The organism is Streptomyces sp. CMB-StM0423 (genome assembly GCF_002847285.1).
Lineage (GTDB): Bacteria > Actinomycetota > Actinomycetes > Streptomycetales > Streptomycetaceae > Streptomyces.
In genome coordinates this window covers 343,299-573,984 of sequence record NZ_CP025407.1, presented here as the reverse complement: position 1 = coordinate 573,984, position 230,686 = coordinate 343,299, and the positions used below count along the sequence as shown (strand labels likewise).

The following is a 230,686-nucleotide window of genomic DNA, read 5'->3' as shown; positions in this document are numbered from 1 at the left end:
GTGCTGGCGGAGAAGGCACGAGGCCGCCGCCCCCGCGCCTTCTACCTGGTCCCCGACCACTCCAACCCCTCCGGCACCACGCTCACGTCGCAGGCCCGCACGGACCTGCTCGACCTGGCCGCCCGCCACGACCTGCTCATCCTGGAGGACAGCCCGTACCGGCTGGTGAGCCCGGGACCGCCGCCCCCCACCCTGAAGTCGCTCGACCGCACCCGCTGCGTCGTCCACCTCGGGTCGTACTCCAAGACCGTCTTCCCCGGCGCCCGCGTCGGCTTCGCCGTCGCCGACCAGACCGTCGCCGACGACTCCGGGGCCACCAGTCTGCTCGCCGACGAACTCGCCAAGATCAAGAGCATGGTGACGGTCAACACCCCGTCGCTGAGCCAGGCGGCGGTCGCCGGCGCGCTGCTCGCCGCGCAGGGGCTCGTCTCCGAGCTGAACTCCCGCGCGGCGCGGTACTACGGAGACGCCATGCGGGCCATGCTCCGGGCCCTGGACGCGCGGCTGCCCGCCGACCGCAGGAGCGCGCTGGGGGTGCGGTGGAACCGGCCAGAGGGCGGCTTCTTCCTCACCGTGCAGGTGCCGTTCCCCGCCGACAACGCGGCGCTCACCTGCTCCGCCCAGGACTTCGGCGTCATCTGGACGCCGATGAGCCACTTCTATCCCGGCGCCGGCGGCGGCCACCGTGCCCTCCGGCTCTCCACCAGCTATCTGACCACCGAGGAGATCGACGAGGGCACCGCGCGCCTCGCCCGCTTCATCGAAGCCGGGACAAGGGCCGCGTGACACCACGGCCCCCGGCCGGTCTCCCTCCTCCATCCGTCCGAATCCAATGGGAAAGGACCGCACGTGAACGGCATCAGCGGAGCACAACGACCGCGTGGCAAGAAGCGTATGTGGGGGTGGACCTTCCGATGATCACCGGCGTGGAGAGCGCGGAACTCCTGGATCCGCGGTCCGCGACAGCACAGGTGCCCGGCCCGTACCGGCCCCGCATCCTCGGGGTGGGCACGGCCGCCACCCCCACGACGTACACCCAGCAGGAGGTGCTCGACGCCTTCGGCATCACCGACCCCAGAATCAGCTCCGTCTTCCTCAACAGCGCGATAGAGCGGCGCCATCTGACGCTGCCCGCCCCCGACGAGCACGGAGTCCGGCACTCCGAGCCGCAGGGCGACCTGCTCGACAAGCACAAGGCCACCGCGATCGAGATGGGCGCCGAAGCCCTCCGCTCCTGCCTGAAGAGCGCCGGCTACGAGCTGTCGGACCTGCGCCACCTGTGCTGCGTGACGTCCACCGGCTTCCTCACCCCCGGGCTCAGCGCACTGCTGATCCGCGAGTTGGGCATCGACCGGCACTGCAGCCGCTCCGACATCGTCGGCATGGGCTGCAACGCGGGGCTGAACGCGCTGAACGTCGTCAGCGGCTGGTCCGCCGCCCACCCGGGCGAACTCGCCGTCGTCCTCTGTGCCGAAGCCTGCTCCGCGGCGTACGCGTTCGACGAGACCATGCGCACCGCCGTCGTCAACAGCCTCTTCGGCGACGGCGCCGCCGCCGTCGCGCTCATGTCCGGCGCGCCCGCCACCGGACCCGACGGTGCCCGCGGCCCGGACGTGCTGAAGTTCGCCAGTTGCCTCATCCCCGAGGCGCTGGAGGCGATGCGCTACGACTGGGACCGCGACCAGGACCGGTTCAGCTTCTTCCTCGACCCGCTGATCCCGTACGTCGTCGGCGCCCACGCCGAACTCGTCGTCGACCGGCTGCTGGAGGACACCGGCCTGCGCCGCAGCGACATCCGGCACTGGCTGGTCCACTCCGGCGGCAAGAAGGTGATCGACGCCGTCGTCGTCAACCTCGGGCTCACCCGCCACGACGTCCGCCACACGGTCGGCGTGCTGCGCGACTACGGCAACGTGTCGAGCGGCTCGTTCCTGTTCTCGTACGAGCGGCTGCTCGACGAGGACGTCGCCCACCCCGGAGACCACGGCGTGCTCATGACCATGGGCCCGGGCTCCACGATCGAAACGGCCCTGGTCCGATGGTGAGAGCGGAGGATGCGATGAGCGACACGCTCACGCTGAGAATCGACGGGGCCGAGCCGCCGACGGCCGCGGCCGTCAAGGCATTAGGCGCCGTCTGCGACGAGGCGGAGGACGGCGGCGGCACCGGTGTCGTCGCCGTGTACGTCACCGGCGCCCCCGAGCCGGGCTGGACCCGGGGGCTCGACGTCCAACTGGTCAGCAAGTGGGAGCGGACGCTGCGCCGGCTCGAACGGCTGCCGGCGGCCACGGTCGCGATCGCCCGCGGCGACTGCGGCGGCACGGCGCTCGACGCCTTCCTCGCCGCCGACATCCGCGTCGCCACCCCCGGCACCCGGCTGCTCGTCGCCCGGGACGGGGAGGCCACCTGGCCCGGCATGGCGAGCTACCGGCTCGTCCAACTGGCCGGCGCCGCCGGCATCCGCCGGGCCGTGCTCTTCGGCCTGCCCATAGACGCCCCCGAGGCACAGGCGCTGGGCCTCGTCGACGACCTCGCCGCAGACCCCGCGAGCGGCGTCGCCGCGGCCGCCGGGCTGGTCGGCGGGCTGTCCGGCAAGGAAGTCGCCATCCGCCGGCAGTTGCTCTTCGACGCCACCACGACCAGCTTCGAAGACGCACTCGGCCGGCACCTCGCCGCCTGCGACCGGTCGCTGCGGTCGGACGCCGCCCGGGTGGTCTCGTGACCACGGACGTGCGGGCCGCGACCGCCCGCGACGGCTGGGGGGACGTCGGCGCGGCGCTCGCCCGGGCCGGGGAGGCGATCGCGGCGCTGCCGCCGCCCGACGCCCGCACGGCCGCCCAGCGGACCCGGGCCGCCGGTGTACAGGACGAGGCCCGCGCGCTGCGCACCGCCTTCCTCGACACCCACGTCGACGCCGTCTACGACCGGCTCACCGACGGCCGCACCACACCCCTGCGGCTCGCCGGCCTGGTCTCCACCGCCGCTGTTACCTACCCCGGGCTCGTACCCACCGCCGAGCAACTGGCCACCGAGCGCAAACGGCTTCAGGCCGACAAAGAAGGCCACGAGATCGACCAGGGCATCTTCCTGCGTGCGGTGCTCGCCTCCCCCGTTGCCGGCGCCCACCTGCTCGACGCCATGCTGCGTCCCACGCCCCGCGCGCTGGAGCTGCTGCCGCGGTTCACCGAGACCGGCCTGGTCGACACCCGCTCCGTCCGCCTCGAACGGCGCGACGGCGCGGCGTATCTGACGATGCACCGCGACGACTGCCTCAACGCCGAGGACGAGCAGCAGGTCGACGACATGGAGACCGCCGTCGACCTCGCGCTGCTCGACCCCGGCGTCCGGGTCGCCGTGCTGCGCGGCGGCGAGATGACCCATCCGCGCTACCGCGGCCAGCGCGTCTTCAGCGCAGGCATCAACCTCAAGAGCCTGCACGCGGGCGACATCTCGCTGGTGGGCTTCCTGCTCCGCCGCGAGCTGGGCTACATCCACAAGATCGTCCGCGGGATGCGCGGCGTCGGCGGCGCGCCCTGGCACTCCCGCACCGTGGAGAAACCCTGGATCGCGGCGGTCGACACCTTCGCCATCGGCGGCGGCATGCAACTGCTCCTCGTCTGCGACCACGTGCTCGCCGCCTCGGACGCGTACGTGTCCCTGCCCGCCGCCCGCGAGGGCATCGTGCCGGGCGCCGGGAACTTCCGGCTCGGCCGGCACACCGGCCCGCGGATCTCCCGGCAGGTCATCCTGCAGGACCGCCGGCTGCCCGCGACCGACCCCGACGCGCGGCTGGTCCTGGACGAGGTGGTGGAGCCGGCCGCGATGGACGACGCGATCGCCGCCGCGGTCGACCGGCTCGGGGGCCCCGCCGTCGTACCCAACCGGCACATGCTCAACGTCGCCGAGGAGCCGGTGGACGAGTTCCGGCGCTACATGGCCGAGTTCGCGCTGCAGCAGGCCCTGCGGATCCACGGCGCGGACGTCGTCGGCAAGGTCGGCAGGTTCACGCAGCGATCGGCATGACCACCGTCCGCGGCAGCCGGGCGCCCGGCTGCCGCGGACCCACCCGCCGCCGTAGCACCGCCGGCCGCCGCGGGAACCGCAGACCGCCCACAGGAAAGGAGCGAGCCGGATGCCCACCGCGAGGATCAACGGGATCACCCTCGGCTTCGACGACCACGGCACGGGGGAACCGGTCGTCATGATCACCGGCACCGGTGCCCCGGGACGGATCTGGCGTACCCACCAGGTGCCCGCCCTCACCGCCGCCGGCCACCGGGTGATCACCGTCGACAACCGCGGCATGCCCCCGAGCGACCCGTGCCCCGAAGGCTTCACCCTCGCCGACATGGCCGCCGACACCGCCGGGCTCATCGAGCACCTGGACCTCGTCCCGTGCCGCGTCGTCGGCTTCTCCCTCGGCGCGAGCATCGTCCAGGAACTCCTCCTCGCCCGGCCCGAACTGGTCCGGCAGGCCGTCCTCCTGGCGCCCACCGGGCGCGCCGACGGCCTGGTCTCGGCCATGACCGCCGCAGAACTCGACCTCTGCGACAGCGGCGTGAAGCTCCCGCCGCGCTACGCCGCGTACGTCAACGCCCTCCAGAACCTCTCCCCGCAGACGCTGAACGACGAGGCGACCCTGCGGGACTGGCTCGACGTCTTCGAGATGACGGCCGTCGACATGTCGGCGTTCCGCGGGCAACTGGAGCTGCAGACGACGGTCGACCGGCTCGGTGCGTACGCGCGCATATCCCGCCCGTGCCTGGTCATCGGCTTCGGCGACGACCTCGTCATCCGCCCGCACCTGTCGCGCGAGGTCGCCGCCGCCATTCCCGATGCCGCCTACGTCGAGATCCCCGGCTGCGGCCACTACGGCTATCTGGAGCGGCCGGACGCCGTCAACGCGGCGGTCCTCGACTACTTCGCCGCCGCCTGAGCTCGCCCACCGCGGCCGCCACCAGCAGGAAGCCCCGGCCGGAACCCATCCGCTGAAACCCCGGCCTTACACCCGGCCGCGCTAATCTGAAGGCGGTTCCAACCACGCACGGGGACACGACGAAGTGAAGCGCTGTGACCGCAGTGTGACGCAAGGTGGGGGATCGTCAGCCGTGATGGCCGTTCTTGAACGCCCGTCCGCCGCATCCTCGCCATGCGCCCGCGAGACCTCCGGCAGGTGCCGCTGATGAGGGTTCTGGTAGTCGAAGACCACGCTGAGCTGGCCGACTCGGTGGCACGGGTGCTGCGCCGGGAGGGTATGGCCGTCGATGTCGTGTACGACGGATCCGACGCGCTGGAGCGCACGATGACCGTCGACTACGACGTCGTCGTCCTCGACCGCGACCTCCCCGGCGTCCACGGCGACGAGGTGTGCAAGGAGCTGGTCTCCCAGCCCCACCACGCGCGGGTGCTGATGCTCACCGCCTCCGGGACGATCATCGACCGCGTCGAGGGACTGAACCTCGGCGCCGACGACTATCTGCCCAAACCCTTCGCCTACGCCGAACTGGTCGCCCGGCTGCGGGCACTCGCCCGCCGCGCCCAGCCCGCCGTGCCCCCGGTGCTGGAGCACGGCGACCTCCGGCTCGACCCCGCCCAGCGCTTCGCCACCCGCGGCGGCGAACGCCTGACGCTCACTCCGAAGGAACTCGCCGTCCTGGAGTGCCTGCTCTCCGCCCAGGGCCGGGTGGTCTCGGCGGAGGAGCTCCTCGAACGCGTCTGGGACGAGGCGGCCGACCCGTTCACCACCACGGTGAAGACCACGATCAACCGCCTGCGCTCCAAGCTCGGTCTGCCCCCGGTGATCGAGACGGTGCCGCGGAGCGGCTACCGGATTTGAGGTACGCCCATGGGGCTGTCGCGACTGCACCTGGCCGTCCTGAAGCGCGTCGGCGCGATGCCCGCGCAGCTCACGCCCCGGCGGGTCCGGGTGCGCCTCACCCTCCTGTACGGCTCGCTGTTCGTCCTCTCCGGTGCCGTGCTGCTGGCGATCACGTACCTCCTCGTCGCCCGCCCCTCCGGCGGTCTGGTGACGTTCAAGGACGTGCAGTACGGCTCCGCCCAGTCCTCCGCCCAGGCGGACACCCGCACCTACCGGCTGGACGAGGATCTCGCCAACCAGGAGAGCGGCATCGTCGAGGGGATGCGCCAGCAGGCGTGGCACCAGCGGGAGGCGATGCTCGACCGGCTGCTCATGCAGTCCGGGCTTGCCCTCGCCATCATGTCGGTCATCGCCATCGGCCTCGGCTGGGTGGTCGCCGGCCGCGTCCTGCGCCCCCTGCGCACCATGACGAGCACCATCCGCCACATCTCCGCGCGCAACCTGCACGAGCGCCTGGCCACCGGCGGCCCGCCCGACGAGCTGAAGGACCTCGCCGACACCGTCAACGGGCTGCTCGGCAGGCTGGAGACGGCGCTCGAATCCCAGAAGAGATTCGTCGCCAACGCGGCTCACGAGCTGCGCACACCCCTCACCCTCGAACACGCGCTGCTGGAGGAAACCCTCATCGACCGCGGCGCCACTCTCGAGTCCTTCCGCGCGAACTTCGAGCGGCTGCTGACGATCAGCAAGCAGCAGGCCACGCTCCTGGAGTCGCTCCTCACCCTCTCCAGCAGCGACCGGGGTCTGGAAAGCCGGGAACCGCTCGACCTCGCCGCCCTCACCCACGAGGTCATTCCCGCGTTCCGGCCGGAGATCGGCCGGCGCGAGCTGGCCGTCAGCTCGGCCATGGAACCGGCCCGCATCTCCGGCGACTCGGCGCTCATCCACCGTCTGGTGGCCAACCTCCTCGACAACGCCATCGACTACAACGTCCCCGGCGGCAGCGTCGAGATCGCCACCGGAGTACGGGACGGAGGCGCCTACCTCTCCGTCCGCAACACCGGCGCCGCGGTGCCGCCGGACCAGGTCGAGCGCCTCTTCCACCCCTTCCAGCGGCTCCGCCGCACCGCCGGTGACGGCCACCACGGGCTGGGTCTGTCGATCGTCCGCTCCATCGCCACCGCTCACGGCGCCACCCTCACCGCCGAGGCCAGAGCCGGGGGCGGGCTGGCCGTGACCGTCGCCTTCCCGCTCCGCGGGGACGGGCCCGGCGAGAGGGTCCGGGCGGCCAAGCTCGCGGAGCCCGGCGCGGCGCCGGCCCATTTCTGAGACGCTCCTTTCCGTTTTCCTCGAATAACACCCGTCCAACTGCTGAGAATTCACAGTTGGACGGCCTTCCGGTTGTCCAACCTTGTCGCCTTCTGCCCGCCTGGTTAGTGTGTATTCCGACTTGAGGAAACCCCACCGACGGGAGCGGTCATGGCGAATCCGTTCGACAACGAGAACGGCACTTTCCTGGTGCTGGTCAACGACGAGAACCAGCATTCCCTCTGGCCCGCCTTCGCCGAAGTCCCCGCCGGCTGGAAGTCCGTGTTCGGCGAGGAGAGCCGCAAGGCGTGCATGGACTACATCGAGGAGAACTGGACGGACATGCGGCCCAAGAGCCTGATCGACGAGATGGACAGGCAGGAGCAGGCCGCCGCCCGCTAGGACGCCCCGGCCCGACGACGAACACTGGAGGTAATTCGTGGCCATGATTGGCGGCTCCGGGCCGGTCATCATGCGCGCCGACGGGCCGGATTCGGTCACCAGGCAGAAGGTGAAGAAGGGTACGGCCAAGCGCATCCTTCCCTACACCCGGCCGCACCGACTCAGAATTTCGGTGCTGTTCGCGGTCACCGCGCTCAATGCGGGAATCGTGGTGGCCGTTCCCATTCTCTTCAAATACCTCATCGACAACGGCATCATGCCGCGGGACACCTCCGTCGTCGTCTGGATCTCCGTCGCCGTCGCGGTCCTCTCACTCCTGCAGACCGTCGTCGGCTTCGCCGAGGCATGGCTCTCCGGGAAGGTCAGCGAAGGGCTCATCTACGACCTCCGCACGGAGGTCTTCGACCACGTACAGCGCCAGCCGCTCGGCTTCTTCACCCGCGCCCAGACCGGATCGCTGGTCAGCCGCCTCAACACCGATGTCGTGGGCGCCCAGCAGGCCCTGACCTCCCTGCTGTCCACCGTCGTCTCCGCCGGCCTGACCGCGCTGCTCGTCCTGGGCGCGATGTTCTACCTCTCCTGGGCGATCACGCTGATCAGCCTGGTGATGCTTCCGCTCTTCATCCTCCCCGGCAAAGTCGTCGGCCACCGGCTGCAGCGCGTCATGCGCGAACACATGCAGGTCAACGGCGAGATCGGCGCCTTCATGAGCGAGCGGTTCAACGTCACGGGCGCGCTGCTCGCCAAGCTCTACGGCCGCCCGGAGACCGAGAACGGCATGTTCGCCGACCTCGCGGGCAAGGGCCGCGACCTCGGTGTCCGCGCGTCGGTCTACTCGAAGCTGCTGTTCCTGTCGATGATGCTCGTCGGCTCCCTGTCCACCGCGCTGGTCTACGGGCTCGGCGGCGGCCTCGTCATCGAGGGCGTCTTCCAGATCGGCACGCTGGTGGCGCTCGCCACCCTGCTCACCCGGCTGCTGGCGCCGATCAACCAACTCTCCGGCGCCCAGCGGGACATTCTGATGGCCCTGGTCAGCTTCGACCGGCTCTTCGAGATCCTCGATCTCAAGCCGCTCATCCAGGAGAAGGCGGACGCCCGCGCCCTGCCCACGGTCGCCGCGCCCGGAGCCACCGCGAACGGTGCCGGGGTGAACGGGGCGGCTGCGAACGGGGCCGGTGCCGCGCCGAGCGCACCGGAGGTCGAGTTCTCCGGAGTCTCCTTCCGCTACCCGTCCGCGGCGGACGTCTCTCTCGCCTCTCTGGAGTCCCTCGCGGGCCCCGCACCCCAGCGCGGCGACAACTCCTGGACCCTGCGCGGCCTGAACTTCACCGCCCCCGCGGGCAAGCTCACCGCCCTCGTCGGTCCCTCCGGCGCCGGCAAGACGACCATCACCCACCTGGTGCCGCGGCTCTACGACCCGGGCGAGGGCGTCGTCCGGATCGGCGGCCACGACCTGCGCGACCTGACGCTGGCATCGCTCCGCGACACCGTCGGCATGGTCACCCAGGACGCCCACCTGTTCCACACCACCATCCGGCAGAATCTCCAGTACGCCCGCCCGGACGCCACCGAGAAGGACATGATCGAAGCCTGCCGGGCGGCCCAGATCTGGAGCCTGATCGAGGCGCTGCCCGACGGCCTCGACACCCTCGTCGGGGACCGCGGGTACCGGATGTCCGGCGGTGAGAAGCAGCGCATCGCCATGGCCCGGCTCCTGCTCAAGGCCCCGCCGATCGTGGTCCTCGACGAGGCGACCGCCCATCTGGACTCCGAGTCCGAGGCGGCGCTGCAGCGGGCCCTCAAGACGGCGCTCACGGGCAGGACCTCGCTGGTGATCGCCCACCGGCTCTCCACCATCCGGGACGCGGACCAGATCCTGGTCATCGACCAGGGCCAGGTCCAGGAGCACGGCACTCACGACGAACTGCTCGAACTCGACGGCCTCTACGCCGAGCTGTACCGCACGCAGTTCTCCCGCCAGCCGAAGAACGACGCCCCGGCCCCGGAGATGGCCCCGATGGCGCCGAACGGTCCGATGATGGACGGCCCGCCGCAGGGAATACTCATCGGCCCCGGTCCGGGAATGGGCCCCGGCCCCGGAATGGGCGGGCCCGGTCCCGTCCTGCACGGCCCGGGGCCGCGCTAGCCCCACGAGTTCGTCAACCGCAGGCACAGGACGTGCAGCGTCGCGCGCAGTCCGCAATCGCCATGAACGTCGTCGCCTGATTGAGCCAGTGGAGACCTCAGGAATGTCTGATTCGCGCAGCCCTGCCCTGCCCGTGGTGCACGTGACACCGTGCCCCGCCGGCGGCACATGGGATCTCCGATTCACGGACGGCCTCGATCTCGCGGCGCACCTGGAAGCGTCCGCGACAAAGGCGGCGGCCGTGGTGGCGGGCTTCTTCCACCGGATGACGGGCGACCGGGAAGTTGCCGTGGTCATCGAGGGGGCGATGTCCGGGGCCCTGCGCATCGAGATCGCTCCGGGGAGCACGCTGGGCGAACTCCAGGGGCGGGCCGAGGAACTGCTCGCCGCATTGGGGAAGGCGGGCAGGGCGGACGGCGAAGCGATATGCGGGGGCGGGGCGATACCCGCGGGCGGGGCGCAATGTGCGGTGCCCGCATGCGCGGTCCCCGAATCCATACCGGAGGCGGGGGCGGCGCTGAGACGGGTGTTGGTGAGATTCGCGGAGCGCATGAGTGCCGACCCGGACGCCCGGGTGGGCGACGTGGATCTGCTGGGTACGGGGGAGCGGGGGTTGGTGGTGTCGGGGTGGAACGAGACGCGCCTCGCGGTGCCGTCCGGGACGGTCCTGGACCGGTTCGAGGCGCGGGCGCGGCGCACGCCGAGCACGTGCGCCGTGCGATGCGGCGCGGACACGATGTCGTACGCGGAGCTGGACGCGCGGGCGAACCGGTTGGGGCGGTATCTGCGGGGGCTGGGGGTGGCTCGGGAGTCGCGGGTGGGGCTGTGCCTGCCGCGTGGTGTGGAGATGGTCGCGGGGATCCTCGCGGTGTGGAAGGCCGGGGGCGCGTACGTGCCGCTGGATCCGGCGTATCCGGCGGAGCGGTTGGCGTACATGGTCGCCGACAGCGCAGCCGCGGTCGTGCTGACGACCGGTGCCACGGCGGGGGTGGTATCGGAGTCGGCGGGGCGCGTGGTGTCGCTGGACGACGCGGCGGAGGACATCGCCGCGGCATCGGCGGAGCCGCTGGGCACGCCGCTGGAGCCGGGGCAGTTGGCGTACGTGATCTACACCTCCGGATCGACGGGCCGCCCGAAGGGCGTCGCGGTTCCGCACGGTGGTGCGGCGAACCTGGCGGAGGCGATGCGTCCGGTCCTCGGTGTCGCCGAGGGTGTGACGGTGTTGCAGTTCGCGTCGTTCAGCTTCGACGCCGCGGTGCTGGATGTCGCGGTCACCCTGGCGGCGGGTGGCACGTTGGCGGTTGCGTCGGACGAGGAGCGGGTGGAGCCGGCGGCGCTGGCGGAGATGATCCGCACCTCCGGTGTCTCGGTGGCCAGCGTCGTGCCGTCGCTGCTGAGCGTCCTTGATCCGGCTGCGGTCAGGGGTGTGCGGAACTGGGTGCTGGGTGCGGAGTTGCTGACCGCCGACCTGGCGTCTCGCTGGACGCGGCAGGCGCAGGTGTGGAACACCTACGGCCCGACCGAGGCCACCGTCATCACCACCGCCACTCCGCTCGCCGCCGACATCGCCCCGGACGACCCGCCGCCCCCGATCGGACGCCCCCTCGGCAACACCCGCGTCTACGTGCTGGATGCCCGGCTGCGACCCGTGCCGACGGGCGTGACCGGAGAGTTGTATATCGCCGGTGCCGGCCTGGCCCGCGGCTATATCGGCCGCGGCGGGCTGACCGCGGAGCGGTTCGTCGCCTGCCCCTTCGCGGCCGGTCAGCGGATGTACCGCTCGGGGGACCTGGCCCGATGGACGGCGGACGGCGAGCTGGCGTTCGTGGGCCGCGCCGACGAGCAGGTGAAGATCCGGGGCTTCCGCATCGAGCCCGGCGAGGTGCAGTCGGTGCTCGCCGCCCATCCTCGGGTGTCGCAGGCGGCGGTCGTCGTACGGGAGGACCGGCCGGGCGACAAGCGGCTCGTCGGCTACGTGGTGGCGGCCGAAGGCGGCGTAGACGCGGACGACCTCCGGGGGTTCGCCGCCGAGCGGCTGCCCGAGCACATGGTGCCCGCCGCCCTCGTAGTCCTGGACGCGCTGCCGCTGACCCCCAACGGCAAGGTCGACCGCGCCGCGCTGCCGCCGCCCGAGCCCGCCGGGCCCGTACGCGGGCGCGCCGCCGCGACGCCGCTGGAGCAGCGGATGTGCGCGCTGTTCGCGGATGTGCTGCACGTCGGGCACGTGGGCTCCGACGACGACTTCTTCGCTCTCGGCGGCGATTCGATTCGCTCGATGCTGCTGGTGTCCGCCGCCCGCGAGGCGGGCTTTGCGCTGACCACCCGGCAGGTGTTCGAGGGCAGGACACCGGCGAGGCTGGCGGCCTTTGCCGCGTCGGGCCACGGCGCGGCCCCGGCAGATGCGGTCTCTGACGCCCCGCTGCTGCACCTCGACGGCGAGCAGCGCGCGGAGTTGACGGCGGCGGTGCCCGGGCTCGTGGAGGTGCTGCCGCTCTCGCCGCTGCAGGAGGGTCTGCTGTTCCACGCGCTGTACGACGACCAGGCGCCGGACGCGTACGTCGGCCAACTGAACCTGGACGTCGACGGCCCGCTTGACCCGCGCCTGGTGCGGAAGGCGTGGCAGGCGTTGCTGGACCGTCACGCCGGTCTGCGCGCCGGTTTCCGGCAGCCGGCAGGCATGACGCGGCCGGTGCAGGTGGTCGTCGAGGGCGTCGAGCTGCCGTGGCGCGAGGAGGACCTGTCCGGGCTGGGTGCCACGGAGGCGCGGGCGGAGTCGGAGCGGATCGCGGACGCCGAGCGGGCACGGCGGTTCGATCCGGCACAGCCGCCGCTGCTGCGGGTGGCGTTGCTGCGGATCGGCACTGAGCGGTACCGGATGGTGCTCACCCTCCACCACATCGCCCTGGACGGCTGGTCGCTGCCGATCGTCCTGCGCGAGCTGTGGACCCTCTACGCGGCGGGCGCCGACCTTGCCGTCCTCCCACCCGCGACGCCGCACCGCGACCATCTGACGTGGCTGGCCCGGCAGGACGAGGAGACCGCCGCGGAGGCGTGGCGGCTGGCGCTCGCCGACGTGGACGAGCCGACGCTGGTGGCACCGGCACGGCAGGACGGTGAACCGGCGCCGACCGGCAAGGTGGTCGCGGAACCGGGCGCCGGGCTGACCGCCGCGCTGGAAGACCTGGCCCGCCACCGCGGCCTGACGCTGAATACGCTGCTGGAGACCGCGTGGGCGATGGTCGTGGGGCAGCTCGCGGGCCGTAGCGACGTCGTCTTCGGCAGCGTGGTCGCGGGCCGGCCGGCGGAGCTGCCGGGCGTAGCCGACATGGTCGGGCTGTTCCTCAACACGGTGCCCGTACGGGTCCGGCTGGACCCGGCGCAGACGATCGCCGAACTGCTCGACGCGGTCCGGGCAGAGCAGACCGCGCTCCTCGACCACCAGCACCTCGGTCTCGCCGACATCCAGCGGCTCGCCGGGCCCGGCGCCACGTTCGACACCCTGATGACGCTCCGGACCTACGGCGCCGGTGCGAGCGCGCCGCCGGAGCCCCTGCGGATCGCCGAGTCCCGGCTGCGCGAGTCGACGACGTACGCCCTGGCCCTGGGCGTGGAGCCGGACGACGGCATGAAGCTCTGGTTCGACTACTGGCTGGACGCCTTCGACGAGCGGTCCGCACAGGCCGTGGCCGACCGGTTCGTCCGCGTGCTGGCACAGATGGCCGCCGACCCGGGCGCGCGGGTCGGCGATATCGACGCGCTGGGCGAGACCGAACGGGCGTCGGTGGTGTCGGAGTGGAACGCCACGGATCTTGCGGTGCCGGCGGGTTCGGTGCTGGACCGGTTCGAGGCGCGGGTGCGGCAGGCGCCGGAGGCCGTCGCCGTGCGCTGCGGGGCGGAGGCTCTGTCGTACGGGGAGTTGGACGCGCGGGCGAACCGGTTGGGGCGGTATCTGCGGGGGCTGGGGGTGGCTCGGGAGTCGCGGGTGGGGCTGTGCCTGCCGCGGGGTGTGGAGATGGTCGCGGGGATCCTCGCGGTGTGGAAGGCCGGAGGCGCGTACGTGCCTCTCGACCCCGCCTATCCGGCGGACCGGTTGGGCTTCATGATCGCCGACAGCGGAGCCGCCGTGGTCGTCGGCGCGGCCCGGTCGATGGCCGGGGTGCCCGCGGGCGCGGCCCGGGTCGTGCTGCTGGACGAGGCCGCGACGGAGATCGCGGCGGAGCCCGGTGCGGCGGTGGAGCGGCGCGTCGGGCTCGACGAGTTGGCGTACGTGATCTACACCTCCGGATCGACGGGCCGCCCGAAGGGGGTGGCGGTTCCGCATGTGGGCCCGGCGAACCTGGCGGAGGCGATGCGTGCGGTCCTTGGTGTTGCCGAGGGTGTGACGGTGTTGCAGTTCGCGTCGTTCAGCTTCGATGCCGCGGTGCTGGATGTCGCGGTCACGCTGGCGGCGGGTGGCACGTTGGCGATTGCGACGGGTGAGGAGCGCGAAGAGCCTGCGGCGCTGGCGGAGATGATCCGCAGTTCGGGTGTCTCGGTGGCCAGCGTGGTGCCGTCCCTCATGAGCGTCCTCGACCCGGCTGCGGTCACGGGCGTACGGAACTGGGTGCTGGGTGCGGAGTTGCTGACGGCCGACTTGGCGTCTCGCTGGTTGCGGCAGGCGCGGGTGTGGAACACGTACGGGCCGACCGAGGCCACCGTGATCACGACCGCCACCCTGCTGGATTCGGGTATCGAGCCGCACGATGCGCCTCCGCCCATCGGCCGGCCGATCGGTAACGCCCGTACCTACGTGCTGGATGACTTCCTCCGGCCCGTACCCCCGGGAATCACCGGCGAGTTGTATATCGCCGGCCCGGGCCTGGCCCGTGGTTACATCGGCCGCGGCGGGCTGACCGCTGAACGCTTCGTCGCCTGCCCCTTCCAGCCCGGTGCGCGCATGTACCGTTCGGGTGACCTTGCCCGGTGGTCCGACGACGGGCTGCTGCACTTCGCCGGCCGCGCCGACGAGCAGGTCAAGATCCACGGCTTCCGTATCGAACCGGGCGAGATCGAAGCCGTCCTCGCCGCCCACCCTGAGGTTGCTCATACCGCCGTCGTCGTACGGGAGGACCAGCCCGGCGACAAACGGCTCGTCGGATACGTCGTACCGGCCGGCGGCCGCGTGGCGCCGGATGCCGTACGGGAGTTCGCCGCGCTGCGGCTGCCCGAGCACATGGTCCCTGCCGCGATCGTCGCCCTCGATGCCCTGCCCCTCACGCCCAACGGCAAGCTCGACCGCAAGGCCCTGCCCGCCCCGGAGGCGAACGGAAGCGCAGGACGACGCGCGCCCGCGACGCCGCGGGAGGTGCTGCTCTGCGAGCTGTACGCCGACGTCCTCGGCGTGGAGCGCGTCGGCGCCGACGACTCCTTCTTTGCTCTCGGCGGTGACTCGATCCGCTCGATGCTGCTGGTGTCGGCTGCTCAGCGGGCGGGGTTGGCGTTCACGTCGCGGCAGGTGTTCCAGCTCCGTACCCCCGCCCGGCTCGCCGCCGCCGCGGCTGCCGTGACCGACGCTGCCGGTGCCCCCGACGCGCCCCCGCTCGTCGACCTGGCGCCGGACGTACTGGACGAACTGTCGGCCGCCGTCCCGGGCCTCGTGGAGGTGCTGCCGGTATCGCCGCTGCAGGAAGGGCTGTTGTTCCACGCGGTGTACGACGAGCAGGCCACCGACGTCTATATCGGACAGCTCGTGCTCGGCGTGGAAGGCCCGCTCGACGCCGCCGTTCTGCGGGCGTCGTGGCAGGCGCTGCTCGCCCGCCACGCCAGTATGCGCGCCGGGTTCCGGAACCTGCCCGGCGTGGACCGGCCCGTGCAGGTCGTGGTGGAGGATGCCGAACTGCCGTGGCGCGAGGAAGACCTGACCGGGCTGGGCGTCGGCGAGGCGTGGGCGGAGTCGGAGCGTATCGCCGCTGCCGAGCGCGCCCGGCGGTTCGACCTGGTGCGCCCGCCGCTGCTGCGGGTGGCGTTGCTGCGGACGGGCGCCGAGCGGTACCGGATGGTGCTCACGCTCCATCACCTGGCGCTCGACGGCTGGTCGGTGCCGATTCTGCGGCGCGAGCTGTGGGCCTGCTACGCGGCCGGGGGCAGCGCCGCCGGGCTGCCGCCCGTGACGCCGTACCGCGACTACCTCGGCTGGCTGGCCCGCCAGGACAGGGACGCCGCCGCGGAGGCGTGGCGGCAGGCGCTCGCCGACGTGGACGAGCCGACGCTCGTCGCGCCCGGCGGGAGCGACGGCACCGACGCGCCCTCCCGCGATCTCGTGCGCACCGCCGGGGCCGCTTTGGACGAGGCGCTGGCCGGGCTGGTCCGCGCGCACGGGGTGACGCTCAACACCGTGATCGAGACGGCATGGGCGATGGTCGTGGGCCAGCTCGCGGGCCGTAGTGATGTGGTGCTGGGGGCCGCGGTCGCCGGCCGCCCGGCGGAGCTGCCGGGCATGGAGCACATGCTGGGACTGTTCATCAACACGGTCCCGGTGTGCGTGCGGCTGGACCCGGCGCAGCGCGTCGCGGACCTCCTGGCGGACGTACAGGCGCAGCGGGCGGCGCTGATGGACCACCAGCACCTCGGCCTCGCGGACATCCAGCGGCTCGCCGGGCCGGGCGCGACCTTCGACACCGTGATGGCGTTCGAGAACTTCCCCGCCGGGACCGACGCCTCCGGCGCGTCCGACGACCCGCACGCCGCACATGGCCCGGCTCCGGCAGGACTGCGCTTCACCGAGGCCACGGTCTGGGGCGAGACGAACTACCCGCTCACGCTCGTCGCCGACCCCGTCGGCGGGCTGCGGCTGAAGCTGAGCCACCGGCTCGACTCCTTCGACGCCTCCCCCGCCGGTGCCGTCCTGGACAGGCTCGTGCACGTCCTGGAGCGGATGGCGGCCGCCCCCGGCGCGCCTGTCGGCCGACTTGATGTCCTCGACGGCCCCGAGCGGACGCGCGTGCTGCGGGACTTCAACGACACCGGCCGCCCCCTCGCAAAGGGGGCGCTGCCCGAGCTGTTCGGCGCGTCTGCCGCGCGGTGTGCGGATGCCGTCGCGCTGGTCGACGGCGACCGGGAGTGGACGTACGCGGAGCTGGACGAGGCCGCGGACCGGGTGGCCGGCGGTCTCGCCGCGCGCGGGGTGCGGCGCGGGGACCTCGTGGGCGTGGTGATGGAGCGGTCCGCCGAGCTGGTGATCGTGCTCCTCGGCATCGTCAAGGCGGGTGCCGGCTACGTCCCGGTGGCCGCGGACTGGCCGGCGGCGCGCACCGGGCTTGCGCTCGGCAGGACCGTACTGACCGTGGCGGATGGGCAGTCGGACACACCGGCGGCGTCGGTCGTCCCGGCCGGCGAGCTGCTGGCCTCGGCCGCCGCGCGTCCCGTGTCCCTCGGTCCGGACGACGTGGCGTACGTGATGTACACGTCCGGGTCGACCGGGCTGCCGAAGGGCGTCGAGGTCACGCACGGCGACGTGGCGGACCTCGCGCGTGACGGCCGTTTCGCCCGCGGCCACGAGCGGGTCATTTTCCACTCCCCGCAGACCTTCGACGCCGCCACGTACGAGCTGTGGGCGCCGCTGCTGACCGGTGGCCGGGTCGTCGTCGCCCCGCCCGGCGCGGTGACGCCCGCGCGGCTGCGGGAGCTGATCCGGCGGCACGGGATCTCCGCGATGTGGCTGACGGCCGCGCTGTTCCACCTGTTCGCGCAGGACGACCCGGAGTGCCTGGGCGGGCTGCGCGAGGTGTGGACCGGCGGCGACGCGGTGCAGGCGGAGGCGGTGCGCCGGGTGCGGGCCGCGTGCCCGGAGCTGGTGGTGGTGGACGGGTACGGGCCGACGGAGACCACCACGTTCGCGACCTCGTACCGCATCGGGCCCGGTGTGGCCGTCCCGCCGTCCGTGCCGATCGGCGGGCCCCTCGACAACATGCGCCTGTACGTGCTGGACGGCTTCCTGCGCCCGGTGCCCGCCGGGGTGACCGGCGAGCTGTACATCGCCGGCGCGGGCCTGGCCCGGGGCTACGCGGACCGGCCGGAGCTGACGGCGGAGCGGTTCGTGGCCTGCCCGTTCACGCCGGGGGAGCGGATGTACCGCTCCGGTGACCTGGTGCGCTGGACCGGCGGCGCTGTGCTGGAGTTCGCCGGGCGGGCGGACGCGCAGGTGAAGGTGCGCGGCTTCAGGGTGGAGATGGGCGAGATCGAGGCCGTGCTCGCCGGTCACGAGGCGGTCGGGCAGGCCGTGGTCGTCGCCCGCGAGGACCGGCCGGGCGACAAGCGGCTGGTGGGGTACGTCGTCGCGGATGGGGGGCGGTACGTCAGCGAGGACGCGCTGCGCGCGTACGCCTCGGAGCTGCTGCCGGAGTACATGGTGCCGGCGACGGTGCTGGTGCTCGACGCGATGCCGGTGACGGCGAACGGGAAGGTGGACCGCAAGGCGCTGCCCGCCCCGGACTTCGCCGGCCGCGCGACCGGCCGGGCGCCGCGCGGTGCCGCGGAGACGGCGCTGTGCGCGCTCTTCGCCGACGTGCTCGGGCTGGCGCGGGTCGGCGCGGACGACAGCTTCCTGGAGCTGGGCGGCGACTCCATCACGTCCATGCAACTGGCGTCCCGCGCCCGCAAGGCGGGATTCGTACTGACGCCACGTCAGGTCTTTGAGGAGCGCACCCCCGAGCGGCTGGCCGTGGCCCTGGAGACCGCCGCGCCCGGCGCGGACGCGCCCGCAGGCAACGGGGACGGGGACGGCTCGGGCGTGGGCGAGGTGCCGTGGACGCCGGTGATGCGGTGGATCGGCGCGGGTGTCGCCGGCGCCGGGTTCACGCAGTGGACGGTGGTCGGCGCCCCCGCCGGGCTGGCGCACGGGGTCCTGGCGGGCGGTGTGGCCGCCGTGCTCGACGTGCACGACATGCTGCGCGCCCGCACCGCTCCGGCCGACCCGTACCCCCGCCTCCTCGTCCCCGGGCCCGGTTCCGTCGACGCCGCCGCGCTGATCACCCGCGTCGACGCCGCCGAGGTGCCGGACGGGAAGCTGGACGAGGCCACCGGCAGGGCGGCGGCCGAGGCGGCGGCCCGGCTGGACCCCGCGGCCGGCGCCGGGATGCTGCGGGTGGTGTGGCTGGACGCGGGCACGCACCGCACCGGCCGCCTCGCCCTGGTCGTCCACCACCTCGCGGTCGACGGCGTGTCCTGGCGGGTCCTGCTGCCCGACCTGCAGAACGCCTGCGAGGCACTGGCCGCGGGCCGGCCGGCCCGCCTCCACCCCGTGCCGACGCCGTTCCGCCGCTGGGCGCGCGAACTCGTCGCCCAGGCCGCGGGCGAGGCGCGCCAGGCCGAGCTGGAGCAGTGGACGAAGCTGCTCGTCGAGCCCGAACCGCTGATCGGCAGGCGGCCGCTCGAACCGGCCGCCGACACCGCGCGCACCCAGCGCCGCGCGTCGTGGAACGTGCCCGCGGAGCAGGCCGCCACCCTCCTGGCACGTACGCCCACGGCGTACCACTGCGGCGTGCACGAGGTGCTGCTCGCCACCTTCGCCGCCGCCGTCGCGCGCTGGCGGCCCGGCGGGCACACGGGGCTGCTGGTGGACATGGAGGGCCACGGCCGGGAGGAGCTCGGCGACCTCGACCCGTCGCAGACCGTGGGCTGGTTCACCGCGGTCCACCCGCTGCGGCTCGACCTCCGGGGCATCGACCTGGACGAGGCCCGCGGCGGCGGCCCGGCCGCGGGGGAGCTGCTGAAGTCCGTCAAGGAGCAGGCGCAGGCCGTGCCCGGCGACGGGCTCGGCCACGGCCTGCTGCGGCACCTCAACCCGGAGACGGCCGAGGTGCTGGCCGCGCTGCCCGCACCGCAGGTCGGCTTCAACTACCTCGGCCGCTTCGCCGCCGGCTCGGGCGCGGGCCGGGTCGAGGCGTGGCAGCAGGCCGGGGAGACCGCCGTCGGCGGCTCGGCCGCGCCCGGCATGGCGATCACCCATGCGCTGGAGGCCAACCCGGTCGTCCGCGACACCCCAGCGGGCCCCGAGGTCACCCTCGCGCTCGCCTGGGCCGGCGGGGTCCTCACCGACACGGACGCCGGCCGCCTCGGCCGTATCTGGCTGGACATGCTCGCCGGGCTCGCCGCCCACACCGACGACCCGGCGGCGGGCGGCCACACCCCTTCCGACTTCCCTCTCCTCGACCTCGGCCAGGACGAGATCGACCAGTTCGAAGCGATCGCGGCGAAGCTCCAAGGAGGACTGACCCGGTGAACCCCTCAGCCGTCGCCCAAGGCTCCGCCCTGGCAGAGATGTGGCCCCTGTCGCCGCTGCAGGAAGGTCTGCTGTTCCACGCCGGCTTCGACACCGACAGCCCCGGCGTCTACACCGTGCAGTTCATGCTCGACGTGGACGGCCCGCTGGACCACCGGCGCTTCCGCGCCGCCTGGGCCGGGCTGCTCGCCCGGCACCCCGCGCTGCGCGCCAGCTTCCACCGGCGCCCCTCCGGCGAGGCCGTCCAGCTCATCACCCGCGAGGTCGCGCTGCCGTGGCGGGACGCGGACCTGTCCGCGCTGCCCGGGCCCGACGCGCTCGCCGAGACCCAGGCCCTGGCCGACGCGGAACGCGCCCGGCCCATCGACCTTGCCGCGGCCCCGCTGCTGCGGCTGCTCCTCGCCCGGCTCGGCGAGGAGCGGCACCGGCTGGTGGTGACGACCCATCACATCCTCATCGACGGCTGGTCGATGCCGATCCTGCTGCGCGAGCTGGCGGCGGTGTACGAGGCGGGCGGCGACCTGTCGATGCTCAAGCCCGCCCCCTCCTACGGGCAGTACCTGGCGTGGCTGCGCCGCCAGGACAAGGGCCGGGCGCAGGCCGCCTGGCGCGCCGAGCTGGCCGGGGCCGACGAGCCCACGCTCGTCGTACCCCCGGAGGCGCTCGAAGGGCCGGTGGTGCCCGGGCGGGTGCGGTTCACGCTCGGCGCGGAGCTGTCGGCGGGAGCGGCGGAGCTGGCGCGGGCGCACGGCCTGACGGTCAACACGGTGGTGCAGGGCGCCTGGGCGCTGGTCCTGGCCCGGCTCACCGGCCGTGACGACGTCGTCTTCGGCGCCACCGCCGCCGGCCGCCCGCCCGAGCTGCCCGGCGTCGAGGCCATGGTCGGCCTGTTCATCAACACGCTGCCCGTCCGCGTCCGGCTCGACCCCGCCCGCCCCGCGGTGGAACTCCTCGCCGACCTCCAGCGGCGCCAGGTCGGCCTGATGGCGCACCAGCACATCGGGCTGCCCGACGTGCAGAAGCTCGCCGGCCCCGGTGCCACGTTCGACACCCTCGTCGTCTACGAGAACTACCCCCTCACCTCCGCCGAGTCCGACGACCCCGAGGCGCTGTCGATCCGCTTCGCCGGCGAGCCCCAGGACGCCGGCCACTACCCCCTGACGCTCATCGCCTGGCCCGGCGAGCAACTGCGGGCCGAGCTCTTCTACCGGCGCGACGTGTGCGAGCCGGGCCGGGCCGAGACCGTCACCGCGTCCTTCGTGCGGGTGCTGGAACAGCTCGTCGCCGATCCGGCCGCGCCCGTCGGGCGCCTCGACGCCGTCGACGAGCGGCGGCGTGCGCTGGTCACGACCCAGTGGAACGACACCGCGGCGCCCGTCCCCGAGCCGCTGGCGCCGGAGGCGTTCGGTGCGCAGGTGGGGCGGTCGCCGGAGGCGGTGGCGTTGGTGGCGGGGGACGAGTCGCTGTCGTACGGGGAGTTGGGCGACCGTGCGGGGCGGCTGGCCAGGTATCTCGTGGCGGCGGGTGTGGGGCCCGAGGTCCGGGTGGCGGTGGTGGCGGAGCGGTCCGCGGTGCTGGTCGAGGCGCTGCTTGCGGTGTCGCTGGCCGGGGGCGTCTTCGTACCGGTGGATCCCGGCTATCCGCCCGAGCGGCTGGGGTTCGTGCTGGGGGACGCCGATCCGGCGGTGGTTCTGTGCACGGAGGCGGCGCGGGACCTGCTCCCGGAGGGCGTACGGCCGGTGGTGCTCGACGATCCGGCGGTGGCCGCTGAAGTGGCCGCGTACGGGGCCGGGGCGCTTCGGGCAGACGAACGGCGCGGTCCGCTGACGGCCGATCATGCCGCGTACGTCATCTACACCTCCGGCTCCACCGGCACCCCCAAGGGCGTCGTCGCCACCCACCGCGGCCTGCGCAACCTCGTCGCCGACCGCCTCGCGCAGTACGGCTTCGGCCCCGGCAGCCGCGTCCTGCAACTGGTCTCGCCGAGCTTCGACGTCTCGATGAGCGACATCTGGCCGGTGCTCTGCGCAGGTGGCCGGCTCGTGCTCGGCCCCGTCCGGCGCGACCTCTCCGGCGACGAGCTGGCCCGCCTGATGCGCGACGAGCGCGTCACGTACGTCGCCACCACCCCGACCCTGCTCGCCGAAGTACCGTCCGCCGACCTGCCGGAGCTGCACAGCGTCGTCCTCGGCGGCGAACCCGGGTCGCCCGAGCTGCGCCGCCGCTGGCTGGCGGGCCGCGAGCTGTTCAACGAGTACGGCGTCACCGAAGCGACCGTCGCCTCCACGCTCGGCCGGATCCGCGACACCCGCGGCACCCCGCCCATCGGCGGCCCCGTCACCAACTCCCGGGTGTACGCGCTGGACGCGTTCCTCCAGCCCGTGCCGCCCGGGGTGGCGGGCGAGCTGTACCTGGCCGGAGCGGGAGTCGCCCGCGGCTATCTGGGGCGGCAGGGGCTGACCGCGGAGCGGTTCGTGGCCTGCCCGTTCGCGCCCGGAGAGCGGATGTACCGCACCGGCGACCTCGTGCACTGGACCGACGACGGCGAGCTGATCTTCGCCGGCCGTGCCGACGAACAGGTCAAGATCCGCGGGCACCGCATCGAGCTGGGCGAGATCGAGGCCGCACTGCGGGAGGCCGCCGGGGTCGCCGAGGCAGTGGTCGTCGCGCGCGCCGACGGCCCCGGCGACAAGCAGCTCGTCGGCTACGTCGTCCCGGAGGGTCAGGACGTCGACCCGCGGCGGGTGCGCGAGGAAGCGGCCGCGGCGCTCCCCGACTACATGGTGCCGGCGGCGGTGCTCGCGCTGCCCATACTGCCGCGTACCACCAGCGGAAAGATCGACAGGACCGCCCTGCCCGCGCCGGACTTCGCCGAGCACGCCACCGGCCGGCCGCCCGAGGGCGAGACGGAGACGGCACTGTGCGCGCTCTTCGCCGAGGTGCTGGGACTGGAACGGGTCGGTGCGGACGACGACTTCTTTGCTCTCGGCGGCGACTCCATCACCTCCATGCAGCTCGCCTCCCGCGCCCGCCGCGCCGGCCTCTTACTCACGCCCCGGCAGGTCTTCGACGAGCGGACCCCCGAGCGCCTGGCCGTGCCCGCCTCCCGGGCGGCGGCGCCCGCGGCGGCCGACGGCGCGGACGGCGGCATCGGCGAGGTGCCGTGGACGCCGGTGATGCGCCGGCTCGGGCTACGGACCGCGGGCCGGGAGTTCGCGCAGTGGACGGTCGTCGGCGCCCCCGCGGGCCTCGGCCCCGAGGCGCTCGCCGGCGGCATCGGCGCGCTGCTGGACACCCACGACGTGCTACGGGCCAGAGCGGACCTGTCCGACGAGGCGGCCCCCCGGCTCCTCGTCGCTAAGCGCGGCTCGGTGGACCCGGCCGCCCGCGTGACCCGTATCGACGCCGCGGACGTCGACGACCTGGACGGGCTCGCCGAGCAGGCCGCGCGCGCGGCCGTCGCCCGGCTGGACCCGGCGAACGGCGTCATGCTTCACGCCGTGTGGCTCGACGCCGGGCCCGCCCGGGTGGGGCGCATCGCGCTCCTCGTCCACCATCTCGTGGTCGACGGGGTGTCGTGGCGGATTCTGCTGCCGGACCTGCGGGCCGCGTGCGAGGCGGTGGGGGAGGGGCGGAAGCCGGAGCTGGAGCCGGTCGCGACGTCGTTCCGGCGCTGGTCGGGGGAGCTGGCGGCGCAGGCAGCGAGCAAGGAGCGGCGGTCCGAGCTGGAGCAGTGGACCGCGCAACTCGGCACCGGCGCGCCCGCGCTGACCCGCCGCGCCCCGGACCCGGCGACCGGCACCGTCGTGTCGCTGCAGAACCGGTCGTGGACCGTCCCGGCGGACCAGGCAGTGACGCTGACCGGCCGTACACCGGTCGTCTTCCACTGCGGCGTCCACGAGGTGCTGCTCGCGACCCTCGCCGCCGCGGTGGCCCACGTGCGGCCGGGTGCGCGCGGGAGCGTCCTCGTGGACGTCGAGGGCCACGGCCGCGAACCGGCCGGGGACCACGATCTGTCCCGCACGGTGGGCTGGTTCACCAGCGTCCACCCGCTGCGCCTCGACCTGCGCGGCGTCGACCTGGACGACGTACGCGCCGGCGGGCCGGCCGCCGGACGGCTGCTCAAAACAGTCAAGGAGCAGGCCCAGGCCGTACCGGGCGACGGCCTCGGCCACGGGCTGCTGCGCTACCTCAACGCCGGGACGGCCGACGCGATGGCGGCGCTGCCGCAGCCGGAGATCGGCTTCAACTACCTCGGCCGGTTCCCCGCCGGAGGCACCGCGGGCCTGGTCGAGGCATGGCAGCCCGCAGGCGAGACCGCCGTCGGCGGCACCGCACCCCCCGACATGCCGATCCTGCACGCGCTCGGGACCAACGCCGTCATCCGCGACACGGCAGCGGGCCCCGAGCTGTCGTTCACCCTCGGCTGGCCGCCCGAGCTGCTCGACCGGGCCGACGTCGAACTCCTCGGACACACCTGGCTGGAGATGCTCGCCGGCCTCGCCGCGCACACCGCGGACCCGGCGGCCGGCGGGCACACCCCCTCCGACTTCCCCCTCCTCGACCTCGGCCAGGACGACGTCGAACAGCTCGAAGAGATCGCCGGCACGATCGAAGGAGGACTGCCCCGGTGAAGACCCACGCCGCCGCCACCCGCCCGGCCCTGGAAGTGTGGCCGCTGTCGCCGCTGCAGGAGGGCCTGCTGTTCCACGCCGGCTACGACGACACCGGCCCCGACCTCTACACCGTGCAGTTCGTCCTCGGCCTCGACGGCCCCCTGGACGCCGCCCGCCTGCGCGCCTCCTGGGAGACGCTGCTCGCCCGCCACGGCGCCCTGCGCGCCAGCTTCCACCGGCGCGCCTCCGGCGAAGCCGTCCAGCTCATCGCCCGCGAGGTCCGGCTGCCCTGGCGCGAGGCCGACTTGTCCGGCGCCACCGGTCCGGACGCCGCCGCCCGGCTCGAAAAGCTGGCCGCCGAGGAGCGCGCGCAGCGGCTGAACCCCGCGGCGCCGCCGCTGCTGCGGCTGCTCCTCGTCCGGCTCGGCGACCGGCGGCACCGGCTGGTGATGACGACCCACCACATCCTGATGGACGGCTGGTCGATGCCGGTGCTGCTCGGCGAGCTGTCCGCGGTGTACGAGGCGGGCGGCGACGCCTCCGCGCTCAAGCGCACCGCACCGTACCGGGATTACCTGGCCTGGCTGGGCCGGCAGGACAAGGAGGCGGCGCGGGAGGCGTGGCGGGCGGAGCTCGCCGGTGCCGACGAGCCGACGCTCGTGGTGCCCGCGGATCCGGGGCGGGCGGCGGTGCTTCCGGAGCAGACCGAGGCGCGGCTGGGGCGGGAGGCGACGGCTGCGCTGGGGGTGTGGGCGCGTGGGCGTGGGCTGACGGTCAACACGGTGGTGCAGGGGGCGTGGGCGTTGGTGTTGGCGCGGTTGGTGCGTCGTTCGGATGTGGTGTTCGGTGCGACGGTGGCGGGGCGTCCGGCGGAGTTGCCGGGTGTCGAGGCGATGGTGGGGTTGTTCATCAACACGTTGCCGGTGCGGGTGCGCCTGGACGGCGGGCAGCGGGTGGCGGATCTGCTGGCGGACTTGCAGCGGCGGCAGTCGGCGCTGATGGGGCACCAGCACCTGGGTCTCCAGGAGATCCAGAAGCTGGGCGGAGCGGGTGCGACCTTCGACACCCTCGTCGTCTACGAGAACTACCCGCGCCCGCCGGAGGACACCGCGGGCCGCGACGCGCTGTCCATCGAGGTCCTGGACTCCCGCGAAGCGACCAACTACCCGCTGACGCTCGGGGTCGATGTCGCCGACCAGCTCGAAGTCCGGCTGACCTACCGACCGGATCTTTTCGGGACCGATGAGGCGGAAGGGCTGGCGCGGCGGTTGGTGCGGGTGCTGGAGCAAGTGGTGGCGGACCCGGAGGTGCGGGTCGGGGACGTGGAGGTGCTGACGGCCGGGGAGCGGGCGTCGGTGGTGTCGGGGTGGAACGACACGGAGTTGGCGGTGCCGGCTGGGTCGGTGCTGGACCGGTTCGAGGAGCGGGCCCGGCGGGCTCCCGAGGCGGTCGCCGTGCGCTGCGGGGCAGAGGTGTTGTCGTACGCAGGGCTGGACGCGCGGGCGAATCGGCTGGCGCGGTATCTCCAGCGGCTGGGTGTGGGCCGGGAGTCGCGGGTGGGGCTGTGCTTGCCGCGTGGCGTGGAGATGGTCGCGGGGATGCTCGCGGTGTGGAAGGCCGGGGGCGCGTATGTGCCGCTTGACCCCGCCTATCCGGCGGAGCGGTTGGCTTTCATGGTCGCCGACAGCGGTGCGCAGGTGGTGCTGAGCACCGGAGAGCTGGCGCCCGAGGGCGCGGTGCGGCTGGAGGAGGCGGCAGCCGATGTCGAGGCGGAGTCGGCTGAGTCGCTTCAGACGGCGCTGGAGCCTGGGCAGCTCGCGTATGTGATCTATACGTCGGGATCGACGGGCCGCCCGAAGGGCGTGGCGGTTCCGCATGAGGGCCCGGCGAACCTGGCGGAGGCGATGCGTGCGGTCCTTGGTGTTGCTGAGGGTGTGACGGTGTTGCAGTTCGCGTCGTTCAGCTTCGATGCCGCGGTGCTGGATGTCGCGGTCACGCTGGCGGCGGGTGGCACGTTGGCGGTTGCGACGGGTGAGGAGCGCGAAGAGCCTGCGGCGCTGGCGGAGATGATCCGCAGTTCGGGTGTCTCGGTGGCCAGCGTGGTGCCGTCCCTCATGAGCGTCCTCGACCCAGCCGCAGTCACGGGTGTGCGGAACTGGGTGCTCGGCGCCGAACTGCTGACCGCGGACCTGGCGTCCCGCTGGACCGGGCAGGCGCAGGTGTGGAACACGTACGGGCCGACCGAGGCCACCGTCATCACCACCGCCACCCCGCTGGATTCGGGCATCGAGCCGCACGATGCGCCCCCGCCCATCGGCCGGCCGATCGGTAACGCCCATACCTACGTGCTGGATGACTTCCTCCGGCCCGTACCCCCGGGTGTCGTGGGCGAGTTGTACATCGCCGGCCCGGGCCTGGCTCGTGGTTACATCGGCCGCGGCGGGCTGACCGCTGAACGCTTCGTCGCCTGCCCCTTCGAGCCGGGCGCGCGCATGTACCGTTCGGGTGACCTGGCCCGGTGGTCCGACGACGGGCTGCTGCACTTCGCCGGCCGCGCCGACGAGCAGGTCAAGATCCGCGGCTTCCGTATCGAACCGGGCGAGATCGAAGCCGTCCTCGCCGCCCATCCCGACGTGTCGCACGCCGCCGTGGTCGTACGCGAAGACCGCCCCGGCGACAAACGCCTCGTCGCCTACGTCGTCGGCGACGTCGACACCGACGCCGTACGCGAACTCGCCGCCACCCGACTGCCCGAGCACATGGTGCCGGCTGTCGTCGTGGTTCTCGACGCGCTGCCGCTGACACCCAACGGCAAGACCGACCGCGCCGCTCTGCCGGCACCCGACCTCGCCGACCGCGTCTCCGGCCGTGCTCCCGCGAATCCCACCGAGGCCGCCCTGTGCGCGCTGTTCGCCGAGGTACTGGGCCTCGAACGAGTGGGTGCGGACGACGACTTCTTTGCTCTCGGCGGCGACTCCATCACCTCCATGCAGCTCGCCTCCCGCGCCCGCCGCGAAGGGCTCGTGCTCACCCCGCGGCAGGTCTTCGAGGCCAAGACCCCCGAGCGGCTGGCCGTGGTGGCCGCGCCCGAGTCGGCGCCGGCCGTTGCGGACACGGGTATGGGTAACGCGCCGTGGACGCCGGTGATGCGGGCGCACGGCGTACGGGCCGCGGCCCCCGGCTTCGCCCAGTGGACGGTCGTCGGCGCACCCCCCACTTTGGGGCTCGACGTGCTCACCGCCGGTGTGGCCGCCCTTCTCGACGCGCACGACGTGCTACGGGCCCGCGCAGACATGTCCGATCCGGCGAACCCCCGCCTCGTCGTCCCCGAACGCGGCACCGCCGATGCCGCCGGTCTCGTCACCCGTATCGACGCTGCCGGCACCACCGGCCTCGACGCGTTCGCCGCCCGCGAAGCCCGCGCCGCCGCCGCGCAGTTGCGCCCCGAGGACGGATCGATGGCCCGTGTCGTCTGGCTGGACGCCGGGCCGTCCCGGGTCGGCCGGCTGATCCTCGTCGTCCACCACCTCGTCGTCGACGGCATGTCCTGGCGCATCCTCCTCCCCGACCTCCAAACGGCCTGCGCTTCTCTCGCCGACAACCGGCAGCCCGCCCTCGACCCCGTACCCACCCCCTTCCGCCGCTGGGCACGCGAGCTGGTCACCCAAGCTGCAACTGATGACCGGGTCTCGGAACTCCAGCCATGGACCGACCTCCTCGGCGCTGCCGAATCACCCCTCGGCCACCGCCCCCTCGACCCCCTCGCCGACACCGCCGCGACCATGCGTTCGCACACCTGGACCGTGCCCGCCGAGCAGGCGGCGACGCTTACTGCCCGTACGCCCGCCGTCTTCCACACCGGGGTGCACGAGGTGCTGCTTGCGACCCTCGCCGGGGCCGTCGTCCAGTGGCGGTCTGACGCGACGGACCGCGGCGTGCTGGTCGACATCGAGGGCCACGGCCGTCAGCCGGCCGGGGACATGGATCTGTCGCGTACGGTCGGATGGTTCGCCGCCGTGCACCCGCTGCGCCTCGATGCCTCCGGCGTCGACCTTTCCGACGCGCGCGCCGGCGGACCGGCAGCCGGGGCGCTGCTGAAGGCGGTCAAGGAGCAGGTGCAGGCCGTGCCCGGTGACGGCCTCGGCCACGGGCTGCTGCGCTACCTCAACCCCGAGACCGCCGACGCCGTGGCCGCCCTGCCGCGCCCGCAGATCGGCTTCAACTACCTCGGCCGCTTCCCCGCCGCGTCTCCAGCCGGTGACCCCGAGCCGTGGCAGGCCGCCGGGGAGACCGCGGTCGGCGGCTCCGCCGCGCCCGGCCTGCCGGTGGCACACGCGCTGGAGGCGAACGCGGTGGTCCGCGACACCCCGGACGGCCCCGAGCTGACGCTGACCCTGAGCCGGCCCGCCGGTCTCCTCGGCGCCGAGGAGACCGAACGCCTGGGCGCCGCCTGGCTGGAGCTGCTCGCCGGGCTGGCCGCGCACACCGAGGACCCGGCGGCCGGCGGGCACACCCCGTCCGACTTCGCGCTGCTCGACCTCGGCCAGGACGAGGTGGACGAGTTCGAAGCCGACCTCGCCGAAGACGACCTTCCATGAACCCGGCCCCGTAGATCCGTGGACCCGCCAGCCCGTAGACCCGCCAGCCCGTAGACCCGCAGACGAAAAGAAGCCGCAGCCAGCGATCCGCCGTGAGGAGAGACAGAGCGATGACCCGATCCGCTGTCGAGGACGTGTGGCCGCTGTCGCCGCTGCAGGAGGGCCTGCTGTTCCACGCCGCCTTCGATCAGGAGGGCCCCGACGTCTACCAGGGCCAGCGGCTGCTGGAACTGGTCGGCCCCGTGGACCCGGAGAGGCTGCGGGCGTCGTGGGAGGCGCTGCTGGAGCGGCACGCCGCGCTGCGCGCGAGCTTCCGGCGGCGCAAGTCGGGCGAGGCGGTGCAGGTCATCGCGCGGGACGTGGCGCTGCCGTGGGAGGTGGCCGACGTCTCCGACCGGCCGGAGGCCGACGCGCTCGCCGAGGCCGGGCGGCTGGCGGCCCGGGCACGGGCGGAGCGGTTCGACCCGGCCGCCGCGCCGCTGCTGCGGCTGCTCCTCGTCCGCCTCGGCGCCGAGCGCCACCGGCTGGTCGTCACCAGCCACCACGTGCTCATGGACGGCTGGTCGATGCCGGTGCTGCTCGGCGAGCTGTCGGCGGTGTACGCGGCGGGTGCTGACACGCGCGGGCTGCCGCCGGTCACGTCGTACCGCGAGTATCTGGCGTGGCTGCGGCGCCAGGACAAGGACGCCGCGCGGGCCGCCTGGCGTGCGGAGCTGGCGGGGGCCGACGCGCCGACGCTCGTGGCACCAGCGGACCCCGGCCGGCTGCCCGTGGCGCCGGAGAGCCTGATCGCCGAGATCCCGCAGGAGCTGTACGTGGGCCTGGTCGCGCTCGCGCGCGCCCGCGGTCTGACGCTCAACACCGTCGTGCAGGGCGCGTGGGCGCTGGTGCTGGCGCGGCTTGCGGGCCGTACGGACGTGGTGTTCGGCGCCACCGCCTCCGGCCGGCCGCCGGAGCTGCCGGGCGTCGAGTCGATGGTCGGCCTGTTCATCAACACCCTGCCGGTGCGCGTCAGGCTCGACGGCGCGCAGCCGGTGGCCGACATGCTCGCCGCCCTCCAGGACCGGCAGTCCGCGCTCGTCGCACACCAGCATCTGGGCCTGCCCGAGGTGCAGCGGATCGCCGGATCCGGCGGCGTCTTCGACACGATCGTCGTCTACGAGAACTACCCCCTGCCGCCCGAAGGGGCCCCCGACCCCGGCATGTTCGCCCTGCGCGTGGCAGGCGGCCAGGAGGCGGCGCACTACCCGCTGACGCTCGTCGCCGCCCCCGGCGAGCAGATGAGCTTCAAGCTCGACTACCGCTCCGACCTGTTCGACCGGGCCGCGGCCCGGGCCGTCTTCGAGCGGCTGGTGCGCGTCCTGGAGCAGATCGCCGCGGATCCGGCGGCGCCCGTGGGCCGGATCGACATGGCCGCCGCCGCGGACCGGGCGCGCGTGGTGGGGGAGTGGAACGCCACGGGGGCGCCGCTGCCCGCCCCCTCCGTGCCGGAGCTGTTCACCGCGCACGCCGTACGGTCGCCGGACGCGCCCGCCGTGACCGACGGGCCGCGGACGCTGTCGTACGGAGAACTGGACGCCGCCTCCGCGCGGTTCGCGGCGCATCTGGCGGACACCGGGGTGCGCCGCGGGGACCGGGTCGCGGTCGTCATGGAGCGGTCGGCGGACCTGCTCGTGGCGCTGCTCGGCGTGTGGAAGGCCGGCGCCGCGTATGTGCCGGTGGACCCCGGCTACCCCGCGGAGCGGGTCGCGTTCCTGCTGGCCGACTCCGCCCCCGCGGCCGTGGTGTGCACCCGGGAGACGCGGGCGGCGGTGCCCGGCGACGCCGCCGCGGTGCTCGTCGTCCTCGACGACCCGCCGACCGCGGCCGCCCTCGCCGCCCGCCCTACCGCCGCCTCCGTGCCGGTGGGCGCCGCCGACGCGGCGTACGTGATGTACACCTCCGGCTCGACGGGGACGCCCAAGGGCGTGGCCGTGCCGCACGGCGCCGTCGTGGTGCTGGCCGGTGAGAGCGGCTGGGCTGCCGGGCCGGGCGAGGCGGTGCTGATGCACGCGCCGCACGCGTTCGACATCTCGCTGTACGAGGTGTGGGTGCCGCTCGCCGCCGGCGGCCGGGTCGTGATCGCCGAGCCGGGCGTGGTCGACGCGGAGCGGGTGCGGCGGGCCGTGGTCGCTGCGGGGGTGAGCAGACTGCACGTCACCGCCGGGCTGTTCCGGGTGCTCGCCGAGGAGGCCCCGGAGTGCTTCGCCGGCCTGCGCGAAGTGCTCACCGGCGGCGACGTGGTGTCGGCCGCGGCGGTCGCGCGCGTCCGTGAGGCGTGCCCCGACCTCTCCGTACGGCATCTGTACGGGCCCACCGAGATCACGCTCTGCGCGACGTGGCACGCGCTGGGCCCCGGCGACACGGCGGGCGCCGTGCTGCCCATCGGCCGGCCGATGGCCAACAGGCGGGTGTACGTGCTGGACGCGTTCCTGCAGCCGGTGCCCCCCGGCGTCGTCGGCGAGCTGTACGTCGCCGGACCCGGCCTCGCCCGCGGCTACCTGGGGCGCGCGGCACTGACCGCCGAGCGGTTCGTGGCCTGCCCGTTCGACACGGGCGGGCGGATGTACCGCACGGGGGACCTCGCGCGCTGGACGGACGACGGGCTGCTGCACTTCGCGGGCCGCGCCGACGAGCAGGTGAAGATCCGCGGCTACCGGGTGGAGCTGGGCGAGGTGGAGTCCGTCCTCGCCGTCCACGAGGACGTCGCGCAGGCGGTGGTCGTGGCGCGCGAGGACCGGCCGGGCGAGAAGCGGCTCATCGGCTACGTCGTGCCGGACGGCCGGCCCGTCGAGGCGGAGCAACTGCGCGGGCACGTCGCCGCCGTCCTGCCGGAGTACATGGTTCCGGCCGCGGTGGTGGTGCTCGACGAGCTGCCGCTGACGGTCAACGGCAAGGTCGACTGGGCGGCGCTGCCCGCCCCCGGCTTCGCCGGGCGCGCGACCGGCCGGGCGCCCGCGGGCGCGGCGGAGGAGGCGCTGTGCACGTTGTTCGCCGAGGTGCTGGGGCTGGAGCGGGCCGGTGCGGACGACGACTTCTTCGCGCTGGGCGGCGACTCCATCACCTCGATGCAGCTCGCCTCCCGCGCCCGGCGCGCGGGATACGTGCTGACGCCGCGGCAGGTCTTCGAGGAGAAGACCCCGGAGCGCCTCGCCCTGATCGCCGGCTCTGCGCGCCCCCGGTCCGCGGTACGGGACGACGGCGTGGGCGAGGTGCCGTGGACGCCGGTCATGCGGCGGCTGGGCGTAGGGGCCGCGGCGCCCGGGTTCGCGCAGTGGACGGTCGCGGGCGCACCCGCGGGCCTGGGGCTCGCGGCGCTGACCGGCGGGCTGGACGCGGTGCTCGACGCGCACGACATGCTCCGGGCCCGTACCGACCTGGCGGACGCGGCACACCCGCGGCTGACGGTCGGCAAGCGCGGCTCGGTCGACCCGGTCGCGCTCGTCACCCGTATCGACGCGTCGGACGCGGACGACCCCGACGGCGGCGGTCTCGACGCGCTCGCGGAGCGCGAAGCCCGCGCCGCGGCCGGGCGGCTGGATCCGGCGGCCGGGGTCATGATCCAGGTCGTCTGGCTGGACGCGGGGCCCGTCCGGATCGGTCGGATCGCGCTGGTGGTCCATCACCTCGTGGTCGACGGGGTGTCGTGGCGGATTCTGCTGCCGGACCTGCGGGCCGCGTGCGAGGCGGTGGGGGAGGGGCGGAAGCCGGAGCTGGAGCCGGTCGCGACGTCGTTCCGGCGCTGGTCGCGGGAGCTGGCGGCGCAGGCCGGGCAGCCGGAGCGGACGGCGGAGGCCGCCGCCTGGGCCGACCTGCTCGGCGCGCCCGAGCCGCCGCTCGGCACGCGCGCGCTCGACCCGGCGCGCGACACCGCGGCGACCCTGCGCACGCGCACATGGACCGTGCCCGCCGCGCAGGCCGAGACGCTGACGGGCCACACCCCGGTCGCCTTCCACACCGGCGTCCACGAGGTGCTGCTCGCCACGCTGGCGGGGGCGGTCGCGGGGTGGCGGCCGGGTGCGTACGACGGCGTGCTCGTGGACATCGAGGGGCACGGGCGCGAACCGGTCGGGGATGCCGATCTCGCACGTACGGTGGGCTGGTTCACCAGCGCCCGGCCCGTGCGGGCTTCGGTCTCGGGCATCGACCTCGACGGCGTACGCAACGGCGATCCGGCGGCGGGTGCGCTGCTGAAGGCCGTGAAGGAGCAGGCGCGCGCCGTCCCCGGGGACGGCCTCGGCTACGAACTGCTGCGCTACCTCAACCCCGGGACGGCCGACGCGATGGCCGCGCTGCCGCAGCCGCAGATCGGCTTCAACTACCTCGGCCGCTTCGCCTCCGGCGGCCCCTCGGGTCCCGCCGGTGCCTGGCAGCTCGCCGGCGACACCGCCGTCGGCGGCTCCGTCGACCCGGGCCTGCCGCTGGCGCACGCCCTGGAGGCGAGCGCCGCCGTCCGGGACACGGCGGCCGGGCCCGAGCTGAGCATCACCCTGTCGTGGGCCGGCGGGCTGCTGGCCGACGCGGACGCCGAACGCCTGGGCGCCGCCTGGCTGGAACTGCTGGCCGGGCTCGCCGTCCACACCGCGGACCCGGCGGCCGGCGGGCACACCCCCTCCGACTTCCCGCTCCTGACCCTCACCCAGGAGGCCGTCGAGGAACTGGAGGCGGCCGTGCCCGCGCCGGCGGACATCTGGCCGCTGTCGCCCCTCCAGGAAGGCATGCTCTTCCACGCCACCTACGACGACGACAGCCCGGACGTCTACAAGAGCCAGCGCGTCCTGGCCCTCGACGGGCCCCTGGACACCCGGCGCCTGCGCGCCGCCTGGGAGACCGTCCTCGCCCGCCACACCGCGCTGCGCGCGAGCTTCCACCGGCTGGCCGCGTCGGGAGAGGCGGTGCAGGTCGTCGAGCGTGACGTGCCGCTGCCCTGGCGAACAGCGGATCTGTCGGGGACGGACACCGGCGTGCCCGAAGCGGTGGAACGGCTGGCGGCGGAGGAACTGCGGCAGCCGATGGACCTGGGCCGGGCACCGCTGCTGCGGTTCCTGCTGATCCGCCTCGGCGACCGCGCGCACCGGATGGTCATCACCAGCCACCACATCCTGGCCGACGGCTGGTCGATGCCGGTCGTCTTCAACGAGGTCGCCGAGGTGTACGCGGCCGGGGGCACCGACTCCGGTCGCAAACCCGCCGCCTCGTACGGCGACTACCTGGCGTGGCTGCGCCGGCAGGACAAGGACGCGGCGCGGGAGGCGTGGCGGGCGGAGCTGGCGGGAGTGGACGAGCCGACGCTGATCGTGCCCGCCGACCCGGGGCGCGAACCCGTCGTGCCGGAGGAGTGCCTGGTCGGGCTCACGGACGAGGCGACGGCTGCGCTGGGGGTGTGGGCGCGTGGGCGTGGGCTGACGGTCAACACGGTGGTGCAGGGGGCGTGGGCGTTGGTGTTGGCGCGGTTGGTGCGTCGTTCGGATGTGGTGTTCGGTGCGACGGTGGCGGGGCGTCCGGCGGAGTTGCCGGGTGTCGAGGCGATGGTGGGGTTGTTCATCAACACGTTGCCGGTGCGGGTGCGCCTGGACGGCGGGCAGCGGGTGGCGGATCTGCTGGCGGACTTGCAGCGGCGGCAGTCGGCGCTGATGGGGCACCAGCACCTGGGTCTCCAGGAGATCCAGGAACTCGCCGGAGCGGGCGCGACCTTCGACACGATGCTGATGTTCGAGAACTACCCGCGGAACGACCTGGAGCTGCCCGGGACCGGACCCGCGGACGACACCATCGGCATCACCCAGGTACGCAGCATGGCCGGCACGCACTACCCGCTGGCCATCGGCGTGGTACCGGCGGACCGGCTGCACGTACGGGTGACGTATCGACCGGATCTTTTCGGGGCGGACGAGGCGGAGGCGCTGGCGCGGCGGTTGGTGCGGGTGCTGGAGCAGGTGGTGGCGGAACCAGAGGTGCGGGTCGGAGACGTGGAGGTGCTGGACGTCCGCGAGCGTGCGGCGGTGGTGTCGAAATGGAACGCCACGCGCCTTGCCGTGCCCGCGGGTTCGGTGCTGGACCGGTTCGAGGAGCGGGTGCGGCAGGCGCCGGAGGCGGTCGCCGTGCGCTGCGGGGCAGAGGTGTTGTCGTACGCAGGGCTGGACGCGCGGGCGAATCGGCTGGGGCGGTATCTCCAGCGGCTGGGTGTGGGCCGGGAGTCGCGGGTGGGGCTGTGCTTGCCGCGTGGTGTGGAGATGGTCGCGGGGATGCTCGCGGTGTGGAAGGCCGGGGGCGCGTATGTGCCGCTTGACCCCGCCTATCCGGCGGAGCGGTTGGCTTTCATGGTCGCCGACAGCGGTGCGCAGGTGGTGCTGAGCACCGGAGACCTGGCACCCGAGGGCGCGGTGCGGCTGGACGAGACCGCGGGGGAGATCTCGGCGGAGTCGGCGGAACCCTTGGGTACGACGATCCAGCCGGAGCAACTCGCGTATGTGATCTATACGTCGGGATCGACGGGCCGCCCGAAGGGGGTGGCGGTTCCGCATGATGGTGCGGCGAACCTGGCGGAGGCGATGCGTGCGGTCCTTGGTGTTGCCGAGGGTGTGACGGTGTTGCAGTTCGCGTCGTTCAGCTTCGATGCCGCGGTGCTGGATGTCGCGGTCACGCTGGCGGCGGGTGGCACGTTGGCGGTTGCGACGGGTGAGGAGCGCGAAGAGCCTGCGGCGCTGGCGGAGATGATCCGCAGTTCGGGTGTCTCGGTGGCCAGCGTGGTGCCGTCCCTCATGAGCGTCCTCGACCCGGCCACGGTCACGGGTGTGCGGAACTGGGTGCTCGGCGCCGAACTGCTGACCGCGGACCTGGCGTCCCGCTGGACCGGGCAGGCGCGGGTGTGGAACACGTACGGCCCGACCGAGGCCAGCGTGATCACGACCGCCACCCTGCTGGATTCGGGTATCGAGCCGCACGATGCGCCTCCGGCCATCGGCCGGCCGATCGGTAACGCCCGTACCTACGTGCTGGATGACTTCCTCCGGCCCGTACCTCCGGGAATCACCGGCGAGTTGTACATCGCCGGCCCGGGCCTGGCTCGCGGTTACATCGGCCGCGGCGGGCTGACCGCCGAACGCTTCGTCGCCTGCCCCTTCGAGCCGGGCGTGCGCATGTACCGTTCGGGTGACCTGGCCCGGTGGTCCGACGACGGGCTGCTGCACTTCGCCGGCCGCGCCGACGAGCAGGTCAAGATCCGCGGCTTCCGTATCGAACCGGGCGAGATCGAAGCCGTCCTCGCCGCCGATCCCGACGTGTCGCACGCCGCCGTGGTCGTACGCGAAGACCGCCCCGGCGACAAACGCCTCGTCGCCTACGTCGTCGGCGACGTCGACACCGACGCCGTACGCGAACTCGCCGCCACCCGACTGCCCGAGCACATGGTGCCGGCTGTCGTCGTGGTTCTCGACGCGCTGCCGCTGACGCCCAACGGCAAGACCGACCGCGCCGCGCTCCCCGCACCCGACCTCGGCGAGCGGGCGACCGGTCGCGCGCCCGAAGGCGCGGCGGAGGAGACGCTGTGCGCACTCTTCGCCGACGTCCTCTCGCTCAAGCGGGTCGGCGCGGACGACGACTTCTTTGCTCTCGGCGGTGACTCCATCACCTCCATGCAGCTCGCCTCCCGCGCCCGTCGCGAAGGGCTCGTGCTCACGCCGCGGCAGGTCTTCGAGCAGCGGACCCCCGAGCGGCTGGCCGTCGTCGCCGGTGCCGCCAGGACCGCTCTTCCGGCCCCCGCCCACGCCCGGGACACCGGCGAGGTGCCGTGGACGCCGGCGATGCGGGCGCAGGGCGTACGGGCGGCGGACGCCGACTTCGCTCAGTGGATGGTCGTCGGCGCGCCCGCGTCTCTCACCCGCCCCGTACTGACCGGCGGCCTCGGCGCCCTGCTCGATACGCACGCCATGCTCCGCGCCCGTGCCGACGTCTCGGATCCGGCGAATCCCCGCCTCGTCGTCCCGGAACGGGGCGCCGTCGACCCGGCCCGTCTCGTCACCCGTATCGACGCCACCGGCACGACCGACCTCGACGCCCTGGCCGCCCCCGAAGCCCGCACCGCCGTTGCCCGACTCGACCCCGCCAGCGGGGCGATGCTGCACGTCGTCTGGCTGGACGCCGGGCCGTCCCGGGTCGGCCGGCTGGTCCTCGTCGTCCACCACCTCGTGGTCGACGGCATGTCCTGGCGGATCCTCCTCCCCGACCTCCAATCCGCCTGCGCTGAGGTCGCCGACAACCGGCAACCCGACCTCGACCCCGTCCCCACCCCCTTCAGGCACTGGGCACGCGAACTCGTCGCCCAGGCGGCGAGCAGTCACCGCACCGCCGAACTCCAGCCCTGGACCGACCTCCTCGGCACCCCCGAACCGTCCCTCGGCCACCGCCCCCTCGACCCCGTCGCCGACACCGCCGCCACTCAGCGCCGCCGGGAGTGGACCGTGCCCTCCGCTCAGGCCGCCGTCGTCGCCGGGCGGGTGCCGGCCGCGTTCCACACCGGGGTGCACGAGGTGCTGCTCGCCACCCTCGCGGGGGCCGTCGTCCACTGGCGCGCCGACACGACCGACCACGGCGTGCTCGTCGACATCGAAGGGCACGGCCGCGGGTCGGACGGGGGCGTGGACCTGTCGCGCACGGTGGGCTGGTTCACCAGCTCCCACCCGGTGCGCGTCGATGTCTCCGGGGTACGCCTCGATGACGTCCTTGCCGGGGGCGCCGCCGCCGGCGGGCTGCTGAAGTCCGTGAAGGAGCAGGTCCGGGCGATCCCCGGCGACGGCCTCGGGCATGACCTGCTGCGGCATCTCAATCCCGAGACCGCCGACGCCATGGCCGCCGTGCCGCACCCCCAGATCGGCTTCAACTACCTCGGCCGCTTCCCCGCCGCTGCCCCGGCTTCGTCCGTACGCGCCTGGCAGCCCGCCGGCGACACCGCTCTTGGTGGCTCCGTCGCCCCCGATATGCCGGTGGCGCACGGGCTGGAGGCGGGGGCAGTCGTCCAGGACGGGCCCGACGGACCGGAGTTGACGCTGACGCTCACCTGGGCGAGCGGGCTGCTGGACGACGCGGACGCCGACCGGCTGGGCGCCACCTGGCTGCGCATGATCGCCGGGCTCGCCACCCACACCGACGATCCGGCTGCCGGCGGGCACACCCCCTCCGACTTCCCGCTCCTCACCCTCACCCAGGACGCCGTGGCGGAGCTGGAGGCCGCGGTGCCCGCGCTGGCCGACGTGTGGCCGCTGTCGCCGCTGCAGCAAGGGCTGCTGTTCCACGCCGGCTTCGACGACGCGGGACCGGACGTCTACGAGGGCCGCCGCGCCCTCGCGCTCGACGGCCCGCTGGACACCGACCGGTTGCGCGCCGCCTGGGCGACGGTGTTCGACCGGCACCCCATCCTCCGCGCGAGCTTCCACCGGCTCGCGTCGGGCGAGGCGGTGCAGGTCATCGCCCGCGACGTACCGCTGCCCTGGCGCGAGGCCGACCTCTCCGGGCTCGACGCGGCCGACGCGACGCGCGAGTTGCGGCGCCTGACGGAAGAGGACCGGGCCGAGCGCTTCGATCTCGCCAGCGCGCCGCCGCTGCGGTTCCTGCTGGTACGTCTCGGCGAGGACCGGCACCAGCTCCTGGTCAGCAACCACCACATCGTCATGGACGGCTGGTCGCTGCCCCTGCTGATCGGCGAGGTCTCCGCCGCATACGCCGCGGCCGGCGACCGGAGCCGGCTGCCGGCCGTCGCCTCGTACGCCGACTACCTCGGCTGGCTCGCCCGCCAGGACGAGGATGCGGCGCGGGAGGCGTGGCGCGCGGAGCTGGCCGGGGCCGACGAGCCGACGCTCGTCGTGCCGGCGGAGTCGGTGCGGGCGCCGGTGCTGCCGGAGCGGGTGCGCTACGAGTTCGGCGCGGAGCTGTCGGCGGGAGTGGCGGAGCTGGCGCGGACGCACGGGGTGACCGTGAACACCGTGGTGCAGGGCGCGTGGGCGCTGGTGCTGGCGCGGCTCGCGGGCCGGGACGACGTGGTGTTCGGCGCCACCGCCGCGGGCCGCCCGCCGGAGCTGCCGGGCGTGGAGTCGATCATCGGGCTGTTCATCAACACCCTGCCGGTACGCATCCGGCTCGACGGCGCGCAGCCGGTGGCGGACATGCTCGCCGGGCTGCAGGAGCGGCAGGTGGCGCTCATGGCGCACCAGCACATCGGGCTCCAGGAGGTGCAGAAGGCGGCGGGCGCGGGCGGCACGTTCGACACGCTCGTGGTCTTCGAGAACTACCCGGCGCCCGCCGCCGGTTCGTCCGGCCCCGGGGCGCTGACGATCCGCCCCGCGGGCGTCACCGAGGACACCGGCCACTACCCGCTGACGCTGATCGCCGTCCCCGGCGAGCGCATCCAGGGCGACTTCATCTACCGTCCCGACGTCTTCGACCGCGACCGCGCCGAGGACATCCTCGCCTCCTTCGAGCACGTGCTGGCGCAACTCGTCGCCGACCCCGCTGCGCCCGTGGGACGCGTGGCCGCCGTGACCGAGGCGAGCCGGGCGCTGGTGACCGACGAGTGGAACCGCACCGGGGCCCCGCTCCCCGCTGCACCGCTGCCCGAGCTGTTCGGTGCCCAGGTGGGGCGGTCGCCGGAGGCGGTCGCGCTGGTGGCGGGGGACGAGTCGCTGTCGTACGGGGAGTTGGCGGACCGTGCGGGGCGGCTGGCCCGGTATCTCGTGGCGGCGGGCGTGGGGCCCGAGGTCCGGGTGGCGGTGGTGGCGGAGCGGTCGGCGGCCCAGGTCGAGGCGCTGCTTGCGGTGTCGCTGGCCGGGGGCGTCTTCGTGCCCGTGGACCCCGAGTACCCCGCCGAGCGGCTGGCGTTCGTGCTGGGAGACGCCGATCCCGCCGTGGTCCTGTGCACGGCGGCGACGTACGACGTGCTCCCGGACGGCTTCCGGACCGTCGTGCTGGACGACCCGGCGGTGGCCGCCGATGTGGCCACGTACCCCGGCGGGATGCTGCGGGCGGACGAGTGGCGGGGTCCGCTGACGGCCGATCATGCCGCGTACGTCATCTACACCTCCGGCTCCACCGGCACCCCCAAGGGCGTCGTCGTCTCCCACCGCGGCCTGGGCAACCTGGCCCGCGCGCAGATCGACCGCTTCGCGGTCGCCCCGCGGTCGCGGGTCCTGCAGTTCGCGTCGGTGAGCTTCGATGCCGCGGTCTCCGAGCTGTGCATGGCGCTGCTGTCGGGCGCGGCCCTCGTCGTCCCCGCCGCAGGCGAACTGCCGCCGCACGTCTCCCTGGGCGACGCCCTCCGCGCCGCCGGTGCCACCCACGTGACGGTCCCGCCGAGCGTGCCCGCCGTCGCCGACGAGCTGCCGGACACCCTCGAAACCCTCGTCGTCGCCGGTGAGGCGTGCCCGCCCGGGCTGGTCGACCGCTGGTCGCCGGGGCGGCGGATGATCAACGCGTACGGGCCCACCGAGGTCACCGTCTGCGCCGCGATGAGCGCACCGCTGACGCCCGGCACCGACCCCGTGCCCATCGGCGCCCCCATGGCGAACGTCCGCGCGTACGTCCTCGACGCGTTCCTGCAGCCCGTCGCGCCGGGCGTCACCGGCGAGCTGTACGTCGCCGGTCCCGGCCTGGCCCGCGGCTACCGCGGCCGTCCCGGGCTGACCGCGGAGCGGTTCGTGGCGTGCCCGTTCGCGCCCGGCGAGCGGATGTACCGCACCGGCGACCTGGCGCGCTGGACCGGCGGCGGCGAACTGGTCTTCGCCGGCCGGGCCGACGAGCAGGTCAAGGTACGCGGCCACCGCATCGAGCCCGGCGAGATCGAGGCCGCGCTCGGCGCGCACCCGGACGTCGCCCAGGCCGTGGTCGTCGCCCGGCAGGACCGGCCCGGCGAGAGCAGGCTTGTCGCCTACGTCGTCCCCTCAGGCGCGTACGACGACGGCGAACTGCCGTCCGCGCTGCGCGAGTACGTGCGCGAACGGCTGCCCGAGTACATGGTGCCGGCCGCCGTCGTACCCCTGGAGCGGATGCCGCTCACCCCGCACGGCAAGGTGGACCGCGGGGCGCTGCCCGCCCCCGACTTCGCCGGGCTGGTCTCCGCCCGCGAGCCGCGCACGGCGGCGGAGGCGGCGCTGTGCGCGCTGTTCGCCGAGGTGCTGGCGCTGGAGCGGGTCGGGCCCGACGACAGCTTCTTCGCGCTGGGCGGCGACTCCATCACGTCGATGCAGCTCGCCTCCCGCGCCCGGCGCGCGGGGTACGTGCTGACGCCGCGGCAGGTCTTCGAGGAGAAGACCCCGGAGCGGCTGGCGCTGGTCGTGCAGGCGGCGGACGGTGCGGCGGCGGTGGCGGACGTGGGTGTCGGCGAGGTGCCGTGGACGCCGGTCATGCGGCGGCTCGGCGAAGGCGTCGCGGGCGGCCGGTTCGCGCAGTGGACCGTCGTCGGCGCCCCCGCGGACCTCACGGCGGACGTGCTGGCCACGGGGCTCGGCGCGCTGCTCGACACGCACGACATGCTGCGGGCCCGCACCGACCTGTCCGACGCGGCGGACCCCCGGCTCGTCGTCGCCGAGCGCGGTACGTACGACGCCGCGGGGCTGGTGACCCGTATCGACGCCGCGGGCGTGCCCGACGACGGTCTCGACGAGGCGGCCAGCGCCGTGGCCCGCGAGGCGGTCGCGCGGCTGGACCCGGCGGCCGGCGTGATGGCGCAGGCGGTCTGGCTGGACACCGGCCCCGGGCGGGTCGGGCGGGTGGTGCTCGCCGTGCACCACCTCGTGGTCGACGGGGTGTCCTGGCGGATCCTCCTGCCCGACCTCCGGGCCGCGTGCGAGGCCGCGGCCGCGGGGGAGGAGCCCGTACTCGACCCGGTGGCGGTGTCGTTCCGCCGCTGGGCCCGCACGCTCGTGGCCGAGGCCGCGAGCGAGCGGCGGCGGGCGGAGCTGGAGCAGTGGACGGCGCTGCTCGGCGAGCCCGAGCCGCCGCTGGGCCACCGGCCGCTCGACCCGGCCGTCGACACCGCCCCCACGCTGCGCAACCGCTCCTGGACCGTGCCCGCGGCCCAGTCCGCCACGCTCGCCGGCCGCACGCCGGGGGTGTTCCACTGCGGGGTCCACGAGGTGCTGCTCGCCACGCTGGCGGGGGCGGTCGCGGGGTGGCGGCCGGGTGCGTACGACGGCGTGCTCGTGGACATCGAGGGGCACGGCCGCGAGCCCGTCGGCGACCTCGATCTGACGCGGACGGTGGGCTGGTTCACCGGCGTGCACCCGCTGCGGCTGCGGACGTCGGGCATCGACCTCGACGGCGTACGGACCGGCGGTGCCGCGGCCGGCGAGCTGCTGAAGTCCGTCAAGGAGCAGGCGCAGGAGATCCCCGGCGACGGCCTCGGCCACGAGTTGCTGCGCCACCTCAACGCCGAGACGGCGGACGCGATGGCGGCGCTGCCGCGGCCGCAGATCGGCTTCAACTACCTCGGCCGCTTCCCCGCCGCCGGCCCCGCGGGTCCCGTACGGGCCTGGCAGCCGGCCGGCGAGACCGCGGTCGGCGGCTCCGCCGCCGCCGAAATGCCCGTGGCGCACGCGCTGGAGGCGGGCGCCGTCGTGCAGGACGGGCCCGCGGGCCCGGCGCTGACGGTGACCCTGTCGTGGGCCGGCGGGCTGCTGGCCGACGCGGACGCCGAACGCCTGGGCGCCGCCTGGCTGGAACTGCTCGCCGGGCTCGCCGCGCACACCGAGGACCCGGACGCCGGCGGGCACACGCCCTCCGACTTCCCCCTGCTCGACCTCGCCCAGAACCAGATCGAAGAGCTCGAAGCGGCGTTCGCCGACGAGCAGTCCCAGCCGGGCCGACCGGCGCGAAGCCGTTGATGAGGAGAGTGCGATGAGCCGATCCCTGGTCGAGGACGTGTGGCCGCTGTCGCCGCTGCAGGAAGGCATGCTCTTCCACGCGGCGCTCGCCGGCACCGGACCCGACGTCTACACCGTGCAGTCCGCCCTGGACATCGAAGGACCGCTGGACCCCGCCCGGCTGCGCGCGTCGTGGCAGGCGCTCCTCGCCCGGCACGCCGCGCTGCGCGCCTGCTTCCGGCAGGTCAGCGGAGCGAAGATGGTGCAGGTCATCGCGCGCGACGTGGAGCTGCCGTGGCGGGAGGAGGACCTGTCGGGGCTCACCGAGGACGACGCGAGGGCCGAGCTGGACCGGCTCACGGCGCGCCGCCTCGCCGAGCGGATCGACCTGGCGAGCGCGCCGCTGATGCGCTTCCTCCTCGTCCGCCTCGGGGAGGAACGGCACCGGCTGGTGATGACGTTCCACCACATCCTCATGGACGGCTGGTCGATGCCCGTCCTGCTCACCGAGCTGTCCGCCGTCTACGCGGCCGGGGGCGACGCCTCGCGGCTGAGGAGAGTGCCCTCGTACGGCCAGTACCTGGCGTGGCTGGGCCGCCAGGACAAGGACGCGGCGCGGGCCGCCTGGCGGGCGGCGCTGGCGGGAGCCGACGAGCCGACGCTCGTCGTCCCCGCCGACCCGACGCGCGCGGCCGTCTTCCCCGAGCACGTCTTCGGTGACGTCCCCGAGGACGTCACGACGGGCCTGCGGGACCTGGCCGGCGCCCGGGGCCTGACCCTCAACACCGTGGTGCAGGGCGCCTGGTCGCTCGTCCTGGCCCGGCTGGCGCGCCGCACGGACGTCGTCTTCGGCGCCACCGCCGCCGGACGGCCCGCGGAGCTGGCGGGCGTCGAGTCGATGGTGGGCCTGCTGCTCAACACCCTGCCGGTGCGCGTACGGCTCGACGGCGCGCAGCCGGTGACGGAGCTGCTGGCCGACCTCCAGCGGCGCCAGTCGGAGCTGATGACGCACCAGCACCTCGGGCTGCCGGAGGTGCAGCGCCTCGCGGGCCCCGGCGCGGTCTTCGACACGCTGGTGCTCTACGAGAGCTTCCCCCCGCCGCCCGCCGGGGCGGCCGGGCCGGAGGAGCTGACCATCCGCCCGTCGGGCATGTCCCGGGACGCGGCGCACTACCCGCTGACGCTCGTCGTGACCCCGGCCGGGGACCGGTTGCGCTGCAAACTCGACTACCGGCCAGACCTGTTCGACCGCGCCGCGGCCACGGCGATCTTCCAGCGGGTGGTGCGGGTGCTGGAGCAGGTGGTGGCGGACCCGACGGTGCGGGTGGGGGACGTGGACGTGCTGGCGGCCGGGGAGCGGGCGCCGGTCGTGTCGGGGTGGAACGCGACGGAGCTGGCGGTGCCTTCGGGGTCGGTGCTGGACCGGTTCGAGGAGCGGGCGCGGCGGTCGCCGGAGGCGGTTGCCGTGCGGTGCGGTGCGGAGGAGCTGTCGTACGGGGAGCTGGATGCCCGGGCCAACCGGCTGGCGCGGTATCTCCAGCGGCTCGGAGTGCGCCGGGAGTCCCGGGTGGGGCTGTGCCTGCCGCGCGGGGCCGGCATGATCGCGGCGATGCTCGCGGTGTGGAAGGCCGGGGGCGCGTACGTGCCGCTCGACCCCGCCTATCCGGCCGAGCGCCTGGCGTTCATGGCCTCCGACAGCGGCGCGCACGTGGTGCTGAGCACCGGAGACCTGGCGCCCGAGGGCGCGGTGCGGCTGGACGAGGCCGCGGGGGAGATCGCGGCGGAGCCGGTGGAGCCGCTGGGCACGGTGCTGGAGCCGGGGCAGCTCGCGTACGTGATCTACACCTCCGGCTCCACGGGCCGCCCCAAGGGCGTCGCGGTGCCCCACCGCGGCCCGGCGAACCTGGCCGAGGCGATGCGGCCGGTGCTGGGGGTGGCGGAGGGTGTGACGGCGCTGCAGTTCGCGTCGTTCAGCTTCGACGCCGCCGTCCTCGACGTCGCCGTCACCCTCGCCGCCGGCGGCACGCTGGCCCTCGCCTCCGAGGAGGAGCGGGTGGAGCCCGCGGCGCTGGCGGAGATGGTCCGTAGCGCCGGGGTGTCCGTGGCCAGCGTGGTGCCGTCGCTGATGAGCGTTCTCGACCCGGCCGCGGTCACGGGCGTACGGAACTGGGTGCTGGGCGCCGAACTGCTGACGGCCGACCTGGCGTCCCGCTGGACGCGGCAGGCGAAGGTGTGGAACACGTACGGCCCGACCGAGGCCACCGTCATCACCACCGCCACCCCCCTCGACGCGGACATCACCCCCGCCGGCCCGCCGCCCGCCATCGGCCGCCCGATCGGCAACACCCGCACCTACGTACTGGACGACTTCCTCCGGCCCGTGCCGCAGGGCGTCACCGGCGAGGTGTACATCGCGGGCCCTGGCCTGGCCCGTGGCTACATCGGCCGCGGCGGGCTCACCGCCGGGCGCTTCGTCGCCTGCCCCTTCGAGCCCGGCGCGCGCATGTACCGCTCCGGCGACCTCGCCGCCTGGACGACCGACGGGCAACTGGCCTTCCGCGGCCGCGCCGACGAGCAGGTCAAGATCCGCGGCTTCCGCATCGAACCGGGCGAGATCGAGGCCGTCCTCGCCGCCCATCCCGACGTGTCCCGCGCGGCCGTCGTCGTACGCGAGGACCGCCCCGGCGACAAGCGCCTCGTCGCCTACGTCGTCCCCGGGGGCCCGGAGGCGGACATCGACGCGGTGCGCACACACACCGCCGCCCGGCTGCCCGCGCACATGGTGCCCGCCGCCGTGCTCGCGCTCGAAAGCCTGCCGCTGACGCCCAGCGGCAAGCTCGACCGCGCCGCCCTGCCCGCCCCGGACTTCGCCGAGCGCGCCACCGGCCGCGCGCCCGAGGGCGAGACCGAGGAGGCACTGTGCGTGCTCTTCGCCGACGTCCTCGGCGTCGAACGGGTCGGCGCCGACGACAGCTTCTTCGACCTCGGCGGCGACTCCGGCCTCGCGATGCGCCTCGCCGGGCGGATCCGGGAGGATTTCGGCGCCGAGCTGAACATGCGGCAGTTCTTCGGCGCCCCCACCCCCGTGGGCGTGACGCGGATGCTGGCGTCCAGGACCCGCCCCGCGCTGCGCGCCGTCGAGCACCCCGACGAGGTGCCGGCGTCCGCGGGCCAGGTGCGCACGTGGCTGATGTCCCGGCTCGCCGAGGACTCCGCCGCGTACCGCACCTCCGTCGCGCTGCGCCTCACCGGCGAGCTGGACCGCGACGCGCTCGGCGCGGCACTCGGCGACGTCGCGGCCCGCCATGACACGCTGCGCACCACCTTCGCTGCCGAAGGCGGCGCCGACCTGCGGCAGCACGTCCTCGGCGCGGCCGCCGCCCGGCCCGCGCCGGAGGTGGTCCCCGCGACCGAAGCGGAGCTGCCGGAGCTGCTCGCGGACCGCGCCGCGCACTCCTTCGACCTCACCCGCGAACTGCCGTGGACACAGACGCTGTTCGCCCTGTCGGAGACGGAGCACGTGCTGCTCCTCGTCGTGCACCGCATCGCCGCCGACGACGAGTCGCTCGATGTCATGCTGCGCGACCTGTCGGCGGCGTACGGGGCGCGCCGCGAGGGGCGTACGCCCGAACGCGCGCCGCTGCCGCTGCAGTTCGCCGACTACGCCCTCTGGGAGCGCGAACTCCTCGCCGGCGAGGACGACCCGGAGAGCCTGATCAGCGACCAACTCGCGTACTGGAAGGACACCCTCGCCGGGCTCGCCCCGGAGCTGCGGCTGCCCGCCGACCGGCCGCGGCCCCAGCTCGCGGCGCACCGCACCGGGCAGGTGCCGCTGCGCGTCGAGGGCGACGTGCACGAGCGGCTGACGGAGCTGGACGAGGCCGGCGAAGGCGCGTTCACCGTCGTGCAGGCGGCGCTTGCGCTGCTGCTCACCCGGCTGGGCGCGGGCACCGACGTCACCGTGGGCGCGCTGCTGCCGCGGCGGGACGAGGAGGGCGCGCTGGAGGGCGTGGTGGGCCCCTTCGCCGGCCCGGTCGCACTGCGCACCGACACCTCGGGGGACCCCACCTTCCGCGAACTCCTCGGCCGCGTACGGGAGGCGAACCTCGAAGCGCGCCGCCACCAGGACCTGCCGTTCGAACGCCTGGTCGACGTGCTGGAGCTGCCGCCGTCCGCGGCGCGGCACCCCGTCGTGCAGGTCGTGCTCGACGTGCGCGACGGCACCACCGACGAGGAGGACACCTCCGAGCTGCCGGGGCTGAGCACCGGCCGCCTCGACCTCGGCCCCGCCGCGTCCGAGCTGGACCTGTCGGTGAGCCTCAGCGAGTGGTATTCCGCCGACGGTTCGGGGGACGGCCTCGACGGCCACCTGCGCTACGCCGCCGAGCTGTTCGACGCCGGCACCGCCGCCGCCCTCGCCCGCCGCCTGGTGCGCGTGCTCCGGCAGGTCGCGGACGACCCCGACGTGCGCCTCGGCGACGTCGACGTGCTGCTCGACCCGGCCGAGCACCACCGGCTCGTACGGGAGTGGAACGACACCGCGGCGCCGCTGCCGGACACCACCGTCGTCGGCCTCCTCGCCGACCGGGCGGCCCGCACCCCGGACGCCGTCGCCGTCACCGACCAGGACGGCGCGCTGACGTACGGGGCGCTGGACACCGCCTCCGGGATGCTCGCCCGCCGGCTGGCCGCCCGCGGCGTCGGTGCGGAGGACGTCGTCGCCGTGGCACTGCCGCTGGGCGCCCGGCTGGCCGTCGCGCTGCTCGGCGTACTCAAGGCCGGCGCCGCCTGCCTGTTCACCGGCCCCGACCGGCCGTTGCAGGCGCTCGCGCCGCTGCGCGGCCACCGGCCCGGCGCGCTGATCTGCACCGCGACCACCGCAGGACTGCTGCCCGCCGACCACGCGATGACGGTCGTCCCGCTCGGCAACCCCGTCCTGGCCGCCGCCCGCGGCACGTACGCGGGACCGGGCCCCGCCGAGACGGGCACCGCGCCGCCGCGGCCCGGCCACGCCGCGCTGCTGCTGGACGCCACGACGCCGCACGGCGTGCCCGCGGGCGTCGTGGTCGAGCACCGCTCGCTGGTCAGCCACCTCGCGGACGGAGCCGACGAGGCCGGAGACGCAGCCGCAGCAGCCGCGGCCGACGAGGGCGCGCGGCACCTGACCCTGGACGAGCGCGCCCCCGTCGAGGCCGTGGTGACCCCGCTGCTCCGCGCGCTCTGCGCCGGTGAGAGCGTCCTGCTCGGCAAGCCCGACCCCCGCGCCGCCCGCCGCGCGCTCACCACCCGCGACCTGCTGTGGACCCTGGCCGAACTGCCCGCGGGCGACCCGTCGTTCGCGGAGGTCACCGTCATCGAGGACGGCGCCGCCGCCTCCGACGTCGACGCCCGCGAATGGCGCGCCCGGCACCCGGACGCCGCTCTGGTCACCGGCTACGGCCCGGCCGGCACCGCGGGAACCTGGCTGCACCACCGCACCGCCCCCGGCGCACCCCTCCCTGCCGAGGTGCCCACCGGCAGCCTGCGGCCCCGCACCCGCGCCTACGTCCTCGACGACCGGCTGCGCCCCGTCCCGCCCGGCGCCGTCGGCGACCTGTACGTCGCCGGAGCCACCCTCGCCCGCGGCTACCACGGCAGCACCCGCCTCACCGGCGAGCACTTCGTCGCCTGCCCGTACGGCCCGGCGGGGGAGCGGATGCTGCGCACCGGCGAGCGCGCCAGGTGGAGCACCGCGGGGCTGCTGACCGTACGCGACCGGCAGGCGGAGGAGCACGACGCGGCGCTCGCGCAGGCCCGCCGCCCCGAGGGCGGCGGCGACCTCGGCGTGCTGCTCCCGCTGCGCAAGGAAGGCAGCGGCGCGCCGCTGTTCTGCGTGCACTCCGCCACCGGCCTCGCCTGGAGCTACGCGGTCCTCGTGCCTCATCTCCCGCCGGACCGGCCGGTGTACGGCATCCAGGCGCGCGGCCTCGCCGGGCCCGAGCCGATGCCCAAGAGCGTCGCCGAGATGGCCGCCGACTACGCCGACGAGATGCGGACCGTGCAGCCGGAGGGCCCGTACCACCTGCTCGGCTGGTCCTTCGGCGGCATGCTCGCGCAGGCGGTCGCGGCCCGGCTGGAGGAGCAGGGCGAGCGGGTGGAACTGCTCGCGCTGCTGGACGCGTACCCCGACGGCGGGGCCGGCACTTCGTTGTTCTCCAACGAGGACGCCGCCGGCCGCGCCGCCGCCACCTCCGTGCCGCAGGGACGGCTCCTCGGCCCCGGCGGTGACGAAGCCGCGGTGCCCGGGGTCAGCGGCCGGCTGCGCTCGCGGATGGAGCAGGTCATGCGGAACTCGGCCGGGTTCGCCCCCGAGCACACCCCGCGCCGTACGACGGGCGACCTGCTGCTCTTCGCCGCCACCGAGGACCGCCCGGCGGGGCTCCCCGTCGCCGACGCGGTCGAGAGCTGGAAGCCGTACGTCGCCGGAAACGTCGAACCGCACGAGATCGAGGCCAACCACTTCGGAATGCTGAAATCCGCACCCGCGGCGCACATCGGCCGCATTCTCGCCGGGCGGCTGGGCATTTCCGGCGGGGCCCCGGAGAAATGAGCGTTGCATTGCGGGATACGGAATCCGGCAACCCGGATTCCGTATCCCGCGGTGCGGCCCGGAAAAGCGCGCCCTCGGGCCCGGCGGCGTGCAGAAAAGACGCACGAATTCAGGGAGAAGGAGCGCGCGCATGGCCAAGTCACCCGAGATTCCCGTACACAACCGCAGGGACGGTCTCGAACCCCTGCCCGAGCTGCGCCGGTTGAGCCGGGAGACGCCGCTGCTCGAAACCCCGCGCGACTGGGTCGCCACCGGCCAGGCCGAGGTGCGCCAGATCCTCGGCGACGCGGGCCGCTTCAGCACCATGCCGCCCGCCGACACCGAGGAGGACCGGCGGCGCCAGATCCAGGAGGGCAACCTCCTGCAGTACGACCCGCCGGACCACACGCGGCTGCGCCAGATGCTCACCCCCGAGTTCACCAACCGGCGGATGCGCAGGCTGGAGCCCTTCATCGAGGAGATCGTCGCCGAACGCCTCGACGCCCTCGAACGCGCCGGCCGGCCCGCCGACTTCATGCGCCACTTCGCCTGGCCCATCCCCGGGCTGGTCAGTTGCGCGCTGCTGGGCGTGCCCCGCGACGACCAGGCGGAGCTGGCCCGCAACCTCGACATCAGCCGGGCCGGCAACCGCAGCCGCAAACAGCAGATGACCGCCGGAAAGGCGTACGTCGGCTACATGAGCCAGCTCGTCGCGCGCAAGCGCCGCGACCCCGGCGACGACCTGCTCGGCATGCTGATCCGCGAGCACGGCGACGACGTCAGCGACACCGAGCTGACCGGCATCGGCACCTCGCTGATGGCCGCGGGATACGAGAACGTCGCCGGCACCCTCGGCCTCGGCACGATGCTGCTGCTCGGCCACCCCGACCAGCTCGCGCTGCTGCTGGAGAAGCCGGAGCTGACCGACCGCGCGGTGGAGGAACTGCTGCGGTACGTCTCCGTGATCGCCACCTCCTCGCCGCGCACCGCCCTCGCCGACGTGCCCGTGGGCGACGCGGTGATCAAGAAGGGCGACGTCGTGGTCTGCTCGCTGCTCGCCGTCAACCGCGCGGCCAGGGACGGCGCCGGCCACGACGGCTTCGACATCACCCGGGAGGTCACGTCCCACATGGCCTTCGGCCACGGCATCCACTACTGCCTCGGCGCCCCGCTGACCCGCGTGCAGCTCAGGATCGCGCTCCCGCGGCTGCTGCACCGCTTCCCCGGGCTGCGCCTGGCCGTACCGCCGGAAGAGCTGCGCTACCGGACGCTCGCGCCCAACTACGGCGTCGAAGCGCTGCCCGTCACCTGGTAGGGGATCCGATGCCACGCCGCCCCGGGCCCGCGCCCGCCTACACCCGCAGAACGCGCTTCGACCCCGCCGCCGAGCTGCGCGCCATCGCCGCGGCACGGCCCGTCACCAGGATCGACGTCGGCCCCGGCGCCGGCGAGGAGTACGTCTGGCTGGTCACCGGATACGACGAGGTACGCCAAGTCCTCGGCGACCACGTCCGGTTCTCCACCCGCCGCCGCTTCGGCCGCGCGGCGCGCGCGGACGGGACGTACCCCGACGACTACCGCCCGGACGACATGATCGGGCAGCTCATGGACTACGACCCGCCCGAGCACACCCGGCTCAGGAAGATGCTCACCCCGGAGTTCACCGTCCGCCGGATCCGCCGCCTCCGCCCGCGGATCGAGGAGATCGTCGCCGACCGCCTCGACGCCGTGGAACGCGCGGGACCGCCCGCCGACCTCGTGGAACAGTTCGCCACCCCCGTATCAGGCGCGGTGCTCTGCGAGCTGATCGGCGTTCCCCGCGACGACCGCGACGCGTTCCTGCGCCGCGCCCGTCACCACCTGGACCAGGGCCGCGGCCGGCAGGCCCGGGCCGCCGCCGGCGCCGCCTTCTCGCGCTACCTCGCCGCCCTGGTCGCCGGGCAGCGCCGGGACCCGGGCGACGGCTTCCTCGGCATGCTCGTACGGGACCACGGAACCGACGTCACCGACAAGGAACTCCGCGGCGTCTGCGTGCTCCTGATGCTCGCCGGCCTCGACAACATCTCCGGGATGCTGAGCCTCGGCACCCTGGTGCTGCTCGAACACCCCGACCGGCTCGCGGAGATCCGCGCGGACCCGGGGGCCGTGGACCGTACCGTCGACGAACTGCTGCGCTACCTGACCGTGCCGCACGCGCCCACGCCCCGCACCGCCCTGGAGGACGTCACCGTCGGCGGACAGCTCGTCAGGGCGGGCGAACACGTCGTCGTCTCCCTGCCGACGGCCAACCGCGACCCGGCCCTGACCACGGACGCCGACCGCTTCGACCCCGCCCGCGAGCCCGCCGCCCACCTCGCCTTCGGCCACGGCATCCACCACTGCCTGGGCGCCGCGCTCGCCCGCATGGAACTCGGCATCGGCTATACGGCGCTGCTGCACCGCTTCCCGCACCTGCGCCTCGCCGCGCCGGCCGCGGAGGTGCCGTTCCGGCTGCACACGACCGCCTACGGCCTGGAGCGGCTGCCGGTCGTCTGGTGACCGGCGGCCGGGGGAGGAGACGACGATGGAGGTACGGGTCGACCGCACCAGGTGCGTGGGGTCCGGGCTGTGCATGATGCATGTGCCCGCGGTCTTCGACCAGTCCGAGGACGACGGCAAGGTGCTGCTCACCACCGCGCACCCAGGGCCCGCGCTCGCCAGGTCCGTACGCGCGGCCGCCGGCCGGTGCCCCGGGCGGGCCATCTCGCTGCACGACGGCGCCGGGAGGGAGGGCTCCGACGGCGCCGCCGGCGCCGAAAGAGCCGACTGGACTACCGGTTCGGGCAGTGTTGCCTGAAGTTCTTCTGAGGATAAAGCGCGTCCTTGCGGCGCGCTGAGCACCGCCGACAGAACACCATTCATCGAATTCTCATGAAAGCCACCGCCGGTGAACTTCGCCGGCGACGTTCTGTATCCGCCCTGTGACCGGCGCTCGCGTAGAACTTGGGCCCATGTTCACCACACGCAAACGCGCATTCGCGCAGACCCTGCTCGCCTCGTCCGCACTCGTCGTCAGCGTCGTGCTGGCGGGGTGCTCCGACGATTCCGAGGCCGCCTCCTCCGACGGCGGCACGTCCGCCTCTCCGGGCAGCCCGTTCGACCAGGCGGTCGAGTACGCGCAGTGCATGCGTGACAACGGGGTGCCGGAGTTCAAGGACCCGGTGCAGGACACCGGCGGCGTCATGTTCAACCAGGGCGGCTTCGACCCGGAGTCCGCCGAGTTCAAGGCCGCGGAGGAAGCCTGCCGCGACAAGCAGCCGCAGCGCCAGGGCGGCCCCAACGGCGGCGAACCGCTGGACTCCGAGAAGGTCGCGGAGTGGGCCGAGTGCATCCGCCAGAACGGCGTGCCCGACTTCCCCGACCCGGAGATCGAGGGCAACAGCATGGTCGTCGACATGGGTGCCGCCGACCCGACGACGTTCGAGCCCGCCCGGCAGGCATGCCAGGACAAGTACCCCGGCGGCGGGATGCGGATCGGCGGGGGCCCGCAGTGACCAGCCGTGAGGAGACGGAGGAGCTGAACCTGCGGGAACGGCCACCGGGCGCGCTGGAAGTCCGCCCGCCCGGGCCGCTCACCGCGGGCGGCGGCCCCGAGGCGGACGGGTCCGGCGGCGAACTCGCCACCGCGGCCCCGCCCGCCGAAGGCGACGGCGCGCCGAGCGGCCCCGAGCCGGCGCGCAAGAGCCGCAGGCTGCGGATGGCGCTGGTCGTGGTGATCGCGATCGGCGTCGCCGCGGCGGCGGGCCTCGCCGCCACCGGCGCGCTCGGCGGCGAGGACTCGGAAGAGCCCGCCGCCGGCCCGTCGGGACCGGCCGCGACGGCCCAGGTGAAACGTACGACGCTCACCAGCAGCGAGACCGTGGACGGCACCCTGGGCTACGGCGACGTGTCCACGGTCGAGGCCATCGCTTCGGCGGCCGGCGGCGCCGACCCCGGCGCGGACCCCGGCACCGGCCAGCCGGCCGGCGGCGGCGGAACCGCGGCCGGTTCCGGCGCCGATGCCGCGGACACGGGCGCCGGGATCGTCACCTGGACGCCCAACGAGGGCTCCACGATCAAGCGCGGCGACACCGTCTACAGCGTCGACGGCGAGAAGGTCCCGCTGTTCTACGGCGACACCCCGCTGTACCGCACGCTGTCGGACGGCAGCGAGGGCGGCGACGTCGAACTGCTGGAGCGCAACCTCGACAAGCTCGGCTACACCGGGTTCACCGTCGACGAGACGTACAGCTCGGACACCGCGGACGCGGTCTCCGCCTGGCAGGAGGACATGGGCCGGGAGCAGACCGGCGTCGTCGGGGCCGGTGACGCCGTGACCGCGGAGAGCGCCCGGCGGGTCGCCGCGCTGCAGACCTGGCCCGGCGCCAAGGCCGAGGGCGCGGTCCTCGACTGGACCGGCACCGAGCGGGTCGTCTCCGTGGAGCTGGACGCGCAGTTCGAGGACCTCGTACGGGTCGGCACCAAGGCCGAGATCGAACTGCCCAACGGCACCACCGTGGACGGCAAGGTGACCGACATCGGCACCCCGCCCGCCGCCTCGGGCTCCGGCTCCGGCGACGCCGGCGGCCAGGGCGAGGAGGACCAGGAGTCCACGCTGCCCCTGCAGTTGACCGTGAGCCAGCAGGACAAGCTCGGCCGGTACCAGGCCGCGCCCGTCGACGTGGTGCTCAAGGCGGACACCCGCGAGGACGTGCTCGCGGTGCCCGTGAACGCGCTGGTCGCCCGGCAGGGCGGCGGCTACGCGGTGCAGAAGGTCACCGCGGGCGGCAGCACGGAGTCCGTCCCCGTCGAGCTGGGCATGTTCGCCAACGGGCTGGTCGAGATCACCGGCGACGGCATCGAAGAAGGCATGTCCGTGGGGGTTCCGAAGTGACCGTCCCGTCCCATCCGGTGGTCGAGCTGACCGGGGTCACCAAGACGTACGGGGACGTCGCCGCCCTCCGCTCCGCCGACGTCGTCATCCGGCGCGGCGAGCTGCTGGCGGTCGTCGGCCCCTCCGGCTCGGGCAAGTCCACCATGCTCAACATCATGGGGACGCTCGACCGCCCGTCCGCGGGCACCGTCCGCATCGACGGCCACGACATCGACCGGCTCAGCGACCGGGAGCTGTCGGCTCTGCGGGCGGGCACCATCGGCTTCGTCTTCCAGCAGTTCCACCTCGCCCCCGGCGTCCCGGCGCTCGACAACGTCGCCGACGGGCTGCTCTACAGCGGCCGGACCCGCGCCGAACGGCGCCGCCTCGCCGAGCGGGCCATGCGCCGCGTGGGCCTCGGCCACCGCCTCTACCACGAACCGCACCAGCTCTCCGGCGGCGAGAAGCAGCGCGTCGCCATCGCCCGCGCGGTCCTCGGCGACCCGCCCCTGCTGCTCGCCGACGAGCCCACCGGCGCGCTCGACTCCCGCTCCGGGGCGGTCGTGATGGAGCTGCTGCACCAGCTCCACGAGGCCGGCACCACCGTCGTCGTCATCACCCACGACCGCGACATCGCCGCCTCCCTGCCCCGCGAGGTCCGCCTCAAGGACGGCAGCATCGAGCACGACTCCGCCACCGCCGCGGCCCTCCCGGCCGCCCGGCTCTCCCAGGAGGCCGTCCGATGACCGCGCCGCACGCGACGGCGGAGCTCGACCGCGCGCAGCCGCCCGTACCGCCGCCGCCCACCCCGCCGAAGCCCGCCCGGATGACCCCGGCGGACATGCTGCGGGTCGGGGGCTCGGGGCTGCGCTCGCGCCCCATGCGGGTGTTCCTCTCCGCGCTCGGGATCGCCATCGGCATCGCCGCGATGATCGGCGTCGTCGGCATCTCCACCTCCTCCACGGAGGATCTGGACCGCCGGCTGAACGCGCTGGGCACCAACCTCCTCACCGTCACCCCCGGGCAGTCGTTCTCGGGCTCCGAGGCCAGCCTGCCGGCGGAGTCCGTGGGCATGATCGGGGCCATCCCGGACGTCGAGAAGGTCTCCGCCGTCGGACGCGTCGACGCCAACGTCTTCCGCAACGACCGGATCCCGGAAGAGCAGACCGGCGGCCTCAGCGTCAGCGCGGCCCGCATCGACCTGCCGGAGTCCGTCGGGCTGCGGATCACCGACGGCCGCTGGCTGAACGAGGCGAACAGCCGCTACCCCGCGGTGGTCCTCGGCCCCAAGGCCGCCGAGCAGCTCGGGGTCTACGAGGCGGGGCCCGACTCGCAGGTGTGGCTGGGCGGTCGGTGGTTCACGGTCGTGGGCCTCACCGCGTACAACGAGCTGGTGCCCGAGCTGGACTCGGCCGCGCTGGTCGGCTGGGACGTCGCCGAGGACGAGCTGGGCTTCGCCGGCACCCCCACGACGATCTACACCCGCACCGACGAGTCCGCCGTCGCGGACGTGCAGTCGGTCCTCGGCGCCACCGCCAACCCGGAGAACCCCAACGAGGCCACCGTCTCCCGCCCCTCCGACGCCCTGGCGGCCAAGGAGGCCACCGACGAGACCCTCAGCGGCCTGCTGCTGGGACTCGGCGGGGTGGCGCTGATCGTCGGCGGCGTGGGCGTGGCCAACACCATGGTCATCTCCGTGCTCGAACGCCGCTCCGAGATCGGCCTGCGCCGCTCGCTGGGCGCCACCCGCGGCCAGATCCGCAGCCAGTTCCTCTGCGAGGCGCTGCTGCTGTCCGCGCTCGGCGGCCTCGGCGGCGTGGTCCTGGGCATCGGCGTGACCGTCGGCTACGCCACGTCCCAGGACTGGGCGACGGTGGTGCCGATATGGGCGATGGCCGGCGGCATCGGCGCGACGCTCCTCATCGGCGGCCTCGCCGGGTTCTACCCGGCGGTGCGCGCCGCCCGGCTGCCTCCCACCGAGGCGCTGGCCACCACCTGAGGTACCGGTGCACCGGCCCCGGGGAGTTCGGACGGTGCGTCGATACGCGGCACGCCCACGCAGACCGCGGTGCCCCTGCTGTCCCCCCGAGCAGTGGGGGCTCCGCCTCGGCGTACGCCCGGCCGCCGACCGTCCGGCCGGCGAGCCGCCTCCCGGCCGTCCAGCCCCGTGACCTCGTCTGTTACCGGGGGTTTACGCGGTCTCCGGCACCCTGACGGCATGCGTGTGCTGATCGTGGAGGACCACCGGGAGCTGGCCGATACCGTCGCCACCGGACTGCGCGAGGACGGTATGGACACGGACCTCGCGTACGACGGCCAGGAGGCCATCGACCGTGCCACGAGCAGTGAGTACGACGTGATCGTGCTGGACCGCGACCTGCCCCGGCTGCACGGCGACGAGGTGTGCCGGGCGCTGACCCGGCACGGCAGCCGCACCCGGGTGCTGATGCTCACCGCCTCCACCACCGTCGCCGACCGGGTCGACGGCCTCGGCCTCGGCGCCGACGACTACCTGACCAAGCCCTTCGCGTTCGCCGAGCTGATCGCCCGCATCCGCGCCCTCGGCCGGCGCCCGTCGAACGCCGTGCCGCCGGTCCTCACCCGCGGCGACCTGACCCTCGTCCCCGCGCAGCACCTCGCCAGCCGCGGCGGCCGCCGGCTCGACCTGTCCCGCAAGGAACTCGCGGTGCTGGAGCTGCTGCTGTCCGCGCAGGGCGCCGTGGTCTCCGCCGAGGAACTCCTCGAACGGGCCTGGGACGGCGCCGCGGACCCGTTCACCAACGCCGTGAAGGTCACCGTCAGCAGGCTGCGCCGCAAGCTCGGCGACCCTCCGGTGATCGAGACCGTCCCCCATGCCGGATACCGCATCTGACCCCGCCCGCCGCGCCGGCCGCCGGCTCCGCTGGACCGTCCGGCTCCGGCTGACGCTGCTGTACGGCGCGCTCTTCCTGGTCTCCGGCGTCGCGCTGCTCGCCATCACGTACGCGCTCGTCGCCCGGGGCAACGCCACCAAGGGCGTCCTCGTCAGGTTCGACTCCACCCAGGCCGGCGGCGGGAGCGACCCCGACATCCAGCACGTGGCCACCGAGCGCCACGAGGCCGCGCTGCAGGCCCTGCTCGCGCAGTCCGGCATCGCGCTCGCCCTGATGACCGCCGTCTCCGTCGCCCTGGGCTGGGTGATGGCCGGCCGGGTGCTGCGGCCGGTGCGGATCATGGCGGGCCGCGCCCGGCGGATCTCCGAGCACAACCTGCACGCCCGGCTGGCCATAGCGGGCCCCGACGACGAGCTGAAGGACCTCGGCGACACCTTCGACGGGCTGCTGTCCCGGCTCGACGCCGCGTTCGAGGCCCAGCGCCGGTTCGTCGCCAACGCCTCACACGAACTGCGCACACCGCTGACGCTCCAGCGCGCGATGGTCGAGGTGGCGCTCTCCCGCCCCGGCGCGGACGCGGCGTCGCTGCGTGCCGTGTGCGAGCGGGTCGTCGCCGCGGGGGAGGAGCAGGAGCGGCTGATCGAGGCGCTGCTGACGCTGGCCGGCAGCCAGAGCGGGCTGGTCGCCGCCGAGCCCGTCGACCTCGCCCGGGTGGTACGGGAGGTGCTGCGCGACCGCACCCGGGCCGCGCCCGGCACACAGGACCTGCACTCCTCGCTGTGCCCCGCGGTCGCCTCGGGCGACGAACGGCTCATCGCCCGCCTCGCCGGCAACCTGGTGGAGAACGCGCTGCGTTACACCCCGCCCGGCGGCTGGGTCCGGGTGGCCACGGACGTCAGGGAGACGGGCTATCCGATGCTGCGGGTGGTCAACAGCGGCCCGCGGATCCCCGCGGAGCGCATCCCCGACCTGTACGAGCCGTTCCAGCGGCTGCAGCCGCGGTCGGCCGGCGGCGGCTACGGCCTGGGGCTGTCCATCGTCGGCGCCGTCGCCGCCGCGCACCGCGCGGAGGTGACCACGGTGCCGGGTCCTGAGGGCGGGCTCGCGGTGACGGTGGAGTTCCCGCCGCCGGACCCGGCGGACTGGTGAGCGGAACGGGGGAGGAGGGCGGTCAGCTCGCGCCGATCATCTCGACCTCGCCGCCGAGCTGTTGGACCTTGCCCTTGTCGGGTACGTGGGCCGCGTTCTGCACCGCGTAGTACTCGCGTACGCCCAGCGGCTCCTTCTCCTTGACGTACAGGCTGGTGGCATCCCCCGGGATGATGTGGAAGCCCGGCCGGATGGCGAAGTCCACGCGCGCGTCGTACGAGTTGAAGACGGTCAGCGCGCCGCCGTCGGCCGTGCGGAGCGCGTAGACGTCGGGGAAGGCGGGCTTGTACGCGTCGTCCCACTTGCGGTTCTCGGACTCGAATTCGGTCTCGAAGTAGCCGTCGTGCTCGGGCCTGATCCAGTCCCGCCGGGTGGAGTGGTCCTTGACCATGTTCCTGCGCACCTCGCTGTCCGCGAGGACCTTGCCGTCCTTCTTGCCGCCCGAGACATAGAGGTCGTTGACCGCGTCGTCCAGGCCGTCGAGCGCGGTGGCGCCCACCTCGGTGTCGGCGGGCAGCACGGTGGGCAGGCCGCCGTCGCCGCGGGCGACCTCGGGGATCCGGCCCTGGATGCCGACGGACGCGACGTTCTTCCAGGTGCCGCCGCCGGCGCGCTGGAAGACCAGCAGGCTGCGGTCGCCCTCGTCGTAACCCGGGCCCTCCACCGGGGCGTCGACCATGTACCAGTCGCCGCGGGCCGGTAGGTAGTACCGGGCCTCGTCGGCGCGGTAGCGGAACGGCTTCTTGTAGAGCGACTGGTACTTCTTCTCGTACGTGGGGAACTGCCGGTACTGCGCCTGGCTCTGCTGGTACAGCGCGCCGCCCTCGACCTCGCCGAGCGCCTTGCGGTCCAGGGCGGCGTTGGCCGCGTTGTTGGTCTCGACGTAGCGCTCCAGCACCTTGCGGGCCTGGCCCTCGCTGATCACCGGGCGGGGCTGGGCCCTCTCGTCGCCGGCGCCTTCCCCGTCGTCGTCCGAACCGCCGCTGCATCCCGTGGCCAGCAGCAGTGCGGTCAGTCCTGCGGCGGCGGTGGATATGGCGGTCTTCTTCGTGCCCATGGGCGCAAACCCCCCGATGCGGTCAAGATCAGTGGTCGGGGCGAGTCTAGGCACTGGCCCGGTGCCGTACGCGCCTGCCCCCGAACGCCGCGGACGGGCAAACGCCGTGGCGGACGGCGGGGCCGCGTGGCTACGGTGGGCGCCATGCGAACCGGATTCGGTTGACGCTGACGGGCCCGTGGCCCTCCTCCCGTCCGATGTGCGAGACGACCTGCCATCGAGACGAGAGGAGACGACGTCGTGACGTCGTTGTTCAGCCACCAGCAGATCGAGCACTTCCGCGCCTTCGGGTACGTGGTGCTGCGCGGCCTGCTCACGTACGAGGAGACCGGCCGGCTCACCCAGGCGGGGGCCACGGCCCTTCGGCGTCGTAGGATCCGGTGACCGGGGCGGCGCCGGCCGGCGCAGGATCAGCCGCCGGCGGTCGGCAGCCTTTCCTCGGCCGCGGCCAGGATCTCGGTCACGCGCAGCCCGAGGTGGACGTCGCGGGGGTCGGGGCGGCCGCTCTCGGCCGCCTCCAGCAGCGCGTCCACGGCCCGTACGAACGCGGGCACGGGCCCGTCGTCGTCCCGGTCCGGCGCCGTCTGCACGCCCGGCGTGCCGTGCAGTTGCACGGTGACGCCGGACGCCTGCGGCGGGATGGTGTGGCTCAGGGTGCAGGTGCTGGACGCGCCCGAGGCGTGCCGCAGGGTGAGGTGGACGGTGTCGCCCGGGCCGCGCGCGGAGGTGACGGCACCGGGCACCGCCGGGTCCACGTCGCCGAGGACCGGCAGCAGCATCGACAGCGCGTGCGGCCCGACGTCCCACAGCGCGCCCTTGTCGCCGCGCCAGGGCGAGGCCGCGTACGGGCTGTCGGCGCCCGCGAAGACCGGCGAGAGCCAGTCGGCGCGGCCCACCAGCCAGCCCTCCTCGCCGGCCCGCTCGGCCAGCCAGCCGGCGGTCTCGTCGCGGAAGCGCAGCGTGAAGAAGACCACGGACGCCACTCCGGCGCGCTCCACCGCGGCCACCACCCGCCTGGCGGCGGCCGCTTCGGTGGCGACGGGCTTGTCCAGCAGCAGGTGGCAGCCCGCCGCGGCGGCCCGCTCGGCGAGCGGCGCCTGCACGTCGGGCGGCAGCGCCACGGCCACCGCGTCGCAGTCGGCGAAGAGGGCGTCCACGTCCTCGTACGCGCGGGTGGAGAAGCGGTCGGCGAGCGCACGGGCCGCCTCAGGACGCCGGCCCCACACGCCGGCGATCTCCGCCCGCGGGTGTGCCTGCAGTCCTGGGCCGTGCGCCCGCTCCGCCCAGGGGCCGGTGCCGAGGAGTCCGAATCGCATGCGCCGAGTCTACGATCACGCCGTACGCCGCAGGTCGGGCGGCCCGTGCTCGGGCCACCGCACGGCATCGGCCGCCCGTCCCGCGCCCGCGGTCACTCCTCCGGCCGCGCCCTGCTGGGCTGCACGCGCTTCGGTTCGCCCGCCATCTTCGGGTGGTCGGGCGGGTAGGGCATGTCGCCGTGGCCGTGGTCCCGCTCATGCCGCGCGGACAGCTCAAGCAGCGAGGTGATGTCGAAGGCGTGGTCGTCCATGTCCGCGTGCACGTCGCCGACCTCGGCGAAGCGTTTCGGCATGGTCACCAGGTCGAAGTCGTCCGGCTCGGCGTCGTCCACCTCCTCCCAGCGCAGCGGCGCCGAGACGGGCGCGTGCGGGTGCGGCCGCACGGAGTAGGCGGAGGCGATGGTGCGGTCGCGGGCCATCTGGTTGTAGTCGACGAAGACCTTCTCGCCGCGCTCCTCCTTCCACCACGCGGTGGTGACCTGCTCCGGCATCCGCCGCTCCAGCTCCCGTCCGGCGGCGATCACCGCGCGGCGCACCTCCACGAAGGTCCAGCGCGGCGCGATCGGCACGAACAGGTGCATCCCGCGGCCGCCGGAGGTCTTCGGCCAGCCGGTGAGCCCGTGTTCGCCGAGGACGGCACGCATCTCGTGCGCGGCGCGCACGGCGTCGGCGTAGTCCGTGCCGGGCTGCGGGTCGAGGTCGATGCGCAGCTCGTCGGGGTGTTCGGTGTCGCCGCGCCGCACCGGCCAGGGGTGGAACGTCAGCGTGCCGTACTGCGCCGCCCAGACGACCGCCGCCGGTTCTGTGGGGCACATCTCGTCGGCGTACCGGCCGCTGGGGAAGGTGATGCGGGCGGTGGGGATCCAGTCGGGCGTGTTCTTCGGCGCGCGCTTCTGGAAGAACGACTCACCGCTTATCCCCTCGGGATAGCGCTCGAGGGTCGTCGGCCGGTCCCGCAGCGCCCGTACGATGCCGTCGCCGACGGCGACGTAGTACCGCGCGAGGTCGAGCTTCGTGTAGCCCTTCGCCGGGAAGAAGACCCGGTCGGGGCTGGACAGCCGCACTGTTCTGTCGCCCGCCTGGAGCTGAATCGCTGCACCCATGTGCGTAACGGTAGGGCGGATGTCCGAATCCCGCCTTACCGTTGCGCACATGGATCTGCCGGTGATGCCCCCCGTGAAGCCGATGCTCGCCAAGCCGCAGAAGAAGCTCCCGCCCGGGATGCTCTACGAGGCGAAGTGGGACGGCTTCCGCGCCATCGTCTTCCGGGACGGCGCCGAGGTCGAGATCGGCAGCCGTACCGGCAAGCCGCTCACCCGCTACTTCCCCGAGCTGGTCGAGGCGCTGAGGGCCAACCTGCCCGAGCGGTGCGTCGTGGACGGCGAGATCGTGATCGTGCGCGGCGACCGGCTCGACTTCGACGCCCTCACCGAGCGCATCCACCCCGCGGACTCGCGGGTGCGGATGCTCGCCGGGCAGACGCCGGCGAGCTTCGTCGCGTTCGACCTGCTGGCGCTCGGGGACGACTCGCTGCTGGACACCGCGCAGTCCGAGCGGCGCGCGGCGCTGCTGCGCGCGCTGGCAGATGCCCGTGCGCCTGTGCACATCGCGCCCGCGACGACGGACCTGGCGGTCGCGGGGGAGTGGTTCGAGCAGTACGAGGGCGCCGGGCTCGACGGAATAATCGCCAAGCCGACCGATCTGCCGTACCGGCAGAACGAGCGGGTGCTCGTCAAGGTCAAGCACGAGCGCACGGCAGACGTGGTGCTCGCCGGCTTCCGCTGGCACAAGTCGGGGCCGGTCATCGGCTCCCTGCTGCTCGGCATCAACGACGACAAGGGCGTGCTCCAGCACGTGGGGGTGTGCGCGGCGTTCCCGATGAAGCGGCGGGCCGAGCTGGTCGAGGAGCTGGCGCCGCTGCGGATGGAGACGCCCGAGGAGCAGGCGACGCACCCGTGGGCCGACTGGGCGAAGGAGGAGGCGCACGAGTCGGCGCGGCTGCCGGGGGCGCCGAGCCGGTGGAGCGGGCAGAAGGACCTGTCGTGGGTGCCGCTGCGTCCTGAGCGGGTGCTGGAGGTCGCGTACGACCACATGGAGAACGGGGCCCGCTTCCGGCACACCGCGCAGTTCCGCCGCTGGCGCCCGGACCGTACGCCGGAGAGCTGCACCTACGAGCAGTTGGAGGAGCCGGTCAAGTACGACCTGCACGAGGTGCTGGCCACCCGCAAGGAGGAGTGAGCGGCCGCCTCCCGGCGGCTGTACGGAACCTATCGGTCAGCCGGAGTTGGCCTGGCGGACCCGCCGCCTTCGCCGGCCCCCGGCACCATGTCTCCATGGATGCCACCGCCCTGGCGCGCTCGCTGTTAGAGCCCGTTCCGGCCCACCGCACCGCAGGACTCACGGTGCTGCGCGCCATCGACGGTGCCGCCGAGGTCGCCGTCGAGGCTCCCGGTGTGCTCGGGAACGTCATCGGCTCGCTGCACTCCAGCGGCCTCGCCACTCTCGTCGACGCCGCCGCGCTGGCGGCGATCCTCTCCGCCGGCGACGCGCCCGGCGAACTGGACGGCGTGCTGCCGCTCGGCGCCTCCGCCTCGTTCGAGTACCTGGCGCCCGCCCGCGGCCGGCTCATCGCCTCCTGCAAGCTCAGCTCGTCCGCCGTCCAGGTGCTGCGCCCCGTCCTTGCCGGCACCGCGGACCGCGCGCGCATCAGCACCCAGGGCGTGGTGACCGACGAGCGGCACGCGGTGGTGTGCCGCGGCGGCTTCGAGTGGAGCGTCCGCCGCGTCACCCGGATCGCGAGGATCCGTCCCGGGGGCTGACGCCCCCCTTCCGGACCCCGCGGCCCGGTTCAGCTCCGCGCGGCCTTGGCGAACTCCGACAGGAACGCCTCGCCGAACGGCTTCAGGTCGCCCGGCTTGCGGCTGGTGATCAGCGTGTTGGGTCCGTCGGTGCAGATCTGGACCGGTACGTCGACCCAGGTGCCGCCCGCGTTGCGGAGGTCCGTCTGCAGGCTCGGCCAGGAGGTGAGCGTGCGCCCGCGGACGACGTCCGCCTCGGCCAGCAGCCACGGCGCGTGGCAGATCGCCGCCACCGGCTTGCCCGTCCGGAAGAACTCCCGGGCGAAGGACACGGCGTCCGCGTCCATCCGCAGGAAGTCGGGGTTGGCGACGCCGCCCGGCAGCACGAGCGCGTCGTACTCGTCTGCGGTGGCGTCGGCGACGACCTGGTCGATCTCGAAGGTGTCCGCCTTGTCGAGGTGGTGGAACCCCTGCGCCCGGCCAGGCCGGGTGGAGACCAGCCGGGGAGTGTGACCGGCTTCCGTGACGGCCTGCCAGGGCTCGGTCAGCTCGACCTGCTCGACCCCCGCGGGGGCGACGAGGAATGCGATGCGCATACGGGCACGTCCTTTCGACGGTCATCGTGGTCACCGGTCACGGCGCGTGCTGCCGATGATCACCTCCGATCTCTGCGCGGGAGTGCGACCCGCGGGTACCCGGCGTGGCGTGATCGAACACCCCTGCGCCGACAGCCGGGCGCATCCGAGGTCGCATGGGAGTGCACCGCCCGGCGCGTCGTGGACCGGGCCGCCCGGCGGCCGCGAGGATGGGGGCATGGGAGCCACGCTGCCGACCGCCATGCGGGCCTGGGTCGTCACCGCGAAGGGCCGGCTGGAGCCGGTCGAGCTGCCGGTGCCCGCGCCGGGGCCCGACGAACTGCTGGTCCGGATCGAGGCGTGCGGCGTCTGCCGTACGGACCTGCACGTCCGCGACCACGACCTCCCGCCGCACAAGACGCCGGTGGTGCCCGGCCACGAGGCGGTCGGTGAGGTCGTCGCGGCCGGCGCCGCCGCGGAACGGCGCATCGGGTCCCGCGTCGGCATCCCCTGGCTGCGCCACACCTGCGGACAGTGCCGCTGGTGCGAGCGGGGCCAGGAGAACCTGTGCCCCTCCTCGCGCTACACCGGCTGGGACGCGGACGGCGGCTACGCCGAATACGCCGTGGTGCCCGCCCCGTACGCGTACGCGCTGCCCAAGGAGCCCGCCGCCGAGGACCTGGCGCCACTGCTGTGCGCCGGGATCATCGGCTACCGCGCGCTGCGCCTGGCGCACCTGCCGCCCGGGGGCCGGCTCGGCCTCTACGGCTTCGGCGGCTCCGCGCACCTGACCGCCCAACTCGCCCTCGCCGAGGGCGCCGAGGTGCACGTGCGCACCCGCTCCCGGGCGGCGCAGCGGCTCGCGCTGGAGCTGGGCGCCGCGACCGCGGCGGGGGCCGACGAGCCGGCGCTGGAGCCGTTCGACTCCGCGGTGCTGTTCGCGCCAGTCGGCGAGCTTGTGCCGGTCGCGCTGGAGGCGCTGGACGCCGGCGGCACGCTCAGCGTGGCGGGCATCCACCTCACCACCATCCCGGAGCTGGACTACGAGCGGCACCTGTTCCGCGAGCGGGTGCTGCGCAGCGTCACCGCCAACACCCGCGCCGACGGCCGGGAGTTCCTTGCCGCCGCGGCCGCGCACGGGGTGCGTGCGACCGTGACCCCGTACCCCTTCGACCGGGCGGACGAGGCGCTCGACGACCTCGCTGCGGACCGGGTCAGGGGCGCGGCGGTGCTGCGGATGGACGCGGGCTGAGGGCGCGTACGACGGGACCGGCGCCCGGCGCGGTCAGCCGCGCGGCACGTACACGACCCACACCTGGCCCTCCGCCACCGGCATCGGCTCGCCGTCCGGCGTCGTGAACACCGTCCGGTCCGCCTCCGTCGGCCGGTCCCACTCGGCGGCGTACGCGCGGCCGTCGCGCAGCACCGTCGCCTCCCCGGAGCCGACGGTCTCGGTGAACGGCGAGTTGTTGCCCCACCGGTCGCCGAACCCGCCCTTGCGGATCGTCGTCTCCTGGAGCACCACCGTCGGCGGCGCGAGCCGGGTGCCGCCGCTGGTGGCGGGCGTGCCGTCCATGGAGACCTCCCAGCCGCGGCGCTCGGCGGACCAGTCGAAGGTGAAGCTCGCGGCCGGCATCTCCACCGTGCGCTCGCGGGTCTTCCTGCCGCCGGCCGGGGCCTCGCCGGTCTCGTAGAGGGACGCGGCGTCCATGCCGGCGAGTTCGGGGGCGGCGTCGGTGACGCGGTGGGGACGCAGGTACAGGTTGTGGGGTATGGGCCGGTCGGTGCCGCGGAAGTACGCGCCGGGCAGTTGCTCGGGCGGCACGGGGCGCAGCGGGGCGCGGTTGATGTACGGCTTGAGCTTGGACTGCGCGCCGGAGTACGCGAGTACGGGGTCGTCGTACTGCGCGAGCAGTTCCAGGTCCGTCTCGCGGGCGCTGCGCACCGGCCCGACGACGTCGGGGAGCCCGGAGGCGTAGACGGCGAGGAACCGGCTGATGCCGGCCTCGACGCGCTCCACGTGCACGACGTCGGCCTGTTCCAGGCCGGTGTGCGGGCGGGCGGCCGCGGCGTTGTCCAGCTTCACGCCGAGCACCGGGCCCTCGGGCGCGGGCGGCTCGTCGGTGGGTGTGGGCGTGGGCGAGGGGGACGCCGCCGGGGCGACGGGGGAGGAGCGGGTCTGGGGGCGGTGCGCCGTTTCCCCGGTGCCGCCGTGCGACCGGGCGAACAGCACCGCGGCGACGGCGACCGCGGGCACCAGGAGCGCCGCCGCTGCGGCCGCGTGTTTCTTGTTCAACGAACCCCCCACTCGGCGTACTACCGATGACCTACCCGCCCCGGCCGCCCTCTACCGCGGTGGTACTAGCGCAGCAACTGGTCGGCGACGACGAAGGCGAAGCCGGCGGCCAGCACCACCATCGCGACCCGGGTGCGGCCCGCGCGGCTGAGCATGATCGCGGTGCCGGAGAGGATGAGCGCGCCGCCGTAGAGCGCGAACGTCAGCAGCGACGGCTCCGTGCGGAACCGCACCACCATCGCCACGCCGACGGCCACCATCACGCCTGCGGAGGTCAGGGCCCGTACGCGGCGCGCCTGCCGCGGCGTCAGCCGGGGCGGCGGCGGCTCTTCGCCGTCCCCGCCCTCCTCGCCGTCGAGCGGGCCGGGCAGACCGGCCGCCTCACCGGGGTCACCGGCGCCGGGCGTGTGGGGGTCGCCCGCGTCGGTGCCGGCCGCGGCTATGCCGGTCTTTCCGGCGTTTCCGGTCTTTTCGGTCTCGTCGAGGCCCGTGTCGTCGATGTCCGTGTCGTCGCGGGAGGTCATGTGCGCCGAGCGTAGTCGCCCGGGCGCGGCGCGGGAGGGGCGGGCCGCGATCCGGCCCGGGATTCAACGGGCGCTGCCGCTCCCGCCGGTGCCGCCCGAGCGGACGCTACGTGCGGCCCTCGTCCTCCTGCGCCGCGCGCAGCGGCTCGGCGGGCGGCATCCAGCCGGCCCGTACGACCGGGAAGCCGGCCTTCTCGTACGCCTGGCAGACCGGCTCGTCGTCGTCCACGACCACCGCGACGGTCCGCCCGCGCGCCACCCGGCGCAGCAGCTCCGGCTTCGCCACCCGGGCAGGACGCCGGTCGCCGGCGCGGCGCATCCACAGCGGGCCCTCGGGCAGGCCGTGCGCGGCGAGCCAGGCCACGGTGTCCCGGCGGGTGCGCTCGGGGCGGCCGGTGACGTAGCAGACCTCGCAGTTCTCGGCCCACTGGAGGGCCAGCGCCACGCCCTCGGGCAGCGGCGGGTCCTGCGGGGCCGCGCGGAAGAAGCCGTCCCAGTCCTTGGGGGAGGACTGGAGGTGGTGCAGCCGGTGCCGGGTGTCGGTGAGGGTGCCGTCCAGGTCGAACACCGCAAGGTCTCGCTTCGCCACGCCGCCAGCCTACGGGCGCGCGCGGGCCGCGTCCCACCGGGCGCCTTACGGATCACCGGCCCCGCCCGTTACCGTGCCCCGATGGAGCGACGCCAGACCGCCGGCGCCGGGATAGCCCTCGCCCTGCTGCTCGTCGTGGGCCTCGTCGTCGTGCTCACCGACGACGACTCCGGCGATGACGCCGGGGCCTGCACCGGCCTCGCCGTCTCCGGCTGGAGCGCCGACGCCGCGACGACGGACGAGTTCACGCGCTACGGCGACGACGCCGCCCGCACGGACGACTGGACCGGCGGCGACGGCAACCACTCCGTCCGGCTGCCCGACGGCCGCACCCTGTGGCTGGTCTCCGACCCGTACCTCGGCCGCGTCCAGCCGCCGCCCAACAAGCAGGGCCAGCCGCACGCCTGGCGCGACACCTCCCTCGGCACCCCCGCGTGGACCCGCAACGCCGCCGTCGTCATGTCGGCGGACGGCCGGCTCGAACGCACCCTCCTCGGCGGCGCCCCCGGCGCGCCCGCCTCCCTCTTCCCGGAACCCGGCGCCCCGGTGCGGCAGTGGCGCTGGCCCGTGCACGCCGTGGTGGAGCCGCGGGCGCCCGGCTCCGCCGAGCAGGTCCTGCGGGTGCTGCTCTGGCACCGGCAGGAGGCGCAGCAGCCGTGGATCTACGGCGTGCCGCTGGCCACCGAGGTCGCCACGCTCTCGCTGCCCGACCTGCGGCTGGAGGGCATCACCCAGGTCGACGACCAGTCGCGGGTCGCCGACCCCGCCGACCGCCTCGTCTACGGTGCGGCGGCGGTGCGGCGAGGGGACTTCACGTACGTGTGGGGCGGCACCGACGGCCGCACCCCCGAGCAGGCCGAGCGCAGCTCCCGCGCGCACCTCGCGCGCGTGCCGGTGGGCCGGCTCGGGGACCGGTCGGCGTGGCGGTACTGGGACGGCGAGCGGTGGAGCACGGACGCGGCCCGCTCCCGGCCGGTGCTGGGGGACGGCGGACGCAAGGGCGTCGGCAGCGCGTTCAGCGTGGTGCGGCAGGGCGATACCTGGGTGCTGTTCACGATGGACGCGGGCGGGCCGGCCGGCAGCGGGCTGACGACCGTCGCGTCGTACTGGGCGTGCCGGCCGGAGGGCCCGTGGCACGGGCCGGACAAGGCGTTCACCGCGCCGCTGCCCGAGGACGCGGCCGGCGGCTCCGGCGCCGCCGCGTACAACCCGCAGGCGCATCCCGGCGTCGGCTCCGGCGACGGGCTGCTCCTCGGCTACGACGTCAACTGGCTGGACGCCTCGGCCGACGACGTCTCCGCCAACGTGCACCGCAACGTCGCCCTGTACCGCCCCCGGTTCGTCCGTCTGCACCTCGATACGGTGGAGTGATGAGTACGGACGAGGCGGCGGACCCCGGAGACGGCACGCCCGCCGTCGACTTCTGGTTCGACCCCGTGTGCCCCTGGACGTGGACGACGGCCCGCTGGCTGACGGAGGTCCGGCGGCTCACCGGCATCCGGGTGCGCTGGCGGGTCATGAGCCTGGAGGTCCTCAACGAGGGCCGCGAGGTCAACCCGGAGGATCCCGAGGGGGAGTGGGGCGACTACCTCCGGCAGCCGGTGCGGGTCTGCGCCGCCGTCTCCGGGCACCACGGGTCCGAGGCCCTCGGCCGCTACTATGCGGCGCTGGCCGTGCGGCTGCACGAGCGCGGCGAGTGGGACGGCCTCGCCCGCGCGCTCGACGACACCGGGCTCCCCGCAGAACTGGCCGCGGCCGCCGAGTCGGAGGCGTACGACGAGGCGGTACGTGCCTCGCACGCCGAGGGCATCGCGCTGGTCGGCACCGACGTCGGCAGCCCTGTACTCGCCGTCACCCCGCCCGGCGGCGCCCGCTTCGCCTTCTTCGGCCCCGTCGTCTCGCCCGCCCCGCGCGGCGCCGCCGCGCTGCGGCTGTGGGACGGGCTGCTGACGCTGGGCGGCGTGCCGGGCCTGTACGAGATCAAGCGCACCCGCACCCGCGAGATGCCGTCGTTCGACTGACCGCCGCCCGGCCCGGCGCCGTCCGGCCCGGCTCGTACAGGAATTCGGCTCCCGAGCGGCGGCCGGCACGGAACAATGCCGTCCCATGCAGCCTCACGCCGACGACCTCATCCGCGCCCTCGAACCCCTGCCGTACCCGCGGCGCCTGGGCGAGCTGGCCCTCGCCGCCCGCCGGGCCGCCGGGCGCGGCGAACTGGCCGCGCTCCTCGACGGGCTGGAGGGGCACGGCGGGTACGGCCGCCGGCTCGCGGCGTTCGCCGCCCTCGTCGGGCGCGACACCGATTTCCTCGCCGCCCGGCTCGCCCACCCCGACCACGCGGTGCGCGCCCAGGGGATGAAGGCCGTACGGCGCGGCCTGCTGGCCGACGACCTCGTCGTCGCCGCGTTCGAGGACGCGTCCGCCCTGGTGCGCGGGCAGCTCGTCCGCTCCGTGGTCCGCGGCCGGCGCACCGCCGTCGCGGAGGCGCTGATCGGGCCCGTCGGCGAGCAGTGGGGCGACGCCGAGGCCGCGCGGCTGCTGCCCGCGTGCACGGAGGAGACCGTACGCCGCCTGCTGCCCGCGCTCTGGCCCGCGCTCCGCGGCGCCACCCTCGCCTGCCGGCACCCCGGGGCCGTACTCGACGAGGCGGAACGGCAGTTGGAGTTGCTGCCTGCCGGCCGGGGGCCGTGGTGGAGCCGGTACGAGGAGGTCGTCGCGCCGCTCGCCGACAGTGCACCGGACCGCGTCCTGGAACTGCTGGAGCGGTACGGCCACGGTGGGCAGCCGCTCATGTACGACGTGCTGGCCCGCCTCGTGGCCGCCGACCCCGGCCGCACCCTGCGCCTGCTGCTCGACCCGGAGCGCCGCAGGAACACCGCCGCAACCCGTCTCCAGCGCACCGTGCTCGACCGCCTCGTCGCCGCCGACCCGCCCGAGCTGCCCGAACTCGCCCGGCTGTGGCAGGAGAACACCTCCGCGCTCACCGACCTGCTGCGCCGTACCCCGCCGTCCCGCCGCGAGGCGCTCTTCGACGCCGCCATGGCCGGACGGGACACCGCCCGCGACGACTTCCCGCCCGAACTCCTCGACGCCCTGCCCCACCGGCGCCGCGCGGCGGAGGCACGCCGCATGGCGGCGCAGGCCCGGGAGCGCGACGCGCACCCGTCGGTCGTGCTGCGCGCGGTGGCCTGTCTGCCCGTCGCCGAGGCCCGCGGCGAACTGCTCGCCGCGCTGCGCCGCTCCGACGCCGACGAGCGCGCCGAGGCGTACCGGCTGCTCGTCGCCAACGCCGCCCGCTCCGGCCACCCCGAGGACGTCACCAGCGCCGTCCGGCTGCTGGCCGAGCGGCTGCGCAACGACCAGGACCCGGTGCGCTCCGTCGCGCTGCGGCAGCTCGCCGGGACCCACCCCGCGCTGTTCACCGCCGACGCCGCCGACCACCTCCACCTCATCGCCGCCGACGCGATCGCCGCCCGCGACTCCTCCTCGCTCACCCGCGGGGCGCTGCGCACGCTGGCGGTCGCGCTGCTCCGCGAGCACGCGGCGGGCGGCCGGCCCGAGCTGGTGAGCTTCTCGCTGCGTACGATCACCCGGCTCACCGGCCACACCGGCGGCGCCGACCTCGGCCGGCTGGACACCTCGCTGCGCCGCGGCCAGGAGCACGAGGTCTTCGACGCCCTCGAACCGTGGCTGGAGGCGGGCGCGGACAAGGTCGACCACGGGCTGACGTTCGCGCTCGCGCGGGCGCTCGGGCGGCGCGCCTGGGGCATGCCCAAGCTGCAGGAATACCTGTGGCAGGCGGTGCAGTTCGGCAACGACGCGACCGTACGCACCGCCGTGTCGCTGTGGCTGGAGCCGCGGGCGGGCCGCGGTGAGCGCGTCGGCCGGCTGCTGGCGCAGGAGCCGTCCGCGGCGGTCCTCCCGCCGGTGTACGCGGTGCTCGCCCGCACTCGCACGGACCTGCTGGACGGTGTCCTCGGCGACACCCCGCCGTGGGGCAGGTTCCTGACGCGGCGCGCCTCCTGGACCCTGCCCGTCAGCACGCCGGAACGCTGGACGCCCGCCCAGCAGGCCGCCGCCGCCCGGCTGCTGGCCCGCGCGGCGGCCGACGCCGGGCTGCCGCTGCCCGACCGCACCCGGGCCCTCGCGGAGGCCGCGCGCATACCCGGCCACGGCTTCGACGTCGTCTTCCGCTACACCGGGGCCGACGACGTCGTGCTCGCCGAGGCCGCGCTCGCCGCCCTGGTGTGGACCGACCGGCCCGTGGAGGCGCTGCCGCTGCTGCTCGCGCTCGCGGGCGGCGACCGCGCCCGCGTCGCCGTGTACGCCGCCGCCCGCGCCACCCGGCATGCGGCGCCCTCGCGCGTCGAAGCGGCCCTGCGCCCGCTGCTGCTGCCCGGCCCCGACGGGTCCGGCGCCGCGAAGGTGACGAGCCGCAAGGAGGCCGTCCGCCTCGCCGCCGTCCGGCTGCCGGCCGAGCGCGCGGGGGCGCTGGTGGCGGGCGCGTACGAACTGCCGGAGCAGCACCGCGACGTACGCGCCGCGTGCGTGGCGTTCGCCGGCGGCCTGCTCGGCAGGCCGGAGGTGTGGCGGATGCTGGAGGCGGCCGCGGCCGACGAACCGGAGGTGCGGCTCCCGCTGCTCCGGCCGCAGCCGCGCGACCTGCGCGAGGAGCACCGGGCGCGGTACGCGGGCCTGGTGGAGGCCGCGAGCCGCACCGAAGACCCGCAGCTCGCCTGGGCCGCCTACACCAGCCTCGCCGGCTGGGCGCCGTGGTCGCCGACCGCGGCGGACGTGCTGTGCGGCGCGGTCACCGACCTCGGCAACCGCGGTACGTGGGAGCCCGCGGCCGATGCTCTCGTCACCCTGGCGATCAACGCCCCCGCGGATGATCCGGCGCGCGAGCCCGTCGTGCGCGCCGCGCGTGAACTCCGCGTCCGCGCCCTCGGCCAGCCCGACGCGGAGCAGGACCGCGACCTGCCCGCGCGCCGGCGGCTGGTCTCCCTCGTCCGGCGGCTGACCGTGCGGACGCGGGTACTCCGCCCCCTGCTGCGGCCCACGCTGCACGCGTTCGCCGACATGGTCGCCGTGGACGACGACTTCGTGCCGCAGGCGGCGGTGCTGCGCACCGAGGCACTCGACCTGGAGGCCGGGGCGGCGGAGCTGACGGCGGCACTGCGGGAACTCGCGGCGCTGCACGAGGGGCGGCCGGTGCTCGCCGAGGCCACGGCGGGCACCCTGGGGCAGCGGCTCGACCGGGACGCCCGGCCGGGCGCGTCGGACGCCCGGGCGGAGGCGGCCCGCGCGCTGGCGGCGGCGGGCGGGCACGCGGAGGGCCTGTTCGCGGTCGTGCTCACGAAGGTCGGCGGTACGCGCGCGGGCTGGCCGGAGCCCTGGCGGGCCACGCTGCGGACCCTGCGCGCGCACCCGCAGCGTGAGGTGCGGGACGCGGCGCTGGAGGTGCAGACGGCACCCGAGTAGGCCGTACGGACCGGGGGCGCCCGGCTCGTACGGCCGCGCGTGGGCCGGGGCTTGCGCCGGGGGCCGCGAACCCGGCGCGCGGCGGGCCCGTTCACCGCGGGACCCCGCCGCCACGTGCCCGGCCCCCGCGCTACGGCGACGCGACCCGGACCCGGAAGCCCATGCCCGCCGTCACCAGCCGCTCCGTCAGCGCCTCGCCCATCGCCTGGGCGGTCGTGACCTGCCCCGCCGTCTCCGGCAGCGGGTCGTACGCCAGGCACATCGCCGCCTCCGCCAGCATCTTCGCCGACTCGTCGTACCCCGGGTCGCCGCCGCTGACCTCCGTCACCACCCGCCGGCCGCCGCCCGTACCCACGAAGCGGGCGGAGAACCAACTGCGCGCCCGGCGCTCCTCCACCGGGCCCGTGCCCGGCGCCAGCCGGGACGCGATCAGCTTCCGCAGCGGCGGCAGTTGCGCCGCCGCGGCGAACGCCCCGGCGCCCAGCACGCTGCCGGCGGCGACCGGCAGCCGCCTGACGGCGGCGTAGTGGCGGTAGCGGAAGTCGGGCCCGTACCGCGGCAGCGCCGCCGCCGACCGCGCCACCACCCGCGACTCCAGCGTCGGCAGCGGCAGCCCCCAGGCGCGCAGCGCGCCGCTGCGCGTCGGTGCGCCCAGCGGCGCCCGTACCCGGCGCTCCGTCACCCGCGGCTCCGCCCGGCGGCGGGCCCGCGCCGCGCGCGCCCCCGGCAGCGGCCGGGAGACGACCCCGAGCGCGGACGCCAGCGTGCCCCCGGAGAACCCGCCCGCGGCGCGCAGGAAGCCGTCGATGCGCAGCGGCACGTCCTCCGGCAGTTGCTCGACGGTGAAGCGCACGCCGAGGTCGAACGGCGTGCACTCGAACCCGCAGGAGTGCACCAGCCGCGCCCCGGTCTCCCGGGCCCGCTCGTGGTGGCGCACGTACACCCGGTCGACGAACTCCGGCTCGCCGGTCAGGTCGGCGTAGTCCGTCCCGGCCGCCGCGCACGCGGCGGCCAGCGGCTCGCCGTGGCGCAGGAACGGCCCGACCGCCGTGGCCACCACCCGGGTCTGCTCGGCCAGCCCGCGCAGCGCCGCGGGGTCCGCGGCGTCCGCGGTGAGCAGCGGCAGGTCGCCCCACTCCGGCCGGATGGCGGCCACCCGGTCGCGTACCTCCGCCAGCCTGCCGGTGTCGCGCCCGGCCAGCGCCCACCGGCAGCCGGTCGGCGCGTACCGGGCCAGGTACTCGGCGGTGAGTCGGCCGGTGAAGCCGGTGGCGCCGAAGAGGATGAGGTCGTGCGGCCGGGGCTCGTCTGCCATGGCACCCAGGGTGGTTCATGAGGCCCCGTCACGTATACGCGCCGGACGGCGGATTCCCGTCCCGTGCCCCCGCGGCGGTGTCCGACCCGCGCGGGGGGTCCCCGCACTTGTGCCCACTGAAACGTGTTCTTATCATCTCTGGTGTTACACAGTTGGTGTCACACCGCTGGGGGCTTGATGGGGAGCACGGGGCACGGCCCGCTGCACGGCGTACGCGTGGTCGAGCTGGCCGGCATCGGCCCCGGTCCTTTCGCCGCCATGCTGCTCGCCGACCTCGGCGCCGACGTCGTACGGATCGACCGGCCCGGCGGCCCGGGACTCGGCATCGACCCCGCGCACGACCTCACCAACCGCAACAAGCGCTCCGTCGTCCTCGACCTCAAGTCCGCGCCCGGCGCCGCCGCCGCGCTGGCCCTCGCCGAGCGCGCCGACATCCTCGTCGAGGGTTTCCGCCCCGGCGTCGCCGAGCGCCTCGGCGTCGGCCCCGGGGACTGCCTGGCGCGCAACCCCCGGCTGGTGTACGGGCGGATGACCGGCTGGGGCCAGGAGGGACCGCTGGCGGAGACCGCCGGACACGACATCGGCTACGTCGCCGTCACCGGCGCGCTCGGCATGATCGGCCCCGCCGGCGGGCCGCCCGCCGTCCCCGCCAACCTCCTCGGCGACTACGCCGGCGGCTCGCTCTACCTCGTCGTCGGCGTGCTGTCCGCACTGCAGCACGCCCGTACCACCGGGGAGGGGCAGGTCGTCGACGCGGCCATCGTGGACGGCACCGCGCACCTCACCGCGATGATCCACGCCATGGTCGCCGCCGGCGCCTGGCACGACCGCCGCGCCGCCAACCTGCTCGACGGCGGCGCGCCGTTCTACGGCGTCTACGAGACCGCGGACGGGCAGTACATGGCCGTCGGCGCGCTGGAGCCCGCGTTCTACGACGAGTTCGTCCGCCTCCTCGGCGCCCCCGGCACCCTGCCCGACCGCGGCGAGCCCGCCGCCTGGGCGGAGCTGCGCGAGCGGCTGGCCGCCCGGTTCCGGGAGCGTACGCGCGCGGAGTGGACCGAGGTCTTCGCCGGCTCCGACGCCTGCGTCGCCCCCGTGCTGTCCCTGCGCGAGGCCCGCGACCACCCGCACCTCGCCGCCCGCGGCACCTTCACCGAGGAGTACGGCACCGTCCAGCCCGCCCCCGCGCCCCGGTTCTCCGCCACCCCCGGCGCCGTACGCCGTCCGCCCGCCCGCCCGGGCGCCGGCACCGAGGCCGTCGCCCGCGACTGGGACCTCCCCGACCTCATCCCCGCCCCGACCCAGGAGGAGCGTTGAAGCGCCGGCTGTACGGGCCCGAGCACCTGGCCTTCCGAGAGACCGTGCGGACCTTCCTCGCCAAGGAGGTCACCCCGCACTACGCGAGATGGGAGGCCGACGGCATCGTCTCCCGCGACGCCTGGCGCGCCGCCGGACGGCAGGGCCTGCTCGGCCTCGCCGTCCCCGAGGAGTACGGCGGCGGGGGCCACGACGACTACCGCTTCGCGGCCGTGCTGGCCGAGGAGTTCGCCCGCGCCGGCGCCGCAGGACTCGCCGTGGGCCTGCACAACGACGTCATCGGCCCGTACCTGACCTCCCTGGCCACCGACGACCAGAAGCGCCGCTGGCTGCCCGGCTTCTGCACCGGCGAGCTGATCACCGCCATCGCCATGACCGAACCCGGCGCCGGCTCCGACCTCCAGGGCATCCGCACCACCGCCGAGGACCGCGGCGACCACTGGCTGCTCAACGGCGCCAAGACGTTCATCTCCAACGGCATCCTCGCCGACCTCGTCGTCGTGGTCGCCAGGACCACCCCCGAGGGCGGCGCGCACGGGCTGAGCCTGCTGGTCGTCGAGCGCGGCGCGGCCGGCTTCGAGCGCGGCCGGAACCTCGACAAGATCGGCCAGAAGGCCCAGGACACCGCCGAGTTGTTCTTCACGGACGTACGGGTGCCGAAGGACAACCTGCTGGGGGAGCGCGACGGCGCGTTCGGCCACCTCATGACCAACCTGCCGCAGGAGCGGATGGCCATCGCCGTCGCCGCGGTCGCCGCCGCCGAGCACCTGGTCGAGGCCACCACGGCGTACGTCAAGGAGCGCGAGGCGTTCGGCCGGCAGCTCGGCCGGTTCCAGCACATCCGCTTCGAGATCGCCGAGATGGCCACCGAGTGCGCCGTGACCCGGACGTTCGTCGACCGCTGCATCGAGGACCTGGCGGCCGGCGAGCTGGACGCGGTGCACGCCTCGATGGCCAAGTGGTGGGCCACCGAGCTGCAGAAACGCACCGCGGACCGCTGTCTGCAACTGCACGGCGGCTACGGCTACATGAGCGAGTTCCCCGTGGCCCGCGCCTTCACCGACGGGCGTGTCCAGACCATCTACGGCGGCACCACCGAGATCATGAAAGAGATCATCGGCCGCTCCCTGCTCTCCTGAGAGGCGCACCAACCGTGACCACAACCGCCAGGCCGTCCGTCACCGACGCCTACGTCTACGACGCGATCCGCACCCCCCGCGGCCGCGGAAAGGCCAACGGCGCCCTGCACGGGACCAAGCCGATCGACCTCGTCGTCGGCCTCGTCCACGAGCTGCGCCGCCGCTTCCCCGGGCTCGACCCGGCGGCCGTCGACGACGTCGTGCTCGGCGTCGTCAGCCCGCACGGCGACCAGGGCTCCGACATCGCCAAGATCGCGGCCATCGCCGCCGGGCTGCCCGACAGCGTCGCCGGAGTGCAGGAGAACCGCTTCTGCGCCTCGGGACTGGAGGCCGTCAACATCGCCGCGGCGAAGATCCGCTCCGGCTGGGAGGACCTGATCCTCGCCGGCGGCGTCGAGTCGATGTCGCGGGTGCCGATCGGCTCGGACGGCGGCGCCTGGTTCAACGACCCGATGACCAACATGGAGGTCGGCTTCGTACCGCAGGGCATCGGCGCCGACCTCATCGCCACTATCGGGGGCTACAGCCGCCGGGACGTGGACGAGTTCGCCGCGCTGTCGCAGGAGCGGGCCGTCGAGGCGTGGAAGGAGGGCCGGTTCGAGCGCTCCGTGGTGCCGGTGGTGGACCGCGCCGGGCTCACCGTCCTGGACCGGGACGAGCACATCAGGCCCGGCACCACGGCCGACAGCCTGGCCAGGCTGAAGCCGGCGTTCGCCGACATCGGCGAGCTGGGCGGCTTCGACGCCGTGGCGCTGCAGAAGTACCACTGGGTGGAGCGGATCGACCACGTCCACCACGCGGGCAACTCCTCCGGCATCGTCGACGGCGCCGCCCTCGTCGCCGTCGGCTCCGCCGAGATCGGCCGGCGGTACGGGCTCACCCCCCGGGCCCGTATCGTCTCCGCCGCCGTCACCGGCTCCGAGCCCACGATCATGCTCACCGGGCCCGCGCCCGCGACCCGCAAGGCGCTCGCCAGGGCCGGCCTCGGCATCGAGGACATCGACCTGGTCGAGATCAACGAGGCGTTCGCCGCCGTCGTGCTGCGCTTCATCGAGGACATGGGCGTCAGCCCGGACAAGGTCAACGTCAACGGCGGCGCCATCGCCATGGGCCACCCCCTCGGCGCCACCGGCGCCATGATCCTCGGCACCCTCGTCGACGAGCTGGAGCGCCGCGACCTGCGCTACGGCCTCGCCACCCTCTGCGTCGGCGGCGGCATGGGCATCGCCACCGTCGTCGAGCGCGTCTGACCCCGTCCCGCCCCAGTCTACGGAGACCACCCCCGCCATGAGCCACACGAACACGATCCGCTGGGAGCAGGACGACACCGGTGTCGTCACCCTCGTCCTGGACGACCCGAACCAGTCCGCCAACACCATGAACGCGGACTTCATCCAGTCGCTCACCGCCGTCGCCGACCGGCTGGAGGCCGAGCGCGACGGCGTGCGCGGCGTCGTCTTCGCCTCCGCGAAGAAGACCTTCTTCGCCGGCGGCGACCTGCACGACCTCATCCGCATCGACCGCGAGCACGCGCGCGAGGCGTTCGACGCCGGCATGGCCGTCAAGCACGCGCTGCGCCGCATCGAGACGCTCGGCAAGCCCGTCGTCGCGGCACTCAACGGCGCGGCGCTGGGCGGCGGCTACGAGATCGCGCTCGCCTGCCACCACCGCGTCGCCCTGGACGCGCCCGGCTCGAAGATCGGGCTGCCCGAGGTCACCCTCGGCCTGCTGCCCGCGGGCGGCGGCGTCACCCGTACCGTACGGCTGATGGGCATCACCGACGCGCTGCTGAAGGTGCTGCTCCAGGGCACCCAGTACCGGCCGCGGCGGGCGCTGGAGAACGGGCTCGTGCACGAGGTCGTCGGGACCGAGGAGGAACTGCGCGCCGCCGCCCGCGCGTTCGTCGACGCCCACCCGGAATCCCGGCAGCCCTGGGACGAGCCCGGCTACCGGATCCCCGGCGGCACGCCCAAGAACCCGAAGTTCGCGGCCAACCTCCCCGCGTTCCCCGCCAACCTGCGGAAGCAGCTCGGCGGCGCCCCGTTCCCCGCCCCGCGCAACATCATGGCGGCGGCCGTCGAGGGCTCCCAGGTCGACTTCGAGACCGCCCAGGTCATCGAGGCCCGCTACTTCGTCGACCTGGCCGTCGGGCAGACCGCCAAGAACATGATCCAGGCGTTCTTCTTCGACCTCCAGGCCGTCAACGCCGGCCGCTCCCGTCCGGCCGGCGTCCCCGAGCGGCGCGTGGCGAAGGTCGCCGTGCTGGGCGCCGGGATGATGGGCGCGGGCATCGCCTACGCCTGCGCGCGCGCCGGCATCGAGGTGGTGCTCAAGGACGTGTCCGTCGAGGCGGCCGAGAAGGGCAAGGCGTACTCCGCGGGGCTGCTCGACAAGCAGCTCGCCAAGGGCCGGACGACGCAGGAGAAGCGGGACGAACTGCTGGCCCGCATCACCCCGGCCGCGGACCCGGCGGAGCTGGCCGGCTGCGACGCCGTGATCGAGGCGGTCTTCGAGGACCCCGCGCTCAAGCACAAGGTGTTCCAGGAGATCCAGGACGTCGTCGCGCCCGACGCGCTGCTCTGCTCCAACACCTCCACCCTGCCCATCACGCTGCTCGCCGAAGGCGTCGCCCGCCCGAAGGACTTCGTCGGGCTCCACTTCTTCTCGCCCGTCGACAAGATGCCGCTGGTCGAGATCATCAAGGGGGAGCGCACCGGCGGGGAGGCGCTGGCCCGCGCCTTCGACCTCGTACGGCAGCTCGCCAAGACCCCGATTGTCGTGAACGACTCGCGCGGCTTCTTCACCTCCCGGGTGATCGCCCACTTCATCAACGAGGGCGTCGCCATGGTCGGCGAGGGGATCGAGCCCGCGACCGTCGAGCAGGCCGCCGCCCAGGCCGGCTACCCGGCCAAGGTGTTGTCCCTGCTGGACGAGCTGACCCTCACGCTGCCGCGGAAGATCCGCAACGAGACGCGGGCGGCCGTCGAGGCCGCCGGCGGCAGCTACCCCGTGCACCCGGCGGAGGCGGTCATCGACCGTATGGTCGACGAGTTCGGCCGCACCGGGCGGGCCGGGGGAGCGGGCTTCTACGACTACGAGGACGGCAAGCGGACCCGGCTGTGGCCGGGGCTGCGGGAGCACTTCACCAAGCCGGACCAGGAGCCGCCTGCGCTGCGCGACCTCCAGGAGCGGATGCTGTTCGCGGAGGCGCTGGACACCGTGCGGCTGGTCGAGGAGGGCGTGCTGACGTCCGTCGCGGACGCGAACATCGGCTCGGTCTTCGGTATCGGCTTCCCCGCCTGGACCGGCGGCGTGCTGCAGTACATCAACGGCTACGAGGGCGGGCTGGCCGGCTTCGCGGCGCGGGCGCGGGAGCTGGCGGCGGCGTACGGCGAGCGTTTCGAGCCGCCCGCGCTGCTGCTGTCGAAGGCCGAGCGGGGCGAGCCGTTCATGGACGCCGTCTGAGTCGGCCGGGCCCCCGCCGCGCCGGTGCCGGCGGGGGGCCACGGCGGAGCCGGGGGGCGTGCCGGGGCGGGGCCGTGGTCAGCCGACGCGCATGGTGCGGATCGTGCCGATCCTGGCGTAGAGCTTCGCGCCGGGGCAGGCGGTCGGGTAGAGCCTGCGGTGGGACGTGACGCGGTAGACGGTGGTCGAGTCGCCCTTGCCGTACTTGCCGTTGGACTTCCCCGCGGTCAGCCTGACCTTGCCGGTACGGGTGTGACCTGCGACGTCGAGGCGCCACTTGGAGAGCCTGGCCAGCGCGTTGGTGACCTTCGCGGGGACGGACGCCGAGCCGTACGAGCCGATGACCGCGGCGCCGCTGGTGTTCTTGTTGAAGCCGAGGGTGTGCGCGCCGGTCACCGGCTTGGTGACGCCGCCGCGGCGGCCCTCGTAGACGCGGCCGCACTTGTCCACGAGGAAGTTGTAGCCGATGTCGTTCCAGCCGTTGGTGCGGGTGTGGTAGCGGTAGATCGCGCGGATGATCGACGGGGCCTCCGAGCAGGCGTAGCCGTTGCTGTCCACCGTGTGGTGGACGATGAACGCCCTGGTGTTGGTGCCGTACTCGGGCGGGCCGTCGCGCCAGGACTCGTTGGCGCCCCACTGCTTGCGCGAGATGATCGCCGGCCGGGTCGCGGTCGTGGTGTACGCGGGCTCCGCGGGCACCCCGGGCCCTTCGGCGGGGTCGACCAGCTCCAGCCGGGCGCGGCCCGGCAGCGGCGCCGTCTCGCCGTCGCCGCGGAGCAGCCGGCCCTGGGCGGCGTCGGAGTCGCCCACCCACAGCGGCGCGGTGGCGGCCCGCGACGGCGCGTCCGCGCCGGGGTCGGCCAGCCGGGGCTGGGCCTCCAGCGAGCGCCACGCCGTCCACCGCCCGGTGCCGGCGTCCCGGGTGCGTACCTGCGGCGTGCCGTCGAGCGCGCGGCCGCCGGCCGGCCAGGAGACGCCGACGAGGCTGAAGCGGTCGCCTTCCGGCTCCGCTTCCGGGCTGGCGAGGGCGCCGGGGACGGTGAGCCCTCCGGCGGTGAGCAGGACGGCGAGTACGGGGAAGGCCCAGCGGCGTCCCCGTCGGGGGCGTGCGCTCATGCTGCAACTCCTCGGCGCGGACGGCGGTTTGCGACTGCGACGCGGATGAGCATGACAACACCATCGGGCCCGGGCAAGAGCGGCCGCGGACTTCGCACAGGTCGTTGCGCAAAGAACGCCGGTCGGACATCACCCGTCACGGGTGTACGTGCGCAAGGTCACTCCGCGGGGGAGGCCGTGGCTGAGGGTGTCACTCCGCCGGGAAGGACGCCCGCAGCTCCGCCTTCATCGACCGCTGGAAGGCGGTCACGAGCGCCTGCACCACCATCGGCTGCATGTGCGCGGACAGCGACTTCATCGTCTCGACCTGCTCCGGGTCGGGGTCCGCCTCGCCGAACGGCTCCCACACCTCGTCGTGGAAGAGCCGGGTCAGCTCACGGGCCACCGCGCGGGAGTGCTCCTGCACCACGTCCCGGGCGGCCAGCACGGTCTCCAGCCGGATGGGCACGTCCAGGAGCCGTACGCCGAGGTGGAGGACCACCGGGTCGACCCGGAAGGTGTCGCCCCCGCCGCCCGCGCCGGATCCCGTTTCGTACGCACCGGCCGCGGCGTCGTACGCACCGGGCCCGGGCGGCGTACGCTCCAGCACCCCCATCGCCGCCAGCCGCGCCACGTCGTCGTCGGTCAGCGACCGCCCCGCGCGCCGCTCCAGCTCCGCCCGGCTCACCTCGGTCTCCGCGTCCGGCACCCAGGTGGCCACCAGCGCGCGGTGCAGCGCGTGGTCCTCGGCGCTCAGCCCGGGCGGCAACTGCTGCACGTACCGCTCGATCGCCGCCAGCGTCAGCCCCTGGTGCTGCAACTCCTCGATGAGCGCGAGCCGGGACAGATGCTCGGGGCCGTAGCGCCCCACCCGCCGCGGGCCGATGACCGGCGGGGGCAGCAGCCCGCGGGTGGAGTAGAAGCGGACCGTGCGCACGGTGACGCCCGCGCGTGCGGCCAGCTCGTCCACGGTCAGCCCGGCCGCCTCCGTCTCCTGGGTCATGGTCCAACAATATTGCTGTCTCACCGGTCGTGTGAAAGACCGTGCACCCCCCGGATGCCGGACGGCCGCGGAGAGTTCGTGCGCGGAGGCTTCTGCGGCGGGTCACCCTCCGCTATCTTCTGGCCACCCTCGTCGCGCTCCGCCTCCGGGAGACCGCTCATGCGCATACGCGCCCCCCGTCTCACCGTGCTCCGCACGGCCACCCTCGCGGCCTGCGCCGCGGCCGTCGTGCTGGCGCCGCTCACCGGCCCGCCCGCCGAGGCCGCCAACCCGCCGCGTACCGGCTTCGAGGAGAGCGACGGCGCCCGCTGGACCAGCGAGCAGGAGGAGGCGGAGTTCCTCGCCACCGTCGCCGAGGACAGCAGGCGCGTGGCCGTCGACGGCATCGGCACCACCGAGCAGGGCCGCCCCCTGAACCTCGTCCGCATCGGCGCCCCCCGCCCGCCCACGCCGGCCGAGGCCGCCCGCGGCAGCGTCGTCCTGCTCATCTGCAGCCAGCACGGCGACGAACCGGCCGGCCGCGAGGCGTGCCTGACCACCCTGCGCGACCTCGCCTACGCCAAGGACGCCGGGACCCGCCGCTTCCTGGCCCGCAACTCCGTCCTCGTCGTCCCCAGCGCCAACCCCGACGGCCGCGCCGCCGACACCCGCGGCAACGCCGACGGCGTCGACGTCAACCGCGACCACGTCGCCCTGGAGACCGCGGAAGGCCGCGCCATGGCCGCCGTCATCCGCGACTACCGCCCCGATGTCGTCCACGACCTGCACGAGTTCGACGCCACCGAGCCGTACTACGTCAAGGACGTGCTCGCGCTCTGGCCGCGCAACCTCAACACCCACGAAGGCGTCCACCGCGAGGCCCGCCACCTGACCGAGGACCACGTCCGCGCGGGCGTCGAGGAAGCCGGCTACAGCAGCGGCATCTACGGCATCTGGACCGACCCGCAGACCGGCGAGCCGATCCGCCAGGTCGCCGGCGACGGCCAGGAGCGCATCCTGCGCAACACCGCGGGCCTCAAGCACGCGGCCGGGCTGCTGGTCGAGACCCGCATCACGGCGCTCACCGACGACGAGCGCGGCAACCCCGCCGCCAACCACCGCCGCCGGGTGACCTCCCAGCTCACCGCACTCGACGCGACGTTCACCTTCGCCGCGGACCACCGCGGCCGGCTGGCCACCGCCACCGCGGCGGCCCGCGCCCGCGGCCTCGCCGACACCGGCCCCGTCTACCTCGGCGGCGCCGACAACGAGCCGCCCGCGCCCGGCCAGATCATCGGCGACCCGCCCTGCGGCTACGAACTCGACGCCGCGCAGTACGACGCGGTGGGGGACGAGCTGGCGCTGCACGGCATCGAGGTCCGCGAACGGCCGGACGGCGGCGCGCTGGTGAAGCTGCGGCAGCCGCTGCGCGCACTGGTGCCGCTGCTGCTGGACCAGCGGTCGGTGTACGAGCTGACGGACGGCAGGCCGCTCGAACGCTGCCGCTGAGCGGGGCGGCGGCGGCCGGCCGCCCGCCGGCGGGGCGCGGCGGCCCCGGCGCGTAGGCGCGCACGAGGGCCGTCCGCAGGGCAGCGGCCGGGCTGTAGGCACGGCGGCTCGGCTTGTCGGTGGGCCCGTCTACCCTTGGGCGGGTGTGCGGGGATCGAGGCGCGGATGGGCGGGGATGTGCTTTCCCGTACTGGCCCTACGCCTCCAGGAGTTCCGCGGCCTCCTCGGCGCAGCCCCACGCCACCGTCACCCCGGCGCCGCCGTGCCCGTAGTTGTGGACGCACAGCGCCCCGCCCGGCAGCCGCTCCGCCTCCAGCCGCACGGCAGGCCGGGCCGGGCGCAGTCCGACGCGGTGGCCGAGGACCCGGGCGCCGGCGACTTCGGGGACGATCGCCGCGCAGCGCGCCACGATGCCCGCGGCCACCGCCGGATCCGGCTCGGTACCCCAGGCGTCCTCGACGGCCGTGCCGCCGAGCACCAGCCCGTACGGCTGCGGGAGCGCGTACAGCGTGGCCGTCGCGTCCTTGTACGCCGACACCAGCCACTCCTCGACGCCCGGGTTCTCCACGACGACGAGCTGGCCCTGCACCGGGCGCACCTCGGGGTCCGGCACCAGCTCGCGGGCGCCGAGGCCGGTGCAGTTGACGACGTACGGGGCCGCGCGCCCGGGTTCGTCGAGCGAGCCGGCGGCGCGCCGTTCGATCCGGCCGCCGGCCGCGGCCAGCCGGTCGCGCAGGTGGGCCAGGTGCGTGCCGGTGTCCACGATCGGCACCGTCGCGCGCACGCCCGTGGCGTACTCCGCGCGCAGCTCCGCGGAGTCGGCGGCCCGTACGTCGCGCAGGGCGCGGCGCCACGGTCCGAGGCCGGCGAGTTCGGCGCCGAGCTGCACCCCCTCCCGCATCCGCACGCCCGTCACCGCGGCGTGCTCCGCCTGCTGCGCGTACACGTCGAACGACCGCACCGACCAGTCCGCGACCCGGTGTTCGGGCTCGATCCGGTACGGCCACCACAGCCCGCCCGCGATCGCCGACGTCGTCTCCTCCGCCGGCTCCCGCGCCCACACCGTGACCGGCCGCCCGCCTTCTGCGAGGACGACCGCGGTGGTCAGGCCGATGATGCCGCTGCCGAGCACGATGACTTCGGAATCCATCCCGGCAGTCTGCCGCACCTGCCGGGAGCAGGCGCGGGGTGGTGGACAGCCGAGGGTGATCGCTACTCTGTTCGCATGTCGAATTACGTGAGTACTACAAGCGATCGGGGGGCGCGCGCCCCGCGCCGATGAGCGCCCGCCCGGGGGCCGGCGGGCCCGGCAGCGACGCGCCGGCCATCCGCACCCGTACCCCCCGCGAGTTGAAGCGCAGCCGCCGCCCCCGCGCCCACTCCTGCTGGGACCACCTCTACGCCGCCCCGCTCTGGCCGCTCCACGGCGCCAACCTCGGTACGCTCCTGCGCACCTGTGACGCCGTCGGCGCCTGCCTCGTCGTGCCCCGCTTCCCCTGGGTGCCCGAGGCGCTGGCCCGCGGCAACACGCTGCGCCGCCCCGTCTGCGTGCACTGGACCGGCGACCCGCTGCGCTGGCTGGAGCGGCAGCGTGCCGCGGGCAAGGGCGTCCTCGGCGTCGAACTCGCCGACGAGGCCGTGCGCCTGGCCGACCTCCCGGCCGCCCGCCGGGCCACCGTGATGGTGCTCGGCCACGAGCAGCACGGCATCCCGCCGGACGCGCTCGACCTGCTCGACGAGGCCGTCGAGATACCCATGGCCGGCACCGGCGCCAGCCTCAACGTCGCCGTGGCCGGCTCCCTCGTCCTCTACCGGCTGGCCGGGCTGCTGTGACCGGTGAAGTCCTGCTCATGGCCGGAGTCCTGGTGCTCGGCGCGTCCGTGCAGCGGCTCGCGGGCATCGGCCTCGCGCTGGTCGCGGGGCCCGCGCTCGCGCTGGTGCTCGGCCCGGCGGAGGGCGTCCGGCTCTCCAACTGCGCCGCCGGCGCCATCAGCGCGTTCGGCCTGGCCACCGTCTGGCGGCAGGTCAGACCCCGCGCCATGGTGCCGCTGCTCGCCGCCGCCGTCTGCACGGTGCCGATCGGCGCCGTCACCGCGTCCCGGCTGCCCGCGCCCGTCCTGCTGACCGGCATGGGCGCGATGGTCTGCGGCGCCGTCGGGCTCGTCATGGCCGGCGCCCGTGCCGAGTCCCTGCGCGGTACCGGCGGTGCGGTCACGGCCGGCGCGGTGAGCGGCTTCATGAACTCCTCCGCCGGCATCGGCGGCCCCGCCGTCTCGCTGTACGCCGTGAACGCGGGCTGGACGGTACGGGAGTTCGTGCCGAACGCGCTCTTCTACGGCGTCGTCATCAACATCTTCTCGGTCACCGCGAAGGGCCCGCCCGACCTGTCGGCCGACGCCTGGGCGCTGTGCGCGGCGGCCGTCGCCGCCGGTGCGCTAATCGGCCGCGCCCTGGGCGACCGGGTGCCCGAGGCGCCCGCGCGCTGGCTCGTGCTGATCCTGGGACTGGCCGGCGGCGCGGCGACCCTGACGAAGGGCCTCCTCGGCCTCTGACCCGGCCTACAGCGGCCGCCGGCCCCGCCCACCACGGCAACACCGTGGTGGGCGGGGCCGGACCGGCTGCGTCCTGCGATCAGCTCTTGCCGCGGCGGCCGTTGCCGCCACCGCCGCCGCCACCGCTCCGGCCACCGCCGCCGAGCAGCCCCGCGCGGCGCAGCGCGTCCGCCATCTCACTGTTCTCCGGCTGCGCCTCACGGCGCCTGCCACCGCCGCCGCGCTGCCGGCCGCCGCCCGCACCCTGGCCGCCACCGCCCTGGCCGCCACCGCCCTGGCCGCCACCGCCCTGGCCACCGCCGCGCTGCCGCGGCGGGCCCTGCCGGTCGCGCTCGCGCCCGCCGCCCCGGCCGCCGCCGCCCGCCGGCTTGCCCGGCTCGTCGTCCAGCCGCAGCGTCAGCGAGATCCGCTTCCGCGGCACGTCCACGTCCAGCACCTTCACCTTCACGATGTCGCCGGGCTTGGCGACTTCGTGCGGGTCCTTCACGAACGTCTTCGACATCGCCGACACGTGCACCAGCCCGTCCTGGTGCACGCCCACGTCCACGAACGCCCCGAACGCGGCCACGTTCGTCACCACGCCCTCCAGCACCATCCCCTGCTGCAGGTCGCCGATCTTCTCCACGCCCTCCTTGAACGCCGCCGTCCGGAACGCCGGCCGCGGGTCGCGCCCCGGCTTCTCCAGCTCCTTGAGGATGTCCGTCACCGTCGGCAGCCCGAACCGCTCGTCGGTGAAGTCCTGCGGCTTCAGCGACCGCAGCGTCCGCGTGTCGCCGATCAGCGCCGCCACCTCCGCGCCGCCCGCCTTCACCATCTGCCGCACCACCGGGTACGCCTCGGGGTGCACGCCGGAGGCGTCCAGCGGGTCCTCGCCACCGCGGATGCGCAGGAAGCCCGCGCACTGCTCGAACGCCTTCGGCCCCAGCCGTTGCACGTCCTTCAGCGCCGCGCGGCTGCGGAAAGGACCGTTGGAGTCGCGGTGCGCCACGATGTTCTCCGCGAGCCCCGTGCCGATGCCGGAGACGCGGGCCAGCAGCGGCGCCGAGGCGGTGTTGAGGTCGACGCCCACGCCGTTGACGCAGTCCTCCACGACCGCGTCCAGGGAGCGCGACAGCTTCGCCTCCGACAGATCGTGCTGGTACTGGCCGACGCCGATCGACTTCGGGTCGATCTTCACCAGCTCGGCCAGCGGATCCTGCAGCCGCCGCGCGATGGACACCGCGCCGCGCAGCGACACGTCCAGCTCGGGCAGCTCCTGCGAGGCGAACGCCGACGCCGAGTACACCGACGCCCCGGCCTCCGAGACCATCACCTTCGTCAGCTTCAGCTCGGGCTGCGCGGCGATCAGGTCGGCGGCCAGCTTGTCGGTCTCGCGGGAGGCCGTGCCGTTGCCGATCGCGACCAGCTCCACCTCGTGCACGCGCGCCAGTTCGGCCAGGACGGCAAGCGCCTCGTCCCACTTGCGGGCCGGCGCGTGCGGGTAGACCGTCGCGGTGGCGGCGACCTTGCCGGTGGCGTCGACGACGGCGACCTTCACGCCCGTACGCAGCCCGGGGTCCAGGCCCAGCGTGGGGCGCGTCCCCGCCGGGGCGGCCAGCAGCAGGTCCCGCAGGTTGGCGGCGAAGACGTCCACCGCCTGGTCCTCCGCGGCCGTACGCAGCCGCAGCCGCAGGTCGATGCCGAGGTGCACCAGGATGCGCGTGCGCCACGCCCAGCGCACCGTCTCGGCGAGCCAGGGGTCGGCTGGCCGGCCCCGGTTCTCCACGCCGAACCTGGCCGCGATGGCGCGCTCGTACGCCGACGGGCCCTCCTGCTCCGCTTCGCCGGGCGCGTCGGGCTCCAGGGCGAGGTCGAGGACCTCCTCCTTCTCGCCGCGGAAGAGGGCGAGGATCCGGTGCGACGGCAGGTCGGTCAGCGGTTCGGCGAAGTCGAAGTAGTCCGAGAACTTCGCGCCCGCCTCCTCCTTGCCCTCGCGCACCTTGGCGGCCGCGCGGCCGTGCGTCCACATCCGCTCGCGCAGCTCGCCGATCAGGTCGGCGTCCTCGCCGAACCGCTCGGTGAGGATGGCCCGCGCGCCCTCCAGGGCCGCGGCCGGGTCGGCCACGCCCTTGTCCGCGTCCACGAACGCGGTGGCCGCCGCGAGCGGCGCCACCGAGGGGTCCGCGAGCAGCCCGTCGGCCAGCGGCTCCAGACCGGCCTCGCGGGCGATCTGCGCCTTGGTGCGCCGCTTCGGCTTGTACGGCAGATAGACGTCCTCCAGCCGGGCCTTGGAGTCGGCGGCGCGGATCTGCGCCTCCAGCTCCTCGGTCAGCTTGCCCTGCCCGCGCACGGACTCCAGGATCGCCGCCCGCCGCTCCTCCAGCTCCCGCAGATAGCGCAGCCGCTCCTCGGCGGTGCGCAACTGGGTGTCGTCGAGCATCTCCGTCGCCTCTTTGCGGTAGCGGGCGATGAACGGCACTGTGGCGCCGTCGTCGAGCAGCCGCACCGCCGCCGTGATCTGCCGCTCGCGTACGCCGAGCTCCTCGGCGATCCTGGCCTCAATCGATACCGACGCCGTCACGTCCGCCCCGCTTTCTGTCATCTGTGGCGGAGTGCATTGTGGCAGGTCCGACTGACAGCCGGGCGCCCGGCGGGACCTGCCCCGGTCGCCCGGCGGGTCGGAACAGGGCCGTACGGGCGCCGAACGCGCGCCCGACCTGCCCCGGTCCGGCCCGGGACGAGCGCGCGGGACGTGCCCGGGACCGGCCGGGACCGGCGCGTCAGCCCTTGCCGAAGATGTCCTTCGGCATCGCCCCCGCGGCCAGTGCGGCGGTGGTGTAGCCGGTGGCCAGTTCTGTCAGCCGCGCCACGCCCGCGGCGCCCAGCCGCGCGTACGGGCCGAGGTCCACCCGGTCCGTCTCGTCCTCCAGCTCCTTGCGCAGCGCCGTGCCCGCCTCGGTCAGCTCGCCGTCCGCGGCCAGCAGCCCGCGGATCCGCAGCCGGTCCTGCGCCGCGGCCCACTCCTCGGCCTCCCAGCCGCGCGAGTACCGGGCGAACTCCGGGGTGAAGCCGAAACCGGAGGCCGTGTGGGTCACCTGGGACTCCAGCCCGTCGAGCCCGGCGTGGGCCAGCACCGCGTCATGGCTGTCGCCGCGGTGCTCGCGCAGTTGGGTGGCGGCGTGCCAGAGGGCCAGGTGCGGGGCGTCCGGCACCGGCAGGTCCGCCTCGGCGGCGTAGAGCGGCCGCCCGGCGCGCCCGCCGCCCGCCGCCGCGCGCTGCGCCAGCTCCGCGGCCTCGGCCAGCTCGGGCGAGGCGATCGTCTCCTCGCCCAGCAGCCGCCGCAGCACGGCGTCGGCGACGCGCAGCCGGGCCGCCAGCACGGTGGCCGGGTCGGCGGCCGTCCAGGCGGCGGGCAGGTGCTGCGCGGCCAGCCGGTGGCTGTAGTTGTAGAAGGCGGCGGTGACCACGCCGGGACCGACGCGGCCCATGGCGGCGGACCGGGCGGTGAAGTACGCGGCGTGCCAGCCGTCGATGCCGATGCCGGCGAACTCCTCGGTGAACTCCGGCGCGAAGTAGATCGCCGAGTGCAGCGGGTTGAGGACCTGTTGGCAGCGGCGGCCGGCGCGCGGCGGGAGTGACGTCATGCCGCCAGGCTACTGAGCGGACGCTTAGCGCGAGAAGGGGGCGCGACCGCCCGTTCGTACGCCCGGGGGCCGCGAGGCCGTCAGACGGACCAGGTGAAGCGCGGCTCGCGGCGCTCCAGGAAGGCGGCGACGCCCTCCGCGGTCTCGCCCGCCGCGCGCGCCTGCCGGGCCCAGTGCGCGATACGCGCCGCGTCCGCCCCGGCGTCGCCGGCCGCGCCCCCGTCCCCGTACGCCGCGGCCGTGTCGGCGAAGTCCTTCGCCGCCGCCTGGGTGAGCTGCGAGCGCGCCGCGAGCACCGCGGTGAACTCCGCGACCCGCGCGCCGAGTTCCGCCGTGGGCAGCACCTCGTCCGCGAGGCCGGTGCGCAGCGCCCGCGCGGCGCCGATCAACTCGGCGGAGAACAGCAGGTACTTCGCCGTCGCCGGGCCGACCAGACGCACCAGCCGGCGCGTCGCACCGGCAGGGTAGACGATGCCCAGCTTCGCCGGCGTGACCCCGAACAGCGCGTCCTCGGCGGCGAACCGCAGGTCGCAGGCGGCCGCGAGCTGGCAGCCGCCGCCCACGCAGTGCCCGCGTACGGCGGCGAGCGTCGGCTTGGGGAAGGCGGCGAGCGCCTCCTCCGCGGCCTCGGCGAGGCCCTGCGTGCCCTCGCTGCCGGCCCGCAGCGAGCCGATGTCGGCGCCCGCGCAGAACGTGCCGCCGGCACCGGTGAGGACCACCGCACGCACCGCCCGGTCCGCCGCCAGCCCCGCCAGCAGCCCGGGCAGCGCGCGCCACATGTCCGGCGTCATCGCGTTGCGCTTGGCCGGGTTGCTGATGACCACGGTCGCCACGCCGCCGCCGCCGACGCCGCACCGCAGCTCGCCTTCGCTCATGACCGGCAGCCTCTCACGGCCGGCCGCGCACCCGGGACCGCCTGCGGGCGGGGCCCGGGTGCGTACCGCCTACAGCGGCTCGATGTCGCTCAACTCCTCGTCCAGCGTCAGCCAGCGCGTGATCCCGATGTCGCGCAGGAACGGCACGTCGTGGCTGGCGACCACGAGCGCGCCCTCGTACGACTCCAGCGCCTTCACCAACTGCCGGACGCTCGCCATGTCCAGGTTGTTCGTCGGCTCGTCCAGCATCAGCAACTGCGGCGCGGGATCCGCCAGCATCAGCGCCGCCAGCGTGGCGCGGAACCGCTCCCCGCCCGACAGCGTGCCGACGATCTGGTCCGCCCGGCCCTGCCGGAACAGGAAGCGGGCCAGCCGCGAGCGGATCTCCTGGTTGGTCGCCGCGGGTGCCAGAAGGGCAACGTTCTCGACGATGCTCAGCGCGTCGTCCAGTACGTCGAGCCGCTGCGGCAGGTAGCGCAGCGGCACGTGCACCGACGCCGAACCCGCCACCGGCGCGAGCTGACCGGCGATCGTGCGCAGCAGCGTGGACTTGCCCGCGCCGTTGCGCCCGGTCAGCGCGATCCGCTCCGGGCCGCGCACCTGCAGCGCCGGGACCCGTGCGCCGTAGCGCAGCTCCAACTCGCGCAGCATGAGCACGTCCCGGCCGGCGGGCACGGCGGTGTACGACAGGTCGACGCGGATCTCGTCGTCGTCCCGTACCGCCGCCTCCGCCTCGTCGAGCCGCTCCTTGGCGTCCCTCAGCCGCTCCTCGTGCATGATGCGGTGCTTGCCCGCGGAGACCTGGGCCTCCCGCTTGCGCAGGTTCATGATGATCTTCGGCTCGCGCTTGTTCGCGAACTGCTTGTCGGCGTACCGCTTGCGCTTGCTCAGCTTCTCGTGCGCGTCGGCCAGCTCGCGCTTCTGCCGCCGCAGGTCCGCCTCCGCGGAGCGCACCGTGCGCTCGGCGGCCTCCTGCTCGACGGCCAGCGCCTCCTCGTACGCCGTGAAGTTGCCGCCGTACCAGGCGACCTCGCCGTCCCGCAGGTCGGCGACCTGGTCGACGCGGTCGAGCAACTCGCGGTCGTGGCTGACGATCACCATCACGCCCGGCCACGACTCCACGGCCGCGTACAGCCGGCGGCGGGCCTTCAGGTCGAGGTTGTTCGTCGGCTCGTCCAGCAGCAGCACGTCCGGCCGCCGCATCAGCAGCGCGGCCAGCCGCAGCAGCACCGACTCGCCGCCGGAGACCTCGCCGATGGTGCGGTCGAGGCCGACGTGCGCCAGGCCGAGCTGGTCGAGGGTGGCGCGGGCGCGCTCCTCGACGTCCCAGTCGTCGCCGACGGCGGTGAAGTGCTCCTCGGCGACGTCACCGGACTCGATGGCGTGCAGCGCGCGCCGCACCCCGTCGATGCCCAGCACCTCGTCGACCCGCGCGGCGGTGTCCAGGACGAGGTTCTGCGGCAGGTAGCCGACCGTGCCCGCGGCCTTGACCGTACCGGCGGCCGGGGCCAGCTCCCCGGCCATCAGCCGCAGCAGCGTGGACTTGCCCGTGCCGTTGCGGCCGATCAGCCCGGTGCGGCCGGGGCCGACCGCGAGGTCGAAGTCCTCGAAGACGGTGGTGCCGTCGGGCCAGGCGAAGGCGAGCCCGGCGCAGATGACGGAGGCCGCGGCGCGCGGCGTGGAGGGAAATGACATGGCGTCTCCCGGTGAGCTCGTAGGGGTGCGACGGGGCGGCGTCGGCACCGGACGGCGACCTGGGAGAGCCGGGTGGAACGGGAGCGGGGCTGGGTGCCCTGCAGGAGAGGAAGGTGGCTCGAGCCATGAGGTCGCACGTGCCGCACACGGGGAATGCCGCGGGCACGGTGCCGTAGAGACCTCAGACGAGCAACACCTTCTCCAATCGTCGACTGCAGGGCACTGTGAAGGTACGACGGTGTAACGGGAATCGGCAACCGATTATTTCGATCTCAACCCAGACCGGTCATTGCGCAGCCGGTCGGAAGGTGACGAAAGCCAGTCAAGTTCTGCTCGACGGGGGGTTGGGCTCCGGCGATTGCCAACACTCGGAGGGTGAGTGGTGGCGAAAGCAGGTGCCGGCGGTGAGCGACGGCGGCAGTCTGAGACCCGAGCCCGGCCAGGTGGTCCCGGCGGCGTACGAGGGGACCTGGAAGTTCGACGCCCCGGCGCTCGACTCCTCCGTGCCCCAGTCCCGGCACGCCGTACGCGACCTCCTCGTCCGGCGGCGCGTCCCCATCGGCGACGACCTGCTGCAGGGCGTGCTGCTGATCGTCTCGGAGCTGGTGACGAACGCGGTCCGGCACGCCGGCGTGCTCTCCCCGGAGATCGGCGTCGAGCTGTCGGTCGGCGCCGGCTGGGTCCGCGTCGCCGTCCGGGACCAGCACCCGTACCGCCCGAAGGCCCTGCAGGCGGACGACGAGGAGACGGGCGGCCGGGGACTGCTGCTGGTCAAGGCGATCACGAGCGAGGCGGGCGGTGCCTGCGACGTGCAGCACACCGTCGACGGCGGGAAGGTGATCTGGGCCTCCCTCCCGCTCGCCGGCGTCACCACCCCGAGGATGGCCCCGTCAGCTCCCGGATGGCCGGCCTGGCCGCGTCGAGCACCGTCATGAACCACGCCGAGAACGGGTTCTCGGCGTGCCGCTTGGCCAGCTCGTCCGGCGTGACGAAGGCGACCGCGCCGACCTCGTCGGCGGCCGGCCGCGGCTCGGCCCGCAGCAGCCCGGCGAAGAGGTGGTTGTACTCGTGCTCCACCAGCCCCGAGGCGGGGTCCGGGTGGTGGTACGTGACCGTCCCGGCCTCGGCCAGCAGCGCGGGTGAGACCCCCAGCTCCTCGAAGGTGCGGCGGGCCGCGGCGGCGAGCGGCGACTCGCCCGGGAAGGGGTGGCCGCAGCAGGTGTTGGACCACACACCGGGGGAGTGGTACTTGCCGAGCGCCCGCTGCTGGATCAGCATCCGGCCGGCGGTGTCGAAGAGGAACACGGAGAACGCCCGGTGCAGCCGGCCCGGCGCCTGATGCGCGGACATCTTCTCGGCGGTGCCGATCGTGGTGCCGTTCTCGTCGACGAGCTCCAGCATGATCTCTTCGGTGGTAGCGGCCGGCATGACCATCCTTTGCGTCCGATCTACGGCGTCCGTGCACGGGTATCCCGGCCTCCGCGGCGGGCGGGGACGGCGGGACACCTCATTCAGTCTGCCTTACCGGTGACGGCTCAATGACAGAGATTTGCCTCATGCTCCGCGTGTCCGACCGGCTCGATCTGGAACGTACAGTGGGCGACATCGAAGTGATCGCCGAGGCACCCCTGCAGATCGTGCAGCAACCTCTCCTGACCCACCGCCTGCAGCACGTTCTCCTTGACGACCACGTGGGCCGATATCACCGGCATGCCCGAGGTGATCGTCCACACGTGCAGATCGTGCAGCTCCACCACGCCCGGCAGCGCCAGGATGTGGGTCCGTACCTCGGAGACGTCGACGTCCTTCGGCGCCGCCTCCAGCAGCACGTCCAGCGCCTCGCGCAGCAGCCGGAACGTCCGCGGGATGATCATCGAGCCGATGGCGAGCGAGGCCACCGGGTCCGCGTACTGCCAGCCGGTGGTGACGATGACCAGCGCCGAGATGATCACCGCGACCGAGCCCAGCGCGTCCGCCAGCACCTCCAGGAAGGCACCGCGCACGTTCAGGCTCTCCTGCCGGCCGCGCATCAGCAGGGCCAGTGAGATCAGGTTGACCACCAGGCCCGCGGCACCGAAGGCGAAGGTCAGCCCGCCCTCGATCTCCGGCGGGTCCATGAAGCGCATGACCGCCTGGTAGAGGATGTAGCCGCCGACGCCGAAGAGCAGCAGACAGTTGGCCAGCGCCGCCAGGATCTCGGCCCGCGCGAAGCCGAAGGTGCGCCGCTCGCTCGTCGGCCGGTTCGCGAAGTGGATCGCCAGCAGCGCCATGGAGAGCCCGACCACGTCGGTCGCCATGTGCCCGGCATCCGCGACGAGCGCCAGCGAGCCCGTGATCACCCCACCGACCACCTGCAGCCCCAGCACCGACAGGGTGAGGACCAGGGCGATGCGCAGCCGGCCGCGGTGCGCGGCGGAGGCCGTGCCGCCGGACGGTCCGTGGGAGTGGTCGTGCCCTGCACCCATGCCGCATGCCCTCCGGTTCCCAGGCGGTCGCGGACAGGCCCTCGTGCCTGCCCGACGATCTCAGTGAACTACGGGCAGGGGGTATTCGCCAAACCTTGACATGAAGTCGGTTTTCATCGTCTGACCTGCGGAAACGCTCCTGCGGGCGTCTCGGCTGGTCAGCCGCGCCGCGCCTCCGGATGGCGGTGCAGCCAGCCCGCCCAGGCGGACTCGACCATGGCGCGCACATCCAGCCGGGGCAGCCAGCCCAGCTCCTTGGCCGCCAGGTCGTACGACGCGACCACCCGGGCCGGGTCCCCGGGGCGGCGGGGGAGGATCTCGGGGGCGTGCTCGCGCCGCCCCGTGACCTCGGCCACGACGTCGGCCAGCTCCCGCACCGACACGCCGGTGCCGCTGCCGAGGTTCACCGTCAGGTCGCCGGAGACCGCCGGGGCGGCGACGCGGCGGGCCGCCGCCAGGTGGGCGTCGGCGAGGTCGACGACGTGCACGTAGTCGCGGATGCAGGTGCCGTCGGGGGTGGGGTAGTCGTCGCCGAAGATCCGCATCGGCTGGTGCGCGGTCAGCCGCTCGAAGAACATCGGGACCACGTTGAACACCCCGGTGTCCGCCAGCTCGGGGGCGGCGGACCCGGCGACGTTGAAGTAGCGCAGGCAGGCGGTGGCCAGCCCGTGCGCGCGCCCGGTGGCCCGCAGCAGCCACTCGCCGGCGAGCTTGGTCTCGCCGTACGGGTTGATCGGCACGCAGGGGGTGTCCTCGGTGACGAGGTCGACGTCGGGCATGCCGTAGACGGCGGCCGAGGAGGAGAGGACGAAGCGGCGGACGCCCGCGGCCACCACGGCCTCCAGCAGCACGCCCAGGCCGTGCACGTTCTCCCGGTAGTACGAGAGCGGCTGCTCCACCGACTCGCCGACCTGCTTCTTCGCCGCCAGGTGCAGCACGCCCGTGACGTCGTACTCGGCGATGGTGCGGTCGAGCAGCAGCCGGTCCAGGAACGTACCGCGCACCAGCGGTACGTCCGCGGGCAGCCGGGCAGGATTGCCGGTGGACACGTCGTCCAGCACGACGACCCGCTCCCCGGCACCCGCCATGGCCCGCACGACATGCGCGCCGATATAACCGGCCCCGCCGGTGATCAACCACGTCATGCCGGAACACTACCGCCCCGGTTTGGAGCACGGGTGCGAGCTGCGAAATGATGATCGCCACCCGGTCGAGGCGAACGGGCGGTGAACCCGTGGTTCCAGGGATCCGCTAACCTCTGCCGACAGCCGCCCGGCCGGACGGGGGAGGGGCGGTCCCGCCTGCCGTCCCGCCTGCCAAGGAGTGAGTTCGTCTGCGGACCGCAATCCTGATCGGCCTGCCCGTCCCCGGGTCCCCCCTGGAGAGCGACCTGAGGTCGCTGGGCTACGACGACGTGCGTACCGCCGCGGACGTGGCCGACGCCGCCACCGTCCTCGCGCTGCTGCCCGGGGACGGCGGGGTCGCGCTTGTCGACAGCCGCTTCGTCGGCCACCGGCACAGCCTGCGCCTCACCCTTGCCGACCCCCGCTTCCCGGGGGCGGCCGTGCCCGGCGTGGTCGCGGTGCGGACGCCCGCGGCCCGCACCGCGCTCTCCCGCGCGGTGATGCGCAGCCACACCCTCGACGGCGTCGCCGAGCAGACCGCCGCGCAGCTTGCGGAGGCCGACGGGCCGCTGGCCCGGCCGGAGCTGGGAGTGCTGGTGGCGGCCGTACCCGAAGACGCCCTCGCGCGGGCGAAGGCCACGGACGCGGTCGCCGCCGTGGACGAGGAGAAGGCCCGGCTGCGCGCCGCGGTGAAGAGCCGCGACGGGTTCTTCACCACCTTCTTCATCAGCCCCTACTCGCGCTACCTCGCCCGCTGGTGCGCCAACCGCGGCCTCACCCCGAACCAGGTCACCACCGCCTCCCTGGCCACCGCCGTGCTCGCGGCCGGCTGCGCGGCCACCGGCACCCGCGGCGGCTTCGTCGCCGCCGGCGTGCTGCTCATGCTCTCCTTCGTGCTGGACTGCACCGACGGCCAGCTCGCCCGCTACTCGCTGCAGTACTCCACGATGGGCGCCTGGCTCGACGCCACCTTCGACCGCGCCAAGGAGTACGCCTACTTCGCGGGCCTGGCCATCGGCGCCGCCAACGCCGACGGCGACGACGTATGGGCCCTCGCGCTCGGTGCCATGGTGCTGCAGACCTGCCGGCACGTCGTGGACTTCGCCTTCAACGAGTCCATCGCCGGCACTGCCGCCGCGGCGGCCAATACCAGCCCCACCGCGGCGCTCTCCGAGCGGCTCGACCGGCTCGGCTGGACGGTGTGGCTGCGCCGCATGGTGGTGCTGCCGATCGGCGAGCGCTGGGCGCTGATCGCCGTGCTCACCGCCGTCACCACCCCGCGCACCGTCTTCGTCGTCCTGCTGATCGGCATGGGGCTCGCCGCCTCCTACACCACCGCGGGCCGGGTGCTGCGCTCCCTCAAGCGCCGCGTCCCGCGCACCGAGCAGGCGCTCAGGGCGCTGGACGAGCTGACGGACACCGGCCCGCTCGCCGAAGCCGCCGCCCGCTCCCTGCGCGCCCCCGTGCGCTCCCTGCCGTCGTACGCCGCCCCCGCCCTCGCCGCCGCCGGCGGCGTGCTCCTCGTGGCGCTGGCGCTCTTCACCCCGTACGGCACCTGGTGGGCCCTGATAGGCGCCGCCGGCTACGTCCTGACCTCGGCACTCGCCGTCGCCCGGCCGCTCGCGGGCCCGCTGGACTGGCTCGTGCCGCCGGTCTTCCGGGCCGCCGAGTACGGCCTCGTCCTCGCGCTCGCGGCCCGCTCCGAGGTGAACGGAGCGCTTCCTGCGGCTTTCGGACTGGTGGCCGCGGTCGCCTACCATCACTACGACACCGTGTACCGCATCCGCGGCGGCACGGGTGCGCCCCCGCGCCTGCTGGTGCGGGCGATCGGCGGGCACGAGGGACGTGCGCTGGCGGTCACGCTGGCGGCAGCCCTGCTGACCGGCACGCGCTTCACGTTCGCGCTCGCGGCCATCGCCGTGGCCGTGGCGCTGGTGGTGCTCACCGAGAGCATCCGCTTCTGGGTCTCCTCCGGAGCCCCCGCTGTACACGACGAAACAGGAGAACCCGCATGATCGGCCTCGTGCTGGCGGCCGGCGCCGGACGGCGTCTGCGCCCCTACACCGACACCCTGCCGAAGGCCCTGGTGCCCGTCGACGGCGAGACCACCGTCCTCGACCTCACCCTCGGCAACTTCGCCGAGATCGGGCTCACGGAGGCGGCGATCATCGTCGGCTACCGCAAGGAGGCCGTGTACGAGCGCAAGGAGGCCCTGGAGCGCACGTACGGGCTGAAGCTCACCCTGATCGACAACGACAAGGCAGAGGAGTGGAACAACGCCTACTCCCTCTGGTGCGGCCGGGATTCGGTCCGGCACGACGTGATCCTCGCCAACGGCGACACCGTCCACCCCGTCTCCGTCGAGAAGACGCTGCTCGCCGCCCGCGGCGGCGGCAAGAAGATCATCCTCGCCCTCGACACGGTCAAGAAGCTCGCCGACGAGGAGATGAAGGTCGTCGCCGACGAGAAGGGCGTCCGGAAGATCACCAAGCTGATGGACCCGGCGGAGGCCACCGGCGAGTACATCGGCGTCACCCTCATCGAGGGCGACGCGGCCGACGAGCTGGCCGACGCGCTGAAGACCACCTTCGAGCGCGACCCCGACCTCTACTACGAGGACGGCTACCAGGAGCTGGTCAACCGCGGCTTCCGGATCGACGTCGAGCCCATCGGCGACGTCGCCTGGGTCGAGATCGACAACCACGAGGACCTCGCCAAGGGCAGGGAGATCGCGTGCCGGTACTGACCCGCCTGATCCCGTCGCCGCTGACGGTCGACATCCGGGCCGGGGCGCTGGACGACCTCGCTGACCTCCTCTCCGACCAGCGTGTCGCGCCGTCGGGCCGGCTCGCCTTCGCCATCAGCCCGCGCTCCGGGCAGGCGCTGCGCGACCGCTTCGCGCCGGCGCTGCCCGGCGCCGACTGGTTCGCCGACGCCGACGGCACCATCGACGGCGCCGTGCGGCTCGCCGACTCCATCAAGCGCACCGGGCGCTACGACGCCGTCGTCGGCCTCGGCGGCGGCAAGGTCATCGACTCCGCGAAGTACGCCGCCGCGCGCGTCGGCCTGCCGATGGTCGCCGTGGCCACCAACCTCGCCAACGACGGCCTCTGCTCGCCGGTCTCGACGCTCGACAACGACGCGGGCCGCGGCTCGTACGGCGTGCCGAACCCCATCGCGATCGTCATCGACCTCGACGTCATCCGCGAGGCCCCGCCGCGCTTCGTCCGCGCCGGCATCGGCGACGTGACGTGCAAGCTGTCCGCCGTCGCCGACTGGGAGCTGTCCCACCGCGAGACCGGCGAGCCCATCGACGGGCTGGCCGCAGCGATGGCGCGCAGCGCCGGCGACTCGGTACTGCGCCACCCCGGCGGGATCGGCGACGACGACTTCCTCGTCATCCTCGCCGAGGCGCTGGTGCTCTGCGGCATCGCGATGTCCGTCGCCGGCGACAGCCGGCCGGCCTCCGGCGCGTGCCACGAGATCAGCCACGCCTTCGACCTGCTCTACCCGACGCGCTGCGCGCTCCACGGCGAGCAGTGCGGCATCGGCGGGACCTTCGCCACGTTCCTGCGCGGCGACCGGGAGACGGCGCTGCTGATGGCCCAGGTCCTGCGCCGGCACGGGCTGCCGGTGCTGGCCGACGACATCGGCTTCGCGGACGACGAGTTCGTGAAGGCCATCGAGTTCGCGCCGCAGACCCGGCCCGGCCGGTACACGATCCTCGAACACCTCGACCTGTCCACCGACGAGATCAGGGACGCCTACGCCGACTATGCCAAAGCCATCGGTAGCTGAGCTACGGCCCGTGGTCCACCCCCCGGGGGTGAAGGACCGGCGCAGCGGGGAGCACTGGGCCGGCCGCCTGTACATGCGCGAGATCTCGCTGCGCGTCGACCGGCACCTGGTGAACACCCGGGTCACGCCCAACCAACTGACGTACGTCATGACCCTCGCCGGCGTCCTCGCCGCCCCGGCGCTGCTGGTCCCCGGGATCGCCGGGGCCCTGCTCGGCGTGCTGATGGTCCAGTTGTACCTGCTGCTCGACTGCGTCGACGGGGAGGTCGCCCGCTGGAAGCAGCAGTTCTCCATCGGCGGCGTGTACCTCGACCGGGTCGGCGCGTACCTCTGCGACGCCGCGGTGCTGGTGGGCTTCGGCCTGCGCGCCGCCGACCCGTGGGGCGAGGGCTCCGTCGACTGGCTCTGGGCCTTCCTCGGCACGCTCGCCGCGCTGGGCGCCGTGCTGATCAAGGCGGAGACCGACCTCGTCGGCGTCGCCCGCCACCAGCAGGGCCTGCCGCCGGTCAAGGAGTCCGCGGCCGAGCCGCGCTCGTCGGGTGTCGCCGTGGCCCGCAAGGCGGCGTCGGCGCTGAAGTTCCACCGGCTGATCCTGGGGATCGAGGCGTCACTCCTCATCCTTCTGCTGGCGGTCCTCGACCTGATCAAGGGGGACCTTTACTTCTCCCGGCTCGGTGTCGCCGTACTCGCCGCGATAGCGATGCTGCAGACCCTCCTTCACCTGGTCAGCATTCTGGCCTCCAGCAGGTTGCGGTGAGCCGAATGACATATGAACACCAGCCCCGGCAACCGGAGGCCAAGAGCCCGGAGGACGTCAGGGTCGGCGCCGTCGTGATCACGATGGGCCAGCGCCCCGAGGAGCTGCGCGCGCTGCTGGAGTCGGTCGCCAAGCAGGACGGCGCGCCGGTCGAGGTGGTCGTCGTCGCCCAGGGCGTGACCGTGCCGAACATCCCGCAGGGCGTACGGGTCGTGGAGCTGCCCGAGAACCTGGGCATCCCCGGCGGCCGCAACGTCGGCATCGAGGCGTTCGGCGAGGGCGGCCGCGATGTCGACGTATTGCTCTTTCTCGACGACGACGGTCTTCTGCCACAACAGGACACGGCCCGGCTGGTGCGCGAGGCGTTCGCCGCCGACCCGCGCCTGGGCATCGTCAGCTTCCGCATCGCCGACCCCGAGACCGGGGTCACCCAGCGCCGGCACGTCCCCCGGCTGCGCGCCTCCGACCCGATGCGCTCCTCGCGCGTCACCACCTTCCTCGGCGGCGCCAACGCGGTGCGCACGGAGGTGTTCCAGGAGGTCGGCGGGCTGCCGGACGACTTCTTCTACGCCCACGAGGAGACCGACCTCGCCTGGCGGGCGCTGGACGCGGGCTGGCACATCGACTACCGCGCCGACATGGTGCTGCACCACCCGACGATGCCGCCCAGCAGGCACGCCACGTACCACCACAACGTGGCCCGCAACCGCGTCTGGCTGGCCCGCCGGAACCTGCCCGCGCCGCTCGTCCCCGTCTATCTGGGTGTCTGGTTCCTGCTCACAGTGGCACGCAGCCCCTCCCGGGCTGTGCTGAAATCATGGCTCGTAGGCTTCCGAGAGGGCTGGCGCGCGCCGTGCGGGCCGCGCAAACCCATGAAGTGGCGTACGGTGTGGCGGCTGACCCGGCTGGGACGACCGCCCGTGATCTGACAAGCTCGTACCGTTGAGTGTCTGAGGACGAAAGTTACCGACTGTGAGCGAAACGGCAGTGGGCGCTCCGCCCAAGCGCCATCCCGATGACGGGCTGACCCCGGCCGAGCTGGCCGCCAAGTACGGCCTCACGGTGAGCGGCGCGCGACCCGGACTGCCCGAGTACGTGCGGCAGCTCTGGGCGCGCCGCCATTTCATCCTGACCTTCTCGCGCGCCAAGCTCACCGCGCAGTACAGCCGGGCGAAGCTGGGCCAGGTCTGGCAGGTGCTGACCCCGCTGCTGAACGCGACGGTCTTCTTCTTCATCTTCGGCGTGCTGCTCGGCGGCCGCGCCGGGATGAGCAACGACGTCTACATCCCGTTCCTGGTCACGGGGGTGTTCGTGTGGACGTTCACCCAGCAGTCCGTCATGTCGGGCGTCCGGTCGATCTCGGGGAACCTGGGCCTGGTGCGGGCGCTGCACTTCCCGCGGGCCGCGCTGCCGATCTCGTTCTCGCTGCAGCAACTGCAGCAACTGCTCTACTCGATGACGGTGCTGGCCGTCATCCTGGTCGCCTTCGGCTGGTACCCGACGTGGACGTGGCTGCTGATCGTGCCGATCCTGGCGCTCCAGTACGTCTTCAACACCGGCCTGGCGATGGTCGTGGCCCGGCTGGGCAGCGACACGCCGGATCTCGCGCAGCTCATGCCGTTCATCCTGCGCGCCTGGATGTACGGCTCGGGCGTGATGTTCCCGCTGCAGTACATGATGACGGTGCGGGCGGACGCGCCGCAGTGGGCCGCCGACCTCGTCGCGATGAACCCGGCCGCTGTATACATGGACCTCATGCGCTACGCCCTCATGGGGGACTTCCCGAAGGCCTACATGCCGCCGAACGTCTGGCTGCTGGCGGCGGGCTGGGCCGTGGTGATCGGCGCGTTCGGTTTCGTGTTCTTCTGGAAGGCTGAGGAGCGATATGGCCGTGGCTGAACATCCGACGAGCCGCGCCGAGACCGACACGCCCGCCGACGGGCTGGTGCCGACGGTCATCGCGGACGACGTGCACATCGTGTACCGGGTGCAGGGCGGCTCCCGCGGCAAGGGCAGCGGCGCCGCCGCACTGAACCGCATCCTGCGCCGGGACAAGAGCGACAGGGTGCGCGAGGTGCACGCGGTGCGCGGCGTCAGCTTCACGGCGTACCGCGGCCAGGCCATCGGCCTGATCGGCTCCAACGGCTCCGGCAAGTCGACGCTGCTGAAGGCCATCGCCGGCGTGCTGCCCACGCACAGCGGCAAGGTGTACACCAACGGCCAGCCCTCGCTCCTCGGCGTCAACGCGGCGCTGATGAACGACCTCACGGGCGAGCGGAACGTGATGCTCGGCGGGCTGGCGATGGGCATGACCCGCGAGCAGATCCGCGAGCGGTACCAGAGCATCGTCGACTTCTCCGGCATAAACGAGAAGGGCGACTTCATCACCCTGCCCATGCGGACGTACTCCTCCGGCATGGCGGCGCGGCTGCGGTTCTCCATCGCCGCGGCCAAGGACCACGAGGTGCTGATGATCGACGAGGCGCTGGCCACCGGCGACTTGAGGTTCCGCAAGCGCTCCGAGGCCCGGCTGCGCGAGCTCCGCAAGGAGGCCGGCACGGTGTTCCTGGTCAGCCACACCAACAAGTCCATCCGTGACACCTGCGACCGGGTGCTGTGGCTGGAGAAGGGCGAGTTGGTGATGGACGGGCCGACGGACGACGTGCTGAAGGAGTATCAGGAGTTCTCCAAGCGGTAGCCGCGCGTACGCGCAGAAGGGCCCCGCCGCGTGTCGCGGCGGGGCCCTTGCCGTACGTCCTCGGCGCTCACACCCCGGCCGGGGTGCGCTCCGACTCCCGCTCGGGCGCGGCGGGCCCTGGCCCGGCCTCGCTCAGGCCCACCCGGCCGTGCACCCGGCGCAGCCAGCGCGGCGCGTACCAGGCGCGCCTGCCCAGCAGCCGCATCGCGGCCGGCACCAGCACGCCGCGGACCGCGACCGCGTCGATGAGGATGGCGAGCGCGCTGCCCAGGCCGAACATCTGCAGGAAGCTGACCTCGCCGGTGCCGAAGGCGAAGAAGCTGACGGCCAGCAGCCCGGCGGCCATGGTCACGATCCGGCCGGTGCGGGCGAGCCCGCTCGTCACCGCCGTGGCCGGGTCGGCGCCCGCGTCGTGCAGTTCCTTGATCCGGCTGGTGAGGAAGACCTCGTAGTCCATCGACAGGCCGAAGGCGATGCAGAACATCAGTACGGTCATCGCCGTGTCCATCGGCTGCGGCGTGAAGCCGAGCAGCCCGCTGAGATGGCCGTCCTGGAAGATCCACACCATCACGCCCATGGCCGCGGCCAGGCTGACGGCGTTGAGGGCGACCGCCCGCAGCGGCTGGACGACGCTGCCGGTGAAGAGGAACAGCAGCACGAACGTCGTGATCAGGACCATCCCCACGGCCAGCGGCAGCCGGCTGCCGATGCTGTCCTTGGCGTCGACCAGCTCCGCGTCGGTGCCGCCGACCAGGGTCTCCACCCCGCCGGGCGCGGGCACCGCGCGGACGTCCTCGACCAGGTGCTGCGCCGCGCCCGACTTGGGCGCGGGCTCGACGGAGACGGTCAGCCGCTGCGCGTCGGGGCGGCCGAGCGCTTCTGCGGCGGGACCCGCGGGGCCGGCCGCGCCATCGGCGTACGTGCCGTTGCTCGCGGCGACCCGGGTGACGCCGTCGAGCCGGGACAGCTCGGTGGCGTACGCGGTGAGGTCGGGCCCGGCGACGGCGCCGGTGGTCACCACGTCCATGGCGGTGCTGTCGTCGACGGCGAAGTCCTCGCGCAGCGCGGTGGCCACCTGCCGGCTCTGCGCGCTCTCCGGCAGCACCCGCTCGTCCGGGGTGCCGTAGCTGACGCCCAGCAGCGGGGAGGCGGCCAGCAGCAGCACGCCGAGCACCGGCAGCGCGGTGAGCGCGGGGCGGCGCATGACGGCGCCGGCGATCCGCCCCCACAGCGGCGCGTCGGTGCGCCGCATGGCCCGGGCGCCCGGGATCCGGCCGCGGTTGACGCGGTGGCCGAGGACGGCGAGCAGCGCGGGGATGATCACCAGCGCGCTGATCGCGGAGATGGCCACGACGCCGATGCCCGCGTAGGCGAAGGACCGCAGGAAGTACTGCGGGAAGACCAGCAGCGCGGCGAGCGCGGCGACGATCGTCGCGGAGGAGAACGCGATCGTACGGCCCGCGGTCGCCACCGTACGCCGGATGGCCGCAGGCACCTCGTCGCCCGCGGCCAACTGCTCGCGGAACCGGCTGACCAGCAGCAGCCCGTAGTCGATGCCGAGGCCGAGCCCCAGCGCGATGGTGAGGTTGACGGAGAAGACCGAGACGTCGGTGAGGCTGCCGAGCACCCACAGCTCGGCGAAGGTGCCGAAGATGGCGACCAGCCCGATCGCCAGCGGCAGCAGCGCCGCGATGACGCTGCCGAAGGCGAGCACCAGCAGCACGAGGGTGAGGGGTACGGCGATCGCCTCGGCCAGCGCCAGGTCGGCGGCGACCTGGGTGGAGACGTCGTTGCTCACCGCCGCTCCGCCGCCCGCCTTGACCGTGACGCCGTCGCGGGTGCCGGCGTACTCGCCGGTCAGCGCCTTGGCGTTGTCGGCCTCCTTGTCGTCGCCGCCGGCGACATGCGCGAGGACGAGCGCCTGGTTCCCGTCCTGCGACGTCAGCCCCTCGCCGCCGCGGTCCCAGTACGACATGACGCTGGTGACGGTGGACTCCGACCGCAGCCCCCCGGTCACCTCAAGACCGCGCTCGCGGGCCGCGTCCCCGCCGAGCCCCCCGGACTCGGCGGAGACGAGCAGGACCAGGTTCGTATCGCCCCCGAATCTGTCGTCGATCACCTCCTGTGCCTTGCTCGACGGCGACCCCGGATCGCTGAAGCCGCCGGCGCTGAGCTTGCCGAAGGCCCCGAAGCCGAGCGCCGCCATGGCGACGACCGCGACGACGGCGAGCGCGAGCACGAGCCGGGTCCTGCGCAGTACGAGCTCCGCAATGCGTGTCAGCACGGTGCTCCCCTTCCCATGTTTATGGCGTTAACATTGAGCCTTGCAGGTGATGTTAATACTGTCAACATGAGGCATGATGCGACTATGAGCGAGGTCAGGAGCGGGAAGGCCGGTTACCACCACGGCGACCTGCGGAACGCGCTGGTCGACGCGGCTTCCGAGCTGGCCCGCGGCGGCGGGCCCGAGGCGGTCGTGCTGCGCGAGGCGGCCCGGCGCGTCGGCGTGTCGCCGACGGCCGCGTACCGCCACTTCGCCAGCCAGGCCGATCTGCTGCAGGCGGTCAAGGACGAGGGTCAACGGCGGCTGGCGGACTCCATGGACAAGGTGATCGCCGAGACCGAGGGGCCCCCGGGCGGGGATCCCGCCGACGCCGCCAAGGGCCGGCTCATGGCGCTCGGCCTCGGCTACGTGCGTTTCGCCGTCACCGAACCCGGCATGTACCGCGCGGCCTTCTGCCGGGTCGAGCAGGACCGGCAGCCGTGGAACCAGGGCGAGGGCATCGGGGACCTCCACCCGGGAGACGTCCGCTCCTTCCGGCTCCTCATCGGCGCCATGGACGCCCTCGATGCCGCCGGCGTGATGCGACCGGGCGTACGGACCGGCGCGGAGTTCGCCGCCTGGTCCTCCGTGCACGGTCTTGCGATGCTCCTCCTCGACGGGCCGCTGGGCGGCCTGCCGCCCCCGCAGCGGGACGCGATCGTCACCCGCACGCTCACCATGATCTTGGACGGCCTCACCGTGTGACCCGGCAAACCCCTTGCGCACGACGGCGTTTCGCGCTTCTTCCGGCGCGCGCGGATTGAGGTGACCACCGCATGCCGCGTCTTCGTCCTGTACGGCGTACGCTGGACCGGTGCTGTTTGGCGGCATGTGGGCGATAAGGGAGCTTGGGGGTCGCCCCGGACCTGCTCGGGGTCACGACGCCGGCGGCGGCGTGTCCGGAATGGGCACATCTGGGTACGCGGTGTAGAACGGGAGGCGTGACGGCTATGGCGAAGACGAAACCCCAGCTCGAAGGCGCGCCCGCCGTCTGCTCCCCGGGGGCGGCAGCCCAGGGCAGTCGCCGGTGACCCCGGCGGACGACGCTCCGTCGCGCGCCGTACTCGGCCAGGCCGCCGATGAGAACTTCCCCGTGGCCCCGTTCTTCCTGCCCCGTGCCTGGCGCGCGGACCTCATGGCGCTCTACGGCTACGCCCGGCTCGTCGACGACATCGGGGACGGCGACCTCGCCCCCGGCGGCGCCGACGCCGCCGCCCTCGGCCTCGGCCCGGACGAGGCCGACGACACGCTCGCGCTCCTCGACGCGCTGGAGGCCGACCTGGAGCGGGTCTTCACTCCCGGGGCCACGCCCGGCCACCCACTGCTGCGCCGGCTGCGGCCCACGGTCCGCCGGCACCGGCTGTCCCCGCAGCCGTTCCACGGCCTGCTCCAGGCCAACCGGCAGGACCAGAAGGTCCGGCGCTACGAGACGTACGCCGAGCTGGAGGGCTACTGCGAGCTGTCCGCCAACCCGGTCGGCCGGCTCGTCCTCGCCGTGACCGGCACCGAGAGTCCCGAGCGCATCCGGCGCTCGGACGCGATCTGCACCGCTCTGCAGATCGTCGAGCACATCCAGGACGTGGCCGAGGACCTCGGCCGGGACCGCATCTACCTCCCGGCGGAGGACATGCGCCGCTTCGGCGTCACCGAGGCGGACCTCGCCCGGCCCAGCGCCGGCGAGCCGGTGCGCGCCCTGATCCGGTACGAGGCCGACCGCGCCGCGCGGCTCCTCGACGGGGGCGCGCCCCTCGTCGCCAGCGTGCGCGGCCGGCTGCGGCTGCTGCTCGCCGGCTTCGTGGCCGGCGGGCGCGCGGCCCTCGCCGCCGTCGCCGCCGCCGGCCACGACGTGCTCCCCGGACCCCCGAAGCCCACCCGGCGCAGGCTGCTGCGCGAGGTGGGGTCGACCCTGCGACGAGAGGGGTGACGGCACCGTGACGACACCGTCGCGCGCGGCCTACGCATCCGCACAGGTGCTTACCGCGTACCGGTACTGCGAGGCCGTCACCGGCCAGCAGGCCCGGAACTTCGCGTACGGCATCAGACTCCTGCCGTACGACAAGCGGCTGGCGATGTCCGCGCTGTACGCGTTCTCGCGCCGCGTGGACGACATCGGCGACGGCGAGCTGCCACCCGAGGCCAAGCGCGCCCGGCTGGAGGACACCCGCGCCCAGCTCGACCGCATCCGGGCCGGCCGGGTCGCCGAGGACGACACCGACCCCGTCGCGGTGGCGCTCGCCCACGCCGCACGCCGGTTCCCGATCCCCCTCGGCGCGCTCGACGAGCTGATCGACGGCGTCCTCGCGGACGTACGCGGCGAGGAGTACGAGACCTGGGAAGACCTCAAGGACTACTGCCGCTGCGTGGCCGGTGCCATCGGGCGGCTCTCCCTCGGCGTGTTCGGCACCGTGCCCGGCACCCGGCACTCCGAGCGCGCCCCGGGCTACGCCGACACGCTCGGGCTCGCGCTGCAACTGACGAACATCCTGCGGGACCTGCGCGAGGACGCCGCCGAGGGCCGCAGCTACCTGCCCGCCGTCGACCTCGCCAAGTTCGGCTGCTCCGCGGGCTTCCACGGCGACACCGCGCCGGCCGGCTCGGACTTCCCCGGGCTGGTGCAGTTCGAGGTGCGCCGCGCCCGCGCGCTCTTCGCCGACGGCTACCGGCTGCTGCCCATGCTCGACCGGCGCAGCGGCGCCTGCGTCGCCGCGATGGCCGGGATCTACCACCGGCTGCTGGAGCGGATCGCCACCGACCCCGAGGCCGTGCTGCGCGGGCGGGTGTCGCTGCCGGGCCGGGAGAAGGCGTACGTCGCGGTCCGCGGCCTGACCGGGGTCGACGCCCGGCAGGCGAGCCGGAGGTCCCGGTGAGCGCCGCGTCCGGCGCCCCCGCGGCCCTGCCGGACGTACGCGCGGAAGGCCCCGTAAACACGGCGCGCGAGACGGATCGGGAGCGCCCGGAGGCGCCTTCGGCGTGCGCCGCGGCGCACGGGGCGCAGGGGTGTGCGCCGCGGCCCGCCCAGGTGTGCGGCGCGGCGCGGCGGGCCAGACATAGTGGGTGTCGACACAGGTGGGGAGGTGGCCGGTGATGGCTGATCCCGGCCCGGACAGACGGCCGCGGGCCGTGGTCGTCGGCGGCGGGCTCGCCGGGATGACCGCCGCGATGGGACTCGCCGACTCCGGCGTCGACGTCACACTCCTCGAAGGCCGGCCGCGCCTGGGCGGGCTCGCCTTCTCCTTCCGCCGCGGCGAGTTGTCCGTCGACAACGGCCAGCATGTCTACCTGCGTTGCTGCACCGCGTACCGCTGGTTCCTCGACCAGGTCGGCGGCGCCGGACTCGCGCCGCTGCAGGAGCGTCTGGACGTGCGCGTGCTGGACGCCGCCACCCCGGCCCGCAAGGGCCCGGGCCCGCGCACCGGCACACTCGGCCGCACCGACCTGCCGGTGCCGCTGCACCTCGCCGCCGGCCTCACCCGCTACCCGCACCTGTCACTCGCGGAGCGGGCGAGCGTGGGCCGCGCCGCGCTGGCGATGCGCCGGCTCGACCCGGCAGACCCCGCCCTGGACGGCGTGGACTTCGCCAGTTGGCTGCACAAGCACGGCCAGTCGCCGCGTGCCGTCTCGGCGCTGTGGGACATGGTCGGCGTCGCCACCCTCAACGCCTTCGCTCCGCAGGTCTCCCTGGGACTGGCCGTGATGGTCTTCAGGACCGGGCTGCTCACCGAGCGCGGCGCCGCCGACATCGGCTGGGCCCGGGTACCGCTCGGCGAACTGCACGACACGCTCGCCCGCCGCCGGCTGGAGCGCTCCGGCACCCGCATCATGATGCGCACCCGCGCCACCGAGCTGCGCCGCGGCCCCGCCGGCGGCTGGCAGGTCGACGTCGCCACCGGACCCGAACGGGCGGGCGGCACCCCCGCGACACTCGACGCCGATGCCGTGATCCTCGCCGTACCGCAGCGCGAGGCGCACGGACTGCTGCCGGCGGGCGCGCTCGACCACAAGAACCGGCTGCTCCAGATCGGCACCGCACCCATCCTCAACCTCCATGTCGTGTACGACCGGCGGGTGCTGCACTCCCCGTTCGTCGCCGCGATCAACACCCCCGTGCAGTGGATCTTCGACCGCACGGACACCTCCGGCCTCGCCGGCACCCCGGGGGGCCGGGGCTGCCAGTACGTGGCGGTCTCCCAGTCCGCCGCGCAGGACGACATCGAGCGGCCCGTCGGCGAGCTGCGCGAGCGTTACCTCCCCGAGCTGGCGAAGCTGCTGCCCGACGCCCGCGGCGCCGAGGTACGCGACTTCTTCGTCACCCGCGAGCGCACCGCGACCTTCGCCCCGGCACCGGGCGTCGGCCGGCTGCGCCCGGGTCCCCGGACCCACGCGCCCGGCCTCGCACTCGCGGGCGCGTGGACCGCCACCGGCTGGCCCGCGACCATGGAGAGCGCCGTTCTCAGCGGCCTCGCCGCGGTCCGCGAGACCCTCGGCGGCCTGGGTCGAGAAGTGCCGCGGAACCTGCTGGAAGCAGTTTGAGATCCGTCATCGGAGGAGAGAACGTGCCCCGTCCAGAACCGGACACCGACACCGCGGCCACCCCCGGCGCCGCCGAAGTCCTGGCCCTGCTGGACCATGCCCGGGAGCTGACCAACCCCGTGCTGCGTACCGTCGTCGACCGGCTCGTACCCCCCATGGACACCGTCGCCGCCTACCACTTCGGCTGGATCGACGCGCTGGGCAACCCCACTGACGGAGACAGCGGCAAGGCCGTACGCCCCCTCCTCTCGCTGCTCGCCGCCGAGGCCGCCGGCGCCTCCCCGGAGACCGGCGTTCCCGGTGCCGTCGCCGTGGAGCTGGTGCACAACTTCTCCCTCCTGCACGACGACCTGATGGACGGCGACGAGCAGCGGCGCCACCGCGACACGGTGTGGAAGGTGCACGGCCCCGCGCAGGCCATCCTCGTCGGCGACGCCCTCTTCGCGCTCGCCTGCGAACTGCTGCTGGAGCTCGACACGCCCGAGGCGGCGCGCGCCGCCCGCCGGCTGAACACCGCCACCCGCAGGCTCATCGACGGCCAGGCACAGGACATCTCGTACGAGCACCGCGAGAGCGTCAGCGTGGCCGAGTGCCTGGAGATGGAGGGCAACAAGACCGGCGCGCTGCTCGCCTGCGCCTGCTCCATCGGCGCCGTGCTCGCCGGCGCGGGCGACGAGGCGGCCGACGGTCTGGAGCGGTTCGGCCTCTATCTGGGCCTGGCCTTCCAGGCCGTCGACGACGTGCTCGGCATCTGGGGCGAGCCCGCCGTCACCGGCAAGCAGACCTGGAGCGATCTGCGCCAGCGCAAGAAGTCCCTGCCGGTGTGCGCGGCGCTCGCCGCGGGCGGCCCGGCCTCCGCGGAACTGGCGAACACGCTCGCCGCCGACGCCAAACGCGCCGACGACCGAAATACCGATGCAAAAAGTGACTTCGACGAGGAAGAATTCGCTGCCCGGGCCGCGTTGATCGAAGAAGCCGGGGGGCGCCGGTGGACTCAGGAGGAGGCACAGAGGCAGCACGAGAGCGCTCTCGCCTCGCTCGACGGGGTGAAGATGCCCGACGACATCCGTGAACGGTTCGTCGCACTCGCCGACTTCGTCGTCGTACGCCGGCACTGACACCGACGCCCGGGCCCCGGGTCCGGACGTCCCTTCGAAAGGGGTGTGCATGAAAGCCACTGCCGATGGCGGCAACGCAACCGACACCGCCCCCGCAGGGGCGGCGGCTGCCTTACTGGCCGCGAGGCAGGCCGTCGAGCGGGCGAGCGCCAACCTGCTCGGCCGGCAGGACGTCGAAGGCTGGTGGAAGGGCGACCTGGAGACCAACGTCACCATGGACGCCGAGGATCTGCTGCTCCGCGAGTTCCTGGGCGTACGGGACGAGCACACCACCGGCGCCGCCGCCCGCTTCATCCGCGGTGAGCAGGGCCCGGAGGGCGCCTGGGCGACGTTCTACGGCGGCCCCGGCGACGTCTCCGCGACCGTCGAGGCGTACGTCGCGCTGCGGCTCGCCGGCGACGCGCCCGACGAGGAGCACATGGCGCGGGCCGCCGACTGGGTGCGCGCGCACGGCGGCATCGCCGCCACCCGCGTCTTCACCCGCATCTGGCTGGCGCTCTTCGGCTGGTGGCGCTGGGAGGACCTGCCCGAGCTGCCGCCCGAGCTGATCTACCTGCCCTCCTGGTTCCCGCTGAACATCTACGACTTCGGCTGCTGGGCCCGGCAGACGGTCGTGCCGCTGACCGTCGTCTCCGCCAAGCGCCCCGTGCACCCCGCCCCGTTCTCCCTCGACGAGCTGCACACCGACCCCGCCGTGCCCAACCCGTCCCGGCCGCACGCGCCGGCGACGAGCTGGGACGGCCTGTTCCAGCGGCTGGACCGGGCGCTGCACGTGTACCGCAAGGTCGCGGTGCGCCCGCTGCGCAAGGCGGCGCTGCGCAGTTGCGCCCGCTGGATCATCGAGCGCCAGGAGAGCGACGGCTGCTGGGGCGGGATCCAGCCGCCCGCCGTCTACTCGGTGATGGCGCTGCACCTGCTCGGCTACGACCTCGACCACCCGGTGCTGAAGGCCGGGCTGGAATCCCTGGACCGCTTCGCGGTCTGGACCGACGCCGCGGAGAAGCCCGCGGCGGACACCGGCGCCGCGAGTGACGCGGGAGACACGCCCGTCGACGGCCCGGTCCGGATGATCGAGGCGTGCCAGTCCCCGGTCTGGGACACCTGTCTGGCGACCATCGCGCTCGCCGACGCCGGCGTGCCCGCCGACCACCCCCAGCTCGTCAAGGCGGCCGACTGGATGCTCGCGGAACAGGTGCTGGCCACCGGCGACTGGTCCGTACGCCGCCCCGGACTCACCCCCGGCGGCTGGGCGTTCGAGTTCCACAACGACAACTACCCCGACACCGACGACACCGCGGAGGTCGTCCTGGCCCTGCGCCGCGTCGCCCATCCCGACCAGGCGCGCGTCGACGCCGCCGTGGAGCGCGCCGTGCGCTGGCTGGCGGGCATGCAGTCGAAGAACGGCGCCTGGGGCGCGTTCGACGCGGACAACACCTCGGCGCTCCCCAACAAGCTGCCGTTCTGCGACTTCGGCGAGGTCATCGACCCCCCGTCGGCCGACGTCACGGCGCACGTCGTGGAGATGCTCGCCGGCGAGAAGCTCGGCGACGACCCGCACGCCCGCCGCGGCGTCGCCTGGCTGCTCGCCGAGCAGGAGGCGGCCGGCGGCTGGTTCGGCCGCTGGGGCGTCAACTACGTGTACGGCACGGGCTCCGCGGTGCCCGCGCTGGTCGCCGCCGGGCTGCCCACCTCGCACCCGGCGATCCGGCGGGCCATCTCGTGGCTGGAGAGCGTGCAGAACGAGGACGGCGGCTGGGGCGAGGACCTGCGTTCGTACCCGGAGCCGAAGTGGATCGCCCGCGGCGACTCCACCGCCTCGCAGACCGGCTGGGCGCTGCTCGCGCTGCTGGCCGCGGGCGAGCACGACAGCGCGGCCGTCGAGCGCGGGGTCGCCTGGCTGGCCCGTACCCAACTGCCCGACGGGTCCTGGGACGAGCCGCAGTTCACCGGCACCGGCTTCCCGTGGGACTTCTCCATCAACTACCACCTGTACCGGATGGTCTTCCCGCTCACCGCGCTCGGCCGCTATCTGTCCGCGACAGCCGGCCTGACGCCGGCCGCCGGTGACGGCCGGGAGGTCTGATGCCCGACGCACCCGCGCCGCTGCTCGTCGTCTGCGCCCTCGGTATCGAGCGCCGGGCGCTGGCCTCGGGCACCGGCCGCGCCGAGGGCGCGGCCGGCGACGCGGGTCCGGTCGACGTACTGCGCACCGGCATGGGTCCCGAGCGGGCCGCGCGGGCCGTGGCCCGCCGGCTCGCGGAGGAGCCGTACCGGGAGGCGCCGGTGATCGCCGCCGGCTTCTGCGCCGGGCTGCTGCCCGATATGCGCCCCGGCGACGTCGTCGTCGCCGACGCCGTACGGCCCGACGGCGAGGCTGCCGAGACCACCGGCTGCCCGGACAACGGGCCGCTGCTCGACGCCCTCGCCCTCCTCGACGCCCGGGTGCACACCGGGCTGCTGCTCGGCACGGACCACGTCGTACGCGGTGCGGCCGGCCGCACCGCGCTGCGCGAGCGCGGCGCGGTCGCGGTCGACATGGAGTCGGCCGCCACGCTGCGCACGGCCGCGGCGACCTCCGGGACCCGGCCGGTGGCCGCCGTCCGGGTGGTCGTGGACGCGCCCGAGCATGAACTCGTCCGTTTCGGAACGCTGCGCGGTGGTATCGCCGCGTACCGCGTGCTCAGCTCAGTTCTTCCTGCATTTTTCGAATGGCACCGTCATGTGATGATCCCCAGGAGGCGAACCTGATGGCCATGCCACTGCGCCAGTCGCTCAAGGTTGCCGGTTATCTCTTCTCACAGCGGACGATCAAGCGACGGGAGAAGTTCCCGTTGATCGTGGAGCTGGAACCACTCTTCGCCTGCAACCTCAAGTGCGAGGGCTGCGGGAAGATCCAGCATCCCGCGGGCGTGCTCAAGCAGCGTATGCCGGTCGCCCAGGCGGTCGGCGCCGTGCTGGAGTCGGGCGCGCCGATGGTCTCGATCGCGGGCGGCGAGCCGCTGATGCACCCGCAGATCGACGAGATCGTGCGGCAGCTCGTGGCCCGCAAGAAGTTCGTCTTCCTCTGCACCAACGCCATGCTGCTGCGGAAGAAGCTCGACAAGTTCGAGCCCTCGCCCTACTTCGCCTTCGCCGTGCACATCGACGGGCTGCGCGAACGGCACGACGAGTCGGTCGCGAAGGAAGGCGTCTTCGACGAGGCCGTGGCGGCGATGAAGGAGGCGAAGCGGCGCGGGTTCCGGGTCACGACGAACTCCACGTTCTTCAACACCGACACCCCGCAGACCGTCGTCGAGGTCCTCGACTACCTCAACGACGACCTCCAGGTGGACGAGATGATGATCTCGCCCGCGTACGCCTACGAGAAGGCGCCCGACCAGGAGCACTTCCTCGGCGTCGAGCAGACCCGCGAGCTGTTCAAGAAGGCGTTCGCCGACGGCAACCGCAAGCGCTGGCGGCTCAACCACAGCCCGCTCTTCCTCGACTTCCTGGAGGGCAAGGTCGACTTCCCGTGCACGGCCTGGGCGATCCCCAACTACTCGCTCTTCGGCTGGCAGCGCCCCTGCTACCTGATGAGCGACGGGTACGTGCCGACGTACCGGGAGCTGGTCGAGGACACCGACTGGGACAAGTACGGCCGCGGCCGGGACGACCGGTGTGCCAACTGCATGGCCCACTGCGGCTACGAGCCCACCTCGATCCTCGCCACGACCGCCTCGCTGAAGGAGTCGCTGCGCGCCGCGCGGGAGACCGTCGGCGGCAACCGCAGCCGAGGGGGAGCGCGAACGGGAGGGGAATGAGATGCCGCTCCTGGAGAGCATCGGCGGCCCCAGCGACCTGAAGGCGCTGCCGCCGGAGCGGCTGGACGAACTGGCGGGGGAGATCCGCGAGTTCCTCGTCCACGCCGTCGCCCGCACCGGCGGCCACCTCGGGCCGAACCTCGGCGTCGTCGAGCTGACGCTCGCGCTGCACCGGGTCTTCGACTCGCCGGCCGACCGCATCCTGTGGGACACCGGCCACCAGTCGTACGTCCACAAACTGCTCACCGGCCGCCAGGACTTCGCCGGGCTGCGCGGCAAGGGCGGCCTGTCCGGCTATCCGTCGCGGGGTGAGTCCGACCACGACGTGATCGAGAACAGCCACGCCTCGACGGTCCTCGGGTGGGCCGACGGCCTGGCGAAGGCGAACGAGGTACGGGGTGGGAGCGAGCACGTCGTCGCGGTCATCGGCGACGGCGCGCTGACCGGCGGCATGGCCTGGGAGGCGCTGAACAACATCGCCGCCGCCCGGGACCGGCCGCTGGTCATCGTCGTCAACGACAACGAGCGCTCCTACTCGCCGACCATCGGCGGCCTCGCCGACCATCTGGCGACCCTGCGCACCACCGACGGCTACGAGCGCTTCCTGTCCTGGGGCAAGGAACTGCTCGACCGCACACCGGTGGTGGGCAGGCCGCTGTACGACTCGCTGCACGGCGCGAAGAAGGGCTTCAAGGACGCCTTCGCGCCGCAGGGCATGTTCGAGGACCTGGGGCTGAAGTACGTCGGCCCCGTCGACGGGCACGACATCGCCGCCGTCGAGTCCGCGCTGCGCCGCGCCAAGCGGTTCCACGGCCCGGTCCTCGTGCACTGCCTGACCGAGAAGGGCCGCGGCTACCAGCCCGCGCTGGAGGACGAGGCCGACCACTTCCACACGGTCGGCGTCATGGACCCGTTCACCTGCGAGCCGGTCGCCCCGGCCGCCGCGCCGTCGTGGACCTCGGTCTTCTCCGACGAACTGGTACGGATCGGCGCCGAGCGCGAGGACGTGGTGGCGATCACCGCCGCCATGCTCCACCCCACCGGGCTCGCCGCGTTCGCGGCGGCGTACCCGGAGCGGGTGTGGGACGTCGGCATCGCCGAGCAGCACGCCGCGGTCTCCGCCGCAGGACTGGCCACCGGCGGACTGCACCCCGTCGTCGCCGTCTACGCCACGTTCCTCAACCGGGCGTTCGACCAGGTGCTGATGGACGTCGCGCTGCACCGCTGCGGGGTGACGTTCGTCCTCGACCGGGCCGGTGTGACCGGTCCTGACGGCGCCTCGCACCACGGCATGTGGGACATGTCGATCCTCCAGGTCGTGCCGGGGCTGCGGATCGCCGCGCCGCGCGACGCCGACCAACTGCGCGCCCAGTTGGGCGAGGCCGTCGCCGTCGGCGACGCGCCCACCGTCGTGCGCTTCCCCCGGGGCACGGTGTCCGAGCCGATACCCGCGATCGCGCGCATCGGCGGCATGGACGTGCTGCGCCGCGACGAGCGCGAGGACGTGCTCCTCGTCGGCGTCGGCGCCATGGCGTCCGTCTGCCTGGAGACCGCGGACCTGCTCGCCGCGCGGGGGCTGGGCTGCACGGTCGTGGACCCGCGCTGGGTCAAGCCCGTCGACGGGCACCTGCCGCCGCTGGCCGACCGGTTCTCCACCGTCGCCGTGGTGGAGGACAACTGCGTCGCCTCGGGCGTGGGCGCGGCCGTCGGGCGGGCGCTGCGGGACGCCGAAGTCGACGTACGCTTGCGCACGTTCGGCCTGCCGGAGGAGTTCCTGCCGCATGGCACCCGGGCCGAGGTCCTGGCCGGGGCCGGGCTGACCCCGGCCCTGATCGCCGCCGCCGTCGGCGGGGTGCCCGCCGCCCGGGCCCGGAAGCCGGCCCGTACCAGGGAGAGGGAAGAAAGCACCCGATGAGCTTCGACATCGGGGCGCTGCTGGCCGAGCGCGGGGGAGAGCGCTACGACCTGCACGCCCGGTACCTCAACCACCAACTGCCGCGGATGCTGCACACGCTGGGCTTCGACAGGACGTACGTGCGCGGTCAGGGCGCGTACTTCTACGACGAGGAGGGCCGGGACTACCTCGACCTCCTCGCCGGCTTCGGCGTCATGGGCCTCGGCCGCAACCACCCGGTGATCCGCAAAACCCTGCACGACGTGCTCGACCTGGACCTCGCCGACCTCACCCGCTTCGACTGCCAGCCGCTGCCCGGGCTGCTGGCGGAGAAGCTGCTTGCCTACGCGCCGCACCTGGACCGGGTGTTCTTCTCCAACAGCGGCACGGAAGCCGTCGAGACCGCGCTGAAGTTCGCCCGCTACGCGACCGGCAAGCCGCGCGTCCTCTACTGCGACCAGGCGTTCCACGGGCTGACCACCGGCTCGCTGTCCGTCAACGGCGTCGACGCGTTCCGCGACGGCTTCGCGCCGCTGCTGCCGGACACTTCGGTCCCGCTGGGCGACCTGGACGCGCTGGCGCGGGAGCTGCGCGCCGGGGACGTCGCGGCGCTCGTGGTCGAGCCGATCCAGGGCAAGGGCGTGCACGCGCCGCCGCCCGGGTACCTGCGCGCGGCGCGGGAGTTGCTGCACAAGCACGGCGGGCTGCTCGTCGCGGACGAGGTGCAGACGGGCATGGGGCGCACCGGGGAGTTCTTCGCTTACGACCACGAGGAGGGCGTCGAGCCGGACCTCGTCTGCCTGGCGAAGGCGCTGTCCGGCGGGTACGTGCCCGTGGGCGCCACCCTGGGGCGGGAGTGGATCTTCAAGAAGGTCTACTCGTCCATGGACCGCGTGCTGGTGCACTCGGCGAGCTTCGGCACCAATGCGCCCGCCATGGCCGCGGGGCTCGCCACCCTGCACGTGCTGGAGGACGAGCGGCTCGTCGAGAACGCCCGGCACACCGGCGACCTGCTGCGCACCAGGCTCGCCGGGCTGATCGACCGGTACGAGCTGCTGCACGACGTGCGCGGGCGCGGGCTGATGGTCGGCATCGAGTTCGGCAAGCCGGCGTCGCTGAAGCTGCGCGGGCGCTGGACGCTGCTCCAGGCCGCCCGCAAGGGGCTGTTCGCGCAGTTGATCGTCGTGCCGCTGCTGCAGCGCCACCGCATCCTCACCCAGGTCTCCGGCGACCGGCAGGAGGTCATCAAGCTGCTGCCGCCGCTGGTGATCGGGGAGGCGGAGGTGGAGCGGTTCCTGGACGCGTTCACGTCGGTGATGGACGAGGCGCACGCGGGCGGCGGGCTGATCTGGGAGTTCGGCCGCACCCTGGCCAAGCAGGCGGTCTCCGGCCGCTGACCGGCCGCCGGGCGCGCCGCCGGGTCAGGCGGTCAGCAGGTTGGCGCGCAGGCGGTCGCGAGCGGTGTCGCCGAGGCTCAGGGCCTCGTGGAGGTAGCGGTCGACGGTGCCCCAGCGCTCGGCGATGGTGGCGAAGGCCGCGCCCAGGTAGCTCGCCCGGGCGTCGAACAGCGGGCTGAGCAGCTCCATCACCTCGGGCGACGTGCCGCCCTGCGCGCCCTCGCCGCGCTGGACCCGGTAGCGGCGGTGCTGGGCGTTGGACTCCAGGTAGTCCGCCTCGATCGCCTCCTGCTCGACGCCCACGGCCAGCAGCGCGAGCGCGATCGTCAGCCCGGCCCGGTCCTTGCCCGCCGCGCAGTGCAGCAGCGCGGGGGTGCCGTCGTCGGCCAGCGAGTGCAGGACCCGGGAGTGCTCCGCGTTGCGGTTGAGGATCATGTCCCGGTACGAGTCCTCCATGCGCGCCGCCGCCTGGCCGTCGCCGAGCAGCGAGCGCAGCGTCGGTATGTCGCCGTCGCGGACCAGCTTCCAGAACTCCTTGCCCTCCGCGGGGTCGTTGAGCGGCACGTTGACGTTCCGTACGCCCGGCAGGTCGACGTCGGGGCCGTCGAGGCGGATGTCGGCGGCGTTGCGGAAGTCGTAGACCGTGCGCAGGCCGAGCGAGCCGAGGAAGGCGGCGTCCTCGGCGGTGGCGTGGGCCAGGTGCCCGCTGCGGTAGAGCCGGCCGGGCCGGGTCCGGCCACCGCCGGTGGTGGGCAGCCCGCCGATGTCGCGGAAGTTGCGGACACCGGTCAGCTCCGGCTCGGTCGTCTGCGTCATCGGGGCTCCGTAATGTCGGGAGGGCGCGGCACTTCGACAGTACGACAAACGCACGCTGGACAAGGATCCCCCCGGCTGCGATGTTGTGTATCTCTGTTGAGTTATGGGAGATGAGATGGTCGAGGTCGGTGGGAACGGTCGGATCTGGCTGCTGTCGGGCCCGCACAGCAGCTACGCACTGCGGCTGAACCGGCGCGACGAGTTGCTGCATCTCCACTGGGGACCGCGGCTCACCCTCGCCGACGCCGAGGCGCTGGCCGCGGAACCCGCGCCGCGCTTCCGCTCCTTCGAATCGCGCCTCGACGGCCGCGAGGAGTACCCCGTCGAGGGCGGCCCCCGCTTCGTGAGGCCCGCGCTCGCCGTACGGGCCGCGGACGGCGCCGGCGGGCGGGGCAGCGAGTGGGAGTTCCGCGGCGCGGAGACCGAGGGCGACGTGCTGCGGCTCACCTTCCACGACCCCGCGCACCGCCTCGCCATCACCCTGCACTACCGCATGCGCGCCGGCGCCGACGTGCTGGAGCGCTGGGTCACCGCCGTCCACGAGGGCGGCGCGGGCGACCCCGCGCTGGAGCTGCTGCGGCTCGACTCCGCGGCCTGGACCCTGCCCCGCGCCGACCGCCGCCGCCTCTCCCACCTGCACGGCCGCTGGGCCGCCGAGAGCCTGCTCGCCCGCGCCGAGCTGACCCCGGGCGAGACCGTCATCGGCAGCCGCCGCGGCCACACCTCGCACCGCCACCTGCCCTGGATCGCCCTGGACGACGGCACCGCGGGCGAGGAGCACGGCGAGGTCTACGGCTGCGCGCTGGCCTGGTCGGGATCCTGGCGCATCGCCGTGCAGCAGCTCGACGACGGCGTCGTGCAGGCCGTCGGCGGCGCCGGACACGACGACTCGGGACTGGTCCTGCTCGCGCCCGGCGAGTCGTACACCGCGCCCGTCTTCGCCGGCCTCTACACCGACGGCGGCTTCGGCGCCGCCTCCCGCGCCTGGCACGCCTGGCAGCTCGCGCACGTCGTACCGGACGCGCACATCCCCCGGCCCGTCCTCTACAACTCGTGGGAGGCCACCAAGTTCGACGTCGAGCTGGAGCACCAGCGGGAGCTGGCGCGGCGGGCCGCGGCGATGGGCGTGGAGCTGTTCGTCGTCGACGACGGCTGGTTCGGCGCCCGTACGCACGCGAAGGCCGGCCTCGGCGACTGGACGCCCAACCCCGACCGCTTCCCCGACGGGCTCAAGCCGCTCGCCGACGAGGTCCACGGCCTCGGCATGCACTTCGGCATCTGGGTCGAGCCGGAGATGGTCAACCCCGACAGCGACCTCTACCGCGCCCACCCCGACTGGGTGCACCACCGGCCGGGCCGCCGGCGCACCGAGTTCCGCCACCAGCTCGTGCTGGACCTCGGCCGCCCCGAGGTCAGGACGTACCTGTGGGAGCAGCTCGACGAGCTGTTGCGCTCCGCGCCCATCGACTACGTCAAGTGGGACTTCAACCGCTCCCTCACCGAGCCGGGCGCGCACACCGACCCCTCGGTGCCGCACGTGCAGGGCCTGTACGACCTGCTCGACCGGCTGCGTGCCGCGCACCCGCACGTCGCCTTCGAGTCCTGTTCGGGCGGCGGCGGCCGGATCGACCTCGGCATCCTGTCCCGTACGGACCAGGTGTGGACCTCCGACAACACCGACCCGCTCGACCGGCTGCCCATCCAGCACGGCATCGGCCAGATCCACCCCGCCCGGGTCACCGCCGCCTGGGTCACCGACAGCCCCAACGAGCAGATGCAGGACCGCGTCAGCAGCCTGCGCTACCGCTTCGTCAGCGCCATGGCCGGCGTGCTCGGCGTCGGCGGCGACCTCGCCCGGTGGAGCGGCGAGGAGCTGGCCGAGGCCGGGCGCTGGGTGGAGCTGTACAAGCGGATCCGCCCCGCCGTCCAGCTCGGCCGGCTCTACCGGCTGCGGGAGCCGCAGGAGGGCCTGAGCGCGGTGCAGTACGCCCTCGGCGACGACCCGGAGCGCGCCGACGAGGTCGTCGTCCTGGCCTGGCTGCAGGCGCAGCGCTACAACGAGTCGCTGCCGCCGCTGCGCCTCGCCGCGGTCGACCCGGCCGCGGAGTACGAGGTGCTGGCCGGCGGCGAGCCGGGGGAGGTGCTGCGGGGCGGGGTGCTCGCGCACCGGGGGCTGCACACCGGGCTGCACGGCGACCTCGACGCCACCGTGGTGCACCTGCGCCGCCGCTGACGGCGGCGGGGCCCGTACGCCCGGACCGCGCGTGCGAGGTGCGTGACGCCCCGGGCCGTCGCACAATGTGACGTGACCGGGGGGACCCCGACGGAGCGGGACCATGCGCTTCCACGACCGTAGCGAGGCGGGCCGCGCGCTCGCCCGGCGGCTGCGGGACGACCGGCCCGAGGCCGGCGCCGCGCCCGCCGCCGGCGCCCCGCGCGGCGCCGTGGTGCTCGCGCTGCCGCGCGGCGGCGTGCCCGTCGCGTACGAGGTCGCCCGCGCCCTCGGCGCCCCGCTCGACGTGCTCCTCGTGCGCAAGATCGGCCATCCCCGCCACCCCGAGTACGGCCTCGGCGCGGTGGCGGGCGACGCCCCGCCGCTCTACGACCCCGACGCGCTCGCCGGGTCCGGGCTCACCGAGCGTGACCTCGCGGCGACCGCCCGCCGGGAGGGCGCCGAGCTGCGCCGCCGCGAATCGCTCTACCGGGGCGGCCGGCCCGCACCCTCGCTCGCCGGCCGCTGGGCCGTCGTCGTGGACGACGGGCTGGCCACCGGTGCGACCGCCCGCGCGGCGCTGCGCGCGGCGCGGGCGGCGGGGCCCGCGCGGCTCACCCTGGCGGTGCCCGTGGCGTCGCCCGGCGGGCTCAGGGCCGTACGCGGTGAGGCGGACGACGTGACGTGCCTCTATGCGCCGGCGGACTTCGGCGCGGTCGGACTCTGGTACGACGAGTTCGAGCAGCTAACGGATGCCGATGTGCTCGAACTGCTCGGTACTGGCTGAAAAACGGTCGCGATCCGTTCGCTGAGTGATCGTCAACTAACGTGAGGTAGGCGTTGGTTGGACATGCTGAGAACCTATGCCAGCGGCAAGCGGAGCGCACTAAGCTGCTTGCGATGCTCAGCGTGATCGCTCGGCGTCACACAGTCGTTCGACCCTGAGGATGCTCATGGATCCAGCGGGACCCGCCACCGGCGGCCGGCGGACGGGATTCGTCCGCTGGTGGCTGATACCCACCGCCGTCGTGGTCGTGAGCACGGCCATCGCCCTGCTGCTCGTCTCCGCCGACGCGCGTACGCCCGTCGCCGTGTGCGGCGCGGTCGCCACCCTCGTGGTCGCGTTCGCCGCCGCCGAGGCCGAGCGCCGCGGGCGGGCCGCCGGCGCGCCGTCCGCGGCACAAGCTGACCACGAGGCCGCGTGGGAGCGCCGGCTCGCCGCCCAGGAAGCCGAGATGATCCGGCTCGCGGGCCTGCTGCCACAGGCCGTCGCGCGGCTGCAGCGGGGCGAGTACGCCGAGGACGTGCTTGCCGGCATAGAGGCGGAGAAGTCCCTGACCCCGCAGGTGCGCGCCGCCCACGCGGCCGCGCTGCGCTCCGTCGTCGAGGCCGTGCAGAACGCCGAGGATCTGCGCGTCTCCGCCGAGCGCGGCTTCGTCAACATCGCCCGCCGGGTGCAGGCCATCATCCACCAGCAGGCGCGCAGCCTGCGGGAGATGGAGGACCGGCACGGCCGGCGGCACGAGTTCTTCGCCGACCTGCTCAAGCTCGACCACGGCACCGCCCTGGTCGGCCGGCTCGCCGACAGCATCGCCGTGCTCGGCGGCGACCGCCCGGGACGCCAGTGGGGCAAGGCCATCGCGCTCTACAGCGTGCTGCGCGGTGGCATGTCCCGGATCATCGACTACCAGCGGGTCGAACTGCACCCCGTGGCCGAGGTCGCCGTCGTCGGCTCCGCCGTCGAGCCGCTGATCCACGCCGTCGCCGAACTCCTCGACAACGCCACCCGCTACTCGCCGCCGCACGCCAAGGTCCATCTCTCGGCCACCGAGGTGCAGTCGGGCGTCGCCATCGAGATCGAGGACGGCGGCGTGGGCCTCAGCGAAGAGGCGCGCGAGCGCGCCGAGCACATGCTCGCCGAGGCCCAGGCCGGCATCGACCTCAACGACCTCGGCGAGACCCCGCGGCTCGGGCTCGCGGTCGTCGGCCGGCTGGCGCAGACGTACGACTTCCGCGTCTCGCTGCGCCCGTCCGCGTACGGCGGCGTCCGCGCGGTGCTCGTCGTGCCGCAGGTCCTGCTCACCACCACGCCCGCCACCGGCACCGCCCACGGCATCGGCGCCACCTCGGGACCGCGCCCGCTGCGCAACCCCACCCCGCCGCCGGCCGGGATCGAGGGCAGCGCCGACGCACGCGCGGGCCTCAAGCGCAGCCGGGACCGGGTGCGGCAGGCCGGCCCGCAGCCCTCGCCGCCCGCGCACGCGGAGCCGGTCGCCGGCAGCCTGCCGCAGCGCCGCCGCCGTACCCCGGTCGTGCCGCCCGCCGCCCCGGCGGCCGGCGGGCAGGTGTCCGGACGACGTACGGCCACCGCGTACCCGGCCGGGACCGAGAACGGCGCCGCGGAGAGCCGCGGCGTGGAACCGGGCCTGTGGCTCGGCGACTTCACCCGCGGCCTGGAAGGCGAGCCGCAGGCCGGCGACGCGGGCGCGGCCGCGGAGCCGCAGGAGCCGGGCAGAACCGCCCGCGGCGAGGACGAGGCGGCCGGGTCGATACGCCCGGAACGCTCCGCCCGCCTCCGGCACGGCGACGGAGCACCGGATCCGTCGAATCCATCATCGGGCGAGGAGGACTGACGTGGCGCAGCGAGCGGACATGGACTGGATGCTCCGGGATCTGGCCGAGAGCGTCCCCGAGACCCGGCACGTCGTGGTCCTGTCCTCCGACGGGCTGCGGATGGCCCAGCACGGCACCGAGCCGGACACGGCCGACCGGCTCGCGGCCGCCTGCGCCGGGCTGCAGAGCCTGGCGAAGTCGATCGCCGGCGTCTTCCCGGACAGCAACGGCAAGATGCGGATGCTGGTCATCGAGGTCAGCGGCGGATTCTTCTATCTCATGGCCGCGGGTGCCGGAGCCTATCTGGCGGTCGCGGCCGACGAAGGAGTCGACGCGGGCCTCATGGGCCAGCGCATGCGCGATCTCGTCGCACGCATCGGGGCCCATCTGACAAGCCCACCGCGGAGCGACGGACAGGCCATATGAAGGAAGCGGACCACGAGTGGCACGACGACGGTCCCGAACGGCTTTACGTCATCACCGGCGGGCGCAGCGGTACCGCCGCCCAGGGTGCACTCGACCTGGTCACGCTCGTCATCTCCCGGACGCAGCCGGCGCCCGGGATGCAGCCCGAGCGCGCGGCCATCGTCCGGCTGTGCCGCGCGCCGCTTTCCGTCGCCGAGCTGACCGCCTATCTGCGCCTGCCCTTCAGCGCGGTGGCGGTGCTCGTCGCGGACCTGATGGCGGAGGGCGCGGTCGAGACCCGCTCCACCGTCCCGCCCGTGGCAGACCTGCGACTCCTCGAGGAAGTAATGGATGGACTCGAACAGCTTTGACGCCGTCGTGGGTCCGCGCAGCGAGGACCTGCTGCCCGCCTCGGCGACGACGTCGGTCAAGGTCGTGGTGGTGGGCGGGTTCGGCGTCGGGAAGACGACCATGGTCGGCGCGGTCAGCGAGATCGACCCGATGACGACCGAGGAGACGATGACCCGGGCCGGCGAGGGCGTGGACCACCTCGCCGGCGTCCCGGACAAGAGCGAGACGACCGTCGCCATGGACTTCGGCCGGATCAGCCTCAACGAGCGGCTGGTGCTCTACCTGTTCGGCGCGCCCGGCCAGCAGCGCTTCTGGTTCCTCTGGCAGGGCCTCTTCGAGGGCGCGCTAGGGGCCGTGGTCCTGGTGGACACCCGCCGGCTCGAAGCCTGCTTCGACGTGCTGGGCCGGCTGGAGGAGGGCGCCGTGCCGTTCCTCGTCGCGGTCAACCGCTTCCCGGACGCCCCGTCCCACTCCCTCGACGAGATACGCGCGGCGCTCGACCTGCCCGCGCACGTACCGATCATCACCTGCGACGCCCGCGATCAGGAGTCCTCCCGCAGCGTCCTGAAGTCCCTGGTGCGCTTCCTGCACTCCATCGCCCTGACCACGGAGGCGTCGTGACGACGGAATCCGACCCCGTACCGGCAGCAGACCCGCAGGAGCAGAGCGCCGGCCGGGCCGCGGCGCCGCCGCCCGGCTGCCCCGCGCACGCCGGCGGCGCCGGCGGCCCGGCCCGGATGCACGGCACCGAGGCCGCGTCGAACCCGTACGGGCTGTACGAGAAGCTGCGCGCCGAGCACGGCGCCGTCGCGCCCGTCCTCGTCCACGGCGACCTGCCCGCCTGGCTGGTCCTCGGCTACCGCGAGCTGCTGGACGTCACCCGCAACCCGACCCGCTTCTCCCGCGACTCGCGCAACTGGCGCTTCCTGCGGGACGGCCAGGTCGGCCCGGACAACCCGCTGCTGCCGCTGGTGACCTGGGTGCCGATGTGCTCCTTCGTCGACGGCTCCGAGCACCGGCGGCTGCGCTCCGCGGTCACCGACAGCATGAAGCGCTTCGACCGGCACGGCATCCGCCGCCACGTCACCCGGTTCTCCGGGCAGCTCGTCGACGAGTTCGCGGCCACCGGCCGGGCGGACCTGGTGGGCCAGTTCGCGGAGCACCTGCCGATGCTGGTCATGACGAAGGCGCTCGGCATGGCCGAGTCGTACGGCCCGCAACTGGTCGAGGCCGCCCGGGACATGGTCAAGGGCTCCGAGACGGCGATCGCGAGCAACGACTACATCGTGCAGACGCTGCGCGACCTGGTGGCGCGCAAGCAGGCGGCGCCCGGGCACGACTTCGCCTCCTGGCTGGTGGCGCACGAGTCGGGCCTCCGCGACGACGAACTGGTCGAGCACCTGCGGCTGGTGCTGATCGCCGCGTACTCCACCACCGCGAACCTGATCGCGAACACGCTGCGCATGGTGCTCACCGACAGCCGCTTCCGCGGCAACCTGGCCGGCGGCCACATGACGCTGCCGGACGCGCTGGAGCAGGTGCTGTGGGACGAGCCGCCGTTCACCGCCGTCTACGGGCGGTACGCCACCGGCGACACGGAGCTGGCCGGGCAGCAGATCAAGGCAGGGGACCTGCTGATCCTGAGCCTGGCCGCCGGCAACCTCGACCCGGAGATCCGCCCCGACCTCGACGTGCCGGTGCACGGGAACCGCTCGCACCTGGCGTTCAGCGGCGGGCCGCACGAGTGCCCGGGCCAGGACATCGGCCGGGCGATCGCCGACACCGGGATCGACACGCTGCTGTCGCGGCTGCCGGACCTGAGCCTGGCGGTCGAGGAGAAGGAGCTGAAGCACCGCACGTCGCTGCTCTCCCGCGAACTGGTCGAGCTGCCGGTGACCTTCACCCCGCCGGGCCCCGCCACGGGCGCGGTCCGGCGGGAGCAGGCGCCCGCCGCTTCCGTGCCGGGTCCTTCGGCGCCCGCCGCCGGGGCGCCGGCGCCGGCCGCGCAGGAGCCCGTACCGGCGGCGGTGCCGAGCGCGACCGCGACCGCTCAGCGGCCGGTGGCCCAGGCCGCCGCCCCCGGGCCCGAGACGCATCCCGACGGCCTTTCGGCGGGTGCGGGTACGGAGTCGGGCCGGCGGCGGCGGCCGTCGCTGTGGCGGACGCTGGTCGCGTGGTGGCGCGGGTAGGGGCCGCCCCTACCCGAGGTGCGGCTCTATGTACGCGGGTGCGCTGCCGACCCTCGTGGTGGCCACTTCCCGGTAGCGCGGCGACCAGCCGTGCCATTCGAGGCTGCCCGCGATCCACGAGCCGAGGTCGGTGAGCGAGTCCTCGACCGCCGCCCACCCGTGGGGGTCGAGGCCGAAGAGCGGCTTCATGCCGCGTACGTCCTGGCAGGCGGACCTGAAGTCCTCGGTGCGCTGCCCGACCATGGCGGCAGCCCGGTCGAGCGCCGCCTGCCAGGAGCCGCCTTCGAGGCGCCACAGCACGGCGGCCAGGTGGTCGTGGTCGCCGCGGGCGGTCTCCTTGTGCACCGAGTAGATGTCGTTGGTCCAGGAGATGACGTCGTTGGCGGCGTCCCGGACCGCCCGGTAGGCGTCGCTGGCGGCGACGGCGGCCGGGATCTCGGTGGAGTTCGCGGGCTCGATCAGGTCGAAGCTCATCTCGCAGCCGGAGTTGAGCCGCCGGCGCCGCGCGAAGTCCGCGAGCGACTGGCCCGCGATCCGGGCGGGTTCGGCGTGCGGCAGGATCGTGTACCACAGGAAGTCGCGGTAGTGCGCGGCGAACCGCTCGCGCCAGGCGCGGGTGAAGGGCTTGGCCGTACGCTCCCACAGCTCGGCGAGCGCGGCGGCGAGGGGCCCGGTGGGCGCCGGCGCGTCGAGGTCGGGGTCGAGCTGGGCGCCCAGCTCGGCGGCCGTGTGCAGCCGCTGGGCGGGGGTGCGGGCCACGTGGCCCTCGTCGAGCTGGTCGTCGACGATCCAGTTGTAGACCTGCCACTCGGCGACCAGTTCGAGACGGTCGGCGCGGGGGTAGACGGCGGCGGCGAACCGGCCGAAGCCGGCCCGGTGGAAGTGGGTGACGGCGGAGCCGTCGCGGATCAGGTCGGCGTGGCGTGCCCAGGCGATGATGTGGTCGTCCAGACCGGCAGCATCGGGGTGCAGCCGAGCCGGAAACGGACACCAGATCGGCGGAAAAGTGACCTCCACTGGAGTCGATTTGTGGGAAGTTACGCCACTCCTGTTCTTCTTGAGCGTCATGTTCTGTCTCCTCGGGACCGGGATTCGACAGTGACCTGCCCAACCTGCCCGGGTGCCTGCCTCCGGCAACCTGTTCGCATCTTCTTTGGCTATACCTACGACGGAATGCGCCGAGCAATATCGGACAGGGCGTACCCGTGCCCGCCCGCCGTTCCGCCGGGATAGCCGCAACAGGTGCCCGACCGCGCCCCCGCGCCCCTATGTTGGGGCGGCCCCCCACGCGTCGCTCAGGACTCAGGCACCGCTCACTGGGAGGCCCCGTGTCTCGTTTCACCAGCACCCCGGGTTTCAGCCGCCGCCGTTTCCTCGCGCTCGGGTCAGGGTTCTCCCTGGCCGCCGCGCTGCCCGTCGCCGCCCTGTCCGCCGCCCCCGCCCGGGCCGAACCCCGCTTCCGCGGCGACCCGTTCGCCCTCGGCGTCGCCTCCGGCGACCCGGCGCCCGACGGTGCCGTGCTCTGGACCCGCCTCGCGCCCGACCCGCTGGCCGTGGACGGCCGCGGCGGGATGCCCGGGTACAAGGTGCCCGTCACCTGGCAGATCGCCGAGGACCCGCAGTTCCGGCGGGTCCGGCGCGCCGGGGTGGAGTGGGCCGTACCCGAGCTGGGGCACTCCGTGCACGCCGAGGTCCGGGGGCTCGCGCCGGACCGGGAGTACTGGTACCGCTTCCGCGCCGGCCGGCACCTCAGCGCCGCCGGGCGCACCAGGACCGCCCCGGCCGCGGACGCCGCCATCGCCTCGATGGCGTTCGCCTTCGTCAGTTGCCAGAACTATCCCGACGGCCACTTCACCGCCCTCCGCCACCTCGCTGGGGAGGACGTCGACGTCGTCGTCCACCTCGGCGACTACATCTACGAGGGCGGCGGCCAGGGCACCGCCGGCCGCGGCCACCTGCCCGCCCGCGAGATCCACTCGCTCGCCGACTACCGGGTGCGCTACGGCCAGTACAAGCTGGACCCCGACCTCCAGGCGGAGCACGCCGCCCACCCCTGGATCGTGGTGCTCGACGACCACGAGGTCGACAACAACTGGGCCGACGGCCTCGACGGCGACGACGTCGGCGGCGCCGAGTTCGCGGCCCGGCGCGCCGCCGCCTTCCAGGCGTACTACGAGAACCTGCCGCTGCGGCGCTCCTCCCTGCCCGCCGGCCCGCACATGCAGCTCTACCGCCGGCTGTCCTACGGCACCCTCGCCCAGTTCCACGTCGTCGACACCCGCCAGTTCCGCGACAACCAGGCGTGCGGCGACGGGCGGCAGTTCGACTGCGACGAGCGGCTGGACCCCGCGCGCACCATGCTCGGCGCCGAGCAGGAGGCGTGGCTGCTCGACGGGCTCACCCGGTCCCGTACCACCTGGGACGTGATGGCCAACCAGATCATGACCATGCAGGGCGACTCCGCCGAGGGCATCGAGCAGGCGTTCGGCATGGACACCTGGGACGGCTACGCCGCCGCGCGGCAGCGCCTCTTCGACGGCGTGGAGAAGCGCGGCATCGGCAACTTCGTCGTCGTCACCGGCGACGCCCACCGCAGCGTCGCCGCCGACCTCAAGCACGACTTCGACGACCCCGCCTCGGCCACCGTCGGCGTCGAGTTCCTCGGCACCTCTGTCTCCTCCGGCGGCAACGGCTCCGACCAGGACGAGTGGGGCCGCGTCTGGCTGCAGGAGAACCCGCATATGAAGTTCCACAACGTCCAGCGCGGCTACGGCGTCTGCGAGGTGACCCGGGAGAGCTGGCGCACCGACTACCGCGTCGTCCCGTACGTCTCCGCTCCCGGCGCCCCGGTCGCCACCCGCGCCCGCGTCCACGTGACGGCGGGCCGCCCGGGCATCCAGGAGGTGGAGCGACCGGCCGCCCCGCAGCCCTGAGCCGGCCCCGGCGGAGCGCGGGACGGCCGCGCCGGGGCCGCCAACGCCGGGGCGGGGCACGGAAATGCAGGTGCTTTCGTACCCGGCGGCGGTGCAGGGTGGGGCATGAGCTGGATCACGACGCACGACCTCGATGCCTTCACCGCCGCCGCGGGGCCCTGCCTGCGGGCGGAGCCCGCCCCGCACACCGTCCTGCTGACGGTGACCGCCTCGCTCGACGCCGCCGGGCTCGACCGGTACGGCGGCGGGACGCCCGAGTTCGGGTGGTGGCAGGCGCCGGACGGACGGGTGGCCGGGGCGTACCTGGCCACCCCGCCGTATCCGCTCGTGCTGTCCCGGATGCCGGATACCGCCGCCGTGGAACTGGCGGAGCTGCGGGCCGCCGGGGGGCTGCCGGTGTCCGGCGTACACGCCGGGCGGGCGGCGGCCGAGGCGTTCGTACGCGCCTGGACGGCGCGTACCGGCGCGGCCGGCACCGTGGAGGAGCGGCACCGGCTGTACCGGCTGGGGGAGCTGGTGCCCCCGGACCCGGCGCCGCCCGGACGGGCCAGGCCCGCCACCGAGGACGACCGGGACCTGCTGGTCGAGTGGACCCGGGAGTTCGCCGCCGAGTCCGGCGGCGGCGCGGGTGACCCGGCCCGCGCCGTCGCCGACCGGCTCGCCTACGGCGGCGCGACGCTCTGGGAGGACGGCGGCCGGCCCGTGTCGTACGCCGGCCTCACCCGGACCGTCGCCGGTATGGTCCGCGTCGCGCCCGTCTACACCCCGCCGCCGCTGCGCCGCCGCGGCTACGCGGCCGCCGTCACCGCCGCCGTCAGCCGCGCGGCACCGGCCACCGGCGCCCTCGACGTGCTGCTCTTCACCGACCTCGCCAACCCCACCAGCAACGCGCTGTACCAGCGCCTCGGCTACGAGCCCGTGGAGGACCACGTCGTGATCTCCTTCGACGGCTGATCTGGTGTGCGGCGGCCCGGCGAGAGAGGCTGGACCCCGGAAGTCCCGTACCGGACCCGACCGATCGCAAGGAAGGCGAGCCGCATGCACTCCGACCACCTCCAGGCCGCGGACGGCACCCCCGTCGCCGCATACACCTGGCTGCCCGAGAGCGGCCGGCCGCGGGCGCTGGTGCAGATCGTGCACGGTGCCGCGGAGCACGGCCTGCGCTACGACCGGTTCGCCCGCTTCCTCGCCGCCCACGGCTACGCCGTCGCCGCCTCCGACCACCGCGGCCACGGCGCCACCGCCGCCGCCACCGGCGGCTACGGCGTCACCGGCACCGGCGACGCGGACCCCTGGCGCGCCGTCGTCGACGACCTCACCGCCGTCGGCGACCGGCTGCGCGCGGACCACCCCGGGCCGCCGTTCGTCCTCCTCGGCCACAGCATGGGCTCGATGCTCGCCCGCGACTACGCCCAGGAGCACGGCGAGGGCCTGGCGGGGCTCGTGCTCACCGGCATCCTGCGCAGCCTGCCGGGCGTGGAGACGGAGACCGCGGTGCGCCGGCTGGCGGGGGAGGCGGCCGAGCGCGGGCGCGGTGCGCCCTCGGACTTCGTGCCGGAGATCTTCGCGTCGTTCAACGACCCGTACGAGCACCGCACCGGCTTCGAGTGGCTCTCCCGCGACACCGCCGAGGTCGACGCCTACGTCGCCGACGAGCGCTGCGGCTTCCCCTTCGACGTCGCGCTGTCGCTGGGCTGGGTGCTCGGCACCCGGAAGATCAACGACCCGTACAACGTGGCCCGATTCCCCGTCGACCTGCCCGTGCACATCGCCGTCGGCGACCGGGACCCGTGCAACCAGGGCCTCACGCACGTCGCCGAGCTGCTGGAGGACTTCCGCTACGCGGGGCTGCGGGAACCGACCTGGCGCGCGTACCCGGGGGCCCGCCATGAGATCCTCAACGAGACGAACCGCGCCGAGGTCCAGGCGGACCTGCTCGACTGGCTCGACACGCACGTGTGACCGACGGGGGAGCACCGATGACCCTCACCGCCGAGGACGTACGCAAGACCGCCCTGGCGCTGCCGCAGACCGCGGAGAAGCTGGCGTGGGGCATGCCCACCTTCCGGGTCAAGGGCAAGATGTTCCTCACCCTGCCGGAGGACGAGACGTCGTTCGCGGTGCGCTGCCCGAAGGTGGAGCGGGACGAACTGGCGCTCGCGGAGCCGGAGAAGTTCTGGGTCGCCGACCACGAGGCGCCGTTCGCCTGGGTACGGGTGCGGATCGCGGCCCTGGAGGACCTCGACGAGCTGCAGATCATCGTCGCCGACTCCTGGCGCCAGGCCGCCCCGCCCCGGCTGCTCGCGGAGCACCCGGAGCTGGCCGGCGAGTCCTGACCCGCCGGGCCCGCGCGGTCAGGCCGCGACCCGGGTCCCGGCCCGGGTCCCGGCTTCGGCTCCCGTGAACGCCGCGATCCGCTCGCGCAGCGACGCGGGGTCCAGCCCGTGGGCGCGCAGGTGTTCCGGGACCGTGCCGTAGCGCCGCAGCTCGCCCCGGGCGGTGCCCAGCCCCAGCACCCGGTGCGGCACGTCGGCCAGCGCGTCGTTCGCGTACGCGGTGGAGGTGCCGGCGAGGTACGGCTCGACCAGGACGACGTCCGCGGGTCCCGGGCCCACCGCGGCGCGCAGCGCGGCGGCGTCGAAGGGGCGCACGGTCGTGGCGTACAGCACCGTCACGTCCAGGCCCTCGGTCGCGGCCAGCACGTCGTCCAGCAGCGGGCCGACCGCCACGACCACGCCCGCGCGGCCCTCGCGCACGGTCAGGAACCCCGCGCCGTCGACCGGCCGGCCCGCCGCGTTCGCCTGCTGCGACAGCCGTACGTACACCTTGTCGTCACCCGCGGCGACCGCGTGCCGCAGCAGCGTCGCTGCCTCGTCCGGATGGCCCGGCACGTGCACCGTCCAGCCGTCGAGGGTGTCCAGCAGGGCGATGTCGCCGGGCGACATGTGGGTGTAGCCGCCGGCCGGCCAGTCGTACGAACCGTAGGCGCTGACCAGCACCGCGCCCGCGTCCTGGTGGCCGAGGTCCAGCTTGACCTGCTCGAAGGGGCGTTCCACGAGGAAGCTGGCGAAGGTGTGCAGCACCGGGCGCATCCCGGCCAGGGCGAGCCCGCCGCCGACGCCGACGAGCAGTTGCTCGCGGATGCCGACGTTGAGCACGCGGTCCGGGTGCCGCCGGGCCGCTTCCGCGAAGCCGTCGGTGCCGATCTCGGCGAGCACGACGGCCAGCCGGGGTTCCTCGTCCAGCAGCCGGGAGGTGACGGCGGTGAAGCGCTCGCGCATCGTGTCCATGGTCGGGCGTCCTTTCCAGGCGGGGGTGGCGCGGGAGTGGTGCGGGGGCGGTCAGTTGTACGCGGGCTCGACGCGGGCGATGACGGCGCGCGCCCGCCCGGGGTGCGGGGTGGTGCAGGCGGCGTACAGCGCCTCGTGGTCGCGGCCGTCGACGGTGGCGGTGGACCAGCCGGCGGCCTCGAAGCGGGCGGCGATGCCGCCGGGCAGGGCGTGGCTGGCGGAGGAGTTGTCGATGACGAGGGTGTGCAGGGAGTCCAGGCCGGTGGCGCCGGCGTAGGCGACGGCTTCGTGGTTGCTGCCCTCGTCCAGCTCGGCGTCGCCGACGAGCACCCACACGCGCGGGTCTTGGCTCGGCCGGCCGTACAGGCCCCGGGCGCGCAGCCCGAGCGCGGTGCCGACGGCCAGCGGCAGGCCGTGGCCGAGGGAGCCGCTGCCGATCTCGACGCCGGGCAGCAGGGTGCGGTCCGGGTGGTGGCCGAGCGGCGAGTCGTACCCGCCGAACCCCGGCAGCCAGCCGGCGGGCAGGAAGCCCTTGGCGGCGAGTACGGCGTAGTACGCCATCGGGCCGTGGCCCTTGGAGAGCAGGAACCGGTCGCGGTCGGGCGCCCCGGCGGTCTCGGGGGTCACCCGCAGCACGCGGTCGTAGAGGACCCACAGCGCGTCGAGCGTGGACGTGGCGGCGGGGCCGTGCTTCTCGTCGCCGGTCATCAGACCCATGAGGCGCGGCAGATCGTCGTATCCGGCGTGCGGTCGCTGTCGTACGGCGGTCGTTGTCGTCATACGTCCCACCGTGCAACTTGAAGAATGGTTCAAGTCAACAACGGCTGGTCACACGGGGGCCGGCGGGTCCGGCGGCGGCCTCAGGGCGTCCGGCGCAGCCGGGCCAGGGCGTCGATGGCCTCCTTCGGCGGCCCCGCCTCCTGCGCCACGGGGCGGCGCACCCGCTCGGCGCGTACGGTCTCCACCGGGTCGTCCGCCAGGTCCGCCAGCACGTCCTGCGCCGTGAACAGCACCGCCGGCTCCTGCGGCCCGCCGGTGCCCTCCGTGAGGTTCGCCGAGTCGTGCCCGACGACCAGCAGCTCGCCGCCGCCGGCGAGCGCGGCGGCGGCCCGCCGCAGCACCCGGCGCCGCTCCGCGCCCGGCAGGTGCAGATACGCCACCACCACCAGCTCGTACGAGCCCTCCTCCGGCGCGTACTCCAGCAGGTCGGCCCGTACCCACCGGATCCGCTCCGCGGCCTCCCGCGGCAGCTCCGAGGCCCGCCGGCGGCCGCGCTCCAGCGCCACGCGCGAGAAGTCGACCGCCGTCACCAGCCAGCCGCGGGCCGCGAGCCACAGCGCGTTGCGCCCCTCGCCCGCGGCCAGGTCCAGGGCCCGCGCGGGCGTGATCTCCGCCACCTCGCGGGCCACCCAGCGGTTCGGTTCACCGCCCCAAACGAGGTCTTTCGCGGCATAGCGTTCGTCCCAGGCGCCACTGTCCATAAACCTGATCGCTCCCCGCTGCGTCTAACGAGTAGGAGATCACGTTCTCACAGCCGGGCGGAGGATCCGAGATGACCAGTCACCAACCCCCGCAGCAGCATGTCACCGCGCTTGTGCCGGTGTGCCCGCGCTGCGGTCGCGTCCGCTGCATCTGCCCGCCCATGGCGGCCGCCTGAGCGGCCGCCATGGGCTCGCCCCACCGGGGTTCAGGGGTGCTTGCGCTGGTGTCCGAAGCGCACGCCGTCCAGCTTGAATCCGTGCACGGTGGGATCGACCCGGCGCTGCATCGCGCGCCGCTCCGGAGCCGCCTCGATCACCGGCTCCGGCTCGCCCGCCGCGGTGATCCGCGCCAGCAGCCGCGCGCGCAGCCCGTCGGCGAGCGCGCGGTGCGAGGCGAGCCCGACAAGGTTGTCGAGCTCGTACGGGTCGTGGGCCAGGTCGTACAGCGCCGTCTCGACGTACCTGCTGCCGGAGCGGGTACGCCAGCCGTCGGCCGCCGGGTCGACGACGTAGTACTTCCACCGTGAGGTGCGCAGCGCCCGTCCGCACTCGGACTCGCTGACCTGGACGAAGACGTCCTCCGGCCAGTCGGCATCCGGGTCGCGGACCAGCGGCAGGAAGGAGCGCCCGTCCATCTCCTCCGGGACGTCGAGCCCCGCGGCGTCCAGGAGGGTCGGCGGCAGGTCCAGGGTGCTGACCGGAGCGTCGAGCACCCGGCCGCCGGCGAAGCCGGGTCCGCGCAGGGCCAGCGGCACCCGGATCGAACCGTCGTGGCAGGAGCGCTTGTACTCGAAGTTGCGGGTACGGAAGTGGCTGCCGTGATCGGAGGTGAACGCCACGATCGTGTCGTCGAGCAGGTCCATGCTGCGCAGGGCGTCCAGCAGCCGGCCCAGGCCCTCGTCGACGCGCCGGATCTGGCCGCAGTAGCCGGCGATGTGCCGGTGCGCGGTGCCACCTGATGAGGCAGTGGACAGCGCGGCCAGGTCCGGCGGCAGCCAGCGGCCGGTGTAGCGCTCCTCGTAGCCGTCGGGGGCGGGGTAGTCGTCGACCTCGTTCTGGTGGTGCGGCTCGATGAGGGAGAGGAAGAGGAAGAACGGCTCCTCGTGGTGGTCGGCGGCGAACCGGATCGCCGCGTCGAACAGCGCGTCGGACCGGTAGCCGGGCAGCCGTACCGGGTCGCCGTCCTCGTCGTACATCACCGTGCGGTACGCGTCCGAGGTGAACTCCAGCACGTTGGCGGCCAGCCAGTGCTGGTACCCGCCGCGCTCCTCCGGCGGCACCGGGTCCTCGCCGGCCAGGTGCCACTTGCCGATGTACCCGGTGGTGTAGCCGGCGTCGCCGAAGTGGTGCGCGAGCGTACGGGCGTCGCGCGGCAGCGGGATCCCGTTGCGGTAGCAGCCGGTGCGGGTGGGCCACCGGCCCGTCTGCAGCGCCGCCCGGGCGGGCGCGCAGACGGGCTGCGGGGTGATCGCCGCCGACGCGTACGTGCCCGAGCGGGCCATCCGGTCGAACGCGGGCGTCAGGTCGAGCGGGTTGCCGCCCGCGCCCGTCGTGTCCCAGCGCTGCTGGTCGGTGAAGACGACGATGACATGGGGACGCCGGTCGGGCATCGGGGTCCTTTCCGCACGGCGGGTGGGGGGTCACTTCAGGCCGGTCAGGGCGATTCCGCGGACGAAGTAGCGCTGGCTGAAGATCAGCAGCAGCGCCGTCGGTACGAACATGATGACCGACCCGGCGGCGGTGAGGTGCCAGAGCTGGAACTGCTCCTGGCTGAACTGGGTCAGCCCCACCGGGATCGTCCGCATCCGCTCCGAGGTGGTCACGACCAGCGGCCAGAGGAACTCGTTCCACTGGAAGACGAACGTGAACAGCCCCAGCACCGCCAGCGCCGGCTTGCACTGCGGCAGGATGATCCGCCAGTAGATGGTGAACTCGTTCGCCCCGTCCACCCGGGCCGCGTGGATGAGGTCGTCGGGAATGGGCTGGATGAACTGCCGCATGAGGAAGATGCCGAAGCCGTCCATCAGGAACGGCACGATGAGCCCCTGGTAGCTGTCCAGCCAGCCGAGGTCCGACATCATCACGTACAGCGGGATCATCCGGACGAAGAGCGGGATCATCAGCGTGGCGAGGATCGCGACGAACAGCGTGTTCTTGAACGGGAAGTCGAACTTGGCGAACACGTACCCCACCAGCGGGTCGAAGATCAGGTGGGAGAGCGCGATCGCGCCCGCGACCACCAGGCTGTTGAGGATGAAGCTGCCGAACGGCGCCTCCTCGAACAGCGTGGAGTAGTTGCCCCACTGCGGCGTCTCCGGCCAGAGCACCGACTCCGCCGACAGCATCTCCTTCTCGGTCTGCAGCGACAGCGAGACGGTGTAGAGCAGCGGCACGACGGTGATCAGGCTGGCGACGGTGAGCAGCACGTAGGCGATCGTCTTGTACGTCCTGGCGGTCATCAGTGCTGCACCTCCCGGTCCCGGCCGATGCGCAACTGCACCAGCGTGAAGGCCACGATGACGAGCAGCAGGAGCACCGAGAGCGCGGACGCGTAGCCGAAGTTGCGGGCGCGGAACGCCAGCTCGAAGACGTGGAAGACGAAGAGGTCGGAGGCTTCTCCCGGACCGCCGCGGGTGATGATGTACGCCTGCCCGAACGCCTGCAGCCCGGTGATCACGGCCATCACGGAGACGAACAGCGTGGTCGGGGTGAGCAGCGGCACCGTGATCCGCCGGAAGCGCTGCCAGCCGTTGGCGCCGTCGACCTTGGCGGCCTCGTAGTACACGTCCGGGATGCCCTGGAGCCCGGCCAGGAAGAGGATCATCGTGTAGCCGGTGGTCATCCACAGCGTCACGGCGACGATGGTGGCCACCGGGTGGGTGTTCAGCCACTCCTGGGTGGGCAGGCCGAGGTCGGACAGTATCCGGTTGAGGATGCCGAGTTCGGGATCGAGGATGTTGCGCCACATCAGGCCGACCACGGCGATCGACGTCAGGTACGGCACCAGCAGCGCGAGCTTGAACGCCAGGCTGCCGCGCAGCTTCTGGTTGATGAGCACCGCGAGGCCCATGCCCAGCACGATGGCGCCGACCGTGGTGGCGACGGCGAACTGGAGCGTGACCGTGAAGGCGTTGCGCGCCTGCGGGTCCTCGAAGGCGTTGGTGTAGTTGTCGAACCCGGCGAACTCGTCGGTCCGCTGGCCCGTCAGCATGCTGGTGTTGAGGATGTCGGCGATCGGGTAGTAGAAGAAGATCGCGAAGAAGACGAGCGCCGGCGCCAGGAACACGTACGCGGTACGCGCCTGGCGCCGGGCGATCGGGGAGCGCTTGGTGCGCTTCGTGCGCTTCGGGAGCTCCATGGGCTCCGGGCGCTGGGGGAGTTCGGCCGGCGTTGCCATGTGTGCTTAGCCCTTGAGGATGTTCTTGGCCGCGTCGTCGTAGGCGGCGAACGCCTCTTCCGCGCCGGCCCCCTCGATCAGCATGCTCTCGTAGAGCGTCTTGTAGATGTCCTCCAGCTCGCCCGCCTTGCCGGTGGTGTAGATGCCGGTGCGGAACTCCTCGGCGTACGGCAGCCCCTCGGTGAACGGCTTGACGTCCGGGTTCTCCTGGACGGCCGGCTCCTTCGCCCACGACTTGCGCGGCATCAGCATGCTGGACTCCTCGGTCGCCGCGGTCTCGGTCTTCAGCGCGGTGATCCGCTTGATGAAGTCCCAGGACAGGTCGGGGCGTTTGGCCTGCGCGGGGATGAACAGCGTGGTGCCGCCCGCGATCGTCGACTGCCGCTTGCCCGTCAGCGCCGGCGCGATCCCGTAGTCCAGGTCCGGGTTGGACTGCTTGATGATCGGGATGTCCCAGGGGCCGGTGAGGATCATGGCGGTGCGCTCGGCGGCGAAGAACTTCGCGGCGCGCGTCACGTCCAGGGATGTCGTCGGCTTGGGGGAGACCTTGTGCTCGTGTACGAGGTCCCGCTGGAACTGCATCGCCTCCATCGCGGCGGCGCGCGGCTGCAGCAACTCGCCGCTGTCCGCGTCGTACTCGTGCACGCCGTTCTGGAGCATCCACGGGTAGGAGTAGCTGAGCCCGTCGTTGAGCACGGTGCCGTTGACGTCGCCGGAGGTCAGCCCGCGCGCGGCGTCGAGGAAGTCGTCCCAGGTGGCGGGCGGTTCGATGCCCGCGTCGTCGAGCATCTTGCGGTTGTAGAACAGCAGCGTGCAGGTGTAGTGCATCTGGATGCCGTACACCTGGCCCTCGTGGGTGTTGTCGGAGACGGCGACCTCCAGCCAGTCGTCCGGGAACCCGATCTTCGCGCCGTCCTTGTCGAGGTACTTCTGCAGCGACAGTGCGTCCTTGCTGAGCGCGAACTCCTGCACCCAACTGCCCGGCTCCTCCACCACGTCCGGCACGTTGCCGGACTGGAAGTCCGAGACGAGCTTGGTGCGCAGGTCCTCCCACTGGAACTTCTGCAGCTCCACGGTGACCCCGTGGTCCTTCTCGAACTGCGCGACGACGTCCTTGTACGCCTCGTACTCGTGCGCGTTGTTCCAGTACGCGAGGAACGTGCCGCCGCCCCCGCCGCCGCCCGACTCGGCCTCGGGCGCGCCCGAGCCGCAGGCGGCCAGGGGGAGTGCCGCGGCGGCACCGCCGGCGACGCCCAGCATCCTGCGCCGCGTCATCCACTGACCGTTGATGGCTGGCCTTGCTGACATGCGGGTGCTCCTCTCGCCGTGCATTCGGTTGGTCATGCGTCCGTCAGACGCGCGCTCGTTCACGTCGACTCCCTGGGTATGAAGGCCCAGGGCAGGACGATCTCGCGGGCCGCCGGCGGCTCCGCCGCCGCCAGTCGTTCGAACAGCAGTCCGGCGACGCGGCTGAAGTCGATCTGCCGCTGCCCCACGGTGCTCAGCGCGGGGCGGATCACCGAGCCCTCCTCCAGGTTCCCGACGCCGAGGACCGCCACGTCCGCGGGCACCGTGCGGCCGGTGTCGCGGACCGCCCATATCGCGCTGATCGCCGCCCGGTCGGAGGCCACGAACAGCGCGTCCGGCGGCTCGGGCAGGGCCATGAGCGCGGCGGTGGCGCGATAGCCCTCGACGCGGCTGTCGGCGCCGGCGCCGACGAGCCGGGTGTCCGGCCGCAGGCCGTGCCGCCGCAGCGCGTCCCGGTACGCGGTCAGCCGCGCGGAGCGGTCGCCCAGCTCCAGGTCGTGCCGGTGGCCGAGGAAGGCGACCCGCCGCCGGCCGGCGGCGAGCAGGTGGTCCAGCGCCTCGCCGCACGCCTCGTACTCCGGGGTGCGCACGACGTCGAAGCCGTCCGGCGCCACGGAGTTGTCGACCACGACCATCGCCAGCCGGCCGCGGGCCAGCTCGCCGAAGTCGCCGAAGTGGCGCGCCGAGTCGAAGAAGACGGCGCCGTCCGCCAGGCCCTGGCGGAGCAGCCGGGCGGCGTGCGCGGCGTGCGCGGGGGAGTCGACGATGAGGGTGAGGACGCCGTAGCCGTCGGCCTCGGCGGCCGCGTGCAGATCGCGTACCAGTTGCTCCTGTACGGGGCTGCCCAGCGAGCCGATCACCAGGCAGACCCGCTCGGTGCGGCGCTTGCGCAGCCCGCGTGCGGAGCTGTTCGGCACGTAGCCGAGATCCCGTACGGCCGCGAGCACCCGTTCGCGGGTGTCGGCGCCGATCCGGTTGTCCCGCCCGTTGACCACGTAGCTCACCGTCGCGACGGACACCCCGGCGAGGGCAGCGACGTCGCGGACCGTGGGACGCGTCTTCTTCATGATGATACGTTTAAGCACCCGGAGCGCGGCAGGGTCAAGCCTTCGTACGTGAAGTCTCGTGACGAATCGTCAAGCCCCAGGTCAGCGCGGTGCGCGGATGGGCTAGATGCGCACCCCGTGCCCGCGCAGATAGCGCAACGGGTCGACGTCGGACCCGTAGCCGGGGCCGGTGCGGACCTCGAAGTGCAGATGCGGTCCGGTGGAGTTCCCCGTCGATCCGGAGCGGCCGATGCGCTGCCCGGCGTTGACCGGCCGGCCGGCGCTCACGGTGACCGCGGAGAGGTGCGCGTACTGGCTGTAGCGCCCGTCGCGGTGCCGGATGACCACCTCGTAGCCGTACGCGCCCGCCCAGCCGGCGCTGACGACCTCGCCGTCGGCGACGGAGCGCACCCCGGTGCCGACGGAGACGGGGAAGTCGACCCCGGTGTGGTAGCCGCTGGACCAACTGCTGCCGCTCGCGCCGTACGGGGTGCCGATGGGGGCGCCGGCGAGCGGGGAGGTGTAGTCGGCGGCGGGCTTGGCCTCGGGTTTCGGCTTCGGCTCGGCCTTGGGCTTGGCCTCGGCCTTCGGCGCGGAGGCCCGCTTCTTCGCGTCCGGCTTCGTCCGGTCCGGCTTGGTCTTCGCCGGCTTGGCCTTCGCCTTGGGCTTCGCCTTCTCGGGCTTCGCCCTGCCGCCGGACTTCGCCTTGTCCGGGGCCTTCTGGGACCCGGCCGCCTTCGCGCCGTCATCCCCGGACTTCTTCGTCCCGGCCGCGGGGGAGTCCGCGCGGGGCTTCGGCGGGGCCGCGGCGCCGGGCCGGAGGGTGAGGCGCTGGCCGGGGAGGATGAGGTCGGGGTCGGCGCCGACGACGCCGCGGTTGCGCTCGTACAGCGCGGGCCACCCGCCGCGTACGCGGTGCTGGTCGGCGATGCCGGAGAGGGTCTCGCCTGCGGCGACCTCGTGGTGGCCGGGCTTCTTGCCGACCGTGCCGGCCCGCCCGCCCTGCGGTGCGGCGGCGCTGCCGTCCGCCGCCGTCTCCGTATCGGCGCGGTCGGATAACGCGCCGTCGGACGGCGCCTTCAGGCCCTCCTGCGCCCGGTCCTTCGCCGGGCTGTGCAGCGCGTCCGCGGGTGCGCCCGCGGCCGGCGTGGCAGCGCCGGCGACCAGCGGCAGCGCGAGCCCCGCGCCGCTCGCGGTGACGGTGAGGGAGGCCCGCGACACCGGGCCGGGGCGGTAGCGGCGGTGCCTGCCGCGCCCTGTGCGCTCTGACATGACTGAGTCACTTTCCGTGCGCCGAGACCTGAGCGAACGATAGAAGTGCCCGTGCGGTTGGACAAGAGGGCGTACGCCGCCGCCTCCGTGACCTCGTACGCAGCAGCCGCCCCGGCCGCTCCCCGGCCCCGCCCGCGGCGCCCCGTCCCCGAATGGCCTAGCCCGACAGGAGGTTAGACAAAGTCTAATGTAGGATGGCATCCACAAGCACGAGCAAGGAGGCGCCCACACATGACCACGATCCTCGACAAGAAGGCCCTGGACGTCACCGGCGAGGCGCTGCAGGGCGCGCTGGTCGATCTGCTGGATCTCTCCCTCCAGGGCAAGCAGGCCCACTGGAACCTGACCGGTCCCCTCTTCCGCGAGCTGCACCTCCAGCTCGACAAGATGGTGAAGCTGGCCCGCGGGCACGCCGACACCCTTGCCGAGCGGGCCGCGGCCCTGGGCGTGAGCCCGGACGGCCGGGCGAAGACCATCGCCGCCGGCAGCCCGCTGCCCGACATCGGGCCCGGGAAGATCTCGGACCAGAAGGTCATCGACGACGTCACCGACATGCTGGAGAAGGCTTCCGCGCGTATGCGGCAGCGGGTGGCGGACACCGACGACACCGACCTCGTTACGCAGGACCTGCTCATCACCGCCACGCAGGACCTGGAGCAGCAGGCGTGGTTCTTCCGCTCGCACCGCATCAGCTGAGGCGGATCGGCCGACGCGGCTCCTGAGCCGGCCGCGGATCCGTCCCCCGTCGGGTCCGCGGTCCTCCCGGAACCGGCCCGCACGCATCCCCCGCGTGCGGGCCGGTGGTGTGTCAGGCCGGGTTCTCGGCGTGGGTCAGGGTCTGCCAGGCCACGAAGAGGTTGTTCGACCCGGCGGGCCGGCTCTGCTCGGTGTAGCGGCCGGTGTTGGTCATGGCGATGCCCATGCGGTGGTGAAGGGCGTTGTAACCGATCTCGGTGACCGGTCCCAGGCCGCGGTCGACGCTGCCGCCGCAGAGCCAGCCCGGCGGCGCCTCGCCCAGCTCGTAGCGCGACTGGAAGCCGAGCGCGTGCCGCAGCCGCTCGCCGACGTCGGTCCGGTACAGGTCCTCGCCCTGGATCCGGGAGGTCTCGGCGACGTGCGAGATCGAGGCCAGGCCGTATCCGGTGTGGGTGAAGTCGCGGCAGGTCTCCTGCGTCAGCCCGGTGACGAAGGTGGACTGCCCCTGCCAGTAGTTGATGATCTTCTGCCGGGTGTCGAGGTTCTGCTTGGGCACGGTCCTGGGCAGCTCGCCGTCGGACTCCAGGTAGATGAACGCGGGCACGCGGGTGCGGAAGGTCTGCATCGCCCGGTCGTACGCACCCTTGTCCTCCAGGAAGACGGCGATGCCCACGGCCGCCTCCATCATCGTCAGCTCCCAGTTGCCGTTGGAGGTGGAGCCGCCGATGATCTCCGGGAGGTAGACGTTGCGCAGCATCGTCGCGAAGCGCGCCTCGTTCGGCCAGCCGCCGCCGTACGTGTACGCGATGATCTCGGCGGCCTTCGGCCAGGAGGAGCCGGCCCAGCCGGTCTGCAGCGGCGCGTTGCTGTTGGTGTGGTCCCTGAGGGTGGCGGACCAGGCGTCCATCAGCTCGATGGACTTGCGCGCGTAGCGCTCGTCGCGGGTGAAGTACCAGGCGAGCGCGGTGGTGTACGCGGCGATCGCGTCCTCGCGCTCGTCCGTGCAGCCGTAGTTGGGGTTGGAGTACGAGCCGCACTCGACGACCGCGCGGGGCTTGGGCGTACGGCTGAGGCTCGCGTACCTGCTGCCCATCATCTGGTCGTAGGCGCCCTTCCAGGGCTGGGCGCCGGCGTTGACCTTCTCCCGGGTGAAGTCCAACTGCCCCCGGGAGACGGTGACTCCCGGGTGGGTGAAGTTCGCGGGCGCGGCGTCGGCGCGCTCGGTGCCAGGACCGCCGAGGAGCGAGGCGACCAGGGCGGTGACGGCCGCCACGAGGGTGGCGAACAGCGCGGCACGCGGTCTGCGGCGATGGTGTGCGGGTGTGGGGGTGGCCTGCATGGTGAGGTCCATCCGTTCGCGTATATGAACGTTGAGTGTTCACGTGAACACCGTGACAGCCCGTGACCTTAGGTACGTACCAACTGCCCGTCAAGGGCCGGGACATGACCCGTACACACGACGACCGGGACGGGGCGCCGCGCGCCCCGCCCCGGTCGTGAACCGCTGCGGCCGGGTCAGTCCCGCCCGGCGGGCCGTACCACCGCCGCCGCGCCCCCGCCGCGGCGCTCCGGCTCCGCCGCCGCGACCCAGCGCCCGTCGGGCAGCCGCTCGACGCCGGTCGCCGCGCCGATCTCGCCGCCGCCGTCGGCGAACCGGTGCCCCAGCTCCGCCAGTTCACCGCGCGCCGGCAGGCCGAGGAATCCCGGCTCCGCCGACGTCGAGGCGGTGTTGCGCTGGCTGGCGCGCGGCGCCGCGATGGCCTCCGGCAGCGTCAGCCCGCGGTCGAGCCGGCCCGTCAGCACCTGGAGCACGGTGGTGATGATCGTCGAACCGCCCGGCGAGCCGGTCGCGAGCAGCGGCTCGCCGTCGTCGAGGACGATCGTCGGCGCCATCGAGGACCGGGGCCGCTTGCCGGGGCCCGGCAGGTTCGGGTCGGGCACGCCCGGCACGGCCGGGGTGAAGGAGAAGTCCGTCAGCTCGTTGTTGAGCAGGAAGCCGCGGCCGGGCACGGTGATGCCGCTGCCGCCGGTCTGCTCGATCGTCATCGTGTACGCGACGACGTTGCCCCACTTGTCGGCGGTCGTCAGATGCGTGGTGCTCGGACCCTCGTACGACGTGTCCTCCGGTGCGCCCTTCGCCGCGCAGGAGGCGTCCGGGCGGCGCGGGTCGCCCGGGGCGAGCGGGCTGGTGAGCACGGCGCCGGGGGAGATGAGGCAGGCGCGGGAGTCCGCGTACGACTGGGAGAGCAACTCCCGCGTCGGCACCCGGGAGAAGCGCGGGTCGCCCACCCACCGGCCGCGGTCGGCGAAGGAGACGCGGGACGCCTCCAGGAAGCGGTGCAGGTACTGGGCCTCGGACAGCTCGCCGAGGTCGGTGCCCTCCAGGATGTTCAGCGCCTCGCCCACGGTGGTGCCGCCGGACGACGAGGGCGCCATCCCGTAGACGTCGAGACCGCGGTAGGTGACGTGCGTCGGCTGCTGCGGCGCCACCCGGTACGTGCGCAGGTCGGCCGGGCGCAGGTCGCCCGCGCGGACGACGCGGTCGGCGTCCGGGTCGACCGGCGGGCGGCGCACGGTGTCCGAGACGTCCGCGGCCAGGTCGCCGCGGTACATCGCCCCGGCGCCCTCGTCGGCCAACTGCCCGTAGGTGGCGGCCAGGTCGGTGTTGCGCAGGGTGCTGCCCACCTCGGGCAGGGCGCCGCCGGGCAGGAACAGCTCCCGGGTGGCGGGGAAGTCGCGGAAGCGCGCCTCGTTGGCCGCGGTCTGCGCGCGGAACGTCTCGTCGACGGTGAAGCCCTCCGCCGCCAGCCGCGTCGCCGGCGCCAGCGCCTCGCCGAGGGAGGCCGTGCCCCACTGCCGCAGCGCCTGCTCCCAGGTCGCGGGCGTGCCGGGCACGCCGACGGACAGGCCGCTGGTCACCGCCTGGTCGAACGGGATGGCCGCGCCGTCCTCGGTGAAGAGGTTCTCGTCGGCGCTGCGGGGCGCCTTCTCGCGGCCGTCGAGGGTGGTGACCCGGCCGCTCCTCGCGTCGTAGTAGACGAAGTAGCCGCCGCCCCCGATGCCGCCCGAGTACGGCTCGGTGACCCCGAGCGCGGCGGCGGTGGCGACGGCGGCGTCGACCGCGTTGCCGCCGTCCCGCAGGACCTCGATGCCGGCCGCGGTGGCGTCGGCGTCGACGCTGGCCACGGCGCCGCCGTAGCCCGTCGCCACCGCGGACTTCGGCGGCGCGGGCGCGTCGGTCCCGGCGGCCGTCGGCGGCGCGGCGGCCCCCGCGGTGGCGAGGATCGCGGCGAGGGCGAGGGGAACGGTGGGGCGGCGCAACCGCATTGGGGCCTCCCGGCCGGGTGGGCGTCACGGACCCGGCCCATTGTGGTGACCGCGGCGGCCGCCGTCACCGGGGCGTAGGGGGACGTTCGGGAACGACCGTCCCGACGACTTGGACGGATCGTCTAGAGTTAGACATTATGACTCATCTGGTGGACGAGCGATCCGGCCGTACGTACCCCTTCGACGCCCTCCGCTGGCGCGCAGACGACGGCACCCCCCTCCAGGTCGGCGGCGTGCCCGGGATCGGCAGGGACGACATCGACACCGCCGAGCGCTCCCTGTGGCGCTACCGCGCCGCCCTGCCCTTCGGCATCGAGGCGCCCGTCTCCCTCGGCGAGGGCCGCACCCCGCTGCTCGCCCGCCGCTGGGGCGAGACCGACGTGCTCTTCAAGCCGGAGTGGTTCGGCCCCACCGGCAGCTTCAAGGACCGCGGCAGCACCGTGATGATCTCCGCGCTCGCCGGGCTCGGCGTCGACGAGGTCATCGAGGACAGCTCCGGCAACGGCGGCGCCTCCGTCGCGGCCTACTGCGCCGCCGCCGGCATCCGCGCCCGCATCCTCGCCCCCGAGGGCACCTCCCCGGCGAAGGTGCTGCAGGCACGCGCGTACGGCGCCGAGGTCGAACTGGTGCCCGGCGGCCGGGACGCCACCGCCGCCGAGGCCGTACGCAGGGCCGCCACCGTCCCGTACGCGGGGCACAACTGGCACCCGCTCTTCCTCCAGGGCACCAAGACCCTCGCCTACGAACTCTGGGAGGACCTCGGCTTCGCCGCCCCCGACTGCGTCGTCACCGTGGCCGGCGCCGGCAGCACCGTCCTCGGCCTCGACGCCGGCTTCGGCGAACTCCTCGCCGCCGGCCACATCGACCGCCGCCCGCGCATCCTCGCCGCCCAGCCCGCCAACTGCGCCCCGGTCCACGCGAGCTTCGCCGCCGGCGCCGACGGGCCCGTACCCGCGGACTTCGCCCCGACGATCGCCGAGGGCACCGCCATCCGCGAGCCCGTCCGGCTGCCGGAGGTGCTGCGCGCCGTGCGCCGCTCCGGCGGGGACATGGCGGCGATCGGCGAGGACGGCATCCGCGCCGCCGTCGTCCGCCTCGCCGCCCTCGGCCTCTACGCCGAGCCGACCAGCGCCACCGCCGCCGCGGCCGTCGACGTCTTCCGCGCCCGCGGCGCCGTCCGGCCCGGCGAGACCACGGCCGTGCTGCTCACCGGCACCGGGCTGAAGGCGGCGCCGGTGCTGGCCGGGGTGTTCGGGGGCGGGGCGTGAGCGCCGAGGACGAACTGCTGCTGCGCGAGGCCGAGAAGATCGTCACCGCCCTGGGCCGGATGTTCCCCGGCGTCTGCGAGGTCGTCCTGCACGACCTGCGCGACCCGCGGCACGCGGTCCGTACCATCGAGAACCCGCTCTCCGGCCGCAGCCCCGGCGACCCCGCCACCGAGCTGGGCCTGGCCCGCATCGAGGACCCGGACTACCCCGAGGTCATCCAGAACTACCCCAACCGCTTTCCCGACGGCCGGCCCGCGAAGAGCACGTCGATCGGCATCCGGAACTCCTCCGGCGCGTACGTCGCGGCCCTCTGCCTCAACCTCGACGTCTCCGTCCTCGACCGCGCCGCCCGTACGCTCCAGGCCCTCACCGCCGTGGAGGACCCCGGGCTGCCGCTGACCGAGACCCTGCGGGCGCGCACGGCGGACGAACTGCGCGCGGCGGTGGAGGAGTTCGCCGCCGCCCGCGGCCGGACGCCGCGGGCGCTGGCCTTCGCGGAACGCCGCGAGCTGGTCCGCGATCTGCGCGCCCGCGGGCTGCTGGAGGTCAGGAGCGCGGTCCGGCTGGTCACCGAGCTGCTGGGGGTGTCGCGGGCGACGGTCTACAACTACCTGCGCTGAGGCCGGACGGGGCCGTGCCGCCGAACGGGGTGCCCCGGCCGCCCCCGTTCGGCCCCACTCTGGATGCGTACGGGCAGCGGGCGTTCGAGGCTGACGGTGGAGGTGTGCCATGGCACCCAGTCGATTCCCCCGCCGCCTCGCGGTCCTGCTCCTCGCGCTGCTCACCGTCGTCGCGGCCGGCGGCCCCGCCGAGACGCTGCCCCGCGGGCAGCACCGCGCGGCGGCCCCCTTCCGCCACCCCGGGGTGCTCGTCAGCGGCCCCCAACTCCGCGCCGTACGCTCCCGGGTGAACGACGGCGACAGACCCTTCCGCGCGTTCCGCGCGATGCGCCGCAGCCGCTACGGCCGGCTCTCCTACGTCCCGCACCCGGTGCCGGTCGTCGAGTGCCCGCCCGACACCAACCCCGGCGTCGGCTGCACGGACGAGCGCGAGGACGCCATCGCCGCGTACACCCACGCGCTGATCTGGGCCGTCACCCGCGACCGCGCGCACGCCGAGAAGGCCGTGCAGATCATGGACGCCTGGTCCGCCGGGCTCACCGACCACACCGAGGGCAACGCCCCGCTCCAGGCCGCCTGGGCGGGCTCCTCCTGGGCGCGGGCCGCCGAGCTGGTCCGTTCCACCTACGGCGGCTGGCCGCGCGCGGACGCACGCCGCTTCGGGCGGCTGCTGCGCGAGGTCTACCTCCCCGAGGTCACCGGCGCCGTCCCCGACTACAACGGCAACTGGGACCTGGCGATGACCGACGCCGCCACCGGCATCGCCGTCTTCCTCGACGACCGCCCCGCCTACGACGCGGCCCTGCGCCGCTTCCGCGCCCGCGTGCCCGCGTACTTCTACGTCCGCGCCGACGGGCCCCGGCCCAAGCCCCCGCCCGGCGGCCGGATCGACACCGCCAAGGAGATCACCACCTACTGGTTCGGCCAGCGCACCTACCCCGAGGGCCTGGCCCAGGAGGCGTGCCGCAACCTGATGCACGTCGGCTACGCCCTCGCCGCCACCGCACACATCGCCGAGACCGCCTGGCACCAGGGCACGGACCTCTACGCCGAGGTGCAGCCGCGGATCACCGCCGCGCTGGAGCTGCACGCCCGCTACCAGCTCGGCGAGCGCCCGCCCGCGTCGCTGTGCGGCGGCCGGGTGGAGCGCACCATGGGCCCCGACCTGGAGGTGGCGTACCACCACTACCACGACCGGCTCGGCGTCGACCTGCCGCAGACCGCGAAGCTGCTCGCGCGGCAGCGGCCCGCGGGCACGGACGACCTGTTCGTCGCCTGGGAGACCCTGACGCACGCGGCCAACCCCGGCTGACGCCCGGCCACCCGCCGCCGGCCGTCCACCAGCCGCCCACCCCGAACCGAGGAGCCGTCACATGCTCACGACCGCCGGCGCCGCCGCCCAGCCGGACAGCCCGCCCCCGCACGCCGAGGCCGCCCACGGGCCCGCGGTGACCGCGACCGCGGTGGTGCAGGACCGCGCGGGGCGCGTCCTCGTGCTGCTGCCCGCCGAGCCGGCCGCCGAGGCCGAGCCCGTGCCCGTGCTGCCCGGCGTCGCCGTCTCCGGCCGGCAGACGCCGGAGGAGGCGCTGACCCGCGCGCTGCACGACGCCCTCGGCGCCGACCTGCCCGCCGGGCGGCTCCTCGCCGTGGACTCCGTCCCCCCTGCCGGCGGCCGCGCCGGGCTCGTCCACCTCTACGCGGCCGCGCCGCCGGCCGCCCTGACCGCCGCCCTCGGCGCCGCCGGTGACGGGGACCCCGCCGGGCTCACCATGAGCTGGCTGGACCGCGACGCCGCCCTCGCCGCCCTGCCCGCCCTCGCCGCCCGCCGGCTGCGGGCCGCGCTCGACGCCTGGGACACCGGCGCCGTCGCCCACCTCGTCGGCGGCGAACCCCAGCCCGGCTCGTGCGCCGCCGTCTCCGCCGGCCGCCGCGCGGAACTGGAGCACGCCGCCGCGCTGGACCCGTCCTCGTACCTCGCCGTGCGCCCGCGCGTGCTCGTCGGCGCCGGCGCACTGGTGCGCGACAGTGCGGGCCGGCTGCTGCTGGTCCGCGCCGGCTACCGCGACGACGGCCGCTGGCAACTGCCGGGCGGCGGCGTGGACAGCGACCTCGGCGAGACCCCGCGCCCCGCGGCGCGGCGCGAGCTGCGCGAGGAGACCGGGCTCAACCGGCCGCTGGGCCGGCTGCTCGCCGTCGACTTCGCCTCGCGCAGGCCCGCGCCCGCGCTCGTCGTGTACGTGTACGACGGCGGGGTGCTGGACGCCGCCGACCTGGCCGGCGTGCGGGTCGACGGCACCGAGATCGTCGACTGGCGGCTGGCGGCGCCCGACGAGTTCGACGACCTGCTGCCGCCGCGCGGCGCCGCCATCGCGCGGGCCGGCCTCGGCGCGCTGGAGGACGGCGGCGGGCCGCTCGACCTCGTCGCGGGCCGGCCGGCCTGAGCGGAGGGCCCGGTCCGTACCGTACGGACCGGGCGTCCCGGCGGCGCACCGGCCCGTACTCCCGCCGCCTTACGCGCTGGTAACGTCCGGTCATGAGCGGACACGTACGCATCGAGCGCACCGGCCCCGTCACCACCGTCGTCCTCGCCCGCCCCGGGGTCCGCAACGCGGTCGACGGCCCCACCGCCGCCGAACTGGCCGCCGCCTTCCGCGACTTCGACGCCGACCCGGGCGCCCGCGCCGCCGTGCTGTGGGGCGAGGGCGGCACCTTCTGTGCGGGCGCTGACCTCAAGGCGATCGGTACCCCCGCGGGCAACCGCGTCGCGCCCGACGGCGACGGGCCCATGGGCCCCACCCGGATGCGCCTGACCAAGCCCGTCATCGCCGCCGTCAGCGGGCACGCGGTCGCCGGCGGGCTGGAGCTGGCGCTCTGGTGCGACCTGCGGGTGGCGGAGGAGGACGCGGTGTTCGGCGTCTTCTGCCGCCGCTGGGGCGTGCCGCTGATCGACGGCGGCACCGTACGGCTGCCGCGGCTGATCGGCACCGGCCGCGCCCTCGACCTCATCCTCACCGGCCGCCCCGTCCCGGCCCCCGAGGCGTACGAGATGGGCCTCGCCAACCGGCTCGTGCCGCCCGGCCAGGCGCGCGCCGCGGCCGAGGAACTGGCGGCGGAGATCGCCCGGTTCCCGCAGGCATGCCTGCGCGCCGACCGCGCCTCGGTGCTGGAGCAGCACGGCCTGCCGGAGGCGGAGGCCATGGCGGCGGAGCTGCGTCACGGCAGCGCCGCGCTCGGCGAGGCGGTTGCCGGGGCCGGGCGCTTCGCCGCGGGGGAGGGGCGGCACGGGGCCTTCTGAGCCGCGGGCGTGCTGAGCCGCGGGGCGCCGCTCAGCCGGGGACCGGGAGCATGAACGACCCGCGCGGCGAGCCCCAGTGGCCCCCGCCCGCGATGTGCGCCACCACGGCGCGTTCCAGCGTCGTACGGGCCGGGAGCGCCGCGACGTCCGCGGGCGTACGCACCACGCGCCGGAACACGAACTCGACGATCCCGCGGTCGGGCACCGCCAGCCCGTGCTCGTCCGGCTCGGGCACCCGCGCCAGCTCGTGGGGATCGTGGGTGAAGCGGCGCTGGAAGCGCATGATGTTGCTCTCGGCCGGCAGATACTCCGCGAGGTGCGGATCGAGCAGCCACGAGGCGCAGTTCAGCCGCAGCTCACCGCCGCCTGCCGCACCGTCCAGGAAGGCGGCGAAGCGGCGCGGGAAGAACTCCGCGGCCCGCGCGTACGACTCCTCGCACGCCCGCGGGGCCAGCGGGCCGCCCTCCGGGATGTGCACCTCAAGGCCGCGGCCCGCGTCCGGATCGCGGTCGAGGTTGAACTGCAGCCGGCCGAGCCGGTAGAGGATCCCGCCGTACGGGAGCGTCATCCACCGCTGGTTGCCCATCCCGCCCTCGCCGTGCAGCCGCCGGTGGACGCCCACCTTGTTGCCCAGGTCGGCGAGCGTCGCCCAGGACACGTCGTCCGGCACGTCGCGACGCGCGTGGAACGCCCGCACCTCCGGCACGGCGGCGAGGAAGACCGCGGTGTGGAACCAGCGCCCCGCCGCGCCCAGCGCCGCCGGGAGCGCCGGGCCGCTGCCGGGACCGCCCCGGTCGTCGCCGGCCGACCCCATCGCGGCGGCCAGCGCGGCGACGGCGCGGTCCAGCAGCCACGCGTACGGCGAACCCGCGGCGGTCACCTCCGCCAGCGCGGCGGTCAGCTCGGTGTCCTCGCGCTCCGGGACGCCGACGGCGCGCAGCAGCGCGGTCAGCTCCGCGCCCCGTGGCACACCGGCGGGCGGTGGCGCGGGGTGGGCGGCGGCCAGGGCGTCGGTCCACGGGGCGTACGTGCCGTCGAGGCCGAGCTGGTCCCGTACGGCGGCGGCGTTCAGGTCGGTCACCCCACGATCATCTCAGCACACCGGCAGCCCCGGGACGGGGGCGTCGTTGGCACCGCCCTTGATGTAGACGACGCTGACCCAGACGCCGGTGTTGCCCTTGTCGTCGTCCGTCTTGCCCCACCAGACGTTCGTCCACTCGCCGGACGTCTCGCGGTAGGACTTCTTCTCCTGGCAGAAGAAATAGTTGGTGCCGGCGTAGAGCGTGCCGACCGGGCGGTGTGCCAAGTCGTACGACGTGGCCGTCTTCCACACCTCGCAGTTGTACTTCCCGCCGCCGATGGGCGTGCACGACGGGTCGGGGGCCGAGCCGCCGCCGGTGCCGCCGCCGGCGTCGCCGCCACCGCTCCCGCCACCGCTCCCGCCGCTGCTGCCGCCGCCCGAGCCGGAGCCGTCGCCCGCGCCGCCGTCCCCACCGCCGTCCCCACCGCCGTCCGTACCGCCGCTGCCGCCGCCCGCGGCGTCCTCCTCGGCGGGGGAGCCGTCGCCGTCCGCGGCCGGCCCGTCCGCCTCGTCCCCGCCCTTGCCGTCCTTGCCGTCCTTCTCGCCCTTCTCGTCCTTCCCGCCCTTGCCGTCCTGCTTCTTGTCCTCGCCGCCCGATCCGGGCGGCGGCGAGACGACCTCCGCGGCGGGCTCCTCCTTGTCCCCGCTCGCGGCCGGCTCGCCGTCGTCGCCCCCGGCGAGCGCGTACGTCACGCCGCCGCCGGCGAGCAGCACCGCGGCCGCGGCCGCGGCGACCGGCACCCAGCGGCGTCCGCGGCGGCGCCGCTGCGGCGCCGTCTGCTCGGCGGTACGGGACTCCGTCGCCGGCGGCCCGAGCTGCGGCGGGCCGAACTGCCCCTGCGGGGCGGCGGGTACGGGGGCCGCGAGTCCGGCCGGCGGCCCGTACGCGCCGGGCGGCGGCGCGGCCGGCACCCGGCCCAGCCGCACCGTGTCCGGCCCCTGCGCGGCCGGCGGCCCCGCCGTCCCGGCGACCGGCTCCAGCAGCGCGCGCGCCCGGTCGACGTCGGCGCGCTCGCCCGGGTCCTTGGCCATCAGCGCCTGCAGCACGGGCGCGAGCGGCCCCGCCCGGCGCGGCTCCGGCAGCGGGTCCACGATGATCGCGGTGATCGTCGACCACGTCGACGTACGGCGGAACGGCGAGATGCCCTCCACCGCCGCGTACAGCGTGGCGCCCAGCGACCACAGGTCGGAGGGCGGCCCCGGCTGCTCGCCGCGCGCCCGCTCCGGCGCCAGGTAGTCGAGCGAGCCGACCAGCTCGCCGCTGCGCGTCAGATGCGTGCTGTTGCCGTCGGCCGGCTCCTCCATGGCGGCGATGCCGAAGTCGGTGAGCACGACCCGGCCGCCGCGCTCCAGCAGGATGTTGCCCGGCTTCACGTCCCGGTGCAGCACCCCCGCGCGGTGCGCGGCGCCGAGCGCGTCGACCACCTTCAGGCCGACCTGCGCCGCCTCGGCCGGCGTGACGCCGCCGCGCTCGCGCAGCACGTCGTCCAGCGACGGGCCGTCGACCAGCTCCATCACGATGACCGGCCGGCCGTCGTGCTCCGTCACGTCGTGCACGGCGACGACGCCCGGATGCCGCACCCGTGCGGCGGCGCGCGCCTCCCGCTCCGTACGCAGCCTCATCTCGGCGAGGTCGCGCGCGTCCGAATCGCTGAACGCACGCAGCTCCTTCACCGCTACTTCGCGCCCCAGCCGCTCGTCGACGGCCCGCCACACGGTGCCCATGCCCCCGCGTCCGAGCTGCGTCACCACCCGGTAGCGCCCGGCGAGTATCCGCCCGGGCCCTTCCGCCCCGTTGTCCCCCAGTTGCATGTTCTGCCCCGTATCACGTGTCCAAGAAGTGGCAGCTTACGTCCCGTGGGGCGGGCGGGACGGGTGACTGAGGTTTTCTCAACGGTGATCATTTCCAGATTCGTTGAGGGTGGGGGCTGCTCGGGCGATGTCACCGATCCGGCTGGGGCTGAGCGTGACGTGCTGAAGGGTGCGCCATCGCTGCTTGAGTTCGGCGGCGGTGCGTTCGCCGAGGGCTCGCACGTGCCGGATCAGGGCGTTGAACATGCGGGTGCCGCGCGGGGTGCCGATGCGCCGTCGGTGTGCTGCGAGCAGGCGGGACGGGTAGTCCACGACGTGGCGCGGGACGTCGGGCGCGGCAACAGAGGTGACCAACGTGAAGCCTCTGGTGGTACGGACATGATCTTGTGGTGAGACCTGTCCTACCAGGGGCTTTACGTCTGTCCAGAGCCGGGGCCGCCCGGGCCGGTCCACCCGGACATGCACCGATCAGCCCGCTTCACGGAGACCATTCACTGAGAAAACCTCAGTGGGCTGGCGGTGACTGATCCGTTTCGGCGGTGATCGCCCCCGGTCTTGAAAGGGGCCAGGCCCGATGGGATGTGGTGTAAGGATTAGTGCACCGCGGCCGAGGAGTTCCTCGGCGGCGCGTCGATTTGTCGTACCCGCGCTTGATCACCAGCGGGCGGGCTGATCCTCCTCAGAGAGCAGGCAGCGTGAACGACGGCTACGAGCTCCAGCGAACGGACGCCAAAGGGGAAGGCGTGTTCGCCACCCGGTCCTTCCAGCTCGGCGAGACAGTGATGGTCGGTGTCATCGACCGCGAGCTGGACCAAAACCACTCCCACGCCTCACAGATCGACGAGAAGCGGTTCGTGCTGCACGGCGGGCTTGTCCCCAAGGTGAACCATTCCTGCGAGCCGAACTGCGGAATCCATCTTAATGCCAGCGGCGCCCATGACCTCATCGCCCGATGGTCCATCACAGCAGGCCAGGAGATAACTTTCGACTACGCTATGCGGAACTACTCCGTCAATCACTTCGCCGCCCATTGCCAGTGCGGCACACCGCGCTGCCGCGACCGCATCACCGGCTGGAAGGGCCTGCCGGCCGAGCGTAAGGCGGACTACCACGGCTTCATCGCCCCCTACCTCATCGAGATCGACCACCAGCTCGCCGCGACATCAGCGGATTTGACTGGCAAGGGATCTGAGCAGCCGTAACGCGACCGGTGGCCTGACTGGCCGTGCGGGGGCCGGGGCATCCCTCCCCGGTTCCCGCACGACCCGATGCTGTGTCTTAGTACTGTTCGGTCTCGACGAAGCCGGCGTCGGCGTCGGCGTTGTCGTCGGCGCCGAAGGTGTCGGCGGCCGAGGTGGGGTCGAATCCGGGCGGGCTGTCCCTGAAGCTCAGGCCCATGCCGGCCAGCTTCGCCTTGACCTCGTCGATCGACTTGGCGCCGAAGTTGCGGATGTCGAGGAGGTCCGCCTCGGAGCGGGCCACCAGCTCGCCCACCGAGTGGATGCCCTCGCGCTTGAGGCAGTTGTACGAGCGGACCGTGAGCTCCAGCTCCTCGATCGGCAGCGCCAGGTCTTCTGTCAGGGCGGCGTCCGTGGGGGACGGGCCCATGTCGATGCCCTCGGCGTCGATGTTCAGCTCGCGGGCCAGGCCGAAGAGCTCGACCAGGGTCTTACCGGCGGAGGCCACCGCGTCACGGGGACGCATGCACGACTTGGACTCGATGTCGACGATCAGCTTGTCGAAGTCCGTGCGCTGCTCGACACGGGTCGCCTCGACCTTGTAGCTGACCTTGAGGACCGGCGAGTAGATGGAGTCGACCGGGATCCGGCCGATCTCCTGGCCGACCTGCTTGTTCTGCACGGCGGAGACGTAGCCGCGGCCGCGCTCGACGGTCAGCTCCATCTCCAGCTTGCCCTTGCCGTTGAGCGTGGCCAGGACCAGGTCCGGGTTGTGCACCTCCACACCGGCAGGCGGGGCGATGTCCGCGGCGGTCACCACACCCGGGCCCTGCTTGCGCAGGTACATCACGACGGGCTCGTCGTGCTCGGAGGAGATGACGAGCTGCTTGATGTTGAGGATGAGGTCGGTGACGTCCTCCTTGACGCCCGGCACGGTGGTGAACTCGTGCAGAACGCCGTCGATCCGGATGTTGGTGACTGCGGCACCCGGGATCGAGGAGAGGAGCGTACGGCGCAGGGAGTTGCCGAGGGTGTAGCCGAAGCCGGGCTCCAGCGGCTCGATGACGAACCGGGAGCGGTACTCCTCGACGACCTCTTCGGTGAGAGACGGGCGTTGAGCGATCAGCATGAGGTGGTGCCTCCAGCTATTCGGCGCCCGCTATCTGACGCCGTAGACACCGCACGGTATCGGCAATATGGCCGGAAGGAGGCCGTACCGCCCACTCGTCGCCCGTGTCGAGGCCGAAGGCGGCCACGGCAGGGCGAGGAGGACCGTGGCCTTCGGCCGACGGCGGTGCCTTCCGCCCGGGCGTGGGTGAGGAACACTCGGTGCCGTTCTCTCCGGTCCTGCCGTGGGAGACATGCACACCCGGCCGCACCGCCAGCCCACGGGCCCGGCCCCGGGGAGCGACCGAACTGAGCCACCAGTGGAGTAGGAGGCGATGACGCCGCGCATGACACCCGTCGTGGTTGAGGGCGGTGCCCATGTTGCCGACAGCCCAGACGAGTTGAAGGCCGCTCACCCAGAAGCGCCGGCGCCGCTCCCGTCGTGGTGATCCTCACCCGAGTGGTACGCCGCCGAGATGGACGCAGATGCCGTCCTAGCCCTGCGGGTGGTGTGGACGGCGATCTTCCAGATGGTGGAGTGGGCGTCGATGTTCGGAGTTTGTCGGTCACCTGGCCCAGCATCGCGGACCGTTTTCGGGGCGGCGGCGGGGTGCGCATCCCGGTTTTCGAACGGCGGCTGCCCGGCGACAGGGTCGTCTGGTGGGCGTTGAAGGCTGTGCCCAGGTAGGTGTCGAACCTATGTGCGAACTGCTGTGCGCGCGTCTCTAGCTGGTGATACGAGTTCTGCGCGGTCATCTGGCCCCGGCGTGCTTGCGGTACCGGTAGACAGGCTCTCCGGCCTGGTGCCGACCGGAGCGCCACAGGGGCTCTCCAGAGGCGCGGTGCTAGTGACGGGCGGCGCGCGGGGAAGCGGCGGTGGGCGGCGTGGCCGGGGTGGCGGTGCCCGGAGGCGCGGTGCGGGTGCGTACGGGGGGCGGGCGGTCGGGCTTCCATCTCCGCTGGCTGTCGCTGACGTGCCTTGCCCCGTGCGGGGTTGCCTTTTCGGCGGCGGCCTCCGTCAGGACCTCGCTGTAGTGCTCCAGGAGTTCGTCGCCGATACGCTCCCAGCTCCGCCGCTCCACCGCCGAGCGGGCGGCGGCGCCGTAGCGGGTCCGCAGCGCCGGGTCGCGGAGCCGGTTCACCGCGGCCCGTACCGCCTCCGCGTCGTGCGGGGGCACCAGCAGGCCCGTACGTTCGTGCGCCACCAGGTCCAGCGGGCCGCCGGACGCCGGGGCGACGACCGGAACGCCGCTGGCCATCGCCTCCTGCACCGTCTGGCAGAAGGTCTCGTACGGTCCCGTGTGCACGAAGACGTCGAGCGAGGCGAACAGCCGAGCCAGCCCGGCACCGGTGAGCCGGCCGGTGAAGTGCGCGCCCGGCAGCGCGGCGCGCAGCGCGCCCTCGCTGGGTCCGTCGCCGGTGACGACGACCCGTATCCCGGCCTCCGCGCACACCTCGCGCAGCAGGGCGACGTGTTTCTCCGGCGCCAGCCGGCCCACGTAGCCGGCGAGCAGTTCGCCGTTCGGTGCGAGTTCGCGGCGCAGCGCCTCGTCGCGGTGGCCGGGCTGGAAGCGCTGTGCGTCGACGCCGCGGGCCCAGAGGCGTACCCGCGGGATGCCGTGCTCGGCGAGGTCCGAGGCCGCGGCGAGGGACGGGGCGAGGGTGCGGTCCGCCCGGCGGTGCACGGCGCGCAGCCGGCGCCAGGTCAGCGCGGTGCCGGCGCCCAGATAGGTGCGGGCGTACGTGGCCAGGTCGGTCTGGTACACGGCGACGGTGGGGAGGCCCAGACGGGCGGCGGCGGACATGCCGCGGGCGCCGAGGACGAAGGGGGCGGCGAGATGGACGAGTTCGGTGCCGTGCTCGGCGAGCACGGGGGTGAGCCGCCGGGTGGGGAGGGCGACGCGGACCTGGCGGTAGCCGGGCAGGGGGACGGAGGGGATGCGTACGACAGGGCAGGGGACGTCCAGGTCCGTACCCCACGACGGCGCGTCGGCGGCGGCGGGTGCCTCCGGCGCGATCACGAGCGGGTCGTGGCCCCGGCGCACCAGGTGCCGGGCGGTCTGCAGAGCGCAGTGGGCGACGCCGTTGACGTCGGGCGGGAAGGACTCGGAGACGAGGGCGAGACGCATACCGAAGGTGTGACCGGTCCGGGCGAGGCGGTAGCCACGTGGATCTTTACCGGTGGGGAACACCCGATGGCAACCCCGCCGCCGGCCGTCCGGCGCGTGCCGGGACGTCCCGCTTGTTTGCGTTCTGGTGCAATCCCGGGCCCGGGCCCGCCGCGCCGGGCGATCCTGCCGTGACCGACCGGAACACAGGGGGACAGCAGATGAACTCGTGGCAGTACCGAACGCTTCTGGGCGCCGCCGCGCTGGCGGCGCCCTTCGTCCTGGCGTCGCCGGCGCCCGCCTCGGGGCCCGCGGACACCGCGGGTACGGGCACGGTGGCGGCCGCCGAGGCGGTGCCGAACAACGACCCGTCGTTCCTCCAGGTCTACGACGCCAACGTGGAGAACCTGCCGACCACGACGGAGTCCTGCCCCGGCGACTGGCACGACCTCATGTACTACATGCGGCTCCAGGAGTACCGGCCGGACATCTACCTCGTACAGCAGATCAGCAACCGCGAGCAGCTCGACCTGCTGCTGACGCGGATGAAGGAGCACTTCGGCGAGAGCTACGCCGGCGTCCTCGCGGAGGACGCCCCCGCGTCGCGCGACAACGGCTGCACCGGGAAGAAGCAGCAGACCAACGGCATCATCTGGCGCACCGACCGGCTCTCGCTGCAGACGTCCGCCTCCCCTGACAACCGGTGGCAGGCGCAGCGCGAGACCCCTCTCGGCTCGACGAACTGCGAGAACAACGACCAGCCGCGGACCAAGGGCGTCAAGGCCCTGCTCCTCGACAAGCGTTCAGGCAGGACCGTCACCGCGGCCTCCTTCCACTGGCCGCAGCAGTCGTACGGCGGCACCTACTGCAACGTCTCCAACGCCGCGGAGCTGAGCAACGAGCTGACCGAGGACGGCTACGGCGTCGCCGACCTCTTCGTCGCCGGCGGCGACGCCAACCACTCCGCCAGCACCACCAACGGCCAGGACAACTGGACCACCTGGTACAAGGCCACCAACGGCGACATCGGCGGCGCCCACCGCTTCCGTGACGCCGTCTACGCCGGCTGCGCCGACGCGGGCGGCTCCATCCCGGACTGCCTGGCCGACAAGTGGACGCTGCACACGACGACGCCGCGCCGCATCGACTTCCTCCTCGCCCGCAACCCGGGCGGCGCGCCGCCGCGCACGAGCCACCCGGTCGTGCCGACCTTCGACGAGGGCGACGCGGCCGACCTGGAGCTGACCGGCAGCGACAACCAGGACATGGACTACTCCGACCACCGGGCGGTAGGGGCACGCATCCACTACTGACCGCGAACCGCCCCGGGCAGGGGACGCGCGCCGGTGCTGCTGCGGCCCGGCGCGTGTGGCCGGGGCACGCCGGAGCCGGGATCTCCCGGTTCCGGTACGGGGCCGGGGTCGGCGGTCGCGCGGGCCGCTGCCCCTGGTCCCGCCCACCGGCCGGCTCCGAAAGGCCCGCCCCGCGTCAACGCCCGGCGCGGGGCGGGCGCCGTGTGCGGCCGGGCGTCCCGTGCGCGGCGGGGCGGTCGTGTGCGGCGGGGGCGCCGGGCCCGTAGCGGACGAAGTGCCGTGGCGGCGACGGCCCGCGACCCCCGGGCCCGTACGGCACGGGAGGGTCCCTCAGCCGGCCGCTCTCATCGCAGCATCTCCAGGACGGAGGCCACCGTGTCCGCCTCCGCCGCCGTCTTGTCGTCCCGGTACCGCACCACCCGCGCGAACCGCAGCGTCACCCCCTCCGGATAGCGCGGCGAGCGCTGCACCCCGTCGAACGCGACCTCCACCACCAACTCGGGCAGCACCACCACCCCCCAGTCCTTCTGCGCCACCGCCAGCTCCTGCAGCCGCTCCGTCTGCCACGCCAGCAGCGCGTCCGTCATCCCCTTGAACGTCTTGCCGAGCATCGCGAACGAGCCGTCCTCGCGCCGCGCGCCGAGGTGCAGGTTCGACAGCGTGCCCGTACGCCGCCCGTGGCCCCACTCCGCCCCGAGCACCACCAGGTCCAGCGTGTGCACCGGCTTCACCTTCAGCCAGGCCGCGCCGCGGCGGCCCGCGCTGTACTCCGAGTCCAGCGCCTTGACGACGACGCCCTCGTGGCCCCGGTCCAGCGTCGCCGCGGCGAACTCCCGGGCCGCCGCCCGCTGCGTCGCGTCCTCGGGGTCGGACACCTCCACCCGGCGCACCCGGCGCGGCTCCGGGGTGATCTGGGCCAGCTCGGCGTGGCGGTCGCGCATCGGCGCGGTCAGCAGGTCGCGGCCGTCGACGGCGAGGAGATCGAAGAAGACCGGATACACCGGCAGCGTCTGCTGCGCCCCCTCCACGTCGACCCGGGAGCCGACGCGGCCGGCGACCTCCTGGAACGGCCGCGGGTCCCCGCCGTCCCCCAGGGCGATCACCTCGCCGTCGAGCACGGCGTCGGCCGCGGTCAGCTCGTGGGCGGCGGCGACGACCTCGGGGAGCCGGGCGGTGATCTCGTCGAGCGTGCGGGTGTAGATCCGTACGTCGTCGCCGTCCCGGTGCACCTGCACCCGGATGCCGTCGAGCTTCTCCTCCACGGCGCACGGCCCGAGCCGGTCGATCGCCTCGTCCACGTCCTTCGCGGACTGCGCGAGCATCGGCTGTACGGGGCTGCCGACCGACAGCTTGAAGTCCGCCAGCGCCTCCGGGCCGCGGGCGAGCACCGCCTCGGCGACCGTGCCCACCGAACCGGCGAGCATCACCGCGCGCCGCACCCGCGCCGGGTCGGCGTCCACCGCGGCCGCCAGGCCCTCGACCGCGAGCGCGTCCAGCGCGCCCTGCCGCAGCTCGCCGCCGATCAGCCCGGCGAGGAAGCGCTGCTCCTCCGTCGTGGCGGCGCCCAGCAGCCCGTGCACCAGCCGGCGCCGCTCGGCCTGGGCGCCCTTGCCGGAGACGGCGGCGATGGCGTCGAACGCATCGTGCACCTCGCGCACGGTCAGTCGCGGCTGCCGGGCGGCGGCGGGCGCGTCCTTGAGCGCGCGCCAGCCCACGCCGGTCCTGCGCTGCGGCAGCCGCCCCGCCAGATACGTGACCACGAGGGGTGCGTCGGCGGGCTCGGCCTCGCGGAACAGCGCGGCGAGCAGCGCGGTCTTCTCCGAGCGGGCCCGGGTGGCGGTGATCTCCCGCGAGGTACGGGCGAGGTCGGCGAACAGCATGCCCCCATCGTCACCCACCCCGCTGACATCCGCCCCGCGACGGACGCCGGGGGGCGGACGCCACGGGGCTCGTCCTGCCGGCGGGGGAGCGGAGCCCGGGTCAGCCGCCGCCCATGAACCGGCCCAGCGGCGCCACCAGCTCGTCCTCCTCGTACGACAGGTGCGACAGCAGCGCCTCCGCGAGCAGGTCGACTGCGCCGCGCAGCTCCGCCGCCCCCTCCGGGCCGGCGACGAAGGCGACCAGCGCGCGGTCGACGCGCTCCAGGACGTCGTGGATGACGAGGTGCTCCTCCGAGAGCCGGTCGAGCACGGGCGCCAGCCGCGGGTCGAACCGGCGCAGCTCCGGGAACAACTGCCGGTCCTCGGTGGTGTGGTGGAGCGTGGCGAACCGGCAGTACGCGGCGCAGTGGGCGCCGAGGGACCAGTTGTTCTGCCGCAGGGTCATCGTCGCTATGTGCGAGCGGGCGGCGGAGGCGGTGAGGGCGCCGTCGGCCACCTGGACGACCAGCTCGCGCAGCCGGGCCAGCTCGTCGCGCAGGTGGTCGTGTACCTCGACGAGGTGGTGGCCGGCGGAGACGTCCTCGCCGGGGCGAGGGGTGCGCGCCCCCGGCACGGTGGGACGGGTGCTCTCGTTCCAGAGCGTTGCTCTCGAAATAGAGCGGTGCTCTCGTTCCTTCGTACGGTACGGACCGACGCCACCCCGCTGCGCCGGCACCCGGGCCCCCGCCCGCTCGTCGGACACCGGCTCAGGCCCCGCTGCCACGGGACTCGGCCACGAGTTCGCGTACGACCGGCGCGACCTCGCGGAGGAAGTGCTCGATCTCCCGCGGGTCGCTGGTCATGATCAGGAACGTGCCCGTGCCGTACGTCAGCGCGAACTCCGCGAGCTGATCGGCCGGGTGCTCCTCCCCGAGGTTGAGCAGCCGCCGCACGTCCCCGGGCGTCCGCCCCGCCGCCACCGCCGCCTCGTCGATCACGGCGTTGCCGTCGGCGAGCGCGGCCGGCGAGTCCAAGTACGGCAGCGACGGCAGCCACCCGTCCGCCGCGCGGCCCACGAGGCGCAGCATCCGCGGCTTGTACGCGCCGAGCCAGATCTGCATGTCGTGCGCCGGCCGCGGCCCGCGCTTGGCGCCCTGCACCTGGTAATGCCGGCCGTCGAAGCGGATCCCGCCGCGGGTGTCGGTGTCCCAGGTGTCGCGGATGATCCGGATCCCCTCGTCCAGCGCCTCGACGGCCTCGCCTGGCGAGCGCCGCGGCCCGCCGAGCGCGGCGATGGCGTCCCAGAACCCGCCGGCGCCGAGCGCCAGCTCGAACCGGCCGCCGCTCAGCAGGTCAAGGCTCGCCGCGCTGCGCGCCAGCAGGGCGGGCGGGCGCAGGGGGAGCGGGTGCACGTTGCCGGACAGAGTGACGGAGTCGGTGCGGGCGGCGACGTAGGAGAGCAGCGTCCAGGTGTCGAGGAACGCCGGCTGGTACGGGTGGTCCTGGAAGGTGACCAGGTCGGCGCCGGCGCGCTCGGAGAGCTGCGCGAGCGCGACGGTCGCCTCCGGGGCCTGGCTGGCGGGAATGAGGTTGATGCCGAAGCGGAGATCGTGGCCGTAGTCGGGCATGGCGCTTCCTCAGCGGAGGGAATTTGGTTCGTGCTGCGAACCAGATTATTTCGCACCACGAACTAGTGTCAAACTGGGCGTGTCCCCGGGAGGTGTCATGACGAGCGAACGGACGGGACGGACGGCGGAGCCGGTCGCGCGGGCCACGCTGGCCACGGCCGAGCGCGCGGATCCTGCGGCGCAGGCCGTCGACGCCGGCGCGGCCGCGCTGGCGAGCGCGCTGGTACGGCTGACGCACACCCTGCAGCACGTCCTCGCCGAGGCCGGGCGCGGCCACGGCCTCACGCCGCAGCAGGTCCAGTTGCTGTGCGCGCTCAGCAGCGGTCCGGTGGGGATGAGCGAGCTGAGCCGCTGGCTGCGGCTGGGCAAGTCGGGGCTGACCGGCCTGGTGGACCGCGTCGAGCGGCGGGGCCTGGTGGCCCGTACCCCGGACGCCGACGACGGCCGTGCCTGCCGGATCGCGCTGACCACGGCGGGGGAGGACCTGGCGGGCCGCGCGCACGCCGAGGTGACGACCCGGGTCGCGGCCATGGCCGCGGGGCTGGCCGCCGGCGAGCGCGGCGCGCTGACGGACGCGGTGACCCAGCTCCTCGACGCCGCCCCGTGCCAGTCCCCGTCGCCGGAGGCGTGGCCGGAGCAGGCGTGAGCCCGACCCGTACGAACTCCGCACGGTCGCCGTACGCGCTCCGCACGGGACCGGCGGGGTCCCGCCCGCGCCCCCGCAGCGGCACCCTCGTCAAGCGGTGCGGCGGCTGCTACGTTCCTCCGCCATGACGCTGCGGGGAACTCTGAGGCACAAGGCCGCCACCTGCCTGGGCGTGGCGGTACTCGCCGCCGGATCTGGCTACGCCACCGATACCGCCGCCGGTGCGGATACCGGCACCGGCCGCAAGCCGGTCGCCCGCCACCTGCCCGGCTGGGAGCTGAAGGACACCGGCAGCAAGGCGCGGCTGCGCGGGCTGTCGGCGGTCAGCCGCGACACCGCGTGGGCGTCCGGCTCCGGCGGCACGGTGCTGCGTACGACGGACGGCGGGCGTAGCTGGCAGGACGTGTCGCCGCCGGGCACCGAGGCGCTGGAGTTCCGCGACATCGAGGCGCTGGGCCGGCGCAGCGCGGTCATCCTGTCGATCGGGCCGGGCGAGGACTCCCGCATCTACCGCACCGACGACGCCGGCGCGACCTGGACCGAAACGTTCCGCAACGACCACCCCGGCGCCTTCTACGACTGCGTCACCTTCTTCGCCGGCGGCCGCGACGGGCTCGCGCTCAGCGACCCGGTGGACGGCCGGTTCCGCATCCTGTCGACGTCCGACGGCGGCAGGTCCTGGAAGGTGCTCCCCGACGACGGCATGCCGCCGGCGCAGCCGGGCGACGCGGCGTTCGCGGCGAGCGGTCAGTGCCTGGTGAGCGCGGGCCGCGCGGACGCCTGGTTCGCCACCGGCGGCGGCGCGACGGCGCGCGTCCTGCACTCCGCCGACCGCGGCCGTACGTGGACGGAGGCCGAGTCCGGCATCCCGGCCGGCGACCCGGCGCGCGGCGTCTTCGCCCTCGCCTTCCGCGACGCCCGCCACGGCCTCGCGGTAGGCGGCGACTTCCAGCCCGGCAACCCGTCGCCGGACGCGGCGGCCCGTACCGGCGACGGCGGCGCGAGCTGGACGGACGCCGGCAAGCCGCCGCCGGAGTACCGCTCGGGCGTGACCTGGCTGCCGCACAGCCGCAGCGTCGCCCTGGCCGTGGGCCCGACGGGCTCGAACGTCTCCCTCGACGCCGGACGCACGTGGCACGGCTTCGACTCCGGTTCGTACGACACCGTGGACTGCTCCGCCGACCTGGGCTGCTGGGCGGCGGGGGAGCAGGGCAGGGTGGCGCGCCTGGAGTAGGGGGCGGGCACTTCGGGACCTAAGACCGTGGTCGCCGCGCGGGCCCCGTCCCTACGGTTGAGCCGTCCCCCGCACGGCGCAAACCGCTGGAGCCCGCCCGCGTGACCACCCGCACAGCAGCGCTGATACGCCGCCTCGACCTCGACCCCGGGGTGCTGCGGGTGCTGTCGGTGACGTTCCTGTGGGTGGCGCTGACGTGCACCGCACTGCTGATCCCGATCAGCCTCACGCTGCTCCCGGGCTACGAGGCGTGGAAGTTCACCACCCGCGACATCGCCCCGGCCCTCGGCCTCGCCGCAGGCTTCACCCTCGCCGCGGCGCTCCTCGCCGGCTCCCGTACGTCCCTGAAGGCCGCCGCCGCCCGCCTCGTCACGACCCTGGGCCTGCGCCCCGGCACCTGCCGCACGGCGACGGTCAGCCTGGCCGCCGGCGTCGGCGCGGGCGTCCTGTGCCTGGCGGCCGCCGAACTCCTCGTCCGCATCCCCGCCCTGTCCGCCACCCCCGCGTCGGAAGACCCCCGCAACGCCGCCGTGGCCGGCACCTCCACCACCGTCCACCTCCTCGACGGCGCCCTCTCGGCCCCCGTCCACGAGGAACTCCTCTTCCGCGCGCCCCTCCTGCTCCTCCTGACCTTCCTCGCCACCCCGGGCGCCCGCGAGACGATCCCGACCCCCCTCCTCCGAAGCACCACCTTCACCGCGGCAGCGGCCCTCTCCGCCCTCGTCTTCACCGCGGGCCACGAACTGGGCGGCCCCGTCAACCTGATCTTCGCCGCCTTCCTGGCAGCGATCACCACGGCCCTGCTCCTGTGGCGCCGCTCGCTCGTCCCCGGCATCGTCGCCCACGCCGTCCACAACACCGCGATCACGGCCCTCTGGCTCTTCTGACCCCCGGGAAGCCACCGGCACAATCGGCTTTGCGGGACCCGGGGGTGGATGCGGTATGGTTCTCGTGCGCGATCGGCCGGGGCGAAATCCCAGGTCGTCCGGGCACCGGGACGTGGCGCAGTTTGGTAGCGCACTTGACTGGGGGTCAAGGGGTCGTGGGTTCAAATCCCGCCGTCCCGACGGTGCTGAAGAGGCCCTTTGAGCGGGAGAAATCCCAGATCAGAGGGCCTTTAGCGATTTCCTGACACGCCGTCAGCCTGACGCTATGTCAGGCCCTCGGGGACCGCTTGGGGACCACGGTTCGGGAAAGGCGCCTGGGCAGAGCGTTTTCTTGGGGACCAAGATCACATCTGATTTGTATGATTCCTACAACGCTCGAAGTGTTACCGCGAGCGCCTTCGCGGTCAGGAGGCGCTGGGCCACCATGGGCCGCACCTCCTCGATCAGCGGGACACGGCGGGCCATCTTTCCTTCGGTGCCCTTGTCGATCAGTCCGCCCGGGGCGGGAGCGGTCTGGCGGCGGAGGGTCCAGATCCAGTTGACCGGGTCGATGTCCCTGACGCGGACACCGGAGACCTCACCGATCCGGGCGGCGGTGCATGCGGCGAACAGCACCACATCGCCCCATCCGGCAAACTGCTGGAACGACGCCTCCACCAGGGCGCGTGCGACGAAGGAGTAGGGCCGGCCCGGGATGAACTGCGACGCTGTCTTCGCGCGGCCGTAGACGTGGCAGAACAGGCGCTTTGCCGAGCACGGCGCGTCCGAGCGAAGCCATGGCGACTCATCGACCGCCAGGACCGGGCGCCCGCCGTCGAAGCGCGGCACCGGCAGGCCGGCCAGCACCGTCCGCAGCCGGTTGACGTCGACCCGGCCGTGGTTCAGGCCGCCGTACATCGCTCCGTGCCCACGGCGATGCTCGGGCAACAGCGTCAAGTCCACCGGTGACTTCACCGCACCGTCCGCACACAGCACCGCGTCTGCCAGCTCGAATAACTCGTCGTGCCGGGCGGTCAGACACTCGTAGAACTCTCCCCGGAAGCGTGACGCTTCCACGAACGCTTCCCTGCGGACAGCATCAGGCAGCAGACCCACCCTCACGGCCACGTCCGGCGAATCCCCCTGCGAGCGAATCCGTTCGAGACGCCATTCGAGGCCGTGGCACCATGTACCGCATGACGACGAACCGAAAGGTCCATGCCTCGTAGACGGCCAGGACAGATCCGTGCCGGCGCCCCCGGCAGCCACCGGACCACGGGTGCAAGGCCAGTCATCGACGGCCTGTCTTCGCGCGCGATGTCCGAGATCATCCGTCTCGAGCACACCCGCAACTATCTGCAGCCAGGCGACGTCAGCGCGGCTGTGCGCCTGTGGAAGGACTACGTCCACCAACCCGAGCGTGATCTGTGGCACGACTACGAGTGGGGCAACGTGCACTGGTACTGCTGCGGCAACCCTCTCGAAGCCCGAGCCCTCCTCGACACCGTGATGCAGGCCGTATCACCACGAAGCGCCCGCGAATTTCGAAAGATCGTTAGCCGGTCAGACGCCGTCTGGAACCGTCTCTCCTCCCCGCCCTATGACACGGACGGAAGATAAAGAACAAGCTTAAGAGCTTGTCTCATGTGGTGAGTTTGGCGAGCTTCTTGTAGCAGGTCAGGGCCGCTGCGAGGCCGAGGAAGGCAAGGAAGTGGCTGCCCTTTCGTTCGTATCGGACGGTCAGGCGGCGGTAGCCGAAGAGCCAGGAGAGCGATCGTTCGATCTTCCAGCGGTGCCTGCCGAGGCGCTCGCTGGACTCAACGCCCGGGCGGGCGATTCGGGGGACGATGCCCCGGCGACGCAGCCAGGCCAGCCGTTCGGTGGAGTGGTACGCCTTGTCGTCGGCGCGGAGTCTGCCCGGGCGGCGCCTGCGCCGGCCGCGCCGGGAGCGGATCGCGGGTATGCCCACCACCAGCGGCAGGAGTGCCTGGCTGTCATGGACGTTCGCGCCGGAGACGCCGAGGACGAGAGGTAAGCCCTGAGCGTCGGACAGCACGTGGAGTTTGCTGCCCTTCTTGCCCCGGTCGACCGGGTTGCGCCCGGTCAGCGATCCCCCCTTTTCGCGCGGACAGAGGCTGCGTCCACGATCGCCGAGGTCCAGTCCACCTCGCCGCGCGCGCCGAGCTCGTCCAGCACGGCCCGGTGCAGGCGTCGCCACAGCCCCTCCTTCGTCCAGGCCGAGAAGCGGCGGTGGGCGGTCGCCGGCGAGAGGCGGATCAAGGGCTCGTCGGGGTGTAGATCGGCCATCACGCCGAAACGCGAGGACAGAAGGCTGCCCATGGTGAGGTCGAAGGGATCCGTGTCGCGCAGTCGTTTGGTCAGCGCGCTGGCGAGCTGGTTACGTTCGTCCTGCCCGATGGCAGAGGCGACTTGGTCCGTGATCTGGTCGATGGTGATGTGCAGCCAGCGGTCCTCGACATGGCTGAGGGGGAAGTCCTGTAGGGCTGCGCGGGCACCGCGAATGTAGGCCCGCAATTGGAATGTCCCGTTCCGTGATGACGGCCTGCATGTTCTCGCTATATCTCATTCGTGGGCCACGGCATCTTGTCTCACGATCTTGGCCCTTATGCTGTGGTGCCATCCAGCGGGATCGTCCCCCGGCCTCCCGGGTGATCGTCTTCCCGGCGTTGTTGGCCACCACGTCGACCAGCGCGACTGCGTCGATGCGGAGCGGCGTATTGCCGGGGCGGACTTGCGTTCGCGTCGGTGGATCTGGCGAAAGTGGTCAAGATCGACTTTGTCGGTGACGTACGACTCCGTCAGATGCAAGACGCCGGTCTCGCACGAGGTGGCTTCGGAGCCGAGCACGACCTCGAAGGCTCACGTGGCGGCGGTTCGCAACTCCTGCAGAGGCTCGTCAGGCTCAAGATCGAAAATGACGTCGTACGCAAGGGCACTGCCCACGGTGATGGCGAGGAGGGTGACTGTCTCCATCTGCCGCGTCAGTTCGGCGGTCAGGGCCTGACTGATTGTGCCTGCTGCCACGGTTTCCCGTCTCGGGTCCTCTGAGGCAGGTGACCACACTCGCTCTCCTGTACGTGTGCAAGGTGGCTCTGTCTGTGAGTCACGATGTCCACTGGAAAGTTGGCTTCACCCGAGCCGTACAGGTAGAAATAGCGCATGGACTTGAACTCCCCGGTAGCCGTCGCGTTCATCGCCGCCGTTGTATCCGTCCTCGGAACGCTACTGACGGTCCGCGCCGCAGTTCGGACCAGCCGCAACTCAGTCGTTCAGGCCCACAACGCAGTGGTTCAGGCGCAGGTCCAAGAGATCATCAAGAAGAGGATCGAGTTCTATCCCAAATTCTGGAAGATACCTGTTCGCTACGAAACGAACTGGACCCTCACTAACCAGGACAAGACCCGTGAATGGGCCGAGCAGTACGCCCAAGATCTCAACGAGTTCAATCTCGAGGGTGGCGTCTTCTTCTCCCAGGCTGTCTACGAGAAGTTCTTCGAGCTGCGAGAGCTGCTCCACGAAGCCATCGATGAAACTCTCCCCGGCGCCGAGGTTCCGCGCGGCCTCACCGACCGCATACGGCGAGTCTTCTACGGCGACCGCATCTACGGCCCCGGCTTGTCCACCCTCCTTAAAGATGACCTTGGTAGCTACCAAAACGCTTTGCTCGCTCGCCGCAGCGACCGTTAAGCGGACTGGCCCCTGCTTCCTCGCCGTTCGCCACGGGCGAGGGGCGGTTGACATCTCCACGATCACGGCGGGAAACACCGCCGCATAGGTCGAGACCCGGATCAGCACTACTTCAGGGGAAACGATCAGACGGGAGTTAGTTTCACTGCCTTGTCCCTTGGGGCAGAAAGGGGCCACCGCTAACGAGAAAGGGACATCGGAAATGTGAACCTACAGCCGGTGTAGGCTCGCAATCGGAATGTCCTGTTCCGTTGCGGTGGCCTGGTCTTCCTTGACTGTCTCATTTTGGGGTCACGGCGCTTCTGTCTCACGATCTTGTCCCTTGGGGGCTGCCACCGCTGTCCATGGACTCATCCACGCTTGCCCGGGACTGCCTGTTCCCACCATTCTCGGTCAGGCACACAGCGTGCAAGCTGGCTCGGCTACTACCGAGCGAGCTCTTCCCGGGTGGCAGCAGGAGCTCCGGGCACAAAGCGGCTGGACCTGCTCAGCCTGTGCACTGGGGCCAGTGATGGTGCTCTGCCCGCAGGGCACGGGAAGTGCAGTACGGATCCGCAGAGCCGTCACCGGTCAGGCGGCCACCGCTTCCGGGCGCGCCTCCATCTGGACGTCCCGGCGACCGCCTAACACCGCGCGGAAGTGGATCTGGCACCTGTACCTCGACAGGTACCGACGAGCGGCCGGGGGCAGCAGGCAACGGCTTTCGGGGCGGAGTTGGCGGATCGCTCGGCCGGAGGTGAAGGCGGGGCGTCACGGCGGGTCGGGGATGTGGTGGACGGCGAGGACGGCGGCGTCGTCCCGCAGCGCGCCGCCGGTGTGGGCGATGATGTCCGCTGTCAGTGCGTCGGCCAGGTCGTCGGGGTCGTGGAAGGTGCGGCCGTCGAGTGCGGTGGCCGGGTCGTAGAACTCGCCGAGTGCGTTGCGGGCCTCGGTGACGCCGTCGGTGTACATCAGCAGGAAGGTGCCGGGTGGGAAGTCCGTGTGGCGTACGTCGTCCTTGAGCGCTTCCGGTTCCCTCCCCAGGCCGAGTGGCGGTGCGCTTTCCGGCACGGGCAGGTAGCGCGGTGGCCTGCCGGGCGGCAGCAGCAGGGGTGGCGGGTGGCCGCAGCAGACGGCGTGCAGTCGGTCCGGTGCGCTGTGAGGGATCTCGGCGAGGACGGCGGTGACGAATCCCTCTTCGGGGTCGAGGAGGTGCATCCGGCGGTTCTCGCGCAGCAGTGCCTGTTCCAGTCGCCAGGCCAGGCGGGCCAGCTCCGGTTCGTGGGTGGACCACTCGCGGAAGGCGCCCAGCACCACGGCTACCGCCGCGGCGGCGCCCAAGCCCTTGCCGGAGACGTCGCCGACGATCAACCGGGTGCCGAAGGACGTCTCCTGTGTCGCGTACAGGTCACCGCCGACCAGTGTGCCCCGCTGCGCCGGGCGGTAGCGTGCGGCGATTCGCAGCGGGCCGGTACGCGGCGGCGGTGGCGGTACGACGGCTCGCTGCACGATCTCCGCGATACCCAGCGCCGACGCCGTGCGTCTGTGTGCCGCGGTCACGACGGCGTTGACGGCCAGCGCGAGTCCCGAGACCACCACGACGGTGCTCACCAGCACCCATCGTTCCGTCGCCGAGAGGTCGGGAGGTTCGCTGACCACGGTCAGGAAGGGCGTGGTGATCACGATGGTGGCCACCGCGGTGGCGAGGGTGGTCCGCGGGGTGTCGATCGCCGCGGCGATCAGCGGCGCGGCGACGAACAGACCGATGAAGGTCAGGTGGGCAGGGGTCACGACGTTGAGGAGGGCCGCGATGCACAGCAGGAGGGCTGGGAAGAGGCGCACGTACCAGCGCGGAGCCGACCACGCGCCAGGGAGGTCTCGGAAGCGGGAATGAGCCGGCGGTGGGATGGACACGGCTCCCATCTGATCCGGGCGCGCAGTTGCCATGAAAGCACCCGGGCAGCAATGCGATGATCTTCACCCGTGTGCTCTCTGACCAACCGGCCAGCACGCTATGCCGCCTTATGTCATGCCCGGCCGCCCGTCGATGCTGCTGGTACGAACCGGTACGCGCGGGGCACCCGAGGCACTCCCGCTCCCCGCGGAAACAGCGGGTCGGGCGAGGCGGGTAAGTCGTCGGGCCGAGGGGAGCTCCCTCCTCTGGCCGCCAAACGTGTGGTGTTGCGTGGCTTGTGCACGACACCGACGCACCGCCGGGCCGCCACCGTCCCTCGCCGTCCGAGGATGGGCGCGTCAACCACATTCCCCAGCAAGCCCTAAGGATCCTGGAGACAAGGTGCGCACATCCACGTGGCGGTCACTGTCCACTCTCGCCCTGCTCACAGCGTTGGCCGCATCGGCGTGCGCCGGCCAGGACGGTGACGGCGGCGAGGTGGCGAAGGTGGCCGATCAGAGCGCCACCGCCTCGCCCACCGCGAGCCCGAGCGTCAGACCCGGCGACTTCACCGGCCGCGTCGACAACCCCTTCCTGGCGTTCGCGCCGGGCACGAAGTTCACCTACGACCTCTCCAGCGGCGATGGCAACGGCCGGGACGTCGTAGAGGTCACGCACCAGACGAAGAAGATCCTCGGCGTCACCACGACCGTCGTGCGCGACCGCACCTATATCGGCGGCTCGCTGGTCGAGGACTCCCACGACTGGCTCGCCCAGGACCGCGACGGCACCGTCTGGACCTTCGGCGAGGACTCCAAGACGATCAAGAACGGCAAGGTCGTCAGCACGGAGGGCTCCTGGCAGGCGGGGAAGAAGGGCGCCGAGCCCGGCATTGCCATGCTGGCCGACCCGAAGAAGGGGAAGCGCTACGTCGCGGAGTCGGCCCCGAAGGTCGTCGAGATCCGCGCCGAGGTGCTGAGCCGGAACGCCTCCGTCACCGTGCCCTTCGCCTCCTACCGCAACAACGCCTTGGAGATCAAGGAGACCAACTCCCTGGAGCCGAACGTGGTGGCGCACCGGTTCTACGCCAAAGGTGTGGGCCTGGTGTCCACCGAGGTGACGGGCGGGGGCGGCGAGAAGATGGAGCTGGTCAGGGTCAAGCGCCCCTGACGCCCGCCGGACCACCGGAGCAAGGGCCGTCCACTCGTGGCGAAGCCTGTCCTTGGAGGTCGATCCGGGTGGTCCTTGATGGCGCGAACCGGTGATCCGAAAGCTCCACCGCCTCACCCGGAGGTGCCTGTGATCACGCCCGTGCTGGGCCCCGTGCTGCTCGCCGCCGCTCGCAAAGTCGCGTCAATGCCGCCACCCCCCCCACCCGCTGAGGCCAAAACGAAGCAGTTCGCCTGGCTCTGCCCCAGCGAGGGCACATCCAGGGCACATGCGGGTCGGAATTGCCGGTGACCAGCCTCGACTACTGAAGGTAGTTTCGGCTGGTCACCGGCAATATCGGCGCATCGTCGCAGGTCAGCGCTCCGCTGTGATCACTGGCTTCGCTTTTGGTCCCGCTGTCAGCTGATGTTGCAGACCGACTTGATGTCGCAGTACTCGAACCCGGTCTGGGCGAAATACGCGTCATTGTCGAGCGGGCGGATCTCGGATGTGAACCGCCCAAGGTCGCCACCGGCATCCGTGTTCTGCTTGGCTGGGACTGCGGCGCGGCCGCAGATCTCGTTCCATGTCGGATACGGGTAGTTGTTGTCGAGCTCCAGCATCCAGCCGCCGTCGGACTGCTTGTCCGCGTAGAACTGCGCGCAGTGCTTGGGTGCGGACGGGTTCCGTTGCTCGCTTGCTACATGCCTACGCGAGCACGCCAGTCTGTGGGCAGGTGCGGGAGTCGGGAGCAGCGCGGCGGTCCCCACCTGTGCAGTGCGGCCCGGCTACGGCGCTTCTTCTGCGCCAGGCTCAACCGCCCACCGCTCGGGCAACCAGTTCCGTCCGGGCGTCAGGTAGTTGGTGATCATGGATCGTCTTGAGCGGTCAGGGGGCGGTGGCTGGTTCATCCGTGCAGGGGGAGGCGATGTCGTCTGGCCGACTGCTCTCTTGGGGCGACCACCAAGATCGGATGTGAGCGGCGACTACCGCGGCGAGGAGGGTCCAGGCCAGGGCGAGGAGCCAGCCGCCGATTACGTCGCTGATCCAGTGCACTCCGAGCCACACGCGACTGATCCCGACCAGCATGGCCCATGCCACGACCAGGGCTATCCACAGGCGTGCTGCTGGCGGGCGTCGGGAGAGGAGTGCGAGAACGAGCAGGCCGGCGGCCATCGCCGAGATCGCGGCGTGCCCGGAGGGGAAGGACCAGCGTGAACCGTGGGTGAGCCAGTCGTCCGCAGGCGGGCGCGGTCGGGCGATCTGTGTCATGAGGGCGTAGCGCACCTTCTCTCCCAACGCCAGCCATGCCGGGAACGTGAGGGCAGGAAGGGCGAGTCTGGTCACCGGGCGCTGGGCGCGACCAGTGATCAGGGCGGGCGCGGCGATCAGTCCGGCCGCCACGGCCAGGAGGTAGGGGACGATGCCGATGCCGGTCGCCGTGACCGAGCGGACATCGGCAACGGCGGAGGACGATCGGCTGTTCAGCGCGAGGTCGTGGACAGCAGTATCGGGCGGCAGCGGGCCGTTTCCGCCGACAAGCACGACTGACGCCAGAGCCGCGAACGCAGCAGCGGCCAAGGCGCACAGCCACCCGCTGCGAGTCCCCAGGGCGGGGGGTGCTGGGGGTGGGCTGGAGTTGTTCATGGGGCGATCACCCCGAGACGGCAGATGGACATGGCATGAGCGCCCCACCACTAGTGTCTACGTTCATGTAGTCGGTCTACGTCACTGTAGACGACCGGAGGGGGCGGCCCTGGCGAAAGCAGCGCTTCGACGCTCTTCGGCGACGACGTCGTCCGCGCCTACCGCGCCCCGGACGCCGTCGGCTTCGATGACCAGGAGAGCGGGGCAATCTCGTGGTTGTCGGGGCGCCGTAGCCGTAGGAGGCCGGTGCCGGGGAAGGGCAGGAGGGGTCACACCACGCCGAGGTCCCGGCCGACGAGAGAGTCGGCGTTCCAGTGGCGCATCTCTTCGAAGGCGCGCGGGGAGAGCAGGGTCATGTCGGTGGTGATGCCGCTGAGGACGGCACCAAGCGCGACGCCGGCGAGGACCAGCCTGATCGGGTCTACCGGACCGCGTCCGGCGGACCCGATCAGGTAGATCGCGCCGGTGATCAGGATGGCGCCGGCGAACGCCAGCCACACGTAGCCGGTGAGGGAACCGATGCCGAACGGGCCGACACCGAGGGCGACGAAGAACGCGGCGCCGGCGGTGACGCCGAGGATCCCCGGGTCGGCCACCGGTGGCGGGTGAGTGCCTGGATCAGCCCGCCCGACACTCCCAGTGCTGCGCCCACCGCGATGCCGACGATGGTCCTGGGCAGACGCACGTGGTGGACGATGCGGCCGTCCTCGTCGGCCGTGGGGTGGAACAACACCTCCCACACCACCGACACTCCGATGCTCTTGCTGCCGATGTGGGCTGGGTGTTCAGCTCGCCGCTTCCCCTGTGCCGGCCCTACCGAGCAGTGCGGTCGTGGGGCCGCTGTGGGTGATCCGGCCTGCTTCGAGGACGTGGACCGTGTCGGTGTAGCGGGTGATCAGGGTGTGTTCGTGGGAGACCACGACCAGGGTCATCCGGTGTAGGGCGCGCAGGTGGGTGAGGAGGTCCATGATCCCCGCGGCGGTGTCGGCATCGAGGGCGGAGGTGACTTCGTCGCAGAGCAGGATGCCGGGTTTGCAGGCCAGGGCGCGGGCGATGGAGACGCGCTGGCGTTGTCCGCCGGACAGTTCGCCCGGGTAGCGGTCGGCGTGGTCGGCGGGGAGGTCGACCTGGGCGAGGAGTTCGGCGACGCGGGCGGGCCGGGCGGTCTTGGGCAGGTCCGGGCGCATGCGCAGGGGGCGGGCCAGTTGTTGGCCGACCGTGTGCCGGGGGTTGAGCGTGGCGAGGGGGTCCTGGGGGACGAGTTGGATACGGCGTCGCTGTTCCCGCGTGCGGCTCTGGGCGCGTGCGGCCAGGGCGTGGCCGTCGAGGGTCAGGCGTCCGGTGTGGGTGGGGTGGAGTCCGGCGAGGATGCGCAGGAGGGTGGTTTTGCCCGACCCGGAAGGGCCGGTGACGGCGGTGGCCGAGCCGGGGGCGGCGGTGAACGCGACGCCGGTGAGGACGGGATGCCGGCGGCGGCCGTTGCCGAAGTACGCGTCGATCGCTTCGGCGGCGATGCCGTCGCCGTCCGAGGTGTCGTACGTGGCCGAGGCGGCGGGCCGGTCGGTGGCTGCGCGTGGGGCCGGGGTGGGGGAGGGCCTGGTGGTGAGGCGGATGGTGTGGTCGGCGCAGGTCTTCGCCAGGTGCGGGTCGTGGGTGGCGACGACGACGGCGAGATCCCGGCTGGTGGCGAGGTCGCGGAGAAGGTGGGCGATGTCGTCGCGTACGGCCGCGTCCAGTCCGGCGGTCGGCTCGTCGAGGAGCAGGATCCTGGGTGTACGGGCGAGGGCGCGGGCAAGCGCCACGCGTCGCTGCTGGCCGCCGGAGAGGGCGGTGGGCCTGCGGTCGGCGATCCCGGTGTCGACAGGCAGCCGGCACTCGGCCAGCATGCCGAGGACGTTGTAGGCCGACGGATCGGTGGCGAGTTCGGCGACGAGGCGGCGGGCGGTCATGCGGGGGTTGAGGGCGGAGCCGGGGTCCTGGCCGACGTAGGCGACCTCGGTGCGGCGCAGGGCGCGCAGTTCGCCGGTCGGCAGACGGTGCGGGGTGCGGCCGAGGACGTCGACGCCGCCGTCGACGACGGCGCCGGGGGGCAGATGGCCGATGAGTGCGCGCAGCAGGGTCGTCTTGCCGGAGCCGGAGGCGCCCATGAGGGCCGTGACCTGTCCCGCGTGGATCTCCGCGCTGGTTTCAGGCAGCAGCACGGGCCCTGCCGGCAGGCGTACAGCCAGGCCGGTGACGGTGACGAGCGGGGGCCGCGGTGTGCCTTCGGCGGCGAGGACTGCGGGACGGGCGGGGGCCAGGTCGCTCACGGGCGGGTCACCGCTTTCGCCGTGGTGTCGGGGGTCAGGGAGACGGTGACCAGGTTGACGGTGATGGCCAGCAGGGCGATGGCCAGGCTGGGGGCGATGACGGCCCAGGGGTTCAGGAGGATGCCGGAGGCGTTCTCGCGGACCATCAGCGACCAGTCGGAGGCCGGAGGCTGGGGTCCGATCTGGAGGAATCCGGCCATGGAGATGACGTAGACGGCTTCGACGAACCGGAGTCCGAAGAGGGTGAGGACGGTGGCGCGGAGGTTGGGCAGGATCTCGCGCAGGGCGACGTAGACGGTGGACTCGCCGCGGGCCAGGGCTGCTTCGACGTAACCGGCTGTGGCGAGGGGGGACGCTGCCGCGGCGACCACCCGGATCGCGTATGGCGTGCCCAGGACGATGGCGGCGACGATCACGGCCCAGCGCCCGCCGCCGGGCCAGGCGAGGCCGATGAGCATGATGCCCAGCAGGGGCGGCAGGAGGATCGCGATGTCCGCACTGCGCTCGACGAGGCGGCCGAGCGTGGGCCGGATCACGGCGACGCAGCCGATCAGCGCGGCGGCCAGGGTGATGACGACGGCGACGGTGAGGGCGCCGGCGACGAGGAGGGTGCCGCCGTGCAGTACGCGGCTGAGGACGTCACGGCCGAGCTGGTCACCGCCGAGCGAAGCGCCGTCGCCGGCCGGGGCGAAGGGAGCAGTGACCGGGGTGTCGATGGTGTGGGGTGCGATCAGCGGCCCGGCCAGCGCCAGCAGCAGCGGCACGACCGCCATGGCCACGAGCGCGACGGCCCTCGCCCGGCGGGGCACGCGGACCCGGCGGGGAGGCCGCCGGGACGCCTCGGGCGCGGTGGCGGTCATGCGCGGGCTCCCAGGGTGGCGTCGCGGATGAGGTCGGCGGCGAGCAGGACGAGGCTGATGACGGCTCCGGCGCAGATGACGACCCCGGCGATGAGCGGGGTGTCGCGGGCGGCGACCGCGCCGGCGAGGACGGCGCCGATACCGGGGTAGTTGAACAGGGTCTCGACGACGACCGCCCCGCCGAACAGCAGACCGGTGGAGGTGGCGATGCCGGTGGCGATGGCCGGGACGGCGCCGGGGAGCTGATGGCGCAGCAGGACCCGGTGTGGCGGCAGGCCGTCCAGGTGCGCGGCCTCCACGTGTGGTGTGGTGGCCTGGTCGGCCAGGGCGCCGCGCACGACGCGGGTGTTCCAGCCGGTCTGCGGGATGACCAGGGCGAGGACCGGCATGATCAGCATGGTCCAGGTCGTGGGCCGGCCGTCGCCGCCCGTCACCGTGACGGCGGGCAGCCAGCCCGTCCACAGGGACAGCACGAGCAGCAGTGCCGCGGAGATCACGAACTCCGGCACCGCGAAGGCCGCGGTCGAGGTGTGGGTGATGATGCGATCGGTCAGGCGGCGCGGGCGGGCGGCGGCCCAGCAGCCGAGCAGCAGAGAGAGCGCCACGGTGATCACGAGTGCGGACACGGCGAGGGTGAGGGTGTTGGGCAGGGGGTCGGCGAGCAGCTCGGTGACCTTCTGACCGCGGGCGGAGGTGCCGAGGTCTCCGGTGGGCAGCGCCGTCATCCAGTCGGCGAACCGTTCCCACAACGGCCGGTCCAGGCCCAGCAGGTGGCGCCGCTCGGCGAGGTCGGCCGCGCTCTCCCCGCGCTCGGCCGAGGCGGTGGCCGCATCACCCGGCAGCAGTTCGACCGCCGCGAACACCAGCGCCAGCAGGACGACGAGCATCAGGACCCGGCGCCCGACCGTTCCGGCGATGTGTACGGCCAGACCACCGGCGGTGGTTCCGGCCCGACGTGGGGCGGTGGCCGCCCCCGCGTCGGGAGCGGCCACCGGGCCGGTCTTGACCGGCTGGCTCAACTCAGCCACACACCTTCGAGTTGGACCCGGCCGTAGCCGGCCAGCTTGGGCAGGTTCTGCACCTTCGCGGCGGCGAGGTCGATGCCGTCGGCCATGCCCCACAGCAGGTAGCCCGAGCGGTCGTGCTCGATCTGCTGGAGTTCCGTCAGTGCCGCCGCGCGCTGCTTCGGTTCGTCGGTGCTGATGGCTTCGCGGTAGGCGGCGTCGAACCCGGCGTCCTGCCACCCGGCTTCGTTCTGGCCCGCCTCGCTGACCATGGTCTTGGAGGCGTAGAAGACGACGGAGTCGTTGGTGCCCCAGTAGGTGGTGTAGAAGTCGCCGGACTTCCAGGTCTTCTCCCAGAACGCGCCGGACTCCTGCTTGACCACCTCGACCTTGATGCCGGCCTCGCCGGCCTGGTTGGCGAAGAGGGTCGCGGAGTCGGCGAGCCCGGCGATGTCTTCGGTGGTGACCAGTTCGTACGTCCGGGAGAAGTCGAAGCCCGCGTCCCTCAGCAGTTGCTTGGCCCTGGCCAGGTCGCGCTTGCGCTGCGGGATGTCCTTGGCGTAGTCGGGGTCACCGGTGCCCATGATGTCGTTGGCGACCGTGCCGTAGCCGGACAGGACCTGCTTGACCATCGCCTCGCGGTCCACGACCAGGCGCATCGCCTCACGCACCCGCTCGTCCTCGAAGGGGCTGCCCTCGCCTGTGCGCATCACGATCGGCATCGCCATGTCGTCCGGGCGGCGCAGCACCTGGATGTCCTGGCGGGCTTCCGCGGTACGGGCGGCCACCGCACCGGCGTTGGAGGCGAGGTCGATCTGTCCGCCGATGAGGGCGTTCGCCATCGCCTGCGGTGTTTCGAACATGGTGACCTCGATGGCGTCGAGGTGCACGGCCGGGCCGTACCAGTCGTCGTTGCGGACGAGGCGGGCGTTGCCGTTGCGGTACCAGTCCAGCTTGAACGGGCCGGTGCCGGGTGCCTTCTCGATCGCCGAGTCCTTGGTGTCCTTCTTCATCACGAAGGACGCGAAGCGGGTCATGAGCGGGAAGTCGGCGTTGGCGTAGTCGGAGACGACCACGACCGTGTCCGTGCCCTCGGCGCTGATGTTCTTCGCCTGGATTCCGGGCAGGCGGGCCGCGCCGGAAGGGGTGTTGCGCAGCCGCTTCAGCGACCACACGACGTCCTCGGCGGTCACCGGGCTGCCGTCGTGGAACGCCGCACCTTCGGCGATCGTGAACTTCCAGGTCTTGAGATCCGCGGACGACTCCCACGAGGCGGACAGCCGCGGGGCGGTGTTGGTCTTGGCGCCGGGGACGGTGAGGGTGTCGAAGACGAGGGCGATGACGAGGTAGTCGCTCTCGTTGGTCTGGGTGCCGTGCGGGTCACGGGTGATCGCACTCGCATGCCCCAGCGCCCCCACGCGCAGCGTGCCGCCCGGGCGCGGCTTCCCGTCCGCGCCGGAGGACCCGGCGTTCCGCGAGCCGTCACTTCCGCCGCTGCAGGCCGCGAGAAACCCGGCCGCTCCGATACCGGAGCCGGCCCACAGCAACTGCCGTCTGGTGACGCCCACGTCTCGTCCTCTTCTCAGATCCACCCGGGTTTTCTTAGGGTTACCTAACCGAAGTCGGCCAGACTTCGCAAGGTGTCCTGCCCCACTCCCCGGCTCCTTGCTGTGCCCCGGCCGCGGCTCGACTTGCCTGCTCAGCCGCGTCGTTGGAGGGCGTCGGAGGTATCCGGGGCGGCTCGAAGGCGGGATCACGCAAGGTAGCCAATCGCGCCGGTTAGGGTTGCCTCACCTTAGCAGCGTTGTTACGTTCCAGGTGCCCGGCGGCGCCCCGGGCCGGGCAGTCACCGACCCGCTTCGCGCTCTTTCCTCCGCTTGCGAGCCGATACGGCGACGGCGCACGCCCGTGCCCCGATTCGCCCCTCTGGAAGGTGCCACCGTGCCCACCTGCCCTGCCCCGGTACGTCGCCTCGACGCCACCGCAGCAGCAGATCTGACCACCGCTGCCGCCCGGCTCACGGCCGCTCACGGCTCCGCCGCCTCGCCCGCACTCCTCGCCGCCCTCCCCGGGGCCTGCGCCCGCCTCGGGGACGAAGTCCGCCACCCCTTACGGTCCGTGGACACCCCGGACGGGCTGGTCGTCCTGCGCGGACTCCCCCTCGACGAGACCGAGGCCGGACCCACCCCCGGCCACTGGTCGAACACCGGCGGCAACGGCGCGCTGTGGGACGTCGTCCTGCTGCTCGTCGCCTCGCTGCTGGGCACCCCGATCGCCTGGGAAGGCCAGCAGGACGGCCGGTTCGTCCACGACATCGTTCCCGCGCCCGGCCACGAGAGCGAGCAGACCGGTGCCTCCAGCTCCGTGCTGCTCGCCCCGCACACCGAGGACGCCTTCCACCCCGGCCGCGCGCACCTGCTTCTGCTGTGCTGCCTACGCAACCACGACCGCATCGCCACCACCGCGGCCAGCATCCGCCGCACCACCCTCGCCCCGGCCGACGTCAGGCAGCTCAGCCGGCCCGCCGTGCCGATCCTCCCCGACGACGCCTACGGCCGGGCCCGGCAGTTCGCCGGACCACCCGCCCCCGTACCGACCCTCTTCGCCGCCTCCGAGGGTCTGACCATGCGGTACGACCCCGCCTACACCCCGCTCGACGACGCCGACGGCCCATGGCGCGAGGCGTACCGGCGGCTGGCGGACGAACTCGCCCGGGTCTCCGTCGCGGTCAGTCTGGAGCCGGGCGACATCCTGGTCGTGGACAACGACGTCGTCGCCCACGGCCGGGTGCCCTTCCGGGCCCGCTACGACGGCACCGACCGCTGGCTCAAGCGCGCCTCCGTGCGCGTCCCCGGGCGGCGCACCCGCCCGGCCGCGGAGGCAGACGAGCACGGGTACGGCCAGGCCGCTCGGCCGGCGTTCGCGTGAGCGGGACGGGAGAACACCGCGACGTGGACACCGAAACCAAGAGCCTGCGCATCCTCACCCGGAGCGACATCGAGGCCGTCGACATCACCCTCACCGACGTGCTCGACGTCGTCGCCCAAGCCATCAGACCGCTCGCGGACGGCACGTCCGCCAACCCCGCCAAGCTGTCCGTCAGCGCGCCGGACGACAGCTCCGTCTCGTACGCGATGCTCGGCCGCGACGGAACCCGCAAGGTCGTCGCCGTCCGTGCCTCCTACCGGCACGACCCGCACCGCGACCGCGCCCGCCTGCGGCACTACACCACCCTCACCCTGTACGACGACGACGCCGGCCTGCCGCTGGCACTCATGGACTGCGGCCGTATCGGCGCCCTGCGCACCCCGGCCGTCTCCGCTCTCATCGCCCGTGCCTGCGCACCCCCGAACGCGCGCACCGCCCTGCTGATCGGCACCGGAACCACGGCCCGCATGGCGCTGCCCCTGCTGCTGACGGCCCTGCCCGGCCTGGAGAGGCTGGTGCTGTACGGCACCCACCCGGACGGGATCGCGGCCGTGTGCGAGCAGTTCGCCGCGCACTTCCCCGACCGTACGGTGGAGGTCGCCGGGGACGTCCGGGCGGCGGCGGAAGGAGCTGACGTCCTGATCGGCACCGCCGGCCCCACCACCCCGGCGGCCGTCGAAGCCGACTGGCTGAAACCCGGAGCCCTCTGCGTCCTGGTCGGCTACGGGCTGGCACCCTCCACCCTGCACCGCGCCGACCGGGTGATCGCCACCAGCGCCGACCAGATGGCACACACCGGCGGCGACCTGGTCGACGCCGGCGGCACGCTCCGCCGCGTCGACGCCGAGCTGGCCGGCATCCTTGCCGGCCGCGCCGCGGGACGTGCGGGGCCGGGCGAGCGGATCTTCGCGTACAACAGCGGCCTCGTCGTCACCGATATCGCCCTCGGTCACCACTTCGCCCGGCTCGCCCTCGAACAGGGCCTCGGAACGGAGATTCCGCTGTGGAAGTGACACCCGATGTGCCCCGCGAACCGACCCCCGCCTCCTGGCCGACGCTTCCCGCCCGCCCCGACCCGGCCACCCGGCAGGTCGTCGCCAGCGGCCTGGCGGCCGAACTCGCCTACGCGCTCGGCGGCCCGTTCCACTTCCTGCTGCCCGACGCCTTCACTGCCAACCTCGCTGCCATGCAGACCGCCTTGGCCGAGGCCGGTGTGGAGGGTTTCGTCTGCTACGCGAAGAAAGCCAACAAGGCGGCCGTCTTCGTCGAACGCGCCGCCGCCGGCGGGGCGGGCATCGACGTCGCCTCCGCCGCCGAACTGCGCGAAGCCCTCGGCCACGGCGTACGCGGCGGACACCTCATGGTGACCGGCCCGGCCAAGGACCCCGCCCTGCTCCGCCTCGCGGTCCAGCACGGCACCACCGTTGCCGTGGACGCGCTCGACGAACTCGACCAGGTGGTCTGCCTGGCACTCACCGGGCGCGTACGCCCCGCCCGCGTGCTGCTACGCGTCCTTCCGCCCGCCGAGCCCCACTCCCGGTTCGGGATGAACGACAGCGAACTGACCACCGCCCTCAAGCGGTGCCTCGAAGCCGGTGACACCGTACGGATGGAGGGCTTCAGCTTCCATCTTTCCGGCTACGCCCTCCAGCCCCGCGCCGACCTCGCCGCCCACCTGATCGACCTGTGCCTCGCGGCCCGGTCCCAGGGCCTGCCGGCCGACCGGATCTCCCTGGGCGGCGGCCTGCCCGTCAGCTACGCCGACGCAGGCGCCTGGCGCACCTTCCTGCACACCCAGCGACCCGCCCACTACCACGCCGGCAAGACGTTCCGTACCGGCGACTTCTACCCCTACCACTCACCCACCGCAGGAGCAGAGGCCCTCGCCGCGCTGCTGGCGGCCCGTCCGCAGAACACCGCCCGCACGCTCGCGGACCTGCTCGCGGACGCCGGGATCCGCCTGATCCTCGAACCCGGCCGGGCCCTGCTCGACAGGGCCGGCGCCACCGTCTTCCGCGTCCAGGGGGCCAAGGAACGCGACGGCTACCGGATCGTGACCGTCGACGGCACCAGCCTCAGCCTGTCCGAGCAGTGGTTCGGCAGCGAATACCTCCCCGACCCGCAGCTCATCCCCCAGGACCCGGCCCCCGCCGCCGGGGTGTTCCCGGCGAGCGTCGGCGCCGCCACCTGTCTGGAATCGGACATGCTCACCTGGCGCAAGATCCCCTTCCCGCACCCGCCGCGGCCGGGTGACCTCCTGCTCTATCCCAACACGGCCGGATACCAGATGGACTCCAACGAGTCCCGATTCCACGACCTGCCGCTGCCTCCCAAAGTCGTCGTCGACCGCACCGACCAGCCCCGGCCGCGCTGGCGCCTCGACCGCCACTTCACCTGACCACCACCCGCACCTTCCCCCCACCCCAGGAGCCCATGGATGTCCGGAGCCCTCCAGCGCCCCGCGATCGTCTCCCGCGTCTCCGACCTGGTCGGCAGCACCCCCCTGCTGGAACTCGCGACCACCGGGACCGGCAGCCGCCTCCTGCTGAAACTGGAGATGTTCAACCCCACCGGCACCGCGAAGATCCGCATGGCCCGCGCCATGATCGACGCCGCCGAAGCCGCCGGCGACCTGCGCGCCGGCGGCAGGATCGTCGAATCCACCTCCGGCAACACCGGCCTGGGCCTGTCCGTGATCGCCGCAGAACGCGGCTACACCTTCACCGCCGTCGTCGACCACCACGCCGCCGCCGACAAGCTGCGCGCCATGAAGGCCCTCGGCACCGAACTCGTCTACGTCGACGACGGCACCGGGGACCCCGGCGAACTCGCCACCGCCGCCCGCGAAGAGCGCGCCGCAGACCTGGCGCGCGGCCAGGCCAACACCGTCTTCACCGAACAGCACCACAACCCCGCCAACGGACTCGGGTACCTCCCCGTCGCGTACGAACTCGCCGAAGCCCTCGACGGGCAGATCGACATCCTCATCGGCGCCGTCGGCACCGGCGGCGGACTGTGCGGCACCGGCCGCGAACTGGCCGCGATCATCCCTGGCCTCACCGTCATCGGCGTCGAACCCAAGGGCTCGATCGCCTTCGGCGGCCCCGCCCACGACTACCACCAGTCCGGCACCGGCACCCCCGAAGGCGCCGAGATAGGCGCCCTCGTCGACTTCGACCTCATCGACGAAGGCGTCAAAGTCGGCGACATCGAAGCCTTCGCCACCTGCCGCGCCGTGGCCCGCACCGGGCTGCTCATCGGGGGATCCGCAGGCGGCGTCGTCCACGAGTCGCTGACCCGGCTGCCCGCACTCCCGCCGGGCACGGTTATGGTCGCCCTGGTCAACGACGGAGGGGAGAAGTACATGGACACCGTCTACAACGACGACTGGATGGCCGCACACGATCTCCTCAGCCCCGCGACCGAACACGAAGTGAGCGAGCACCTCGCCAAGCTGCGCCGGACCCGGTAGCCCATGCTCTCGACCCTCCTCCGCGACAGCCGGGCCCTCGGCGCCCTGGCCATCCCGCTCATCCTTACCCAGCTCGCACAGGTGGCCCTGACCACCACCGACACGGTGATGATGGGCATGCTGGGCACCACCGAACTCGCGGCCGGCGGCCTGGCCATCGTGATCTTCAACCAGATACGCACCATGTGCGTCGGCCTGGGCACCGCCGTCGGCAACCAGATAGCCGCCGCCGCTGCCCGCGCCGAGAAGGCCGGCGGCGACACCGCGGCGGATGAGGACGGCCGCAACGAGATCCGCGCCCTCGTCCGCGCCAGCCTCGCCGTCGCCACCCTCGCCGGTGTCGCCGGCGCCGCCCTCATGGTCCTCATCGGCCACACCCTGTCCTGGCTCGGCCAGGACGCATCCGTCGTCGGCCTCACCCAGACGATGCTCTACGCCCTGGCCCCCGGCCTGCTGCCCTGCCTGTGGTTCCAGGCCGTACGCCAGTTCACCGTCGGCATGCGCCGCCCCCAGGCCCTCCTGCAGATCACCCTCGCCTCCGTCGCCGTGAACGCCGCACTCAACTGGGCACTCATCCACGGCACGTCCGGCCTGCCCCACCTCGGCCTCAGGGGCGTCGGCATCGCCACCTCCGCGGTGTACCTGCTGTCCTTCGCCGCCCTCTACCTCGCCGCTAAACGGGACGACGAACTCGCGCCGCTCCTCACCCTCGGCGTCGCCCGCGCGGACACCGCCACGATGAAACGCCTCCTCCGCCTCGGCATCCCCATCGCCGCCACCTACGGCTCCGAAGCCGGATTCTTCTCTGTCACCGCGCTGATGGCCGGCTCCTTCGGCCCCGCCGCCCTCGCCGCCCACGCCGCCGTCAACCAACTCGTCTACATCGTCCTCCAGGTCGCCATCGGCCTGTCCCACGCCGCGTCCATCAACGTCAGCCGCGAACTCGCGCTCGGCAACCACGACGGCGCCCGCCGCATCAAGAACACCGCGCTGGCCTGCGCCGCCGTCGTCATGACCGCGGTCGGCACCGTCTACCTCGCCCTGCCGAACCTGGTCCTGGCACCCTTCCTCGACACCGGCTCCGACGACGCCGTCACCATCGCCACCCACCTCCTGATCGTCACCGCCTTCCTGCAGTTCTTCGACTGCACCCAGAACATCGGCATCGGACTCCTGCGCGGCCTCGACGACACCAGGAGCGGCTTCCGCATCACCCTGATCGGCTACTGGGCCTGCGGGCTGCCGACGGCATGGTTCTTCGCGTACGCCCTGAACCTCGAAACACTGGGCATCTGGCTCGGCCTCCTCACCGGCCTCGCCACCACGGCCGTACTCCTGCTGCACCGTTATCACTTCGCACTCGCCGCGGCACAGCTCCAGCCCGCGACCACCACCGCCTGAACACCGATACGGACTCAGTGGCCACGAACGGCGACGGCCGCGTACTCCACGTACTCATGCAGCCCATAGGCCAGCCCGAAGGCAGTCAGCGCCGCGACGGCCACCGTCCCCGCCAAGGCTGCGACCACCGCACGCGCAACCCCGCGCGGGGCCGCCGGCTCGGGCCGGAGCAAAGCCTCGACGCGCTGGGGCACCGGCCCGCTCACCGCCGACAGCAGCGGATATGCTCCCGCGCCCGACTGGCCGCGGCGCGATCCGGCCAGCGCCGCCCGTGCGATGGCCGCAGCAGCAACCCGCCGGTCACCCACGACCGAGGCTGCCGCCTCGTCGGCCCACCGCTCCAGGTGGAAGGCCAGCGACTCCCGCAGACGCTGCAGGGCGGGATGGACCACTGCGGCGAGGTCGACCACCGCCGACAGCACATGATGCCGGTCGGCGAGGTGGGCCCGTTCATGGGCCAGCAGCACCTCGCGCTCGCTCTCCTTCAACGCCCGCATCATCCCGGAGGTCACCACCACCCGACCACGGCGCCCCCGGTAGCCGGGAAGAGCGAAAGCATCCGCCTCGGCTCCCGGGACCACCCACAAGTCCCCCTCCCGAGCCCCCTCCTGGGCAAGGTGCCAGGCACGCTTCAGCAACGAACGCTGCTGGAGCCACCGCCGCAGCAGCAGCATCAACTGTGCGAGCATCACCACCCCGGCGGCGACGGCCAAGGGGACCGCGACAGGCCACACCTCCAGCACCCGAGCCAGGGACAACTCCTCCAGCACGGCGAGAAACGGCACGTGGAACAGCCCGACCAGCGCCGCGATCGTCCCGCCCGCCAGCAGCACCGCCGCACCCGCCAGCGCCCAGCACGCCTCACGCGGCGGCAGTACCCCGGCCAACCGGCGTGCAACCGGACCGGCACCCCACGGAAACGCGAGAGCCAGCACAACCAGCACCAGTACGGAGGTCACCCGGACTCTTCCCCGGCCTCAAGCAGCAGCCCCCGCAGTGTCTCCTCGTCGTCCTCCGACAACGAGGACACGAAACGCTTCAGCACCAAGTCGCGGCGCGGGTCGCTCTCCAACTCACGGCGCATGCGATCAGCGACCAGGCCCGGCGCATCCTCAACCGGCTCATAGGCGAACCCCCGCCCCGAACGAGTCCGGCGCAGCGTGCCCTTCTCGTACAGACGACTCAAGATCGTGGCCATCGTCGTCCTGGCCAACCCCTCACCGAGCGCAGCAATCACCTGCTGCGCGGTCATCGGCTCACCAGCCCGCCACAACACCGCCAGCACGTCCGCCACAAGCTCGCCGTGCCGACGCCGCTCGCCCCGCCCCTTGTCCGCCAACTCCTACCGCCCTCCTACGCCCCAGGGCAGCCCGGGAAGCCCCATGCGGCCAACAACCTGCCGACGGCTACATCCGTGTGGACGAAGCAGCGTTCCTTCCAAGGTCTGGGATCAAAGTACCGCCCGAACGAGCACCTCGTGATCTACCCGCAGCCCCACCTCGACACGATGATCGGGGACATCCCCTTTGGAGCCCTATAGCTCAACCGTCCATGCCTCCCGGTCGCGTCGGTCTGGCGAGTCTCACCGTCGCCCGTGATGCCTGCTGCCAGGTCGCCTACCTGCCCGGACTCGCCATGCGCCGGATCGCCGACCTCTACCGGGCGAGGCGAAAACCGACGTGAAAGACGCCGCGGTCATCGCCGACGCCGCCCGCACGATGCCGCATACGCTGCGCTCGCTCAAGCTGACCGACGAGATCACCGCCGAGCTGACCGTGCTGGTCGGCTTCGGCCAGGACCTCGCGGCCGAGGCCACCCGCACCTCCAACCGGATACGCGGCCTGCTCACCCAGTTCCACCCCTCGCTGGAACGCGTCCTCGGCCCGCGCCTGGACCATCCCGCGGTGAGTTGCGTGACCATCAGCACATCGTGCGTCGGGATGCTGGTGCCGGCGAGCACGCCAGCAGGGTGAGTCAAGATCGACGACCGGTCAGTTACTGCTTCTCGTCGCGTCCCCCATGTGTTGGCCGCGATGCGCGTTCTCGGCAGCGACCGGGGCGTGGTCCCGTGCACATGCATGAGTCGGCCGGGAGTGTCAGCTCCGTGTGCTCCGACCCTGCGGGTCGACCGCATCAGAAGGGGATCTCACGTTCTGAGGGCGGCGTCCGTCTACAGGTCGAGAGAGGAGGGACGCGATGGGTACGCGACATGTCGCGATCGACACGCAGCTCGGTCCGGTCACGATCGTTGCCAAGGGTGAGGCGATCGCCGGTCTGTATTTCAGGCACCACATCCGCCGGCCCCCGCAGGAAGCGTTCGGCCCCGAGGTCGGCGACGTGGCGGACCCCCTGCTGGAGGAGGCGGTCCGCCAGTTGGGCGACTATCTGGCGGGGCGGCGCAGGCGCTTCGATCTGCCGCTCGCCGCCGAGGGCGACGCGTTCCAGCACGCTGTCTGGGACATCGTGAAGAGCATCCAGTGCGGTGACACGACCACCTACGGCCGCATCGCCGAGCAGGTCGGAGGCCGTGCCCTGGCACAGCGGGTAGGACAGGCCGTCGGCGCCAACCCGCTGTGCATCTTCGTCCCGTGCCACCGTGTCGTCGCCGCCGACGGCTCCCTGACCGGCTACGCAGGCGGACTGAAGCGCAAGCAGGCACTGCTGGAAATGGAGGAACCGCCCGCGGACGACGCCGGACGGTTGTTCTGACAGGGAATCTCACGTTTGGCAGAGCACGCACGTCTTCAATGGGATGAACATGAAACAACCGTTCGAGAGTGTGGTCGCGCAGCACGGCGCCACCGTGCTGCGCGTCTGCCGGGTCGTCCTCGGCCCGCACGACGCTGACGACGCGTGGTCGGAGACCTTCCTGGCCGCCATGCGGGCCTATCCGGATCTGCCGGAGACGGCGAACGTGGAGGCGTGGCTCGTGACGATCGCGCATCGCAAGGCGATCGACGTGCTGCGTGCCGCGAAGCGCAACCCGCTGCCGGTAGACGAGGTACCGGAAACACCGGCCGGTCAGGGGATCCCGGACGCCGAAGCCATCGACGTCTGGGAGACGGTGAAGGAACTCCCCAGCAAACAGCGCCAGGCCATCGCCTATCGGTATGTGGCGGGGCTGGCGTACGCCGAGATCGCGGAGATCCTCGGCGGCACCGTCGAAGCGGCTCGCAGAGCCGCCGCGGACGGACTGAAGAATCTCAGGAAACAGTATCCGGGCGCGAACACGAAAGGAGCATCGCCGTGAGCGACATGCACAACAACAACGACGACGTCACCGCCCTGCTGTCGACATCCGTGGACGCCGACACCCTCAGTCGCCTCCACCGCCGTCTGGAGCAGGCCGCCGACCAAGCCGACCTGATCGATGTCGCTTACACGACCATCGACTCGCCCGTCGGCAAGCTGCTGCTCGCCGCCACCCCGAAGGGCCTGGTGCGCGTGGCGTTCGACACCGAGGACCACGACCGGGTCCTGGAGACTCTCGGCCGGAAACTCAGCCTCCGCGTCCTGCGCGCGCCGAAGCGGCTGGACGCGGCGGCCCGCGAGATCGACGAGTACTTCAGGCGGCGGCGCCAGGTCTTCGATCTGCCGCTCGATCTGTCCCTGTCACACGGTTTCCGGCGCGTGGTGCAAACCCATCTGCCTGAGATCGAGTACGGCCGGACCCGCAGTTACCGGGAGATGGCCGAACTCGTCGGCAACCCCAGGGCCGTACGGGCGGTGGGCACCGCGTGCGCGACCAACCCGCTGCCGATCGTCGTGCCGTGCCACCGAGTGCTGCGCACCGACGGCACCCTCGGCGGCTACATCGGCGGCCTTGCGGCCAAGACCACGCTGCTGGAACTGGAGGTCGCGGCATGAGCAAGACAACAGTGACCAGGAAGAAGGCGGACCCGTGGCGCCGCCGCGTCGAGTCCGGCGACTGGGCGGCGATCACCGAGGAGGTCGACGAGTACGGCGGCGCGCTGCTGCCGCAACTGCTGACGCCTGAGGAGTGCGTGGAGATCAGGGAGCTGTATGAGCAGGACGGTCTGTTCCGCAGCACGATCGACATGGGCCGCCACCGCTTCGGCGAGGGCCAGTACCGCTATCTCGACACGCCGTACCCGGAACCGGTCGAACGCCTCAAGCAGGCGCTGTATCCGAGGCTGTTGCCCATCGCCCGCGACTGGTGGGGCAGGCTCGGCCGGCCCGCGCCGTGGCCCGACTCCCTCGACGAGTGGCTCGAGATGTGCCACGCGGCCGGGCAGACGAAATCTACGGCGATCCTTCTCCACTACGGCGAGAAGGACTGGAACGCGCTCCACCGCGACCTGTACGGCGACCTCGTGTTCCCGCTGCAGGTGGTGATCAACCTCAACGAGCCCGGAGTGGACCACACGGGCGGGGAGTTCCTGCTGCTGGAACAGCGCCCGCGCGCCCAGTCACGCGGCACGGCCACGCTGCTGCCGCACGGCCACGGCTACCTGTTCACCACCCGCGACCGCCCGGTCAGATCCGCACGCGGCTGGTCGGCGGCGCCGGTCCGCCACGGCGTGTCCGCCGTCCGCTCCGGCGAACGCACCACGCTCGCCCTCGTCTTCCACGACGCCGCATGAGCGATAGGAGCGACATGAACGACGGCGGGAAGTCGTACACCCTCCTCGGGGCCGACGGCCGGTTCTACCGGTCGCCGGTCAAGGGGGGATGGGGCGGGCACCGCGGCTCCAGGATCTACGGACGGCTCGACTGCCCCGCCGCCCGGCGCGCCATTGCCCGCGGCGGCTATGTGAAACACCGCGCCTTCTTCACCGACGAGGCCACCGCAGTCGCCGCCGGGTTCCGCCCCTGCGGTGCCTGCTGCAAAGACCGCTACCAGCGGTGGAAGACCGCTAGAGAGAAGAACCGTGGAAGCCCTGACCAGCCCCTTGCTGAAGAGGCCGGCGAGCCACGACGCTGACCTGACCGCTACGGACGCCGAGGCCGAGGCTCTCGTCCGTCTTGTGCGCCGGCGCCGCGCGCAGACTATTGCGATCGGCTCGGGCCGCACTCCGCACGCTCTGGAGAGCGCGCGCCTCATCGAGGCGGCCTGGGAGCGTGCGGGAGGCACCACGCTGGCCACGATCACCTGGCCCGAGACGGGGGCCTCGTGGCTGCGCCACGCGTCCCGGTTCGCCGCCGTCGAACCGGACGTGTGGGTGATGGCCGGACCGGCGACCGGGTGGGCGCAGATGACCCGACGGTTGCTGTGGTCGACGTCCTGGCGGCCCGAGCGCACTCTGGCGACCGCGGCGGTCGGTGACCCGCGCACCCTCGCCCTCGTCGGCCTCATCAATCTGAACGGCCTGGTCGGCGCGACTGCCCACGGCACCACCTGGCTCGTCGACGACGACACCTTCCAGTACCCCGCCCGTACGCAGGAGAGGTCATGACCGCGCTGTTCACTCCGCAGCTCCCGGACCGCACGGCGCGAGAGATCGTCCCGGGAGCCCACCACATCCCTGACTGGCTTGCCCTGGAACAGCAGGAGTGGATCGTCGACCGGTTCCGTGAGTGGGTGCAGGGCCCGGTTCCGCTGCGCGCCGCGAAGGTCCGCGGGCACCAGATGTCCGTGCGCACGGTGTGCCTGGGCTGGCACTGGCAGCCGTACCAGTACACGAGGGCGGCCACCGATGTGAACGGCGCCCGGGTCCTGCCGTTCCCCGACTGGATGATCCGCCTGGGCCGCTACGCCCTCCGGGCCACCGGGCACGACGCGGCAACCGTCGGCGCCTACACGCCCGACACGGCGCTGGTGAACTACTACGACGCGAACGCCCGCCTGGGAATGCACCAGGACAAGGACGAGAAGTCCCGCGCCCCGGTCGTCTCGCTGTCCATCGGCGACACCTGCGCGTTCCGCTTCGGCAACACCGAAAACCGCAACAAGCCGTACACGGAGCTGCTGTTGGCCTCGGGCGATCTTTTCGTCTTCGGAGGTCCCGCCCGTCTGGCCTATCACGGGGTCACCAAGGTGCACGAGGACACCGCCCCCGAGGGATGCGGGATCAGCGGCGGCAGGATCAACATCACGATGCGTATGACAGGGTTCGACGGGTGATCGCATGACACAGCAAGCCACCACCGCCACCGCTGACCACGACCCGGGTGTCGTCGTCGGCGAGGACGGACTCGCCCGCCCGGCATGGGCGGCCGTCGATCCGCTGCTGCGCGACTACTACGACACGGAATGGGGCATGCCCGTCACCGACGAGCGCGGTGTCTACGAACGCGTCAGCCTCGAAGGCTTTCAGGCGGGCCTGTCCTGGGCGACGATCCTGCGTAAACGACCTGCGTTCCGTGAGGCGTTCGACGACTTCGATCCGGACGTCATCGCCGCCTACACCGATGCCGACGTCGAGCGGTTGATGGCGGATGCCGGGATCGTGCGCAACCGGCGGAAGATCCAGGCCGCCGTCACCAACGCCCGTGCCACCCTCAGGCTCCGTGAGGAGATGGGCCTGGCCGAACTGGTGTGGTCCTTCCAGCCGGAAACCACCCCACGCCCCCGGACGTTCGCGGAGATCCCCACGAAGTCCGCCGAATCGCTCGCACTGTCGAAGGAGCTGCGGCGGCGCGGGTTCGCCTTCGTCGGCCCGACCACCATGTACGCGCTCATGGAGGCGATCGGCATCATCGACACCCACCTGCTGGACTCGCACCGGCGCGGCAGCTCAGGAATCTGGACCACGTGACCCTCCTCCACCTCGTCCCGAACGGCCCCACCGACTCGGTGACCGCCTTGCGGATGCTGGCCGCCCACGCGATCCCGGGCGTCGAGGAGGTCGACGTCGTGGCCGGCACCTGCACCCGGCTGATGCCTCATACGGGAGGTCCGGTGCGGGTGACAGTGACTTTCGCGGAGGACGGTGTCGTCGCCCGCATCCCTGAGCGGACGCCCGACCCTGAAGGCATGGCGGACCCGGTGCGCCGCTGGCTCGACCTCGACGCCGACACCGGACACATCGCGGACGCCCTCTCCGTCGACCCGTTGATGAAGCCGCTGGTCGAACAGCGGCCCGGTATCCGGCTCATCGGGTATCCCGACGAATTCGAAGCGGTGATCGCGACGGTCGTCGGCCAGCAGGTCTCCCTCGCCGCCGCCCGCACCTTCCTGGGCAGACTCGTCGCCGCCTACGGAACACCGGCAGCCGGGCTGCGGACGCTGCCGCGACCACAGGACCTCGCGGCGGTTCCCGACGCGGAACTCCAGGCAGCCATCGGCCTGACCGGCGCCCGAACCCGCACTCTGCGGGCCGTCGCCCAGACGTGGGCGGACGGATTCGGCCTCACCGGACTCCCTGTCGAGGAGGCCCGCCGCGCCCTGCTGGCGCTGCCCGGGATCGGCCCGTGGACGGCTGACTACCTCACCGTGCGCGCGTTGCAGCACCCCGACACCTTCGCCCCCGGCGATCTGGTCGCCCGCAGGGCACTTGGGTCCGCAACGGCGGAGCAGGCCCGCACCATCGCAGAGCGGTGGGCGCCGTGGCGCTCCTACGCACTCCTCCAACTCTGGGCAGAGGCTGCCTACCGAACTCCCGTGCCGAGGACGGCGGGGGCCTGATTTCGCGCCTCGATCTCACGTTCTGTCGCGCGTAGGCGTCTTCCATCTGCCAGGCAATGCGCCCGGTGTGGCTGACCGCAGTCAGCCCGGTGGTGCCTGCGGCCGTCCCGCGCCCGACGGTCGCAGGCACCGCTGCTTTCGACGGGTGTGCAGGAGGAACAGCGGATGACCGGCCGACAGGGCAAGGAATACGACCTGACCGACTTCGACGTTGACGACTACCGGCCGGCGACACGGCGCGCGACCGCTGCCACGTACTACTTCCCGAACCTCGCCGAGCAGATCTCTCAGGCGGCCCAGCTCGCTGGCCGGCTTTGTTCACGAGAACCGGTTCTGGCTCAACTTCCGTGAAGCCCGACGCTGAGTGACGACCGAGGCTGGAGCTGACCTTCGGGAAGTTGCCCGAAAATGATCAGTGGTGATCTTGGTGTGGTCGACAGTTCGGCGCCGTGGAAGAGACGGTGCTCCGGTTGGAGGAGCTGCTGTTCTCGTCGATCGCGGACGTTGCGGTGCTGTCGGTGGACGTGAACAACGAGGCGATACGGATCGAGGCCCGCCGGACGACGGCCGGCTCGACGTGTCCGGACTGCGGAACCTGGTCGGGGCGGGTGCACAGCTCCTACCTGCGGTTTCCGGCCGACGTGCCCACGGCGGGGCGGCGGGTGGTGCTGAGCTTGCTTGTCCGCCGGTTCTTCTGCCCGAACGCTTCGTGCGGACGGCGGACGTTCGTCGAGCAGGTGCCGGGGCTGACCCGGCGGCACAGCCGGTGGAGCGAGCGCCTGCGCTCGACGCTGGCCGCGGTCGGCCTCGCGCTCGCCGGCCGGGCCGGCGCACGGATGGCCCGGGTCGTCGGGGTATCCGTCAGCCGCAGCACCGTGCTGCGGCTGGTCGACGCCCTGCCCGAGCCTCAGCCTCCGGCCCCGCGGGTGGTCGGCGTCGACGAGTACGCGATGCGCAAGGGCAGGGTCTACGGGACGGTGCTGGTCGACGTCGAGACCAGGCGCCCTGTGGATCTGCTGCCGGACCGCGAGTCGGCAACGCTGGCGGCCTGGCTCAGCGAACGTCCCGGCATCGAGGTGGTCTGCCGGGACCGCGCCCCCTTCTTCGCCGAGGGAGCGCGGGCCGGGGCCCCGACGGCTCTCCAGGTCGCGGACCGCTTCCACCTCTGGCACAACCTCGGCGAAGCCGCCGAACGATGTGTGTCGCGTCATCGATCCTGTCTACGGGCACCGTTCACCCTGCCTCGACGCGACGCGGCCAAGAACCCTCGGCAACCTGACGGGCAGAACAAATCGCCCTGGCCGACAGGCCACCGGTTCGCCGACCGCACACGCGAGAAACACGCGATCGTCCAGGCGCTGCTGGCCGAAGGTCTCAGCAGACGGGCCATCGGCCGCCGACTCCACATGACACACCGGACGGTCAAACGCCTCGCTGACGCTGCCGCCCCGGAAGACCTCTTCCAAGGGCAGTGGCAGAACCGGCCGACGAGGCTCGATGACTTCAAGCCCTACCTGCATGAGCGGTGGGCGGAAGGCTGCACGAACGCGTGGACGCTCTGGGAGGAGATCAAGGCTCACGGATACGCCGGCGGATACGGAACCGTGCGTGCCTACCTCCGGCCCTTCCGCAGCCCCTCGCGAACGGCGACCCACCCGCCCACGCCCCGGACGGTCACCCGGTGGATCCTCACCCACCCCGACGCCCTTCCGGAGACGGACCGACTCAAACTCAAGTCCGTCCTGGCGCACTGCCCTGAACTGGACGCTCTGACCAGCCATGTCCGCGCCTTCGCTCAGATGCTCACCCAGCTCCAGGGCCACCAGCTCCGCGAGTGGATAGCGGCGGTCCGCACCGACGACTTGCCCAGCATGCACACGTTCATCAACGGCCTCGAACGCGATCTCGACGCCGTCACCGCGGGCCTCACCCTGCACTGGAACTCCGGCGTCGTCGAAGGACACGTCAACCGCATCAAGATGCTCAAACGGCAGATGTTCGGCCGAGCCGGCTTCCGGCTCCTCCGTAAACGCGTCCTGCTCGCGTGACGGAGAGCGACCGCTTCACGGAAGTTGAGCCAGAACCGTTTCTCATGGACATCGAACACGACGTGCCGCCGACGCCTCCCCCTCTCGTGTACAGGTGCTGTCGGTTCTCGTGAACAAAGCCACCCGAGACCGGAAGCCGGTAACCGGGTAGCCATGACCCTGCTCGTCGCTTCGTCGGGTTGTGTCCCCACATCGTCGCGCAGCCGACTCTGAGCGGCGCGCGCGGTGCTGCTGCTGCGGGATGTTCAGAGTCGTCCTGTCCATTGTGGTGTGGAGCAGGCTCGTGCTGAGACATGGCCGCGGACCCGCGCCTGGCTGCCGCGCAGCAGATGCGGATCGTGGACGCCTCGTCCCTCGTCCCGGCCGTCTCCGTCGCCGCCGTCGCGGACCACAGGGGACGCAACCGGATGCTGATCCTCGGCATCGCCGTCGTCGCGGGCCGCCGCTCTGCCGGCGCTGACCGCCGGCTCGACCGAGGCCCGAATTGCCCTCAGGACACCCCTCGACATCTGCGGCGCGGTGATCACGCCCATGGCCCTCGCCCTGATCCGATTATCGTCAACGCCAATCCATCACCGCTCTCAAGGGACAGCCCTCGTTGCGCGAGTCCGCCCTCCCTCTCAGCCCCCAGGCCCGATTTCGCAAATCTTCATCGCTGATCTCACATACCGGGTCCGGTCACCGTCTTCGACGTGTCACCGCGCCGCTGGCGAATCGGTGACAACGACAGAAAGGAATAGCCATGTCGATCGAAGAGAACAAGGCCGTCGTCGGCCGGTGGTTCACGGAGTTCTGGGGCAAGTCCTTCAACCCGGAGATCATCGACGAGCTCGCCGCTCCGGACATCCGGTTCGAGTACTCGCTGCACAAGCCCATGCGCGGCCGCGATGAGGTGCGCGCATTCGCGACCAACTTCCGCGCGGCGTTCCCGGACCTCAACTTCTGGGGCACCGCGGACCTCATCGCGGAGGGCGACTACGTCGTCGGGCAGTGGGAGGGCGGCGGCACGCACACCGGGCCGGTCGTCTTCGACGACCTTCCCATCGGCTCCGCGCCCGCGGCGTCCGGCAAGACGCTCCGCTTTACCGGCACCACGGTGCTCAAGGTGCAGAACGGCCTCATCGTCGAAGAGGTCGGTCTCGACGACGGCGTGACGGTCCTTCAGCAGTTGGGCATCATCCCGACCGCGTGAGCATGCGCGGCAACATCCACTGAACGAGCCGGAGGGGGCCGCTGCGCACAGCGGCCCCTCCGGTCGTTCCATCGTCGGCTCCCGCGTGCAGACCCGCGCCGCCGCGAGGCGGTCACCACGCAGTGCAGTCCTGGGCCACCGACCGAACCCGACGCAGTGAATCTCTCGGGCCGGCACCTCACGTTCGCGGGCCGGGAGGCGTCTACCTGCTGCGAGGCCGAGACTCGGCCCGGAAGGAGAGCCCTCACGACGCCCGACATTCGTACCCAGCAAGAGCGCCGAGCAGTTCCGGAGGCTGCACGACGGCTTCCTCGTCCTGCCCAACGCCTGGGACGCGGGCAGCGCGCGTCTAGTCACCGAGGCCGGCGCCCAGACCATCGCGACTTCCTCGGGCGCGCAGTCCTGGTCGCAGGGTGTCGCCGACGGCCGTTCGCTGGCCAAGGCGGACGTGCTGGCGAGAGCTGTGGAACCGCGTCGATGAGGTGGTCGCCCTCGTCGCGCATGTGGGTGGCGCAGAGCAGGTCGTGGGCGGCGGCCTCGGTGGTCAGCGCGACGATCTCGTCGGTGTTCGCGAAGGAGCCGGGGGCGTAGCTCAGTCCGGTGGACAGGCCCTCACGTACGGGGCAAACGCCGCCGCTCAGCGCGCGACGCAATGAGAATCCGACAGCACGAACGAGAAGCAGTGAGAATCCGACAGGCTCAGTGCGACGGGACACCAGGCAGTCTCAGGTTCGTGGCCGGTTGGCCATTGAATGGCCAACCGGCGTGAGATTTGGCCACGCAAGCTGAGATCCCACAATGGCAAAGGACCACAGTTCGCCGGAGGCAGACAAGGAAGATCGCGGAAAGACTGGCCAAGTGGGTTGAGAGCATGTCAACGTCGACGACCTTGCCGAAAACCACCAGGTCAGAGAGGTGATTGCTCATGACCGCGGCTCACGCTGGCAACGGTTGCTCCACCAGTTCCGAGGCTGTGCGGCCGGGTGAGTGTCCGGAGATGACCGTCGGCGATCTCATCACCCTTCTGTCCGCCTGCAACCGGGACGCCCCGGTCCGTCAGGCGATGAACCCCTTCTTCCCGATGGCCCACCGCCTCGCGCAGGTGCTGCCGTCCGTGGACGAGACCGGCCGGCCCGTCGTCCACCTCGCCGAAGGGCGGGACGAGGACAGCCAGTTCGGACATCTGCCGCCCGAAGTGGCGGTGGCCCTGGCCTGGCAGAGCCCCATCCAGCCGCCCCCGCGCCGTCCCCGCCGCACCGACGCCCGCTGAACCGCAGCCGGACCCCCTTCTGGAGGCGCCCTGTATCCCGGCTTCCCGCTCGACCCGTCCCATCCGTTCGGCGCGCAGCGCGCCTACTGGGTCGGTCGGGTCTGATGCAGATTCGGGTGGCAGGTCAAGATGTCACCCGATCGTGCATCAGACCCGATGGACCAGGAAACCGCACTGAGGTAAGGCCGTTTCCCGGACAGCCGGTTCTACGCTTACCTGCGAGGCGACAACCGCAGCACGCCGTGCGCGCCCTGGCCGAGGCGCTACGCCGCTTCCCGGCCGCGACGGGCTCCGAACAGCCGCTGCCCGACGTCGGCGCGGACACCGTCACGGCGGCGTTCCACCAAGCCGTGCGGGCACCGGATGTTGCTCCTCTTGAACGACGCCCGCGGCAGCCGATAGGCCCGCGTGCTACTGCTGGCGAAGCCGATGTGCCTGGTCATCGCGGCGAGCCGGTACTGTTAACGGGCTTGATCGCCCATGAGGGAGCCCAGCCGATCTCGCTGGAGCGGGTCGCGGTCGGCCTGGTGGGCGCTACTCCTCTTTGCGGCCGACTCAGTGGACTGTCGGAGCTGGTGGCGCGACCACTTCGCGCAGCTCGGCGGCGGCCTGGGCCATGAGCTGAGCGAGGGTGGTGTCCGGCTCGGCTAGCCAGCGGGGCATGGCACGCCGGTGGATCGCCAGCACCACGTCGATGATGAAGCGTGCTTTTCCGGGCTCGACGCCGCGGCGCTCCAGCGCCGGTGCCAGCGCGTCGGCGATGTCGGCGAGCTTGATCAGATCGCGCTCGGCCAGTGCCGGGTTGGCGGCGATCACTCTTCCCCGGCGCAGCAGGAACTCGCGTGGGCGGAAGATCTCCTTGTCCAGCGGCAGTACTCCGGCACTGCAGGCCGCACCGAGAACTGCCAGATCGGCGTCTTCGCCGCCTACGTCGGCACGGCCGGCCGCGCCCTGGTCGACCGGCCCAGACCGGGCTTCGCCCCGGTACCCCTACTGACCCGACCGACATACACCAAGGCGGCACCCTGTGGTGCCTGCCCGTGCGTCGTGCACGGCTGGCCACGTACGTGCGATTCCGGCGGCCCGCGGCTGACGGGGCGTCACGCGGTCAGCCGCCAAACGCGCCGCCCGTGCGGTGGATTTCACGGGTACTTCACAAGCCGTGCATGGCCTGGCACCCCTGTGACCACGCACGATCACGGAGAAGCCGCCCACGTGCCCGTGGGCGGCGTGCGTTCTGTGAAGGAGCCCCGCCGTGTCCAGCCGTCGTCACTTCCTTGCCGGGTCCGCCGCGCTCGGCCTCGCCGCGCTGCCCCCCGGAAGCGCCCGCGCCGAAGGCCGGAGCCCCGCGGTGCAGGGCGGCGGCGGGCGGCCGAACGTCGTCGTGATCCTCGCCGATGACCTCGGGTACGGCGGCGTCGGCGCGTACGGACAGCGGCTCGTCCGCACGCCCCGGCTCGACCGGCTGGCGGCCGAGGGGCTGCGGTTCACCCAGGCGTACTCGGCGGCGGCCGTGTGCGCCCCGTCGCGCTGCGCGGCGCTGACCGGGGTGCACGCGGGGCACGGGCGGGTACGGGAGAACCCGTTCGGCGGCCCGCAGGGCTCCCTCACCGAGGACGACACGACCTTCGCCGAGGTGCTGCGGGGCCGGGGCTACCGCACGGCGTGCATCGGCAAGTGGGGTTTCGGGCCCGAGGAGGCGGACCAGCCGAGTCACCCCAACGCCCGCGGGTTCACCGACTTCTACGGCTACATCACGCACGGGCACGCACACCAGTACTACCCGCAGTACCTCTGGCACAACGGCGCGAAGGAGCAGATCCCCGAGAACGCCGACGGCGCGCGCGGCGCCTTCGTCATCGACCTCCTCCAGGAACGGGCCGTCTCCTTCCTCGACGCCCACGCCGGCGAGCCCTTCCTCCTCATGCTCAACCCCAACGTGCCCCACGCCCCCAGCGACATCCCCGACCAGGGCGAGTACGCCGACCGCCCGTGGAGCGAGGCGGACAAGGGCCACGCGGCCCAGATCACCAGGCTGGACGCGCTGGTGGGTGCGGTCGTGGACGCGCTGGTCCGGCTCGGCGTGCACCGCGACACCCTGCTGCTGTTCTCCAGCGACAACGGCCCGCACGAGGAGGGCGGCGTCGACCCCGACCTCTTCGACGAGAACGGGCCGCTGCGGGGCTACAAGCGCAACCTCTACGAGGGCGGCGTACGCGTCCCCCTGATCGCCTGGCGCCCGGGGACCGTACGGCCCGGCGTCAGCGAGCGGCCCACGCCGCTGACCGACCTGCTGCCGACCCTCGCCGAGGTGGCCGGCGCCCCGGCGCCGCGCGACGTCGACGGGCTCTCCGCCGCGTCCCTGCTGGCCGCCCGCCCGGCGCAGGCCCCGGTCCACCACCACCTGTACTGGTACCGCAACGACCCGGGGTCCACGAAGCGCGCCCACGCGGTCGACGGCGGCCGGATCCTCCGGCTCGCCGAGTCCGTGCGCCGCCGCGACTGGAAGGCGGTGCGGTTCGCGCCCGGCCGGGACCGGGAGGTGCCGGACGCCGCGTGGGACTTCGAACTGTACGACCTGGCCGCGGACCCGGCGGAGACCAGGGACGTCGCCGCCGAGTACCCGGGCGTGGTGGCCGAGCTCACCGGCCTGCTGCGGTCGTCCTGGGCCGGGGAGTACGAGCGCGAGCGCTTCGGGACCCGTATCGAGTCCCCCGAAATCGCCTATCCCGGCGAACCCTTCACCGTCACCGCAACCCTCGCCAACGGCTCCGGCCGGGCCTGGACCGACGCCAGGATCCGGCTGCACGCGCCCGCCGGCTGGCGGCTGCGCCCCGCCGGACCGGCCCGCGCCGCCGTGCTCCGGCCGGGGGCCGTCCTGCGGACGACGGTCGAGGTCACCCCGGCGCGCGGCGACGCCGCCGCGGGCCCGCGCCTGCTGCGCGCCGAGGGCACGGCGGCGTACGGCCGCGCCGCCCTGCGCTACCCGGCGTCCCGGACCGTGGCCGTGCCGCCGCCCGCACCGCGGCGCGACAGCTTCCTCAGCGACCTGGAGTGGGTGTCCGCCGGCAACGGCTGGGGACCGGTGGAGCGGGACCGCAGCAACGGCCGCCAGGCCGCGGGCGACGGCACCCCGATCGGCTTCGGCGGGGTGACCTACGCCAAGGGGCTGGGCGTGCACGCCCCCTCCGAGATCGTCTACCACCTCGGCGCCGCCGCGACCCGGATGACCGCGGTCGTCGGCATCGACGACTTCTCCGCGTCCCAGAGCGCGAACGGCGCGACGGCCGCGCAGGTGTGGGGCGACGGCCGCCTGCTGTACGAGAGCGGCACGCTCACCGCGGCCGCCGGGCCGCGGGAGGTGGACGTGGACGTCACCGGCGTCCGCCTGCTCCGGCTGGTGGTCCAGGACGCCAACGGCTCCACCTCGTACGACCACACCTCCTGGGCGGCCGCGCACGTCCGGGTCTGACCCCGGCGCCTGCCTCAGCGGATGTGCCGGGTGCGGGTGCTGATCTATCGAAGCGTCCGGTTCCCGATGAACTCCGGGAGACCCCGCAGTTCGCTGCGGGGGCCGCCCGCGTGATCCGCAGCGGAGCGATCGGATGGTTCCAGCTCCGCTCGGTCGGCGGCGCCGTCGCCGATGTTCCCTCGGACGCCACCGCCTATGCCCACCGCGAGGCGAGCTCCTCGCTCGTGGTGATGGACAGTGCGGACGAGGCGGTCGACAAGGCATGGGCGGAGCTGAGCCCCTTCCTCCACGGCCTTCACCTCAGCTTCGAGTCCAGCCTCCGTCCCGAGTGTCTCGCCGAGGTCTGGCCCCCACGGACCCTTGCGCGTCTGCGCCAGCTCAAGACCGTCTACGACCCGGAAGGTGTGTTCAGCGACAACTTCGCTCTCACGCCTTCCACGAACCACCCCGGAGGAGGCAACCTGTGACTGACTACGGCCACGAACTGTGGTTCGGCAGCTTCGTCACCCCCGCCGCCCGCCCACCTCAGGCGCCGGTCGAGCTGGCCCTGACGTCCGAGCGGGCCGGACTCGACTTCGTCAGCTTCCAGGACCACCCGTACCAGTCGGCGTTCCAGGACACCTGGACCCTGATGTCGTACGTCGCGGCACGCACGGAACGGGTCCGGATCAGCGGCAACGTACTGAGTCTTCCGTTGCGGCCCCCAGCCATGCTGGCCCGCGCAGCCGCGAGCCTGGACCGGCTCACCGGCAGGCGGGTCGACGCCCGCCCGGAGCGCGCCGCGGTGGTCATCCGCCGCGCCCGCATCGGCCCGGTGAGCAACGACATCGGCTTCGCCAGGCAACCGGACGGCTCGTTCGAGGCGATCATCAGCGAGTACGACCGGCGCCGGCACGACCCCGCCTGGCTGACCCCCTGCCTGGCTGACCCGGCTCGGCCAGTCCTACGGCCACGCCGCCACCCTGCGCTACGCGGCCGGACACGGCTACGAGGTCGCCACCGACGAACACCAGCAGGACGGCACCCGTGATCGCCAGGGACGGTGAACCTCTCGCCGCCGACGCGCGTCATCCGGTCGTACGCCGCCGGTAGCGGTTGCGCGCGAGGGCCAGGGCTGCCGCGTAGAGCGCGAGGACGGCGGCGAGTATCAGGTAGTAGGTCGGCGGTAGCGAACTCATGCCCAGGGCGGAGCCCAGCGGAGAGAGGGGGAGGGCCAAGCCGATGGCGGCGAGTGCGGCCGCGGCCAGCCGTAGCGGCAGGGGGGCGCGGCCTTCCCGAGGTGCGCAAGCCGTACGCAGCATGAGCATCACCAGCGCCTGGGTGAGGAGGTTCTCGGTGAACCAGCCGGTGTGGAACGCCGCCTGCTGCCCGCTGTCCGTCTGCTGTACCGCCCACACCAGTACGGCGAAGGTGGCCAGGTCGGCGACCGCGTTCAGCGCCCCGAAGCCGGTGACGAAGCGGAGGAAGTCCCGCGGATGGAGCGCCCGGGGGCGGCGCAGTGCGGCGGGGGAGGGGCGGTCGAAGGCGAGGGAGAGCTGCGCGGCGTCGAAGCACAGGTTCTGCGCGAGGACCTGGGCCGGGAGCATCGGCAGGAACGGCAGCAGCAGCGCGGCGGTGAGCATCGCCACCACGTTGCCCAGGTTGGAGGAGAGGGTGATGTGCAGATAGGTGGTGATGTTGCTGCTGCTGTACCGGCCGGTCGTGATCGCGTGCCCGATGGCGGTCAGGTCCTTGGCGGCGAGCACGACGTCGGCGGACTGCCGGGTGACGTCCACCGCGCCCTGCGGGGCGAGCGCGACGTCGGCGGCGCGCAGCGCGGGCAGGTCGTTGAGTCCGTCGCCCAGGTAGCCGGTGACGTGCCCGGCGTCGCCGAGCGCGCGCACGATGCGGGCCTTGTGGGTGGGCGTGCAGCGGGCGAAGACCGTGGTGGCGGTGGCGAGTTCGGCGAGTTCGCCGTCGGAGAGGCCGTCGATGCGGTCGGCGTCGACCACCGTTCCGGGGGCGAGTCCGAGATCGCGGCAGGCGCGGGCGGCGGTGGCCGCGTGGTCGCCGGTGAGGACCTTCACGGTGACGCCCCGCTCGGCGAGTTCGGCGAGGGCCGGGCCGGCTGTCCGTGTTGCGTGGTCGTGGAAGGCGAGGAGGCCGAGGAAGGTCAGGCCGTGTTCGTCGGGGTGCGCGTACGGGCCGAGGCGGGCGGGGCGCTCGGCGCGGGCCACGGCCAGCAGCCGCAGTCCCTGGCCGGCCTGCTGGTCGGCGAGAGCGGCCAGCAGGTCCCGGCCGGGGGCGTCGAGTGGCTCTTCCCCGTCCGGTCCGAGGAGACGGGTGCACCGGTCGAGGACCGCACCGACGGCGCCTTTGACGACGACGGTGTGCGTGCCCGGCCTTCCCGGGTCGCCTACGACGGCGGTGGCGATGCGGCGTTCCGGGTCGAACGGAAGGGCGGCCACCCCCTCGTACCGCAGTAGCGCGGTATGCATGCCCTCCGCGGCTTCGAGGACCGCGTCGTCCAGCGGGTCCGGTGCCGGTGGGTCGGCCAGTTGCAGTGTCCACAGACTGTTCACGGCACCCCAGTGGAGTACCTGCGCAGCCGGGCGGCCCTCGGCATCGAGGTAGCCGGCGACGACCGGGCGGTCCTGGGTGAGGGTGCCGGTCTTGTCGGTACACAGCACGTCCATGGCGCCCAGGTCGTGGAGCGCGGAGAGCCGCCTGACGATCACGTTCCGGTCGCGGGCCAGGCCGGTGGCGCCCCGGGCCAGCGCGGTGGTGACGATCACCGGAAGCATCTCCGGTGTCAGGCTGACCGCGACCGCCACGGCGAAGGGCAGCGTCTCCAGCCCCCTGTCGCGCAGCAGGGCGTTGGCCAGGAGCACCAGCGGGGGCGTCAGCAGCATGAAGCGGATGAGTATCCAGGCGATCCGGTGCACCGAGCGGTCGAACGCGGTCCGCCGCCCTGTCGCGCCGTCCCGCTGCGGCCCGTGGCCGGCGTACTGGGTGTCGGCTCCGGTGGCCACCACCAGGCCGACGCCACTGCCGGAGACGACGCTGCTGCCTTGGAACACCAGGTGTGAGCGGGCCGGCAGCGTCGTCTTCTCGTGTGCCGGCGGTGCGTCGACGGGGTACTTGGCCACCGGCGCGGACTCGCCGGTCAGGGCGGCCTGGTGCACGTGGAACCGGGCGGCGCGCAGCAGCCGGATATCCGCCGGCACCACGTCGCCCGGGCCCAGCCGCACCACGTCACCCGGGACCAGTTCCCAGGACGGGATCTCGCGGACCCGCGGTGCGGCGTCCGGGCCGGGGCGGCGCTGCACCGTCGCGGTGGCGGGCAGGCGGTCGCAGAGCGACGCGGCGGAGGCGTCGGCCCGGTATTCGCTGGTCGCCCGCAGCCCGCAACTGACCCCTACCAGGAAAAGGATCACGCAGGCGATTCCCCAGGACGCCACCGCCGCCGAGACGAGGGCCAGGCACAGCAGCACCGCCGTGAAGGGATCCCGCAGCCCGCGCCCGAAACGTCGAATCCACGGCAGCGCGGCCGGCTCGGGAGGCGTGTTCTCCCCCCAATGCAGCAGCCGCTCCTCGGCCTCCTTCTCCACCAGCCCGCGGGGGGAGGAGTCCAGCAGGCGCAGCATCTGCAGCCTGGTGTGACCCGCTGCCTCGGTCGCGGCGCCCGGGGGACGGGGCTCCGCCGCACCGCGGCGCGCCGCGGCCTCAGGCGCCCAGGTCACGCATCCGTCCCCCGCGTCCGCCCTCGGTCCGGGGGCCGACCAGCCAGTGCACCATGCTCACCACATCGGGGTCGTCGATCACGTACACCACGCGCCGGCCCTCCCGCCGGGAGCGCACCAATCCCGCCAGCTTCAGCTTCGTCAGGTGCTGGCTCACCGACGGCAGCGCCCCGCCCACCCGCTCGGCCAGCCCGGTCACGTCGCTCTCGCCGTGCGCGAGCGCCCAGAGGATGTGCAGCCGGGCCGGCGAGGCAAGCAGGCCGCAGGTCCCGGCCGCCTCGGCGAGCACATCTGCCGGCGGGTCTTCATCACCGATACTCCTGGCCACCGCTCTCTCCTGACGTTCCGCCGCCCCGCGTCCGAGCGCTCAGTCTAGGTAAGCCGAGGACGCGCCCACCGCGCCCGGCAGGCGGCCCGTCCGCCGGTACGGAACCGGCCGGTCCCGGCCGCACGTCCGATTCGCGTCCCCGGCACCGTGCGAGGGCTCAGGTGGCGTCGTCGTCACCGCTTCGCCGCGGTGCGCGGTCGTCCGGCGCCCGGCCCGCGTCTCCCGGTTCGCCGGTGGCCTGCCCGGGCAGCACCGCGGAGACTGGCTCGGCCTCGGTGACGTCCTCGGGCGCGCCCACGTCCGCGGGGGTGAGGTCGAGGTCGGACGCCTCGTCGTCCGCCGGTCCCCGGGCGGCCACGCGGGCCCGGCGGCGGTCGTTGAGCAGGGCGAACCCGGTGGCCGCGAAGTAGAGCACGATCACCGGGCCGGCCAGGGCGAACATGCCGATGGGGTCGGTGCTGGGAGTGGCGACGGCACCGAACGTGGTGATGCCCATGATCATCCAGCGCCACCAGCCGAGCATCCGGCGGCCGGTGACGGCGCCGCCCAAGTTGAGCATCACCAGCACCAGCGGCAGCTCGAAGGAGAGCCCGAAGACGATGACCATGCGGGTCAGCAGGTCGATGAAGTCGGGCAGGGGCAGCAGGTTCTTCGCGTTCTCTGGGGTGAAGTCCAGCAGCACCTCGGCGGTCGTGGGCAGGATCCGGTACGCGAAGTAGGCGCCGCCGACGAAGAGCGGCACGCCGGCGGCGACGAAGCCGAGCGAGTACTTCTTCTCGTGCTTGTGCAGGCCGGGGGCGAGGAAGGCCCACAACTGGTACAGCCAGACCGGCGTCGCCAGCACCAGACCGGTCAGGAAGGAGACCTTGAGCATGATCGTGAACGGCGACAGCAGCCCGTTCACCGTGAAGTCGGCGCAGCCCTTCTGCTCGCCGATGTCCGACGCCTGCAGCCCGTCCCGGCAGCCCACGGACCTCAGCACCGGGTCCATCAGGAAGTCGACGATGTCCTGGTAGACGAAGAGCGCGGCGATCGTCACGACCAGGATGGCCCCGATCGCCTTGATCAGCCGGTCGCGCAGCTCGCGGAGGTGGTCCGCGAGGGCCATACGCCCCTCGGGATCCTTCTCTCCGCGCCCCTCACGCCGGGCAACGTGTAGCAACCCGCGTCCTCATGGTGTGCCGTGGTCGTCCCCGGCCACGGTCTGCTCCTGATGGCTCCCCGGGCGCTGCGCCTGCTGCGGGCGCGCCTGCTCCGCGTTCTGCGGCTGCCTGTCCGCGGCCGGGCGGGAACCGCCCACCTCCCCCGGGGCGGCCTCGACGGTCCTGGGCCCGGGGTGCGGCGGATTCGCCGCGGGGGCCTCGTCCGGCGGGCCCTCGTTCTTCATCGCCTTGGCCTCGCTCTTGAGGATGCGGGCCGACTTGCCGAGCGAACGGGCCATGTCCGGCAGCTTCTTCGCGCCGAACAACAGGATGACGACGACCAGAACAAGGATGACCTCCGCGGGTCCGAGCCGTCCGAACATCACTCTCACCTTCGCGCCGGGGCGGTGACCCCGAACCGCCTCGCCGGCGGTCCCGGAGTCCTCAACACTTCAAATATTGCGCAACAGTAACATGTTGGCTCACCCCGACGCCCGCACCCGGTGGTCTGCGGCACGCTCCTGCCGAGTGTAGTTTTGCTACTTGCGCAACTAAGGAACTCCGGTCGGGTCGCCGACGTTGATCCGGTGAGTACGACAGCCTTACGAATCTCAGTGGAGGAATCACATGGGGGTCAGCCTCTCCAAAGGTGGCAACGTCTCGCTCTCGAAGGAGGCGCCGGGCCTGACGGCGGTGACCGTCGGCCTCGGCTGGGATGTGCGCACGACCACGGGAGCCGAATACGACCTGGACGCCAGCGCCATGCTGTGCAACGACGCCGGCAAGGTCGTCTCCGACCGGCACTTCGTCTTCTACAACAACCTGACCAGCCCCGACGGCTCCGTTCAGCACACCGGGGACAACCTCACCGGCGAGGGCGAAGGCGACGACGAGTCCATCAACATCAATCTCGCCGCCGTGCCCGCGGAAGTGGCCAAGATCGTCTTCCCGGTGTCCATCCACGACGCCGACACCCGCCAGCAGAACTTCGGCCAGGTCCGCAACGCCTTCATCCGCGTGGTCAACCAGGCGGGCGGCGCCGAGCTGGCCCGGTACGACCTCAGCGAGGACGCCTCCACCGAGACCGCCATGGTCTTCGGCGAGCTCTACCGGCACGGCGCGGAGTGGAAGTTCCGGGCGGTAGGCCAGGGCTACGCGTCCGGACTGGCCGGCATCGCTCAGGACTTCGGCGTCAACATCTGACGCCACGGGAAGTCCACGGCGGCGGCCCCGGAAGCCCGGGGCGCCGCCGGAAGGGGCAGCCCTCCGGATCCCGTCACCCGGATCGCCACTCTCATCCACCAGGTGCCGGCACCTCTCCGCACCCGCGATCCATCCGATGGACCAGGAGGCACGATTGAGTCGCGGCACAGCCCGCGGACACGGCGCACACCGGCGCCCGTATCCCGCCGCCGACGACCCCGGCTCGTACGGCGACCTCTCCCCGGACGCCGTGCCACCGCAGCGCGGTGCCGGGGCAACAGGACCCTCGGGTGCCGGACATGAGGCGAGGCACGGACCCGGCGGAACGCCACGCCGCCGCAGGCGCCGCGTGCTGCGGTGGGTCGCGGGCGGTGTGTCCGGACTGATCGTCGCCTGCGCGGGGGCGGGCTACCTCTACTACGAGTACCTCAACAGCAAGCTGTCCAAGGAGGAACTCCACCTCGGCAGGAACAAGCTCGACGACGAGGCGCCGAACGCCGCCGGGCAGACACCGTTGAACATCCTGCTGATCGGTTCCGACAGCCGGAACTCCGAGGAGAACCTCCAACTGGGCGGCTCGAAGGCATCGGTGGGCAGCGACCCGCTGGCGGACGTGCAGATGCTGCTGCACGTCGCGGCCGACCGCAGCAACATGTCCGTGGTCAGCGTGCCCCGCGACACGCTCGTCACGATCCCCGAGTGCACCGATCCCAAGGACGGCACCGTCTATCCCGAGGAGAGCGCGGCGCAGATCAACACCAGCCTCCAGCACGGCGGTCCCGGCTGCACGGTGGCCGCCTGGGAGGAGCTGACCGGGGTCCCGGTCGACCACTTCGTCATGGTCGACTTCGCCGGGGTGGTGCAGATGGCGGACGCGGTCGGCGGCGTGCCCGTATGCGTACGGGACAACGTGGACGACCCGAAATCCGGGCTGCGGCTGGAGAAGGGCACCACGGTGGTCCAGGGAGAGCAGGCGCTGCAGTGGCTGCGTACCCGGCACGGCTTCGAGGACGGCAGCGACATCGGCCGGGCGCACGCCCAGCACCAGTACATGAACGCGATGGTCCGCGAACTCAAGGCCGGTACGAAGCTGACCGACCCGGGCAAGCTGCGCGCCCTGGCCTCCGCCGCCACCGACGCGCTCACCGTCGACGACGGGCTGGGGTCGATCAAGAAGCTGCACGACCTGGCGGGCGAACTCAAGCGCGTGCCCGCCGGGCGTATCACCATGACCACCATGCCGTTCGCGTACGCGCCCCAGGACCCGAACCGCGTCATTCCGCAGGAGGGCGACGCCGATCAACTGTGGACTCTGCTGCGCGAGGACCGGGCCTTCGACGGCAAGGGCGCGAGGGACGACGGGAGCGGGCCCGCCTCCTCGCCCGCTCCCGATGCCGATCCCGCACCCGCCATCGCCGTGACGGTCCGGAACGGCACCGGGACCGCCGCGCAGGCGCCGGTCACCGGCCGGGCCGGTGAGATCAGTGAGCACCTGGCCGGTCTCGGCTTCACCGGGGCGACGACCGACGCCACCCCCGCCTCCCAGGCCGACACCACGCTGACCTATGGCAGCGCGGAGGAGCGCGGCAACGCCCTCGCGGTGGCCGAGGCGCTGGGCCTGCCACGGCAGGCGGTCCGCCAGTCGGCCCAGGTGCCGTCGGTGACGCTGGTCATCGGCGCGGACTGGCGCACGGACACCCGCTATCCGGAAGAAGCCGCTGCCGAGCCCCCGGGCAAGGCACCGGACAGTGCCAACCCCCTCGTCGGGGACGACGAGTCCGCGTGCATGGAGGTCAATCCCGGCTACACCTGGTGATCCGCTGATACTTTCTACATTGCGCAATGAATGAATGACTGGACGAAGGAGGCGGGAGAGTGGGCGAGGAGGAGAACCGCGCAGCGGAGGTGGAGGGCGTCATCGACAACCTGCGCCCCCCCCGCGGCACCTCCCGAGGGCCAGGCCACCCCTGCGTACCGGCGGGTCGAGGTGTACGACCGGTCCGGCCGGCCCTGGCCGGGCACCATCACCGCCTGGTGGACCGACCCGGAGGGCGGCACGGCCTGCCGTCTGCGCCTTGCGGGCGTGCCGGCGCCTTTCTGGACACCCTTCGACCCCGAGCGCATCTTCCTGCTGGTCCAGGGAGGTACCTGACCCGCCCGGTACGGCGGGGTGCGGGGGCGTGCTCACGCCTCCCGGGTGCAGAGTGTGGATGCTGTCTCCTGCGTTTGCCCGCCGCAGCGGAGCTGCTGGTCCAGAGGACGAGGTGTACACCCGCCCGGAAACCTCGCGGGCGCCCGCGTCTGATCGCCGCACCCGCTGAGTACCCTCCCCTGCACCCCTCTGAGTACGTGGGCGATTGCCGCCGCGCGCGGCGGCGGAAGGGTGGTCGCATGCGCCGACTGCTGCTGCTCGTCCCGCTGTTGCTGTTCGCCGCCGGGTGCGGGGTGGTGCGGTTTCCCGAGGGCGAGGCGACGGACGCCGCACGGGAAGCGGCCAGGAAGGCGGGCGAGCGGCCGTACAGCCAGCTCCCGCGCACGGCGGAGGAGGTCGGGCGCCTGGCTTCCGGCCTCGACGGGGTGACGCGGCCGAGGTGCGCCGTACGCTCGCCGCCCTGGACCTGGATCCGGCGATCCGTACCGAGGTGCAGGCGGACGGCGGCCGGGTCGGGGTGCTTCTGACCGTCGAGGGCAACGGCTTCGACGCGCAGGACTGCGTTCTTGCCCGCGTGGGCCCCGGCGCCACCGAGGTGTGGGTGCCGCCCCGGATCCAGCGGATGCCCGGAGAGGGCGGCCGCACCGTCGGCAACGCCCTGGACCCGAAACCGCCACCGCACTGAACAAGGGGTGCCGGGCTCCGGCGAAAAGCCGCCCGTACCTTCCCCGCCGCCTCCGCGATGCCGCCCATCGCCTCGTCACCGCTCCCCGTATGGACCACCGCCACGTGCGGGGATACCGGAGCCGCCACAGACTGAGCCTGTGTCCGAGCAACGCGAACGGCGGGCCCGACCTGCCGCGAAGTCCACCTCGAAGCGTCCCTCCGGGAGCAAGGCCGACCACGCGGTCGACGGGCCCGAGGAGGCCGCCCGCCGTGCGTGCCGCAGCCTGGCGCGCCTCATCAGCCACGAGACCGAAGGCGTGTCTGCCGTGCGCCGGGCCGAGGAGGGCTGGCGGGTGCACGTGGACGTGCTCGAAGTGCCGCGGATCCCGGACACGACCAGCCTGCTGGCGACCTACGCGGTGGAACTCGACAGCGGGGGACGCCTCGTCGAGTACGAGCGGATCAGGCGCTACCGGCGCGGCGCACGGGACGACTGACGGCGACAACGCCGTACCCCTGGAAGAGGAAGAGCCCCTATGTCGACGACCACCACCACGTACAACGAGGCCGCAGTCTGTGTCCCGCGTGCCGGAACCCTCTACGACGTCCTTGAGCTGATCCTCGACCGCGGCATGGTCATCGACATCTTCGTCCGGGTGTCGCTCGTCGGCATCGAGATCCTCAAGATCGACGCCCGCATCGTGGTCGCCAGCGTCGACACCTACCTTCGCTTCGCCGAGGTCTGCAACCGTCTCGACCTCAACGAGGACGCCTCCAGCCGGACGGTCCCCGACCTGTTCGCCGGCATGTCCCGCAGCGCCGTCGCCACCACCGGGGCCAAGAGGGCCGCCAGGTCCCTCGGCGGTCGCGTCAAGGAGGCGATCGGGATCGACGAGGACGACGACCGGGAGGACGGGTACGACGAGCGGTACGAGGAGGAGACGAAGAAGGCACCGCCCCGCAAACGTGCTTCGGGCACCCGCTCCAAGCCGGCCAAGAAGTCCGCCTCGAAAACCTCCGGCCGTTCGAGCAAGCACTCCAGGGCGGCGTGAGCCGTGGCCCCCTCTCCGCTCTACGTGTACGCGGTCGTCCACGCCGACCTGGCGCTGCCGCTCGACCTCCGGGGCGTGGGCAGGCCGCCGGCCCCGGTCCGGCTGCTGCCCGCGGGCGAGCTGGCTGCGGTCGTCAGCGACGTGCCGCCCGATCTGCGCGCACGCAGGCGCGATCTGACCGGCCACCAGGACCTGCTGCTGGCCCTCTGCGCAGTGGCCCCCGTCCTGCCGATGCGGTTCGGGATGGTCGCCGACGGCGAGGAGACGGTACGACGCGCCCTCGACGCCGCGGCCGCGACACACCTCGCCACCCTGCGAAGGCTCGATCGCCGCACCGAGATGAACCTCAAGGCCATGCCCGCACAGGGCGGCGTGGAGGCACTCGTGCGGGCCGACCCGGCCGTACGGCGGCTGGCGGCGGACGTCCGCCGGCGGCCGTCCTACGAGGGCAGCGTCCGGCTCGGCTCGGCCATTGCCGAGGCCCTCGCCCGGCGGGCCGCCCAAGCCGCCGACGGCGTCGCGCAGGAGCTGGCGGTGCTCGCCGACGAGTGCGTCCAGGGTGCCGAGGTGCCCGGGTGCGTGCTCAACACCTCCTATCTCATGCCCCAGGCGCACGCGGAGCGGTGCAGAGAGCTGGTCGACCGCAGGTCGGCCGAACTGCGGGACATGGTGGAGCTGCGGCTGACGGGCCCGCTGCCCTGCTACAGCTTCGTTCCCCGGGAGGGCAGCCGTGCCGCCGCCGGCACCGCCCCGCGGCCCGTAGCGGTGAGGAGCTGACATGGGTCTGCTCACCGGGCTGATGCTGCTGCCGCTGGTGCCCGTGCGGGGCGTGGAGTGGGTGGCGGGCCGGCTGCTCGACGCCGCGGAGCAGGAGCTCTACGACCCGGCCACGCTGCGGGTCCAGCTCGGCGAGCTGAACCGCGCGTACGAGGCGGGGGAGCTCGGCGAGGAGGAGTTCGAACGCGAGGAGGAGCGCATCCTCGACCTGCTGGAGCAGCCCGGCACCGCCCTCGCCGCGGTGCCGGCCGATCCCGGTGGCCCCGGCCCCGCCGGTGGCCCCCACTACCCCGACCACCCTCTGAACCCAGGAAGTGGGTCATGACGGACAGCTATAAGACGACTGTGCTTGCCGGAGTCGCCGGGGGCTATCTCCTCGGCAGGACGAGGAAGGCCAAGCTCGCCCTCACCCTCGCCGCCCTCGTCGCGGGCAGGCGGCTCGCCCCGCAGGACCTGCTGGGCATGGGCGCCCGGAGGATCGCCGACACCCCGCAGCTCGCGGCGGCGTCCGGCCAGGCCACGGACCAGATGATGACGGCCGCGCGGGAGGCGATCGGCTCGCTCGTCGACCGCCGGGTCACTTCCCTCACCGACTCCCTGCGCGAGCGTACGGACCGCCTCGGAGAACTGGGGGAGGAGCGCGAAGCCCGTCACGCACGTGCCGGACAGGATGAGGACGACGAGGGCCGGGACCGGCACACCGCCGCGTCGAAGCGGAGGCCCCCGGCCCGTAGGAAGACGGCCGGCAGCGCCCGGCCCACCGCCTCCGGGCCGCGGCAGAAGGCGGCCGCCGGCGCCGAACGCGGCAGCCGCGGCACCGCGAAGAGCACGCGTACGAAGGCGGCCGACCGGCCCTCCAGGAGGCAGCGGTCATGACACCGCAGCGCGGAAGTAAGGACACCGACGCCACCGCCGACGCCGCGCCGCTGGCGCGCTTGCGCGAGGAACTCATGGAGTACCTGGGCGCGGTCGGCAAGCACGCGGTCGGCAAGGCCACCGACAAGCTCACCGACATCGCCGACCCGGGCAAGCTCGCGCAGGACGGCGGGGGCGCCCTCGCGGAGACCGCCGCCCGCGCCGTCAAGGGCGAGAACCCCGTGAAGGCGCTGGCGGCCGAGAAGGCGAAGGAGACCAAGGACAAGGTCGTCGGCAAGGCGAAGGAGGCCGTCGGCGCGGACGACGGCGGGAGCAAGCCGGGCGACCTCAAAGCGATCAACATCATCGAGCACGTCGACATCGGCCGCCCCCTGCGCGTGGTCTACGACCACTTCACGCAGTTCGAGGAGTTCGGCGGCTTCATGAACGGCGTCAGCAACGTCACCCGGGACCCCGAGGACGACACCAAGACCACCTGGAAAGTGCGCGTCTGGCCCTCCTCCCGCAGCTACGAGGCAACCGTCTCGGAGCAGGTCCCGGACCAGCGGATCGTGTGGTCGTCCGAGGGGTCGAAGGGAACGACGAGCGGCGCGGTGAGCTTCCACATCCTGGACGACGAGCTGACGCGCGTGGCGGTGGTCGTCGAGTACTACCCGTCCGGGTTCGTCGAGAAGACCGGCAACATCTGGCGCGCCCAGGGCCGTCGGCTCCGGCTCGACCTCAAGCACTTCCAGCGCTACGTCACGCTCCAGTCGGAGGACGCGGAGGGCTGGCGCGGTGAGATCCGCGACGGCGAGGTCGTCCGCAGCCACGACGAGGCCATGGAGGAAGAGGAACGCGAGGAGAACGAGCAGTACGAGGACGAGGACCAAGAGGAAGGCGGCGAGGAAGAGGAAGAGGACGAGGAAGAAGAGGACGAGGAAGAAGAGGACGAGGAAGAAGAGGACGACGACGACGGGCGGCGGCGAGGGGGCCGGAGAACGTGACGGATCACGTCCTTGACCGGCCCATCACCCACCTGCCCTCCACCCCCTCGGGACCGGCCAACCTCGCCGACATCCTCGAACGCGTCCTCGACAAGGGCATCGTCATCGCCGGAGACATCAAGATCGACCTGCTCGACATCGAGCTGCTGACCATCCGCCTCCGCCTGTTCGTCGCGTCCGTCGAGACGGCCAAGAAGGCGGGCATCGACTGGTGGGAGACCGACCCGGCGCTCTCCACCCGTGCGCACCGCGACGCCGTCGACGAGGAGAACGCGCGGCTGCGCGAGCGGGTCGCGGAGCTTGAGGCGAGCGTGGGGGGCGACCGGCCCGAGCGCCCCGGGGCGGGCGGCTGGGAGTCCGTACGGAAGGGGTGCCACGGATGACCGGGACGGTACGCGGGGCGGCGCCGCCGGCCGCGCCCGCAACGACGGCCACGTACGTCTACGCGGTCTGCCGCGGCGGTGACGAGTCCGCCCTGGCCGGGTTGGCGGGGCAGGCGCCCGGCGCCCCCGTGCGGCTGCTGCGGTTCGGTGATCTCGCCGCCGTGGTGCAGGACGTACCGGCCGCGGAGTTCGGCGAGGAAGCCCTGCGGGAACGGCTGACGGACCGTACGGAGCTGGAACGCTGCGCCCGCGCCCACCACGCCGTCGTCGCCGCGACGGCCACCACGGCACCGGTCCTGCCCCTCCCGCTGGCGACGATCTATCGCGGCGACGCGCGGGCCGGGGCCGCGCTCGGCGCCGACCGTGACCGCTTCACCGTGGCTCTGCGGCGGATCGCCGGCCGGGCGGAGTGGGGCGTGAAGGTCTACGCGCGGCCGGCCGCGCGCCGCTCCGTGCCTGCCGCGCACACGCCGGAGCGCCGCGACGACGAGCGCGCGGCAGTCCGCCCGGGCCACGCGTATCTGGACCGGCTGCGCGGCGTGCGGCACGAGCGCGAACGCCGGCAGGAGGCCGGTCTCCAGGTCGTCGAGGAGGTGGACCGGGTCTTCGCGGATCTCGCCGTCGCCGGACGTCGGCTGCGTCCGCATGACACCGACCTCACCCCGGGGCGCGGCGCGCATCTCCTGAACGGCGCCTACCTGGTCGACGAGACGCGTGCCGGCGAAGTCGTCGACGCGGTACGACGACTGCGGCAGAGCCCGGAGTACCGGGACGTCGAGATCGAACTGACCGGCCCGTGGGTGCCGTACTCCTTCGCGGAAGCAGGTGTGACAGGTGCCGGTGGGTGAACACGTGGGCGAGGTCGTCGCCTGGGAGGAACCGGACCGCGGCGCACCCATCGGGGTGCCGCTGGTGGACCTGCTCGACCGGGTGCTCAACACGGGTGTCGTGGTCAGCGGCGATCTCGTGCTGGCGATCGCGGAGGTGCCGCTTGTGCGCGTTTCCCTGCACGCGCTGCTGTCGTCCATCAACGAGCGCGTGGCCGCCCCGTGGGGAGACGGTGGTCCGCTGTGACGCTGACCTCGCACCAGACGGCACGCGGTCCGGCGGCCGGCCGGCTGGACCTCGACCCCGACCGGGTCGGCCGCGACCTGGTCTCCCTCGTTCTGACCGTCGTCGAGTTGCTCCGTCAGCTCATGGAGCGGCAGGCGCTTCGCCGTTGCGACCAGGACGACCTCACCGACGAACAGGTGGAGCGGATCGGCACGACGCTGATGCTGCTCGACCGGCGCATGGACGAACTCTGCGCGGAGCACGGCCTGACCCGCGACGACCTGAACCTGGACCTCGGGCCGCTCGGCACCCTGCTCGCACGCTGAGCAGGTCCGCCGCCGGCGGCGCCCGGTGCGGGGCGGGTCAGTTGTTGGGCATCGCCGTGCTGATGTCGCCCGGGGCGGACGTCGGGTCGCGTACCACGGCCGACGCTGACCAGATCCTGGCTGCAGGCGTCGGCGACGGTGGTGTCCGGGATCCCCGCCGGCGGCCAGGACGCGCACGACGAGGTCGCGGTCGGTGACCAGCCTGCGCAACTCGTTGTCGTCGGTGACCAGGACGGCGCCGATGTCGTCGTCGCGCATCCTGCGGGCGACTTCCGGCGCCGCGGTCAGCGTGCCACCGCGACCGGCGCCGCGGTCATGATCTCGTGGACCTGCTGATCGGCCATGACTGTCTCCTTCGCCCGGGGATACGACGGCCCGGTGCCGTCGAGCGGGACTTCCCCGGTACCCGTCAGCCGGAAGTTCAGACACCTGTCTACGCGGCGATCCGGTCCACTTCCACGCGCTCCTGGACGCGCTCGCAGGTACGGCTGATCAGCCGGGAGACGTACATCTGCGAGATGCCCAGGTGCCCGGCGATGCTCCTTTGGGTCATGTCGCGGAAGAAGCGCAGGTAGAGGATCTCGCGTTCGCGTTCCGGCAGCCTGCTCAGATGCGGTCGCACGGCCTCGCGGTCCACGGCCTGGTCGAACCCGGGTTCAGCGCTGCCCAAGGCGTCGGCGAGCGAGAAGCCGTCCTCGGTGCCGGTCAGGTCGGCGTCCAGGGAGAGGGTGGTGTAGCTCCCCAGGGCCTCCAGTCCCGTGCGTACCTCGTCCTCGGTGAGGCCGGCGGTCTCGGCGATGTCCGCCGTCGGCGGGAAGCGGTCGTCGGCGGTGGTGGCCAGCGCCATGCTCGCGCTGCGGACGCGGTTACGCAGATCCTGAACCCGGCGGGGCACGTGGACGCCCCACATGTGGTCGCGGAAATGGCGCTTCAGCTCGCCCACGATCGTCGGTACGGCGAAGCTCTCGAAGGCGTGGCCGCGCTCGGGGTCGTAGCGTCCGACGGCCTTGACCAGGCCGAGGTGTGCGACCTGTTCCAGGTCCTCCAGCGCTTCGCCACGGTTTCTGAAGCGGCGGGCGAGCCGCGCGGCCATCGGCATCCAGGCGCGTACGACCTCCTGCCGCAGCGCATTCCTGCCGGCGCCTTCCGGCATGCCGGCGAGCCGGCGGAACTGCGCGGAGGTGTCGGGTGCGTCGTGGTGCGGGTGCCTTCTCCTTGCCTGGACATGTGCCACGGGGCCTCCCTCGGGCGAGTTGCGAACGTTCGGTTCTCACGGGAGGAAGGCTGCGGCGTGCTCACGGCGCACCGGTGAGCGGGCCGCAAACGACACCCGGACCCTACGCGGCCGGAGCGCCGACGGCTGACAAGCCATCCGCTCCCGCGGCGTGCCTCTGGTCCGAAGCACGTAAGTCCGTCTGCCCGCAGTCGGACGCCGCAAACGCGACCCTCCGAGCCTGCGGCCACACCACATGCCGCACGACCGGGATCTGAGCCGTCCTTCCCGAGGCCGGCCCAGCGCCCGCGCCTCTGGCCGCCCTCGGGGATGCCCCGGCCACTACGACGCTCACCCGCGGCCGCCGCCGTCCGGGTGCCAACGGCGCGCGTCCGGCGACTCGGCGACCTGGCGCAGCGTACGGCCGCTGCGCGCGGAGCGGGCCCGCTGCGGATCCGGCGTGCCGCCGGTGCCGCGGCCGGATCCGGTCCGTACGAGCAGCCACATCGGCTTCTCACCGGAGCCGCCGCCCTGGCCGCCGCCGCGGAAGCGGGTGAGCGCGTACCGGCCGTGCAGCTTCCGGCCGTGCAACTCGAAGACGGCGTGGCCGTCGTCGATGGCCTGCCCGAACGGCACCGGCCGCCCGTGCTTGTCGTGGCTGATCGGGCGATAGGTGCCGGTGTCCCAGACGATGACGGTGCCGCCGCCGTAGTCCCCCTCGGGGATCACGCCCTCGAACTCCAGGTAGTCCAGGGGGTGGTCCTCGGTAGGGATGGCGAGCCTCTTGTCGTGGGGATCGGTGGAGGGCCCTTTGGGGACCGCCCAGGACTTCAGGACGCCGCCGACTTCAAGGCGGAAGTCGAAGTGCACCGTGCTCGCGTCGTGGATCTGCACCACGAACGTCGGCTCGCCCTCTTCACCCGGTGCGGCTGCGTCGCGCGCGGTGCGCTCGCCGCCCGGCTCGGTCGTCCTGTCGAAGTGCCGCTTCTCGCGGTTGGCCCGCAGCTCGTCCTTCTCGCCCAAGACAGCCCCTTGCGTCGCCCCGGTCGTCCGCCTCGGTCGCGTGCTCCCGCCGCGCCTCCGCGGCACATGCGGTCCTGGCCATCATCACCCGCCGGGCCGGGTTGTGCAGGCGTGTTACTCCTCCGACCGGTGCTGGACGAGCGCGCCGACGAACGGTCCGGCAGAGAGGTCCCGTACGACGGGATCGTGACGGGCTGCGACCGGCGTGCGCGGTCCGCGTCAGGTGCCCGCCAGTTGTGTGCCCTCTGCCTGCCCCGCGTCCCCGTTCCGTCTCCTTCTGTTCGTGATCGATCCTTCACGCCTGCGTCTGCCTGCCGGCATCGTCCGGTGGTGGGTGCGGGAGGTCCTGGGGCGCGAGGTCCGGCTGGTTTCCGGGCTCTTCGTGCCGCGCCAGGAGGGCCAGAAGGGTCGCCACGGTCAGGCCGGACTCGGCTGGGTGGCGCAGGGGGACGTCCTCTTGGATGCGGTAGGTGTTGGAGCGGCCGTGCCGGGTGCGGGAGAGGTAGCCGCCTTGCTCCAGGTCGGCGATGATCCGCTGGCAGGCCCGTTCGGTGAGTCGGCAATGTGCCGCTATGTCGCGGATCCGCACCGAGGGGTTGTCGGCGATGGCGGCCAGGACGCGGGCGTGGTTGGTGAGGAAGGTCCAGCCGGTGTGTGATTCGGGTGCGGTAGCCATCACCGGTATCGTACGATGCCGCCTTCGCGTACCGTAAGACGCGAAATCCATGTCGTGAATCGTCGTGCATTATCGAGTGAGGCGAGCAGGAGACCGTCATGCCCTCTCCGCATAGGGACCCCGGGATGCCCCACATACGGCCTGCGGCCGACAACGACACCACCGCTCAGCCGTCACGGCAGCCGGCGGGAGAACCCGGGCCGGCCCTCGGCGGGCTGCCGCCGTGGGTCCGGCACCGGCTGGCCGAGTTGAGCGAGGAGAACGCCCAACTCAAACAGGCCATCCGGACCAGGCCGGTGGTCGATCAGGCCCGCGGGGTCCTGATGACCGTCCTCCATGGCGATGCCGACGACGCCTGGCAGGTGCTGCGGCAGACCTCCCAGCACGCCAACGTCCCTCTGCGCGACGTGGCCTCATGGGTGGTTTCCTCCACCGGCGGCACACCGATGTGCGAAGACCTTCGGGTTCCGATGCGCAAGGCGATGGAACGGGTGTGGAGGCAGCGAGATGGTGAAGGCAGCAGACGCACCGCATCTGCTTCTTGACGAGGTCTGCCGACTCCTCGCCGCTGCCGGCTTCGACGTCACCGCCGGCGGCGGAGAAGGGGCGGCGGGCCTGCACGTGCGACGCGACGTCGACGCCGTGGTGGTGCGGTGGGAACCCGGCGCCGCGCTCGATCCCGCCGGACGTGGCCACAGCGAGCCCGACGGCATCCGCGCGGCCCTGCGTTACGCCTTACTGGCGACCCTCACCCAGGCCGGCCACGCCGTCCACGTGGACCACGACAGCGACGACGTCCACGTCAGAGGACCCGCGCCGACGGAGCGCGCGGAGGTGATCCGTGATGTCGGCGAGTAACCCCGAACGCCGCAGCCACACCCGGCTCAAGGTCCTGGCCGCCGCGCCGAGAGCCGTCGTCGGCCCGTAGGGGTGTCAGGTGGGTAGGTGGCGTCGGGTAGCCGTTCGGCAAAGGCACGTGAGCGGGCAGAGCGCCCGTCCGCCGTGAGCGGGAACCCGCCGGGAGCCCTGGCCCACGCAGTGTTCGACGCCGGACTGGGCCGTGGTCGCAATCCCGGTCATCCCGTCCGCCGTGAGGATATGGCGGGGTCCCTGGGGGAAAAGAGCATTCGGCATCCGCTTCAGGGAAGGGGAGGTACCGCTTGTGGACCGTGGGGCTGCCGAGAACGGCGAGAGCAAGGGGTACGGGTGTCGCAGGATCGAGCGGGCGACGGCTGCCGATGGTTGCCCCGTCTCGCGGGCCGGGGACGGCCAGTGGCAGGTACGGGGGTACGAAGAGGCCCGTACGGTGTTACGAAGCACCGCCACCGTCCAGGCCGGCCTCGGCATCGAAACCGTCGAGAAAATGCCGTCAAGAATCCGGCGGCCGGTGCTCTACCGGGATGGACCGGAACACCGTGAGCACCGTCGGCAGACCGCCCGATTCTTCACTCCGCGCCGCGTCGACCAGCACTACCGGGACGTCATGGTCCGGGTCACGCAGGCCCAGCTCGACCGCCTCACGGCTGCCGGCCGGGCCCCGCTGTCCGACCTCACCTTCACCCTGGCGATCGAAGTGGCCTGCGCCGTCATCGGCCTGACCGATAGCAGACCCGGTATAAAGCAGCGGCTCGAGCGCTTCTTTCCCGAGAAGTTCGGTAAGCCCGGGCTGACGAGCTTCCACGGCATCTACTGGATGGTGCGGCAGAACATCAACTGGCTGCGCTTCTACCTGGGCGATGTCCGGCCCGCCGTGCGGGCCCGGCGCCGCGAGCGCCGTGACGACCTCATCTCCCATCTGATCGACGAGGGCTGCTCTGACCAGGAGATCCTGGGGGAATGCCTCACCTTCGCGGCGGCTGGCATGGTCACCACCCGCGAGTTCATCAGCGCCGCCGCCTGGCATCTGTTCTCGGACGAGGCGCTGCTGACGCACTATCGAGCGGCGGACGAGGGCGGGCGGCTCGCGGTGCTCAACGAGATTCTCCGTGTCGAACCTGTCATCGGCCGCCTTCAGCGCCGGGCGACCGAGCCGCTCGACCTGCCGGGCGAGGGCGACGAGACGCTGACGGTGCAGACCGGGGACCGCATCGACATTCTCATCGACGGCACGAACCTCGACGAACGAGCCGTGGGCCCGGTGCCACCCCGAATCCGTCCCGGGCGCGCGATGAAAGACGGTGCAGGTTCACCCGGCCTCTCCTTCGGTGACGGCCCGCACAAATGCCCCGGCGTCCATGTTGCGCTTCAGGAGACGGACATCTTCCTCAGCCGGCTGTTCGCGACTCCGGGACTGCGGATGGCGACACCGCCCACGGTCGGTTTCATCGAGGGCATCGGCAGCTACGAACTCCGCCACTGCGTCCTGGAGGTCGACACCGCGCCGTGACCGGGCGGGGCCGGTACCACCGAGGGCCGGTCGGCCGCGGCGGTACGGGTGGACGCAGCCTGCGCCGGTCGGGTGTGCCCGTGTCCAGGAGGATCAGTTCGTTCGTCGTCCGGGTGGACGCGTGTGAAGGCCGCGCGGCCGGCGGCGAGGCGAGCCGGAAGACCAGTCCGGGGCCGAGTTCCACCCGCACGGTCAGTCCCACTGCGCAGGCCAGGGCGAGCAACGGGTGCCGTCGCGGCCGTCGGCGCCCTGGGGGTTCGTGGGGCTCCTGGTGCCGCACGTGGCGCTCGCGCTGCTCGGCGCGGGACCTGCGGCTCGCCCTGCCCGGCGCCGCACTGGCCGGGGCGCCGTCATCGACGGCGCCGCCCCCGGCGGCACCACGATCAGGGCCCTCACCGGGCTCGTGCTGCTGCGTGCGCTCTCCTGGCACGAACTGACCCGGGCGAGAAGGAGCACTTACCCGAATCCTGGGGACCGCAGCCGCGCCGAACGGCGAAACCACCTGAGCCGCGGCAACCGCCCTGCTCAACAGCCACGTCCGGCGTGCTATCAGGGCCGGAGGAGCCTGACGGCGAGGAAACACGGAGCCTGGTGGAGCTTGTCGTAGGCCGGTTCGTCGAGTTCTCGCAGGCCGGGCGTCGGGCGAGGCTCGATGAGTCTTTCGAGAATGAATCCGGCGGCCAGCAGCTCGTTCAGGAAGGTTTCCAGCGTCATGCGCTGGTAGTGGACTCCCAACGGGCCCCCGCCGAGCGGGAGATCAACCCAGTCGTCGGCGTAGTACGAAGCGCCGAACTTCCGCCAGTCGGCAGTAGGGTGCGTCGTCGATACCAGCAGCCATCCACCGGGACGCAGGACACGTCGAACCTCGCCGAGGAGACGCGGGCGGTCGGAGATGTGGTGAAGCATCAATGCGCACACGACCCCGTCGAACGATGCGTCGTCGACGAAGTGCAGCGGCTTCTCCGCGTCGTGCATGCGCAGTTCGGCCCGGTCGCCCAATCGCTCCCGCGCGTGACGCAGCAGAGTCGCGCTGCCGTCGATCCCGAACACCTGGGCACCCCTTGCCAGGAGCTCGGCCGCATAGTGCCCGGCCCCGCACCCGACATCGAGAATCCTCAGCCCCACGACATCCCCCGCCAGCGCGAGCATCGCCGGCCGGTCGGTGTACGCGTTGTAGGGGCTGGTGTCGGCGTTCCTTGCGAAGTAGTCGCCGAGTTCGTCGTGGTACGCGGTCTCCGCTGGCATCGTGACAGCATCGCGCCGGTGGCCGCCAACGGCGAGCGGTTTTGCGCAGCCAAGGATGCGTCCTGCCAACGGCTGACTCGACTTGGGGCCTGGGCGGCTCAAAGATCGACGTCGTCGCCTTGGCGGAAGCCCGGTGCGGGGAACGGCTCGCGCTGTTGGAGCGGTTCATCGAGGTGGAGGCCGAGGCCGAACGTTCCGCCCTCAACGGGCCTGCCGAGTGGGAGGACACCGACGCCTGGTTCCTCACGACCCGGGACGTCATGAACAGGCTGTGGGTCGTGGAGCGGCTCATCCGTATCCAGTTTCCCTGCCTGTACACGACGCGGCACGCGCGTACTTCCTCGACGTCAAACGGACGGTCTGGGAAGGCTTGCCCGATGGCGGGAGCGTGCGGGACTACCTGGAGGGCAACCGGCCGGCGGTTCTGGACGCGGCCCGCACGGTCATGGGGTAGCAACACCCCCGACCCGTGGATCCTTTACGGGAGACAGTCCTTAGCCGCGGAGGCCGGCCGGGCTCGGGGCTGTGGGTATGCGGGGTCGTGGGCCCAGCTCTAGGATCAGCACGTGTCGTCCGTCATATCCGTCCGTAGCGGGGCAGTGATCACCGCCGGGGTCCTGCTCGTTGCCTCGCTCACGTCGTGTGCCAACTACGTCGGCTGCGGCATCGGCCGCCTCGGCGACGATGTCACCGCGGCCGATCTGGAAGGCCGCTATGAGGGTGACCGGTTCGGCACCCTCACGCTCAAATCCGGCGGGGTCCTCGCCTATGGCGGGTGGCCGGACATGAGCGGGTTCGACTGGGAAGACGAGCCAAGAACCTCCGGTGTCGGTCGGTGGGAACTTGGCGCCGGCGAGGAGCGAGGCACTCTGTCCGTCGGACTTGAGGGGATTCATGGCAGGGACTATCGCGGCCCCTCGGGGATGTACAGCTTGACGCTGGAAGCGGAAGGCTCGGCTGATGACCTGCAGTTGGCGATCTACCTCGGGGACCCTGATACATGCGACCTCAACACCTTCGATCGGATTGAGTGACGCCTGCCCTGCTGCGCAAGCGGGTCGCCAAGGGCGCGGTGTCCTTTGCGGTGATCGGTCGGCCGCTGTCTGGCCAGGGTCTTCCCGGCGGCTTCGGCGGCTTCGGGGAATCCCGACCGCCGGCCGGTCGTCGGTGGAGCGTGACGACCGGCCTGGTCGGTGGGGGGCCGTCCGCGTGGAGCGGAATTGCGGCCGGGGTGTGGCTGCTTCCGATTAGGTGGTCACGGCGTGCACTGGCCTCCGCCGCCCTGGCCGGCCGCCCAGCCGATCCCTCCGACTAGGTGCTTGACGAGGTTGTTGTCCCCGCCGTTCTGGGTGTAGGACTCCGCGAAGTGGCCCATCCCGGTGACCCAGATGCGGCCGCCGTCGTAGTGCTTGCACCAGGAGATCGGGTGGTCCTCGCCCATCGCGTTGGGGCCGGGGTTGTACGTCTCCTCGTCGAGCGTTGCCAGCACACGTGCGTCGCCGCGCACGCTGCGGGCGAAGTTGTAGTGCTCGTCTCCGAAGGCGAACTCCTTGGGAAGGTTGCGCGTCGACGGGTGGTTGCGGTCGGCGACCCGCACCGTGGCGACGTTGTTGAGGTCGCTGGCGGCGTGGCCCGTCATCAGCGTGCCGACCGCGCTGTCGGCCGCGCCGTCCCACCAGTCCCAGGTGGTGACGCCGGCGCCCATGTCGACCGCGTTGTGGTTGGCGGCGATTCCGCCGCCGGCGTTGACGAACCCACGGATGGCGGTGCGCTGTTCCTCGTCCCACAGCGGGCCCGGACGGCCGCCGCCGAGCCACTGCGACGAGGAGTTGAAGAGGAAGATCGCGTCGTACTGGGCCAGGTTCTCCGGGGTGAAGACGCGGGGGTTCGCGTCCGGGTGGTCGCAGTTGCCGACGGCCCCGCCGAGACCGTCGCAGTCCTCCCGTACCGATGAGATCCCGGCCTTGTCCAGTGCCTTCTGGATCGGGCCGATGCCGCCGTCGATCGAGCCGGCGTGGCGGTACCCGGTCGTGCCGGTGTAGATCAGGACCTTCGACTCGGACTTGGCCTCGGCAGGTACCGCCGATGACGCGACGAGCCCGATCGCCGCCACCGCCAACAACGCACGGTGCACGCCTGGTCGTGCGTAACGCATGGCACTCCCCTCACCTTTGGTGTCTTCAACAACTACGGCCTCTCTTCGAGGACATGTCAAGACGACGGGGCCGGCCGGGCATCTCGCCGTGCCCCCGTGCGGCGCTTCCCACCTGGGCTTTTGAGCTGCGCCGCGCGTATCTGTCCGTGCCGGCGCCAGTGTGCGAGGCTCTCCGGCAACGCGATCACCCGACAGGTCCTGAAAGATCAGACACGTACCCAGGCGCAGGAGTGCCGGAACCTGAGCCTGGCGCCTCGACGTTGATCGACTCCCGCATGGTCCAGCTCGCCGCTGACGGCGACATCGACGAGGGCGCCGAGGTCCGGCCCCGTGACTACGGGGACGCAAGGTGCCGACCGGCCCGGCAAGGCCCCGTGAGCAGTCATGAACTCCGGCGTAGCGGAGCGAGCCCCGCCGCGTCTTCTGGAAGGGAAGTCAGCATGCCGGTCTCCATTCGCCCGAGAACCCATGGGGCGCCGTACGTCGTCGAAGACCCACGTATCAGGGCGCTCGCGGCGGCGCTCGGCTCGCCCGGCCCGGGGCAGTCGCGGTGAGCCCGCTCGACGGCGAGGTGTATCCGGCCCTCGCCAACGGCGCGGGCGGCTCACCGTGTTCGGGCGGGGCGGGAGAAGGCGCGGCGGCAGGGGGTGCGCGCGTGGCGCCGATCGCTACGGGCGCGCCATCCGCTGGCGCGAGGCGGCCGACGGCGGTACGCCGGCGTCGTTCCGCTGGGAGGAGTTCCTCGTCGCCGGTGATCCGGACCTGTCCTCCGAGGGCGCGTTCGCCGCACCCAAGGGCCTCCGGTTCGGCGCGGACGGAACCCTCTGGATCTCCACCGGCATCTCCGGCCACGACCTGAACGGCATCGCGGCGGTCCATGAGGCGGCCGGGAGCAACGCCCTGCCGGCCGCCGATCCCACGACCGGGAAGGTCCGCAACGTGGAGATCGACGGGATCTTCGGCCGCAGCACCGAGACGGCCACGAGGGACGCGCAGAGCCGGTGCGGCGTAGGTGTCGACGGCATCATCGGCTCGGGCACCTGGCGCTGTCTGCACAACTTCGACCAGCAGCCGCCCTGACGCGGGATACGTGACGGGCGGCCCGTCCGCGCCCCACGTGCCGTCACCTCCATCCGCCGGTGCACGCCCGGCCCATGCCTGAGACCGGCGTCTGTCCCCGCGCAGGCGCCGGCAAGCGTGCGTCGCACGCTCGTTGAACAGCCGTTTATCGTTTCCTGATCGCAGCTTCCTACGGTCGTCTGGCCCGATCACGCGCCGAGCGGACCCACGTGCGCCGTCGGGCAGGATCCGAACTCAGGCTGGGGGAACGACGTGCTCCGCATTCACTTCACCGATGTGGATCTGGCGAGGACCCGGCTCGCCCCCGCCCCTGACCCCATGTTCGAGATCGCCGCGAGTCTGCACCGGCTGCAGTTCCGAGGCGGACGGTGGGCCTACGCCGGCTGGTACCGCACGACACGGCAGCGGCTGCGGGAGGCGGGGCTGGAGCGGGCGCTGCGGAGTGTCCTGCTGCCCCTGTATCCGAGGGCCGCGTACTTTCCGGACTTTCTCACTCCGGCCGATGCGGTGAACGGCCTGGACGCCGGACTGGAGTCGATCCTGGCCACGCCGCCGCAACGGGTGGTCGAGGAGATGACCATCCTCGACCGGACCGTCGGAGCACCCGCGTGGGCCGGCCAACTGGCCGGACGGGAGGCGCGCCAGGAGTTCGCGGGGATCCTGCGCGCGTACTTCGAGGCCGTCGTCGCTCCCCACGCGGAGCAGGTGCAGGCGCGGATCGAAGCCGAGCGGGCGGTGCGCTCCCGGGGGCTTCTCGACGGGGGAGTGGAGGGCATGCTCGCGGGACTCAGACCCATGCTGCGCTGGTCTCCGCCCGTCCTGGAGGTCGCCTACCCCAGACAGGCGGAGGACCGGGACCTGTATCTGAACGGCCGCGGACTCACCCTCGTCCCTTCGTACTTCAACTGGGGCGAGCCGGTCGCCTTCGCCGACCCCGGACTGCCGCCCGTGGTCTGGTACTCGCTGCTCCACGAGCCCGAAGCCCGCTCCGTGACCGCCGGCGCCCCCGATCAGTCCCTCACCAATCTCCTCGGACGTGCCCGCGCGGTCGCTCTGCGCGCCGCGTCCGCGGGCGCCACGACCGGCGAGATCGCCCGCGCCGCCGGGGTCTCGGCCTCCGCCGCCAGCAGGCACGCCACCGCGTTGCGCGACGCCGGCCTCATCACCACCGTCCGGCACGGTCCGGCCGTGCTGCACACCCTCACACCCACAGGCGCGTCCCTGCTGCGCGCCGCCACGCGCAGGGCCGAGGACGACGTCACGGGCACCGCCGTCTGAGCCGACGACCCGGCGCCGAGTCCGCGCCCGCGGCATCGTGCCGGCCACACCCGGCGTGACGCCCCGGCCGCGGCACCCGCTCACGGCGGTCCGTTGCCCAGCAGGACCACCGCGCCGTACGTGCCCGAGGCCAGGGCCGCCGTGGCTGCCACCGCCGCGCTTCTTCCCGCGGGCCAGCGCGCCATGGCGGCCGCCAGGGGGAGCAGGAGTGGGAAGGCCGGGGTCATGAGGCGGGGGCGGGAGCCGAAGTAGGCCGCGCCGACCAGGGAGAGGGCCACGACGGCGCAGGCGTACGTGAACAGGGCGGGCGGCTGGTGTTGCCGGGCGGCGGCGACGAGGAGTGCGCCGACCAGGCCCAGCGCGGCGCACACCCCGGCGCCGCCGAGCGGGGAGGGCCAGGGGCCGGTGAGGAGGTCCCAGATGAAGCCCGCGAGCGCCGCGCCGCCGTCGATGCGGTTGCCCCAGGCCGCCTGAACGTGGAAGTAACCGAAGGGACTTCCCTCGTGCACCCCGACGTAGGCCATGTACGCGAACCAGCCCAGCGGCGCGAGGAGCATCCCCGTGAGCAGCCGCCCGTTCCGGCGCAGCAGCCTGCCGACCGGCGTGCCGCCCCGGGCCTGCACCACCAGGTGGGCCGCCCCGGCGGCGGCGAGGGCGGCGAGCAGCGCGGCGGCCGTCGGGCGGCACAGCCCCGCCACCGCGGCCAGCAGGCCCGCCGTCCGCCAGCGGCCGGTCAGGGCGGCGTGGAGGGACCACGCCGTGAGCGCCGTGAACAGGGACTCGGTGTACGCCATCCACTGCACGAACCCCGTCGGCAGCACGCCCCACAGGGCGGCCAGCAGGACCCCCGCGCGGTGTCCGGCGACATGGGTGCCCACCGCGTAGATGCCCCACGCGGCGACGAGCGACGAGACCACCGCCACCAGCAGTCCGGCGTCCGCCGCCCCGAGCGGCGAGGCCGCCGCAAGCAGCCGCTCAAGCCCTGGCAGGAGCGGGAAGAAGGCGAGGTCCGGGTGGACGCTGCCGTCCGGCAGGCGGGCCTCGTAGCCGTAGCCGTTCTCCGCGATGCGCCGGTACCAGACCGCGTCCCAGCGGCCGTTGAGCCGGCGCAGGGGATCCTCGTCCCTCAGCGCGGCGCTCCCGCAGAGCAGGAGCAGCCCGGTGAGCCGCACCGCCGCGTAGGCGGCCAGGGCGGATACCGCCGCCGGGACCGCCGTCGGCACGACGCGCGGTGTTCGCCGGGGCCGCCGGGGGACGGAAGACGCAGGGTCCGTACGGGGGAAAGCCGTCATGGGACCCGGATGTTCGCCGGTTGCCGCTGTGAGGACGCTGAAGCACCCTGAACACCGCTTCAGACCTGAAGAGTTCCTTCAGGAACGAAACGGGGCCGCGGGGATACTGGACGTATGCGATTACTGGTCGTGGATGACGAGGAAGGGCTCGCCGCCTCCCTCAAGCGGGGCCTGGAGGCGGCCGGTTACGCCGTGGACCTGGCCCACGACGGCCACACCGGCCTGTACCTGGCGCGGGAGTACCCGTACCAGGCCATCGTGCTCGACATCATGCTCCCCGGGCTCAACGGCTACCGCGTGTGCGCCCGGCTGCGGGCGGAGGGCGTCGGGACGCCCATCCTCATGCTGACGGCCAAGAGCGGCGAGTACGACGAGGCCGAGGGGCTGGACACCGGTGCCGACGACTACCTGGCGAAGCCCTTCTCGTACGTGGTGCTGGAAGCCCGGCTGCGCGCGCTGCTCCGGCGGGGCGGCTCGCGCACCCGGGCGGTGCTGCGCATCGGCGACCTGTGGATCGACCCGGCGGGCCGCTCGTGCGGGCGCGGGGAGGCCGGGGTCGCGCTGACGGCGAAGGAGTTCGCCGTGCTGGAGTGCCTGGCCCGCCGGAGCGACGAGGTCGTGTCGAAGACGGAGATAGCGGAGCAGGTGTGGTCGGCGGACTTCGACGGCGACCTGAACATCGTCGAGGTGTACGTCAGCGCCCTGCGCCGGAAGATCGACATCCCGTTCGGCCGCCGCTCCATCACGACGGTGCGCGGCTGCGGCTACCTGCTCTCCGGCCATGCCGCAGCCCGCTGACCCCGGCGCCACGACGGGGTTCGGGACCCGCCTGCTGCGCCGCGCGGCGGACGATGCCCGGGGCCGTGCGGCCGTCGCCGCCGGACTCGCGGCGGGCGCGGTGGTCTTCGTCCCCCCGCTGCTGCAGGCGCGAGGTCTGCCGGGGGTGGTCCTCGTGGCGTTCGCCGCCTGGGCGGCGGGTGTGGGCAGCTCCCCGTGGCCGCGGCTGTGGGGTGCCGTAGCGGCGGGCGGGATCACGGCCGTCGAGTTCGCCGCCCGCGGCAGCCTCGGCAGTCCGCTCGACGCCTACTTCGCTTTCGGCACGAACAGATCCGTCCTGTCAAGCATCGAGACCCCCGTCTTCGCCGCACCTCTCCTCGGCGTCACCGCCGGCGTCGCGGCCTGGTTGTTCGCGATGCCCTACGGCCGGGGAGTGCCTCTACGGGCCCGGTTCGCCCTCGTCGCGTACATCGGGACGCTGCTCGGCTTCACCGCCGTGCTCGTGATCACGTCCAAGATGGCGGAGGCCAACGGCGGGTTCATCGGCTGGGGCCCGGCCGAGTTCCAGGGGGAGCTGCTCTACCTGGCGCAGGCCGCCGCCGTCGTGATCGGCACCGTCGCCTGGGTGACGGCCGGGCGCGCGCTGCGTCCCGTGGAGGCCATCCGCCAGGAACTGGAGGACATCACCCTTCGCTCGCTGGACCGGCGCGTGCCCGTGCCCAAGGGCGGGGACGAGCTGACCAGGCTGGCGCTGACGACGAACGCGATCCTCGTACGCCTGGAGCGCTCGACCGAACTCCAGCAGCAGTTCATCGGCGACGCCTCGCACGAACTGCGCAGCCCGGTGGCGGCGGTGCGCGCGTCGCTCGAATCGCTGCTGGCACACCCGGAGCAGGTCGACTGGCCCACCGCCGTACGCAGCGCCCTGCACGAACTGGAGCGGCTGCAGGGCCTCAGCGAGGACTTGCTGCTCCTGGCCCGGCTGGACGGCACCGCGGCCGTC

184 protein-coding genes, 1 tRNA gene and 7 pseudogenes (2 of these 192 only partly in view) are annotated in these 230,686 nt (G+C 73.1%); 127 read left to right on the top strand and 65 right to left on the bottom strand.

Annotation, left to right across the window (positions count from 1 at the left end):
- The 23 genes from CXR04_RS02405 to CXR04_RS02295 all read left to right on the top strand — a co-directional run.
- Nucleotides 1–786 carry the 3' portion of an aminotransferase-like domain-containing protein gene (locus CXR04_RS02405; RefSeq protein ID WP_101420246.1) on the top strand. The gene continues 609 nt to the left of window position 1, outside the view, so only the last 786 of its 1,395 coding nucleotides appear in the window; its start codon lies off the left edge, out of view; it ends in the stop codon at nucleotides 784–786.
- A gap of 128 nt (nucleotides 787–914) precedes the next feature.
- On the top strand, nucleotides 915–2,045 hold the full coding sequence (dpgA, locus tag CXR04_RS02400) for a 3,5-dihydroxyphenylacetyl-CoA synthase DpgA (RefSeq protein WP_101420245.1): 1,131 nt from the start codon (nucleotides 915–917) through the stop codon (nucleotides 2,043–2,045).
- A gap of 14 nt (nucleotides 2,046–2,059) precedes the next feature.
- Nucleotides 2,060–2,722: an enoyl-CoA-hydratase DpgB gene (gene dpgB / locus CXR04_RS02395; protein WP_101420244.1), complete on the top strand. Its 663-nt coding sequence runs from the start codon at nucleotides 2,060–2,062 to the stop codon at nucleotides 2,720–2,722.
- Nucleotides 2,719–4,023 (top strand): (3,5-dihydroxyphenyl)acetyl-CoA 1,2-dioxygenase DpgC, encoded by a 1,305-nt coding sequence (dpgC, locus tag CXR04_RS02390; RefSeq protein ID WP_101420243.1) that lies wholly within the window; start codon nucleotides 2,719–2,721, stop codon nucleotides 4,021–4,023. The genes dpgB and dpgC overlap by 4 nt, the downstream gene beginning before the upstream one ends.
- Nucleotides 4,024–4,132: 109 nt before the next feature.
- Nucleotides 4,133–4,936 carry an alpha/beta fold hydrolase gene (locus CXR04_RS02385; protein WP_101420242.1) on the top strand — a complete coding sequence of 268 codons (804 nt, stop codon included), beginning with the start codon at nucleotides 4,133–4,135 and terminating at the stop codon, nucleotides 4,934–4,936.
- A 246-nt stretch (nucleotides 4,937–5,182) separates the two neighbouring features.
- Complete coding sequence (locus CXR04_RS02380; RefSeq protein WP_047020619.1) at nucleotides 5,183–5,836, top strand: response regulator transcription factor; 654 nt, start codon at nucleotides 5,183–5,185, stop codon at nucleotides 5,834–5,836.
- Nucleotides 5,837–5,845: 9 nt separating this feature from the next.
- Nucleotides 5,846–7,147 carry a sensor histidine kinase gene (locus CXR04_RS02375; RefSeq protein WP_101420241.1) on the top strand — a complete coding sequence of 434 codons (1,302 nt, stop codon included), beginning with the start codon at nucleotides 5,846–5,848 and terminating at the stop codon, nucleotides 7,145–7,147.
- A 150-nt stretch (nucleotides 7,148–7,297) separates the two neighbouring features.
- Nucleotides 7,298–7,528 carry an MbtH family protein gene (locus CXR04_RS02370; protein WP_047019284.1) on the top strand — a complete coding sequence of 77 codons (231 nt, stop codon included), beginning with the start codon at nucleotides 7,298–7,300 and terminating at the stop codon, nucleotides 7,526–7,528.
- 43 nt (nucleotides 7,529–7,571) lie between these two features.
- A complete protein-coding gene (locus CXR04_RS02365; RefSeq protein ID WP_101426150.1) occupies nucleotides 7,572–9,674 on the top strand; it encodes an ABC transporter ATP-binding protein in 2,103 nt (700 codons plus the stop codon).
- Between the two features lie 550 nt (nucleotides 9,675–10,224).
- A complete protein-coding gene (locus CXR04_RS02360) occupies nucleotides 10,225–19,932 on the top strand; it encodes a non-ribosomal peptide synthetase (RefSeq protein WP_101426149.1) in 9,708 nt (3,235 codons plus the stop codon).
- A complete protein-coding gene (locus tag CXR04_RS02355) occupies nucleotides 19,929–24,566 on the top strand; it encodes a non-ribosomal peptide synthetase (protein WP_101420240.1) in 4,638 nt (1,545 codons plus the stop codon). The genes CXR04_RS02360 and CXR04_RS02355 overlap by 4 nt, the downstream gene beginning before the upstream one ends.
- Nucleotides 24,563–29,146 carry a non-ribosomal peptide synthetase gene (locus tag CXR04_RS02350; RefSeq protein ID WP_234380000.1) on the top strand — a complete coding sequence of 1,528 codons (4,584 nt, stop codon included), beginning with the start codon at nucleotides 24,563–24,565 and terminating at the stop codon, nucleotides 29,144–29,146. Before CXR04_RS02355 ends, CXR04_RS02350 begins: the two co-directional genes overlap by 4 nt.
- A gap of 110 nt (nucleotides 29,147–29,256) precedes the next feature.
- Nucleotides 29,257–43,053, top strand: a complete 13,797-nt coding sequence (locus CXR04_RS02345) for a non-ribosomal peptide synthetase (RefSeq protein WP_101420239.1) — start codon at nucleotides 29,257–29,259, stop codon at nucleotides 43,051–43,053.
- A 13-nt stretch (nucleotides 43,054–43,066) separates the two neighbouring features.
- Nucleotides 43,067–49,621: an amino acid adenylation domain-containing protein gene (locus CXR04_RS02340; RefSeq protein ID WP_234379999.1), complete on the top strand. Its 6,555-nt coding sequence runs from the start codon at nucleotides 43,067–43,069 to the stop codon at nucleotides 49,619–49,621.
- Nucleotides 49,622–49,751: 130 nt separating this feature from the next.
- The gene (locus CXR04_RS02335; RefSeq protein WP_101420238.1) at nucleotides 49,752–50,915 is read left to right on the top strand and encodes a cytochrome P450; all 1,164 of its coding nucleotides are present in this window, start codon (nucleotides 49,752–49,754) and stop codon (nucleotides 50,913–50,915) included.
- 8 nt (nucleotides 50,916–50,923) lie between these two features.
- Complete coding sequence (locus CXR04_RS02330) at nucleotides 50,924–52,138, top strand: cytochrome P450 (protein WP_101420237.1); 1,215 nt, start codon at nucleotides 50,924–50,926, stop codon at nucleotides 52,136–52,138.
- Nucleotides 52,139–52,163: 25 nt separating this feature from the next.
- Entirely contained in the window at nucleotides 52,164–52,436 is a 273-nt protein-coding gene (locus CXR04_RS02325; protein ID WP_234379998.1) for a ferredoxin, read from the top strand.
- 154 nt (nucleotides 52,437–52,590) lie between these two features.
- Nucleotides 52,591–53,133 (top strand): hypothetical protein, encoded by a 543-nt coding sequence (locus CXR04_RS02320; protein ID WP_101420236.1) that lies wholly within the window; start codon nucleotides 52,591–52,593, stop codon nucleotides 53,131–53,133.
- Nucleotides 53,130–54,512 carry a peptidoglycan-binding domain-containing protein gene (locus tag CXR04_RS02315; protein WP_101420235.1) on the top strand — a complete coding sequence of 461 codons (1,383 nt, stop codon included), beginning with the start codon at nucleotides 53,130–53,132 and terminating at the stop codon, nucleotides 54,510–54,512. The genes CXR04_RS02320 and CXR04_RS02315 overlap by 4 nt, the downstream gene beginning before the upstream one ends.
- Entirely contained in the window at nucleotides 54,509–55,237 is a 729-nt protein-coding gene (locus tag CXR04_RS02310; protein ID WP_101420234.1) for an ABC transporter ATP-binding protein, read from the top strand. The genes CXR04_RS02315 and CXR04_RS02310 overlap by 4 nt, the downstream gene beginning before the upstream one ends.
- The gene (locus CXR04_RS02305) at nucleotides 55,234–56,490 is read left to right on the top strand and encodes an ABC transporter permease (protein ID WP_101420233.1); all 1,257 of its coding nucleotides are present in this window, start codon (nucleotides 55,234–55,236) and stop codon (nucleotides 56,488–56,490) included. The genes CXR04_RS02310 and CXR04_RS02305 overlap by 4 nt, the downstream gene beginning before the upstream one ends.
- Nucleotides 56,491–56,709: 219 nt before the next feature.
- Nucleotides 56,710–57,363, top strand: coding sequence for a response regulator transcription factor (locus tag CXR04_RS02300; RefSeq protein WP_101420232.1), 654 nt, complete (start codon nucleotides 56,710–56,712; stop codon nucleotides 57,361–57,363).
- Entirely contained in the window at nucleotides 57,344–58,513 is a 1,170-nt protein-coding gene (locus CXR04_RS02295) for a sensor histidine kinase (RefSeq protein WP_101420231.1), read from the top strand. The genes CXR04_RS02300 and CXR04_RS02295 overlap by 20 nt, the downstream gene beginning before the upstream one ends.
- Before the next feature lie 22 nt (nucleotides 58,514–58,535).
- Here the strand turns inward: CXR04_RS02295 and CXR04_RS02290 are convergent, their stop codons facing one another.
- Nucleotides 58,536–59,570, bottom strand: coding sequence for a hypothetical protein (locus CXR04_RS02290; protein ID WP_101420230.1), 1,035 nt, complete (start codon nucleotides 59,568–59,570; stop codon nucleotides 58,536–58,538).
- Between the two features lie 240 nt (nucleotides 59,571–59,810).
- On the opposite strand from CXR04_RS02290, the gene CXR04_RS34715 reads away from it, so the two are divergent.
- Nucleotides 59,811–59,954: a hypothetical protein gene (locus CXR04_RS34715; protein ID WP_159072251.1), complete on the top strand. Its 144-nt coding sequence runs from the start codon at nucleotides 59,811–59,813 to the stop codon at nucleotides 59,952–59,954.
- Nucleotides 59,955–59,980: 26 nt separating this feature from the next.
- Here the strand turns inward: CXR04_RS34715 and CXR04_RS02285 are convergent, their stop codons facing one another.
- Both CXR04_RS02285 and ligD read right to left on the bottom strand, forming a co-directional pair.
- Entirely contained in the window at nucleotides 59,981–60,886 is a 906-nt protein-coding gene (locus CXR04_RS02285) for a Gfo/Idh/MocA family protein (RefSeq protein ID WP_101420229.1), read from the bottom strand.
- Between the two features lie 92 nt (nucleotides 60,887–60,978).
- Nucleotides 60,979–61,989, bottom strand: a complete 1,011-nt coding sequence (ligD, locus tag CXR04_RS02280; protein ID WP_101420228.1) for a non-homologous end-joining DNA ligase — start codon at nucleotides 61,987–61,989, stop codon at nucleotides 60,979–60,981.
- A 49-nt stretch (nucleotides 61,990–62,038) separates the two neighbouring features.
- Here ligD and CXR04_RS02275 point away from each other — a divergent pair, with 49 nt between their 5' ends.
- Together CXR04_RS02275 and CXR04_RS02270 are read left to right on the top strand one after the other, a co-directional pair.
- Nucleotides 62,039–63,124, top strand: coding sequence for an ATP-dependent DNA ligase (locus CXR04_RS02275; RefSeq protein WP_101420227.1), 1,086 nt, complete (start codon nucleotides 62,039–62,041; stop codon nucleotides 63,122–63,124).
- A 95-nt stretch (nucleotides 63,125–63,219) separates the two neighbouring features.
- The gene (locus tag CXR04_RS02270; RefSeq protein ID WP_101420226.1) at nucleotides 63,220–63,705 is read left to right on the top strand and encodes a hypothetical protein; all 486 of its coding nucleotides are present in this window, start codon (nucleotides 63,220–63,222) and stop codon (nucleotides 63,703–63,705) included.
- Nucleotides 63,706–63,734: 29 nt separating this feature from the next.
- Here CXR04_RS02270 and CXR04_RS02265 read toward each other — a convergent pair whose 3' ends face one another.
- Nucleotides 63,735–64,280: a type 1 glutamine amidotransferase domain-containing protein gene (locus CXR04_RS02265; RefSeq protein ID WP_101420225.1), complete on the bottom strand. Its 546-nt coding sequence runs from the start codon at nucleotides 64,278–64,280 to the stop codon at nucleotides 63,735–63,737.
- Between the two features lie 241 nt (nucleotides 64,281–64,521).
- Between CXR04_RS02265 and CXR04_RS02260 the strand changes: the two genes are divergently transcribed.
- Nucleotides 64,522–65,511, top strand: coding sequence for a zinc-binding alcohol dehydrogenase family protein (locus CXR04_RS02260; protein WP_199850595.1), 990 nt, complete (start codon nucleotides 64,522–64,524; stop codon nucleotides 65,509–65,511).
- Between the two features lie 33 nt (nucleotides 65,512–65,544).
- Here CXR04_RS02260 and CXR04_RS02255 read toward each other — a convergent pair whose 3' ends face one another.
- The 3 genes from CXR04_RS02255 to CXR04_RS02245 form a co-directional block, all read right to left on the bottom strand.
- Nucleotides 65,545–66,555 carry a DUF3048 domain-containing protein gene (locus CXR04_RS02255; RefSeq protein WP_101420223.1) on the bottom strand — a complete coding sequence of 337 codons (1,011 nt, stop codon included), beginning with the start codon at nucleotides 66,553–66,555 and terminating at the stop codon, nucleotides 65,545–65,547.
- 65 nt (nucleotides 66,556–66,620) lie between these two features.
- Nucleotides 66,621–67,079 carry a hypothetical protein gene (locus CXR04_RS02250; protein ID WP_101420222.1) on the bottom strand — a complete coding sequence of 153 codons (459 nt, stop codon included), beginning with the start codon at nucleotides 67,077–67,079 and terminating at the stop codon, nucleotides 66,621–66,623.
- Nucleotides 67,080–67,185: 106 nt separating this feature from the next.
- Nucleotides 67,186–67,668, bottom strand: coding sequence for a phosphatase domain-containing protein (locus CXR04_RS02245; RefSeq protein ID WP_442802348.1), 483 nt, complete (start codon nucleotides 67,666–67,668; stop codon nucleotides 67,186–67,188).
- 81 nt (nucleotides 67,669–67,749) lie between these two features.
- Between CXR04_RS02245 and CXR04_RS02240 the strand changes: the two genes are divergently transcribed.
- From CXR04_RS02240 to CXR04_RS02230, 3 genes are all read left to right on the top strand, one after another.
- Complete coding sequence (locus CXR04_RS02240) at nucleotides 67,750–69,039, top strand: DUF4185 domain-containing protein (RefSeq protein WP_101420220.1); 1,290 nt, start codon at nucleotides 67,750–67,752, stop codon at nucleotides 69,037–69,039.
- Complete coding sequence (locus tag CXR04_RS02235; RefSeq protein WP_101420219.1) at nucleotides 69,039–69,689, top strand: DsbA family protein; 651 nt, start codon at nucleotides 69,039–69,041, stop codon at nucleotides 69,687–69,689. Before CXR04_RS02240 ends, CXR04_RS02235 begins: the two co-directional genes overlap by 1 nt.
- Nucleotides 69,690–69,774: 85 nt before the next feature.
- Nucleotides 69,775–73,149: a hypothetical protein gene (locus CXR04_RS02230; protein WP_101420218.1), complete on the top strand. Its 3,375-nt coding sequence runs from the start codon at nucleotides 69,775–69,777 to the stop codon at nucleotides 73,147–73,149.
- Between the two features lie 130 nt (nucleotides 73,150–73,279).
- Here CXR04_RS02230 and CXR04_RS02225 read toward each other — a convergent pair whose 3' ends face one another.
- The gene (locus CXR04_RS02225) at nucleotides 73,280–74,464 is read right to left on the bottom strand and encodes a saccharopine dehydrogenase family protein (RefSeq protein ID WP_101420217.1); all 1,185 of its coding nucleotides are present in this window, start codon (nucleotides 74,462–74,464) and stop codon (nucleotides 73,280–73,282) included.
- 177 nt (nucleotides 74,465–74,641) lie between these two features.
- Between CXR04_RS02225 and CXR04_RS02220 the strand changes: the two genes are divergently transcribed.
- The 4 genes from CXR04_RS02220 to CXR04_RS02205 are packed head-to-tail and all read left to right on the top strand — an operon-like array spanning nucleotide 74,642 to nucleotide 80,385.
- Nucleotides 74,642–75,781 (top strand): CaiB/BaiF CoA transferase family protein, encoded by a 1,140-nt coding sequence (locus CXR04_RS02220; protein ID WP_101420216.1) that lies wholly within the window; start codon nucleotides 74,642–74,644, stop codon nucleotides 75,779–75,781.
- On the top strand, nucleotides 75,778–76,920 hold the full coding sequence (locus CXR04_RS02215; protein ID WP_101420215.1) for an acyl-CoA dehydrogenase family protein: 1,143 nt from the start codon (nucleotides 75,778–75,780) through the stop codon (nucleotides 76,918–76,920). Before CXR04_RS02220 ends, CXR04_RS02215 begins: the two co-directional genes overlap by 4 nt.
- Nucleotides 76,921–76,934: 14 nt before the next feature.
- The gene (locus CXR04_RS02210; RefSeq protein WP_101420214.1) at nucleotides 76,935–78,170 is read left to right on the top strand and encodes an acetyl-CoA C-acetyltransferase; all 1,236 of its coding nucleotides are present in this window, start codon (nucleotides 76,935–76,937) and stop codon (nucleotides 78,168–78,170) included.
- A gap of 37 nt (nucleotides 78,171–78,207) precedes the next feature.
- Nucleotides 78,208–80,385 (top strand): 3-hydroxyacyl-CoA dehydrogenase NAD-binding domain-containing protein, encoded by a 2,178-nt coding sequence (locus tag CXR04_RS02205; RefSeq protein WP_101420213.1) that lies wholly within the window; start codon nucleotides 78,208–78,210, stop codon nucleotides 80,383–80,385.
- A gap of 78 nt (nucleotides 80,386–80,463) precedes the next feature.
- Here CXR04_RS02205 and CXR04_RS02200 read toward each other — a convergent pair whose 3' ends face one another.
- Together CXR04_RS02200 and CXR04_RS02195 are read right to left on the bottom strand one after the other, a co-directional pair.
- Nucleotides 80,464–81,501: a peptidoglycan recognition protein family protein gene (locus CXR04_RS02200; RefSeq protein ID WP_101420212.1), complete on the bottom strand. Its 1,038-nt coding sequence runs from the start codon at nucleotides 81,499–81,501 to the stop codon at nucleotides 80,464–80,466.
- Nucleotides 81,502–81,691: 190 nt separating this feature from the next.
- Nucleotides 81,692–82,483, bottom strand: a complete 792-nt coding sequence (locus CXR04_RS02195) for a MerR family transcriptional regulator (RefSeq protein WP_101420211.1) — start codon at nucleotides 82,481–82,483, stop codon at nucleotides 81,692–81,694.
- Between the two features lie 159 nt (nucleotides 82,484–82,642).
- Here CXR04_RS02195 and CXR04_RS02190 point away from each other — a divergent pair, with 159 nt between their 5' ends.
- On the top strand, nucleotides 82,643–83,971 hold the full coding sequence (locus CXR04_RS02190; RefSeq protein WP_101420210.1) for a M14 family metallopeptidase: 1,329 nt from the start codon (nucleotides 82,643–82,645) through the stop codon (nucleotides 83,969–83,971).
- 196 nt (nucleotides 83,972–84,167) lie between these two features.
- Here the strand turns inward: CXR04_RS02190 and CXR04_RS02185 are convergent, their stop codons facing one another.
- Entirely contained in the window at nucleotides 84,168–85,121 is a 954-nt protein-coding gene (locus CXR04_RS02185; protein WP_101420209.1) for an FAD-dependent oxidoreductase, read from the bottom strand.
- A 128-nt stretch (nucleotides 85,122–85,249) separates the two neighbouring features.
- Here CXR04_RS02185 and CXR04_RS02180 point away from each other — a divergent pair, with 128 nt between their 5' ends.
- Nucleotides 85,250–85,804 carry a TrmH family RNA methyltransferase gene (locus CXR04_RS02180; RefSeq protein ID WP_101420208.1) on the top strand — a complete coding sequence of 185 codons (555 nt, stop codon included), beginning with the start codon at nucleotides 85,250–85,252 and terminating at the stop codon, nucleotides 85,802–85,804.
- Nucleotides 85,805–85,821: 17 nt separating this feature from the next.
- The gene (locus tag CXR04_RS02175; protein ID WP_101420207.1) at nucleotides 85,822–86,523 is read left to right on the top strand and encodes a sulfite exporter TauE/SafE family protein; all 702 of its coding nucleotides are present in this window, start codon (nucleotides 85,822–85,824) and stop codon (nucleotides 86,521–86,523) included.
- A 79-nt stretch (nucleotides 86,524–86,602) separates the two neighbouring features.
- Here CXR04_RS02175 and CXR04_RS02170 read toward each other — a convergent pair whose 3' ends face one another.
- From CXR04_RS02170 to CXR04_RS02155, 4 genes are all read right to left on the bottom strand, one after another.
- Nucleotides 86,603–89,104 (bottom strand): Tex family protein, encoded by a 2,502-nt coding sequence (locus CXR04_RS02170; RefSeq protein WP_101420206.1) that lies wholly within the window; start codon nucleotides 89,102–89,104, stop codon nucleotides 86,603–86,605.
- 178 nt (nucleotides 89,105–89,282) lie between these two features.
- Entirely contained in the window at nucleotides 89,283–90,146 is an 864-nt protein-coding gene (locus CXR04_RS02165) for an SCO6745 family protein (protein WP_101420205.1), read from the bottom strand.
- An 80-nt stretch (nucleotides 90,147–90,226) separates the two neighbouring features.
- The gene (locus CXR04_RS02160; protein ID WP_101420204.1) at nucleotides 90,227–91,021 is read right to left on the bottom strand and encodes an enoyl-CoA hydratase/isomerase family protein; all 795 of its coding nucleotides are present in this window, start codon (nucleotides 91,019–91,021) and stop codon (nucleotides 90,227–90,229) included.
- A 69-nt stretch (nucleotides 91,022–91,090) separates the two neighbouring features.
- Nucleotides 91,091–92,716, bottom strand: coding sequence for an ABC-F family ATP-binding cassette domain-containing protein (locus CXR04_RS02155; RefSeq protein ID WP_101420203.1), 1,626 nt, complete (start codon nucleotides 92,714–92,716; stop codon nucleotides 91,091–91,093).
- A gap of 404 nt (nucleotides 92,717–93,120) precedes the next feature.
- Between CXR04_RS02155 and CXR04_RS02150 the strand changes: the two genes are divergently transcribed.
- The gene (locus CXR04_RS02150) at nucleotides 93,121–93,651 is read left to right on the top strand and encodes an ATP-binding protein (RefSeq protein WP_101420202.1); all 531 of its coding nucleotides are present in this window, start codon (nucleotides 93,121–93,123) and stop codon (nucleotides 93,649–93,651) included.
- Here the strand turns inward: CXR04_RS02150 and idi are convergent.
- The 3 genes from idi to galE all read right to left on the bottom strand — a co-directional run bounded on the left by idi (nucleotide 93,584) and on the right by galE (nucleotide 96,326).
- Nucleotides 93,584–94,144, bottom strand: coding sequence for an isopentenyl-diphosphate Delta-isomerase (idi, locus tag CXR04_RS02145; RefSeq protein ID WP_101420201.1), 561 nt, complete (start codon nucleotides 94,142–94,144; stop codon nucleotides 93,584–93,586). The genes CXR04_RS02150 and idi overlap by 68 nt on opposite strands.
- 107 nt (nucleotides 94,145–94,251) lie before the next feature.
- Nucleotides 94,252–95,181, bottom strand: coding sequence for a cation diffusion facilitator family transporter (locus tag CXR04_RS02140; protein ID WP_101420200.1), 930 nt, complete (start codon nucleotides 95,179–95,181; stop codon nucleotides 94,252–94,254).
- 158 nt (nucleotides 95,182–95,339) lie between these two features.
- Nucleotides 95,340–96,326 carry a UDP-glucose 4-epimerase GalE gene (gene galE / locus CXR04_RS02135; protein ID WP_101420199.1) on the bottom strand — a complete coding sequence of 329 codons (987 nt, stop codon included), beginning with the start codon at nucleotides 96,324–96,326 and terminating at the stop codon, nucleotides 95,340–95,342.
- 188 nt (nucleotides 96,327–96,514) lie between these two features.
- Here galE and CXR04_RS02130 point away from each other — a divergent pair, with 188 nt between their 5' ends.
- From CXR04_RS02130 to CXR04_RS02100, 7 genes are read left to right on the top strand one after another with little or no spacing between them, the layout of a single operon-like run.
- Complete coding sequence (locus tag CXR04_RS02130) at nucleotides 96,515–98,320, top strand: DUF5941 domain-containing protein (RefSeq protein ID WP_101420198.1); 1,806 nt, start codon at nucleotides 96,515–96,517, stop codon at nucleotides 98,318–98,320.
- Nucleotides 98,317–99,051: a phosphocholine cytidylyltransferase family protein gene (locus tag CXR04_RS02125; RefSeq protein ID WP_101420197.1), complete on the top strand. Its 735-nt coding sequence runs from the start codon at nucleotides 98,317–98,319 to the stop codon at nucleotides 99,049–99,051. Before CXR04_RS02130 ends, CXR04_RS02125 begins: the two co-directional genes overlap by 4 nt.
- Nucleotides 99,039–100,103, top strand: coding sequence for an iron-containing alcohol dehydrogenase family protein (locus CXR04_RS02120; RefSeq protein ID WP_101420196.1), 1,065 nt, complete (start codon nucleotides 99,039–99,041; stop codon nucleotides 100,101–100,103). The genes CXR04_RS02125 and CXR04_RS02120 overlap by 13 nt, the downstream gene beginning before the upstream one ends.
- Entirely contained in the window at nucleotides 100,081–100,860 is a 780-nt protein-coding gene (locus CXR04_RS02115; RefSeq protein ID WP_101420195.1) for a CDP-alcohol phosphatidyltransferase family protein, read from the top strand. Before CXR04_RS02120 ends, CXR04_RS02115 begins: the two co-directional genes overlap by 23 nt.
- A 5-nt stretch (nucleotides 100,861–100,865) precedes the next feature.
- Nucleotides 100,866–101,789 (top strand): glycosyltransferase family 2 protein, encoded by a 924-nt coding sequence (locus tag CXR04_RS02110; RefSeq protein WP_101420194.1) that lies wholly within the window; start codon nucleotides 100,866–100,868, stop codon nucleotides 101,787–101,789.
- A gap of 43 nt (nucleotides 101,790–101,832) precedes the next feature.
- The gene (locus CXR04_RS02105; protein WP_442802347.1) at nucleotides 101,833–102,759 is read left to right on the top strand and encodes an ABC transporter permease; all 927 of its coding nucleotides are present in this window, start codon (nucleotides 101,833–101,835) and stop codon (nucleotides 102,757–102,759) included.
- The gene (locus tag CXR04_RS02100) at nucleotides 102,746–103,558 is read left to right on the top strand and encodes an ABC transporter ATP-binding protein (RefSeq protein WP_101420192.1); all 813 of its coding nucleotides are present in this window, start codon (nucleotides 102,746–102,748) and stop codon (nucleotides 103,556–103,558) included. Before CXR04_RS02105 ends, CXR04_RS02100 begins: the two co-directional genes overlap by 14 nt.
- Nucleotides 103,559–103,625: 67 nt before the next feature.
- On the opposite strand, the gene CXR04_RS02095 is transcribed toward CXR04_RS02100, so the two are convergent.
- Nucleotides 103,626–105,842: an MMPL family transporter gene (locus CXR04_RS02095; protein WP_101420191.1), complete on the bottom strand. Its 2,217-nt coding sequence runs from the start codon at nucleotides 105,840–105,842 to the stop codon at nucleotides 103,626–103,628.
- An 84-nt stretch (nucleotides 105,843–105,926) separates the two neighbouring features.
- Between CXR04_RS02095 and CXR04_RS02090 the strand changes: the two genes are divergently transcribed.
- From CXR04_RS02090 to CXR04_RS02045, 10 genes are all read left to right on the top strand, one after another.
- Nucleotides 105,927–106,586 carry a TetR/AcrR family transcriptional regulator gene (locus CXR04_RS02090; protein ID WP_101420190.1) on the top strand — a complete coding sequence of 220 codons (660 nt, stop codon included), beginning with the start codon at nucleotides 105,927–105,929 and terminating at the stop codon, nucleotides 106,584–106,586.
- Nucleotides 106,587–106,908: 322 nt separating this feature from the next.
- Nucleotides 106,909–107,805: a squalene synthase HpnC gene (gene hpnC / locus CXR04_RS02085; RefSeq protein WP_101420189.1), complete on the top strand. Its 897-nt coding sequence runs from the start codon at nucleotides 106,909–106,911 to the stop codon at nucleotides 107,803–107,805.
- A 7-nt stretch (nucleotides 107,806–107,812) separates the two neighbouring features.
- On the top strand, nucleotides 107,813–108,748 hold the full coding sequence (gene hpnD / locus CXR04_RS02080) for a presqualene diphosphate synthase HpnD (RefSeq protein WP_101420188.1): 936 nt from the start codon (nucleotides 107,813–107,815) through the stop codon (nucleotides 108,746–108,748).
- 217 nt (nucleotides 108,749–108,965) lie between these two features.
- Nucleotides 108,966–110,411 (top strand): hydroxysqualene dehydroxylase HpnE, encoded by a 1,446-nt coding sequence (hpnE, locus tag CXR04_RS02075; protein WP_101420187.1) that lies wholly within the window; start codon nucleotides 108,966–108,968, stop codon nucleotides 110,409–110,411.
- A gap of 23 nt (nucleotides 110,412–110,434) precedes the next feature.
- Nucleotides 110,435–111,529 (top strand): polyprenyl synthetase family protein, encoded by a 1,095-nt coding sequence (locus tag CXR04_RS02070; protein ID WP_101420186.1) that lies wholly within the window; start codon nucleotides 110,435–110,437, stop codon nucleotides 111,527–111,529.
- A 49-nt stretch (nucleotides 111,530–111,578) separates the two neighbouring features.
- Nucleotides 111,579–113,612: a squalene--hopene cyclase gene (shc, locus tag CXR04_RS02065; RefSeq protein WP_101420185.1), complete on the top strand. Its 2,034-nt coding sequence runs from the start codon at nucleotides 111,579–111,581 to the stop codon at nucleotides 113,610–113,612.
- Nucleotides 113,612–114,277 (top strand): phosphorylase family protein, encoded by a 666-nt coding sequence (locus tag CXR04_RS02060; protein ID WP_101420184.1) that lies wholly within the window; start codon nucleotides 113,612–113,614, stop codon nucleotides 114,275–114,277. The genes shc and CXR04_RS02060 overlap by 1 nt, the downstream gene beginning before the upstream one ends.
- On the top strand, nucleotides 114,277–115,329 hold the full coding sequence (hpnH, locus tag CXR04_RS02055) for an adenosyl-hopene transferase HpnH (protein WP_101420183.1): 1,053 nt from the start codon (nucleotides 114,277–114,279) through the stop codon (nucleotides 115,327–115,329). The genes CXR04_RS02060 and hpnH overlap by 1 nt, the downstream gene beginning before the upstream one ends.
- A 1-nt stretch (nucleotide 115,330) precedes the next feature.
- The gene (dxs, locus tag CXR04_RS02050; RefSeq protein WP_101420182.1) at nucleotides 115,331–117,244 is read left to right on the top strand and encodes a 1-deoxy-D-xylulose-5-phosphate synthase; all 1,914 of its coding nucleotides are present in this window, start codon (nucleotides 115,331–115,333) and stop codon (nucleotides 117,242–117,244) included.
- Entirely contained in the window at nucleotides 117,241–118,620 is a 1,380-nt protein-coding gene (locus CXR04_RS02045) for an aspartate aminotransferase family protein (protein WP_101420181.1), read from the top strand. Before dxs ends, CXR04_RS02045 begins: the two co-directional genes overlap by 4 nt.
- A 24-nt stretch (nucleotides 118,621–118,644) precedes the next feature.
- On the opposite strand, the gene CXR04_RS02040 is transcribed toward CXR04_RS02045, so the two are convergent.
- A complete protein-coding gene (locus CXR04_RS02040) occupies nucleotides 118,645–119,436 on the bottom strand; it encodes a tyrosine-protein phosphatase (RefSeq protein ID WP_101420180.1) in 792 nt (263 codons plus the stop codon).
- A 115-nt stretch (nucleotides 119,437–119,551) separates the two neighbouring features.
- On the opposite strand from CXR04_RS02040, the gene CXR04_RS02035 reads away from it, so the two are divergent.
- The 7 genes from CXR04_RS02035 (at nucleotide 119,552) to CXR04_RS02005 (ending at nucleotide 127,206) form a co-directional block, all read left to right on the top strand.
- Nucleotides 119,552–121,669, top strand: coding sequence for an alpha-galactosidase (locus CXR04_RS02035; protein ID WP_101420179.1), 2,118 nt, complete (start codon nucleotides 119,552–119,554; stop codon nucleotides 121,667–121,669).
- A 103-nt stretch (nucleotides 121,670–121,772) separates the two neighbouring features.
- Nucleotides 121,773–122,435 (top strand): phosphoribosyltransferase, encoded by a 663-nt coding sequence (locus tag CXR04_RS02030; RefSeq protein WP_101420178.1) that lies wholly within the window; start codon nucleotides 121,773–121,775, stop codon nucleotides 122,433–122,435.
- Nucleotides 122,436–122,601: 166 nt separating this feature from the next.
- Nucleotides 122,602–124,281, top strand: coding sequence for a sensor histidine kinase (locus CXR04_RS02025; RefSeq protein WP_101420177.1), 1,680 nt, complete (start codon nucleotides 122,602–122,604; stop codon nucleotides 124,279–124,281).
- A gap of 19 nt (nucleotides 124,282–124,300) precedes the next feature.
- Nucleotides 124,301–124,687 carry a roadblock/LC7 domain-containing protein gene (locus tag CXR04_RS02020; RefSeq protein WP_101426146.1) on the top strand — a complete coding sequence of 129 codons (387 nt, stop codon included), beginning with the start codon at nucleotides 124,301–124,303 and terminating at the stop codon, nucleotides 124,685–124,687.
- Nucleotides 124,684–125,037 carry a DUF742 domain-containing protein gene (locus CXR04_RS02015; RefSeq protein WP_047019353.1) on the top strand — a complete coding sequence of 118 codons (354 nt, stop codon included), beginning with the start codon at nucleotides 124,684–124,686 and terminating at the stop codon, nucleotides 125,035–125,037. Before CXR04_RS02020 ends, CXR04_RS02015 begins: the two co-directional genes overlap by 4 nt.
- On the top strand, nucleotides 125,018–125,638 hold the full coding sequence (locus CXR04_RS02010; RefSeq protein ID WP_101420176.1) for a GTP-binding protein: 621 nt from the start codon (nucleotides 125,018–125,020) through the stop codon (nucleotides 125,636–125,638). Before CXR04_RS02015 ends, CXR04_RS02010 begins: the two co-directional genes overlap by 20 nt.
- 116 nt (nucleotides 125,639–125,754) lie before the next feature.
- Nucleotides 125,755–127,206, top strand: a complete 1,452-nt coding sequence (locus CXR04_RS02005; protein WP_234380672.1) for a cytochrome P450 — start codon at nucleotides 125,755–125,757, stop codon at nucleotides 127,204–127,206.
- A gap of 9 nt (nucleotides 127,207–127,215) precedes the next feature.
- On the opposite strand, the gene CXR04_RS02000 is transcribed toward CXR04_RS02005, so the two are convergent.
- Nucleotides 127,216–128,223 (bottom strand): terpene synthase family protein, encoded by a 1,008-nt coding sequence (locus CXR04_RS02000; RefSeq protein WP_101420175.1) that lies wholly within the window; start codon nucleotides 128,221–128,223, stop codon nucleotides 127,216–127,218.
- Nucleotides 128,224–128,534: 311 nt separating this feature from the next.
- Here CXR04_RS02000 and CXR04_RS01995 point away from each other — a divergent pair, with 311 nt between their 5' ends.
- The 4 genes from CXR04_RS01995 to CXR04_RS01980 all read left to right on the top strand — a co-directional run bounded on the left by CXR04_RS01995 (nucleotide 128,535) and on the right by CXR04_RS01980 (nucleotide 132,475).
- The gene (locus CXR04_RS01995; protein WP_101420174.1) at nucleotides 128,535–130,139 is read left to right on the top strand and encodes an alkaline phosphatase D family protein; all 1,605 of its coding nucleotides are present in this window, start codon (nucleotides 128,535–128,537) and stop codon (nucleotides 130,137–130,139) included.
- A 105-nt stretch (nucleotides 130,140–130,244) separates the two neighbouring features.
- Nucleotides 130,245–131,093 (top strand): GNAT family N-acetyltransferase, encoded by an 849-nt coding sequence (locus tag CXR04_RS01990; RefSeq protein ID WP_101420173.1) that lies wholly within the window; start codon nucleotides 130,245–130,247, stop codon nucleotides 131,091–131,093.
- Nucleotides 131,094–131,177: 84 nt separating this feature from the next.
- Nucleotides 131,178–132,101: an alpha/beta fold hydrolase gene (locus CXR04_RS01985; RefSeq protein ID WP_101420172.1), complete on the top strand. Its 924-nt coding sequence runs from the start codon at nucleotides 131,178–131,180 to the stop codon at nucleotides 132,099–132,101.
- 17 nt (nucleotides 132,102–132,118) lie between these two features.
- Entirely contained in the window at nucleotides 132,119–132,475 is a 357-nt protein-coding gene (locus CXR04_RS01980) for an MmcQ/YjbR family DNA-binding protein (protein ID WP_101420171.1), read from the top strand.
- An 18-nt stretch (nucleotides 132,476–132,493) separates the two neighbouring features.
- Here CXR04_RS01980 and CXR04_RS01975 read toward each other — a convergent pair whose 3' ends face one another.
- The 9 genes from CXR04_RS01975 to CXR04_RS01935 form a co-directional block, all read right to left on the bottom strand.
- The gene (locus tag CXR04_RS01975; RefSeq protein ID WP_101420170.1) at nucleotides 132,494–133,429 is read right to left on the bottom strand and encodes a transketolase family protein; all 936 of its coding nucleotides are present in this window, start codon (nucleotides 133,427–133,429) and stop codon (nucleotides 132,494–132,496) included.
- A gap of 51 nt (nucleotides 133,430–133,480) precedes the next feature.
- The gene (locus CXR04_RS01970) at nucleotides 133,481–134,209 is read right to left on the bottom strand and encodes a transketolase (protein ID WP_101420169.1); all 729 of its coding nucleotides are present in this window, start codon (nucleotides 134,207–134,209) and stop codon (nucleotides 133,481–133,483) included.
- Between the two features lie 80 nt (nucleotides 134,210–134,289).
- Nucleotides 134,290–134,910: a class I SAM-dependent methyltransferase gene (locus CXR04_RS01965; protein WP_107497097.1), complete on the bottom strand. Its 621-nt coding sequence runs from the start codon at nucleotides 134,908–134,910 to the stop codon at nucleotides 134,290–134,292.
- Between the two features lie 206 nt (nucleotides 134,911–135,116).
- On the bottom strand, nucleotides 135,117–136,520 hold the full coding sequence (locus tag CXR04_RS01960) for a sulfatase-like hydrolase/transferase (protein WP_101420167.1): 1,404 nt from the start codon (nucleotides 136,518–136,520) through the stop codon (nucleotides 135,117–135,119).
- A gap of 30 nt (nucleotides 136,521–136,550) precedes the next feature.
- The gene (locus CXR04_RS01955) at nucleotides 136,551–137,369 is read right to left on the bottom strand and encodes a carbohydrate ABC transporter permease (protein WP_101420166.1); all 819 of its coding nucleotides are present in this window, start codon (nucleotides 137,367–137,369) and stop codon (nucleotides 136,551–136,553) included.
- Nucleotides 137,369–138,268 (bottom strand): carbohydrate ABC transporter permease, encoded by a 900-nt coding sequence (locus tag CXR04_RS01950; protein WP_234379997.1) that lies wholly within the window; start codon nucleotides 138,266–138,268, stop codon nucleotides 137,369–137,371. Before CXR04_RS01950 ends, CXR04_RS01955 begins: the two co-directional genes overlap by 1 nt.
- A gap of 45 nt (nucleotides 138,269–138,313) precedes the next feature.
- Complete coding sequence (locus CXR04_RS01945) at nucleotides 138,314–139,615, bottom strand: ABC transporter substrate-binding protein (RefSeq protein WP_234379996.1); 1,302 nt, start codon at nucleotides 139,613–139,615, stop codon at nucleotides 138,314–138,316.
- Nucleotides 139,616–139,674: 59 nt separating this feature from the next.
- Nucleotides 139,675–140,682, bottom strand: a complete 1,008-nt coding sequence (locus CXR04_RS01940) for a LacI family DNA-binding transcriptional regulator (protein ID WP_234379995.1) — start codon at nucleotides 140,680–140,682, stop codon at nucleotides 139,675–139,677.
- A gap of 102 nt (nucleotides 140,683–140,784) precedes the next feature.
- Entirely contained in the window at nucleotides 140,785–141,882 is a 1,098-nt protein-coding gene (locus CXR04_RS01935) for a peptidoglycan DD-metalloendopeptidase family protein (protein ID WP_101426144.1), read from the bottom strand.
- A gap of 282 nt (nucleotides 141,883–142,164) precedes the next feature.
- Here CXR04_RS01935 and CXR04_RS01930 point away from each other — a divergent pair, with 282 nt between their 5' ends.
- Nucleotides 142,165–142,629, top strand: a complete 465-nt coding sequence (locus CXR04_RS01930) for a Dps family protein (RefSeq protein WP_101420163.1) — start codon at nucleotides 142,165–142,167, stop codon at nucleotides 142,627–142,629.
- 112 nt (nucleotides 142,630–142,741) lie between these two features.
- On the opposite strand, the gene CXR04_RS01925 is transcribed toward CXR04_RS01930, so the two are convergent.
- Together CXR04_RS01925 and ggt are read right to left on the bottom strand one after the other, a co-directional pair.
- The gene (locus tag CXR04_RS01925) at nucleotides 142,742–143,980 is read right to left on the bottom strand and encodes an alginate lyase family protein (protein ID WP_234379994.1); all 1,239 of its coding nucleotides are present in this window, start codon (nucleotides 143,978–143,980) and stop codon (nucleotides 142,742–142,744) included.
- A 164-nt stretch (nucleotides 143,981–144,144) separates the two neighbouring features.
- Nucleotides 144,145–145,956, bottom strand: a complete 1,812-nt coding sequence (gene ggt / locus CXR04_RS01920; RefSeq protein ID WP_101420162.1) for a gamma-glutamyltransferase — start codon at nucleotides 145,954–145,956, stop codon at nucleotides 144,145–144,147.
- 137 nt (nucleotides 145,957–146,093) lie between these two features.
- Here ggt and CXR04_RS01915 point away from each other — a divergent pair, with 137 nt between their 5' ends.
- The 5 genes from CXR04_RS01915 (at nucleotide 146,094) to CXR04_RS01895 (ending at nucleotide 151,139) form a co-directional block, all read left to right on the top strand.
- Nucleotides 146,094–147,224 (top strand): threonine synthase, encoded by a 1,131-nt coding sequence (locus CXR04_RS01915; RefSeq protein WP_234379993.1) that lies wholly within the window; start codon nucleotides 146,094–146,096, stop codon nucleotides 147,222–147,224.
- Nucleotides 147,221–147,844 (top strand): helix-turn-helix transcriptional regulator, encoded by a 624-nt coding sequence (locus CXR04_RS01910; RefSeq protein WP_101420160.1) that lies wholly within the window; start codon nucleotides 147,221–147,223, stop codon nucleotides 147,842–147,844. The genes CXR04_RS01915 and CXR04_RS01910 overlap by 4 nt, the downstream gene beginning before the upstream one ends.
- Nucleotides 147,845–147,953: 109 nt before the next feature.
- Complete coding sequence (locus tag CXR04_RS01905) at nucleotides 147,954–149,156, top strand: alginate lyase family protein (protein WP_101420159.1); 1,203 nt, start codon at nucleotides 147,954–147,956, stop codon at nucleotides 149,154–149,156.
- A gap of 61 nt (nucleotides 149,157–149,217) precedes the next feature.
- Nucleotides 149,218–150,285, top strand: a complete 1,068-nt coding sequence (locus CXR04_RS01900) for an NUDIX hydrolase (protein WP_101420158.1) — start codon at nucleotides 149,218–149,220, stop codon at nucleotides 150,283–150,285.
- A gap of 92 nt (nucleotides 150,286–150,377) precedes the next feature.
- Nucleotides 150,378–151,139, top strand: coding sequence for a crotonase/enoyl-CoA hydratase family protein (locus tag CXR04_RS01895; RefSeq protein ID WP_101420157.1), 762 nt, complete (start codon nucleotides 150,378–150,380; stop codon nucleotides 151,137–151,139).
- 31 nt (nucleotides 151,140–151,170) lie between these two features.
- On the opposite strand, the gene CXR04_RS01890 is transcribed toward CXR04_RS01895, so the two are convergent.
- Both CXR04_RS01890 and CXR04_RS01885 read right to left on the bottom strand, forming a co-directional pair.
- Nucleotides 151,171–152,220: an acyltransferase domain-containing protein gene (locus CXR04_RS01890; RefSeq protein WP_101420156.1), complete on the bottom strand. Its 1,050-nt coding sequence runs from the start codon at nucleotides 152,218–152,220 to the stop codon at nucleotides 151,171–151,173.
- A gap of 12 nt (nucleotides 152,221–152,232) precedes the next feature.
- The gene (locus CXR04_RS01885) at nucleotides 152,233–154,032 is read right to left on the bottom strand and encodes a serine/threonine-protein kinase (RefSeq protein WP_101420155.1); all 1,800 of its coding nucleotides are present in this window, start codon (nucleotides 154,030–154,032) and stop codon (nucleotides 152,233–152,235) included.
- Nucleotides 154,033–154,116: 84 nt separating this feature from the next.
- On the opposite strand from CXR04_RS01885, the gene CXR04_RS34710 reads away from it, so the two are divergent.
- Together CXR04_RS34710 and CXR04_RS01875 are read left to right on the top strand one after the other, a co-directional pair.
- Complete coding sequence (locus CXR04_RS34710; RefSeq protein WP_159072250.1) at nucleotides 154,117–154,425, top strand: hypothetical protein; 309 nt, start codon at nucleotides 154,117–154,119, stop codon at nucleotides 154,423–154,425.
- Nucleotides 154,426–154,727: 302 nt separating this feature from the next.
- The gene (locus CXR04_RS01875) at nucleotides 154,728–155,234 is read left to right on the top strand and encodes an SET domain-containing protein-lysine N-methyltransferase (RefSeq protein ID WP_101420153.1); all 507 of its coding nucleotides are present in this window, start codon (nucleotides 154,728–154,730) and stop codon (nucleotides 155,232–155,234) included.
- Between the two features lie 76 nt (nucleotides 155,235–155,310).
- Here the strand turns inward: CXR04_RS01875 and CXR04_RS01870 are convergent, their stop codons facing one another.
- Together CXR04_RS01870 and CXR04_RS01865 are read right to left on the bottom strand one after the other, a co-directional pair.
- Nucleotides 155,311–156,339, bottom strand: a complete 1,029-nt coding sequence (locus CXR04_RS01870) for a DNA-directed RNA polymerase subunit alpha (RefSeq protein ID WP_101420152.1) — start codon at nucleotides 156,337–156,339, stop codon at nucleotides 155,311–155,313.
- An 823-nt stretch (nucleotides 156,340–157,162) separates the two neighbouring features.
- A complete protein-coding gene (locus tag CXR04_RS01865; RefSeq protein ID WP_101420151.1) occupies nucleotides 157,163–158,446 on the bottom strand; it encodes a glycosyltransferase family 4 protein in 1,284 nt (427 codons plus the stop codon).
- Between the two features lie 200 nt (nucleotides 158,447–158,646).
- Here CXR04_RS01865 and CXR04_RS01860 point away from each other — a divergent pair, with 200 nt between their 5' ends.
- Nucleotides 158,647–159,738 (top strand): hypothetical protein, encoded by a 1,092-nt coding sequence (locus CXR04_RS01860; protein WP_101420150.1) that lies wholly within the window; start codon nucleotides 158,647–158,649, stop codon nucleotides 159,736–159,738.
- 344 nt (nucleotides 159,739–160,082) lie between these two features.
- Here the strand turns inward: CXR04_RS01860 and CXR04_RS01855 are convergent, their stop codons facing one another.
- The 3 genes from CXR04_RS01855 to CXR04_RS35070 form a co-directional block, all read right to left on the bottom strand.
- Nucleotides 160,083–161,618 (bottom strand): ATP-dependent DNA ligase, encoded by a 1,536-nt coding sequence (locus tag CXR04_RS01855; RefSeq protein ID WP_101420149.1) that lies wholly within the window; start codon nucleotides 161,616–161,618, stop codon nucleotides 160,083–160,085.
- A 100-nt stretch (nucleotides 161,619–161,718) separates the two neighbouring features.
- Nucleotides 161,719–162,231, bottom strand: coding sequence for a hemerythrin domain-containing protein (locus CXR04_RS35075; protein ID WP_199850376.1), 513 nt, complete (start codon nucleotides 162,229–162,231; stop codon nucleotides 161,719–161,721).
- Between the two features lie 133 nt (nucleotides 162,232–162,364).
- Nucleotides 162,365–163,225, bottom strand: a complete 861-nt coding sequence (locus CXR04_RS35070; RefSeq protein ID WP_199850375.1) for an LLM class flavin-dependent oxidoreductase — start codon at nucleotides 163,223–163,225, stop codon at nucleotides 162,365–162,367.
- Nucleotides 163,226–163,322: 97 nt separating this feature from the next.
- On the opposite strand from CXR04_RS35070, the gene CXR04_RS01845 reads away from it, so the two are divergent.
- The 4 genes from CXR04_RS01845 (at nucleotide 163,323) to CXR04_RS01830 (ending at nucleotide 166,172) form a co-directional block, all read left to right on the top strand.
- Complete coding sequence (locus tag CXR04_RS01845; RefSeq protein WP_101420148.1) at nucleotides 163,323–163,871, top strand: MarR family winged helix-turn-helix transcriptional regulator; 549 nt, start codon at nucleotides 163,323–163,325, stop codon at nucleotides 163,869–163,871.
- Between the two features lie 124 nt (nucleotides 163,872–163,995).
- A complete protein-coding gene (locus CXR04_RS01840; RefSeq protein WP_101420147.1) occupies nucleotides 163,996–165,105 on the top strand; it encodes a WD40/YVTN/BNR-like repeat-containing protein in 1,110 nt (369 codons plus the stop codon).
- Between the two features lie 101 nt (nucleotides 165,106–165,206).
- Nucleotides 165,207–165,992 (top strand): CPBP family intramembrane glutamic endopeptidase, encoded by a 786-nt coding sequence (locus CXR04_RS01835; protein WP_101420146.1) that lies wholly within the window; start codon nucleotides 165,207–165,209, stop codon nucleotides 165,990–165,992.
- A gap of 106 nt (nucleotides 165,993–166,098) precedes the next feature.
- Nucleotides 166,099–166,172, top strand: a tRNA-Pro gene (locus tag CXR04_RS01830).
- Nucleotides 166,173–166,658: 486 nt separating this feature from the next.
- Here the strand turns inward: CXR04_RS01830 and CXR04_RS01825 are convergent.
- Nucleotides 166,659–167,087, bottom strand: a pseudogene (locus CXR04_RS01825) (transposase); the annotation flags it as partial.
- 201 nt (nucleotides 167,088–167,288) lie between these two features.
- Here CXR04_RS01825 and CXR04_RS01820 point away from each other — a divergent pair.
- Nucleotides 167,289–167,591 (top strand): hypothetical protein, encoded by a 303-nt coding sequence (locus tag CXR04_RS01820; RefSeq protein WP_199850374.1) that lies wholly within the window; start codon nucleotides 167,289–167,291, stop codon nucleotides 167,589–167,591.
- A 22-nt stretch (nucleotides 167,592–167,613) separates the two neighbouring features.
- On the opposite strand, the pseudogene CXR04_RS01815 reads toward CXR04_RS01820, so the two are convergent.
- Both CXR04_RS01815 and CXR04_RS34700 read right to left on the bottom strand, forming a co-directional pair.
- A pseudogene (locus tag CXR04_RS01815) lies at nucleotides 167,614–168,254 on the bottom strand (IS5 family transposase); the annotation flags it as partial.
- Nucleotides 168,255–168,851: 597 nt separating this feature from the next.
- The gene (locus CXR04_RS34700) at nucleotides 168,852–169,016 is read right to left on the bottom strand and encodes a hypothetical protein (protein ID WP_159072247.1); all 165 of its coding nucleotides are present in this window, start codon (nucleotides 169,014–169,016) and stop codon (nucleotides 168,852–168,854) included.
- Between the two features lie 135 nt (nucleotides 169,017–169,151).
- Between CXR04_RS34700 and CXR04_RS01810 the strand changes: the two genes are divergently transcribed.
- Nucleotides 169,152–169,679 (top strand): hypothetical protein, encoded by a 528-nt coding sequence (locus tag CXR04_RS01810; protein ID WP_101420144.1) that lies wholly within the window; start codon nucleotides 169,152–169,154, stop codon nucleotides 169,677–169,679.
- A gap of 750 nt (nucleotides 169,680–170,429) precedes the next feature.
- On the opposite strand, the gene CXR04_RS01805 is transcribed toward CXR04_RS01810, so the two are convergent.
- Nucleotides 170,430–171,500 carry a PP2C family protein-serine/threonine phosphatase gene (locus CXR04_RS01805; RefSeq protein ID WP_159072246.1) on the bottom strand — a complete coding sequence of 357 codons (1,071 nt, stop codon included), beginning with the start codon at nucleotides 171,498–171,500 and terminating at the stop codon, nucleotides 170,430–170,432.
- Nucleotides 171,501–171,954: 454 nt separating this feature from the next.
- Here CXR04_RS01805 and CXR04_RS01800 point away from each other — a divergent pair, with 454 nt between their 5' ends.
- Nucleotides 171,955–172,722, top strand: a complete 768-nt coding sequence (locus tag CXR04_RS01800) for a hypothetical protein (protein WP_159072245.1) — start codon at nucleotides 171,955–171,957, stop codon at nucleotides 172,720–172,722.
- 398 nt (nucleotides 172,723–173,120) lie between these two features.
- On the opposite strand, the gene CXR04_RS01795 is transcribed toward CXR04_RS01800, so the two are convergent.
- The 8 genes and pseudogenes from CXR04_RS01795 to CXR04_RS01765 all read right to left on the bottom strand — a co-directional run bounded on the left by CXR04_RS01795 (nucleotide 173,121) and on the right by CXR04_RS01765 (nucleotide 180,089).
- Nucleotides 173,121–173,324, bottom strand: coding sequence for a hypothetical protein (locus CXR04_RS01795; RefSeq protein WP_101420141.1), 204 nt, complete (start codon nucleotides 173,322–173,324; stop codon nucleotides 173,121–173,123).
- 265 nt (nucleotides 173,325–173,589) lie between these two features.
- A complete protein-coding gene (locus CXR04_RS01790) occupies nucleotides 173,590–174,282 on the bottom strand; it encodes a phosphatase PAP2 family protein (protein ID WP_159072244.1) in 693 nt (230 codons plus the stop codon).
- A 335-nt stretch (nucleotides 174,283–174,617) separates the two neighbouring features.
- Nucleotides 174,618–174,944, bottom strand: a complete 327-nt coding sequence (locus CXR04_RS01785; protein WP_199850373.1) for an iron chelate uptake ABC transporter family permease subunit — start codon at nucleotides 174,942–174,944, stop codon at nucleotides 174,618–174,620.
- 17 nt (nucleotides 174,945–174,961) lie between these two features.
- A pseudogene (locus CXR04_RS36820) lies at nucleotides 174,962–175,120 on the bottom strand (iron chelate uptake ABC transporter family permease subunit); the annotation flags it as partial.
- A 13-nt stretch (nucleotides 175,121–175,133) separates the two neighbouring features.
- On the bottom strand, nucleotides 175,134–176,657 hold the full coding sequence (locus tag CXR04_RS01780; protein WP_234379992.1) for an ABC transporter ATP-binding protein: 1,524 nt from the start codon (nucleotides 176,655–176,657) through the stop codon (nucleotides 175,134–175,136).
- Nucleotides 176,654–177,517 carry an ABC transporter permease gene (locus CXR04_RS01775; protein WP_101420138.1) on the bottom strand — a complete coding sequence of 288 codons (864 nt, stop codon included), beginning with the start codon at nucleotides 177,515–177,517 and terminating at the stop codon, nucleotides 176,654–176,656. The genes CXR04_RS01780 and CXR04_RS01775 overlap by 4 nt, the downstream gene beginning before the upstream one ends.
- Nucleotides 177,514–178,536, bottom strand: a complete 1,023-nt coding sequence (locus CXR04_RS01770) for an ABC transporter permease (RefSeq protein WP_442802346.1) — start codon at nucleotides 178,534–178,536, stop codon at nucleotides 177,514–177,516. The genes CXR04_RS01775 and CXR04_RS01770 overlap by 4 nt, the downstream gene beginning before the upstream one ends.
- Nucleotides 178,533–180,089, bottom strand: a complete 1,557-nt coding sequence (locus CXR04_RS01765; protein ID WP_101420137.1) for an ABC transporter substrate-binding protein — start codon at nucleotides 180,087–180,089, stop codon at nucleotides 178,533–178,535. The genes CXR04_RS01770 and CXR04_RS01765 overlap by 4 nt, the downstream gene beginning before the upstream one ends.
- A gap of 373 nt (nucleotides 180,090–180,462) precedes the next feature.
- Here CXR04_RS01765 and CXR04_RS01760 point away from each other — a divergent pair, with 373 nt between their 5' ends.
- The 5 genes from CXR04_RS01760 to CXR04_RS01740 are packed head-to-tail and all read left to right on the top strand — an operon-like array spanning nucleotide 180,463 to nucleotide 186,322.
- Nucleotides 180,463–181,449, top strand: a complete 987-nt coding sequence (locus CXR04_RS01760) for a TauD/TfdA family dioxygenase (RefSeq protein WP_101420136.1) — start codon at nucleotides 180,463–180,465, stop codon at nucleotides 181,447–181,449.
- 23 nt (nucleotides 181,450–181,472) lie between these two features.
- Nucleotides 181,473–182,462 (top strand): ornithine cyclodeaminase family protein, encoded by a 990-nt coding sequence (locus tag CXR04_RS01755; protein WP_234379991.1) that lies wholly within the window; start codon nucleotides 181,473–181,475, stop codon nucleotides 182,460–182,462.
- Nucleotides 182,453–183,847 (top strand): Y4yA family PLP-dependent enzyme, encoded by a 1,395-nt coding sequence (locus CXR04_RS01750; RefSeq protein ID WP_234379990.1) that lies wholly within the window; start codon nucleotides 182,453–182,455, stop codon nucleotides 183,845–183,847. Before CXR04_RS01755 ends, CXR04_RS01750 begins: the two co-directional genes overlap by 10 nt.
- Before the next feature lie 39 nt (nucleotides 183,848–183,886).
- Nucleotides 183,887–184,921, top strand: coding sequence for a cysteine synthase family protein (locus CXR04_RS01745; RefSeq protein ID WP_101420134.1), 1,035 nt, complete (start codon nucleotides 183,887–183,889; stop codon nucleotides 184,919–184,921).
- A gap of 3 nt (nucleotides 184,922–184,924) precedes the next feature.
- Complete coding sequence (locus tag CXR04_RS01740) at nucleotides 184,925–186,322, top strand: MATE family efflux transporter (protein ID WP_101420133.1); 1,398 nt, start codon at nucleotides 184,925–184,927, stop codon at nucleotides 186,320–186,322.
- 14 nt (nucleotides 186,323–186,336) lie between these two features.
- On the opposite strand, the gene CXR04_RS01735 is transcribed toward CXR04_RS01740, so the two are convergent.
- Nucleotides 186,337–187,281: a M56 family metallopeptidase gene (locus CXR04_RS01735; protein ID WP_101420132.1), complete on the bottom strand. Its 945-nt coding sequence runs from the start codon at nucleotides 187,279–187,281 to the stop codon at nucleotides 186,337–186,339.
- A complete protein-coding gene (locus tag CXR04_RS01730; RefSeq protein ID WP_101420131.1) occupies nucleotides 187,278–187,661 on the bottom strand; it encodes a BlaI/MecI/CopY family transcriptional regulator in 384 nt (127 codons plus the stop codon). The genes CXR04_RS01735 and CXR04_RS01730 overlap by 4 nt, the downstream gene beginning before the upstream one ends.
- Before the next feature lie 236 nt (nucleotides 187,662–187,897).
- On the opposite strand from CXR04_RS01730, the pseudogene CXR04_RS01725 reads away from it, so the two are divergent.
- The 15 genes and pseudogenes from CXR04_RS01725 to CXR04_RS01655 form a co-directional block, all read left to right on the top strand.
- Nucleotides 187,898–188,232 (top strand): annotated as a pseudogene (locus tag CXR04_RS01725) (IS110 family transposase); the annotation flags it as partial.
- 286 nt (nucleotides 188,233–188,518) lie between these two features.
- Nucleotides 188,519–189,031: a methylated-DNA--[protein]-cysteine S-methyltransferase gene (locus CXR04_RS01720; protein ID WP_101420130.1), complete on the top strand. Its 513-nt coding sequence runs from the start codon at nucleotides 188,519–188,521 to the stop codon at nucleotides 189,029–189,031.
- A gap of 43 nt (nucleotides 189,032–189,074) precedes the next feature.
- Nucleotides 189,075–189,572, top strand: coding sequence for an RNA polymerase sigma factor (locus tag CXR04_RS01715; protein ID WP_234379989.1), 498 nt, complete (start codon nucleotides 189,075–189,077; stop codon nucleotides 189,570–189,572).
- Nucleotides 189,573–189,577: 5 nt separating this feature from the next.
- Nucleotides 189,578–190,189, top strand: coding sequence for a methylated-DNA--[protein]-cysteine S-methyltransferase (locus tag CXR04_RS01710; protein ID WP_101426140.1), 612 nt, complete (start codon nucleotides 189,578–189,580; stop codon nucleotides 190,187–190,189).
- Nucleotides 190,186–190,926: a 2OG-Fe(II) oxygenase gene (locus CXR04_RS01705; protein ID WP_101420128.1), complete on the top strand. Its 741-nt coding sequence runs from the start codon at nucleotides 190,186–190,188 to the stop codon at nucleotides 190,924–190,926. Before CXR04_RS01710 ends, CXR04_RS01705 begins: the two co-directional genes overlap by 4 nt.
- 14 nt (nucleotides 190,927–190,940) lie before the next feature.
- Nucleotides 190,941–191,267, top strand: coding sequence for an Ada metal-binding domain-containing protein (locus tag CXR04_RS01700; protein ID WP_101426139.1), 327 nt, complete (start codon nucleotides 190,941–190,943; stop codon nucleotides 191,265–191,267).
- Nucleotides 191,215–191,739: a hypothetical protein gene (locus tag CXR04_RS01695; protein ID WP_199850370.1), complete on the top strand. Its 525-nt coding sequence runs from the start codon at nucleotides 191,215–191,217 to the stop codon at nucleotides 191,737–191,739. The genes CXR04_RS01700 and CXR04_RS01695 overlap by 53 nt, the downstream gene beginning before the upstream one ends.
- Nucleotides 191,736–192,407 carry an alpha-ketoglutarate-dependent dioxygenase AlkB family protein gene (locus CXR04_RS01690; RefSeq protein ID WP_101420127.1) on the top strand — a complete coding sequence of 224 codons (672 nt, stop codon included), beginning with the start codon at nucleotides 191,736–191,738 and terminating at the stop codon, nucleotides 192,405–192,407. The genes CXR04_RS01695 and CXR04_RS01690 overlap by 4 nt, the downstream gene beginning before the upstream one ends.
- A gap of 4 nt (nucleotides 192,408–192,411) precedes the next feature.
- Nucleotides 192,412–193,041, top strand: coding sequence for a DNA-3-methyladenine glycosylase I (locus tag CXR04_RS01685; protein WP_101420126.1), 630 nt, complete (start codon nucleotides 192,412–192,414; stop codon nucleotides 193,039–193,041).
- On the top strand, nucleotides 193,038–193,910 hold the full coding sequence (locus tag CXR04_RS01680) for a DNA-3-methyladenine glycosylase family protein (RefSeq protein WP_199850369.1): 873 nt from the start codon (nucleotides 193,038–193,040) through the stop codon (nucleotides 193,908–193,910). Before CXR04_RS01685 ends, CXR04_RS01680 begins: the two co-directional genes overlap by 4 nt.
- 165 nt (nucleotides 193,911–194,075) lie before the next feature.
- Nucleotides 194,076–194,261, top strand: a complete 186-nt coding sequence (locus tag CXR04_RS01675; RefSeq protein WP_101420125.1) for a hypothetical protein — start codon at nucleotides 194,076–194,078, stop codon at nucleotides 194,259–194,261.
- Nucleotides 194,262–194,359: 98 nt separating this feature from the next.
- The gene (locus CXR04_RS01670) at nucleotides 194,360–195,958 is read left to right on the top strand and encodes an ISL3 family transposase (RefSeq protein WP_234379988.1); all 1,599 of its coding nucleotides are present in this window, start codon (nucleotides 194,360–194,362) and stop codon (nucleotides 195,956–195,958) included.
- A gap of 742 nt (nucleotides 195,959–196,700) precedes the next feature.
- Nucleotides 196,701–197,150 (top strand): ester cyclase, encoded by a 450-nt coding sequence (locus tag CXR04_RS01665; protein ID WP_101420124.1) that lies wholly within the window; start codon nucleotides 196,701–196,703, stop codon nucleotides 197,148–197,150.
- Between the two features lie 160 nt (nucleotides 197,151–197,310).
- Nucleotides 197,311–197,631, top strand: coding sequence for an isocitrate lyase/phosphoenolpyruvate mutase family protein (locus CXR04_RS36610; protein WP_324843321.1), 321 nt, complete (start codon nucleotides 197,311–197,313; stop codon nucleotides 197,629–197,631).
- A gap of 516 nt (nucleotides 197,632–198,147) precedes the next feature.
- Nucleotides 198,148–198,420: a hypothetical protein gene (locus tag CXR04_RS01655; RefSeq protein ID WP_101420123.1), complete on the top strand. Its 273-nt coding sequence runs from the start codon at nucleotides 198,148–198,150 to the stop codon at nucleotides 198,418–198,420.
- A 555-nt stretch (nucleotides 198,421–198,975) separates the two neighbouring features.
- On the opposite strand, the gene CXR04_RS01650 is transcribed toward CXR04_RS01655, so the two are convergent.
- Nucleotides 198,976–199,251, bottom strand: a complete 276-nt coding sequence (locus CXR04_RS01650) for an acyl-CoA-like ligand-binding transcription factor (RefSeq protein WP_159072432.1) — start codon at nucleotides 199,249–199,251, stop codon at nucleotides 198,976–198,978.
- Nucleotides 199,252–199,675: 424 nt separating this feature from the next.
- On the opposite strand from CXR04_RS01650, the gene CXR04_RS01645 reads away from it, so the two are divergent.
- The 3 genes from CXR04_RS01645 (at nucleotide 199,676) to CXR04_RS35470 (ending at nucleotide 202,922) form a co-directional block, all read left to right on the top strand.
- Complete coding sequence (locus CXR04_RS01645; RefSeq protein WP_101420121.1) at nucleotides 199,676–201,892, top strand: sulfatase-like hydrolase/transferase; 2,217 nt, start codon at nucleotides 199,676–199,678, stop codon at nucleotides 201,890–201,892.
- Between the two features lie 110 nt (nucleotides 201,893–202,002).
- Nucleotides 202,003–202,359, top strand: a complete 357-nt coding sequence (locus CXR04_RS01640; protein WP_101420120.1) for a hypothetical protein — start codon at nucleotides 202,003–202,005, stop codon at nucleotides 202,357–202,359.
- Nucleotides 202,356–202,922 carry an LLM class flavin-dependent oxidoreductase gene (locus CXR04_RS35470; protein ID WP_234379987.1) on the top strand — a complete coding sequence of 189 codons (567 nt, stop codon included), beginning with the start codon at nucleotides 202,356–202,358 and terminating at the stop codon, nucleotides 202,920–202,922. Before CXR04_RS01640 ends, CXR04_RS35470 begins: the two co-directional genes overlap by 4 nt.
- Nucleotides 202,923–202,959: 37 nt before the next feature.
- On the opposite strand, the gene mgtA is transcribed toward CXR04_RS35470, so the two are convergent.
- From mgtA to tatA, 4 genes and pseudogenes are all read right to left on the bottom strand, one after another.
- Entirely contained in the window at nucleotides 202,960–205,614 is a 2,655-nt protein-coding gene (mgtA, locus tag CXR04_RS01630) for a magnesium-translocating P-type ATPase (protein WP_234379986.1), read from the bottom strand.
- The gene (locus CXR04_RS01625; RefSeq protein WP_101420119.1) at nucleotides 205,598–205,942 is read right to left on the bottom strand and encodes an ArsR/SmtB family transcription factor; all 345 of its coding nucleotides are present in this window, start codon (nucleotides 205,940–205,942) and stop codon (nucleotides 205,598–205,600) included. Before CXR04_RS01625 ends, mgtA begins: the two co-directional genes overlap by 17 nt.
- Before the next feature lie 157 nt (nucleotides 205,943–206,099).
- Entirely contained in the window at nucleotides 206,100–207,050 is a 951-nt protein-coding gene (gene tatC / locus CXR04_RS01620) for a twin-arginine translocase subunit TatC (protein ID WP_101420118.1), read from the bottom strand.
- 141 nt (nucleotides 207,051–207,191) lie between these two features.
- Nucleotides 207,192–207,467 (bottom strand): annotated as a pseudogene (gene tatA, locus CXR04_RS01615) (Sec-independent protein translocase subunit TatA); the annotation flags it as partial.
- 244 nt (nucleotides 207,468–207,711) lie between these two features.
- Here tatA and CXR04_RS01610 point away from each other — a divergent pair.
- The 13 genes from CXR04_RS01610 (at nucleotide 207,712) to CXR04_RS01550 (ending at nucleotide 216,558) form a co-directional block, all read left to right on the top strand.
- Nucleotides 207,712–208,287 (top strand): TerD family protein, encoded by a 576-nt coding sequence (locus tag CXR04_RS01610; RefSeq protein WP_101420116.1) that lies wholly within the window; start codon nucleotides 207,712–207,714, stop codon nucleotides 208,285–208,287.
- Nucleotides 208,288–208,423: 136 nt separating this feature from the next.
- A complete protein-coding gene (locus CXR04_RS01605; protein ID WP_101420115.1) occupies nucleotides 208,424–210,103 on the top strand; it encodes an LCP family protein in 1,680 nt (559 codons plus the stop codon).
- A 775-nt stretch (nucleotides 210,104–210,878) separates the two neighbouring features.
- A complete protein-coding gene (locus CXR04_RS35465) occupies nucleotides 210,879–211,124 on the top strand; it encodes a hypothetical protein (protein ID WP_234379985.1) in 246 nt (81 codons plus the stop codon).
- A gap of 139 nt (nucleotides 211,125–211,263) precedes the next feature.
- Nucleotides 211,264–211,602, top strand: coding sequence for a gas vesicle protein GvpO (gene gvpO / locus CXR04_RS01595; RefSeq protein WP_101420114.1), 339 nt, complete (start codon nucleotides 211,264–211,266; stop codon nucleotides 211,600–211,602).
- A 39-nt stretch (nucleotides 211,603–211,641) separates the two neighbouring features.
- Nucleotides 211,642–212,157, top strand: a complete 516-nt coding sequence (gvpJ, locus tag CXR04_RS01590; protein WP_101420113.1) for a gas vesicle protein GvpJ — start codon at nucleotides 211,642–211,644, stop codon at nucleotides 212,155–212,157.
- A gap of 3 nt (nucleotides 212,158–212,160) precedes the next feature.
- Nucleotides 212,161–212,934, top strand: coding sequence for a GvpL/GvpF family gas vesicle protein (locus CXR04_RS01585; protein WP_101420112.1), 774 nt, complete (start codon nucleotides 212,161–212,163; stop codon nucleotides 212,932–212,934).
- 1 nt (nucleotide 212,935) lies between these two features.
- On the top strand, nucleotides 212,936–213,259 hold the full coding sequence (locus CXR04_RS01580) for a gas vesicle protein GvpG (protein ID WP_199850368.1): 324 nt from the start codon (nucleotides 212,936–212,938) through the stop codon (nucleotides 213,257–213,259).
- Nucleotides 213,256–213,810, top strand: coding sequence for a hypothetical protein (locus CXR04_RS01575; protein WP_234379984.1), 555 nt, complete (start codon nucleotides 213,256–213,258; stop codon nucleotides 213,808–213,810). The genes CXR04_RS01580 and CXR04_RS01575 overlap by 4 nt, the downstream gene beginning before the upstream one ends.
- Nucleotides 213,807–214,796 carry an SRPBCC family protein gene (locus tag CXR04_RS01570; RefSeq protein WP_101420110.1) on the top strand — a complete coding sequence of 330 codons (990 nt, stop codon included), beginning with the start codon at nucleotides 213,807–213,809 and terminating at the stop codon, nucleotides 214,794–214,796. The genes CXR04_RS01575 and CXR04_RS01570 overlap by 4 nt, the downstream gene beginning before the upstream one ends.
- Nucleotides 214,793–215,179 carry a gas vesicle protein gene (locus CXR04_RS01565; RefSeq protein ID WP_101420109.1) on the top strand — a complete coding sequence of 129 codons (387 nt, stop codon included), beginning with the start codon at nucleotides 214,793–214,795 and terminating at the stop codon, nucleotides 215,177–215,179. The genes CXR04_RS01570 and CXR04_RS01565 overlap by 4 nt, the downstream gene beginning before the upstream one ends.
- Nucleotides 215,176–216,027: a GvpL/GvpF family gas vesicle protein gene (locus tag CXR04_RS01560; protein WP_101420108.1), complete on the top strand. Its 852-nt coding sequence runs from the start codon at nucleotides 215,176–215,178 to the stop codon at nucleotides 216,025–216,027. The genes CXR04_RS01565 and CXR04_RS01560 overlap by 4 nt, the downstream gene beginning before the upstream one ends.
- Entirely contained in the window at nucleotides 216,014–216,253 is a 240-nt protein-coding gene (locus CXR04_RS01555; protein WP_047019436.1) for a gas vesicle protein, read from the top strand. Before CXR04_RS01560 ends, CXR04_RS01555 begins: the two co-directional genes overlap by 14 nt.
- A complete protein-coding gene (locus CXR04_RS01550; RefSeq protein WP_101420107.1) occupies nucleotides 216,250–216,558 on the top strand; it encodes a gas vesicle protein K in 309 nt (102 codons plus the stop codon). Before CXR04_RS01555 ends, CXR04_RS01550 begins: the two co-directional genes overlap by 4 nt.
- A gap of 80 nt (nucleotides 216,559–216,638) precedes the next feature.
- Here the strand turns inward: CXR04_RS01550 and CXR04_RS36815 are convergent.
- The 4 genes and pseudogenes from CXR04_RS36815 to CXR04_RS01530 all read right to left on the bottom strand — a co-directional run.
- Nucleotides 216,639–216,902 (bottom strand): annotated as a pseudogene (locus CXR04_RS36815) (CBS domain-containing protein); the annotation flags it as partial.
- A gap of 89 nt (nucleotides 216,903–216,991) precedes the next feature.
- Entirely contained in the window at nucleotides 216,992–217,792 is an 801-nt protein-coding gene (locus CXR04_RS01540) for a SigB/SigF/SigG family RNA polymerase sigma factor (protein WP_101420106.1), read from the bottom strand.
- A 330-nt stretch (nucleotides 217,793–218,122) separates the two neighbouring features.
- Nucleotides 218,123–218,794 carry a DNA polymerase ligase N-terminal domain-containing protein gene (locus tag CXR04_RS01535; RefSeq protein WP_101420105.1) on the bottom strand — a complete coding sequence of 224 codons (672 nt, stop codon included), beginning with the start codon at nucleotides 218,792–218,794 and terminating at the stop codon, nucleotides 218,123–218,125.
- A gap of 295 nt (nucleotides 218,795–219,089) precedes the next feature.
- A complete protein-coding gene (locus tag CXR04_RS01530) occupies nucleotides 219,090–219,470 on the bottom strand; it encodes a helix-turn-helix transcriptional regulator (RefSeq protein WP_199850366.1) in 381 nt (126 codons plus the stop codon).
- Between the two features lie 248 nt (nucleotides 219,471–219,718).
- On the opposite strand from CXR04_RS01530, the gene CXR04_RS01525 reads away from it, so the two are divergent.
- The 3 genes from CXR04_RS01525 (at nucleotide 219,719) to CXR04_RS01515 (ending at nucleotide 221,856) form a co-directional block, all read left to right on the top strand.
- A complete protein-coding gene (locus tag CXR04_RS01525; protein ID WP_234379983.1) occupies nucleotides 219,719–220,015 on the top strand; it encodes an ANTAR domain-containing protein in 297 nt (98 codons plus the stop codon).
- The gene (locus tag CXR04_RS01520) at nucleotides 219,978–220,328 is read left to right on the top strand and encodes a hypothetical protein (RefSeq protein WP_101420103.1); all 351 of its coding nucleotides are present in this window, start codon (nucleotides 219,978–219,980) and stop codon (nucleotides 220,326–220,328) included. The genes CXR04_RS01525 and CXR04_RS01520 overlap by 38 nt, the downstream gene beginning before the upstream one ends.
- A gap of 448 nt (nucleotides 220,329–220,776) precedes the next feature.
- On the top strand, nucleotides 220,777–221,856 hold the full coding sequence (locus tag CXR04_RS01515; protein WP_234379982.1) for a cytochrome P450: 1,080 nt from the start codon (nucleotides 220,777–220,779) through the stop codon (nucleotides 221,854–221,856).
- A 549-nt stretch (nucleotides 221,857–222,405) separates the two neighbouring features.
- Here the strand turns inward: CXR04_RS01515 and CXR04_RS01510 are convergent.
- Nucleotides 222,406–223,101, bottom strand: coding sequence for a class I SAM-dependent methyltransferase (locus tag CXR04_RS01510; RefSeq protein ID WP_101420101.1), 696 nt, complete (start codon nucleotides 223,099–223,101; stop codon nucleotides 222,406–222,408).
- 116 nt (nucleotides 223,102–223,217) lie between these two features.
- On the opposite strand from CXR04_RS01510, the pseudogene CXR04_RS35460 reads away from it, so the two are divergent.
- Both CXR04_RS35460 and CXR04_RS01500 read left to right on the top strand, forming a co-directional pair.
- A pseudogene (locus CXR04_RS35460) lies at nucleotides 223,218–223,555 on the top strand (hypothetical protein); the annotation flags it as partial.
- A 112-nt stretch (nucleotides 223,556–223,667) separates the two neighbouring features.
- On the top strand, nucleotides 223,668–224,135 hold the full coding sequence (locus tag CXR04_RS01500) for a hypothetical protein (RefSeq protein WP_101420100.1): 468 nt from the start codon (nucleotides 223,668–223,670) through the stop codon (nucleotides 224,133–224,135).
- Between the two features lie 221 nt (nucleotides 224,136–224,356).
- Here CXR04_RS01500 and CXR04_RS01495 read toward each other — a convergent pair whose 3' ends face one another.
- Complete coding sequence (locus tag CXR04_RS01495; RefSeq protein WP_234379981.1) at nucleotides 224,357–225,256, bottom strand: ThuA domain-containing protein; 900 nt, start codon at nucleotides 225,254–225,256, stop codon at nucleotides 224,357–224,359.
- Between the two features lie 609 nt (nucleotides 225,257–225,865).
- Between CXR04_RS01495 and CXR04_RS01490 the strand changes: the two genes are divergently transcribed.
- Nucleotides 225,866–226,336 (top strand): peptidoglycan-binding domain-containing protein, encoded by a 471-nt coding sequence (locus CXR04_RS01490; RefSeq protein WP_101420098.1) that lies wholly within the window; start codon nucleotides 225,866–225,868, stop codon nucleotides 226,334–226,336.
- Nucleotides 226,337–226,588: 252 nt separating this feature from the next.
- Nucleotides 226,589–227,614 (top strand): ArsR family transcriptional regulator, encoded by a 1,026-nt coding sequence (locus CXR04_RS01485; protein WP_101420097.1) that lies wholly within the window; start codon nucleotides 226,589–226,591, stop codon nucleotides 227,612–227,614.
- An 80-nt stretch (nucleotides 227,615–227,694) separates the two neighbouring features.
- Here the strand turns inward: CXR04_RS01485 and CXR04_RS01480 are convergent, their stop codons facing one another.
- On the bottom strand, nucleotides 227,695–228,906 hold the full coding sequence (locus tag CXR04_RS01480; RefSeq protein WP_101420096.1) for a hypothetical protein: 1,212 nt from the start codon (nucleotides 228,904–228,906) through the stop codon (nucleotides 227,695–227,697).
- 114 nt (nucleotides 228,907–229,020) lie between these two features.
- Between CXR04_RS01480 and CXR04_RS01475 the strand changes: the two genes are divergently transcribed.
- Nucleotides 229,021–229,704: a response regulator transcription factor gene (locus tag CXR04_RS01475; RefSeq protein WP_101420095.1), complete on the top strand. Its 684-nt coding sequence runs from the start codon at nucleotides 229,021–229,023 to the stop codon at nucleotides 229,702–229,704.
- Nucleotides 229,688–230,686: the 5' portion of a sensor histidine kinase gene (locus CXR04_RS01470; RefSeq protein WP_101420094.1), read on the top strand. The gene runs 489 nt beyond the window's last position; the window shows 999 of its 1,488 coding nt (coding positions 1–999); it begins with the start codon at nucleotides 229,688–229,690; its stop codon lies beyond the right edge, outside the window. Before CXR04_RS01475 ends, CXR04_RS01470 begins: the two co-directional genes overlap by 17 nt.

Bases quoted from the DNA above. Each gene is read 5' to 3' on its own strand.
- CXR04_RS01820 (WP_199850374.1), top strand. From the start codon at position 167,289: ATGTCCGAGATCATCCGTCTCGAGCACACCCGCAACTATCTGCAGCCA.
- hpnH (WP_101420183.1), top strand. From the start codon at position 114,277: ATGGCCATGCCACTGCGCCAGTCGCTCAAGGTTGCCGGTTATCTCTTC.
- CXR04_RS02295 (WP_101420231.1), top strand. From the start codon at position 57,344: ATGCCGGATACCGCATCTGACCCCGCCCGCCGCGCCGGCCGCCGGCTC.
- CXR04_RS01510 (WP_101420101.1), bottom strand. From the start codon at position 223,101: ATGCCAGCGGAGACCGCGTACCACGACGAACTCGGCGACTACTTCGCA.
- CXR04_RS02360 (WP_101426149.1), top strand. From the start codon at position 10,225: ATGAGTGCCGACCCGGACGCCCGGGTGGGCGACGTGGATCTGCTGGGT.
- CXR04_RS02220 (WP_101420216.1), top strand. From the start codon at position 74,642: ATGGGGAGCACGGGGCACGGCCCGCTGCACGGCGTACGCGTGGTCGAG.
- CXR04_RS02340 (WP_234379999.1), top strand. From the start codon at position 43,067: ATGAGCCGATCCCTGGTCGAGGACGTGTGGCCGCTGTCGCCGCTGCAG.
- CXR04_RS01520 (WP_101420103.1), top strand. From the start codon at position 219,978: ATGGTGAAGGCAGCAGACGCACCGCATCTGCTTCTTGACGAGGTCTGC.
- CXR04_RS02170 (WP_101420206.1), bottom strand. From the start codon at position 89,104: ATGACAGAAAGCGGGGCGGACGTGACGGCGTCGGTATCGATTGAGGCC.
- CXR04_RS02375 (WP_101420241.1), top strand. From the start codon at position 5,846: ATGGGGCTGTCGCGACTGCACCTGGCCGTCCTGAAGCGCGTCGGCGCG.
- CXR04_RS02035 (WP_101420179.1), top strand. From the start codon at position 119,552: ATGGTCGAGGTCGGTGGGAACGGTCGGATCTGGCTGCTGTCGGGCCCG.
- CXR04_RS02270 (WP_101420226.1), top strand. From the start codon at position 63,220: ATGGATGCCACCGCCCTGGCGCGCTCGCTGTTAGAGCCCGTTCCGGCC.
- CXR04_RS01990 (WP_101420173.1), top strand. From the start codon at position 130,245: ATGAGCTGGATCACGACGCACGACCTCGATGCCTTCACCGCCGCCGCG.
- CXR04_RS01530 (WP_199850366.1), bottom strand. From the start codon at position 219,470: ATGGCTACCGCACCCGAATCACACACCGGCTGGACCTTCCTCACCAAC.
- CXR04_RS01720 (WP_101420130.1), top strand. From the start codon at position 188,519: ATGGGTACGCGACATGTCGCGATCGACACGCAGCTCGGTCCGGTCACG.
- CXR04_RS02015 (WP_047019353.1), top strand. From the start codon at position 124,684: ATGAAGGAAGCGGACCACGAGTGGCACGACGACGGTCCCGAACGGCTT.
- CXR04_RS01985 (WP_101420172.1), top strand. From the start codon at position 131,178: ATGCACTCCGACCACCTCCAGGCCGCGGACGGCACCCCCGTCGCCGCA.
- ggt (WP_101420162.1), bottom strand. From the start codon at position 145,956: ATGCGGTTGCGCCGCCCCACCGTTCCCCTCGCCCTCGCCGCGATCCTC.
- CXR04_RS02165 (WP_101420205.1), bottom strand. From the start codon at position 90,146: ATGACGTCACTCCCGCCGCGCGCCGGCCGCCGCTGCCAACAGGTCCTC.
- CXR04_RS01870 (WP_101420152.1), bottom strand. From the start codon at position 156,339: ATGCTGATCGCTCAACGCCCGTCTCTCACCGAAGAGGTCGTCGAGGAG.
- CXR04_RS01900 (WP_101420158.1), top strand. From the start codon at position 149,218: ATGCTCACGACCGCCGGCGCCGCCGCCCAGCCGGACAGCCCGCCCCCG.
- CXR04_RS02370 (WP_047019284.1), top strand. From the start codon at position 7,298: ATGGCGAATCCGTTCGACAACGAGAACGGCACTTTCCTGGTGCTGGTC.
- CXR04_RS02240 (WP_101420220.1), top strand. From the start codon at position 67,750: ATGGAGCGACGCCAGACCGCCGGCGCCGGGATAGCCCTCGCCCTGCTG.
- CXR04_RS02020 (WP_101426146.1), top strand. From the start codon at position 124,301: ATGGACTGGATGCTCCGGGATCTGGCCGAGAGCGTCCCCGAGACCCGG.
- CXR04_RS01675 (WP_101420125.1), top strand. From the start codon at position 194,076: ATGACCGGCCGACAGGGCAAGGAATACGACCTGACCGACTTCGACGTT.
- CXR04_RS02225 (WP_101420217.1), bottom strand. From the start codon at position 74,464: ATGGCAGACGAGCCCCGGCCGCACGACCTCATCCTCTTCGGCGCCACC.
- gvpJ (WP_101420113.1), top strand. From the start codon at position 211,642: ATGTCGACGACCACCACCACGTACAACGAGGCCGCAGTCTGTGTCCCG.
- CXR04_RS01845 (WP_101420148.1), top strand. From the start codon at position 163,323: ATGACGAGCGAACGGACGGGACGGACGGCGGAGCCGGTCGCGCGGGCC.
- CXR04_RS01970 (WP_101420169.1), bottom strand. From the start codon at position 134,209: ATGACGACAACGACCGCCGTACGACAGCGACCGCACGCCGGATACGAC.
- CXR04_RS02175 (WP_101420207.1), top strand. From the start codon at position 85,822: ATGGCCGGAGTCCTGGTGCTCGGCGCGTCCGTGCAGCGGCTCGCGGGC.
- CXR04_RS02385 (WP_101420242.1), top strand. From the start codon at position 4,133: ATGCCCACCGCGAGGATCAACGGGATCACCCTCGGCTTCGACGACCAC.
- CXR04_RS02285 (WP_101420229.1), bottom strand. From the start codon at position 60,886: ATGCGATTCGGACTCCTCGGCACCGGCCCCTGGGCGGAGCGGGCGCAC.
- CXR04_RS01560 (WP_101420108.1), top strand. From the start codon at position 215,176: ATGACCGGGACGGTACGCGGGGCGGCGCCGCCGGCCGCGCCCGCAACG.
- CXR04_RS01885 (WP_101420155.1), bottom strand. From the start codon at position 154,032: ATGCAACTGGGGGACAACGGGGCGGAAGGGCCCGGGCGGATACTCGCC.
- CXR04_RS02090 (WP_101420190.1), top strand. From the start codon at position 105,927: ATGAGCGAGGTCAGGAGCGGGAAGGCCGGTTACCACCACGGCGACCTG.
- CXR04_RS01715 (WP_234379989.1), top strand. From the start codon at position 189,075: ATGAACATGAAACAACCGTTCGAGAGTGTGGTCGCGCAGCACGGCGCC.
- CXR04_RS01925 (WP_234379994.1), bottom strand. From the start codon at position 143,980: ATGGACCTCACCATGCAGGCCACCCCCACACCCGCACACCATCGCCGC.
- CXR04_RS02190 (WP_101420210.1), top strand. From the start codon at position 82,643: ATGCGCATACGCGCCCCCCGTCTCACCGTGCTCCGCACGGCCACCCTC.
- CXR04_RS01840 (WP_101420147.1), top strand. From the start codon at position 163,996: ATGACGCTGCGGGGAACTCTGAGGCACAAGGCCGCCACCTGCCTGGGC.
- CXR04_RS02110 (WP_101420194.1), top strand. From the start codon at position 100,866: ATGACATATGAACACCAGCCCCGGCAACCGGAGGCCAAGAGCCCGGAG.
- CXR04_RS01665 (WP_101420124.1), top strand. From the start codon at position 196,701: ATGTCGATCGAAGAGAACAAGGCCGTCGTCGGCCGGTGGTTCACGGAG.
- galE (WP_101420199.1), bottom strand. From the start codon at position 96,326: ATGACGTGGTTGATCACCGGCGGGGCCGGTTATATCGGCGCGCATGTC.
- CXR04_RS02115 (WP_101420195.1), top strand. From the start codon at position 100,081: ATGCCAAAGCCATCGGTAGCTGAGCTACGGCCCGTGGTCCACCCCCCG.
- shc (WP_101420185.1), top strand. From the start codon at position 111,579: ATGAAAGCCACTGCCGATGGCGGCAACGCAACCGACACCGCCCCCGCA.
- CXR04_RS02060 (WP_101420184.1), top strand. From the start codon at position 113,612: ATGCCCGACGCACCCGCGCCGCTGCTCGTCGTCTGCGCCCTCGGTATC.
- CXR04_RS02345 (WP_101420239.1), top strand. From the start codon at position 29,257: ATGACCCGATCCGCTGTCGAGGACGTGTGGCCGCTGTCGCCGCTGCAG.
- CXR04_RS02265 (WP_101420225.1), bottom strand. From the start codon at position 64,280: ATGCGCATCGCATTCCTCGTCGCCCCCGCGGGGGTCGAGCAGGTCGAG.
- CXR04_RS02275 (WP_101420227.1), top strand. From the start codon at position 62,039: ATGGATCTGCCGGTGATGCCCCCCGTGAAGCCGATGCTCGCCAAGCCG.
- CXR04_RS01740 (WP_101420133.1), top strand. From the start codon at position 184,925: ATGCTCTCGACCCTCCTCCGCGACAGCCGGGCCCTCGGCGCCCTGGCC.
- CXR04_RS35070 (WP_199850375.1), bottom strand. From the start codon at position 163,225: ATGCCCGACTACGGCCACGATCTCCGCTTCGGCATCAACCTCATTCCC.
- CXR04_RS02325 (WP_234379998.1), top strand. From the start codon at position 52,164: ATGGAGGTACGGGTCGACCGCACCAGGTGCGTGGGGTCCGGGCTGTGC.
- CXR04_RS02160 (WP_101420204.1), bottom strand. From the start codon at position 91,021: ATGAGCGAAGGCGAGCTGCGGTGCGGCGTCGGCGGCGGCGGCGTGGCG.
- CXR04_RS02205 (WP_101420213.1), top strand. From the start codon at position 78,208: ATGAGCCACACGAACACGATCCGCTGGGAGCAGGACGACACCGGTGTC.
- CXR04_RS01855 (WP_101420149.1), bottom strand. From the start codon at position 161,618: ATGCTGTTCGCCGACCTCGCCCGTACCTCGCGGGAGATCACCGCCACC.
- CXR04_RS01895 (WP_101420157.1), top strand. From the start codon at position 150,378: ATGAGCGGACACGTACGCATCGAGCGCACCGGCCCCGTCACCACCGTC.
- CXR04_RS01960 (WP_101420167.1), bottom strand. From the start codon at position 136,520: ATGCCCGACCGGCGTCCCCATGTCATCGTCGTCTTCACCGACCAGCAG.
- CXR04_RS02200 (WP_101420212.1), bottom strand. From the start codon at position 81,501: ATGAGCGCACGCCCCCGACGGGGACGCCGCTGGGCCTTCCCCGTACTC.
- ligD (WP_101420228.1), bottom strand. From the start codon at position 61,989: ATGGGTGCAGCGATTCAGCTCCAGGCGGGCGACAGAACAGTGCGGCTG.
- CXR04_RS01975 (WP_101420170.1), bottom strand. From the start codon at position 133,429: ATGGACACGATGCGCGAGCGCTTCACCGCCGTCACCTCCCGGCTGCTG.
- CXR04_RS01980 (WP_101420171.1), top strand. From the start codon at position 132,119: ATGACCCTCACCGCCGAGGACGTACGCAAGACCGCCCTGGCGCTGCCG.
- CXR04_RS02125 (WP_101420197.1), top strand. From the start codon at position 98,317: ATGATCGGCCTCGTGCTGGCGGCCGGCGCCGGACGGCGTCTGCGCCCC.
- CXR04_RS02010 (WP_101420176.1), top strand. From the start codon at position 125,018: ATGGACTCGAACAGCTTTGACGCCGTCGTGGGTCCGCGCAGCGAGGAC.
- CXR04_RS02185 (WP_101420209.1), bottom strand. From the start codon at position 85,121: ATGGATTCCGAAGTCATCGTGCTCGGCAGCGGCATCATCGGCCTGACC.
- CXR04_RS01905 (WP_101420159.1), top strand. From the start codon at position 147,954: ATGGCACCCAGTCGATTCCCCCGCCGCCTCGCGGTCCTGCTCCTCGCG.
- CXR04_RS01965 (WP_107497097.1), bottom strand. From the start codon at position 134,910: ATGGACAGTGGCGCCTGGGACGAACGCTATGCCGCGAAAGACCTCGTT.
- tatC (WP_101420118.1), bottom strand. From the start codon at position 207,050: ATGGCCCTCGCGGACCACCTCCGCGAGCTGCGCGACCGGCTGATCAAG.
- dpgB (WP_101420244.1), top strand. From the start codon at position 2,060: ATGAGCGACACGCTCACGCTGAGAATCGACGGGGCCGAGCCGCCGACG.
- CXR04_RS01865 (WP_101420151.1), bottom strand. From the start codon at position 158,446: ATGCGTCTCGCCCTCGTCTCCGAGTCCTTCCCGCCCGACGTCAACGGC.
- CXR04_RS01955 (WP_101420166.1), bottom strand. From the start codon at position 137,369: ATGACCGCCAGGACGTACAAGACGATCGCCTACGTGCTGCTCACCGTC.
- CXR04_RS01610 (WP_101420116.1), top strand. From the start codon at position 207,712: ATGGGGGTCAGCCTCTCCAAAGGTGGCAACGTCTCGCTCTCGAAGGAG.
- CXR04_RS01795 (WP_101420141.1), bottom strand. From the start codon at position 173,324: ATGCTGGAGCTCGACAACAACTACCCGTATCCGACATGGAACGAGATC.
- CXR04_RS01940 (WP_234379995.1), bottom strand. From the start codon at position 140,682: ATGAAGAAGACGCGTCCCACGGTCCGCGACGTCGCTGCCCTCGCCGGG.
- CXR04_RS02330 (WP_101420237.1), top strand. From the start codon at position 50,924: ATGCCACGCCGCCCCGGGCCCGCGCCCGCCTACACCCGCAGAACGCGC.
- CXR04_RS02030 (WP_101420178.1), top strand. From the start codon at position 121,773: ATGCGCTTCCACGACCGTAGCGAGGCGGGCCGCGCGCTCGCCCGGCGG.
- CXR04_RS02180 (WP_101420208.1), top strand. From the start codon at position 85,250: ATGAGCGCCCGCCCGGGGGCCGGCGGGCCCGGCAGCGACGCGCCGGCC.
- CXR04_RS01775 (WP_101420138.1), bottom strand. From the start codon at position 177,517: ATGACCGCCACCGCGCCCGAGGCGTCCCGGCGGCCTCCCCGCCGGGTC.
- CXR04_RS01690 (WP_101420127.1), top strand. From the start codon at position 191,736: ATGACCGCGCTGTTCACTCCGCAGCTCCCGGACCGCACGGCGCGAGAG.
- dpgA (WP_101420245.1), top strand. From the start codon at position 915: ATGATCACCGGCGTGGAGAGCGCGGAACTCCTGGATCCGCGGTCCGCG.
- CXR04_RS01945 (WP_234379996.1), bottom strand. From the start codon at position 139,615: ATGTCAGCAAGGCCAGCCATCAACGGTCAGTGGATGACGCGGCGCAGG.
- CXR04_RS02335 (WP_101420238.1), top strand. From the start codon at position 49,752: ATGGCCAAGTCACCCGAGATTCCCGTACACAACCGCAGGGACGGTCTC.
- CXR04_RS02380 (WP_047020619.1), top strand. From the start codon at position 5,183: ATGAGGGTTCTGGTAGTCGAAGACCACGCTGAGCTGGCCGACTCGGTG.
- CXR04_RS02045 (WP_101420181.1), top strand. From the start codon at position 117,241: ATGAGCTTCGACATCGGGGCGCTGCTGGCCGAGCGCGGGGGAGAGCGC.
- CXR04_RS02305 (WP_101420233.1), top strand. From the start codon at position 55,234: ATGACCGCGCCGCACGCGACGGCGGAGCTCGACCGCGCGCAGCCGCCC.
- CXR04_RS01570 (WP_101420110.1), top strand. From the start codon at position 213,807: ATGACACCGCAGCGCGGAAGTAAGGACACCGACGCCACCGCCGACGCC.
- CXR04_RS02365 (WP_101426150.1), top strand. From the start codon at position 7,572: ATGATTGGCGGCTCCGGGCCGGTCATCATGCGCGCCGACGGGCCGGAT.
- CXR04_RS02140 (WP_101420200.1), bottom strand. From the start codon at position 95,181: ATGGGTGCAGGGCACGACCACTCCCACGGACCGTCCGGCGGCACGGCC.
- CXR04_RS02100 (WP_101420192.1), top strand. From the start codon at position 102,746: ATGGCCGTGGCTGAACATCCGACGAGCCGCGCCGAGACCGACACGCCC.
- CXR04_RS01655 (WP_101420123.1), top strand. From the start codon at position 198,148: ATGACCGTCGGCGATCTCATCACCCTTCTGTCCGCCTGCAACCGGGAC.
- CXR04_RS01930 (WP_101420163.1), top strand. From the start codon at position 142,165: ATGACCACGATCCTCGACAAGAAGGCCCTGGACGTCACCGGCGAGGCG.
- dxs (WP_101420182.1), top strand. From the start codon at position 115,331: ATGCCGCTCCTGGAGAGCATCGGCGGCCCCAGCGACCTGAAGGCGCTG.
- CXR04_RS02300 (WP_101420232.1), top strand. From the start codon at position 56,710: ATGCGTGTGCTGATCGTGGAGGACCACCGGGAGCTGGCCGATACCGTC.
- CXR04_RS01575 (WP_234379984.1), top strand. From the start codon at position 213,256: ATGACGGACAGCTATAAGACGACTGTGCTTGCCGGAGTCGCCGGGGGC.
- CXR04_RS02025 (WP_101420177.1), top strand. From the start codon at position 122,602: ATGGATCCAGCGGGACCCGCCACCGGCGGCCGGCGGACGGGATTCGTC.
- CXR04_RS01950 (WP_234379997.1), bottom strand. From the start codon at position 138,268: ATGGAGCTCCCGAAGCGCACGAAGCGCACCAAGCGCTCCCCGATCGCC.
- hpnE (WP_101420187.1), top strand. From the start codon at position 108,966: ATGGCTGATCCCGGCCCGGACAGACGGCCGCGGGCCGTGGTCGTCGGC.
- CXR04_RS02195 (WP_101420211.1), bottom strand. From the start codon at position 82,483: ATGACCCAGGAGACGGAGGCGGCCGGGCTGACCGTGGACGAGCTGGCC.
- CXR04_RS01860 (WP_101420150.1), top strand. From the start codon at position 158,647: ATGAACTCGTGGCAGTACCGAACGCTTCTGGGCGCCGCCGCGCTGGCG.
- CXR04_RS02005 (WP_234380672.1), top strand. From the start codon at position 125,755: ATGCACGGCACCGAGGCCGCGTCGAACCCGTACGGGCTGTACGAGAAG.
- CXR04_RS01605 (WP_101420115.1), top strand. From the start codon at position 208,424: ATGGACCAGGAGGCACGATTGAGTCGCGGCACAGCCCGCGGACACGGC.
- CXR04_RS02235 (WP_101420219.1), top strand. From the start codon at position 69,039: ATGAGTACGGACGAGGCGGCGGACCCCGGAGACGGCACGCCCGCCGTC.
- idi (WP_101420201.1), bottom strand. From the start codon at position 94,144: ATGCCGGCCGCTACCACCGAAGAGATCATGCTGGAGCTCGTCGACGAG.
- CXR04_RS01700 (WP_101426139.1), top strand. From the start codon at position 190,941: ATGAACGACGGCGGGAAGTCGTACACCCTCCTCGGGGCCGACGGCCGG.
- CXR04_RS01710 (WP_101426140.1), top strand. From the start codon at position 189,578: ATGCACAACAACAACGACGACGTCACCGCCCTGCTGTCGACATCCGTG.
- CXR04_RS01580 (WP_199850368.1), top strand. From the start codon at position 212,936: ATGGGTCTGCTCACCGGGCTGATGCTGCTGCCGCTGGTGCCCGTGCGG.
- CXR04_RS02320 (WP_101420236.1), top strand. From the start codon at position 52,591: ATGTTCACCACACGCAAACGCGCATTCGCGCAGACCCTGCTCGCCTCG.
- CXR04_RS01480 (WP_101420096.1), bottom strand. From the start codon at position 228,906: ATGACGGCTTTCCCCCGTACGGACCCTGCGTCTTCCGTCCCCCGGCGG.
- CXR04_RS01745 (WP_101420134.1), top strand. From the start codon at position 183,887: ATGTCCGGAGCCCTCCAGCGCCCCGCGATCGTCTCCCGCGTCTCCGAC.
- CXR04_RS01495 (WP_234379981.1), bottom strand. From the start codon at position 225,256: ATGCGTTACGCACGACCAGGCGTGCACCGTGCGTTGTTGGCGGTGGCG.
- CXR04_RS01915 (WP_234379993.1), top strand. From the start codon at position 146,094: ATGACTCATCTGGTGGACGAGCGATCCGGCCGTACGTACCCCTTCGAC.
- CXR04_RS02040 (WP_101420180.1), bottom strand. From the start codon at position 119,436: ATGACGCAGACGACCGAGCCGGAGCTGACCGGTGTCCGCAACTTCCGC.
- CXR04_RS02250 (WP_101420222.1), bottom strand. From the start codon at position 67,079: ATGACCTCCCGCGACGACACGGACATCGACGACACGGGCCTCGACGAG.
- CXR04_RS02260 (WP_199850595.1), top strand. From the start codon at position 64,522: ATGCGGGCCTGGGTCGTCACCGCGAAGGGCCGGCTGGAGCCGGTCGAG.
- CXR04_RS01810 (WP_101420144.1), top strand. From the start codon at position 169,152: ATGGACTTGAACTCCCCGGTAGCCGTCGCGTTCATCGCCGCCGTTGTA.
- CXR04_RS01705 (WP_101420128.1), top strand. From the start codon at position 190,186: ATGAGCAAGACAACAGTGACCAGGAAGAAGGCGGACCCGTGGCGCCGC.
- CXR04_RS02290 (WP_101420230.1), bottom strand. From the start codon at position 59,570: ATGGGCACGAAGAAGACCGCCATATCCACCGCCGCCGCAGGACTGACC.
- CXR04_RS02230 (WP_101420218.1), top strand. From the start codon at position 69,775: ATGCAGCCTCACGCCGACGACCTCATCCGCGCCCTCGAACCCCTGCCG.
- CXR04_RS02155 (WP_101420203.1), bottom strand. From the start codon at position 92,716: ATGTCATTTCCCTCCACGCCGCGCGCCGCGGCCTCCGTCATCTGCGCC.
- CXR04_RS01685 (WP_101420126.1), top strand. From the start codon at position 192,412: ATGACACAGCAAGCCACCACCGCCACCGCTGACCACGACCCGGGTGTC.
- CXR04_RS01475 (WP_101420095.1), top strand. From the start codon at position 229,021: ATGCGATTACTGGTCGTGGATGACGAGGAAGGGCTCGCCGCCTCCCTC.